Annotated in this window: 174 protein-coding genes, 5 pseudogenes and 3 riboswitches (1 of these 182 only partly in view); of the genes and pseudogenes, 144 read left to right on the top strand and 35 right to left on the bottom strand. The window is 48.2% G+C overall.

Annotated features, from left to right (window positions below; genetic code table 11):
* Positions 1–58 precede the first annotated feature (58 nt).
* The gene (locus tag M3650_RS15625; protein ID WP_251576078.1) at positions 59–805 is read right to left on the bottom strand and encodes a response regulator transcription factor; all 747 of its coding nucleotides are present in this window, start codon (positions 803–805) and stop codon (positions 59–61) included.
* Between the two features lie 149 nt (positions 806–954).
* On the opposite strand from M3650_RS15625, the gene M3650_RS15620 reads away from it, so the two are divergent.
* A complete protein-coding gene (locus tag M3650_RS15620; RefSeq protein ID WP_251576077.1) occupies positions 955–3,057 on the top strand; it encodes a sensor histidine kinase in 2,103 nt (700 codons plus the stop codon).
* On the opposite strand, the gene M3650_RS15615 is transcribed toward M3650_RS15620, so the two are convergent.
* The 4 genes from M3650_RS15615 to M3650_RS15600 all read right to left on the bottom strand — a co-directional run bounded on the left by M3650_RS15615 (position 3,054) and on the right by M3650_RS15600 (position 4,822).
* On the bottom strand, positions 3,054–3,380 hold the full coding sequence (locus M3650_RS15615) for a helix-turn-helix domain-containing protein (protein WP_251576075.1): 327 nt from the start codon (positions 3,378–3,380) through the stop codon (positions 3,054–3,056). The genes M3650_RS15620 and M3650_RS15615 overlap by 4 nt on opposite strands.
* Before the next feature lie 208 nt (positions 3,381–3,588).
* A complete protein-coding gene (locus M3650_RS15610; protein WP_019420461.1) occupies positions 3,589–3,822 on the bottom strand; it encodes a hypothetical protein in 234 nt (77 codons plus the stop codon).
* Between the two features lie 272 nt (positions 3,823–4,094).
* Positions 4,095–4,385, bottom strand: coding sequence for a YxcD family protein (locus M3650_RS15605; RefSeq protein WP_251576073.1), 291 nt, complete (start codon positions 4,383–4,385; stop codon positions 4,095–4,097).
* On the bottom strand, positions 4,385–4,822 hold the full coding sequence (locus tag M3650_RS15600; protein ID WP_251576071.1) for a hypothetical protein: 438 nt from the start codon (positions 4,820–4,822) through the stop codon (positions 4,385–4,387). The genes M3650_RS15605 and M3650_RS15600 overlap by 1 nt, the downstream gene beginning before the upstream one ends.
* Positions 4,823–5,079: 257 nt before the next feature.
* Here M3650_RS15600 and M3650_RS15595 point away from each other — a divergent pair, with 257 nt between their 5' ends.
* Complete coding sequence (locus tag M3650_RS15595; RefSeq protein ID WP_251576069.1) at positions 5,080–5,643, top strand: DUF309 domain-containing protein; 564 nt, start codon at positions 5,080–5,082, stop codon at positions 5,641–5,643.
* Between the two features lie 50 nt (positions 5,644–5,693).
* Here M3650_RS15595 and M3650_RS15590 read toward each other — a convergent pair whose 3' ends face one another.
* Entirely contained in the window at positions 5,694–6,236 is a 543-nt protein-coding gene (locus M3650_RS15590) for a PadR family transcriptional regulator (protein WP_251576067.1), read from the bottom strand.
* A 311-nt stretch (positions 6,237–6,547) separates the two neighbouring features.
* Here M3650_RS15590 and M3650_RS15585 point away from each other — a divergent pair, with 311 nt between their 5' ends.
* Positions 6,548–7,546, top strand: a complete 999-nt coding sequence (locus M3650_RS15585; RefSeq protein WP_251576065.1) for a CobW family GTP-binding protein — start codon at positions 6,548–6,550, stop codon at positions 7,544–7,546.
* A gap of 74 nt (positions 7,547–7,620) precedes the next feature.
* On the opposite strand, the gene M3650_RS15580 is transcribed toward M3650_RS15585, so the two are convergent.
* Both M3650_RS15580 and M3650_RS15575 read right to left on the bottom strand, forming a co-directional pair.
* Positions 7,621–8,241 carry a beta-class carbonic anhydrase gene (locus M3650_RS15580; protein WP_251576064.1) on the bottom strand — a complete coding sequence of 207 codons (621 nt, stop codon included), beginning with the start codon at positions 8,239–8,241 and terminating at the stop codon, positions 7,621–7,623.
* A 20-nt stretch (positions 8,242–8,261) separates the two neighbouring features.
* The gene (locus M3650_RS15575; RefSeq protein WP_251576061.1) at positions 8,262–8,618 is read right to left on the bottom strand and encodes an iron-sulfur cluster biosynthesis family protein; all 357 of its coding nucleotides are present in this window, start codon (positions 8,616–8,618) and stop codon (positions 8,262–8,264) included.
* Positions 8,619–8,725: 107 nt separating this feature from the next.
* Between M3650_RS15575 and M3650_RS15570 the strand changes: the two genes are divergently transcribed.
* The 22 genes from M3650_RS15570 to M3650_RS32635 all read left to right on the top strand — a co-directional run bounded on the left by M3650_RS15570 (position 8,726) and on the right by M3650_RS32635 (position 35,521).
* Positions 8,726–10,240 carry a carboxypeptidase M32 gene (locus M3650_RS15570; RefSeq protein ID WP_251576059.1) on the top strand — a complete coding sequence of 505 codons (1,515 nt, stop codon included), beginning with the start codon at positions 8,726–8,728 and terminating at the stop codon, positions 10,238–10,240.
* A gap of 410 nt (positions 10,241–10,650) precedes the next feature.
* Entirely contained in the window at positions 10,651–10,911 is a 261-nt protein-coding gene (locus tag M3650_RS15565) for a metal-sensitive transcriptional regulator (protein ID WP_019420451.1), read from the top strand.
* A gap of 178 nt (positions 10,912–11,089) precedes the next feature.
* Entirely contained in the window at positions 11,090–12,097 is a 1,008-nt protein-coding gene (locus tag M3650_RS15560; RefSeq protein ID WP_251576057.1) for an ABC transporter substrate-binding protein, read from the top strand.
* A gap of 44 nt (positions 12,098–12,141) precedes the next feature.
* Positions 12,142–12,942, top strand: a complete 801-nt coding sequence (locus M3650_RS15555) for an ABC transporter ATP-binding protein (protein ID WP_019420449.1) — start codon at positions 12,142–12,144, stop codon at positions 12,940–12,942.
* Positions 12,920–13,768 carry an ABC transporter permease gene (locus M3650_RS15550; protein ID WP_019420448.1) on the top strand — a complete coding sequence of 283 codons (849 nt, stop codon included), beginning with the start codon at positions 12,920–12,922 and terminating at the stop codon, positions 13,766–13,768. Before M3650_RS15555 ends, M3650_RS15550 begins: the two co-directional genes overlap by 23 nt.
* Positions 13,769–13,938: 170 nt before the next feature.
* Positions 13,939–14,925, top strand: coding sequence for an aromatic acid exporter family protein (locus tag M3650_RS15545; protein ID WP_019420447.1), 987 nt, complete (start codon positions 13,939–13,941; stop codon positions 14,923–14,925).
* Positions 14,926–15,049: 124 nt separating this feature from the next.
* The gene (locus tag M3650_RS15540) at positions 15,050–15,610 is read left to right on the top strand and encodes an outer spore coat protein CotE (RefSeq protein WP_019420446.1); all 561 of its coding nucleotides are present in this window, start codon (positions 15,050–15,052) and stop codon (positions 15,608–15,610) included.
* Between the two features lie 240 nt (positions 15,611–15,850).
* Positions 15,851–17,464, top strand: a complete 1,614-nt coding sequence (locus tag M3650_RS15535) for a putative amidoligase domain-containing protein (protein ID WP_251576055.1) — start codon at positions 15,851–15,853, stop codon at positions 17,462–17,464.
* Positions 17,465–17,569: 105 nt separating this feature from the next.
* Positions 17,570–20,359 carry a DNA mismatch repair protein MutS gene (gene mutS, locus M3650_RS15530; protein ID WP_251576053.1) on the top strand — a complete coding sequence of 930 codons (2,790 nt, stop codon included), beginning with the start codon at positions 17,570–17,572 and terminating at the stop codon, positions 20,357–20,359.
* 59 nt (positions 20,360–20,418) lie between these two features.
* Positions 20,419–22,593, top strand: coding sequence for a DNA mismatch repair endonuclease MutL (mutL, locus tag M3650_RS15525; RefSeq protein WP_251576051.1), 2,175 nt, complete (start codon positions 20,419–20,421; stop codon positions 22,591–22,593).
* A 53-nt stretch (positions 22,594–22,646) separates the two neighbouring features.
* Entirely contained in the window at positions 22,647–23,438 is a 792-nt protein-coding gene (locus tag M3650_RS15520; protein ID WP_251576049.1) for a class I SAM-dependent methyltransferase, read from the top strand.
* Entirely contained in the window at positions 23,416–24,372 is a 957-nt protein-coding gene (gene miaA, locus M3650_RS15515; protein ID WP_251576047.1) for a tRNA (adenosine(37)-N6)-dimethylallyltransferase MiaA, read from the top strand. Before M3650_RS15520 ends, miaA begins: the two co-directional genes overlap by 23 nt.
* Before the next feature lie 50 nt (positions 24,373–24,422).
* Entirely contained in the window at positions 24,423–24,662 is a 240-nt protein-coding gene (gene hfq, locus M3650_RS15510) for an RNA chaperone Hfq (RefSeq protein ID WP_019420440.1), read from the top strand.
* Positions 24,663–24,857: 195 nt separating this feature from the next.
* Positions 24,858–27,482: a transglycosylase domain-containing protein gene (locus tag M3650_RS15505; protein WP_251576045.1), complete on the top strand. Its 2,625-nt coding sequence runs from the start codon at positions 24,858–24,860 to the stop codon at positions 27,480–27,482.
* A gap of 94 nt (positions 27,483–27,576) precedes the next feature.
* A complete protein-coding gene (locus M3650_RS15500) occupies positions 27,577–28,206 on the top strand; it encodes a YdcF family protein (protein ID WP_251576043.1) in 630 nt (209 codons plus the stop codon).
* Between the two features lie 98 nt (positions 28,207–28,304).
* A complete protein-coding gene (locus tag M3650_RS15495) occupies positions 28,305–29,282 on the top strand; it encodes an AAA family ATPase (protein WP_251576041.1) in 978 nt (325 codons plus the stop codon).
* Positions 29,283–29,409: 127 nt separating this feature from the next.
* Entirely contained in the window at positions 29,410–30,435 is a 1,026-nt protein-coding gene (locus M3650_RS15490; protein ID WP_251576039.1) for a methyltransferase, read from the top strand.
* Positions 30,436–30,623: 188 nt separating this feature from the next.
* A complete protein-coding gene (gene hflX / locus M3650_RS15485; RefSeq protein ID WP_251576037.1) occupies positions 30,624–31,910 on the top strand; it encodes a GTPase HflX in 1,287 nt (428 codons plus the stop codon).
* 42 nt (positions 31,911–31,952) lie between these two features.
* Positions 31,953–33,212 (top strand): methionine gamma-lyase family protein, encoded by a 1,260-nt coding sequence (locus tag M3650_RS15480; protein WP_019420434.1) that lies wholly within the window; start codon positions 31,953–31,955, stop codon positions 33,210–33,212.
* A gap of 97 nt (positions 33,213–33,309) precedes the next feature.
* A complete protein-coding gene (locus tag M3650_RS15475) occupies positions 33,310–33,720 on the top strand; it encodes a MerR family transcriptional regulator (protein WP_019420433.1) in 411 nt (136 codons plus the stop codon).
* Between the two features lie 40 nt (positions 33,721–33,760).
* Positions 33,761–35,089: a type I glutamate--ammonia ligase gene (gene glnA / locus M3650_RS15470; protein ID WP_251576035.1), complete on the top strand. Its 1,329-nt coding sequence runs from the start codon at positions 33,761–33,763 to the stop codon at positions 35,087–35,089.
* A gap of 162 nt (positions 35,090–35,251) precedes the next feature.
* A complete protein-coding gene (locus M3650_RS32635) occupies positions 35,252–35,521 on the top strand; it encodes a stalk domain-containing protein (RefSeq protein ID WP_369011127.1) in 270 nt (89 codons plus the stop codon).
* Positions 35,522–35,727: 206 nt separating this feature from the next.
* Here M3650_RS32635 and M3650_RS15465 read toward each other — a convergent pair whose 3' ends face one another.
* The gene (locus tag M3650_RS15465; protein WP_251576033.1) at positions 35,728–36,177 is read right to left on the bottom strand and encodes a hypothetical protein; all 450 of its coding nucleotides are present in this window, start codon (positions 36,175–36,177) and stop codon (positions 35,728–35,730) included.
* A 673-nt stretch (positions 36,178–36,850) separates the two neighbouring features.
* Here M3650_RS15465 and M3650_RS15460 point away from each other — a divergent pair.
* The 5 genes and pseudogenes from M3650_RS15460 to M3650_RS33140 form a co-directional block, all read left to right on the top strand.
* Positions 36,851–37,171, top strand: a complete 321-nt coding sequence (locus M3650_RS15460; protein WP_251576031.1) for a hypothetical protein — start codon at positions 36,851–36,853, stop codon at positions 37,169–37,171.
* A 174-nt stretch (positions 37,172–37,345) separates the two neighbouring features.
* A pseudogene (locus tag M3650_RS15455) lies at positions 37,346–37,984 on the top strand (IS4 family transposase); the annotation flags it as partial.
* Positions 37,985–38,236: 252 nt separating this feature from the next.
* Positions 38,237–38,716, top strand: a complete 480-nt coding sequence (locus M3650_RS15450; protein ID WP_251576027.1) for a hypothetical protein — start codon at positions 38,237–38,239, stop codon at positions 38,714–38,716.
* A 54-nt stretch (positions 38,717–38,770) separates the two neighbouring features.
* Positions 38,771–39,229, top strand: a complete 459-nt coding sequence (locus M3650_RS15445) for a hypothetical protein (protein WP_251576025.1) — start codon at positions 38,771–38,773, stop codon at positions 39,227–39,229.
* A gap of 258 nt (positions 39,230–39,487) precedes the next feature.
* Positions 39,488–40,193: pseudogene (locus tag M3650_RS33140) on the top strand (IS30 family transposase); the annotation flags it as partial.
* Here M3650_RS33140 and M3650_RS15430 read toward each other — a convergent pair.
* Both M3650_RS15430 and M3650_RS15425 read right to left on the bottom strand, forming a co-directional pair.
* A complete protein-coding gene (locus M3650_RS15430) occupies positions 40,190–40,642 on the bottom strand; it encodes a helix-turn-helix domain-containing protein (RefSeq protein WP_483311746.1) in 453 nt (150 codons plus the stop codon). The pseudogene M3650_RS33140 and the gene M3650_RS15430 sit on opposite strands and share 4 nt — an antisense overlap.
* A gap of 658 nt (positions 40,643–41,300) precedes the next feature.
* Entirely contained in the window at positions 41,301–41,633 is a 333-nt protein-coding gene (locus M3650_RS15425; RefSeq protein WP_251576017.1) for a PAS sensor protein, read from the bottom strand.
* A gap of 892 nt (positions 41,634–42,525) precedes the next feature.
* Between M3650_RS15425 and M3650_RS15420 the strand changes: the two genes are divergently transcribed.
* The 3 genes from M3650_RS15420 (at position 42,526) to M3650_RS15410 (ending at position 44,334) form a co-directional block, all read left to right on the top strand.
* A complete protein-coding gene (locus M3650_RS15420) occupies positions 42,526–42,783 on the top strand; it encodes a hypothetical protein (RefSeq protein ID WP_251576015.1) in 258 nt (85 codons plus the stop codon).
* A gap of 498 nt (positions 42,784–43,281) precedes the next feature.
* Positions 43,282–43,908, top strand: coding sequence for a D-alanyl-D-alanine carboxypeptidase family protein (locus M3650_RS15415; protein WP_251576013.1), 627 nt, complete (start codon positions 43,282–43,284; stop codon positions 43,906–43,908).
* A 222-nt stretch (positions 43,909–44,130) separates the two neighbouring features.
* Positions 44,131–44,334, top strand: coding sequence for a hypothetical protein (locus M3650_RS15410; RefSeq protein ID WP_251576012.1), 204 nt, complete (start codon positions 44,131–44,133; stop codon positions 44,332–44,334).
* Between the two features lie 149 nt (positions 44,335–44,483).
* Here M3650_RS15410 and lexA read toward each other — a convergent pair whose 3' ends face one another.
* The gene (gene lexA, locus M3650_RS15405) at positions 44,484–45,113 is read right to left on the bottom strand and encodes a transcriptional repressor LexA (RefSeq protein ID WP_251576011.1); all 630 of its coding nucleotides are present in this window, start codon (positions 45,111–45,113) and stop codon (positions 44,484–44,486) included.
* 251 nt (positions 45,114–45,364) lie between these two features.
* Here lexA and M3650_RS15400 point away from each other — a divergent pair, with 251 nt between their 5' ends.
* The 5 genes from M3650_RS15400 (at position 45,365) to M3650_RS15380 (ending at position 48,421) form a co-directional block, all read left to right on the top strand.
* The gene (locus M3650_RS15400) at positions 45,365–45,739 is read left to right on the top strand and encodes a LysM peptidoglycan-binding domain-containing protein (RefSeq protein WP_251576009.1); all 375 of its coding nucleotides are present in this window, start codon (positions 45,365–45,367) and stop codon (positions 45,737–45,739) included.
* A 285-nt stretch (positions 45,740–46,024) separates the two neighbouring features.
* Positions 46,025–46,243, top strand: coding sequence for a DUF896 domain-containing protein (locus M3650_RS15395; protein ID WP_019423857.1), 219 nt, complete (start codon positions 46,025–46,027; stop codon positions 46,241–46,243).
* Positions 46,244–46,382: 139 nt separating this feature from the next.
* The gene (locus M3650_RS15390; RefSeq protein ID WP_251576007.1) at positions 46,383–46,916 is read left to right on the top strand and encodes a methyltransferase; all 534 of its coding nucleotides are present in this window, start codon (positions 46,383–46,385) and stop codon (positions 46,914–46,916) included.
* Positions 46,917–46,969: 53 nt separating this feature from the next.
* Entirely contained in the window at positions 46,970–47,776 is an 807-nt protein-coding gene (locus tag M3650_RS15385) for an HAD family hydrolase (RefSeq protein WP_251576005.1), read from the top strand.
* 204 nt (positions 47,777–47,980) lie between these two features.
* Positions 47,981–48,421 (top strand): FixH family protein, encoded by a 441-nt coding sequence (locus M3650_RS15380; RefSeq protein ID WP_251576003.1) that lies wholly within the window; start codon positions 47,981–47,983, stop codon positions 48,419–48,421.
* Between the two features lie 159 nt (positions 48,422–48,580).
* On the opposite strand, the gene M3650_RS15375 is transcribed toward M3650_RS15380, so the two are convergent.
* A complete protein-coding gene (locus tag M3650_RS15375) occupies positions 48,581–49,123 on the bottom strand; it encodes a cupin domain-containing protein (protein WP_251576001.1) in 543 nt (180 codons plus the stop codon).
* 163 nt (positions 49,124–49,286) lie between these two features.
* On the opposite strand from M3650_RS15375, the gene metH reads away from it, so the two are divergent.
* The 32 genes from metH to M3650_RS15225 all read left to right on the top strand — a co-directional run bounded on the left by metH (position 49,287) and on the right by M3650_RS15225 (position 83,283).
* Positions 49,287–52,724 carry a methionine synthase gene (gene metH / locus M3650_RS15370; RefSeq protein WP_251575999.1) on the top strand — a complete coding sequence of 1,146 codons (3,438 nt, stop codon included), beginning with the start codon at positions 49,287–49,289 and terminating at the stop codon, positions 52,722–52,724.
* A gap of 161 nt (positions 52,725–52,885) precedes the next feature.
* A complete protein-coding gene (gene rnz, locus M3650_RS15365) occupies positions 52,886–53,806 on the top strand; it encodes a ribonuclease Z (RefSeq protein WP_251575997.1) in 921 nt (306 codons plus the stop codon).
* 101 nt (positions 53,807–53,907) lie between these two features.
* Positions 53,908–54,291 (top strand): metal-dependent hydrolase, encoded by a 384-nt coding sequence (locus M3650_RS32625; protein WP_369011126.1) that lies wholly within the window; start codon positions 53,908–53,910, stop codon positions 54,289–54,291.
* Between the two features lie 85 nt (positions 54,292–54,376).
* A complete protein-coding gene (locus M3650_RS15360; protein ID WP_251575995.1) occupies positions 54,377–54,583 on the top strand; it encodes a hypothetical protein in 207 nt (68 codons plus the stop codon).
* 282 nt (positions 54,584–54,865) lie between these two features.
* Positions 54,866–55,951, top strand: a complete 1,086-nt coding sequence (locus M3650_RS15355) for a Gfo/Idh/MocA family protein (RefSeq protein ID WP_251575993.1) — start codon at positions 54,866–54,868, stop codon at positions 55,949–55,951.
* Between the two features lie 36 nt (positions 55,952–55,987).
* On the top strand, positions 55,988–56,824 hold the full coding sequence (locus M3650_RS15350; RefSeq protein WP_251575991.1) for an HAD-IIA family hydrolase: 837 nt from the start codon (positions 55,988–55,990) through the stop codon (positions 56,822–56,824).
* A gap of 43 nt (positions 56,825–56,867) precedes the next feature.
* A complete protein-coding gene (locus tag M3650_RS15345) occupies positions 56,868–57,734 on the top strand; it encodes an Fpg/Nei family DNA glycosylase (RefSeq protein WP_251575989.1) in 867 nt (288 codons plus the stop codon).
* Positions 57,724–58,644, top strand: a complete 921-nt coding sequence (locus tag M3650_RS15340) for a deoxyribonuclease IV (RefSeq protein ID WP_251575987.1) — start codon at positions 57,724–57,726, stop codon at positions 58,642–58,644. Before M3650_RS15345 ends, M3650_RS15340 begins: the two co-directional genes overlap by 11 nt.
* 3 nt (positions 58,645–58,647) lie before the next feature.
* Positions 58,648–58,989, top strand: a complete 342-nt coding sequence (locus M3650_RS15335) for a cyclic-phosphate processing receiver domain-containing protein (RefSeq protein WP_251575985.1) — start codon at positions 58,648–58,650, stop codon at positions 58,987–58,989.
* Entirely contained in the window at positions 58,986–59,339 is a 354-nt protein-coding gene (locus tag M3650_RS15330) for a thioredoxin family protein (protein ID WP_251575983.1), read from the top strand. The genes M3650_RS15335 and M3650_RS15330 overlap by 4 nt, the downstream gene beginning before the upstream one ends.
* Positions 59,332–60,108, top strand: a complete 777-nt coding sequence (locus M3650_RS15325) for an ABC transporter ATP-binding protein (protein WP_251575981.1) — start codon at positions 59,332–59,334, stop codon at positions 60,106–60,108. The genes M3650_RS15330 and M3650_RS15325 overlap by 8 nt, the downstream gene beginning before the upstream one ends.
* A gap of 48 nt (positions 60,109–60,156) precedes the next feature.
* Entirely contained in the window at positions 60,157–61,227 is a 1,071-nt protein-coding gene (locus M3650_RS15320; RefSeq protein ID WP_251575979.1) for an SAM-dependent methyltransferase, read from the top strand.
* Between the two features lie 208 nt (positions 61,228–61,435).
* Entirely contained in the window at positions 61,436–62,962 is a 1,527-nt protein-coding gene (locus M3650_RS15315; protein ID WP_251575977.1) for a serine/threonine-protein kinase, read from the top strand.
* Entirely contained in the window at positions 62,959–64,143 is a 1,185-nt protein-coding gene (locus M3650_RS15310) for an SAF domain-containing protein (RefSeq protein WP_251575975.1), read from the top strand. The genes M3650_RS15315 and M3650_RS15310 overlap by 4 nt, the downstream gene beginning before the upstream one ends.
* A gap of 50 nt (positions 64,144–64,193) precedes the next feature.
* Positions 64,194–64,928 (top strand): ParA family protein, encoded by a 735-nt coding sequence (locus M3650_RS15305; protein ID WP_251575973.1) that lies wholly within the window; start codon positions 64,194–64,196, stop codon positions 64,926–64,928.
* Between the two features lie 49 nt (positions 64,929–64,977).
* Positions 64,978–65,742 (top strand): ABC transporter permease, encoded by a 765-nt coding sequence (locus M3650_RS15300; protein ID WP_251575971.1) that lies wholly within the window; start codon positions 64,978–64,980, stop codon positions 65,740–65,742.
* A complete protein-coding gene (locus tag M3650_RS15295) occupies positions 65,739–67,661 on the top strand; it encodes an ATPase, T2SS/T4P/T4SS family (RefSeq protein ID WP_251575969.1) in 1,923 nt (640 codons plus the stop codon). Before M3650_RS15300 ends, M3650_RS15295 begins: the two co-directional genes overlap by 4 nt.
* On the top strand, positions 67,618–69,678 hold the full coding sequence (locus M3650_RS15290) for a GTPase SAR1 (protein WP_251575967.1): 2,061 nt from the start codon (positions 67,618–67,620) through the stop codon (positions 69,676–69,678). The genes M3650_RS15295 and M3650_RS15290 overlap by 44 nt, the downstream gene beginning before the upstream one ends.
* Before the next feature lie 22 nt (positions 69,679–69,700).
* Positions 69,701–70,171 (top strand): ABC transporter permease, encoded by a 471-nt coding sequence (locus M3650_RS15285; protein WP_251575965.1) that lies wholly within the window; start codon positions 69,701–69,703, stop codon positions 70,169–70,171.
* A 60-nt stretch (positions 70,172–70,231) separates the two neighbouring features.
* Positions 70,232–70,609 carry a hypothetical protein gene (locus M3650_RS15280; protein WP_251575963.1) on the top strand — a complete coding sequence of 126 codons (378 nt, stop codon included), beginning with the start codon at positions 70,232–70,234 and terminating at the stop codon, positions 70,607–70,609.
* Between the two features lie 11 nt (positions 70,610–70,620).
* A complete protein-coding gene (locus tag M3650_RS15275; protein WP_251575961.1) occupies positions 70,621–71,172 on the top strand; it encodes a hypothetical protein in 552 nt (183 codons plus the stop codon).
* Positions 71,159–72,130, top strand: coding sequence for a hypothetical protein (locus M3650_RS15270; protein ID WP_251575959.1), 972 nt, complete (start codon positions 71,159–71,161; stop codon positions 72,128–72,130). Before M3650_RS15275 ends, M3650_RS15270 begins: the two co-directional genes overlap by 14 nt.
* A 231-nt stretch (positions 72,131–72,361) precedes the next feature.
* A complete protein-coding gene (locus M3650_RS15265) occupies positions 72,362–73,507 on the top strand; it encodes a copper amine oxidase N-terminal domain-containing protein (protein WP_251575957.1) in 1,146 nt (381 codons plus the stop codon).
* Between the two features lie 245 nt (positions 73,508–73,752).
* Positions 73,753–75,831, top strand: coding sequence for a DUF5704 domain-containing protein (locus M3650_RS15260; protein WP_251575956.1), 2,079 nt, complete (start codon positions 73,753–73,755; stop codon positions 75,829–75,831).
* 640 nt (positions 75,832–76,471) lie between these two features.
* Complete coding sequence (locus tag M3650_RS15255; protein ID WP_251575954.1) at positions 76,472–77,479, top strand: hypothetical protein; 1,008 nt, start codon at positions 76,472–76,474, stop codon at positions 77,477–77,479.
* A 78-nt stretch (positions 77,480–77,557) separates the two neighbouring features.
* A riboswitch (TPP riboswitch) is annotated at positions 77,558–77,663 on the top strand.
* 334 nt (positions 77,664–77,997) lie between these two features.
* The gene (locus M3650_RS15250) at positions 77,998–78,633 is read left to right on the top strand and encodes a thiamine phosphate synthase (RefSeq protein WP_251575953.1); all 636 of its coding nucleotides are present in this window, start codon (positions 77,998–78,000) and stop codon (positions 78,631–78,633) included.
* A gap of 29 nt (positions 78,634–78,662) precedes the next feature.
* Positions 78,663–79,862, top strand: a complete 1,200-nt coding sequence (thiO, locus tag M3650_RS15245) for a glycine oxidase ThiO (protein WP_369011125.1) — start codon at positions 78,663–78,665, stop codon at positions 79,860–79,862.
* Between the two features lie 15 nt (positions 79,863–79,877).
* Complete coding sequence (gene thiS / locus M3650_RS15240) at positions 79,878–80,081, top strand: sulfur carrier protein ThiS (RefSeq protein WP_251575950.1); 204 nt, start codon at positions 79,878–79,880, stop codon at positions 80,079–80,081.
* On the top strand, positions 80,081–80,869 hold the full coding sequence (locus M3650_RS15235; protein WP_285848470.1) for a thiazole synthase: 789 nt from the start codon (positions 80,081–80,083) through the stop codon (positions 80,867–80,869). The genes thiS and M3650_RS15235 overlap by 1 nt, the downstream gene beginning before the upstream one ends.
* A 202-nt stretch (positions 80,870–81,071) precedes the next feature.
* Positions 81,072–81,203, top strand: coding sequence for a hypothetical protein (locus M3650_RS31990; RefSeq protein WP_285848469.1), 132 nt, complete (start codon positions 81,072–81,074; stop codon positions 81,201–81,203).
* Positions 81,204–81,227: 24 nt separating this feature from the next.
* Complete coding sequence (gene chrA / locus M3650_RS15230; protein ID WP_251575947.1) at positions 81,228–82,442, top strand: chromate efflux transporter; 1,215 nt, start codon at positions 81,228–81,230, stop codon at positions 82,440–82,442.
* A 67-nt stretch (positions 82,443–82,509) separates the two neighbouring features.
* The gene (locus M3650_RS15225) at positions 82,510–83,283 is read left to right on the top strand and encodes a winged helix-turn-helix domain-containing protein (protein WP_251575945.1); all 774 of its coding nucleotides are present in this window, start codon (positions 82,510–82,512) and stop codon (positions 83,281–83,283) included.
* On the opposite strand, the gene M3650_RS15220 is transcribed toward M3650_RS15225, so the two are convergent.
* Entirely contained in the window at positions 83,280–83,930 is a 651-nt protein-coding gene (locus M3650_RS15220; RefSeq protein WP_251575944.1) for a C40 family peptidase, read from the bottom strand. The genes M3650_RS15225 and M3650_RS15220 overlap by 4 nt on opposite strands.
* Positions 83,931–84,112: 182 nt before the next feature.
* A complete protein-coding gene (locus M3650_RS15215; protein WP_251575942.1) occupies positions 84,113–84,775 on the bottom strand; it encodes a thiamine diphosphokinase in 663 nt (220 codons plus the stop codon).
* Between the two features lie 235 nt (positions 84,776–85,010).
* Between M3650_RS15215 and M3650_RS15210 the strand changes: the two genes are divergently transcribed.
* Positions 85,011–85,496: a low molecular weight protein-tyrosine-phosphatase gene (locus M3650_RS15210; RefSeq protein WP_251575941.1), complete on the top strand. Its 486-nt coding sequence runs from the start codon at positions 85,011–85,013 to the stop codon at positions 85,494–85,496.
* Positions 85,497–85,617: 121 nt separating this feature from the next.
* On the opposite strand, the gene M3650_RS15205 is transcribed toward M3650_RS15210, so the two are convergent.
* Positions 85,618–86,346, bottom strand: a complete 729-nt coding sequence (locus M3650_RS15205; protein ID WP_251575940.1) for an alpha/beta hydrolase — start codon at positions 86,344–86,346, stop codon at positions 85,618–85,620.
* A 329-nt stretch (positions 86,347–86,675) separates the two neighbouring features.
* On the opposite strand from M3650_RS15205, the gene pdhA reads away from it, so the two are divergent.
* The 7 genes from pdhA (at position 86,676) to M3650_RS15170 (ending at position 94,844) form a co-directional block, all read left to right on the top strand.
* Positions 86,676–87,743 carry a pyruvate dehydrogenase (acetyl-transferring) E1 component subunit alpha gene (gene pdhA, locus M3650_RS15200; protein WP_019423894.1) on the top strand — a complete coding sequence of 356 codons (1,068 nt, stop codon included), beginning with the start codon at positions 86,676–86,678 and terminating at the stop codon, positions 87,741–87,743.
* Positions 87,744–87,874: 131 nt separating this feature from the next.
* On the top strand, positions 87,875–88,852 hold the full coding sequence (locus M3650_RS15195; protein ID WP_019423895.1) for an alpha-ketoacid dehydrogenase subunit beta: 978 nt from the start codon (positions 87,875–87,877) through the stop codon (positions 88,850–88,852).
* A 34-nt stretch (positions 88,853–88,886) separates the two neighbouring features.
* Positions 88,887–90,158, top strand: coding sequence for a dihydrolipoamide acetyltransferase family protein (locus M3650_RS15190; RefSeq protein ID WP_251575939.1), 1,272 nt, complete (start codon positions 88,887–88,889; stop codon positions 90,156–90,158).
* A 5-nt stretch (positions 90,159–90,163) separates the two neighbouring features.
* A complete protein-coding gene (gene lpdA / locus M3650_RS15185) occupies positions 90,164–91,582 on the top strand; it encodes a dihydrolipoyl dehydrogenase (RefSeq protein ID WP_019423897.1) in 1,419 nt (472 codons plus the stop codon).
* A 274-nt stretch (positions 91,583–91,856) separates the two neighbouring features.
* Positions 91,857–92,651 (top strand): thymidylate synthase, encoded by a 795-nt coding sequence (thyA, locus tag M3650_RS15180; protein WP_019423898.1) that lies wholly within the window; start codon positions 91,857–91,859, stop codon positions 92,649–92,651.
* Between the two features lie 47 nt (positions 92,652–92,698).
* Positions 92,699–93,184 carry a dihydrofolate reductase gene (locus M3650_RS15175; protein WP_251575937.1) on the top strand — a complete coding sequence of 162 codons (486 nt, stop codon included), beginning with the start codon at positions 92,699–92,701 and terminating at the stop codon, positions 93,182–93,184.
* A 172-nt stretch (positions 93,185–93,356) separates the two neighbouring features.
* Complete coding sequence (locus tag M3650_RS15170; protein WP_251575935.1) at positions 93,357–94,844, top strand: glutamate synthase subunit beta; 1,488 nt, start codon at positions 93,357–93,359, stop codon at positions 94,842–94,844.
* Between the two features lie 148 nt (positions 94,845–94,992).
* On the opposite strand, the gene M3650_RS15165 is transcribed toward M3650_RS15170, so the two are convergent.
* Both M3650_RS15165 and M3650_RS15160 read right to left on the bottom strand, forming a co-directional pair.
* The gene (locus tag M3650_RS15165) at positions 94,993–96,033 is read right to left on the bottom strand and encodes a glycosyltransferase family 4 protein (protein ID WP_311295087.1); all 1,041 of its coding nucleotides are present in this window, start codon (positions 96,031–96,033) and stop codon (positions 94,993–94,995) included.
* A gap of 505 nt (positions 96,034–96,538) precedes the next feature.
* Positions 96,539–96,964: a hypothetical protein gene (locus tag M3650_RS15160; RefSeq protein ID WP_251575931.1), complete on the bottom strand. Its 426-nt coding sequence runs from the start codon at positions 96,962–96,964 to the stop codon at positions 96,539–96,541.
* 298 nt (positions 96,965–97,262) lie between these two features.
* On the opposite strand from M3650_RS15160, the gene M3650_RS15155 reads away from it, so the two are divergent.
* Positions 97,263–99,602, top strand: a complete 2,340-nt coding sequence (locus M3650_RS15155; RefSeq protein ID WP_251575930.1) for a type IA DNA topoisomerase — start codon at positions 97,263–97,265, stop codon at positions 99,600–99,602.
* A 31-nt stretch (positions 99,603–99,633) separates the two neighbouring features.
* On the opposite strand, the gene M3650_RS15150 is transcribed toward M3650_RS15155, so the two are convergent.
* Together M3650_RS15150 and M3650_RS15145 are read right to left on the bottom strand one after the other, a co-directional pair.
* Entirely contained in the window at positions 99,634–100,395 is a 762-nt protein-coding gene (locus M3650_RS15150) for an HAD family hydrolase (RefSeq protein WP_251575929.1), read from the bottom strand.
* An 81-nt stretch (positions 100,396–100,476) separates the two neighbouring features.
* Entirely contained in the window at positions 100,477–101,391 is a 915-nt protein-coding gene (locus M3650_RS15145) for an ArsR/SmtB family transcription factor (protein WP_251575928.1), read from the bottom strand.
* A 173-nt stretch (positions 101,392–101,564) separates the two neighbouring features.
* Between M3650_RS15145 and M3650_RS15140 the strand changes: the two genes are divergently transcribed.
* The 12 genes from M3650_RS15140 (at position 101,565) to M3650_RS15085 (ending at position 114,337) form a co-directional block, all read left to right on the top strand.
* Entirely contained in the window at positions 101,565–102,746 is a 1,182-nt protein-coding gene (locus tag M3650_RS15140) for an MFS transporter (RefSeq protein ID WP_019423906.1), read from the top strand.
* Between the two features lie 166 nt (positions 102,747–102,912).
* On the top strand, positions 102,913–103,641 hold the full coding sequence (locus M3650_RS15135) for a phosphonate ABC transporter ATP-binding protein (RefSeq protein ID WP_251575927.1): 729 nt from the start codon (positions 102,913–102,915) through the stop codon (positions 103,639–103,641).
* Positions 103,642–103,763: 122 nt separating this feature from the next.
* Positions 103,764–104,372 (top strand): DUF3298 and DUF4163 domain-containing protein, encoded by a 609-nt coding sequence (locus M3650_RS15130; RefSeq protein ID WP_251575924.1) that lies wholly within the window; start codon positions 103,764–103,766, stop codon positions 104,370–104,372.
* Between the two features lie 150 nt (positions 104,373–104,522).
* On the top strand, positions 104,523–105,830 hold the full coding sequence (locus M3650_RS15125) for a hypothetical protein (protein WP_251575923.1): 1,308 nt from the start codon (positions 104,523–104,525) through the stop codon (positions 105,828–105,830).
* 17 nt (positions 105,831–105,847) lie between these two features.
* Positions 105,848–106,546 (top strand): response regulator transcription factor, encoded by a 699-nt coding sequence (locus tag M3650_RS15120; protein WP_019423910.1) that lies wholly within the window; start codon positions 105,848–105,850, stop codon positions 106,544–106,546.
* The gene (locus tag M3650_RS15115; protein ID WP_019423911.1) at positions 106,543–107,976 is read left to right on the top strand and encodes a sensor histidine kinase; all 1,434 of its coding nucleotides are present in this window, start codon (positions 106,543–106,545) and stop codon (positions 107,974–107,976) included. The genes M3650_RS15120 and M3650_RS15115 overlap by 4 nt, the downstream gene beginning before the upstream one ends.
* Positions 107,977–108,145: 169 nt before the next feature.
* A complete protein-coding gene (locus tag M3650_RS15110; protein WP_019423912.1) occupies positions 108,146–108,670 on the top strand; it encodes a response regulator in 525 nt (174 codons plus the stop codon).
* Between the two features lie 39 nt (positions 108,671–108,709).
* Positions 108,710–110,551, top strand: coding sequence for a HAMP domain-containing sensor histidine kinase (locus M3650_RS15105; protein WP_251575922.1), 1,842 nt, complete (start codon positions 108,710–108,712; stop codon positions 110,549–110,551).
* A gap of 226 nt (positions 110,552–110,777) precedes the next feature.
* Positions 110,778–111,569, top strand: a complete 792-nt coding sequence (locus M3650_RS15100; RefSeq protein WP_251575920.1) for a transporter substrate-binding domain-containing protein — start codon at positions 110,778–110,780, stop codon at positions 111,567–111,569.
* Positions 111,570–111,656: 87 nt separating this feature from the next.
* A complete protein-coding gene (locus tag M3650_RS15095; protein WP_251575918.1) occupies positions 111,657–112,313 on the top strand; it encodes an amino acid ABC transporter permease in 657 nt (218 codons plus the stop codon).
* Entirely contained in the window at positions 112,306–113,028 is a 723-nt protein-coding gene (locus tag M3650_RS15090) for an amino acid ABC transporter ATP-binding protein (protein WP_251575916.1), read from the top strand. The genes M3650_RS15095 and M3650_RS15090 overlap by 8 nt, the downstream gene beginning before the upstream one ends.
* 352 nt (positions 113,029–113,380) lie before the next feature.
* A riboswitch (cyclic di-AMP (ydaO/yuaA leader) is annotated at positions 113,381–113,547 on the top strand.
* 1 nt (position 113,548) lies between these two features.
* A complete protein-coding gene (locus M3650_RS15085; RefSeq protein ID WP_251575914.1) occupies positions 113,549–114,337 on the top strand; it encodes a 3D domain-containing protein in 789 nt (262 codons plus the stop codon).
* Between the two features lie 105 nt (positions 114,338–114,442).
* Here the strand turns inward: M3650_RS15085 and M3650_RS15080 are convergent, their stop codons facing one another.
* Complete coding sequence (locus M3650_RS15080) at positions 114,443–116,023, bottom strand: bifunctional metallophosphatase/5'-nucleotidase (protein WP_251575912.1); 1,581 nt, start codon at positions 116,021–116,023, stop codon at positions 114,443–114,445.
* A 365-nt stretch (positions 116,024–116,388) separates the two neighbouring features.
* On the opposite strand from M3650_RS15080, the gene M3650_RS15075 reads away from it, so the two are divergent.
* Positions 116,389–118,029 carry a GldG family protein gene (locus M3650_RS15075; protein WP_251575910.1) on the top strand — a complete coding sequence of 547 codons (1,641 nt, stop codon included), beginning with the start codon at positions 116,389–116,391 and terminating at the stop codon, positions 118,027–118,029.
* 116 nt (positions 118,030–118,145) lie between these two features.
* Here M3650_RS15075 and M3650_RS15070 read toward each other — a convergent pair whose 3' ends face one another.
* Positions 118,146–119,174, bottom strand: a complete 1,029-nt coding sequence (locus M3650_RS15070; RefSeq protein ID WP_251575908.1) for a polysaccharide deacetylase family protein — start codon at positions 119,172–119,174, stop codon at positions 118,146–118,148.
* A 371-nt stretch (positions 119,175–119,545) separates the two neighbouring features.
* On the opposite strand from M3650_RS15070, the gene M3650_RS15065 reads away from it, so the two are divergent.
* From M3650_RS15065 to M3650_RS15035, 7 genes are all read left to right on the top strand, one after another.
* A complete protein-coding gene (locus M3650_RS15065) occupies positions 119,546–120,247 on the top strand; it encodes a dihydroorotate dehydrogenase electron transfer subunit (protein WP_251575906.1) in 702 nt (233 codons plus the stop codon).
* Positions 120,228–121,163: a dihydroorotate dehydrogenase gene (locus M3650_RS15060; RefSeq protein ID WP_026011305.1), complete on the top strand. Its 936-nt coding sequence runs from the start codon at positions 120,228–120,230 to the stop codon at positions 121,161–121,163. Before M3650_RS15065 ends, M3650_RS15060 begins: the two co-directional genes overlap by 20 nt.
* A gap of 39 nt (positions 121,164–121,202) precedes the next feature.
* A complete protein-coding gene (lpdD, locus tag M3650_RS15055) occupies positions 121,203–121,610 on the top strand; it encodes a prenylated flavin chaperone LpdD (RefSeq protein WP_251576094.1) in 408 nt (135 codons plus the stop codon).
* 511 nt (positions 121,611–122,121) lie between these two features.
* Positions 122,122–122,799, top strand: coding sequence for a PspA/IM30 family protein (locus tag M3650_RS15050; protein ID WP_019423924.1), 678 nt, complete (start codon positions 122,122–122,124; stop codon positions 122,797–122,799).
* A gap of 136 nt (positions 122,800–122,935) precedes the next feature.
* Positions 122,936–123,340 carry a DUF350 domain-containing protein gene (locus tag M3650_RS15045; RefSeq protein WP_026011306.1) on the top strand — a complete coding sequence of 135 codons (405 nt, stop codon included), beginning with the start codon at positions 122,936–122,938 and terminating at the stop codon, positions 123,338–123,340.
* Positions 123,341–123,372: 32 nt separating this feature from the next.
* Positions 123,373–123,879, top strand: coding sequence for a DUF4178 domain-containing protein (locus M3650_RS15040; protein ID WP_251575904.1), 507 nt, complete (start codon positions 123,373–123,375; stop codon positions 123,877–123,879).
* A 10-nt stretch (positions 123,880–123,889) separates the two neighbouring features.
* Complete coding sequence (locus M3650_RS15035; protein ID WP_251575902.1) at positions 123,890–124,642, top strand: DUF4247 domain-containing protein; 753 nt, start codon at positions 123,890–123,892, stop codon at positions 124,640–124,642.
* Between the two features lie 60 nt (positions 124,643–124,702).
* Here the strand turns inward: M3650_RS15035 and xerS are convergent, their stop codons facing one another.
* Positions 124,703–125,788: a tyrosine recombinase XerS gene (xerS, locus tag M3650_RS15030; RefSeq protein WP_251575900.1), complete on the bottom strand. Its 1,086-nt coding sequence runs from the start codon at positions 125,786–125,788 to the stop codon at positions 124,703–124,705.
* A 740-nt stretch (positions 125,789–126,528) separates the two neighbouring features.
* Here xerS and M3650_RS32620 point away from each other — a divergent pair.
* The 3 genes from M3650_RS32620 to M3650_RS15015 all read left to right on the top strand — a co-directional run bounded on the left by M3650_RS32620 (position 126,529) and on the right by M3650_RS15015 (position 130,482).
* Entirely contained in the window at positions 126,529–126,870 is a 342-nt protein-coding gene (locus M3650_RS32620; protein ID WP_369011124.1) for a helix-turn-helix domain-containing protein, read from the top strand.
* A gap of 1,007 nt (positions 126,871–127,877) precedes the next feature.
* Complete coding sequence (locus M3650_RS15020) at positions 127,878–128,660, top strand: hypothetical protein (RefSeq protein ID WP_251575898.1); 783 nt, start codon at positions 127,878–127,880, stop codon at positions 128,658–128,660.
* Between the two features lie 460 nt (positions 128,661–129,120).
* The gene (locus M3650_RS15015) at positions 129,121–130,482 is read left to right on the top strand and encodes an MATE family efflux transporter (protein WP_251575896.1); all 1,362 of its coding nucleotides are present in this window, start codon (positions 129,121–129,123) and stop codon (positions 130,480–130,482) included.
* Between the two features lie 137 nt (positions 130,483–130,619).
* Here M3650_RS15015 and M3650_RS15010 read toward each other — a convergent pair whose 3' ends face one another.
* Positions 130,620–130,940 carry a hypothetical protein gene (locus tag M3650_RS15010; RefSeq protein WP_251575894.1) on the bottom strand — a complete coding sequence of 107 codons (321 nt, stop codon included), beginning with the start codon at positions 130,938–130,940 and terminating at the stop codon, positions 130,620–130,622.
* An 80-nt stretch (positions 130,941–131,020) separates the two neighbouring features.
* The gene (locus M3650_RS15005; RefSeq protein WP_019423931.1) at positions 131,021–131,197 is read right to left on the bottom strand and encodes a YjfB family protein; all 177 of its coding nucleotides are present in this window, start codon (positions 131,195–131,197) and stop codon (positions 131,021–131,023) included.
* Positions 131,198–131,376: 179 nt separating this feature from the next.
* Here M3650_RS15005 and M3650_RS15000 point away from each other — a divergent pair, with 179 nt between their 5' ends.
* From M3650_RS15000 to M3650_RS14945, 12 genes are all read left to right on the top strand, one after another.
* Positions 131,377–132,222 carry an AraC family transcriptional regulator gene (locus tag M3650_RS15000; RefSeq protein ID WP_251575892.1) on the top strand — a complete coding sequence of 282 codons (846 nt, stop codon included), beginning with the start codon at positions 131,377–131,379 and terminating at the stop codon, positions 132,220–132,222.
* 105 nt (positions 132,223–132,327) lie between these two features.
* A complete protein-coding gene (locus tag M3650_RS14995; protein ID WP_251575890.1) occupies positions 132,328–133,707 on the top strand; it encodes an ADP-ribosylglycohydrolase family protein in 1,380 nt (459 codons plus the stop codon).
* Positions 133,708–133,726: 19 nt separating this feature from the next.
* Positions 133,727–135,070 (top strand): ABC transporter substrate-binding protein, encoded by a 1,344-nt coding sequence (locus M3650_RS14990; RefSeq protein WP_251575888.1) that lies wholly within the window; start codon positions 133,727–133,729, stop codon positions 135,068–135,070.
* A gap of 82 nt (positions 135,071–135,152) precedes the next feature.
* On the top strand, positions 135,153–136,064 hold the full coding sequence (locus M3650_RS14985) for a carbohydrate ABC transporter permease (protein ID WP_251575886.1): 912 nt from the start codon (positions 135,153–135,155) through the stop codon (positions 136,062–136,064).
* Entirely contained in the window at positions 136,064–136,891 is an 828-nt protein-coding gene (locus M3650_RS14980) for a carbohydrate ABC transporter permease (RefSeq protein WP_251575884.1), read from the top strand. The genes M3650_RS14985 and M3650_RS14980 overlap by 1 nt, the downstream gene beginning before the upstream one ends.
* Before the next feature lie 179 nt (positions 136,892–137,070).
* Complete coding sequence (fadH, locus tag M3650_RS14975) at positions 137,071–137,835, top strand: 2,4-dienoyl-CoA reductase (protein ID WP_251576092.1); 765 nt, start codon at positions 137,071–137,073, stop codon at positions 137,833–137,835.
* Positions 137,836–138,509: 674 nt separating this feature from the next.
* Positions 138,510–138,708: riboswitch (cobalamin riboswitch) on the top strand.
* Between the two features lie 172 nt (positions 138,709–138,880).
* Entirely contained in the window at positions 138,881–139,261 is a 381-nt protein-coding gene (gene nrdI / locus M3650_RS14970) for a class Ib ribonucleoside-diphosphate reductase assembly flavoprotein NrdI (protein ID WP_019423940.1), read from the top strand.
* Positions 139,233–141,326 carry a class 1b ribonucleoside-diphosphate reductase subunit alpha gene (nrdE, locus tag M3650_RS14965; protein WP_036705410.1) on the top strand — a complete coding sequence of 698 codons (2,094 nt, stop codon included), beginning with the start codon at positions 139,233–139,235 and terminating at the stop codon, positions 141,324–141,326. Before nrdI ends, nrdE begins: the two co-directional genes overlap by 29 nt.
* Before the next feature lie 85 nt (positions 141,327–141,411).
* Positions 141,412–142,413: a class 1b ribonucleoside-diphosphate reductase subunit beta gene (gene nrdF, locus M3650_RS14960; RefSeq protein WP_251575882.1), complete on the top strand. Its 1,002-nt coding sequence runs from the start codon at positions 141,412–141,414 to the stop codon at positions 142,411–142,413.
* Positions 142,414–142,618: 205 nt separating this feature from the next.
* Positions 142,619–144,313, top strand: a complete 1,695-nt coding sequence (locus M3650_RS14955; RefSeq protein WP_251575880.1) for a M3 family oligoendopeptidase — start codon at positions 142,619–142,621, stop codon at positions 144,311–144,313.
* Positions 144,314–144,759: 446 nt separating this feature from the next.
* On the top strand, positions 144,760–144,966 hold the full coding sequence (locus tag M3650_RS14950) for a hypothetical protein (protein WP_251575878.1): 207 nt from the start codon (positions 144,760–144,762) through the stop codon (positions 144,964–144,966).
* A 187-nt stretch (positions 144,967–145,153) separates the two neighbouring features.
* Positions 145,154–146,275: an SMI1/KNR4 family protein gene (locus tag M3650_RS14945; protein ID WP_251575877.1), complete on the top strand. Its 1,122-nt coding sequence runs from the start codon at positions 145,154–145,156 to the stop codon at positions 146,273–146,275.
* A gap of 255 nt (positions 146,276–146,530) precedes the next feature.
* Here M3650_RS14945 and M3650_RS14940 read toward each other — a convergent pair whose 3' ends face one another.
* Entirely contained in the window at positions 146,531–147,205 is a 675-nt protein-coding gene (locus M3650_RS14940) for a VOC family protein (RefSeq protein WP_251576098.1), read from the bottom strand.
* Positions 147,206–147,476: 271 nt separating this feature from the next.
* A pseudogene (locus M3650_RS14935) lies at positions 147,477–147,617 on the bottom strand (MerR family DNA-binding transcriptional regulator); the annotation flags it as partial.
* A gap of 212 nt (positions 147,618–147,829) precedes the next feature.
* On the opposite strand from M3650_RS14935, the gene M3650_RS14925 reads away from it, so the two are divergent.
* The 8 genes from M3650_RS14925 to M3650_RS14895 all read left to right on the top strand — a co-directional run bounded on the left by M3650_RS14925 (position 147,830) and on the right by M3650_RS14895 (position 157,431).
* Entirely contained in the window at positions 147,830–149,533 is a 1,704-nt protein-coding gene (locus M3650_RS14925) for a glycoside hydrolase family 19 protein (RefSeq protein WP_285848467.1), read from the top strand.
* A gap of 121 nt (positions 149,534–149,654) precedes the next feature.
* A complete protein-coding gene (locus M3650_RS14920) occupies positions 149,655–151,661 on the top strand; it encodes an alpha/beta hydrolase family protein (protein WP_251575875.1) in 2,007 nt (668 codons plus the stop codon).
* Between the two features lie 116 nt (positions 151,662–151,777).
* Positions 151,778–151,909 (top strand): hypothetical protein, encoded by a 132-nt coding sequence (locus M3650_RS31985; protein WP_285848466.1) that lies wholly within the window; start codon positions 151,778–151,780, stop codon positions 151,907–151,909.
* A 111-nt stretch (positions 151,910–152,020) separates the two neighbouring features.
* The gene (locus M3650_RS14915) at positions 152,021–152,281 is read left to right on the top strand and encodes a hypothetical protein (RefSeq protein WP_251575872.1); all 261 of its coding nucleotides are present in this window, start codon (positions 152,021–152,023) and stop codon (positions 152,279–152,281) included.
* Positions 152,282–152,526: 245 nt separating this feature from the next.
* A complete protein-coding gene (locus M3650_RS14910; protein WP_251575870.1) occupies positions 152,527–153,381 on the top strand; it encodes a helix-turn-helix domain-containing protein in 855 nt (284 codons plus the stop codon).
* Between the two features lie 111 nt (positions 153,382–153,492).
* Positions 153,493–154,830 carry a condensation domain-containing protein gene (locus M3650_RS14905; protein ID WP_251575868.1) on the top strand — a complete coding sequence of 446 codons (1,338 nt, stop codon included), beginning with the start codon at positions 153,493–153,495 and terminating at the stop codon, positions 154,828–154,830.
* Positions 154,830–155,849, top strand: a complete 1,020-nt coding sequence (locus M3650_RS14900) for a linear amide C-N hydrolase (RefSeq protein ID WP_251575867.1) — start codon at positions 154,830–154,832, stop codon at positions 155,847–155,849. Before M3650_RS14905 ends, M3650_RS14900 begins: the two co-directional genes overlap by 1 nt.
* Positions 155,850–156,006: 157 nt before the next feature.
* Positions 156,007–157,431, top strand: a complete 1,425-nt coding sequence (locus tag M3650_RS14895) for an NAD-dependent succinate-semialdehyde dehydrogenase (RefSeq protein ID WP_251575865.1) — start codon at positions 156,007–156,009, stop codon at positions 157,429–157,431.
* Between the two features lie 83 nt (positions 157,432–157,514).
* On the opposite strand, the gene M3650_RS14890 is transcribed toward M3650_RS14895, so the two are convergent.
* Both M3650_RS14890 and M3650_RS14885 read right to left on the bottom strand, forming a co-directional pair.
* Positions 157,515–158,486, bottom strand: coding sequence for an aldo/keto reductase (locus M3650_RS14890; protein WP_251575864.1), 972 nt, complete (start codon positions 158,484–158,486; stop codon positions 157,515–157,517).
* A gap of 73 nt (positions 158,487–158,559) precedes the next feature.
* Positions 158,560–159,201 carry a TetR/AcrR family transcriptional regulator gene (locus M3650_RS14885; protein WP_251575862.1) on the bottom strand — a complete coding sequence of 214 codons (642 nt, stop codon included), beginning with the start codon at positions 159,199–159,201 and terminating at the stop codon, positions 158,560–158,562.
* A 210-nt stretch (positions 159,202–159,411) separates the two neighbouring features.
* On the opposite strand from M3650_RS14885, the gene M3650_RS14880 reads away from it, so the two are divergent.
* The 3 genes from M3650_RS14880 to M3650_RS14870 all read left to right on the top strand — a co-directional run bounded on the left by M3650_RS14880 (position 159,412) and on the right by M3650_RS14870 (position 164,572).
* The gene (locus M3650_RS14880) at positions 159,412–162,072 is read left to right on the top strand and encodes a phosphoenolpyruvate synthase (protein WP_251575860.1); all 2,661 of its coding nucleotides are present in this window, start codon (positions 159,412–159,414) and stop codon (positions 162,070–162,072) included.
* A gap of 107 nt (positions 162,073–162,179) precedes the next feature.
* A complete protein-coding gene (locus M3650_RS14875; RefSeq protein WP_251575858.1) occupies positions 162,180–163,634 on the top strand; it encodes an aminotransferase-like domain-containing protein in 1,455 nt (484 codons plus the stop codon).
* A gap of 8 nt (positions 163,635–163,642) precedes the next feature.
* Entirely contained in the window at positions 163,643–164,572 is a 930-nt protein-coding gene (locus M3650_RS14870; protein ID WP_251576088.1) for a D-alanine--D-alanine ligase, read from the top strand.
* Between the two features lie 34 nt (positions 164,573–164,606).
* Here M3650_RS14870 and M3650_RS14865 read toward each other — a convergent pair whose 3' ends face one another.
* The gene (locus M3650_RS14865; protein ID WP_251575856.1) at positions 164,607–169,154 is read right to left on the bottom strand and encodes a S8 family serine peptidase; all 4,548 of its coding nucleotides are present in this window, start codon (positions 169,152–169,154) and stop codon (positions 164,607–164,609) included.
* Positions 169,155–169,994: 840 nt separating this feature from the next.
* On the opposite strand from M3650_RS14865, the gene M3650_RS14860 reads away from it, so the two are divergent.
* Both M3650_RS14860 and M3650_RS14855 read left to right on the top strand, forming a co-directional pair.
* On the top strand, positions 169,995–170,780 hold the full coding sequence (locus M3650_RS14860) for a GNAT family N-acetyltransferase (protein ID WP_251575854.1): 786 nt from the start codon (positions 169,995–169,997) through the stop codon (positions 170,778–170,780).
* 138 nt (positions 170,781–170,918) lie between these two features.
* Positions 170,919–171,077 (top strand): hypothetical protein, encoded by a 159-nt coding sequence (locus tag M3650_RS14855; protein WP_019423962.1) that lies wholly within the window; start codon positions 170,919–170,921, stop codon positions 171,075–171,077.
* Between the two features lie 143 nt (positions 171,078–171,220).
* Here the strand turns inward: M3650_RS14855 and M3650_RS14850 are convergent, their stop codons facing one another.
* Positions 171,221–172,030 carry a DUF2935 domain-containing protein gene (locus tag M3650_RS14850; RefSeq protein ID WP_251575851.1) on the bottom strand — a complete coding sequence of 270 codons (810 nt, stop codon included), beginning with the start codon at positions 172,028–172,030 and terminating at the stop codon, positions 171,221–171,223.
* A gap of 230 nt (positions 172,031–172,260) precedes the next feature.
* On the opposite strand from M3650_RS14850, the gene M3650_RS14845 reads away from it, so the two are divergent.
* Both M3650_RS14845 and M3650_RS14840 read left to right on the top strand, forming a co-directional pair.
* Complete coding sequence (locus tag M3650_RS14845; RefSeq protein ID WP_251575849.1) at positions 172,261–172,671, top strand: DivIVA domain-containing protein; 411 nt, start codon at positions 172,261–172,263, stop codon at positions 172,669–172,671.
* Between the two features lie 132 nt (positions 172,672–172,803).
* Entirely contained in the window at positions 172,804–173,013 is a 210-nt protein-coding gene (locus M3650_RS14840) for a hypothetical protein (RefSeq protein WP_019423965.1), read from the top strand.
* A gap of 55 nt (positions 173,014–173,068) precedes the next feature.
* Here the strand turns inward: M3650_RS14840 and pdxR are convergent, their stop codons facing one another.
* Positions 173,069–174,514 carry a MocR-like pyridoxine biosynthesis transcription factor PdxR gene (pdxR, locus tag M3650_RS14835; RefSeq protein ID WP_251575847.1) on the bottom strand — a complete coding sequence of 482 codons (1,446 nt, stop codon included), beginning with the start codon at positions 174,512–174,514 and terminating at the stop codon, positions 173,069–173,071.
* Positions 174,515–174,772: 258 nt separating this feature from the next.
* Here pdxR and M3650_RS14830 point away from each other — a divergent pair, with 258 nt between their 5' ends.
* The 7 genes and pseudogenes from M3650_RS14830 to M3650_RS14805 form a co-directional block, all read left to right on the top strand.
* A complete protein-coding gene (locus tag M3650_RS14830; RefSeq protein WP_233696799.1) occupies positions 174,773–175,708 on the top strand; it encodes a TetR/AcrR family transcriptional regulator in 936 nt (311 codons plus the stop codon).
* Positions 175,708–175,935: a serine hydrolase gene (locus M3650_RS14825; protein WP_251575845.1), complete on the top strand. Its 228-nt coding sequence runs from the start codon at positions 175,708–175,710 to the stop codon at positions 175,933–175,935. The genes M3650_RS14830 and M3650_RS14825 overlap by 1 nt, the downstream gene beginning before the upstream one ends.
* Positions 175,932–176,081 (top strand): hypothetical protein, encoded by a 150-nt coding sequence (locus M3650_RS14820; RefSeq protein ID WP_251575844.1) that lies wholly within the window; start codon positions 175,932–175,934, stop codon positions 176,079–176,081. The genes M3650_RS14825 and M3650_RS14820 overlap by 4 nt, the downstream gene beginning before the upstream one ends.
* Positions 176,082–176,636: 555 nt before the next feature.
* Complete coding sequence (locus M3650_RS14815; protein ID WP_251575842.1) at positions 176,637–176,801, top strand: hypothetical protein; 165 nt, start codon at positions 176,637–176,639, stop codon at positions 176,799–176,801.
* Between the two features lie 281 nt (positions 176,802–177,082).
* Complete coding sequence (locus M3650_RS14810; protein ID WP_251575840.1) at positions 177,083–179,848, top strand: S-layer homology domain-containing protein; 2,766 nt, start codon at positions 177,083–177,085, stop codon at positions 179,846–179,848.
* Between the two features lie 344 nt (positions 179,849–180,192).
* A complete protein-coding gene (locus M3650_RS31980) occupies positions 180,193–180,318 on the top strand; it encodes a hypothetical protein (RefSeq protein ID WP_285848482.1) in 126 nt (41 codons plus the stop codon).
* A gap of 94 nt (positions 180,319–180,412) precedes the next feature.
* A pseudogene (locus M3650_RS14805) lies at positions 180,413–180,568 on the top strand (transposase); the annotation flags it as partial.
* 269 nt (positions 180,569–180,837) lie between these two features.
* Here the strand turns inward: M3650_RS14805 and M3650_RS14800 are convergent.
* Entirely contained in the window at positions 180,838–180,981 is a 144-nt protein-coding gene (locus tag M3650_RS14800) for a hypothetical protein (protein ID WP_251575838.1), read from the bottom strand.
* Between the two features lie 205 nt (positions 180,982–181,186).
* On the opposite strand from M3650_RS14800, the gene M3650_RS14795 reads away from it, so the two are divergent.
* The 4 genes from M3650_RS14795 (at position 181,187) to M3650_RS14780 (ending at position 187,170) form a co-directional block, all read left to right on the top strand.
* The gene (locus tag M3650_RS14795) at positions 181,187–181,540 is read left to right on the top strand and encodes a DUF1360 domain-containing protein (protein WP_251575836.1); all 354 of its coding nucleotides are present in this window, start codon (positions 181,187–181,189) and stop codon (positions 181,538–181,540) included.
* Between the two features lie 281 nt (positions 181,541–181,821).
* Positions 181,822–184,917, top strand: a complete 3,096-nt coding sequence (locus tag M3650_RS14790; RefSeq protein WP_251575834.1) for a GNAT family N-acetyltransferase — start codon at positions 181,822–181,824, stop codon at positions 184,915–184,917.
* Positions 184,918–184,935: 18 nt separating this feature from the next.
* The gene (locus M3650_RS14785) at positions 184,936–185,805 is read left to right on the top strand and encodes an amidohydrolase family protein (protein WP_019423977.1); all 870 of its coding nucleotides are present in this window, start codon (positions 184,936–184,938) and stop codon (positions 185,803–185,805) included.
* Positions 185,806–185,988: 183 nt separating this feature from the next.
* Positions 185,989–187,170, top strand: a complete 1,182-nt coding sequence (locus tag M3650_RS14780) for a dicarboxylate/amino acid:cation symporter (protein WP_251575832.1) — start codon at positions 185,989–185,991, stop codon at positions 187,168–187,170.
* A gap of 130 nt (positions 187,171–187,300) precedes the next feature.
* Here M3650_RS14780 and M3650_RS14775 read toward each other — a convergent pair.
* Positions 187,301–188,034, bottom strand: a pseudogene (locus M3650_RS14775) (SAM-dependent methyltransferase).
* A 153-nt stretch (positions 188,035–188,187) separates the two neighbouring features.
* Between M3650_RS14775 and M3650_RS14770 the strand changes: the two are divergent.
* From M3650_RS14770 to M3650_RS14755, 4 genes are all read left to right on the top strand, one after another.
* Positions 188,188–188,916 carry an amino acid ABC transporter ATP-binding protein gene (locus M3650_RS14770; protein WP_019423980.1) on the top strand — a complete coding sequence of 243 codons (729 nt, stop codon included), beginning with the start codon at positions 188,188–188,190 and terminating at the stop codon, positions 188,914–188,916.
* Positions 188,917–188,932: 16 nt separating this feature from the next.
* Positions 188,933–189,775, top strand: coding sequence for a transporter substrate-binding domain-containing protein (locus M3650_RS14765; protein WP_285848465.1), 843 nt, complete (start codon positions 188,933–188,935; stop codon positions 189,773–189,775).
* A 66-nt stretch (positions 189,776–189,841) separates the two neighbouring features.
* Complete coding sequence (locus M3650_RS14760) at positions 189,842–190,495, top strand: amino acid ABC transporter permease (protein ID WP_019423982.1); 654 nt, start codon at positions 189,842–189,844, stop codon at positions 190,493–190,495.
* Positions 190,496–190,512: 17 nt separating this feature from the next.
* The gene (locus M3650_RS14755) at positions 190,513–191,160 is read left to right on the top strand and encodes an amino acid ABC transporter permease (protein ID WP_251575830.1); all 648 of its coding nucleotides are present in this window, start codon (positions 190,513–190,515) and stop codon (positions 191,158–191,160) included.
* Between the two features lie 585 nt (positions 191,161–191,745).
* Here M3650_RS14755 and M3650_RS14750 read toward each other — a convergent pair.
* On the bottom strand, positions 191,746–191,788 hold the final stretch of the coding sequence (locus tag M3650_RS14750; RefSeq protein WP_251575829.1) for a DinB family protein. It continues 458 nt past the right edge of the window; 43 of the gene's 501 nt are visible here — the last part of the coding sequence; its start codon lies beyond the right edge, outside the window — the gene reads right to left on this strand; the stop codon is at positions 191,746–191,748.

The raw sequence follows: 191,788 nt of genomic DNA, 5'->3' as shown, positions 1-191,788 counted from the left end.
TGAAAAGAAGACCGTCAACCTGTGCAGGATGGCGGTCTCTGGCGCATGGATGGATATACTAATAGTGCGTGTTCAAAAGAGGACTTTTTGAGCAACCTCTAATAGGAATCGGCCTGAAATTTGTAACTACACCTCTCACCGTAACGATATACCGGGGTTGTGTTGGATCTGGTTCGATTTTTTTGCGTAGATTGCTTATATGTACCATAAGGGTTCGTGTATCCCCAAAGCTTTCCGTGTTCCAAATGTGCTGATATAATTGCTCCAGCCTAAACACCTTGTTCGGAGATTGAGCTAAGTAGGCGAGTAAATCGAACTCTTTGGCGGAAAGCGCCACAGACTTTCCTTCTATAATTACATTGTGGCTGTGCAGATCGATCTCCAGCGCTCCAAAAGCGAGCTTATGCTGCGGCGGTGTCGGATAATTCCGGGACGAGAGCGAGGTTCTGCGCAAATGTGCTTTGACGCGTGCGACGAGCTGACTCGGACTGAAAGGTTTCGTTATGTAGTCATCCCCTCCGACTGTAAGCCCCATAATGATGTCAACGTCATCGCTCTTGCAGCTGACAAACAGAATCGGCACGTTCGAAGTCTTGCGTATCTCCTTGCACACTTCAATTCCGTCAAGCGACTTCAGCAAAATGTCAAGGATGATCAAGTCCGGAGTCACTTCCTTCACCATTTGCAGTGCGGTATAACCGTTATCTGCAATGAAAACGTGATAACCTTCGCGTCGCAAATACAACGATATGAGCTCTGTTATTTCTAATTCATCATCTACGATTAATATCTTAAAATCGTTCATTGCAGGCCGTCACCTCCGTCACTCCTTCCATTATAGCGAACGTTGTCAGAAGATGACAATCTATTCCTTTTTTTTCGGCAATATTTGCTCGATATATCGTCAAACAGTCCCCTGTGTTATAAAATGGTAGGGTTAGAGGGGGAAACGAAATGCGCCGAATCACTTTTCATATTATGATGGCGATGACATTAATAACGATTCTAGTCCTACAGGTGGTCGGCTCGCTAGTTGATGGCAATGCTGCTCCGCAGGTGAGAAATGGAGTGATGGATGTAAGGGGATGGGACTTTAGGAGCCAAGGCCTTGTTCCTCTGAACGGACAGTGGGAGTTCAACTGGCATGAATTGCTGTCTCCAGCCGCCGCTATCGCCCCCCGCAAGGTGACGTATTACGCTCCTGTTCCAGCATCGTGGAATCAGTTCCAGCTTCAGGAAGGGAAGCGCTCGGGAGCAGGTTATGCTACATACCGTCTCCACATTATGAAAGACGACATTGATTCTCTATATGGCGTATGGCTGCCCAGCATATACAGTTCCTATCAATTGTGGGTGAACGGCAGGCTCGTATTAAATGAAGGCACCGTATCCGAAGACGAGAATACGTATGAGCCTTCGACGAGACGGCGGATGGCTATGTTTCACATGCCGGGGGAGCAGGCGGAGATCGTCATTCAGGTTGCAAATTACTCGCACCAACGCGGGGGAATATGGCAATCCCCGTATTTTGGCCTCGCTGAACAAACTATCCGCAAAAGCAAAATGGAAACGGTTCGTGACAGCATCCTCTTCGGGTGCTTGCTAATGGTCGGCTTATATCATATCGGGCTGTTTATCGAACGGCGCAAAGACAGGTATACAATCCTGTTCGGCGTGTTATGCATTGCGATGGCATTCCGTATTGTGACTTCGGGGGATATGCTGCTGCTCTCTTGGCTGCCGATGCTGTCGTGGAGCATCAATACTCGGATAGAATACATTTTGATGTTGATTGCCGCTATGACGGGAGTCGGTTATATTCGCTACTTGTTCACCGAGGACACGGACGCCTGCTTGCGCACATATCGGTTCCTCATCGGCGCGGGCAGTCTCCTTATCGGAATGACTGTGTCGCTGCCTACGAGCGTTTTTACGTCCTTCTTAAGCGGCTATCAGTTTTATATCGTCGCTGTTGTGCTTTATATTTTTGCGATGAATTTCAGAGCCGTCCACCATCATAGATTAGGAGCATATATTGCGCTCATCGGGTTCGCCGTGCTGAGCGTGCTGGTCCTTAACGATATCCTCTATAGCCATGAGCTTGCTCCTATTCGGGACTTGGCGCCGATTGGGCTTGTCGTGTGCATCTTCTTGCAATCGCTCGTCATTTCGCTGCGGTATTCGCAAGTATTGACGGATCTGGAATCCGTCTCGACGGAATTAACCGAGCTGAACGCCAGCTTGGAACAGAGGATTCAAAAGCGCACAGCGGAATTAGTGCACATGAACGCACATTTAGAAAAGAATAATAAAGAGCTGGAACGTATGGAAATATCCCGACGGCATTTATTCACCAACATATCGCATGATTTACGTACTCCGATTACGTTGATTAGAGGGTATTTGGAAGTGCTGCAGGATGAAATCGTGTATGACAAGGCAGAGCAAAAGAAATATATCCGTTTGATGCTCAACAAGATTAACAGTCTGAATCATCTCATCGGTGACATGTTCGAACTATCCAAGCTGGAAGCGGGGCAAGTCCAATTCTCGAAGCAAGAGGTTCTTTTGGAGCATTTCATCACTCATTTGGAAGATAACTACAAGCTGGAGCTTTCCGGAAAGGGGTTGATCTTCGCTTGTTATAACGAGACGTATCGGGATGTTCCTCCAGCCAGTATCGTTCTGAGAGTTGATTTGGACAGAATGACGCAAGTATTCGATAATCTCATCTACAATGCGGTTAAGTTTACGCCGACAGGCGGGTCGATTACGATTCGCATACAATACACGGCAGAGAAAGAAACCATACATATCGAGGTGACAGATACGGGAATCGGTGTGAGGGAAGAGGACTTGCCTTTTATTTTTGATAGATTTTATAAGAAAGATAAATCACGAAATTCGTCAACTGGAGGAAGCGGAATCGGTCTGGCCATTGCCAAAGAAGTAATCGAGCTTCATTCTGGTCAGATTGGAGTAGAAAGCGGTCAAGGGGCAGGGACGACGTTCCATATCGTGCTTCCTGCGTATCGCATATCTAGCCCACAACGTTAAGGTTGGGCGGAATGATCGGCTTGTTGAATGGACTGGCGCAATATATAAAGCGTATGTTGTCTTGAAGAATGATCCAACGAATGCCAGAGCTGCAGTAATTGTTTTGTTTCACGAGCATAGTCGGTGCGGTCCTCATTGAGAATATAGTCGATCGGAACGTCAAATAACAGAGCGAGCTTATTCAAATTGCTATATACAGGCTGTCGATTGTTGATCTCATAATGACTATAGGCCGAACGAGTCACTCCGATATGACGAGCGACTTCTTCCTGCGACATATTGCGGGCAAGACGCAAGCCGCGTAAGCGCTCTCCAATGGTCATGGTAAAGCTCCTTTATCCATTCTAAAATCGTATAAAACGATTCTATAGCACTATTTGTACTTTATGATACAATTTGTATCGTGTCAAGTGTATTTTTCCAGATGGTTGCATGAGCCGGATGAAAAAGAACGGCGCATATCCTTTACGGGATATGCGCTGAATTCCAATGCCTATTCATCATTTGGTTAGGTGAGAAGTGAGAAGTAAATCAGTACAGGGATAGCGCGAGCGTGTCCATTTCCCGTCTCGTATGTAGGATGGCTTCCGATCCTACGATTTCAATGCTGATTAACGTTTCCAAGCAGGTTTTAATGGCCCGCTTGCCTGTGCGGACTTTGCGATTTAAGGCATCCATAAGCAAAGAAAATGTATTTTTGTGCGATATATTAGTGCAAAACACGGGTACTTGTCGTTCTTGAAATTCAATGTAAACTGTTTTCATATAGCAACAAACCTCCTACTATTAGTGCGTGAACACCGTAATTAATCTTATTCCATTATACCTATCATACTTAAGCAACATTAAATAAACCTTAAAAACAAAAGACAATGTTGTTACAAAATACAAAAAAATGTTCACCAAATCATGAATAAGCAGGAATGAATTTTTGTCACTTTTTCAAGTAAGAAAAACAAAAGGCGACAGTTGCTTGGACCATCACGGAACATCATTGTGTGGATCCAAGCACTATCGCCTCCATGTACTTATGTGATTTATTGGCTTGTATCGATATCTGCCCAGATTTCGTCGTCGACATCCAATGTGATCTGGTGACGAAACACCCGCTGGCCGTATTCTTTATATACATATTGCTCCACGGCTTCGAGCAGATTCGTTTCTACCAAATACTGTTGCCGACCATGAACCCATACTTCGGCAGTGAAGCCATGCTCCTCATCCCAACACAGTTCGACCTGAACGTCTGTCGGCTGCACTTGTCTGCGCATTGCCATGTGGAGACACACCGCGTTGATGAGTTCATCCATGCTGATGCGCATCTTCATTAATTCCACCGCCCGTGTTCCGGCTTCGGAGGATTGCGGCGTTCCTTAACCTTGCGCACGACTAGGAGGACGAGCGATACGAGAAGGAACAATGCCATCAGGTTCACCATTAATCCCAGCAGTTCGCCGAAGAAGCCAAGGTTGCCGAACATGCTGCCGAATAACAGTCCTGCGAGGCCGCCAATCATCAGGCCTTTCATCAAGCTTCCTCCGCTGAAGAAACCGCGTTTCTGTGTTGTGGCGGCTCCAGTCGATTTGGAGTTATTCGAGCTGTCGGAACGATTAACTTGATTCTTATTCTCTGTTTTTTTCGGAGCAGGATTGTAATTCTTAACTCCGGAACGGAAAGACCCTCCGCGCTTGGCATCTACCATAGACGGTGTAGTTACCGCAAAAATAAGAAAGAATGCCATAACAACCATTATCCACTTACGCATGAATTGCCTCCTCATAGAAGAATAGATATCATCCGATACCTAATACGAACGGAGTATGGTGAGGTTTCAAAAAAAGTTGATTTGATGAAAAACATTTACAATTTGCAACGCTCGTTATGCTGTTAATACGTGTTCAAAACACGTTAACTATTCGATATATGTTATTATTAAAAAGCAACCTGCATCTGTGTCGAATATATAGTATAAATGGTTGTTGAAAAATGAGTTATTAATATGCTGTCGGAGGATGAGAAGGTATGCATTATCCGAAACCTTATATCGAGTATTTACTGCACTTTCATGGGTCGCGGGATTGGTTCGAATGCCATGAGATTATGGAAGAAATGTGGAAGGCTGAGACGTCGATGGAACGTAAGCAGTGGTGGCTCACGCTAGTCCAGATTGCCGTAGGTCTATATCATGAGCGCAGAGGGAATACAGCAGGCGCGTGTAAAATGCTAAGAAGCGCAATGTCGCACGCCAATCAAGTTCCTTGGCACGACCTTGGGTTGGATGGAGAGCAATTGTTAAGCCAATTAGAGGCCAAGTTGACAGAATTGAATAGATCAGGGACAGCAGGTGAGAGAATATCGGTCCGTCCTGACTATGAGGAATGGAATCTGCCGATTGCTGATCCAGACTTGTGTGAGCAGTGCAAGGAGCAATGTGAACACCAAGGGTGGACATGGTGCTCGACGAACAGTCATGTAATGGACGATGTCGTTCATCGACATATGCTTCGTGATCGACAAGACGTGATAGCCGCACGGGCGGAAGCGCATCGTCTTAAGCAAAGGGAAAGAGGAGCTGAATCATGCTAATCATCCCGCTCTATTGCATGTGGATCGCCACAGAGCGGGACGGATATTTCTCAAGATAGCTCTTCCTCTTGTTCCAGCATATTGACAACCCAACGGCACCATTCGATTTGCGCTGCGGCCAATGAAATGGCGCGGTGAAGAAGCACGTAATCGCCAAAATGCTTTGAACGCACGTGGCGTTCTTCCTCAGGAATGCGTTGGAGCAATTTTTCATAATAAGCGGTTCTCGTCTCCAATTGCTTCAGACGGGTTAAAAATAAAGGGATCGAAATGTCGCGCTGCGTCATCCAAATGCACTTCGTCTTCAAGCTCAATTCATCGCGCGAACTCTGTTCTGCAGGCGGTTCGGCCAGCCACTCGATAACAGCTTCGGTACCTTTCTCGGTTAGGGAATATACTTTCTTATCCGGCTTGTCCCGCTGTTCGATGCGGACATATTGAACGAACCCTTCCCGTTCCAGCTTGGCTAACAGGGGATAAATTTGACTATGCTTTGCCTGCCAGAACGGTTGAATGCGCAGCATTAAATCATATCCAGAGCAAGATTCGCTCGCGAGCAGTCCGAGTAATCCGTAAGATAACGTATTGAGCATAATAACACCTCCACAGAATGACTTGCTGCTAGACGGCATACTTTCCTTATTGCATCTGTATTGAACAAGTCTCCAATGATAGTATATGTAATGATTTACATAATTGCAATACTCTATTTCACAACTTCTATTTTTGTATATATATTCTATCACAATTAGCAAGTTCCCTTCCTTTGAACCTTCTTTCTGTACCGCTTTTTGGCTGTGGCCAAGGCCTTTGTTGCGCCCTTAGTATGAAGGTTGTATCATGTGATGGGAACAGAGAAGACCACAATCAATTTTTGCACTAGATGAAATGAGGTAATGCAATCATGTCCGTTCACGAACAGAATAATAATACGACGATTCCCGTTGTCATCTTATCCGGCTTCCTCGGTACCGGTAAGACGACCTTATTGAAGCAATGGCTGCAGTGGAGCATGGAACAAGGGTTGAAGCCAGTGGTCGTCATGAATGAAGCGGGCGAAGTGAACTTGGATGGACAGCTGCTGCCAGCTGACGTTGCGATGAAGGAAATGCTGAATGGTTGTATCTGTTGCTCCATGCGGGGAGATTTCGGCTTGAAGCTGTACGAATTGGTTCAAGAGGAACAACCCGATATCATCTATGTGGAATGCACGGGGATTGCTGAACCGATGGAGCTCGTGGATTCGATAACGGAAATCTCGCTCTACACGAACGTCGTGCTGACGAGCATCGTTACGTTGGCTGATGCGAAGCATTTAGCCGATCTATTCATCCCGGACTCGGGAGCGGAGCGCGGGACGAGCAACCGCAAAATGATGCATTTGTTGAAAGAACAAGTTCGCGCCGCTCAACTGATTCTGCTCAACAAAGCAGATCTCGCAACAGTGGAGCAGCTTGAAGCGGTTAAACTGCGCTTGCGAGAATGGAATGCCGGCGCTCGAATAGAGGTTACAAGACATGCTAAGGTGGAACCGGAGCTGTGGAGAAGCTGCATGGATGCGAAAGTCTCCCATACCGCTGCTGGCAAGTCGAATTCCTCCGCAGGTGAGCACCACCATCATCATACTCACGATGCCGTAACCGTATGGACCTATACGATGCCGCGCGCTGTCGACAGTGAACGATTTGAACAGTGGCTGATGTCGCTGCCCGCGAATGTGTACCGGGCGAAAGGCATCGTTTCCTTCACGGACACGACAAAGCGATATATGTTTCAGTTTGCTTATCGCGCAACCGAATTTGTGCCGATTACGCCGCAAGGTGATGTGAAGGACGTTATCGTCGTCATCGGTGAACAGATGGACACGGCTGCGCTCGAGCAGTCGCTGCAGGCATGCATGTGAATGAACAACCAATAAAAGCTCCTGTCACAGAACGATGGTTCTGAAGCAGGAGCTTTTCCCGTTACAATAACGGCTTAACGAGTGGCGGAAGGAAAATGCTCTTCGTGCGAAGACTCGGAGTTCTGCTCTTCCAAATAGTGATAACCGTCCGCAATCCATTCCAACGCGCCGGTGTCTGGGTGGATGACCATGCCGTGAACCGGCACATCCGGTGGCAGGAGCGGGTGCTTGCGCAGGATGCGAACGCTGTTCAGCACGCCTTCGTGCACGTTATCGAAGCCGCGCAGCCAATGATGAAGCTTGATGCCGGAGTTCGTCAACGTATCGAGGACGACATCTTGGATTCCGCGCTCCTTCGCTTTATCGATAATGCCTTGGGAATTGAGCGCGGTCATTCCGCATTCATAATGGCCGACGATGACTACTTCGGTCGCTTCCAATTCATAAATCGCGACCAGCACGCTTCGCACGACGCTCCCGAACGGCTGCGATATGATAGCGCCAGCGTTTTTGATGATTTTGACATCGCCGTTGCGCAAATTCATCGCCCGTGGCAACAGCTCGACCAGACGCGTATCCATACAGGTGATGATGACCATCTTCTTGTCTGGAAACTTGTCGGTCAAATACTGCTCGTACTGTTTGCTATCCACAAATTGACGATTGTAATCCAAAATATCGAACATATTGGACATATGCGGTTCCTCCAAACCTGTTAGTTTGCACGAGCTCTGCGATGATCTTCGCATGCGACGTGCGTGGAATAAATTTGCTGCGTGCTGCTCAGCTTGAACATTCCTGTCGTGCCGCTCACGTCCAGAACGAGCGCCTCATCGAAAAACACCATCTGATGCTTATCCATCACGAGTGTCCAGCCGGTATTCGTGTCCACGGCCAGATCGAATGGGGCAGGCTCACCGATTAGCCACAAGGCCGGCACTCCATTGACGGCGCAGCCGCAACCGTCCGTATCATAAATAAGCTTGATGATTCCTTTCCCAGAGCAGGATTGGACAAGCCGGTTCGCTAGCGCGGAAGCGGCCGCTTCGGTAATTTGAATCATAACGGACATCTGTTCCAGCTCCTTTACGCGATACAACCGTTATTGAAAGTTGATTATATCGTTTACACCACGTATCATCAAGAGGAAAGGGAATACGTAAATAGAGGTGATGGCACATGAGTACACAAAATCAATCGGTTTTGCAGCAATTTCATAATATCACTGGAAAATTGAAAAGCTATGAAGAAGCGATCGGCCTGATGCAGTGGGACTTGCGCACCGGAGCGCCGCGCAAAGGCGCCGAGCAGCGCGCGCAGACGATTGGCGTCCTGTCAGGTGATATGTTCAAGCTGTCCGTATCGAACGAGATGGGAAGCTGCTTGGATGCGCTTGAGCAGCCGGAGCAGTTCGAAGCGTTAAGCGCCGCCGATCGCAAGATGGTGACGGATGCCCGCAAGGAATTTAACCGCAGCCGCATGATTCCGCCAGAGCTGTATCAGGAGTATGTCGTGCTTACGTCTCATGCGGAGACGGTGTGGGAAGAAGCGAAGGAGAAAGCCGACTTCGAGATGTTCAAGCCGTATTTACGGGATATTGTAGCGAAGACTCAGCAATTCATTGATTACTGGGGCGTTAAAGATACGCGCTATGACACTTTGCTCGATATGTATGAACCTGGGATGACCGTTGCTAAGCTGGATGAGACGTTCGGTCAACTGCGGGACTCGTTAGTTCCGCTTGTACAATCCGTTCAGGCTTCATCGCAGCCTGAATTCGAGTTCCTGTACCGCGAGTGCCCTATTGAAGGCCAAAAAGCGATCAGTCTTCAATTGTTGAAAGAAATGGGCTACGATTTCGATGCGGGCAGATTGGATGAAAGTGTGCATCCGTTCATGATTGGCTTGAATCCAGGTGATGCGCGGATTACGACCAACTATAAGACGGACGATGTGGCCAGCGCCATCTTCAGTTCGCTGCATGAAGGGGGCCACGCGCTCTACGAGCAAAATATTAGCAAAGAGTTCGCAGGGACGCCGCTCTCGAGCGGTACGTCGATGGGAATTCATGAATCACAGTCACGGTTCTGGGAAAATGTAGTCGGCCGCAGCCGCCCGTTCTGGCAGCACTATTATGGATCGTTGCAAAAATTATTCCCGACTCAGCTGCAGAATGTAACCGGGGACATGTTCTACCGCGCAATCAACCGGGTGGAGCCTTCCCTTATTCGAATTGAAGCGGATGAGGTCACCTACAACCTACATATTATTATCCGGTATGAGATCGAGAAGATGCTCTTCAATGACGAGCTGTCGGTTGATGACTTGCCACGGGTATGGCAAGAGAAATATGAGTCCTACCTTGGCGTCAGTCCGCAGAACGCCGGTGAAGGCGTGCTCCAGGACGTGCACTGGGCAGGCGGCGGCTTCGGTTACTTCCCTTCCTACTCGCTCGGCAACATGTATGCTGCACAGATTATGAATACAATGCGCAAGGCAATGCCTTCTTTCGACGACACGATTGCGCAAGGCCAATTGCTCCCGATTAAAGAGTGGTTGTCCGAGCAAATTTATCAGTACGGCAAATTGCTAACCCCGTCGGAAATCGTTATGAAGGTGACGGGCGAGGCGCTGAATCCGCAGTACTTGGTCGATTATTTGACAGAGAAGACGAAGGACGTCTACGGTATATAGTATGCCATATTATCACACAACGCAGCTCTTCGGGGCTGCGTTTTCATTTTTTGACGGCTTCTTCTAAGACAGAGATATTCGCCAGCAGATGGAAATATAGCGCATACCTTACGAAAATATTGATTCAAAGCGGGGGCTCTGAGCCAAGCGAACACGCGCTCGGTTCTTCCAAATGAGGCACTTGAAAAAAACGGCGGCAACCCGAATAATACTTATTATACAGAAGGACGCACCTTCTTGTACAAAACGGCAGTATGTTGAGATTTTGAAAAACGTTGTTGAACAAGGTGCCAAGCCTGGTGGCCTGATGAGTCGGAAAGCGCGTCCTATTGAACCGAAGTCGAAGCCAAGGTATGCTTTATGTATCATATTGAATAGAGGTTTGCGGCTCGATGGGAAGGAGGTATGAGATGGAATATCATGATTCAGTTAAAAATCGGCTCAAGCGTGTGGAAGGGCAAGTTCGCGGCGTGCTCAGCATGATGGAGCAGCAAAAGGATTGCAAGGACGTTGTAACCCAGCTTACGGCGATTCGTACTGCAGTGGACCGCGCAATTGGAGTAGTCATCGGCGCGAATTTGGCATCCTGCGTGCGAGAGCAGCTGGAGCAGGGCAACGATCCGGACGACGTGATTCAAGAAGCCGTTAATATATTGGTCAAAAGCAGATAAATTGTACCAGTGTACAGCAGAAGCGCATTCCCTTCGAAAAGAAGGGAATGCGTTTTTTGGTAAACGGGCCAATAACCAATTGTAAGTATGATGCATAGACTGCAATATCCGTTCGACATGGCAAACTGATGGTTTGTCAGACATGGGACTTGACTAAGAAGCAGAGGAGGGAATGATTATGATGCCTAAACGATTGGGTGTATTCGCATTAGCCGCAGTCCTCATATTTTCTATTGTGTTGAGCGCGTGTAGTAGCGGAGGAGACCGCATCAAGGTGAGAGTCGGAGAAGTGGCCCGTTCCATATTTTATGCGCCGGAATATGTGGCGCTCGGCAAAGGTTTCTTTGAAGAAGAAGGTTTAGATGTGGAGCTGCAGACGACCTTTGGCGGGGATAAAACGATGACTTCGCTGTTGTCCGGCGGCATAGATGTTGCGTTGGTCGGTTCGGAGACGTCGATATATGTATATCAACAAGGGACCGAGGATCCGGTCATTAACTTCGCACAGTTGACGCAGACGGATGGAACGTTCTTAATGAAGCGGACGAAGACGGATTCATTCGACTGGAATCAATTGAAAGGAAGCGTGTTCCTTGGTCAGCGCAAGGGCGGGATGCCGCAAATGGCCGGAGAATTTACGCTCAGAAAGAACGGAATCGATCCACATCAAGATTTGGAGTTAATCCAGAACATTGATTTTGCGAATGTGGCTTCCGCGTATGCGTCAGGTACCGGGGATTATGTTCAGTTGTTCGAACCGCAAGCTTCCATTTTCGAAAGGGAAGGCAAGGGCTATGTGGTCGCATCCTTTGGTGTGGAAAGCGGCCAATTGCCGTATACCGTATTTATGACAAAGCAAAGCTTTATTACGAAAAATAAAGAAACGGTTCAGAAATTTACAAATGCGATAGTTAAGGCACAGCGTTGGGTGAATTCGGAATCGCCTGAAGCGATAACGGATGTAATTATGCCTTACTTTAAAGATACAGATCGGGATATCGTCGTTAGTGCCGTGAAGCGGTATAAGGATGAAGGCTCTTTCGCCACCGATCCGATACTGGAGGAGAAGGAATGGAACAACCTGCTTGACGTGCTTGAAGCTGCCGGAGAATTGAAGCAGCGGATCAGCTTGAAGCAGATTGTGAACAACGAATTCGCTCAGGATGCCAAGCAGAAGGTTAAATAAAATGAGGCGCATGAAGGAACAGAGTTGGGAAAGGGGGCGGACATATGGTTCCAGCGGTACAATTGTCGCAAGTGACGCATGTGTATGTAACGGAACGTGAAGCGAAGCTCGCTATCGACGGACTGTCCGTCACCATCATGCCGGGGCAATTTGTAAGCCTTGTCGGTCCGAGCGGCTGTGGAAAGACGACGCTGCTCTCGATTATGGCAGGACTTATGCAGCCGACCTACGGCAGTGCGTTCGTGTACGGCCAGCTTGTAAACGGCCCTTCGCCTCGTGTCGGTTACATGCTGCAGCAGGACTATTTATTTCCATGGCGAACCATTCTGGAAAATGCCTGTACCGGACTGGAATTGACGAAGCGGTTGAATTCGGCCTCGAAGGAACGCGTAATCAGACTATTGGACGGTATGGGATTAGGAGGGACAGAGTCACTCTATCCTCATCAGTTATCCGGCGGCATGAGACAAAGAGTAGCCTTGGTGCGCACGCTGGCAACCGAACCAGAGCTGCTGCTGTTGGATGAACCGTTTTCGGCACTCGACTATCAGACGAAGCTTCAGCTGGAAGATCTCATTGTAGAAACATTAAAGGCGCATCGCAAGACGGCGGTGCTCGTGACGCATGATCTGTCAGAAGCGATTGCGGTCAGCGATCAGGTCATTGTCCTGAACCGAGATCCTGGCAGTATCCGGCGTGCATTCGATGTGCCGGAATTGATTCGGGAAACCCAGCCTTTTTACGCACGGGAACAGTCGGGATTCAATGATCTGTTTCATGATTTGTGGAAAGAATTAGAAGCGTCGGATCGGAGGGGGATCGATGGCAAAGCAAACGGAGGCTAACAGCGCCGCAGACGAATTTCCTGACTCCCGCAGTATGGTCGAACAGACGTATGCCCGCTATCGCAAGCGGCGCCGCAGATTCGCCACGACCGTCTCCCTGACGCAATTTATCATATTAATTGCATTTGTAGGACTCTGGGAATTAGCGGGCCGCTTCAAATGGATCGACGTGCTGTTGTTCAGTTATCCGAGCAAAATATGGACGCAGATTGTGCAGGATTTTGCCAATGGGTCGATTTGGCCTCATCTCGGCATGACGGTTGGCGAAACGGTGGTCGGTTTTTTTCTCGGCACGGTACTCGGCACGCTGCTTGCGGTATTGATTTGGTGGTCGGAATTTCTCGCGCGCGTGTTGGACCCCTATATGGTCGTATTCAACAGCATGCCTAAGGTGGCTCTGGGTCCGCTGTTCATCGTCGGCTTCGGTCCAGGCTTCACAGCCATCGTCGCCACGACCTTGTCCATTACGGTTATCATAACGACACTTGTCGTCTATAACAGCTTCCGCGAGGTGGATCCGAACTATGTTAAGGTCGTGCGTGTGTTCGGAGGAAGCAAGAGCGTCATCTTCCGCACAGTCATTCTTCCGGCTTCTTTCCCGGCGATTGTATCTACGTTAAAGGTCAATGTGGGGATGGCCTGGGTCGGGGTCATTGTCGGGGAGTTTCTCGTTTCCAAGGTGGGATTGGGCTACTTAATCATTTACGGATTTCAAGTATTTAACTTTACGCTCGTCATGTCGTCACTCGTTATCATTGCGGTTGTAGCCACATTGATGTACAAAGCGGTCGCTTTTTTGGAACGGAAACTGATTCGCCGATCATAACGTTCCTGGCTAACAAGCATGGAGAAATGTCAAAATAAGACGTTTCTCTTTTTTTGCAACTATGGAGGGAAGTCGATATAATAAAATATCGGAATGCGTTAAAGTGCGTGTTCAAAAGGGAACTTTTTGAATTACCTTATATAGACTGGAATGATGAAGGAGTACATATCATGGTATTTGGATTTGTCGGAGTTCGTGTCATTAAGACGGCGATCGCTTCTATCTTCGCTATCATCACCGCCGATCTTATCGGTGCGATGAATCCGCTTGGAGCGGGTCTGCTTGCCATATTAGGCGTGGACGTAACGCGCAAGCGCAGTGTGAAGACGGTATCCGCACGCTTTCTGGCCTCATTGGTCGGCCTTCTGCTGGCCGCTACATTGTTCGGAGTGCTAGGGTTTCAATTATGGGTGCTTGCCCTATATATTTTGCTTGCCTTTCCCATCATTGCCCGCCTTAACTTTAAGGAAGGCATTGTTACCAGTTCCGTCGTCGTATTTCATATATACGGCTCGGGTGCATTGACGCTGCACGGGATATTCAACGAAGTGCTGCTGCTCATGATCGGATTGGGCGCCGCCACCCTCGTCAATCTCGTCTATATGCCGAATGAAGAAGAGAAGCTTGTTCATATTCGTAAGGAGGTAGATGAACAATTTTCACGTATTTTTATTCAAATCAGCCGGAATTTGCGTGATTCTTCTTATATTTGGGACGGTCAAGAAATTATTGAAGCGGATGCGAAGGTGAATGAAGGGATTGCGATCGCTTCGAAAGCATTGGAGAATCGCCTGCTGCGCACGGAGGAAATTCGAACGGATGAGCAATGGCTTGTCTATTTTTATATGCGCAAAGCGCAGCTGGAGAATGTGCAGAGCATGCTCCAACTGCTATCACAGGTGTTCCAATCGCTGCCGCAATGCTATTTGGTCGCGGATTTGTTCGACCAATTGAGCGACGATGTGAAGGAACCGCATTATACGGGCAAGACCGAGCAGCTTCTAATTGAGCTGGAAGGCGTCTTTCGTGAAATGGATTTGCCTGCTACACGGCAGGAGTTTGAGGTTCGCGCTGCGGTCTTGCAAGTGAACCGGGAACTGCAGCAATATTTAAAAATAGCGAAAAAAGACAAGAAAAGGTTACGAGCTGCACTGTAAACCGCGTCGCCATAAGCATTTTTATTCTTTTAAAAAATGAAAGGCCTCTCAAAAATTTTTGTCACCCTAGACGAATGTCCTGCATACACTTTAATTGAATGATTGTATGGAGGAGGTCCATTGGATGGCAATTACAGATAAACACCACTGCCGGCAAATCATCACAAAAGCAATCTGCGGCAAAGGTCGTAAGTTCTCCGTCGTCACACATACGGTCACTCCGCCTCATCATCCGACTAGCATATTGGGGGCATGGATTATAAACCATCAATATGAATCGGTGCGGGCAGGAGATGGCATTGAGGTCATCGGTACTTACGACATCAACATCTGGTATTCGTACAATAGCAATTCCCAAACGGATGTTGCGAAAGAAACGGTGTCGTATGTCGATCTCGTTCCATTGTCGTATGTTGATCCGAAGCATCGTGCCGCTACGGAGGAAGTGTCGGCGGAAGCGCTTCAAGAGCCGAACTGTGTAGAGGCGAGTGTATCGTCAAGCGGAACCGGCGTCATGATTCGCGTAGAGCGTGAATTCGCCGTGGAAATGGTGGCAGAGACAAAAGTATGTGTACGCGTATGTCCGAACGGTTGCCTCGACTTTGAAGATAAAGACTATGATTTTGGCAGCCAGGATGACGGTTTCGACGATTTAGACCCGGACTTGTCGGATGAGGAGTTGTAGTCATCGCCGCAAGCCCTTCACGTTTGCGGCGCTTTTCTAATTTCATTCTCCTTTTTAACTCTCAACCAACATGCGCATGGTGGATGAGTCACGAGTTCTGTCGACAGTCTTCAGTCCTCATCTGTTGTACTTCATATTTTAGAATATGCAGCAATATCATTATCGAAGAGGGCGGGAGCCCTCCTTTTTTTTAATTAAAATGTGATGCTTGACTAACGGTAAGAAAGAGGGGGGAGCCAAGTGAAAGCTGGAGCGATTCCTCATTCTATCCAGTTGCTTACCGACGATGACAGGGTCTGTCAAATGTGGAACGGCACCGGAATCCCGACCGCATTGTGCACGCAAAACAATCGGCTGACGGAATTGGGGCCCGACCGAATGGATGAAGGTTGTCTCGTTGTGCTGTGGATGCGTCGTTCTCACAAGAAGGAGGTATTGCAGGAGTTAACCAAGCGTGCTGTGCGTACTGGGACACAGCACAGGATGATCATCCTGAACCGCTTCGCCCAATCTTGGAATCACCGCACGATGCGCCTGCGCCTGCGTTTATGGGGACTTCCGATCGCGGAAGAAGCGGTATGGTCAGAGCCATATCCTATTGAGAACAACCGGCGGTTTGTTCGGACGTTGTGCTTCTGGGTGAATCAATGCGAAGTCGCCGCTGCTGCTCATTGCATACGTACGCCGCAAGGCGGGTACAGCTACCTTCCGCTTGACGATTGGTCACAACCTCCGTATCGGCGGCTCGGCCGTATGGCGGTGCGTGCAGCTTATGCACTCGGATGGGATATCGCCGCGATTACGCTCCGGTATCATTCTCAGGAGATGCAGCATAATGCTGAATGGCCAGCAGGCGTTGTGGATGAACCGCAAGCGGGGGACGTTATCGAGCGGGTCGAGCCGGCGCCGCGGCGTCTCCCTGAGTGGGTTATGTCGCGGTACATCGCCGCATGGTCCATGACGCTGGCGGAGACTGCAAGCAGCCGGAATGAGTCGAAGACGTCGTTGAAGCTTGGTCTCGATATGGAACTGATTCTGTATCATCCGGGGCGCCGCAAAATAGTTCCGGCAATCCGGTATTTGCCGCGAGGCGGGGGGGCCGGATGTGATGCGGTGCGCATTCAAGGCAAATTACGTTATCCGCTCATGGAGCTGCGTCCAGAGCCTGCAACGACTCCGGCGCAGCTGTTGCAGCACCTGCGCGATTCCATGGTACGGGCTGCCCGCCTAATAAGAGCGAAGGACGAAGACGGTATCTCGCTGGTATGGCTCGCCGGGAGTCAACCGCTCGGGACCTTTGCGCTTGGCGGACATATCCATGTTAGCGGCATCGCACTGACGAGTGATCTCGTTCGCATGCTTGATACGTATGTCGCACTTCCGTTAGCATTAATAGAGGACCCGCATGGGGCGCTGCGCCGACGGCCTAAGTATGGCACGTTCGGAGACGTGCGCTTGCAGGAGCATGGCGGTGAAGGCGGATTCGAATACCGTACGCTGCCAAGCTTCCTGGGGAGTCCGCAGTTGACGCTGGAAGTGCTTACTTTATTCCATGCTGTTGTCGTGCATGGGGCCAAGCTTGCGCGAAGAGACAGCGTGCGCGCGGAGATTGTGCGGCGCTATTATCGGTGCAGCGAGGAAGAGGCGGGGACAGAGCTGCGCCCGTTGGCGCTTGCGCTGCTTCAAGAAGTGTTGGACGCGCTGGAGACTGAAATGGGGAGCAACATATCGGGTGTTTCCCGACCTGTCCACGTAGACATTCAAGCCATCCGTTCTCTGTATACGCGAATCAACACAGGTTGGCGCTGGAACGAGAATGATGACATTCGTGCCGCATGGCTGCACGGCAAATAGTATAGAGGGATGTTTAAATACGCACTAGAAGAAAAGATATGCGGCGTGAGTATATGCTCTTTTTTTGATATAATAAAACTCTATTCATGGTAGCGGAGGTTGCTTATGGCGAAACATACGCCGATGATTGAACAATATTTGTCGATTAAACAACAAGCTGAAGACGCATTTTTGTTCTTTCGTCTCGGGGATTTCTATGAGATGTTTTTTGATGACGCCATTCGGGCGGCTAAAGAATTAGAGATTACGTTAACCGGTAGAGAAGGCGGTGGGGAAGAACGCATTCCGATGTGTGGAGTGCCGTATCATTCAGCCGAAAACTATATTCAACGCTTGATTGAAAAAGGATACAAAGTCGCCATTTGCGAACAAGTGGAGGATCCTGCAGTTGCGAAAGGCGTCGTGCGACGCGAAATCGTGCGCATCGTCACGCCGGGCACTGTCATGGAAGGCAAATTGATTGATGAGAAATCGAACCATTACTTAGTATGCTTGACCGAGCATGAGGGCGCCAACGCACTGGCTGCCTGTGACTTGTCTACGGGGGAAATGGTCGTGACATCTGCTCCTGCATCCCATTCGTGGCTGCTTGATGAGTTGAATGTATATATGCCGACCGAAATTATCGGCTCAAGCGGACTGCTGGAGCAAGCGGAGCCGATTGCGAAGGCGTGGAATCAGTCGGTGCTCTTTACTTCATGGGCGCGGCTGGATGAGTCGTTGGCGCAGAAGCAATTCGGAGAAGCGGAAATGACTCGCTTGGAGCCGGAGCGCCAGCAGGCGGTAGCAACGCTCATGGCTTACTTATCTGAGACACAGAAGCGTTCTTTAAGCCAATTGACGCAGATTCGCACATATGAGCCTGACCAATACTTAGTGCTGGATTCTTTTACGCGGCGCAATTTAGAGCTGACGGAGACGGTACGCGAGCGGGCGAAGAAAGGTTCTTTGCTCTGGCTGCTGGATCGCACGGAGACATCCATGGGCGCGCGTCTCTTGCGTCGCTGGATTGACAAGCCTTTAATGAACCGCCGCGCTATTGATGAGCGTCTCGAAGCTGTGGAGACTCTTTATCATCAGATGATTTGGCGTGAAGATATCCGCGAGCAGTTGGCTTCCATATATGATTTGGAGCGCTTGGTCGGCCGCATCGCCTTCGGTACGGCGAACGGACGCGATTTGGTGGCATTAAAAGCATCGCTGCACAAAATTCCAGCCTTGAAGCAGCTCTGCGCGGAGACGTCCTCGACGACGCTCCAAGCGCGGGTGGCGGAGCTGGATTCGTGTGAGGATATTCTGGAATGGATTGAGCACACCATTGTGGACGAGCCTCCTATCTCGGTTCGAGACGGCGGCTTAATTAAGCCAGGCTGTGACGATTATCTTGACCAGCTGCGTGAGGCTAGTGTGAACGGTAAGCGCTGGATTGCGGAGTTGGAGCGGAGAGAACGGGAAGCGACGGGCATTAAGTCGCTGAAAATCGGATACAACAAGGTGTTCGGTTACTACATCGAAGTGACACGGTCCAATCTAGCTGCACTGCCAGAAGGCCGGTATGAACGGAAGCAGACGCTCGCCAATGCGGAACGGTTCGTCACAGCAGAGCTGAAGGAGAAAGAATCGCTCATACTGGAAGCGGAAGATAAAATGGTCGGACTCGAGTACGAGCTGTTCAGCGAACTGCGGCAGCGCGTCGCCGAGCACATTCGCCGGTTGCAGACGCTAGCGGAGACGGTGGCCGAGATCGATGTGTATCAATCGTTGGCCAATGTGAGCGCTGCGAGACGATTTGTCCGTCCGCAGCTTAACGACAGCTATGACATGCATATTGAGGCGGGGCGCCACCCTGTCGTGGAGGCGGTCATGCAAAGCGGCAATTTCATGGCCAATGACACGCTGCTGCAAGAGGCGGAAGCTGGGATGCTGCTCATAACAGGACCGAATATGGCAGGGAAGAGCACCTATATGCGCCAAGTTGCGCTTATTTCCATCATGGCGCAGATCGGCTGCTTCGTTCCAGCGGAACGGGCGGAGATGCCGATTATCGATCGCATCTTCACCCGCATCGGGGCAGCGGACGATCTAATTGGCGGCCAGAGCACGTTCATGGTCGAAATGATGGACATTCAAGTAATGACGGCGAAAGCCACACGGCGCAGCCTTGTCATCATCGATGAGCTGGGGCGGGGGACATCGACGAGCGAAGGGATGTCCATAGCGCAAGCTGTCATTGAATTCGTGCACGATGAGATTGGCTGCAAAGCGCTCGTGTCAACTCATTTCCATGAGCTGGCGCATTTGGAGGAACGATTGCCTCACTTAAGAAATGTGTGCATGGCTGTGAAGGAAAGCGGCAATCAAGTTGCTTTCTTGCGCAAGTTGATTCCGGGCGCGGCGAGCACAAGCTACGGCATTTATTGCGCCCGTCTTGCTGGAATTCCAGATTCGATTATTACACGCGCATATGACCTGTTGAAGCAGTATGAGCCCCGGACCGCAGCAGAGTCCTTGCTAGATGGGCCATCGAGCTTGCCAGCAGCTGGTGCAGCGGAGGGCTCAGCAGAGCGGGCTGCTGCATCGCCTGCGACTGCAGAAGCACACGTGAGCGTGAATGGTGTGGAGCAGCTGTCGCTATTCGGATGGGGCGAATCAGCAGCAGCGGCAGAGCGGGCTGCAGAAGCCGTGTCTTCGCATGACGCTGGCCAAGATGACGGCTTGACGCAAGCTCACCCTGCAGCCGGTACGTCGCAGCACGCTTCAAATGCTGTCGCGGCAGGTGAAGGGGCACAGCTCATCCGCGAGCTGCAGGAAGTGGACGTTTTGTCGATGACGCCGCTCGAAGCGATGAACCGGCTGCACGATTTGATGAGACAAGCTCGTGCATTGAAGCAATAGCAGCCAGGCGGCGTCTGAACACGTGAAGTCAAGCTTGTTGAATAAGGAGGTATCCGAGCATGGCGGTCATAAAAATATTGGACGAGCACATAGCTAACCAGATTGCGGCGGGAGAAGTGGTTGAACGACCGTCTTCCGTAGTTAAGGAGTTAGTGGAAAATGCCATCGACGCCGGCAGCACTCGCATCGACGTGACGGTTGAAGAGGGCGGGCTGCAGCTTATCCGAGTTAAAGACAACGGCTCTGGGATCGGGGACGATGATGTAGAAAATGCGTTCCAGCGGCATGCGACAAGCAAGATTGTAACAGGCAAAGATCTGTTCGCTATCCGCAGCCTCGGCTTTCGTGGCGAAGCCCTGGCGAGTATTGCCGCCGTGGCTAAGGTGGACGTCGTGACATCCACCGATGGCAGCGGCCTTGGGCGACGGCTTGTCATTGAAGGCGGAACCATCAAGACGTTCGAGCCGGCGCAATCGATGCAAGGTACGGAATTTACAGTACGCGAGTTATTTTACAACACGCCTGCGCGCTTGAAATATATGAAGACAATTCAGACCGAATTGGGGCATATTTCCGATTTGATTTACCGTTTGGCTTTATCATACCCGAACATTGCCTTCACGTTGAAGCATAATGATAATACGCTCTTGCAGACGATAGGCAATGGCGATTTGCTGCAAGTTATCGCTGCAGTATATGGCGTCCATACGGCTAAAAGCGTGATGAAGGTGAAGGCGGAGCATTTGGACTTCGAACTGGAGGGCTATATCGGCAAGCCGGAGATGACACGTTCGAACCGGAATGCGATGTCGTGGTTCGTGAACGGCAGGTATGTGCGCAGCTTTCCGTTGAATCAGGCTGTGCTGCGCGCTTATCATACGCTGCTGCCGATTAATCGCTTTCCTATGGTTGTGCTGCAGGCGCGGATGCATCCGACGCTCGTCGATGTGAACGTACATCCGGCCAAGCTGGAGGTGCGCTTCAGCAAAGAAGCAGAGCTGTGTGAATTCATCGGGAGCACGCTGCAAGAGCTGCTTCTGAAGCAGCAGTTGATTCCGCAGGCGGCTGCCCCGAAAGCGAAGGTGCGCACCTTCGTGGAGCAGACGGAGCTGCAATGGGCTTCCGCCGCGACTGTGGATGCCAACAATGAACAGCAGCTGAAGCCGATGGGAGCATTGGTTCCTTCGTCTGGCAACAAAGGCGCAAGTTTACCGCCTGAGTCTTTCGTCCCTGAGGCGCAAGCAGGGACTGCTGCAGCTCAGGAAGGGGCCGAAAATGCTGCAGACGTACCAACCGAGACGAAGACCGCGGCAGTAGCGTCTCGTATTGAGCTGAGGCCAACTGTTCTAACGAACAGCGTCATGTCTGTTCAACAGCATGCAGCGGCATCTCACAGTGCAGTTGTTCCGCAAGATGCAGTGAAGCAACAGGGTACGTTTTCTAAGCAGAGTGAACCGGCTCAGCATCCTGCAGAAACCGGTGCGCGCGCTTCTTACGTGAATGAAGCGAAGCCTCGGTACGGGGAGCAGGAGGAACGCGGCTTCAAGGATAGAGTTCCCCCTTCAGTCTCAGGCAATATGCCGAAGAAGAGCGGAGAAGCATGGAAAGAGTGGATGGACAGCGGCGAACGGTCGGAAGAAGCGACATTGCCACCTTTTCCTGCGCTATCGTTGATCGGACAGCTGCATGGCACTTATCTCATTGCTTCCAATGAGGAAGGGCTGTATCTAATCGATCAGCACGCGGCGCATGAGCGCATTAATTACGAATATTATTATGAGCAATTCGGCAGGCCGGCTCAAGCATCTCAGGAGCTTCTGCTGCCGATTACGTTGGAATTCACGCCGTCAGAAGCGGAGCGCATTCGCGAGCGTATGCATCTGTTGGAGCATATTGGAATGCGGATGGAACCATTCGGAGGACAGACGTTTCTGGTCAGATCCCATCCATATTGGTTCCCAAAGGGCCAGGAAACATCGATTATTCAAGAAATGACGGATTGGGTATTGGGCGAAAAGGCGCCGGATATTGCGAAATTGCGAGAAGCGTCGGCTATTATGTGCTCCTGCAAAGCATCGATTAAAGCGAACCAGCGTCTGTCCGATGCCGAAGCGGAGACGTTATTCGCCCGGCTCGCTACGTGCCGTCAACCGTATACGTGCCCGCACGGTAGGCCGATTGTCGTGCGTTTCACTACCTATGATTTAGAGAAAATGTTTAAACGGGTTATGTAAAAGGATGATATTTGTGTTTCCCTTTCCATAGCGTTTATAATGAGGAGGAGCTAATGATTGTCACAACAGGTGATTTCTCATCCCCGCACATCAAAGAGCGCGCTCGCCACACGGCAGATGCCTTCGGGTATGTCTTTGTTGAGCGGTGCAAGCAATCGCTATCAAGATTGACACGGAAATATGGCGATGATGAATTTCTTGTCTACACGAATGACAGCGTACGCTACACGCAACTGGGGGTTGCGGAATTGACCTATCATCCCAGCATGGCGTTTGTGCGCGCGAAGCGAATTCTGGCCGGTGAAGCCGATTCGATGATTAGGGCAAGCGGCGCGACATGTGGAGATGAGGTGCTTGATTGCACGGCGGGATTTGCGGCGGATGCCCTCGTCTTCTCCATAGCGGTCGGAGCCGCCGGGCGTGTTGTCGCATTGGAGAGCGAGCCATCTTTGTTCACGCTGGTACACGAAGGATTGCAGCTGTATGAAAGCGATGTGGTGGAGGTCAATGAGGCGATGCGCCGTATTGAATTGCAGCGCGCAGACCACTCCCAAAAGTTGAAATCGATGCCTGACCGTTCAATGGATATCGTATATTTCGATCCGATGTTCAGGGAGCCGGTTACACATTCGTCCGCGTTTAATCCGATGCGGACGATGGCGAATCATGAAGCGCTATCTCGTCAAGCGATTGCGGAAGCGATGCGTGTGGCGAGAAAAAGAGTAGTCATGAAAGAGCTGCGCAACAGCCCAGAGTTTGCCCGGCTCGGCTTTAACCGTGTCGTCCAGACGGGATCGAAATTAGCTTATGGAGTGATTGACATTGCCGACAACATCATCGTTTAGTAGACCAAGGCTGCTCGTCCTCGTCGGCCCGACGGCTGTCGGCAAGACCAAGCTGAGTTTGAGCATTGCCAAGCATTATGAATGCGAGATTATTTCCGGTGACAGCATGCAGGTGTACCGTAAGATGGATATCGGTACAGCCAAGCTATCCGTACAGGAACGTGAAGGCATCCCTCATCATATGATGGATATCCACGATCCGGACGAAGCTTTTTCTGTAGCAGAATTTCAAGATCGCGGCCGGACGCTTATCCGCGAAATTACCGCGAGGAATCATATTCCCTTCATCGTAGGTGGAACCGGTCTATATGTCGAATCTCTCTGTTATGGATTTGAATTCGGCGACAACAGTTCCGATGAGGAGTTCAGGCAGCAGATGGCGGATTATGCTGCTTCACATGGCACGGAAGCGCTGCATGAGCGGTTGAAGGAAGTGGATTCAATAACGGCGGAGCGTCTGCATCATCATGATCAGCGGCGTGTTATCCGCGCGCTTGAAGTATTCTATCTGAGCGGAGAGCCGTTATCATCTCAACTAGCCCGTCAGAAGAGAGAATCACCGTATGATTTATGCATGATCGGTTTGACAATGGACAGGCAGATGCTTTATAAACGAATTGAGGCCCGAATCGACATCATGCTGCAGGAAGGCTTGATTGACGAAGTTCGCCAATTGCTGGAACAAGGCTATTCGCGTAATCTTGTATCTATGCAGGGATTGGGATACAAGGAAATTGCCGCTTACTTGGAAGGCGAAATGTCATTGGATGCAGCTGTCGAACTGTTAAAGCGAGATACGAGACGGTTCGCTAAGCGTCAATTGTCATGGTTCCGCCGAATGACAGACCTTGAATGGGTTGATGTTACTGACTCGGAACAGACAGACAAACATTTCACACAAATTTGTAAGATCATAGCAGGAAAGTTTCGGTAAGAGGTTGAATATATTTCAACACAATCTCATGATTATTGGGGGTACGGACGATGAATAAATCTATTAATATTCAAGACACTTTTTTGAACCAATTGCGTAAAGAAAGCGTTCCTGTGACGGTGTACTTAACGAATGGATTCCAGATTCGCGGTGTAATCCGCGCATTCGATAATTTCACGATCGTCATTGACAGCGATGGACGTCAACAGATGGTATATAAGCACGCCATCTCGACGTTTACGCCGCAGCGTAACGTATCCCTGATGCAAGATCATCAGAACGAAGCGTAGATGCTTCATGCAGAGGGGCAGAAAGAAATGAAACTTTTTGTCCCTCTTTCACGTCTAAATAATTGAGCCCGCTGCCGAACAACCCTGAAGGGTTGTTCTTTTCATTACGGGTCATATAGGGTATAGGGAGTAAGGATTTATCATTCTATAGAGAAAGAGAGAGAAATTCGAGGAGAATAAGGGAGTCGAATGTAGATGGCAAAAGATAAGGATACACCACAGCTTTCCCGCACAAGAACGCCGGCGAAAGGAAAGCCGAAGCAGCAGCAAGCGAAAAAACGCAAGAAGTGGTCTATGAGAAAAACGTTCTGGCTTATGTTCTTTACGGCCGCGTTCGCCATTTTCTGTGCGGTGGGCGGATACTTGTTCATTCTGTTGAACGGTGAACGTCTCATGCAAGAATATAAAGACGCGGACATGTTCCAGTTAGCCGAAGTTTCCACCGTCTATGATATAAATGGCAATGAATTTGCCAAGCTTGGAAAGGGAATCGAGCATAGGGAGATTGCGGAAGCGCGAGAAATTCCTGAAGAGCTGCGCAATGCCTTTATCGCCACGGAAGACCGACGGTTCAAGGATCACCAAGGCGTCGATTTATGGTCTATCGGCCGCGCGATGGTCAAGGACGTTGTAGCAAGGCGGCTCGTGGAAGGCGGCAGCACGATAACCCAGCAGCTGGCGAAAAATATGTTCCTGACGAGCGACAAGACTTTCTTCCGGAAGGCGACGGAAGTGTCCATCGCGTTGGCGCTGGAGAATCACTTCACGAAGGAAGAAATATTAACGATGTACTTGAATCGGATTTACTTTGGTAAAAGGGCATACGGTATCAAAGCGGCGGCAATGAAATATTTTGACAAAGAAGACTTGAATCAGCTTGAAGTGTGGGAGATTGCCACGCTGGCGGGGATACCAAAAGCGCCGTCCCACTATAATCCGATCGACAATCCGGAACGATCGAAGGAGCGTAGACAGGTCGTATTGAAGCTCATGTATGACCAAGGCTATATTACCGAGCAGGAAATGAAGGAAGCATCGGAAGTGGATTATGAGCCGAAAGAGTCGAAGAACGGCACGCAAACGGACCAAAGTGGGACGGATGCCTACCAATCGTTCCTCGATTACGTGGTGAAGGAAGCGGTCGATAAGACCGGATTGAGCGAGGATGAGCTGAACCGCGGCGGATACCATATTTACACGACGATGGACGCGTCTGCGCAGCGCATCATGTTTAACGCTTTTAACAATGATGAAATGTTCGAAAAGAGCAAAGACGATATTAAAGTGCAAGGAGCTATGGTCATCACGGACCATAAGAACGGAGCGGTTATGGCGATGATGGGGGGCCGCGACTACATTACCAAAGGGTTGAACCGCGCAACGGTTCAACGCCAGCCAGGCTCGTCGTTCAAACCGATCGTCTCCTACGCGCCAGCAATGGAGACCGGAGAATGGTTCCCGTGGTCCAAGCTGAACAATGAGAAGCAATGCTTCGGCAGCTACTGTCCAAGCAACTTGGGCGGCTATAGTTCCACGATGGAAATGAAGGAGGCCGTCAAACGCTCCGTAAATATTCCGACAGTATGGCTGTTGAATGAGATTGGATTGAAGACGGGCTTTGATTTTGCTAAAAATATGGGCTTCCCATTAACGAAAGACGATTATAACTTGTCTATCGCTCTGGGCGGGATGACGCACGGCGTATCTCCGCTGAACATGTCCGAAGCTTACAACGCATTTGCGAATGGCGGCAATTATTATCCGGCCTACTCCATTTCCAAAATTACAGACCGGAAGGCACATGATTTCTATGTATATCATGTGCCGAAGCCGAAGCGTGTAATGAGTGAAAAGACGTCCTACTACATGACTGACATGTTGCAGGAGGTCGTGAAGAATGGTACGGGCAAGCAAGCGCGTATCGATGGACGCCAGGTGGCGGGCAAGACAGGGACTACGCAGCATTCGGTGCCAGGCTATAACGGCAATGGCGACCGTGATGCATGGTTCGTCGGTTATACGCCAGAATGGACGGCCGCCGTCTGGATGGGGTATGACAAGACTGACCGCGACCATGTGCTGCACGAGAGCAGCCGGGTCCCTTCGCGCATGTTCAGTGAAGTGATGGGCAAAGCTCTGAAGAACAGACAGTCCGGTTCTTTCGGCAAGCCAGATAAGGTCGAAGAGAAGCCGGAACCGGTCAAAGCCGTAAGCGGGTTGAACGCTTCGTATTCTGAAAATACGAAGATGATATCGCTCAGCTGGAACGCGGTAGATGGCGACAATATCGTATATAACGTGTACCGTAAATCTTCCAAGGATAAAGAATACGCCCGCGTTCTGAGCGGCTTGAAGGTAACCAACGCAGAAGATATCGGCGTATTTGCAGGCGAATCATACACGTACTATGTAACGGCTGAGAGCAATAACGAAGAATCGAAGAAATCCAATGAAGTCACGGTTAAGATCGAGGAAGAACAGATAGAGCCTCCGCTCGAACCGATTGAACCACCGATTGTTGATCCGAACAATCCGCTTGATCCGGTAATACCGGACCAACCTGATCCGGGCAATACCGGAGAGCCGGATCCGGGTACCGATCCGGGCGATCAAGGAGGCAATCCGGACGACGGCGCCATCACGATTCCAGGAACAGTGGAACCGGATCCCGGTGACTCGATTGATCCGCCACCTGCGGAGGGCCAAGGTGCCGATAACAGGATCAGCATCCAATCGGATAGTCAAGACAAAAAGGATAACGGACGTCACAACGGGCGGAAGAACCGCGACGCCGATGAAGAACAAAGCGGGACTCCGTAAAGGAGCGCAGCTTAGATCAAAATATGAAGTTACAACATGTGTAACGCGCAATGCACTCATTGCGCGTTCTTTTTTTGAACTGGAGGGGAATCGGTTGCGTAACAGAGGTAAACATAAGGTTTCATTGTGGAGACGCTTGCTCTGGATTGCAGGAGCGGGCATTTTGATCGGCTTGATTTGGTTCGGGTATACGCAATGGAAAATCGGGGGAGCGGGATATGCCAACTTCGCAAATTCATCGAAGCCTACCGAAGTAGGGATTGTACTGGGAGCATCTTTATGGAGAGACAAGCCCAGTCCGGCGCTGCAGGAACGGTTGGATCTATCATTGGAGTTATATGAGCAGGGGAAGTTCGAATATTTCATCGTGACCGGCGGCAAAGATCGTCCTAATGCCCAGTTGAGCGAAGCAGAGGGGATGGCGAACTATTTGATTGAGCATGGTGTGGAGCCGAGCCGGATTGAGATGGAGAAGCACGCAACGAGCACGCTGGAAAATTTAAAATTCAGCCTGGACATTATGAAGGAAAAGGGCTGGAAGAGCGCGACGATTATGACACACGACTTTCATGGGGCGAGAGCCTATGAGATTGCCGATGCCCTCGAGTATGAGCATCCGGAGCTCAAGACGACGGGGAGCAAGGTGCTGTTCCTTCCGTGGCACCGTACGCGCGAGTCGCTCGCCTATACGAAATGGAAATGGGACGAACTGTGGCTGCGCTAAACTGCTAATAACCTGTTCGACACTAGAATATATTGAACATCAGGAAGATTTCTTTTACATACGGATCAAATTGAGGGATATGATGGGGGGTGTAACTGGTGACTGACGATAACCGTCTAATAACGACTCAAGCCAGAAAAATAAATGTAGTTTTTAAAAATTTTCCTCCCGAACAGATTCGAACTGTCGAAGAAATTCCGGTTAAAGAAACAAACCAACACATGGAAGCTTTTTCGGCAATCTTCAAAGAGCTCGATGAAATGATTGGACTAGAAGAAGTTAAGGAATTGGTGTTTCAAATATATGCGATGCTGCAAATAAAACAGTTGCGTAAAAATGAAGGATTGCAATCAGAATCCCAAGTGTATCATATGTTATTTAAGGGGAATCCGGGCACGGGCAAGACGACGGTGGCACGAATATTGGCTAAAATGTTTCAACAGCTCGGCATGCTCAGCAAAGGCCACCTGATGGAGGTGGAACGAGCGGATCTCGTAGGCGAGTATATCGGGCACACGGCGCAGAAGACACGAGAGGTAGTGAAAAAAGCGCTTGGGGGAATTCTGTTTGTGGATGAAGCCTATAGTTTAGCACGTGGCGGAGAAAAAGATTTTGGAAAAGAATGTATTGATTGCTTGGTAAAAGCAATGGAAGATCATAAAAATGATTTCATCCTTATTCTTGCCGGCTATCCCAAAGAAATCAATAATCTATTAAAAACCAATTCCGGGCTGCCTTCCCGATTTCCGATTCATGTCGAGTTCCCCGATTACACCACTGATCAATTAGTTAAAATCGCTTATAAAATGGCTTTTGAGAGAGAATACATTATTCTTACTGAAGCCACAAATAAAATTAAAGAGCATCTTTCTCAAGAAAAACATTTAAACTCCAATTTCAGTAATGCTAGATTTGTCCGAAACCTTATCGAAAAAGCAATAAGAAATCAAGCAGTGAGATTAATAAGAAAGTCGAGAAAACTAACGAAAGAGGATCTGACGAATCTGACCTATGAAGATTTCCTTATGAGCGAAAAAAGTGAACCTATCGGAGTGGAAAAAATATCTAGTCTTTAGAGGGGAAAGGGTTGGGCATAAGAGGCGAATTGGTGAAAATATAATTAATTAGGAAAAAGGAGGAATATACCTGTTTATATGGAATTAAATATATGTATCGAAACCATATATTAGGAGGTATATCCATATGTCCATCGCTGTCCCCAAATATTTGAATGAATCTGAACGATTGTTGCGTATGCTTGCAGGAAGTATCATATCACAAGCGGTATATGCCGTAACCCAATTGCGCATTCCCGATTTGCTGGCAGAAGGACCGCGTACCTGTCAAGAACTTGCCAGTCTGACACAGACAGAAGCTTCTATGCTGTACCGTACGATGCGTTTCCTCTGCGATGAGGATATTTTCAGGGAGACAGATGAACAAACATTTGAATTGGGTCCGCTGGGACCGTTCCTTCGTACTGATACACCCGATTCTCTATATGCGCACGCCCTGATGTATGGGCAGCCATGGCATTCGCAGCCAGCCGGTCATTTTCTGGAGTCTCTGACCAAAGGGGTTTCCGCATTTGAAGCTTTGTATGGCATGAACGTGTTCAGCTATTTAGCTAAACATCCGGAGGCCGAGCTTATTTTTCAAAACTCTATGAGCGCTTACTCGCGGAGCATAATTCCAGCCGTCCTCGCTGCTTATGATTTCTCGCAATTCGACACAGTTGTTGATATTGGCGGAGGGCATGGGATATTGATGGAGCAGCTTCTGACATCTTGTACGCATACGAAGGGGATTGTGTTCGATCAGCCCGCAGTCATTGACAGTGCCAAGCAATACATAATGAGCTTGGGGCTGGAAGCGCGTTGCGATTGCATGGGAGGCAACTTCTTCGAATCTGTGCCGCAGGGTGGAGAAGCCTACGTGATGAAACACATTATCCATGATTGGAGCGACGAAGAGTCCATCTCGATCCTAAGCAACTGCCGCAGTGCCATGAAGGAAGACGGCAAGCTGCTGCTCTTGGAAGTCGTGCTTGCTTCTGGCAACGAGGCTCATTTTGGCAAGCTGCTCGATATGGAGATGCTCGCGATGTCAACAGGGAAAGAGCGGACGCAAGCGGAATATGAGCGTTTGCTCCAGCAGTCTGGATTCAGGCTCAATAGAATCGTGCCGACCTCCACTCACGTATCTATCATTGAAGGCGTGCCCAATTAAGGAGAAGTGAGCATCAATCATGATAAAGTTCAGCCTGCCGAGCCCCCTCGACAGGCTGTTTAAGCATGGACTTGTATTTCTGCTTCTATACATATCCCTCATGATTTAAATTTAGAGCCGAAATAAGGTATACTGGGTATCGGACCTTGACGTGCTTCTAACATGAAATTGAAGGAGATTTCGATTGCATGCGAAAAATGAACTATGAGACCAATCAAAATATACAGGACCGTGCGGTGCTGGTCACGTTAATAACTGATGAAGTGAAGCGGAGCGGAATTGATCCGCAATATTCGTTGGAAGAATTGATGCAGCTGGCCGAAACGGCAGGTGTCGAGGTGCTGACGACGATGACGCAGCAGCGGGATACGAAAGATTCGAAATGGTTTATCGGAAAAGGGAAGGTCCAAGAACTGAAAGCGGTCATCGAAGAGCTGGGGGCAACAACGGCCATCTTCGATCAGGAGCTGTCTGGGGCCCAGGTCCGCAATCTGGAGGAATCGCTTGATGTAAAGATCGTCGATCGGACCCAGCTCATCCTCGATATTTTCGCACAACGCGCAAAGACGAGAGAAGGGATTATTCAGGTGGAGCTGGCGCAATTGTCCTACCTGCTGCCGCGCCTGTCCGGGCACGGCAAAAATCTATCCCGGCTCGGCGGGGGGATCGGAACTCGAGGTCCAGGGGAGACGAAGCTGGAGACTGACCGCAGACACATTCGCAACCGCATAACTGACTTGAAGCGTCAGTTGGACGAAGTGGTTCGACACCGCAACCTGCATCGTGAACGCCGTAAAAAAAGCGGAGTCATTCAGGTGGCACTGGTCGGTTATACGAATGCTGGCAAGTCGACCTTGCTGCGTCAGCTTGCGCTGGCTGATGTGTTGGTGGAGAATCAATTGTTCGCGACGTTGGATCCGACTTCACGGCAATGGGAGCTTCCGAATGGCCAGGAAGTCGTGCTGACGGATACGGTCGGCTTCATTCAGAACCTTCCGCATGACCTCGTTGCGGCTTTTCGGGCGACATTGGAGGAAGTGAACGAAGCGGATCTGATCTTGCATGTCGTGGATGCCTCGTCACCGATGCGCGAGGATCAAATGAATGTTGTCGAGGATATTTTGCAGCAGCTTGGAGCGGGCGCCAAGAACGAGATTGTCCTTTATAACAAGAAAGATCTGTGCACGGAAGAGCAGCGTCAGCTTCTTCCACAGAACGGCAATCACTTCACGATTAGCGCTTATGACGAGGCTGATCTGGAGCGGATTCGGCAAGCTGTACAGAAGCAGCTTGTCGGACAGACGGTAACGTATCGGATTCCAGCAGACCGCGGTGACATGATTGCTCTGGCCTATCGAATGGGAGAGGTGCTGGAGCAGGGTGTGGACGATGATGATGTAGTCATGCAGGTTCGTCTGGACAAATCGCAAGCGGAAATGCATGGATACAAGCTGGACAACTATAAGGAAATATAAGGATGGCACATCAGTGCTTTCACACATATAAGGGGAATGAACATGATGCAATTTACATCTGAGTTAATGCAGCTTGACGAGAAAGTGGAAGAAAAAATCGTGGCGCAAGTACGCAGCATTGAACACATTGCGGAGCGCAATCAATGGAAAGTGATTCAAGCGTTTCAGGAACATCGCGTCAGCGATTATCACTTTGCGGGATCTACAGGTTACGGGTACAATGATCGCGGTCGTGAAGTGTTGGATGAAGTATACGCTGCGGTGTTTGGCGCGGAGGCGGCTCTCGTGCGGCCGCACTTCGTATCTGGAACACATACGATTGGTACTGCTCTCTTCGCGGTGCTGCGCCCAGGCGATGAATTGCTCTATATTACAGGCACGCCCTACGACACGTTACATAAAGTAATCGGGCAGACCGGCGATGGCAAAGGATCGCTCCGCGATTGGGGCGTTCTATACAATGAAGTTGAACTGACGGATGCGGATGAAATCGATTGGGATGCCGTGCGCTCCTCTATTTCGGAGCAAACGAAAGTGGTAGGCATTCAACGTTCGCGCGGTTACGGATGGCGGGCCTCCTTCGCTGTGGAGCAAATTGCTGAAATGGTGCGTCAAGTTAAGGAGATCAAGCCGGATGTAATCGTCTTTGTCGATAACTGCTATGGCGAATTTACGGAGCTGCACGAGCCGACAGAAGTCGGTGTGGATATTATGGCAGGCTCTTTAATTAAAAATCCGGGAGGCGGCATTGCGGAAACAGGCGGCTATATTGCAGGCAAACGCCAATATGTAGAGGCCGCTGCCTCCCGCCTCACTGCTCCTGGCATCGGGGGCGAAGTCGGAGCGATGTTGGGGATGACGCGTTCGATGTATCAAGGACTGTTCCTGGCGCCGAGCATCGTTGGACAAGCCGTGCGCGGCAGTGTCTTCGCCGCGGCCCTGTTCGAAGAGCTTGGCTTCGAAACGTCTCCGCATTGGAGCAGCCCGCGAACGGATCTGATTCAAGCGATTCGATTCCACTCCGCCGAGCATTTAATCGCGTTCGTGCAAGGGGTTCAGAAGGCTTCGGCAGTAGATGCCCATGTCGTTCCTGAGCCATGGGATATGCCTGGATATGAGCATCCGGTCATTATGGCGGCTGGTACGTTCATCCAAGGGGGCAGCCTGGAGTTGTCTGCTGACGCACCTATACGCAAACCTTACACAGCATATATGCAAGGTGGGTTAACCTATGCGCATGCGAAGTTAGGTGCGATAACGGCGTTACAAACGATGATAGATAGAGGTCTGCTGCAGCTATAAAATATTTTTGTGAGTTTTCCTGACATCTGTTGACATGTTTATGTGCGGAGGATAGAATGAAGAAAAGAACGGCATAAAAGAGGAAGGTTGATGAACGGTGGGAGATGAAATTCGCAGAAATATGGCTTTGTTTCCAATCGGCATCGTGATGAAGTTAACGGATTTGACAGCACGCCAAATTCGCTATTATGAACAGCATGAACTAATTATGCCTGCTCGTACATCTGGAAATCAGCGTCTTTTCTCATTTAATGATGTGGAACGTCTGCTTGAAATTAAAGCGCTCATTGAAAAGGGCGTGAACATTGCTGGAATCAAGCAAGTATTGAATCCGGTCTCCAAAGAATCGGAGGAGGCGACAGTGCTGAGTGCCGATTCGGAAAGCAAGCGCAAAGAACTGTCGGATATCCAACTGCACCGCATGCTGAAGCAGCAATTAATGACTGGGAAAAGACCGGGTCAAGTATCGCTAATTCAAGGTGAACTGTCTCGTTTCTTTACGAAATAATCCAATCTATACTAGGCTAACAAGAAGGAGATGTTACCCTGTGGGCTACACCAAAGATGATATTACACGAATTGCGAAAGAACAGAACGTCCGATTTATCCGTCTTCAATTTACGGATCTGCTCGGAACAATTAAGAACGTCGAAATTCCGGTAAGCCAACTGCCTAAGGCGCTGGATAATAAAATGATGTTCGACGGCTCTTCCATTGAAGGCTATGTCCGTATTGAAGAATCGGATATGTATCTCGTGCCGGATTTGGATACTTGGGTCGTATTCCCATGGGTAACGGAAGATCGTGTCGCACGCCTCATCTGCGATGTGTACACTACGGATGGAACACCTTTTGCTGGCTGTCCGCGCGGTATTTTGAAACGTGCGTTGAAAGAAGCGGAGGAAATGGGCTTCACTGCCATGAACGTCGGACCAGAACCAGAGTTCTTCTTGTTTAAAACGGATGATAAAGGTAATCCGACGATGGAGTTGAACGACCAAGGCGGTTATTTCGATTTGGCGCCAACCGATCTGGGCGAGAACTGTCGCCGCGAGATCGTCTTGAAGCTGGAAGAGATGGGCTTCGAAATTGAAGCGTCCCACCACGAAGTGGCGCCGGGACAACATGAAATTGACTTTAAATATGCGGATGCGATTAGAGCAGCCGATCAAATCCAAACGTTTAAGCTAGTCGTTAAGACCATAGCGCGTCAGCATGGCTTGCATGCGACATTTATGGCGAAGCCGCTGTTCGGTGTTAACGGTTCGGGTATGCACTGCAATATTTCTCTATTCCAAGGCAAAACGAATGCGTTCTACGACGAGTCTGATAAGCTCGGCTTAAGTAAAGAAGCGCGCCAGTTCATGGCTGGAGTATTGAAGCATGCACGCGGCTTTGCTGCGATTACGAATCCAACGGTTAACTCTTATAAGCGTCTTGTGCCTGGCTATGAAGCACCATGCTATGTTGCGTGGTCTGCCAGCAACCGCAGTCCGATGGTGCGCATTCCGGCTTCCCGCGGGTTGAGCACGCGGGTTGAAGTCCGCAATCCTGACCCGTCAGCGAACCCGTATTTGGCATTAGCGGCAATTCTTAAAGCTGGTCTCGAAGGCATTAAGAAGAAAAGTGATCTGCCGGCTCCGACGGACCGCAACATTTATGTCATGACTGAGGATGAGCGAATCGCGGAAGGCATTCCAAGCTTGCCGGCCAGCTTGAAAGAGGCGTTGGAAGCGCTGCTGCGCGATGAGACGATCTGCGATGCGCTAGGCGAACATGCACTGCAGCATTTCTTGGAACTTAAAGAAATCGAGTGGGATATGTACCGCACACAAGTCCATCAATGGGAACGCGATCAGTATATGACCTTATATTAATCTTCCAAACCCTTGCGCCTCTAGGCGTGAGGGTTTTTTATTTTGTGGGGGCGGTGTTTTATTGGGTGCGATTTAAGGGGATGCCCCAATAATATTTTTTCACAGTATATCTTGCGTACTTCTCGAATTTGTCCATGCTGATTGCCTCAATTCTTTAGAGATGTGCGCATAGGTTGGGACGGGAAATCCACATTTGTGGAAGGCAAGAAGGTGCCTGACTGTAAACGGATAGATGGTAGTACATACGCTTCGGTGTGGGCTATCGCAGAAACAGTAGGTACAAAAGTGTACTGGAATGGAAAAGAGAACAAAGTTAGCATTCAACTAAAAAAATCGAACGGGGATGTTCATAAAATATCGTTTTTAAGACATGAAATAAATAGGAAAGTAACATATAAAAATAATGCCTCTTCGCTACTCGAAGTGGGTTAAAAGAACAGCGATTTTATATGGAGAGGCGGGCATGATAAGCTGGTTAGTATCGCGAAGTCCTTATATTTCGCGGCTTTCGCGAGTAATCATGCCCGCAGAGGCTCCATGTCAAATCGCTCTATTAGCCTAGCAAACGTACCTTTAACCACGCAATATAGCGAAGAGCCAAAATAATTAGCCCTCAAAAAAACGAGGGCTTGTAAATACTAATTGATAGCTCTAACGGCTATTTCATATTCATAACCGCCATCACCATTATCTGACCATACTTTAGCGATGTAATCACCTTCATTAGGTAATGTGACAACCTTCAAAAATTGATAACCATTATTTTTGTTTGTACTGCCATTGGCCCCACTAACAGGGTTTCCATTAGAATCAATAATTGAAATTGACATTCCCATTTGATCTATATCTTTTATGAAAAACCTTATTTGTGTTCCGTCAGCTTTATCCCATGTAAACGGGTTTTCGTCTTCACCTTTATACGGTCCATGAGTAGGTAATGTATATTTGCCGTCAACATAAAGCTTAAATACAACAAAGTCGTCATCGTGTTGGCTTGTTACAGTACTAGATTCATGAGCAAATGCGCTTGCGGGAATTACTGTTGCCATTGCCATAAACAGAGCTAAAGATAAAAAACCTTTTTTCATCAACACTCACTCTCCTAATTGTTTATAATGGGTTTGTAGGTAAAATGTGTAAATCTAACTTTAGACTATCATATAAAAAGAGAAAGTCAAGGCGTGGTTTTAAGTAATTAGAGTATGTTGTAGTATCTTGCAATGACAGTAATTGAAGACAACAATTCTCTGAAAGAATGATTTAAATGATTTTGTTGTTGAAATCTATTATTTTATTCACTGTTATGGCACAACGGTAAGGGAATGCGCTTAGTGGTATACGATCCTCAGGGAAAACTGCAAGCTCTTGGCTCGTATTTACCACGGTAACGTCACCGCTGCCTGTACTCACTACTCTTAGCATTCTCCGCTATAGTCGAGACTGCCCGTCGCACATAAAAAAATCCATCGCTGGTTGTGTGGAGGTGGAGGATGGCACGATGGGCATCGAACACAATATGCTTGCTGAGGATTGGCAGTTAGTGTAGTAAACGCCATTCATACTTCTTAGCCGCTCCTTCAGAAACGGTTATTGAATTTAGTAGTAATCTTACATTAACCTTACAGTAATCCTAAATGCATTGAGAAATGTAAGTTTATTGTTTAAGCACGCCTATTGATTAACCTAAAAATGGTAGAAAAAAGACCGTCTTTTCTGTAGAATCGTTTGTACCACCAACCGATTTAAGAAAGAGACGATCTCATGAAAAATTCTATCACGATCCAGTCCATCCTTCAATCCGTCCTGAGTCAGGACGAAGTAAATTTAGTTGTCAAACAGATGGGCTACGAAGATAAAGCACGCAAATTCAGCGTCTATCATTTGCTACAATACTGGAGCCAATCCGCTTTTGAACAATGGGATAGTTATCGCTCCGGTGTAGATCATGCCAGCCGAATCAAGCGGGTTGCCGACCGTTCATTATTCTTGTTTCTCGACCAAAGCCGCAGAGGTCCAGTTTGCTGTTTTCAAGGAATTATTTCATCTTCTTGTTCACAAATGCAATCGAAAGACGCGTTGTAAACTAACGTTTCCGAAAGAATTGCTTCTCATCGATTCGACCACGGTCACGGTCGGAAAAACCCGGTTGCCTTGGGCCCCTTATCATGGTGAACGCGCAGGTATCAAGCTGCATGTTACTCTGCGTGCGGGGAATCACCAGCCGCTGAATGTCGTGAAACGGTTGGTTCTAAGCATGATGGACCGATGAGCGGGCGATTGGCGGATTCAGCTTACATTCTAGTGATGGACCGTGCTTATGGAAAGCTCGAACGGTTGGATCGGTTCAAAGAAGAAGGACAGTCGTTTGTGGTTCGCTTGAGAGACAATGTTCATTTGGAGAAACCACGCGCCTTGCGCCGTCAGGCAGTTCCGAACTCCCGGGTTATCCGGGACATCACGAGTCAACTTGGAACGAAGCTATGCCAATCGACGAAACGCCATCGCGTGGTGATGTTTCGGGATTTTGAGGGTAGAGAAATTCGGGTGGCAACCGATTTGATGCAGGTAACAGCCGAACAAATTGCGCAGATGTATAAAGCTCGTTGGCAGGTGGAGGTCTTTTTTCGATGGATCAAGCAACATTTGAACGTGCCGACTCTATTTGGCACGACAGAAAATGCCGTCTATGGTCAATTGTACACTGCCCTCATGGTGTATGTATTGTTAAAATCGCTGTATGATGCAACAAGTTCAATCCTTTCACGACATGTGACACTGTCATTCGCACGTTTTACACGTTTGCTTGATCACGGACAACTCCCAGCCGAATGGCGGTTAAGGCTTTTACATATTCTTCAAACGGACGAGCAGAAAAGGCATAATTGTGTTACATAATTTGGTTAATAAACAGGTGTGTTACTGTATATTAATAGGTTGATAGAGAGCAGATTTCTTTCTGCTCTCTTTATTTTTCTATTAAGTACCTTAACCGGTGCTTTTTTATTTGAATGAAACATCCTAAAAAATAGCAATAATGTGGAATAATATAACTAAAGTACTATATACTTCTTCAGTAATATATTGGTATTATCTAGGTGAGAGTTGGAAGTCTTAAACTCTACTACATAGTAAAGGTGGAAAAGAACTATGAGAATCAAGAAGATGATTACTGTTCTTCTTGCATCCATGATGTTACTGACATTTACACAACCAGCTATGGCAGCAACAGGGGTAGCTGACACACCTGAAAACGCAATCACATTAACAACGGAAACTAATACTTTTAGTCTTTACACGAATGGCAAGGGGGATGATGATTGGTTTGCTTGGACAAATAATACGGGAGAAATGAAAAAATTATTTGTTGCAGTAGCAAATGGAACTACAGGTAAAGCAGACTTAATACTCGGCATGAGAATACAATATAAAAACGGGAAAAAAACGAGTTTAGTCTATGCAGAGAAATTGGGAGGGATTAATTCTGGTTTATTTTCAGACTTCTTAATTCCAAAAGGTGCAACAATTTATTTTGTTGTTAGAGCAAAAGAGTATTCCGTGGAACAATACGATTTCCTTTTTTCAGTGTCCAATGCAACAGATTACTATGAAGCTCAACAAGCTAGGTAGCCTCAACTAACACTAATAAGGAAAAGATGAAGACGAAAGGTGGAATACAATACAATGAAACACAAAAAGTTTATCTCTATGCTTCTTGTATTCGCAATGGCTTTCATATTTTCACAGAGTGCATTTGCTGCTAAAGGGATCGGTGACACAAAAGAGACTGCTATTAATATCTTCCCAAAACAAGAGATTAGGTTATTTATAGAAGGTGATGGGGATAAAGATTGGTTTACCTGGACCAACAATACAGGCGCAACAAAGTATTTATCGGGTGTTTTAGAGCCAGGTGTTGGTAAAAGCAGATATAAATTTGGAGTAATTATTGATTATAATAATGGTCGTGTTTCCGACATACTTTTTGCACAGGATCCAGTGGATATTGGACAGTCCGAATGGAGTATACATACCATAAATGATATACTTGTTCCTCCTGGCGCAACAGTTTATTATGTTGTGGAATCGAAAAATGGAGTAATGGAAGAGTACAAAGTAACTCATAGAATCTATGATGTGTAATTACCAGGCAAATCAAAGCACCCATTGCAGTGCTTTTCTTTTTGTTCAAATATCTAAAAAAGTAAAATATTAGAATAACAATACTTTTGAAATATATACCCAATTAAGGATATATTAGTAAAATATAAATTGAAAAGCGGCCGCTTTTATATAAGACGGATTGTAATATGAAGTGCGACACCTAGAAAAAAGAGTACCCATGGTGGTTTCGTGTAAAATGGAAGTTACCACACCACCATAGATACAGGAGAACCCAACATGAGCTTTTCCCATCTTAGCATAATTGAATCGTGGACAACTAGAGATATTAAATAGACTAGGTTGGTCTGCAAGAGCCATTGCTCGCCATTTAGGCCGTCACCATTCCACCATCGCTCGTAAGATCAAGCGTGGGTTCGTGAATCAGACTTACGAAGCGAAGTCCTCCCATCAAGCTAGTCAGGATCGTAGAAGAGAGAGCAAGCCTAGAGGGAAGTTCTCTTCGCAACTGGCGGAAGAACTGCAGACAGAGCTGAAACAAACCTGGTCTCCTGAGCAAATTGCAGAGAAACGACGAGAGGACAAAAGAGCCTTCGTATGCTTCAAAACGATCTACCGTTGGATCTACTCTGGATGGCTTGTAGCAGGAGATTTACAGGTGCTTCGGCACAAAGGAAAGCGCCATAAGCCGGTCGAAACACGATGATTTATGGTGGGTACATCCATCAGCCAGCGACCAAAAGGGATTCACAAACGAGAGAGCTTTGGCCACTGGGAGCTCGACACGGTCGTCTCCAGTCGAGGGAAAAGTAAGGCCTGCGTAGCAACTTTCATTGAGCGTAAAACGCGGATGTACGTGGCACTAAAAATACTGGATCGCACGGCGTACTCTATGGAGGTGGCGTGTGGTGTTGTGGCAAGCCAGTATCCAAAGGCTGCCTTTCAAAGTGCTACAGTAGATCGAGGCAAAGAATTCGCTTGCTACCATGCGTCTTTTTTTGACTCGGGAAATGTGGTTTCTGAGAACTGCCGTTGTTTCTCTTCGTCTGCCGCAGCTAAGGTATACGTCGGTTTGGTGTAGCTCAGTCCTTGGCGATGCATCATTTTCGAGACGCCGCGAAGCGAATAGCTTTGCCCAAATTCACGCTCAATAAAGGCAGCGATCAGTTCCAATGTGCAGGTGTGACGAGCGATAAAGCCTACTTCATGAGGAACGCAATAGGCAATGGTCTGTTTCAGTTGTTCCAGCTGTTCATCGCTCAAACGAACAGGTGCGCCTGGTGAATGGTTCATTTGCAGTCCGGGAAGTCCGCTTTGATCGTAAGCCTTGATATAGGTGGTGACCGTTTGAGTGCTTCGGTTCAATGTATGGGCAATTTCTTTTACCGAATGCCCTTGTAAATGCAAACTTATTGCCAAGCAACGCTCGTACATTCGGCGATCCCTTGCTTTTCTCATGGCTTGCTTTACTTCTTCAAGCTTCGTTGCGTTTTCCATGTTCTTTTCCTGCCTGTCTTCTTCTATTTCCTTCTTTATTCGACATGCAGGGTTGAAATCCCTTACCATAATCCTATAATTCTTTAGTTCAACTTATATAGATAACAACTATTATGTGAAATATCTTCAATTGCTTCAATTACGAGGTTATTTGTAGTATCGTCATTTTAGGTTAAGAGGATGGTACTTAGACATTGTCCCTTTTTTTGATATCTATTCAAAACATGGCCGGATTGAACGGCGAATCACCGGGGCGTACCTCTTCTCGCCGTTTCTGTTGAAATAGAGAGCAAAGAAGAGAACATCGCGCGGCCAATCGGTGTGACGGCGATTATTCGGGGATTTGTGTTTCGACTCCGATTTTCACGGTTCGGTAGAGCGAAGCAATTTTGCGGCGGCCGCTTGCGGACGCACCTGCTCGAATAAGACTCGTTGCTCGAATAAACTTAATACATAATCCGAAGTCGCTCATTCCAACAAACCCGGGCATGGTCCGCCGAGGGGCTCCATTTCTCCGGTGTAAACCATGTGACCTCCTCTGACTATGTTAACTTTAACTATAGCCGCCCTGTAAAAGGGCGGCATATATTCAAAATTAAACAGGATAAATAGAATAGACAGGATAAACAGGGCCTTCATAAGTAACGCCCCACCACTCTCCATCTCTGTACGAAGTGACGGTTGTAATCTTAAGTTGTCCAGCGTATTTTCCGTCATTGTACTGATAAACTTGTGGGATGGATGATTTTGTCGGGTAGAGCTTTTTATTGTATGCCCTTACTTCTCGTTCGGTACGGTTCATTGCATTGTCTTCTGATACTGATGAGTTTTGGCCCTTAGCAGGGACCGAGGTTGCACCGGCAGCAGGTACAAACGCACTTGCTAACAACATGCCTGACAATCCAACTGACAAGATTTTGAAACGCATGAGTATCACCCTCCATATTCAGATTGATTAACACAATATCATCCATATGTTCTAATTTGAATAATATGCTAAAACTGTTTGCTGACCACTTTATCATAACGGGGAGCTCCATTGGCGCTCCTTCGGGGATTGAGGCACCCTAACCGATGTTTTTCATTTGTCACTAATGTCGCAAGAATGGGAGCAACGCTTGCTCCTGGAGGAACATTGTACTTAAAAGTTTTTGGTCACTCTCCAGCAGACTATAGCGATCAAGAAGAATATAAACTATCAATTGAAATTTATTATGGCACGAAAGGGTGCTAGGCTCGACAAACTCAGCCGTCCAATTACAGGGGGCATTTCTCATCATTGGATAAGATAAGCAGGGTTATATATAAGGACAAGTATGATTTTGTGAATAAGTATATAGAAGGAATAATATTCAAATAAACTCAATATTCTGATCCGGATAAAGGAAATAATTTCGGAGGAGTGAGTGGAGTTGAAAAAGATTCTCGGTGAGTTTTACAATGCCCCTGCTACATTATCTCCTGGGACATATAGCATGTACTATATTAATAAATCGGATTTCCCGATTAATTTCGACGCATTTGTAATTAGTCCTTGAATTTTTGATGGAGTCGCTGATTATTCAGCGACTATTTTGTACCATGTGGGTAATTCTTTTTAGTGGTAAAAATAAGAGTATGACACTTGGAAAAATCAGAAAGGTAGAAGTCTGATGAAAATAAGAAAGGATTTATCTTTACTTATTGTTGCCGTCTGCTTGTTTGCATAGTCCACATCTGCATTTGCTAGTGAATTTACCCCAACTGCTATTGGTTTTGCAGATACTAAAGACCAAGCCCATCCGCTAACTCCAACACCTGCTGGGGTTGTAGCATTTGCTATGTCAATAACTAACAGTACGGATGTCGATTGGTATAAGTGGACAAACACTGCGGGACAAAATAAGTTGATTAATCTATTACTTTATAAAACCGGAGAAGGAAATTACGATTTGGGTATTATGATTCGTTACCAAGACGGGGAAGAAACCACCAAGCTATATGCAGCTGAAGACGGCAAAGTCCGTTATATTCCAAATTTATATATCCCTGCGGGTGCTTTTTTTGTTTTGCTAGAAAGGATGATAACAATGAGATAAACGCATGGAAATCTCCTCCGAGCTCTAAACAGTGACCAGGGATGAGGGGCAATGCGTTAATTTGGTGTCGGAATCTTGTACCGGATTTGCACCAGCCGCGAGTGGGAACATGCTGAAAGCAAGTAAAGAGACAAGCAATAGTTTTCTTATTTTCATAAAAAAACCTCCTTAAATAAGGTAATTACAATATAAAGTGTATTGAAAATCGCGCAAATAGATTCCTGTTTTCTGAAAAGGTCGAAAACAGTGCTTGAGGTGATTACAGGGCAGTTAGAATAAACTAGGGGCTTAGCTTATCGTATAGATTTCAGGTTGTGAAAATGTATAGTGTACGAAGCCATACACGCAAATAATCATTGCTAGAAGAGAAGACTCGTAGGGAGTCACGGCTCTTTTTCATTTTCAAATATATTATTTTTTGAAAACTATATCAAAAATAGAGAATATTTGGTATGTTTGGATCAGGCAAAAAATAACAATATTTTAGGAGGTATTAATATGAAGCTATTTAAAGTTGCTGTTATGCTGATTCTTACTTTATCACTTGTTGTTCCTGCAACAGCATTTGGAGCGTCATCTACTTACAGTGGTATAAGCGGGAAGAGATGGGTTCAAGAATTTCCTAATTCTGCAAGCGTCAGTGATTTGAGCAGTGAATTCAGACCTAAAGTTGAAAAGTTCATTAAAGCGATGAAGGATGCCAATATTACGGTTACAGTGACTTCTACGTTAAGACCAAAAGAACGAGCATATCTTATGCATTATTCATACAAAATTAGCAAAGGGCAAATCAGTCCTAAAGATGTTCCTTCAATGAGCGGCGTCAATATTCAATGGGTACATCCAAATGATGATAGCAAATATACTAAATCCAAAAACGCTGCTGCTGAAATGGTTGCCGCATACAGCATTGTGGCCGCCCCTGCACTTGATTCGGATCATATTCGCGGAAACGCAATTGATATGAACTCCCCGGTTACCAAGAAGACTACTATAAAAAAAGCGGATGGAACATCTATTAGTATTTCGAATTACGATGATCTTGTAAAAGTGGGTGCAACGTACGGGGTGTATCACCTCATGCCGATCTCTAAAGATCCTGTGCATTGGTCTAATAAATCCTAGCAGATTTTTATATCTTACTTTTTAAGTTAAGTACGACAAGCGGAAAAAATGTATTGTAACCCTTATTGTGACGGTTTGAAAAACACGATGGCCTAGACTGCAAAAGGTGACTTCTGGTATTCATCAGGAGTCATCTTTTTTTTATAAACGAACGATTATTGGCTTATGCTTTGAGAAATCGCAAATAATAAGAACAAACGTTCTGAATGGAGGTGAAGTGACATGCTTCTTGAACATTATATTGGTCGAGCAATTGAGATCATTTATGAAGACAGACATGGCGACATCACGAAGCGCCGTGTTATCATTCACAAAATCAGTGATGGCACTGTTCATGCGACTTGTTTGCGTTCGAGTGGATGGCGTCCGTTCAAGATGGAGCGTATATTGTCATGGCAGCCGATAAGAGAGGGAAGAACAGCGTAAAAATACGACGCTAAAACTGGAATATGTTTCAAGAAGATCAACACGCGTGCGAGAAAAGCAGCGTATAAATGGAAATAACAAATTTAGCTTTTGAAAATAAAAACACAGCCGATAATTCACCTATGAGGAGAACCAAAGGCTGTGTTTTGTTAATGGAAATCTCGGAACAAACCAATGACCTTACCCAAAATCGTCACATGCTTCAGACAAATAGGTTCGTATGTCGGGTTCTCGGGTTGAAGACGGACATGGTCTTTCTCGCGATAAAAAGTCTTGACCGTTGCTTCATCGTTTTCCGTCATCGCTACGACGATATCTCCGTTATTAGCAGTCTGCTGCTGGCGAACAATGACATAATCGCCGTTATGTATTCCGGCTTCGATCATACTATCACCAATGACAGATAACATAAACACGTTCTCGTCGTCCCCGACCATATGTGTAGGTAACGGGAAATAGTCTTCAATATTCTCAGTTGCCGTAATAGGTTCACCCGCCGTTACTTTACCCACTACCGGAATTCTTGCTACAGACTGGGTGAATTCATTCGTACGCTCGGATTGTTCATGGCTGAGCAGTTCAATTGCACGGGGCTTCGTCGGATCGCGACGAATGAAGCCTTTCTTCTCAAGGCGATCCAGATGACCGTGCACTGTAGAACTGGAGGCTAAGCCAACCGCTTCGCCAATCTCGCGAACCGATGGTGGATAACCTTTACCACGAACTTCATTGCGTATAAAATCAAGAATCGCTTGTTGACGACTGGATATTTTAGACAAGGGTATCAACTCCAATGAATACTCTTTTGTCAAAATTATACCATAGAACCTCCGTTCGTACAAACATAAGTTCTAAGGAAAATGCATAAACTCGCGCTTTTTAAGCGTTCTCTTTTATCGGGCGTGAATAGGAAGGAGAAAAAGACGAATGATATGAGAACTAATGTTCTAAAAATATATTGACTCAAACAAGTGTTCGTGTTAAATTATTTGCGAAAGTAATAGAACAAGCGTTTGGGGAGATGGGATAGATGATGTATACAACTTATCGTTCAATTTATAATGTATCGACTGCTGCCAGCAATGGTAGAGGAAAGCAACGTCGTTCAATATATATACGTCGACTTCGTCTTATCGTCTTTACGATCGCTCTCTTTTTCGTCACATGCGGCAGCATTGTACAAGCGTGGGGGAACGATGATGTGCAGGAGCAGGTAGGAATGGAGAGCGCAGTGGAACGGGTGCTTGTCCAGCCAGGAGATTCCTTATGGGTTATTGCTGCTGCTTACAAACCAGAGCATATGGATATTCGTCAATACATTTATGAAATCATCGTATTGAATGATATAGAAGGACATACGCTGTTGGCGGGAGATGTCATACTTGTGCCTTTGGAGTTAGAATAGGGAATTGTCTTTCTTCCATTGATGTAATCAAATCACATATTAAGTGGTCACTACATATCTGCTCGTAATACGGGGATGTTCATTTGCCATACTGTACAGAGTGATTATAATATGGTTCAATAACTCACCATTTATATTAAAGCTTAACGGGAGACTCAATATGGGTCTCTTTCTATGTATTTTTGTATTCTTTCTCCATGGCGATTGTAGTCGATACGCTTGCTTGACAAGCTTGACCTGCCATGTCAAAGTAGAAGATATGCTTAGAAACATGGAGGTACGACAATGAATATCGATCAATTGATCGCACGAATAAACGAGCTTGCCCGCAAGCAGAAAACTGAAGGATTAAACGAGACGGAGTTGGCGGAACGTGCGCGCCTGCGAGAGCAATATTTGTCTTTATTCCGGAAGCAAGTCCGTAACCAGTTGGATACGATTCGCTTTGTTGAAGATGAAGAACAAATGGGCGAAAAGGGCGGGTCCGGCGGGCTTGTTCATTAATGTAAGCGATAGACCAAGTCGGTGTAATTACCGGATTTTGTCCGGAATTGCATCGATTATTATATTGAAATTCAATTAGGCAAGAGCTTATTAGGTACATCAACGTCTTATTGTCGCAATAATAAGGGGGCTAACATTCATGTCTCGCAGTTGGGAACGCAAGGTGCGTCGTAACAGCACACAACTGAACAAGCAGCGTAAGAAGCAAGGGAAATCGATGATGTCGACTAGCACTGTCGCCTTTGAAGAATTTAAAGGCCGCAGCTATATCCTGCCAATGGTGCTCGTAGGATTCACTATCATCTACGCCTTTCTTGGCGGAGCAATGACGGATGTCCAGTCGCCGACGTTATATTGGGTAACGGTCTTCTGTTATCTGGGGTTGGGGATTATTCTCTTCCTAAGAAGACCTTTCCTCCGAATCGGCAAGGGTGAGCTGTCGACGATTAAATGGAACCGGATTCGGACGTTGCCGGCTCAAGAGATTACGAAGATTGTGGCACAACCTGGTTATGTCGTTATAGAACATAGCAGAAAGGGCTCCAGTTGGGTCTTTTCGCGCACGATGAATCGCTATGATACGGATACGATGGGCAAACGGCTGCAAAGCTTTGCACAGCAGCATCGCATCGAGTTCGTGGAAGAATCGAAATCAACCGGTACAGTTAAGTAACGATGAGATAAAGAGTTGATATGCATTACGTCAATGTAAGAGAGGGAGCCGACATGTCCATTCAAGCTGTACTGTTTGATTTAGATGATACGTTATTATGGGACGAGCGGAGCGTAGAGGAGGCGTTTGCGGCGACATGCCAGTACGCCCAGTCCAAGTCGGGAGCGATTCCAGATCAATTGGAAGCAGAAGTTCGTCAAGCGGCCCGAGAGCTGTACGCGTCTTATGAAACGTATTCCTTCACACAAAATATCGGTATCAATCCATTTGAAGCGTTGTGGGGACATTTTACGGGTGGTGAACATCAGGAATTTCGCATGCTGCAACAATTGGCGCCGATGTATCGCCAGTCGGCATGGACCCAAGGCTTAAAAGCAGTCGGTGTTGAAGACGAGGCGCTAGGTGCCGAATTGGCTAAGCAATTCATGAAAGAGCGTCGAGCCAGATCGTATGTCTATGAAGAGACATATGAGGTGCTTCGCAAATTGAAGACGCGCTATCCGCTGCTTTTGCTTACGAACGGGTCCCCCGATCTGCAGCAAGAAAAGCTGGATGGTGTACCAGACATTATTCCGTTCTTCGATCACCTTGTCATTTCTGGCAACTATCCAGAAGGGAAGCCGGCAGTTAGCTTGTTTCAACATGCGATGTCTCTGTTGGATATTGCGCCAAGCGCAGGGCTCATGGTCGGAGATAAGCTGACGACCGATATAAAAGGAGCATACAATGTCGGCATGCACCATGCCTGGCTCAACCGCAAAGGGGTGAAGCTCACCGGCGACATCCATCCTGAATATGAAATTTCTCATTTGTCGGAGTTGTTTGCCGTTATCGATGAGATCGATTCGAAGAAGCACTAATACTCATATTACGCACATGAAGTCTGCGAAGATCGCAGGCTTTTTTATTTAATTTAGCGTATTCTCTTGTAAAATGTGACAAATGTCACTGAATCGCCACACAAACTGACCTGAATTAGCTCTATCGAGTCATCACTATATAGGTAATGTTGTCTATAATGATACAAGACAAGTTGGAAATGGACTGAAGGAGTGAATGTATTAATGTGGAAAAAAGCAGTTCTTGCATTGAGTCTCGCTGCTTTGTTTATGGCAGGGTGCGGCAATGACGGGGGTCATGATCAGCATACTGATCAACCGGGTGATGCGATGCACGGTGATCATGGCGGCAGCAACGCCGACGGCACGATTCCTGATCTGATTAAAGTGGAGTTGAACGTTCCTGAAGAGGTTAAGGCCAAGGAACCGATTATCATTTCTGCACGTGTGACGCAGAGCGATAAGGCGGTGGATGATGCGGATAAGGTCGAGTTTGAATACTGGATGGAAGGCGAAGAGCATGAAAGAGCTGAAGGGACGTTAAAGGAAGATGGCACTTATCAAATGGAGCATACGTTCGAGAAGCCAGGTACCTATAATGTCATCTCACATGTGACGGCGCGTGATATGCACTCGATGCCGAAGAAGACATTCGAGGTAAAATAGCTGCTGCTGCAATGATTCACGCGGACAATTATATTTACATATATGTAACGCTGACTGTCTTATGAAGGCAGGCTGAATTGTTGTCTGTTATACAAAAAGCGGTCCACCTAATCAAGGAGGACCGCTTTTTTGCCTAGAATAACAAGCTGGATAAGTTCATTACGCTTTCTGAAATGCGTTATCCTCGAACGGATGGGCAATCCAGCCTTCGGTCTCAATAAATAAACGTACTGCGACGATTTGCCGGTTCTCCATGAGCGTAAAGTAATGCGGCTTGCTTTCAGGAACAGAAATGACATCGCCTGCCTCAAGTATTACGTCCATGTAGCCTATATCATCGCTACCTTTAATGATGAATATGCCGTTGCCGGCTGTGATGGCACGTACTTCGTCCTCAGTATGCGTATGAAGCTGTTCAAACTTCTTCAACAGCTCCTCAATGTTGGGCGTAGCATCAGATAGAGAAATCAAATCCCAGGTCTGATAACCTCTGCGCGCGGCCAAGTCGCGGATTTCTTCTTCATACGTATGCAAAATGACTTGCTTCTCTTCATCGGTCAACACAAATTTCTCGCGAAGTGCTTCGTCTAATTTGTTACGATCCCAATGCTCGTATAATACACCTTGAACGGTCAAAAAAGAGCGAACGTTCTCTTCACCAGTGATCAATTCATTCGTGTTTCGGATTCGAATCTGTGCCATGCCAATCCCTCGTTTCCCTGCCGATATTTATTATTTCGTATTATATTACAGAGGAAATGAATGGGCAAGAAACAATTTGCAATGGAGGACATACGATCCTTTCCTAATTGGTCCACATCTGTTAAACTAGGTTCTAACATTTAGATAGAGGGTGGGCAGAGGGATGAGGAAACCAACTTTACAAGAACGACTTCAAGAACGAATTCTCATTTTAGATGGTGCCATGGGGACGATGATCCAGCAGGCTGACTTAACTCCGGATGATTTCGGGGGCGAGCATTTGGATGGTTGCAATGAAATGCTCGTGTTGACTCGTCCTGATGTTATTTCACGAATACACGAACAATACCTCGAAGCAGGCGCTGATATTTTGGAGACCAACACGTTCGGAGCGACTAGTGTCGTATTAGCCGAATATGATCTTCAAGACCGAGCTCGTGAGTTGAACGTGGCAGCAGCGAAGCTCGCGGTGGAAGCTGCGGCCAGATACAGCACACCGGAATGGCCACGCTATGTAGCGGGCGCGATGGGACCTACGACCAAGACATTGTCGGTGACAGGCGGAATCACGTTCGATATGTTGATTGACAGCTATTATGAAGAGGCTGTGGCACTCATTGAAACGGGTGTGGATGCGTTACTATTAGAAACTTCTCAAGATACGCTCAATGTGAAAGCAGGTTCTATTGCGATTCAACGGGCCTTTGAAGCGACGGGCAAGACTTTGCCGCTAATGATTTCCGGCACGATTGAACCGATGGGGACGACGCTCGCAGGTCAGAACATTGAATCATTTTATATTTCATTGGAGCATCTGAAGCCAATTTCGATCGGTCTGAACTGTGCGACAGGTCCGGAGTTCATGCGCGACCATTTACGTACGTTAGCATCGATTGCCAAGTCTGCCGTGAGCTGTTACCCGAACGCGGGTCTGCCGGACGAGAATGGACTCTACCATGAGTCGCCGGATTCGCTGGCACGGAAGATTGCCTCGTTTGCCGAGCAGGGCTGGCTGAACATTGCGGGCGGATGCTGCGGTACGACACCAGAACATATTCGAGCGCTGTCCGAGGTCTTAAGCCAATATCAGCCTCGTACGAACTATGGCGAACATCCTCCGGCCGTATCCGGCATCGATACCGTCTATATTGAAAATGAAGGCCGTCCATATATGGTCGGTGAACGGACGAACGTTCTCGGTTCACGCAAGTTCAAACGATTGATCGCTGAAGGTAAGATTGAAGAGGCGGCGGAAATCGCTCGGGCCCAAGTGAAGAGCGGTGCGCACGTCATTGACGTCTGTGTGCAGGACCCTGACCGGGATGAAACTGTCGATATGGAAATCTTCTTACAAGAAGTTGTGAAGAAGGTGAAGGTACCGCTCGTCATTGATACGACCGACTCGAAAGTGCTTGAGCTCGCATTGAAGCATACGCAAGGCAAAGCGATTATTAACTCCGTTAACTTAGAGGATGGGTTAGATAAATTCGAGCAGGTAGTCCCGCTCGTACATCTATATGGCGCTGCTCTTGTCGTTGGAACGATCGATGAACGAGGCCAAGCGATTACGCGCGAGGACAAGTTAGAAGTAGCAAAGCGATCTTATCATATATTGGTAGATGACTTCGGGATACAGCCTGAAGATATTATTTTCGACCCGTTGGTATTCCCTGTAGGTACCGGTGACGAGCAATATATCGGTTCTGCGAAAGAAACGATTGAGGGAATTCGGATCATAAAACAAGCGCTGCCGCGCTGTCAAACGGTACTAGGCGTCAGCAATGTATCGTTCGGACTGCCGGAAGCTGGCCGTGAAGTGCTGAACTCCGTCTTCTTGTACGAATGTACGAGAGCGGGACTAGATTATGCTATCGTGAACACAGAAAAGGTTGAACGATACGCCTCGATACCGGACCATGAACGTAAGCTTGCAGAAGCACTCTTATATGAGACGAATGATGACACGTTAGCTGCCTTTGTAGCGGCATTCCGGAACCGCAAGGTGGAGAAGAAAGAGAAGACCAACAATTTGCCGCTTGAAGAGCGTCTCGCTTCATACGTGGTAGAAGGGACGAAGGAAGGACTTATTCCCGACTTAACCGAGGCGTTAACTAAATATAGTTCACTCCAAATCATTAACGGTCCGCTGATGAAGGGAATGGAAGAAGTCGGCCGGTTGTTCAACAATAATGAACTTATCGTTGCCGAGGTGCTGCAAAGTGCGGAAGTGATGAAAGCGTCGGTCTCCTTCCTTGAGCCGTACATGGAGAAGAACGAGTCCGCTGTCAAAGGAAAGATATTGCTGGCGACAGTCAAGGGCGATGTGCATGATATCGGGAAAAACCTTGTGGAAATTATTCTTGCGAACAATGGTTATCATATCGTTAATTTGGGCATCAAAGTACCGCCGGAACAATTGATTGAGGCATATCGCAAGGAGAAGCCGGACGCGATTGGACTGTCAGGTCTGCTCGTAAAATCAGCTCAACAGATGGTCATCACGGCCCAGGATTTGCGCAATGCCGGTATCGACGTCCCGATTATGGTCGGAGGAGCTGCGCTTACGCGCAAGTTTACCAAAAATCGCATCAGTCCGGAATATGACGGCCTTGTGCTGTATGCGAAGGATGCGATGGAAGGTCTTGACTTGGCGAACAAGCTAATGGACGTCAGTGAACGACAGCGGCTCGTCAGCGAATTGCGTGCGCACAAGGAACGGCTTGCGCGTGAAGAGGAGGAGCACACGAAGCTGCCGAAGCTGACGCGTGCGGTTCGATCCGCAATCAAGGAAGCGCCCGTATATCTCCCGCCGGATCTGGAAAGGCACGTGCTGCGGAATATTCCGATTCCGCAAGTCGTTCCATATGTGAACATGCAGATGCTGCTCGGGCATCACCTTGGTCTGAAAGGATCGGTGGAGCAGCGGCTGCGGGAACAGGATCCGAAGACCGTGGAGCTAAAGGAAACAGTCGATCAAATATTGGTTGAAGGGGCTCAGGATGGTGTACTGCAAGCGAATGCGATGTATCGCTTTTTCCCGGCACAATCCGAAGGGGACTCGATCCATGTTTACAATCCGGAAAATCATAATGAGGTTCTGCATACCTTTACATTCCCGAGACAGCAGGTGGAACCGTATTTGTGCTTAGCCGACTTCCTGCGAACCAAAGATAGCGGTATGATGGACTATGTCGGATTCCTCGTTGTCACCGCGGGCAAAAACGTGCGTGAGCGTGCGGAGGAATGGAAGGAGCAAGGTCAGTATTTGCGCCTGCACGCGCTGCAAGCTGTTGCCTTGGAACTTGCCGAAGGGCTTGCGGAACGCATTCACCACATGATGCGCGAAGTGTGGGGCATTCCAGACCCAGAAGAGATGACGATGAAGGAACGATTCGGAGCAAGATACCAAGGGGTACGTGTTTCCTTCGGTTATCCGGCCTGTCCGAATCTGGAGGATCAAGAGCCGCTTTTCCGCTTGATGCAGCCAGAGGACATCGGTGTGCAGTTGACGGAAGGCTGTATGATGGAACCGGAAGCATCGGTAACCGCAATGGTGTTCGCCCATCCTCAGGGGCAATATTTTAACGTGGATAAAGCATAATATATATAGATTCGTTGAAAGCTCCGCATCACCAACAGAAATGATGGTGCGGAGGCTTTTTTCATCAATGATATTTCGAGGTTAAAGAAATAATGACAAAGCTACAGTATTAATGTAGTTTAATATTAATGGAGATTATAGATTAGGAGGTGTAATGAGACATGGATATCTATTTCTTGGGAACAGGGGCCGGCATGCCGACGACGCGCCGGAATGTGAGCAGTATGGCGTTGCGCCTCTATGAAGAGCGAGGTTCGTTCTGGATGTTCGATTGTGGAGAAGGAACGCAGCATCAAGTTCTCCGCAGTCCTCTTAAGCTGGGCAAATGTGAATTCATTTTCATTACCCATTTGCATGGCGACCATCTATTCGGCCTGCCTGGATTGTTGTCAAGCCGGGCTTATCAGGGCGGAGTCACTCCTCTGACTGTATTCGGTCCGAAAGGGTTAAAGAAGTTCATACATACCACATTCGCCGTAAGCGCAACACAGTTGCCTTATGAATTGCGCATTCAAGAAATTGAACCGGGTGTAATTTGGTCGGATGATCAATTCACGGTAACCGCACTTCCGCTTGAGCACCGGGTCCTGTCCTTTGGTTATCGTGTGCAAGAGAAAGATCGACCAGGAAAGCTTAAGTTCGAACTGCTGCAGCAAAAAGGGATTCCACCGGGGCCGATGTACGGCAAGCTGAAGCGAGGAGAGGATATCGAGCTTCCGAACGGAGAGCTTGTCTTCGCGGCTTCGGTAGTAGGTGCGCCGATTCCTGGACGCTCTGTCGCGATATTGGGTGATACCCGTCCATGCGACAATGCCGTCCGGCTGGCACGCAATGTGGATTTGTTCGTTCATGAGGCTACATTTCTGGAGGATAAGAAGGATAATGCCCATGATTTCGGCCACAGTACAGCAAAGCAGGCGGCAGCCGCCGCCAAGAACGCTCATGCGAAGAAGCTTGCACTGACTCACTTCAGTTCGCGTTACAAAGAAGACGAAGTGATGGAGCAATTGCTTGCCGAAGCGAAGGAAGTGTTTCCAAATACGGTGTTAGCTGATGAACATACGGTCATTACAACAACTTAATATATATCCAACTTTCTGATAACGATTGTGAGGTACCCTCTGCTTATCCAAATAGGTCACCAATTCTGGAAGACCAGAGGAGACGTGTCATTGCGCTTCCGTTGTCATCCCTATTTCACGTATGGGAATCTTGGCCGATAGTCGCTCTGTGGACATTCATCGCGGTGATGTTCCACGTTGGTTTAGACTGGTTAAACGCGTATGGCATTCAAGCCGCTCTTCCCTTCACGTCCAAGTGGCTGCATAAAGATGTGCTCTGTCTGTTCGACCCCGTTCTGTTTGGTATTCATATGGCTGTGTTGAGCAGTTGGTTGTGGCTTGATAGGCAAGGAGCTTCATCGCTGTTTGCAGCTGCTTACACTTTAACCTTCCTTTATATATTATGGCGTTGGGGGACGTGTTCTAGGGTGCTGCAGCAGTTCCGAATGCAATTCCCAGATGCGTTGCATCATCAACTGATTCCCGATCTTAGCCTATGCCGATGAACCGCTTCGTTTTGATTTTCATGCCCGATACGAGAAACGATTCTCTCTGAATCCAATCATTGAGCGCACTCTGGCAACGGACGGAGTGAGAGCTTTTCACGGATTTGCCGAACGCGTCGTGGTGCATGCTCAGCAGTGGAAGGACGGATATAAGGTCGTGTGGAATGATGTTCGCTTCTGGCATCGGCGTGGTTTGCCGTTTGGTGTGGAAGTCGAACTTGATGAGCAGTTGAATGTCGTGAAGACGAAGCTGGGATGGAGTAAGAAAGGATGGGAGCCGCCTTTCGTGTAAGGAATACAGCGGAAACGGAGCAATCCGTTTCTTTTTGTTTCCCCAAAATAGTTTCCCGGGAAAGCGCAGGACTTGACAAAACATACGTTGTCCGACGTGGAATGGTGCGCAGAACCTTCATTTCGACGACAACTGTCGTCGCACGGCGTCGAAACAAGAAATCGACTTATGATAACAAGTGTTGCAAGCACGGAAACGGTTCTTTACAATGGATCAAAGTTAAGCATTTCCCAGAAATGCGTCTACATAAATGAGAAGGGAAAAAGAAAGGTGGAGCCTTTTATGAATACACTTGGATTTTCCGTTGTCGGATTCGGTACGATAGCGAAGACGCATATGGTTGCATTGCGGACGATGCCGATTATCAAATCGTTGCCTGTAATGCCAGTGCTGGCATCTCTCGTCACTCGAAGACCGGAACAAGTCGGAGCGCAAGCCGCGCAGATCGGATTTACACATGTGACTTCTTCCATGGAAGAAGCATTGCAGCAAGCGGGCACGGATGTGGTGAGCATCTGCACGCCGAACGCGCTGCATGCCGAACAGGTCCGGATGGCGATGAAGCATAACAAGGCGATCTATTGCGAGAAGCCGGTAACGGAGAGCGCACAGGCTACGGAAGCGTTATTGGAAGAAGTGCCGCCGCAATATCCGCAGCAGCTTGCGTTTGTATACCGCTATCATCCGGCAGTGCTGCGCATTCGCGCCTGGCTGCAAGAAGGCATTATCGGGGATGTGCTGCAGTGTAAGATGGCGTATATGCGTTCGGGATATTTAAATGAAAATAGACCATACAGCTGGCGGTTAAGCGATACATTGTCTGGAGGAGGGGCCATTACCGATATCGGCGTGCATGCACTCGATTTAGTTCGTCTTTGGTTCGGTGAGTTCGCTCATATTGATGGCCGCACAGAGACGTTCATTCCGAACCGTCTGAAAACTGCAGGTTCGGAAGAACGGGTGGACGTTCACGTCGATGATTGGGCGGTAATGAACTTCCGGATGGAAGAGGGCGTGCGCGGCCTTGTGGAAGTGTCACGAATCGCATATGGTGCCGATGCGTTCCGAATCGATATCGTCGGTACGAAAGGCAGCATCACCTGTGACTTGGAACGCGACAAAAAGCCGACACTCCATCTATTAAACGGCAGCATGCAAGCGACGCCGGAACCGGACAGCCTATACTTGCTGCCAGACGAGAAGGCGACGATGGGAATTTTTCAAGATTGTCATTTCGGTGCGCTGCATCACTTTATTTTGCGCCTATCTGGTGATGAACGGTGGTCGGATCTGGCACCGACGCTTGCGGATGGATATGCAGTTGAGCGTTGGGTTGATTATGTTATCCAGTCTTCTCTAGCTAAGTAAGTCAACCATGGGCAAGAAAGGAAAGTGAAGTCATTTATGAACAGTCGTAATCATCACCGTATTTGTGCATTTATCGATTTGGACGGGACAATGTATCACGGTTCCACGAAGGTGGAGGGCGCTGATCGATTGATTGCCACGCTGCAGGAACTGCAAGTTCCATATCTGTTCGTGACGAATAACTCTTCTCGCACGCCGGAAGATGTGGCTAAGCTGCTGCAAGGGTTTGGAATACCTGCAAATCCTCAAGATGTACTCACGTCTGCTCAAGCTGCTGCATCGTATATTCAGATGAAACATTCGGATAAACTTGTATTTATGGTGGGAGAGCAAGGCTTGCAGCAAGCATTAACCGAAGCGGGAATTCGATGGACCGATGATGTAAATGAAGTGTGGGAGCAAAGTATCGGTGTCGTCGTGCAAGGAATAGACCACCAGTTCTCATACGCTAAGCTCGAAGCCGCATCTTGCGCTATCCGCAAGGGTGCAGTTTCGATTTTAACCAATCCTGACGTAATGCTGCCATCCGACAGGGGATTCTCCCCCGGAGCCGGCACGATCGGTGCTGCCGTGCAGGCAGCTTCAGGCGTGGAACCGATTATTATCGGCAAGCCGAGCGAGTTAATTATGAAAGTGGCGTTGGAGCGAATGCAATGTGAGGCGGCCGATGCCATTGTCGTTGGTGATAATATGATGACGGATATGTTGGCAGGAGTGAATGCTGGCTGCCGCACAGCGCTTGTCTTTACTGGATTAACGACGCCATCCAATCTGGACGAATATAAAGAACGATCCGGTGTAATTCCGGATGTCATCTGTCACGACATGGAGGAAATGCGTCAATGGTTTATCGACGCAGTGAACAAACAATAATTCACGACATATATCATCATGTGAACAGGAAGGAAGATGCTCGATGCCGGAAATTCCGGAAATCGAAGGGTACCGCAAGCAGCTGGAACAGCATGTGGTTGGACAGCGCATTCGCGATCTGCACGTTCAGCGGGATTCTTGGTTAAATACAGCGCTTGACGCTATGAAGGACGGTGTGATCGGCCGTCAAATCCTGTACGTTGAACGTAGAGGAACGGATTTGATTTTTCATTTGGATGATGGTCGGCGTTTGCTGCTTCGCACAGCTCATGGAAGTCATTTGCACATGGAGCAACGTTTTGATGAATCACAGCCAGACGTGCGAACGACAGCAGATGGCATCCATAAGGAGCAGTTGTCGCTTACGACCGATAACACCATCGTGACGATTCATAGTGCGCGTATAGGGCAATTTCTGTGGCTTACTGCTAAAGAGCTGGACGAACAGCAAAAAGAGCAAGGCCCTGACCCGTTATCACGTCATTTGACGCCAGAGCGATTCAAGAAGCTCTTTGCGAAGCGCCGTTCCGCATTGAAAACGGCTTTAATGAACCCGAATATTATCGTCGGCATCGACAGCCGTTTTGCCGATGATATTGCTTTTGCGGCACGGTTGCGTCCATCCATCCGTATGGATCTACTTCAGGATGATGATTGGGATCGCTTGTACCACGCTATGGTAAATGTGCTGCAAGGAGCGATTGAACAGGGTGAAAATGGAACGGCGAACGTACACTGCCTAACTGACGATACTCAAAACGCTGGGGAAGAACTGGATAAATCGATTCACGGCAAGGCGGGGGAACCTTGTCCGTGCTGCGGCACATTGATACAGGAAATGCTGATTCAGCGTCGGCCTGCCTATTATTGTCCGCAGTGCCAACCGGAAATTCCTCCGAATGAGCAATAACAGAATCAGCAGCGATACCGTCGATCTGTGCTATGGTTGTCACCTGTCATTGCGGGGAGGATATGCACAGGCGTCTAAGCAGGCGATTCAATTACAGGAACAAGCAGGGCTGGGCTGTTATCAATATTTCAGTAAAAATCCACGCAGCTTATCCGTGAAAGCTGGATTTGAATCCGATGCATTGTCCGCCCGAGGATATGGAGAAAAGTACAATATCCGCTCTGTAGCACACACGCCGTATCCGACCAATCTGGCCGTTGATGCCGATGAGTCGCCCGAGCTGTTTCGGGCCACGGTACAATCGCTGTTAAATGATCTCATGATTGCGGAAGCTTGCGGATCTGTAGGGGCCGTGGTCCACTTCGGAGCTTACAAAGGCAGCCGTGTTGCTGCGGACAAGGCTGTGCTGCGGGGTTACGAAAATATTATCCGCACGCTGAATACCGTGTTGAACGTCTGGTCCGGTCAAGCGCTGCTCCTCATCGAGAACCAGGCGGGCAATCATGGAGGCATGGGAGCTACATTGGAAGAGCTTGTGCAAATTCGCAAGCTCAGCAGCTGCCCATCAGCTGTCGGCTTCTGCTTTGACACTTGCCATGCGTATGCAAGCGGCTTATGGAATCCGTCAGAGACGAAAGCGCTGCTCTCTCAAGGGAATGCTCTCGACTACTGGTCACATGTTCACGCTGTTCATTTGAATGATGCAAGAGATGGCTACGCTTCGCGTAAAGATCGGCATGCCAATGTGGGTCAAGGCTGCATTGGTATGGAAGCGTTCGATCAGCTGTTGTCTACAGATGAGATGCAAGGAAAAATGTTTATTTTAGAGACGCCCGGCGACGGGAACGGCCGACACAACTCGGAGTGGGAAGCGCTGCGTCATGGATTGGGACGGAGGGAGAAAAGGTAAACGATGATACATGTTTATTTGGACGATTGGCGGCGCTGTCCGGACGGATTTGTGCTAGCCCGTAATATGGAGGAATGTCTTCTTCTATTAGAGCATGAGGAAGTCGGCATTTTATCATTGGATCATGATTTGGGTATGGGCGAGCCGACCGGGACGGAGCTTGTCCGTGAGATAGTACGGCGTGGATTATATCCGAAGCAGGAAATCTATTTGCACACGTCGAGCGCGATCGGAAGACAGCGAATGTACCAAATGCTGTATGAGAATAAACCGGAACAAGTTGCGCTTGCCAATGGGCCGATGCCCCCTGATGTTCTTGCACGTGTGAAACGAGACAAGCAATGATTACGTTATCTGCGGCGGAGTGTCGACAACTGCTATGGGATGATAGGGGCAAGCATCCTAATGAGCTGTGGGATGCTTTATATGTGCACAGTCCATTTTGCGGAACGTGCCAACTTGCAGAGCGTATGCTGACTATCGTTGAACAGACCTGTCCGCAAGTGACGATTGCCTCCGTGCACATTCAATTTGTCCCAGATCTTGTTCACACATTTCAAATTGAAAGCGTGCCATGCTTATTGATTTGGGATCGGGAGAACGCGGATGTCAGTAAAGAGCTTAGAAAAATCTATGCTTTTCATTCGGTATCCTATCTTTATGAACAGTTGAGAGGTGGGGAAGCAGATGGTTAATCTCCGTAATATTTGGTTTCAACGCGAGGAACGTGTTATTCTGAATGATGTGAATTGGAACATTGAACAAGGCGAACATTGGGTGCTGCTCGGACGCAACGGTTCGGGCAAAACGACGCTGCTTGAATTGATTACCGCTTACCAGTTTCCTTCCAAAGGGATGGTTGAGGTGCTTGGACATACATATGGACACTGTGACGTGCGGGAAGTGCGCAAGAAGATCGGGTATATTAGCCAATCCCTTGTCGAGAAATTAACGCTGAGCGACCCGGTGTGGGAAGTTGTCGCTACAGGCGCATATGCATGGCTCCGGTTCTATCAGGAAATACCTGAGGAAGTGGAGGCGAAAGCTCATGCGCTGCTGGAGGAGCTTCACATCGGCCATCTAGCTGATCAACCGCTTGGTATATGCTCGCAAGGAGAGCGGAAGAAGATTTTGCTGGCACGGGCTCTAATGGGAGAACCTGAATTGCTCATTATGGATGAACCTTGCTCAGGGCTCGATCTGTATGAAAGGGAAAAGCTGCTGCAGGATTTGCGGGTGTTGACTGGACGCGATCTGAACGTCATTTACGTCACGCATCATTTAGAGGAAATCGTGCCGTTATTTACGCACGTCGCTCTGCTGCATGAGGGGCGAATGGTCGCTTCGGGACGCAAGCATGACGTGCTGACACCGGAATTGCTCGCGGCAACCTTCGATTTGCCGGTGCAAGTCGATTGGGTGGATGATCGTCCGTGGATTCGAGTTCATCATGAGCACGCATAGAGATGAAGTTATACAAGAATTCGAACTAACGTTGGAGGTTTAACCTACTTGGAGCCATTACATCAAATACATTTGGAACAACACTTTCAACCAGCCTCGCATTGGGTGATTACTTCAAATCACGGGTTCATTTCTTATGCGCAGGAAGAATTGAGAAGAAGCTTCGGGCAGCTAAAAAGCCGTATGCTCGTGTCAGGTGAGACGGCACTGATGGAACTGCCTGCGGATGCGCATGAGGTGCTGCGTCTGCTGGAGGAACAGCCCGCTATCTTTATCAGACATATTCAACCTGTGCATGCCGTTGTAGAAGAGTCTTCAATGAAAGCTGACCTGCCTGCTTCTGCAGGTTTATTAGTTAACAAGCTATTTGAACAATCAGAGGCAGCGATGGAAAATATACATGTTGCCGTACACGTACGCTCTAGCGTATCGAATGCACCGGAGGACAAAGCGCTGCGAGATGCATTAAGGGCTGCTGCTGAGGCGGGCGGCGCACTTAGTGCCGTTCAAAACCCAGCTCTCATCATCTCTCTATTCATACATGAGGGTATGGTGTATGCCGGCCTTGTGACGCCTGCGCAAGCAGGTTCTGACTGGCCGGGCGGCGCCATCCGGTTCCAGCGTGAAGAAGGTCAAGTATCGCGCGCAAAATTCAAGCTGTTGGAAGCAGAGCGCACATTCGGGCTTGAGTTCTCCGCGTATCGGAATGCGCTCGATGTCGGTGCGGCACCGGGAGGCTGGACGAGTCTGCTGCTAGAGCGTGGAGTGCATGTGACTGCTGTTGATCCAGCCAAGATGCATCCGAGCTTAATGAACCATCCTCGTCTGAGCTACTTCGGCAAGAATGCGGGCGAGGTCGCATTTGAGCCGTATGAATTCGATCTGCTCGTCTGTGATATGAGCTGGAGTCCCAAAGTGACGGCTAAGCTCGTCATCCAACTGCTTGACTCCGTTATCTCTGGAGGAACGGTAATCGTAACGGTGAAGCTGATGCACAAGAAGCCGCTGCAGACAATACGTGATGTGACGGAGATGTTCAGTGAACATATGCAGATCTTGCGCGCGAAGCAGCTGTTCCACAATCGTGACGAGATTACACTTTATATGCTGAAGTATTGATAGAGCTTGTATTAATGGTATATTATTTATGTCATTAAATATTGTGGAATCGGAAGCGAATTCTAAAAGTTTTAAAAAAACACTGGACAAGTGTGATCGTTTCCACTACAATAGCATCAAAACATATGCATACACAGGGAAGCACCCTGATTACGACCGTTGCGGTTCGTTTTCAGAGTGCTTTTTTTGTTGTCTGGAGGGGGATAGTTTGCAGTCATTACATGCGCATCTGCAGCCCGGGGAGCTTCTGTATGAGCGCTATCGCATCGGGCGAATTCTCGGTGCAGGCGGAATGAGCGTCGTCTATTTGGCCTACGATGAACGGTTGGCCGGGAAGCAATGGGCGGTGAAGGAATCGAAGCCAGTGTCGCAAGATGTGCGTCAGCTCATACATGAAGCGAAGCTGCTGACCGCGCTTCGGCATCCGCATCTCCCGCTCATTGTTGACTTCTTCTCGCCGGATGAGAGAGGAAGAGCTTATCTCGTCATGGAGTACATCGAAGGAGAGACTTTGGCGGAGCGGTTGAGAAGGAAGCCCATCTCTTTTCAGGAGACAGTAGCGCTCGTCATCCCGGTATGCGAAGCGTTATCGTACTTGCACGAACAAGAACCGCCGATTGTATTTCGAGATGTGAAACCATCCAACATTATGATTACGAAGCAAGGCCAAGTGAAGCTAATTGATTTCGGCATTGCAAGAAATGTGAGTGCTGCCAGTGAGCAGGATACGGCGAAGCTCGGAACGATAGGCTTCGCGGCTCCGGAGCAATATGAAGGCAAGCAAAGCGACGCCCGAACGGATCTGTATGGAGTCGGAGCGCTGCTGGGACACATGCTTACGACAGGCACATGGCGCGGTGATCGAAGCTTGAAGGAGCATATGTTCCAAGATGATGTCCCGCCATCGTTCTATTCCGTCATGATGAAGCTATTGGCGAAGCAGCCGCAGGATCGTTACCAAGAGGCAACTGAGCTGTTAGGCGAGTTGCAGCAATATATTCCAGTCCAGAAGGAGGAGTATCGGAATTCAGCATCGGTCAACCACGCGCTCCGCCGGGGTAAATCAAGCGTCGTTATCGCTTTCTTGGGAGCGGCGCCAGGACTTGGAACGACCCATGCCTCATTAATGTGCGCGTATCAGCTCGGGAAGCGAAGGCTGGGCAAGATCGCTTATGTGGACGCAAATCCGACGACTGGATTGACGATTAAAGCGTTAGCTGCGGATTATGAAGGCGAACATGAATTGACCCCCAACGCAGAGAAGACGAAGCTGTATGGATTCCATTGTTTTTACTGGAATGATGGCGAGGATCTGATGCCTGCATTAATGGGACAATTCGATTACATTGTGCTTGATTTAGGTTGTTACGGTTCGGGGGAACGAATCGACGAATTCATGCGTGCCCAAATCCCTGTTCTCATAGGAAGTCAAGCGCCATGGCGAAGAATGGAATCAGAGACGATTGTCCGCTTCTTCGAATCGAGGCAGTTCCGCCATTGGTACATGGCCAATCTCTATCAATGTGACGAGATGTCCGCTAGGCGCAGAATGCGGCAATATTGTCGCGGGGAAGTGTCTGTTCCTGTTCGTGCGAATCCATTCGCTTGGGATGAAGCGTCTAGTCGATGGTTGGATTGCATTCTAGATCTTGAGGGTGTAGAGCAGAACCTGCTTCGTCGGCTTAGTAGATGGATAGGGGGAAGCAAATCTAAGAAAGGAGTGCTGCGGAGTTGAAACGATGGACACGAAGAACGAAGCAAATGTTGATTTCCGGTATAAGCGGGGCGGTGGCAGCTAGTCTTCTCTTTGCTTCTTATCACTACTGGTCCATGACGAAGAACGATGCTCGGAATGAGATGGTAAGGTCGGATTACGAACAAAAAATAAGCCGATTGAAGGAGCTTACAGATGAGCAGCAGAAGGAACGTGATTCTGTCTGGGTGTTTAAGCAGCCGTTGTTAGCAGGCAAGCGAATTCGTTCGCAAGACATCGCGATGATTCAAGCGTCTGCAGACGTCGTTCCGCAAGAAAGGATGAATCATCCGGACGATATTGTCGGAAAAGTATTGAAAATTGATGTTAGCGCGCAGACGCCGATTTTGTTCTCGATGCTGTATGAGGAAGCGGTGCTTGCAGATGACATGCGGTGGATGGAGACGGCGGTTATTCAATTACCGCTTTTGTTAACAGAACACGATGTCGTGGACATTCGAATTCGCTTTCCGAATGGACAAGATTACGTCGTCATTACGCAAAAATCGATAATGAGGGTTCAACTGCCTACGATATGGATGCAGTTAGATGAGCAGGAGCGGTTGATGTTCTCTAGCGCTTGCGTGGACGCTTATCGGAACGGTGGTCAGATCTACGCCCTCCGCTATGTGGAACCGCATCTGCAGAAGAAAGCGGTGCCGAACTATCCCGCAAATGCTGATGTGCTGAAGCTGATTTCATCCAATCCGAATATCGTGAAGAAGGCGGACACCGCCTTGGCACGCGTCGTTCGGCAGCAAATGGAGAAAAGTTGGGAGAAACAGAAGGCTGCCAACGGTTTAAAGCTGAATCGAGGAGGAAGCGAAATCGAAAGCATGTCCCGCGCTCCCGATTCATCGCTAGCGGGGGAAGGAACGGTAGATGCCAATCCGGCCAGAGTCTCGGGTTACGCCCCATTCACTGGTAATGCTGCGGAATCGAAGCGAAGTTCTCCGTTCGATGGACTTGCCCCAGCCTCTAACGAGCAGTTGGAAAGAACCGTGACTGAAGCTCAGCAGGGGAGGAGTGAAGCAAGGCAGGAGAGTGATAGGGGGAACACTTCCAGCAAAACGGGCGCAGCACCTGATGTAGTGGCAGAGAGAGAAGCCGAGGAGGTTAACGTAACTCCGAATCCAAGTCTTTTGAACGAGAAAGATCCTTAATAATTGCACGGGTACAACAACTATATGAAGGTAATAACGGAGGGAGAAGATTGGCAAAGGGAATTTTTATTGGCGCATGCGACAAAAGTATTCATCTGATTGCTTTAGCAACTTTTTTGACCCGTTTAGGTCGCAAAGTGCTGTTAGTTGATGCAACGATAACGCAGCGATTGGCTTACTATACCGGATTACAGCAAACACGGCACATTTCCATTTTGAACTGGAACGGAATTGACGTTATGGGGGATACAGTGAATTGGGCTGATATGGAACAAGGGATGGAACGCCAGGGAGGAGACCTGGGCTTCTATGACGATGTCATTATCGATACGGATCGTTCCACGTTTGGCAATGCGAAGCAGTGGCAAGCAGCGGATATAAGGTTCATGACACATACGCTGGAGCGTTATGCCTTATATAGAAATATCGAATGGCTTCAAACAGTTCAGCTGCATGATAATGGGGAACCGCTAGAATTCATATCCCTTCAGCTTCGTTCCGTCGATCCTGATGCGGAAGCCGCATTTATTGCCGAGCTATATCATTCTGGCTTTTCACACCGATGGGTAAGAGAGCCCATTGCCATCGCAGAGGGGGAACAGGATTGGATCGCCCAAATGGAACACGAGCATGAAGGCCGATTTGAAGCGGCATCGTATATGCGCTCGACGAAGAGGGCGTGGCGCGCTTTAACAGAGTGTTTCACTGGGGAATTGCCGGACAAGGTATGGAAGAGATGCTTAAGGACTGAGAAGAAAGGGCGTAATCGCTATGCCGCTATGTAAACACTGGTTAGTCCGTTCCAGCGGAAGAGGCTTGTGCGGAGCCACAACGGTGACGGCATGTGTAGGGATGACCCTCGCATGGCAGCATCACGTGAACGTATTGCTCGTCCACATGAAGCAGAGGGGGCAGAGCGTAGAAGCGTTGTTCCCGCCCAGTGTAATATCGATGCCGGTTGCAGGCGCCTCATTACAGACTCCAAACGGATGGAGCTCTCTGCTTCGCTTATACGAGCACCGGCAGCTCGATGCCGATTTGTTCGTCAACTGCACCGTTCAGGTTATGCATCGTCTGGATATTATACCTGGCTTCGAAGGGGAAGGAAGTAAGCTCAGGATCGACCTGATGTCCAAAGTAATGGAGATGGCCGGTAAGCATTATGACATCGTGTTGTGGGATATCGATGAGCAGGATGTGGCTGTTACGGAAATAGACAATGTAAACGCAGGTTTAGGTTTCGCTGGAACGCTTATCGTCCTGCCACAGGTTCGGCGATTGCTGGAGGGTGTATTCCGGATGAAGAAAATGAATGCTTCAGCCTATGTGTTAGGCATGTACGATGCGGGTGTGCGCTTGAATTCAGCTAATGTGCAACGAAAATATAAGCTAAGTACACCGTTGTTCACATTGCCTTATTCCACTGGATACCGCAACGCAGCCGATGAGGGAAGGCTGCTCGCATGGTTCATGCATCAATCAATGCAGCATGGGCGTGGGAAGCGCTCTTCATTTATCGCAGAGCAACAGCGCCTGTCCCAATTCATTATGGATGAATCGGGATTCCACCGCCAGAAAGGACGTGAATTGTCGGGATGAGTAGTACGGGATGGAATACGCTGCTTATCGTACTTCTGCTCATCGGATGTGCAATGTGGTTAGGCTGGCGGTTTCTTCGCAAATCGAATGCTGCACCTTTCGCAAAGCAACTGCATGAATGGTCATGGGAGCGGCTCGATAATGTCATTAAACAAACATTTCTTATTTGGACGAATGACCTCGTCATGGACTTCTATGCCGACGAGGAGCAGTACAAGCGAGAAATGCAACGGCGTCTTGCTCTGAAGAAATCGCTTCGCAGCTGCTGCAGCGGGGATCCTGCGGACAAGGAATATATTAAGGAATGGATTGTCGATATTATAAGCAATCACATCAAGCTCTCCCAAGAGGATATTGAGCGGCTCATTCCTTTTGACGACCCAATCCGCTTGACGTCTCAAGATAAATTCGATTTACTGCTGTATTCCTTCAAACAGCGATATCAATATGATGCCTTGCATGAACTGATTCAGCGGTACAAATGGGACGATCTTAAAACAGTGACGACTGAATCGGACAAGGAATCAAGCTATGTCGTAACAGTAGAGGAGCTGAACGACGCGTTTAGGCAGGAACGAATGCAGTTTCAGATGGATGACCGATTACGTATCGTTGCGCAGCGGTTGTATCAGCGTTATAAAGGCTTCTCCGTTATTGATGAAATACGCGATATGCGCATAGACGGCGTGTCAGGGGGAGTTAACGGAGTGCCTGAGGATGCTATGAACCAGACCGGACGATTTGTTCATTCAAGCCGCATGGCGAAGGCAACTCAACATCGTTCTGAAGAAACAGCAGATTTTCCGATCCGCTCATGTGATAGCGTTTGGGTTTTTTACAAAGGGAAATCCATTCGGTTTGCGTTCCTCTCATTCGGCAATGAAGCCGAACTGAAGCGGGTGTGCCAAAATATTTACAAATATCAATCGCCTGGACCGTTGACGGAAGCGGACGGATTTCGTGTCAATCATATGAAGGATGGCTCAAGGGTTGTCGTTTTACGGCCGCCGTTCGCCGAATCATGGGCTTTTTTCGTACGCAAGTTCGACACGGAGTTCATCTCGTTAGAGCAATTGATTACGGACAGAAACGCGGACATACCAGTCACACTGCTCCAATATTTAATGAAGGGGGCACGTGTTACTTCGATTACCGGTGCACAAGGTTCCGGCAAGACGACGTTGTTGATGGCGTTAGTACGCGCTATTTATCCGTTCTATCCGCTTCGCGTGCAAGAACAGGCGTTTGAGCTTCATTTAAGACGTCTGTATCCGGAGCGCAACGTGCTTACTTTACGGGAAACCGAACGAATTACCGGGCAAGCCGGGCTCGATGTGCAGAAGAAGACGGATGGGGTCGTTCATATTTTAGGTGAAGTGGCTACGGATCCGGTGGCGGCTTGGATGATACAGATGGCGCAAGTAGCCAGCTTATTTACTATTTTCACGCATCATGCCAAGACATTTCCAGACTTAGTGTTTTCTTTGCGCAACTCACTCTTGAAGACGGGCATGTTTCATAATGAATCTATTGCAGAGCAGCAGGTGACTGGCGTTATCCATTTCGATGTTCATTTAAGCCGCGATGCGGACGGCAAACGTTACATTGAACGAATTACGGAATGTATCCCTGTACGCATCACTGATGATGGAAGCAGTGACGTGGATACAGCCGAACAAATGCAGCCTGTAACGTGGGAAGATTTTATCATGTCTTCAGAACGACTGCATCGCCAATTAGCTCGCACGCAACAATTCAAGTATCGAAATATTGTGGAGTACCAACATGGCCGTTATTTCTTTGTGCATCCGATCTCCAAGCACCAGCAAGAAGCGATGGAGAAGGAAATGACAGCAGAAGATAAGCGTCGTTTCCGTGAGTGGATTGCTCGGGAAGGTGGGCTTCCGATTGCAGGCTAGTAACTGGATGATATGGGTTGCGGCGACTTCCATCATGATGTGGGGCTTACTGTGGGGGATTGGACGGCGTATAGCACGATCACAGGCGTTGAGTCCATCTTTATCCGTACAACGTGGCTGGACAGATACAGTGAACTACTATAAGAAGAAGCTGCTGCGGCAAATCTCTTATGTTGCCTGTCGAACGCCATTTTTAAAGCGTAAAGCAGCATCGCTTCGTCTGCAATTAGCCCCATTCTACTCCTACGATGAATGGCGCTTGCGGGAGAAGACGGCTGCAGTAATGCTAGGAAGCGGAATGACTGCTGCGCTAGCCGCAGCGATTTTCCTTTCTTTTGACCAGGATGTGCTGTCGTGGTTCATGCTGATTCTTATGCTAAGCGTGGCGGAGGGGCTTTATCGCGATTACGTCATTCAACGAGCCGAATTCAAGCTGTTAAAGCTGGCCGCGGCCGCGTTTACGGATGTTAGGCATTCATACCATCGCCATCGCATGGTAGATGCTGCTTTGGAAGAAGCTCTGGAACGCGCAGCTCCGATGATAGAACCTCATCTGCAGCGCCTCATTATTATGGTTCACGATCCCGAGCCTGAAACAGCGCTCGCTTCTTATGAGGAAGCGGCTCCTAACCGGTTTTTTAAGCTATTTGCCGGACTGTCGCGCTTAGTTGCGGAATATGGGGATCCGCCGCAAAAAGAAGGCTCTTCCTACTTGCTAGGGATATCGATGATCGTGCGTGAAATGCAACTGGAGTTGGTGATGCGTTCCAGACTGGAGTATTTGCTTGGTGGTTTAAAGGCGATAGCGATAATTCCGATTTTGTTTACGGATCCGTTGGAGCAATGGGCCAAGTCTTATTTTCCTGCAATGGAATGGTTCTATAAGAGCAAGCTTGGTTGGCTGTTGCAGCTTGCGGTGTTCTTGACCGTAATAGTCTGTCATCGCTTACTGCAGCAGTTGCAATGGCGGCACAAGTTGTTCAACCCGAGAGAACAGCGGAGGTGGACTTTGCAACTGTGGGAAATCAAGGGGGTAAAGTGGTTGTTGCGACGCTGGCTATCCCGGTGTAATCCAATACAAGTACGCAAGGTTCAGCGGCTGCTGGATGAAGCTAACGAGGTAATGCCCTTAGAGCATTTTTACGGTCGGCGTTTGTTGAACGCTTGTGTCACGGTTATCACAGGATTAGTACTGTTATTCATGCTTCAATCTCTATCGACGCAATGGTCATGGCATCATCTGCTGGATCGAGTTGTGCCGTTCGGTCTGTCTGCCGAAGAAGCCAGTGCGTGGATGAATAACAATTCAACTGATTATCCAAATCTTTTACTGACAGATACATGGAGTTCATCCTCCCATTCCGGTCGATCTGATTGGGATGAGCGCAGACGGAATGAAGTAAGCAGTGCGTTTACTCAATATGCGGAACAAATACGCAATGCTCAGGTGAAATGGTGGGAATTCGCTCTAACTTTGCTAGCTGGAATGGCAGCTTATCATTATTCCATGCTGATGCTTCACATTCGTATTCGCATTCAGTATATAGACATGCGGACGGAGTTAAGCCAATTTCAATCACTGACACTGCTGTTGCGCGTATTTGAGCGGATGACTGCAGAGCATGTCGTGGAATGGATGAGCCGCAGTTCTATGTTCTTTCGCCAAGCGTTGAGAACTTGTGTAATGAACTGGGAGAGTGGTCCAGAAACGGCATTGCAGCAATTAAAATCTGACGTGCCCTATCCCGATTTTGTCCGGTTTGTAGAGAAGCTAGAATTGGCACATGACCATATTCCGCTTCAGCAAGCATTCGATGATGTGGAGCAGGAATGGATGTACGAACAAGAAATGATGAAGCAGCATTATGAGAAAAGCATTGAAATGAAAGCAAGCTGGGGACAGTGGTTCGGCTTTGCGCCGATGTATGCGCTCATATTTTTATATTTAGTTATCCCGCTTGTATGGATGAGCGCGGAGCAGATGCGCTCGTCCTTTGAACAAATTCGTCAATTATGAACGAGAAAGGGAGAATTGAATCATGAACAATGCTCAATCCGCTTTAAAAGTGGCGGCAGGAATATTTTTAACAATTGCTTTGATTACTATTGTGGTCCTGCTGTTCGTGTCTGCTCAGGAAGCGACGAAGACAGCTCAAAATGAGTTCTCATCCATTCAAACGGAGTTAAGCAAAGCTTCGTTCACGGTATACGACAATACGATGGTCAGCGGTTCGCAGGTGATTAATGCAATCCGCAAGTTTTACATGCAGGATCAGTTCGGCATCCGTGTTGTTACCGGGAAAAATAAAGCGAGCAAAGGGGATGGTGTGTACTATGGGTATGAAGTTCTTGGGAACGGAACTATTTCCAGATCCGAACGGAACGAAAACATCGAGATAGCTCAGATGGAGTCACAGGACAGTTATGTGAACCCGAGCGGGAAATTCAAAGCAAAGGTCATTATCGACTCGAGCAATGTAACGCGAGGGATTGTGTTTGAGCAGCAATAAGCAGTAATCAGATAATGGGTGTCTTTGACATGGAGTCGCCCTTTTTACTTGGAGGCAAACATGGACAATGCACGAATTTTAATCGGTTTTTCTGCCGCTATCCTTTTTTTCATTGCAGCCTTATCGTTCTCGCTTCAGCTTGCTCATGATGCCTCAGCTGCGATTGGACAAGCCGATGTTGAAAACCAGCATAAAGATCGAAATTTGGATCAAACGCTTCGAATTGCGGATGTAATGCAGCGAACGGGTGCTGAAGTCATCCATACGATACGATTGCTGCCTCAAACGCAGGTAGAGTTGCTCGTCGAAGGCATTGTCTACAGACCGGAAATGGATGTAGAAGCATTGTCTCTACGAAGTATTCCACAGCAAAAGACCTATCACGCACAGGTGATCCGAAATGAAACGGGAGAAATCGTGCGAGTAATATATCAATAGGGGGAGAGTGTGTGGTTAATGCACTGCTGAAGCTTCTAGCCACCCTGTTAGGCATACTGTTGCTGTTTATCTTTCCTCTATTGGAGTCTTTTCAGAGACAAGATGATATATCAACGATGTATGTCATGAAGAGCACCCATCAGTTTGTCGATGCGGTAAGGGACAAGGGCGTCGTTACGCCAGAGATGTGGAATCGGTTCGTGATGGAAATCGAACTAACGGGGAATATGTTCGACGTAGACATGATTCATTATGAAAAGAAATATGACCCTATTTACGAGGACCCTGTGCAGCAGAATACGTTCAAGTCCGACTTTTTGGTACATTACCGGCTCAACAACAAAGCGTTGATTATGAAGACTCTATTTCCCTATCTTGCTCAACCGATCGATGCGCCAAATCGACGGTATAAGCTAAAGATTGGAGACTACTTTAGTGTCACAGTAAAAAATACGAATCGGACGCAAGCGACCGTTCTGTTGGACTGGTTAAGTCAATCCTTTGCGCCGACGGAGAAGATTGTCGTTCCTGTAGGGGGGATGGTTCGAAATGAAGATTATTAAATTTCCCATCCTGTTCGTGTTGATTATGTTACCCTTCTTTTGGATTAATCGCTTGCATGCGCAAGAACAAATGTTCAAGTTACATACCGAATCCCAGTACAATCAAGTGCTAGACAATGCTGTGAATGATGCGGCGTTCACCTTGAACACTTCCGCGATCTGGAAGGAGACGGAGGAAGGGTACGAGTCACATAAGCGATTGGAGCTGCGCAAAGCAGATGCGATTCAAGCTTTCTTTAATACGCTTTATGTTAACTTTGAGCTGTTCGCTGATCCGATGGGACAAAATCAATTAAAGCAATACATTCCAGTTATTGCGGTCATCGGGTATGACGGATTTGATGTATATGCAGAAGAAGAGTTCGTGGACCTAATGGGGGAGGTGAGACTCCAACATGTATGGAAACCGACAGTTCCTTATGCGTATACCGATGAAGAAGGCAATGTATTCTCATTTACGTTGGACGATTTTGTTGCTATCTATCAGCCAGATGCAAATCGATGGATAGAAGGATTTCAACGTGAATTAAAAACGATTTCTACCATTTCATTGCTGCAGAATGATGCTCGATTTGATGCTGCTCGCCGGACAACGATTGTGAATGCGATCCAACATGAACTGGAATATGCCATAAATAAGCATAATGAATGGGCTGCCCGCAATGGGGTGTCCTACACGTTTACGCTGCCCACCATTTCCAACGAAGAATGGAATAATACGATTGATGATGTGGGTGTCCTCGCATTTGTGCAGGGACTTCCTATAGGGCATGGCACATATAACAATTACGCGCTTGGGGGCTCGCGTCTCTTAAAGCGAGATGTGTATTATGGCACGATGATAAATGACATTAAATATGCATTTCCGAGTCGTTGTGCTCCAGATTATATAGAAGAGACATTTTCTAACGAGAAGGAAGTAGCCCGTAATGGATATTTTTTGAAAGTATGCAATTAGATACATTGTTTCAAATTAAAAAAATAAGGTAAATTCTGGAGAGTGATATATCGATATTAAACTATTCAAGTGCCGGAAGGGGGAGATGCGTACAAAAATAAGAAAATCCAAAAACTTCAATATATAACGTCATCTCACAGCTTGATGATAGCTTGAAGATGAGCGTGTATGTATGAAGGGTAATTCGATCTGAGATGGACAAAAAATGAGAGAACTGAGAGGGAATCGAACATGAAAAAGATAGTTTCATTCGTGATTGCAGGGACAATGGCTATTGGCTCATTTCCGGGCCTAATTTCGACTGCATCAGCGCTCAAATACGATGCTACCCAACGTGCTCTTGAAATTGTACTAGATGGGAACAAGATTCCATTCCAAGAAGTTCGACCGATGATGGATGCTAACAACCGTACGTTGGTCCCGTTGCGTGTCGTGTCTGAAAATCTTGGCGCCAAAGTGAAATGGGATGGGAAAAGCAAGAAAGCGATGATTCAAAAAGGAGATGCCCGGATCGAAATGAAGGTGAATGATTCGACCGCGTACATCAACGGAGAAGCCACAACGTTTGACAGTCGAATGGTGATGATCGGATCCAGCACCTTCGTTCCTCTTCGATTCGTCAGCGAAGCGTTTGGAACCGAGGTCGAGTTCGATAAGGGGGCTTACTATGTTTATGTTAAAACGCCGGGATTTGAGAAAGCGGATGTGAAGCTGGACGAGTACGGCCGCGAAATCCGAACGACGAATTTACCGAAGAATCATAAGGATTTCCCGTATATTTTGAAGGATATTCCGAACGAGATGTATGAAGTTCCTCTGCATATTGAAAAGGGCGAAGAAGATAAATTTATGAATCCATTGAAATTATTAAGTGAGCCACATATAAATCGAGTAAATGTAGATGCTTGGAAGGAGAAAATAGAAGAGTATTATGGTTTAGTTTTGAATGTGGATTATAAAAACATTGATTACAATTGGGCAAAGCAGGTTCGGAATTATGAAAATATGCTTGGTGGGGACGGAGAAATGAAAGCATACGTGGACTGGGTAAAGAGAAATAAAATTAAAGTAGAAGGTTCGTTGGTAGCTGAACCAAGCCTTGTTTATGACGATGGTTTGCACTACAGAATGAGAACAAAATATAAGTTTCGTATTACCAATTTTGATAGGTACAAGGATCTTATTTATGATAGCAGCTTTCATTTAGAGAAGAATAATAATGGAAAGTTGCTGAGATATGAAAAAGATGTATGGTACGAAGGATATGCTGATATTCCTCTCGGATCAAATATTAATGGTGCTCATTATACACCTAATTTAATGTTAAGTACTCCAAGTCTGTTTTTAGATAATGCTGTTGTTAAAGCTAGTAAATAGTGAGATTCACTATAATGAAAAAATGGTGCGGTCTTATATTTCTTATCTTATTTCTTTTTAATTGTCTATCACCTATAACATTCGCGAAAGATACGATAGAGGTTAAAGACGGAGAGATTATTTTTTTTACAGAAAGCCAAAAAGCAGCAACGAATATCAAGTATCGCACTACCGGATTTATGATACATCGGGAGCCTCGATGTGAACCTGGCAAAGCACAATGTGACCCACGTTCTAAAGGCCCAGTGGGCATTATCGACCGGCTTGAACAAGTCGATGAAAAAGATCTTGGCAACGGAGTGCTAAGAACAAAATTTAAAGTTCCGGAGGAGGTTGCCTCTAAAGCATTAGGTGAAGCAGGTCTAGAAGAAATTCGTGAAGGTGACACGATATACATTTCCTCTATTTTTGACGTGTTACATTGGGGAATACCGACAGGGGTAAGATATTATGACTTACAGGGTATTAAAAAGGCGGAAAGGTGGGGGAACGATAGAGAATTTGGCCAATTTTATGATATTCAAGTAAAATACTCTTCTTTTTTTCCGTCATACTCCATAATTAAATTATCTAATGGCTCGGAAATCAATCGTAAAAAGATTGAAAATCAGAGTCTGCCAATTCATTTAAACTGGCCTGTCGGCTCGACTATCTCACATACATTTGAGAAAGAAATAGACCATAACGGGAAGAAGTACAAAATATATAAATCATACATACAAGGTGCTCGTAAGCCGAACGAACAAAGGTTCCAGCAGGACGGCGATCCGGATACGAATCCGCGACTGACACAAAGGAATTACACGGTTAGCCTCGGAGGGACGAATGTGGTTGCCGTTTATAAAGAGTTTGGAGGTCCTCCACAAGACCCAAATCCAGATCCCGATCCGAAGCCCGATCCTAATGGACGTTGTACAGCTCCTACACGAGGTACACCGATAGAGGCGAAAACGATGGTTCCAAATGTGTCGGCAAAGATTTTGGCGGACAGCCGAGGAAATGAACGCTTTGACGTATCTAGGGGCATTCCAACATCAGAGGCGCTTTACGCAAATGCAGTTGCTCTTAATTATTTGTTCCAGAACAAGTTTGTTCCAATGAGTGGGATTTGCACCTATGAAGTTCCTGTTACGAAGACGTTCACGAAAACATGGACCGAATCCACTAAAGGGCCTGATGGAAAAACAAATTTGGAAGAAATGGAAGAGGAAGAAACGGTAAGTGAAACTATCACGGTGAAGCGCCCATATTCATACTGGGTCATTGACAATTTGGAAGTGTATAAAATCCGTCAAGCCGAGCTGAAAAATGAAGCGCTGCCTAGTGGTGGCGTTACATTAGAACCAACGGGATATACTCCACCTGACTTCGAGGTAGCTCGAAATGGAGGGGTTGCAGGCGAACCGCAACCTCGCTCTATCACTCTACCGCCGCAAACGGTAGGGAAGAATTTGCCGACTTACTCTGGAGCGTTCAAGTCTGCAGCGGAGCAAGCAATTGGGAAGGTAAAGGTACGCAACGATTCGCTCATTTTCAAGGGGAACACGGTAATGAATGGAGATGTGACGGATGAGCGTGGCCCCACGCCAGGCTCGATACCGCTGCCGTTTCTAATCAATGAGAATGTGTTGTATAAGGATCGCCAACTGATTGAGAGTCATAAGGCTAACGCGAAGGATGTGTCGAGCACGGGCACGATCTATTACGACATCTTACCTAACAACGTTAATGGCGGATCCAATCAGCAGTTTCCGATTAACGGGATCAATTCGGTTACGATACATACACCAATCGTTATATATGCGATGGTATCCGATGATAGAGAACATAATCAAAAAACGAAACCAAATCTGAATCGCTCGTCTTTCATTTTGGATCGGCCGTTCACAGTATACATGCCGACAACTGGAAAACATCGAGACATACCGGGATATGGGGAGCGGGATTTCCAGAAGTATTTTCGCTCGAAAGAAGTCAAATTCCCATTTGACGCATACAGTGCGGATCGATCGCAGTTCTTTCCGAAAAGCACATGGATAAGTATTCCAGTTTCACAAGAACGAGTGGATTTTTCCCTGCCGGTATGGGTGGACGAGGGAGACTATACTATTGAATTCCGATCAACAGCAGAGAACGCGCCATCTGATGTAACGGCTCAACGAAATGCGAATCTAGAACTAGCGCATCATCGAGCTGCGGACATGATTCCGATCGAAGTGATCGGTCGTCTATATGATTTTAAAATTACCGATATCAGTGATTTCAATTGGGGTGCGACAAGTTCTGCTATAAGCGAAGCATTTAAGCGAAAGGCAGGGGTTTAGTAATCAAACCTAACTTTGTAACTGAGGATGGGAATGAGGGAACCATGTACACCAACACCATCCCGCGAATACTCCTGCGCGCGCTGTAATAGACAGGTTACAGGGTGCGAAGCACAGGTAGAGTCGGCAGAACGAAGGCTAGAGCCACTTGATTAGAGAAGGTATGCCAACGGATATGCCGGGCGGCTGAAAAACTGACTATGGTGAGGATGTTCGGACCGACCGAACTGACGAACTGCTGAATGTACGGGTCTAGATGAGGACTATATGGAAACATATAGGCTAACTATACGTTAGCGTGGGTGGCGAAAAGTACAAATCCCAGTTAGGAAATTCGCTATACCGAACAAGGGCGGTATCCAACCCACAGGCTCATAGGCAGCACCTAAGGTCAGCATGGATAGCTAAGTTACAAGGTACTTGGAAAGCAAGGAACGTCGCAACAAGGGCTGTCACCCTAGACGGTTGCTATAAGGCGTAAGCTGAAATGTATTTATCCTTGTGAGGGTAGGGGAACGACTGATGAAATATCTGTAATGGGTATGGAGGAACAGCCCCAAGTCTACTTGAATGAACCATCTTGTTCCAATGCAAGTAGATGGAACGCCGTATGAGTTGAAAGACTCACGTACGGTGCAGAGTGGGGGAAAAGCCGGAGATTGCATCAAACGCTTACCTATCACTACAGGCGGTATTTCGTAAGCAAAAAGGGAATAAGGAACATACGGGTGCGTACTACTGGGTAGGGGATCGCGGTACCGATGGGGATCCAAGAGGGAGTGGGGTTCCGCACGTGCTGCCGGTGCGCCAAGGAAGCCATTCAAATTCAGGCTATAAAAATATCGCAATAAAAACGGGATACCATTTCAAGTTTGACTTAAAGACAAAAGGGAATCTGTTCGGGCCGCAGGACAGTATTCGAATCCAACCGAGCTTCTACTTCGTGGACAAGGACGGCAAGAAACGGCAAAAAGTGAACGTCTACTATAATACGGAACAGCGGAAATTTGTGAAAATTGGGTCGCAACACGATGTCGTTAAGCGCAATGTTGTACTGGACGCCCGATTGCGCAACATGAATGCACAATCCATTGTCGACACAGCCGCAGCCTATTACAACCTGCACGGAAGTCAGATGACAAAGAGCCAACAGGTCTTCATTAGGGAATGGGTGCAGCGGGCCAAGAAGGAAACTAATATTGGCGGATACCATTTGATTGGTTTGCCGAAAGAGCTGCGCACTTTTCTGGGACCGCTCGCCATTCCGCAAGGAGTCAATCCGTCACGAGCCTTCGCGTCGATTCAGCAATGGTACGGTGAGTATAACTTGCCATCCAAATTATATATCGTGCCGGAAGGTTATGATCTGAGCCGTCAGTTTCATTTTGATGACAAAGCTCCGTTCTTCTTACGGAACGGTTATCTGATAGTCAACTTTAACATCGAGACCATCCGGAATGGAGAGTTGAATCTTCCGCACCTGCAATATATTGATGCTCCATTAACGAATCAATGGAAGCGTGAAGGTTTTAACTATGAATTTACAGATCCTTATGGAATCACATTCCGCCTTCTTGACGGAGACGTGTTATTCTATCATGCGGACCGAGCTTCTACAGATGATTTCGGAGTAACGGGAACACATTAAGGACATAAAGGAAGAAGTTCTTTCCAATTGTTATGTTTCATGTTACACTAACGTTGCATTGCACATCATGAATATTGCATCCATCACTAGGGGTGCCGTGATTCGGCTGAGATGAAGCGCAGGCTTCGGACCCTAAACACCTGATCTGGGTTATACCAGCGTAGGGAAGTGTGGATTGATTGGGTCATCCTTGCTCATGACTGGTTACATAAGGCTTGAGAATCGTGTAAGTCTTGGCTTGCTCAGCAGTAGATATATGCTAGAGGTGCTATTGCAGCACAATCCGCGATTTTTTGTTCGCGGCATTCTCTGGAGGATATATTGTTTTTGAATGCTTGGCATGGCACTTGAACACGCACGCCTTTCTCCTTTCACCGGTACATCTAGCTCGGTTCCTACTTTCAATCAAAGCCACTCTCTGCGGGAGAGTGGCTTTTTATTTTGTCCTCGTGACGGATGGATGCTGCAGCACGTTAGCGATGCTCAGTCAATATCCGATCAAGAAAGGATAATTTCCTATGATAATCCCGTGGTTGCATGCGGTTACACCCGAATGCGAGTCCCTTCTGGAATGTGTCCAGATCGCGGTAGACATACATCCTTATGTCGATGCCATCCATGTTAGGCAGAAGCAGTGGACCGCGCGCATGATGTGGGACGCAGTAGAGCAGTATCGGGAAGCGGGGATTCCTCAGCATAAACTCATTGTCAACGACCGCGTGGATGTGGCTGCCGCTGCGAATTTGCGTGGCGTACAGCTGGCATACCATAGCCTGCCCCCGCATGCGGTGCGCGCCGCGTTCGCTCAGCTTCTGATGGGTGTCTCCGTGCATGACGAACGAGAAGCAAGGCAAGCAGAACAGCAAGGCGCCGATTATATCATCTATGGTCATGTCTTCCCAACAGCATGCAAGCCAGGACGGGAGCCAAAAGGGGAGGAAGCACTGAGGCGCTGCAGACAAGCGATTACGATTCCCATCGTAGCCATCGGAGGAATTACTTATGACAACATCGGAAAGGTGATCTCGGCTGGTGCTTCTGGTGTGGCGGTCATGTCCGGCATCTGGCATGACGAGCACCCTGCACTATCTGCTCGACGGTATAGAGAATCATTAATGGCTGCCGTTCAAGGCACTTCAATGCTTCGGTCATAGAGAGATACACATTTGTCCACCATTACATTGTGCGGGAGGAGAAAAAAATGTCTTATACCACTCACCAGTCGCAGACAACGGATATGCTTATTGTCGGCGGCGGCGTCATTGGTTGTGCTATCGCATACGAACTGTCCAAGCGAGGTCTGCAAGTCACTCTGCTTGAGCGCGGCCGTCTTGGGCTTGGCACGACATGTACAGCAGCGGGCATGCTGGCACCTGTCGCAGAACGTTTCAAACATAGGGGCCTCGGATCATTTGCTCGTCTAAGCCTAGATTATTTCTCTATATGGGCAGAAGAGCTGTGGGAACAGTCGCACGTTGATATTGAGCTTCGCAAGAGAGGACTGTTCATTCCTGTCGGTTCTGCTGAAGACGTGCAAGACATTCAGAATGAGTTGCAGCAGACCAATACATATTCGAATGAAGGTGGTATCGATTCAGGTGGCATCCGATGGCATCCTTCGTCACAAATGATGAAGATGGAACCGAGGTTGAGCTCTGAACTGCAGGGAGCTTTCTTCCTTACAGATGAGGGGCACGTCTCACCAACGAAATTGACATTTGCACTTGCAAGAAGTGCGGAGCGTTACGGAGCCAGAATAGTGGAAAGCCAGACAGTTACCCATATTCTACACAAGAGCGGCCGAGTCATTGGGGTGGAAACGTTAGGCCAGAGTTGGCACGCGGGCGCCGTCATTATTTGTTCCGGCTTGGAAAGCGGTATGTTGACGAGAGATTTGGGCGTTGATCTTACTTTTTATCCGGTGCAAGGGGAGCTTGCCGTCGTACGCTCTCATGCCTTACAGATGGAGTCTGTTGTTTATGGAAACGGAACTTATATCGTACCTAAAAGCGAAGGGAACATCTATATCGGTGCTACATCTCACGCGATGCGATATGACCGGACCGTGAAGGTGGGAGCGATACAGCGGCTTATAAGTCAGGCCACTTGTCTTGTTCCTGCATTGGCAGAAGCGGAATGGATACAAGCATGGGCGGGTCTGCGTCCGGCTACAACAGACGGACTGCCTTTCATCGGACCAGTGAAAGGATACGATGGCTTGTGGCTTGCTGCAGGACATTACCGCAACGGAATATTGCTCAGCGCAGCGACTGGGATCGGGTTAGCGCAATGGATAACGGACGGAGTTCAGCAGATGCCTTGGCCGGTGATGACACATTTTTCTCCGCAACGCGCCCAGGTTCGGGCCTTGGAATTCAGTTAAGGAGGCGTTACGCATATGCAGATTACTGTGAATGGTGAAGGAATGGAATTGCCTGAGAAGACAATGACGGTACAGCATCTGCTCGCTCATCTTCAAATGGAAAACCGGATCGTCGTGGTGGAGTTGAATCAGAGCATCGTGCATAAGTCGGACCATGCCAAGACGGGCTTGGCGAACGGAGACCGCGTGGAAATCGTACATTTTGTAGGAGGGGGATAATGATGAATTCTGATGAAACGAAATCGTTATGTATCGGTCCCTATCGTTTTCAGTCCCGTTTGCTGCTCGGCACGGGGAAGTACCCTAATTTCGACATCCAGCGCAAGGCGGTTGAAGTGTCGGAGGCTAATATTTTAACATTTGCAGTGCGAAGAATGAACGTGTACGATCCGGCACAACCGAACTTTCTCGAACTGTTGGATTTGAATCGGTATACGCTGCTGCCGAATACAGCCGGGGCCGAGAACGCAGAAGAAGCGGTCCGCATTGCTCGCTTGGCCAAAGCATCTGGCTTATGCGATATGATTAAGGTTGAAGTAATCGGGGATTGGAAGACGCTGCTTCCCGATCCAATTGAAACCTACAAAGCTTGCGAACTATTGCTGCAAGAAGACTTTATTGTGCTTCCATATATTTCGGATGATGTCATTCTTGCTAAGAGGCTCGAAAAATTAGGCGTCCATGCAGTTATGCCAGGGGCCTCTCCGATAGGCTCGGGTCTTGGCTTGGTAAACTCGCTTCATTTATCTTTCATCATTGAACAATCTGAAATTCCGGTTATCGTGGATGCGGGAATCGGTACACCCGGGGATGCGGCGAAGGCAATGGACTTGGGTGCAGACGGAGTTCTGCTCAACACAGCTGTAGCAGGAGCAGGCGATCCGGTAAAGATGGCCGCGGCGATGAAACTGGCGATTGAAGCGGGTCGAATGGGGTATGAAGCGGGTCGAATTCCGATGAAACGCTGTGCTACAGCGAGCAGCCCGTTGGAAGGTATGATTCGATAAGCGCTGCGGGCGTAGTGATTACTTCACAGAAAATGTGCATGATGGCAAGCTTGAAGATTGTGTAAAGATATTGCTTTCATCCGGAATAACATGCTATGAATTTAGAGAGTAAGCATCTGACTCCAACTTGACGGCGGCGGAACGTCTTCGGCTTGCACATCATCTTGCGGCGATTTGTCGTCAAGCGTAGGTTCCATTTATCGTGAACGATGTTGCAGAGCTGGTGTTAGAGGTTGGGGCAGACGGTATCGCGGTTATCCATGCGGTTGTGGAAAGGGCTGACATAAGGCAAACGGCAGTGAAGTTCCGTCTAGAGCTGGATCGATGCAACTAATTTGTACATCATGGGAGGCTTGTTATGCCGAGTGCATCGAGACGCGTATGGGATACGTTTGTGGCAGCATTACATTTAGGATTGACGTCCTTCGGAGGTCCGATCGCGCATATTGGGTATTTTCGCAAAAAGTATGTAGAACAATTACGTTGGATCAATGACAATCAATTCGCCGAATTGAATGCGCTGTGTCAGATGCTGCCGGGTCCTTCCAGCAGTCAGCTTGGCATTGGCATCGGTATGATCCGGGCCGGCTGGTTAGGCGGCATTGCGGCTTGGCTCGGCTTTACTATGCCTTCCGCATGCTTGCTGATTGCATTCGCTCTCGGCCTAGGCTGGCTTCCTGACGATATGCCGGGCTGGCTTCAAGGCTTGAAGCTGGTCGCGGTGCCGATTATTTTTCAAGCGCTATGGGGGATGTCGAAGCAGCTGACACCAGATCCGGCACGAGTCACGATTGCCATTGCCGCAGCAGCGGGGGCGTTGTTTGTTCCGGGAATGTACGGACAACTGGCGATTATCTTGATATCTCTCATCGCTGGAGTGCTTCTGTTCAGGAAGCATGATGACAACGGACAGCAAGAGATCGCAGCAACTCCATCGCAAGCGACTGAGCCTGCCAATCATTTACACCGGACGGCTGCACTGTTTTTGCTTGCCGCATTCTTTGGGCTATTTCTCGTATTGCCATGGCTAAAAACAGCTTCATTCCAAGTCATTACTCAATTGACCGACATGATGTACCGCACAGGCTCCTTAGTATTCGGCGGCGGTCATGTTGTGCTGCCGCTGCTCAAAGAAGAATTGGCGCATGCGGGATGGCTTAATGAGTCCATCCTTCTGGCGGGCTATGGAGCGGCTCAAGCCGTTCCCGGGCCATTATTTACTTTCGCCGCTTTTATCGGCGCATCATTAGCGCCGGGCTGGCTAGGAATTGGATATGCGAGCATTGCAACTTTATTTATATTTCTCCCGTCGTATTTATTAATAGGCGCAACGCTGCCGTACTTGGATCGCCTGAGGCAGTGGCGCGGTGTTCGTGCAGCGCTTAAAGGCGTGAATGCCGCCGTCGTCGGATTGCTGCTGGCCGCGCTGTACAATCCGGTATGGATTACATCTGTGCACGGCCCCGTACACTTTACCATCATTTTGATTGGCACGTTATTATTGATAACTTGGAAGCTCCCGCCTTGGGTCGTCGTGCTCATGTGTGCGATTATAGGGGGATTGATGCTTTAAGTTGGGGGAGTTAGGGACAGAATGAGGATATAGAGAAATTATATAATTCCTTTACTGAGGTCAGCAAATGTCTAAATCCTACATTCTCATTCATGTTCACCCCGGCAACTCGTATACGAACCATATTCAGACTTGGTTTCGACAATGGATGGACGGGCCGATAGAACAATTGCTATGTGACGAATGGCAGTGGGCTGTCATTCAAGAGGCGCTGCGTGAAAGGCTGCAGGAGACACTTCGAACCCATTCTCATCTTAAATATGTCGTGATCGCGTTAAGCTTGGATAAGTATACAGATAATGATGAGAGACTTCTTGAGATTCCTCCGCAGCTTCAAGCGCTCTTCACGATGGAGGTTCACTATGTAAAAGGGGCCGTTATTCTGATAGTGCCCAATGCAGTGCCCGCCGGAATCTATGCTGCTTTACAGCATGGATATAATGATATTATTCGTTTTCCGTGCCCGGTTGAGGAGTGGGATGCACGCATAGGGCGGGCTTTCAGCACAGAGCTGAAACAAGAGACCAATCAAGTCATTGCAATCGGTGATCTATCCATTGATATAGAGCGCAAACGAGTAACCAGGGGAGAGCAACCCGTACCTTTAACTCCAAAGGAATACGAATTGCTCTTATATATGGCATTGCGGACGAACCGCATTTGTTCTCGTGAGGAATTGCTGCGCGAAGTGTGGCATATGGCCTTTGACGCGCAAACCAATATCGTTGAAGTGTATATTAACTATTTGCGCCGCAAGATTGATCGCGGATACGGCTGGAAATTCATTCGTACGGTGCGGGGGCATGGATATCGCATGGAAAGCCCCGAAGCAACAATCTAGCTTGCTTTAATAGGTGTGTCGGAACGCTGCATGGAAGACTTCGCACGTGCAATAATATCGTCGTTCAGAATTCTTCGTGCCGTAACGTACGTATTATCCCAATCCTTCAAATCAGAGTAAGTGACACCGGGTTTACCGAATGTATGCAAAATTTTCCCGTTTCCGGCATACATGGCGACGTGGGCAATTTTTCCTTTCCCGCGTCTTCCGGTTGCAAAAAAGAGCAAATCTCCTTTTTTTAGTTCGCTGCGCTGCACTTTTTTTCCTACGGTAGCCTGTTCATAAGAGGCGCGCGGCAAGTCAATGCCTTGTTTCATGTACAGAAAGTGCATAAAGGACGAGCAATCAAATACTTTTGTCGTTTCAGTAGAAGCGCCAAATTTATATTTTACGCCCAAATAATTATCACCGAGATTAATCATCTTCGCAGCAACTGTATTAGTAGTTGTCGTATTGTTTGAACCATTATCGTATCCGTCATTTGGATAAAGCTCAAATCCATCCCAGTAGGAGGATGCGTTCGTGTTCGTTGCGGCAGGTGCGGCTTCAATACGGGGAGCATTGTAAGCGCTCACCCCACTGAGCAGAGTGGCGATAGACATGATCGCAATAAGGCGAGTCCAACGTTTAGTAGTGGATTTTGTCATGAGTGTCAATCCCTCCGTATACGTTTTTGATTACATCCAGAGTATAGCAGAGGATATATAACCAAACCCACCCCCTAAAATTTAACTCCCTAAAATAAAATCAGGCTCAATCAATGTGTAAGCGATTACATTAAAGTTAGATGAGAAATGACAATTTGTAACCATTAAAAAAACCGCGAAAGCTAATCGCGGCTGCACATGACGAGCAAATACCCGTCTGTAACGGTAATTGTAACTTCTTCATTAACAAATTCATTGCTTATTCCAAGTGATTGGCCGATCTGCAAGGTTGCATTTGTAAGAGGGTATGCGAAGCCTTCCAATGTGATGCCGGTGACAACGCTGCTGAGCGGTAATAAAGAGATGTACGGAAAGGGCTGGCGCGTCAATGTAAGAGCTGAGTTAGTTATCATAATTAAATTGTGGTCATCTACAATTCGGCAGGCTACTCCGGCGTCAAGAGCTTTGCGCAGCAGGTGGATATTGGCCAATGTATGATCCAGGCGAGTTCCGGTAACGCCACACAGCGTAATTTGCTCGGGAAGCCACTCAAGCGCAATGTTAAAGGCGAGCTCCGTGTCCGTGTAATCCTTGTCAACGGCGTCAAAATCGATATATTGTCGACTTTGTTCTCGAATCCATATGCGCTCATTTTCCTGAACGGAGTCAAAATCGCCTACCGCCAGGTCAGGCTGAATGTGATGTTGAATGAGAAACAGCGCGCCCCGATCGGCGCCGATTACATAATCGGCCGTCTCAAGCAGAGTTAGCATGGAATCGCCTAATTGCCCCCCGGCATAAATGATGACATGCGAAGGCCGTGGCTCGGGTGTATGTATCAACATGTTTCGTAACCGTCCTTTTCTCAAAAGCATAAATAATGGTTCACTATAATCAATACATCGCTTCTACATTACAATATTAAGTATAGCGGATTTTTGCAACACCACCAATGACATGATGTCGATTTAAATAGAAATTTGCCAAAGGAAGCTGACGTGCCGTAAAGTATAGGTGCGTGTTCAAAAAGGGATTTTAGAATAACCTCTATAAGATATATTGATATAAGGAGGATGAAGGATGGTACAAGTGTTGTTCGTCTGTCTAGGAAACATATGCCGTTCACCTATGGCTGAAGCGGTATTACGACAAAAGATTAAAGTCAAGGGGTTGTCTGAACAGCTCGTAGTGGACTCTGCTGGAACCGGAGATTGGCACATCGGGAAACCGCCGCATGAAGGAACCCGCAGTATATTAGATAATCAAGGAATCTCCTATAGTGGAATGAAGGCAAGACAACTCCATCCGGATGATTTTCAACAATTTACCTATATTGTGTGCATGGATCGCAGTAACGAAAGCAATGTTATGAACTGGGAAGGGGCGTCGAGCAAGACATCGACTGTGATCAGATTCATGTCATTGCTACCGGAAGAGATCGCAGAAGATGTTCCGGATCCGTATCATACAGGAAATTTCGATGAGGTTTATCGCTTGGTATCTTCGGGTTGCTCCACGCTGCTTGAGCGGATTGTACAAGAACAACATTTGCTGACTACAATGTAGAGGAATGTAATGGTGCAGCAGTGACATACGTCCTTGTACGCCGCTGCTGCATTTGTTTCAATTGGTATGGAACAATGCTATATGTTTCCATAAGTAGTGCAAGGCAGATACATATAACTTATTAATCTAGGAAAAAGCGGAGCGCATCAGGCACATGCTTCTGCCAGAATCCCCATAAGTGCTGGCCTTCATGTTCTGCATACTGAATGTGGGCGCCGCGTGCTTCCAGCACTTGTTTCGCATTGCGGTTCAATTCAACGAAGTTGTAGGTGCCAGTGTCGGTCGTGAACTCCGTTTCTTGTAAACCAACAATCATGAACAGATGAAGCCAAGACAAATCTTTCTCAAGCGACATCAGTTCAAGTGAAGATGGATAGTAGGCGCCAGATAACGAAATGACTTGACGGAACCGCTCGGGATACATCAGCGCCAGATGCAACGAAACGGTCCCTCCTAGCGAATCTCCGGCTAAGATGACTTCAGTCCAATCCGTGCGGACCGGATAGAGCTGCTCGATGGCTGGCACAATTTCTTCAGCAAAAGCACGCGTATAGGATTCAAATCGCACCCCTTCCGGAGAATACTCGGATGTGCGCAGTTTTTTGTCGACTTCGACGCCGACGATAATGAACGGCTCCATGTCATCTTCGATAATGAGCTTGTTGGCATGGGTTGCAATGCGGCCGAAGTTAAAAAAGTCTTCGCCGTCTTGACAGTACACGACAGGATAGCTGAGCACCTCTTGATATCCGGGTGGTAAATAGACGCGAACACGGCGACTCCCGCCTAAATGGTTGCTTGGAATGTCGTGTTTGACAATGGTACGTTTTAAAATAGAAGAATCCGACATTAGTTACACCGCCTCATGCAAAATTTAGTCCATGTTGGACAATAATATCTTTGTTAGGTTCATTGTCGTGAATGTGAACACGGATGAAAGCAGAAATGTGGAAAGTGCTTTCTACCATATATAATGTGCATCAAAATGTTCACTGCATGTGCACAAGTTCACAATTTTGTAACAGCCTGTTATAGTGGGTTTTGAGTGCTGTTATAACAACAAATAAACAAAATGTTCACTTTTTCCGCGTTTTCTTTTGACCAAACGATTAAAACAGGTGTATAATGATTCTATAACAGCGAAACAAAATCTTCAAACTTTTATTGAGGTGAGAAAACATGAGCAAGTTCCCATTCGAAGTTCAGACGGAAGATATTCAACCGTTGTCCGTCTTGTCTCCAGAAGGAGAAATTGTTAACCCGGATATGATGCCGGAGTTGACGGACGAGCAACTTAAAGAAATTATGTACCGCATGGTATTTACACGCACCTGGGACGATCGTGCGATCAACTTGGGCCGCCAAGGCCGTCTCGGTTTCTACGCACCGGTATCCGGTCAAGAAGCTTCTATGGTCGGCAGCGTGTATCCACTGCAGAAAGAAGACTTTGTCGTTCCGGCATATCGCGATATGCCGCAGATTGTATGGCACGGACTTCCGCTTTATCAAGCATTCTTGTATTCCCGTGGTCATCAACACGGCGGTCAAATTCCAGAAGGCGTCAACGTATTGATGCCGCAAATCATCATCGGTGCGCAAATCCTGCACGCGATGGGTATTGCTATGGGCTTCAAATTGAAAAAACAAGCGCAAGTCGCAATCACTTATACGGGTGACGGCGGTTCTTCAGAAGGTGACTTCTATGAAGGCTTGAACTTCGCAGGCGCATTTAACCTGCCTGTCATCTTCTTCGTTCAGAACAACGGATATGCCATTACGACTCCGTTCACGAAGCAAACAGCAGCGAAATCGATCGCACATAAATCCGTTGCGGCTGGTATCCACGGCATGCAAGTCGACGGAATGGACGTGCTCGCGGTCATTAAAGCAGTTCAAATTGCGGCAGAACGCGGACGTAAAGGCGAAGGCGCAACATTGATCGAATCCTTAACTTACCGTTTCCGTCCACACTCCATGGCGGATGATACTACGAAATACCGTACAAAAGACGAAGAAGCGGAATGGGCGATTAAAGACCCGATCGTTCGCTTGGGTAAATACTTAGAGAAAAAAGGTCTGTGGACCGAAGAAGATACAGCGCGCGTGAAAGACGAAGCGAAAGCAAAAGTAAACGCTGAAATCAAACGTGCCGAACAAACGGAAAAAATGACAGTTGCAGGTCTTATCGATAGCATGTACGAAACGACACCGCAGCATTTGGAAGAGCAAAAAGCTGACTTCCAATAAGATCGATTAATATAGCCGGTCCTAAGATGATGTGACCCGGCAACTTATATATAGAACGAACCATCGTTAGCTAACGAGGTTGTTCTGATTCCATTCTGGCTCTGCGATAACGGTAAGGAGGAAACAAAGCAATGGCACAAATGAATATGAAAGAAGCGATTCGCGACGCAATGCGCGTAGAATTGAAACGAGACCCTAACGTAGTTGTATTTGGGGAAGACGTTGGCCATGTCGGCGGTGTATTCCGTGCAACAGAAGGCTTGCAAAAAGAATTCGGGGACGAGCGCGTATTCGATACGCCACTGGCAGAATCCGCAATCGGCGGTATGGCAGTTGGTCTGGGCGTTACAGGTTTCCGCCCTGTAGCTGAGATCCAATTCGTCGGTTTTATCTACGAAGCGCTTGACCAAATGTGCGTGCAAGCAGCACGCCTGCGTTACCGTTCCGGTGGACGCTACAATGCGCCAATCGTATTCCGTACACCATTTGGTGGCGGTGTTAAAGCAGCGGAATTGCATACAGATTCCCTGGAAGGTTTGATGATTCAAACTCCGGGTATTAAAGTAGTAATTCCTTCGAATCCTTATGATGCAAAAGGTTTGCTCATTTCTGCAATTCGGGACAACGATCCAGTATTCTTCATGGAGCACTTGAACCTATATCATGCATTCCGTGATGAAGTGCCTGAAGATGATTATACGGTAGAGCTTGGCAAAGCTAATGTCGTCCGTGAAGGGAAAGACGTTACAATCTTGGCATATGGCTTGATGGTTCATACAGCAATGAAAGCAGCTGCTGAACTTGAAAAAGAAGGCGTGCAAGCAGAAGTCATCGACCTTCGCACATTGATGCCGCTCGATATCGACACGATCGTAGAGTCTGTCAAAAAGACAAACCGCGTCATTGTCGTGCAAGAAGCTCAAAAAACTTCCGGTGTGGCTGCAGAAGTGATTGCGCAAATCAACGAGAAAGCAATTCTGCACCTCGAAGCTCCTGTACTGCGTATCGCTGGTCCGGACACTGTGTATCCATTTGCACAGATTGAAGATCAGTGGTTGCCGAATCCAGCACGCATCATTGCGGGCGTCAACAAAGTATTGAACTTCTAAGAAGGAACCGAACAGAGAGAAGGAGGTTGTTTTTGTGGCTAAATTTGAGTATCGCTTCCCCGAACTAGGGGAAGGGCTGCATGAAGGCGAAATTATTAAAATGCATATTAAACCGGGGGATAAGGTGACTGATGATGACATCATCATGGAAGTCCAGAACGACAAAGCTGTCGTTGAAGTTCCTTGTCCGGTAAATGGTACAGTATTAGAAGTGCTTGCAAAAGATGGACAAGTGTGCCATATGGGTGAAGTCGTAGCAGTCATCGACGCAGAAGGCGATATCCCTGAGCAAGCAATGCCAGAAGAAGAAGCGAAGGAAGAAGCGGCTCCAGCACAAGGCGGCGCAGTGGAAGCTCCTAAAGCAGAAGGTACGGCAGCAGCACCGAATCATGATGTATTGGCTACACCAAGCGTGCGCAAGCTTGCTCGCGACTTGGGCGTAAATATCGGTGAAGTTTCTGCAACTGGCAAGAACGGCAAGATTACACGCGAAGACGTTGAAGCATTTGCGAACGGCGGCGCTCCGGCGGCGAAGGAAGAAGCAGCAGCACCGAAAGCGGCTGAAGCGAAATCCGCTCCTGCGGCTGCAGCAGCAGGCCGTGACGCTGATGAAGAGCGTGTACCATTCAAAGGTATCCGTAAAGCTATTTCCAACGCCATGGTTAAATCGGCATATACAGCTCCACACGTAACGATTATGGACGAAGTTGAAGTGGCAGACCTCGTTGCATTCCGTACGCGTCTGAAACCGATGATGGAGAAAAAAGGCACTAAAGTAACCTACTTGCCGTTCATCGTGAAAGCACTCGTGGCAGCATGCCGTCAGTTCCCAGCGATGAATGCGATGATTGACGAAGCAGCTCAAGAGATCGTGTACAAAAAATACTACAACATCGGTATCGCAACAGACACAGACAATGGTCTTATCGTACCGGTTATTAAAGATGCCGATCGCCGCAGCATCTGGATGATAGCAAACGACATTAAGGATTTGGCGACTCGCGGTCGCGATGGCAAGCTCGGCCCGAACGAATTGAAAGGCAGCACCATCACGATTACGAACATCGGTTCCGCGGGCGGTATGTTCTTTACACCAATCATCAACTACCCTGAAGTTGCAATTTTGGGTACAGGACGTATCTCCGAGAAAGCAGTTGTGAAGAACGGCGAAATCGTAGTGGCGCCAGTAATGGCATTGTCCCTTAGCTTCGACCACCGTCTCATTGATGGCGCAACAGCACAAAACTTTATGAACTACATCAAGCAATTGCTCGCTAACCCTGAGCTGCTTGTGATGGAGGTGTAACCAGAATGGTAGTAGGAGACGCATCTTTGAATATTGACACTTTGGTTATTGGAGCGGGCCCTGGTGGTTACGTGGCAGCGATTCGCGCTGCCCAGCTCGGCCAAAGCGTGCTTATCGTGGATAAATCCGAACTCGGCGGTGTGTGCTTGAACCGTGGTTGTATTCCTTCCAAAGCGCTCATTAGCGCTGCACATCAATACGAAGTTACGCAGCATGCTTCCGAAATCGGGATTACAGCTGAGAACGTGAAGGTGGACTTCACAAAAGTTCAACAGTTCAAAGGCGGCGTTGTGAAAAAGTTGACCGGCGGCGTTGGCGCACTGTTGAAAGCTAACAAAGTGCAAGTATTCAACGGTGAATGCATGTTCATCAACGAGAACGAAGCCCGCGTGTTCAACGATCAAGAAGCACCGCGCTACATGTTCAAGAACTGCATCATTGCAACAGGTTCCCGTCCGATCGAACTGAAAGCTTTCCCATTCGGCAGCCGCATTCTGTCTTCAACAGAGGCGTTGGAACTGCAAGAAGTGCCTAAATCGATGATCGTTATCGGCGGCGGTTATATCGGTGCAGAGCTTGGTCAAATGTACTCCAAGTTCGGTACAAAAGTTACAGTTATCGAGGGTGCTGACATGGTATTGCCAGGCTTCGATAAAGATATGACACAGCTTGTGTCGAAGAGCATGAAAAAATCGAACGTTGAAATCTTCACGGGCGCGAAAGCAGAAAGTGCAACGCAAACGGATAAAGACGTTACGGTGAAATTCACAGTTAAAGGCGAAACGAAAGAAGTTACAGCGGAATACTTGCTCGTAACTGTCGGTCGTCGTCCAAATACGGACGGTGAACTTGGACTTGACATGATCGGTCTGAAAATGACGGATCGCGGTCTTGTCGAAGTTGACCATCAAGGACGCACTAGTATTCCGCACATCTTCGCAATTGGCGATATCGTTGCAGGTCCTGCGCTTGCACACAAAGCTTCTTACGAAGGTAAAGTGGCAGCTGAAGCGATTGCGGGCATGCCGAGCGTCATTGACTACAAATGCATTCCTGCTGTCTGCTTCACGGATCCAGAATGCGCAAGCGTCGGTCTGTCCGAATCCGAAGCGAAGGAAAAAGGCCACAAAGTCAAAGCTGGTAAATTCCCTTACGCTGGTAACGGACGCGCCTTGTCCCTTGGCGGCAGCGTTGACGGCTTCGTGAAAATCGTATCCGATGCGGATACAGGCGTCGTGCTTGGTTCGCAAATCGTAGGTCCTGAAGCATCTAACTTGATTGCGGAAATGGGCTTGGCAGTAGAAATGGCTGCAACGGTTGAAGACTTGGCGTTGACCATTCACGCTCACCCAACATTGGGTGAAATCGTGATGGAGGCTGCTGAGGTTGTTCTTGGCCATCCAATTCACACAGTAGGTAAGTAATTCCTCCTCTCTCTGAGGGTTCTGTTACATTCTGTTACGGTTCGATATATTGATATGATCTGCCCCTGCAGCATCGTGCTGCAGGGGATTTTTTTGTGAATGAAAGCGTGAATGAGCTTGGATTGCATCGCTTTGCTCCACTCTCCCCGTTATTCAGGAACATGAGGACAGAAGCTTTATTTCTCTCGTATGACCCCCCGACAAAATCGTGATTTTTTACCGCAGCAATGTTAAACTTAGATGAATCAGAAAGATAGAGAACGGAGTGGATGAAATGAAGGCATATTTGGATTTATTGCAAGACGTTCTGGAACACGGAGTAAAAAAAGAAGACCGCACAGGAACCGGAACGGTCTCGGTTTTTGGCCGTCAGCTCCGTTTTAATCTGAACGAAGGCTTCCCGCTGGTGACAACGAAGCGTCTGCATCTGAAATCAATTGTTCATGAACTGCTGTGGTTTATCAGCGGTGACACGAACATCAGCTATTTAAAAGAGAACGGCGTTCGCATCTGGGATGAATGGGCGGATGAGAATGGCGATTTGGGACCAGTGTACGGTTCGCAATGGCGGAAGTGGGAGACGGCGGATGGCCGCGTCATTGACCAGATTGCGAATGTGATCACACAGATCAAGACCAATCCAGATTCCCGGCGCCTGCTTGTCTCGGCCTGGAATGTCGGGGAAATCGACAATATGAAGCTGCCGCCTTGTCACTATGCGTTCCAATTCTATGTCGCTGATGGAAAATTAAGCTGCATGCTCAATATGCGTTCGGTCGATTGCTTCTTAGGACTTCCGTTCAATATTGCGAGCTATGCGCTGTTGACGTATATGGTGGCACAGCAATGCGACCTGGAGGTAGGGGAATTCATATGGTCCGGCGGAGATGTGCACATTTACTCCAATCATCTGGAGCAGGTGAACACGCAGCTGCAGCGCGAACCGTTCCCGCTGCCGAAGCTTATCATTAAGCGTAAGCCGGAATCGATTTTTGATTACAAATACGAAGACTTTGAATTTGCAGATTATGAGCATCATCCGACAATCAAAGCGCCGGTAGCGGTGTAAGCGGGACTGCAGGCTGAACGATAAAGCGAGAGGAAGAGCAAATTACGATGTCAATTACGATGATCTGGGCAATGGACGAACAACGGCTCATTGGGAAAGATAACGAAATGCCGTGGCATATTCCGAACGATATGGCTTATTTTCGCAAGATGACGCGGGGCAAGACCGTCGTGATGGGTAGAAAAACATTTGATTCGTTAAGCGGAGCGCTTCCGAATCGACGGAATATTGTCGTCACGCGCAATCAGGCATGGAAGCCCCAGGACGCGGAAACTGTCCACGATATTCATGATGTGCTGCCGCTCGCTGAGCAGGATGAACTCATGATTATTGGAGGTGCGCAAATATACAAGCAGTTCATGCCCTATGCGGATAAGCTGCTCATTACACGTATCGACGAGACATTTGACGGGGACGCTTACTTTCCTGAATATGATGAGACGGAGTGGAAGTGTGTGGGTGAGGAACAGGGAACTGTAGATGATAAAAATAAGTATCGCCACCGTTTTTTGACGTATGTCCGTAATCGTTGAAGAAGTGTGTTGTGTGCTGAAGTGCAAATGATTTGCTCATCACTCCATTGGATTATCCTAACGATTTAGGTACGATAATGTGAAAAAACATGTCGAAGAGTGCAATACGCAGCCTAATATATTGTTGGATGAACGTGCAACGCTTTACGGACAGACGGATGGAGGAGAAAGCATGTCAACGCCTACTGGATTTATGGAATATCGTCGTCAAATTCCGGCTGACCGCGATCCGATGGAACGGTTACAGGACTGGGAAGAATTCCACAAACATATGAATGAAGAGGATCTGCGCACGCAAGGCGCCCGTTGTATGGATTGCGGCACGCCGTATTGCCATACCGGCATTGAAATGTCAGGGGGCACTTCGGGATGTCCAGTCAACAACTTAATTCCGGAATGGAACAGTCTCGTGTTTCGCGGATTGTGGCAAGAAGCATTGGAACGTCTCCATAAGACGAATAATTTTCCGGAATTTACAGGACGGGTCTGTCCAGCACCATGCGAAGGCTCCTGCACGGTCGGACTTATCGGCCTGCCTGTTACGATCAAGACGATCGAAGAAGCGATTATCGAACGTGGCTTCGAAGAAGGCTGGGTAAAGCCTGAGCCTCCTGTAATGAGAACCGGTAAGCGTGTCGCCGTAGTCGGTTCCGGGCCAGCTGGCTTGGCATGTGCGGCACAGCTTAATAAAGCCGGTCACCTCGTCACCGTCTACGAACGTGCCGATCGGATCGGCGGGCTGCTCACATACGGTATCCCGACGATGAAGCTGGATAAAGGCGTCGTTGAACGTAGGGTACAGCTTCTGGAAGCGGAGGGCGTTACCTTCATTACGAATACGGAAATCGGTACCGATATTCCTGGCGCGAAGCTGACAACTGATTATGATGCGGTTGTATTGTGCGGAGGAGCTACGAAGCCGCGTGAATTCGCTATAGAAGGCAGTACGTTGCAAGGCATTCATTACGCGATGGATTATTTGAACGGAACGATTAAGAGCTACTTGGATTCCGGACTGGAAGATAACCAATATATTACGGCCGCGGGCAAGGATGTCATTGTCATCGGCGGCGGAGATACGGGAACAGACTGTGTGGCGACCGCGCTGCGCCATCGCTGCCGCAGTATTACGCAATTCGGTACCCATGCGAAAGCGCCACAAGAACGCGACCCCATCGCGAATCCGTGGCCGCAGTTCCCGAATGTGTATACGCTCGATTATGCGCACGAGGAAGCGAAGGCGCTATACGGTCAGGACCCGCGTGAGTTCTCTATCATGACGACGAAGTTCGTCGGGGATGAGGAAGGGCGTGTGAAAGAGCTTCACACGGTACAAATCGAACGTATAGTGGATGACACTGGCCGCAAAATATATAAGCCGATACCCGGAACGGAACGTGTATTCCCGGCTCAGCTTGTGCTCATCGCAATCGGCTTTGATGGGCCGGAGAAGACGCTTGTTGAACAGCTCAGTCTCGAGACGGACCGCCATTCGAATGTGAAGGCGGCTTATGGCAAGTATGCGACGAACGTGGAGCGTGTGTTCGCCGCCGGCGATATGCGCCGTGGACAGAGCTTGGTCGTCTGGGCCATTAATGAAGGCCGTGAAGCGGCTCGCGAGGTTGATCATTATCTAATGGGCTCTACCTTGCTGCCTTAGATGGAGCTTGTTGAGAAACCCAAAATGAAGTGAAAAGGAAACAAGAATGGTGGGAGTATCCGCTTCCGTCACTGTTGATTCCAGATCGTTATTGGAATGAGACGATGCGGGGATGATCCGAAGCTGCGCGCCCATGAAGCGCGGCTTCTTATTTTTTTGCCCCTAAATCCTGCAGCATGGCGATAAACTGACTGCAATATTGTTCAATTGAAAAATGGGCTTTGACATGCTTCTGGGCATTGTCAACAATAGTGTGACGCAAGGAATCATTGCGCATTAGCTGCAGTGCAAAGTAGACAGCTTCTTGGATATTGCCGAGCGTGTAATATATTCCGGTGACATGTGGAAGGACAGAGCTGCGGACGCCGCTCGAGTCCGTCGTTAACACCGGACAGCGGCAGCTCATCGCTTCTAGCACCGCAAAAGGTCCGCCCTCTGATTTGGAGGTGCAGCAATACATGCCTCCAGAGTCGCCAATCATCGAGAAATAATCTGGCATTTGTCGATTAGGCACATTCGATTGAAGCACCAAATGCTGATTCAGTTGGAGAGTATGGACCATCTGTTCGAACTGCACTCTTTCTTCGGGTGAAGCCAAGTTGGCATCTTCAAACATCCATAATTGAATCTTCGGATTATGTTGAAGCAAATGATGTCCTATAATTAGAAATTCACGCCAATTTTTATTGTCACGTTCCTCGAGTCTGCCGATCCATGCGATGATTGGGAACGGTTTTTTCGGTAATGACCGATATGTGAATGACTTCGTATCCAGGCAATTGTTGAACTCATATTTACGCATATGGGGAAAGAGAGTTGAAAATATGTCGGAAATATAAGGCGTCTTCGGGTTTAGGAGCGCATTGGCATGGGGAAGAAGATGCGGCGCTGCCTTGGTTAATTCTTTGTGGGCAGCTCCCATTTCACCGTATCCTTGCACTTCAAAAATAATAAGTCCTTCATATCCGAACTCTCGCAATTTTTGGACAAACTCATAGGCAGATACGACGATGATGGCCGCGTAGCTTCCTTGGGCGACAATATGCTGTATTTTTTGATCTTCATTCGTAAAAAAAGTAGGGGTGTCATTATAATTTTGCATACCCGCACCGTGCATGAAATAAAGGCAATGGCATTCGATGCCGCGTTTTTTCAACGCTTGACAGCGCAGTCGGTTCAACGTTTCCATGCCACCGCTAGGAACAAAAAAAACGAACAATATTTTCATTGCCTTCCTCATGCCCCCCTGATTTCATCGTCATCGGCGTATTATATGTGCATCAGTATAAATGAGCCTGTGTTCCTGCACATTTCATAAGCGATAGGTAAAAAATAGATTTCTATCCGTTACTGCCGACGAACGTCTGTCATACATATATCCTACATAACAGCTATACAGGGTCACACGCCGAACACAAAGTCTGCATATCGGCATCTGGCATTATCATTCAGGCATTAATCTGCATCTGTTTGTTGTTAGTTAGCTTTTGTACTGCCGAAGCGTCATTCTATTGCTAGCCTATGTAATAAAATGACGGCGAAGCAGGGGAAGTACGAAGACCGTACTGCTCCAACGATCAGCGTACCATAGACAAGAAACCAGGGATAAGAATACAAAGAGTATTTTTAAATAAACGAACAGCGGTTTGTGACACATCTGCGCCACAAACCGCTTTACATGATAGATGAGAAGGTTAGGCGATGACTTTTCCTGTAATGTTGACCGGACCAGTTACTGTAATCGATCCGTGTCTCGGATTTTCATTCAAAGCGAATAATTGATAAACGCGTTCTCCTACAGGTACATTTGTCAGTACCGCTTGAAAGGTGGAAAGATTATTGGAAGAGCAGTCTGCTCCCTCTGCGCTGTCGGTTGCGTCTTGTCTTATGCTGGCAACCAATACACCATTTTGTAAAATTCTGAGCTGAAGGGTAGGCTGTTCGTTTTTTCGGCTATCCGCCGTCCAGCCCACACTTGATATAAGCTCGATAAAGTTCGTCGGTGGGGCAACGAAGAGTCCAAACTCCAACAATAAGGTAGGTGTATCCGTAAGTCTAACATCGGAGGAATCAGCCAAGTTGCTTAAGAGGGATCTATTGTAATTAATTAATGTCGGCATTAGCTTATCGCCTTCTTTCTTTGAAATTTATTATACAATATGCATTTCAGACAATTTTCGCTCATACAAACATCTATTTTTGTTCCGATTTCATAAAATTAAGCGAAAGTACAAACGAAACCAAATCATTAGCCATCAAGGAGGGGAAGCGGCCTAATCGCATCGCCGCGGGATAATTAAGAACTATTTTATTGCATTCCTTTGTCTCCTATTTCATAATGAAAGGATAGGAATCGCCGCAAGAAGCTGCGTTGGTCATACGCGGCTTCTTCTGTTGTCAGAAAGAAGAGGTGAGGGGATGAAGACGCTAGTCGTGGCGGAAAAGCCCGATATGGGGCGCACCATCGCTTCCGTCATTGAACCGAGAGGACGCAAGCACCGTACGCACATCGAAGGGGACAATTATATTGTTACGTGGGCCATCGGCCATTTGCTTGGTCTTGCGGAGCCGCAAGTGTATGACCCGAAATATAAGCGGTGGTCATTTCACGATCTCCCGATATTGCCGTCTGCATTCAAAATCGTTGCGGAGCGGCGCACGAAAGATCAATTGAAGCAGATCGGGGATCTTGCGAAGCAGTGTCATACCATTATTAACGCTTGTGATGCCGGGCGGGAAGGTCAGTATATTTTTGCGCTCATCGAGCAGCATTTCAGATGGAAGCATCCGGTGAAGCGGCTCTGGATTTCCGACTTGACCGCGGAGACGATACGCCGCGGCTTCCAAGAGCTGAAAGGCGCTGAAGAGTATGAGCGGCTGACGGCGGCGGCCAGGGCGCGCAGTGAAGCGGATTGGATTATTGGGATGAATGCATCCCGCGCATTTACGACGAAGCATAAGGCTCTCTTGTCTGTCGGACGGGTACAGACGCCCGTCTTGGCGCTGATATATGACCGCGAACAAGAAATTGCGGCGTTCAAGCCGGAATCATATTACGATATTACGGCCCAATTTCAGCAAGGAGAGGTGACGTATAAAGGGGCGAGGCAAGGAGACCGCATTCAAGACGAGCAGACCGCATCTGAAATCGTCGAGCGGGTGGATGGGAAAGAGGGGCGTATTGCCGACTTTACGATTAAGGAAGGCAAGGAATATCCCTATAAGCTCTATGATCTGACGCTGCTGCAGAGAGATGCGAATGCGCGCTTCGGTTTTTCGGCCAAGAAGACGTTGGACATCGCGCAAGCGCTGTATGAGAAGCACAAGGTGATAACTTATCCGCGTACCAACTCCAATTATGTGACGGAGCAAAATATTGGTAGCATGCATCAAGCAGTGAATATGCTGAAGCAGATGCCTGATTATGCCGCTTGGGCGAACATGGCCGATCCGAAGCGCGTTCATCGCGGCAATCGAAGCGTATGCAACCCGAGCAAGGTAGAGGATCACCACGCGATCCTGCCGACGACGAAACGCCCGGGTTCGCTCGCGCCTGACGAAGCCAAAGTATACGATTTGATCGTCCGGCGGCTGCTGGCTCATTTCTTCCCCCTCGCGGAGTACACGCTGTACACCGTCCTGACGGAGGTGGAGCGGGAGACGTTTAAGACATCATTGAAGCAATGGCGCATTCGCGGCTGGAAGGTGCTGTATGATTCAGACAACGACGCCGCGGCGAAGCGTACCGGGAAACGTGCCAAGAAGAAGGAAGAAGCGGAAGATGGCGAGACATCCGGTGCAGCTGACGAGGTGATTGAGCTGGATGAGAATGCTGTGTTCCAAGTAAAGAAGGACCAGACGGCGTTGTGCATTCACGCGGAGTGGAAGGCGAAATCGACCCAGCCGCCGAAGTCGTACACGGAAGGAACACTGCTGAAGGCGATGGAGAGTGCCGGGAAGCAGCTCGATAATGAAGAGCTCCGGGAAGCGATGAAGGACGGGGGACTAGGCACGCCTGCGACGCGTGCGGCCACGATAGAGCGCTTGAAGCAGGTCGGATATATTACGATGACTGGCAAGCGATTGACGCTGACGGCGAAGGGGAAGACGGCCGTAGAGCTCATCCGTGGAGCCGGCGTTCACCTATTGACGTCACCCGAAATGACGGGACAGTGGGAGCGGAGACTGACGCAGATCGCCCGCGGGGAAGCGTCGGAGACCGTGTTTATGGATGCTGTTCGCAAATTTACGGTGCATGTCATTCAATGCGTCGGTAAGCAAGCGCCTGTCGCCGCACACATTTTGGCCGAAATTCAGCCCGACCGGACGAGCAAGGGTCGAGGCAAGGACGGAGGCCAACGTACAGGGAACGGACAAGCATCTGTATCGAAGCAAGATGCAGGCAGCCTGGGCAGTGCGAAAGCAGGACGTGCATCAAGCGACGGAGCGAACTCGGACTCAAGCTCTAGCGCATCCATGGCCTCATTCGGCACTTGTCCACGTGAAGGGTGTGGAGGGACGGTGATTTCCGGACGCAAAGGCTTCGGATGTTCCAATTACAAGCAAGGGTGCAAATTCGTCGTCTGGAAGAAAAACCTCGCCGTCGGCAAGACGATCTCGGAAACGATGATTCGGGAGCTGCTGGAAAAAGGGACAACCAAACGACTAAGCTTCAAACAAGGCAGTGAGTCCGTAAAAGGCAGGTTGGTCTGGGCTAATCGTTCCACCGGCGAGCTGCGGCTTGAAATCGAGGAATAACAACTTCAATATAAAAGCAGGACAATCCATGTTACGATGGATTGTCCTGCTTCTCTGACAGCCACTGCTGAATAACATGAGGGACGTCTATCAACCGTTCAACGGTGTAGAAGGCTCCCTGTGGCGCTGTATCGATGTCTACGACATTATATGACCATTCATTCGGCTGCTTTAAGTAGACGGCGTTCAAGCCAGACAGCAGTGCGGGGATGACATCCGTTCGCACCGAGTTGCCGATCATCCACGTACTTGCGGGATGAAAGTCGTGTTCATTTACAATGTCTGCAAGCGCATCTGACGTCTTATGCTGGCGGATAAAGATGCGGTCGCCGAAGTAAGTCGAGAGCTTCATCTGATCAATTTTGCGCTGCTGAATGATAGGTTCGCCGCCGGTATACAAGAACAGCTTATGTCCTTCATCACGCAAGTAATCGAGTGTCTCCACCATGCCGGGATAGGGTTCAATCTCCATCTCGTATACACTCATGCCTATTTTCCAAAGCAAATCGGTTTCGCTCGTGGACGGTTTGCGTCCGGTCAAATGACAAAAATGATGATATGTCTGAATGAAGGAACGCGGGAAATGTTCACTTTGGAAGCCGTTGTGCTGCACGCAGGCAATATCGAATTGAGCTTGCACCGATTTGAATTCCCGTGAGCCGATGTGCCAAGATTTAAACCAAGTCGACATCGTATCCATAAATTGTTGAATGACCACATCAAAATATTTGTTGCAATGAACGAGGGTATCGTCCAGATCGAACAATAACGTCTGTTTTGCTCGTGACGTCATTACAGCCACCTCCTTACGCCTGATGGACAAGACAGGCGCGAGAGGACCTAGCGGTTACGCTTATGCTGTCTGTCTTTCATGTCATGATTGAACATAGTCTTCCAAAAATGCGGACAAGTCCGCAAGCCCTTCTTGACGGAGAGATATTCGTTCTACTTTGCCATTCCAATAGGTGCGTATGTATCCGGCTGAGCGCAGAACGGCCAAATGGTGCTTGACGGTTCCCGTCGTAAGCGACAGATGCTCTTGAATGTCCGCGAACGTACGCGGTTCCTGGCCGACAAAACGCAATAGCCGCAGCCGATGGTCATCTGCCAAAGCGCGAGTCATGCGGCGCAAGCTGTATGGCGGGAGGAGATCGGATGGTTCTGGCTCATCTACCGCATACAGTATTAATATTTTGCCTTGAAACGTACAGGTTTGATTCATCGGGCGATAATGCCACATTGGTGCGAGAATAACCTCGGATACTTCGCCATTGTCAGGGATGACGACACCATTTGTCGCGACTTCAATGAGCTCGGACGGAGATATTTTGCTCATCAACCGTGCTTTTTCTTCTACATCATGCTTAAGAATCGGTTCCCATTCTGCAATGGAGCGGCTTATGTACTGCTCATACCAGAACTTGAGCGCCGGCACGTAAATCAACTGTGCGCGTTCTTGGTTGAAAGAATGTGATTTTAAACCGTAATGCTGTTTGAGCTGCGTCCAGTCTTCAACAGTCGCATGTTCCAACTGTGAGATGTAGTCGAGTATATCATCATGGCCCTTGCGTTCAAGCGCCATGGCATACAACAGGTCGAAATCGCTTAACGTATATTTGCGAATTTTCTCGGTGTGGGTGTTCCATTCGGAAGGAAGCTGCTGCTCGATTTGGCGAATCCATTCCGTTCCGTTCTCCACATTCCGAATCCATTTGCGATGTGCGAACAGCATGAAGCTTCCAATGAGTTCATATACCGAGGAACAGTCGATGCGAACATGATAGGTCATGTTTTACGGAGCCCCCTTGAATGTCGATACGCTATATATTCATTATGAATTGTTTTGCATAGGATTGTCTACTATAATGTTGAAATGTTGGGGAGATGCGGACATGGGCGGGTAGAAACGCTCTTTTTAAATAGAAGCTCTCAGCGGAATAATAGAATTGGGGAGGTAGAAATATGACTGCTTGGCGGAAAACAACAAGTTCCCCCACTTGGCAATTTGTCATTCTTATTATTGTTGTCACATTTACCGGATTGAGTCAAGGGCTGCTATTGCCCCTGCTCACCATCTTCCTTGAGCGGATGGGCGTGCCGTCCGACTTGAATGCTTTGAATGCAACGGCACTATATATCGGCGTATTTGCCATGATGTTCTTGGTGGAACGGATATTGATCAAGGTTGGCTTCAAACGTATGATTTTGGGCGGTTTAATAGTGGTTACAGCAGCACTGGCGCTCTTTCCGATCATGCAAAATATTTGGGTATGGTTCGTGCTGCGGCTTGTGGTCGGTATTGGCGACAGCGCGCTTCATTATGCTACACAGTTATGGGCAGTATCTGTTAGTCCGGCGCACCGGAGGGGACGGAACATCTCTTTGTACGGGATGGCTTATGGCGTTGGGTTCAGCTTCGGTCCATTAGGAATTAATTTGCTGAAAATTAGTGATGCGGCACCGTTTATCGTCATCGTGCTCATGTTCGTCATCGTCATGGGAATCGTCTTCTTCAAGCTGCCGGATCAACGCGCGGAAATGATGCAGGATGGTTCAAGACCGGAGAAGCGTTATGCTCGCTCGTATCAATGGGCTTGGTTTGCGCTATTGCCGGCCTTCCTATATGGGTATATGGAAGCGTCCATGAACAGCAACTTCCCTGTATATGCTTTGCGACTCGGATTGGAGCAAGAGTGGATTTCGTACCTGCTGCCGTTCTTCGGCATTGGCGGACTCATTCTCCAGCTGCCGCTCGGAATTTTGAGTGACCGTATCGATCGTAAAAAAGTACTGATGACCTGCGGGATTTTAGGCGGTCTTGGCTTCTTGTTCATTCCACTCTTCGGCACGAACATATGGGGCATATTAATTATGTTCATGCTTGTGGGAGGTCTAGTCGGCTCATTTTTCTCGCTTGGTCTCGCGTACGCAGCAGACATATTGCCCAAAGCTTATTTGCCTTCGGCGAACGTGATTGCATCTATTCACTTCAGTCTAGGGAGCATCATTGGTCCGAATCTGGCAGGACTCGGCATCCAGCACATCTCTATCGGAAGCATGTTCTATTTATTGGGAATATGGTATATCGGATTTTCGTTGCTGGGCTTTATCTTCAAGCGTGCGACAAAAACGCTTGCAAGTTAGGTGTTAACTTACTTACACTAGAATATAAGCATTAATTGAATGAATGAAGTGAAGCAGATACGTCGGGGATTAATATGACTTCTGTATTTGTGCATGTTCAAAAATATCACTTTTGGACAACCTCTATTGGGATTGCCGTTATCGGGATGGAGAGGAGCTAGTAACGATGATTAAAGTAGAACGACTTGTAAAGCGGTATCCTCCGGCGGAACCGGTTCTGAATAAACTGAGCTTTGAAATTCAACCCGGTGAGTTCATCGGGATCGTGGGCCCGAGCGGGAGCGGAAAGTCGACGCTGTTGAAGTGTCTAGCGCTGCGTGAAAGCTGGACAAGCGGAAAATTGGTCGTGGACGGGGCCGATATGATCGCCCAGCAATGGAACGGAAAGCGCAAGGTGTGGCGCGAGTTTGCTTATTTGGAGCAGAATCCGGTGCTGGCTGCTAATCGCAAGGCGCTCAAAAATGTGCTTATCGGCCGCTTCCACCAGACGCCGCTGTGGCGCATGGCTACAGGCATGATTCGTTCCGACGATTATATGGGGGCAATGGATACGCTGGAAATGCTCGGTCTGCTCGATAAAGCCCATAAGAAGACGGGGGATTTGAGTGGAGGAGAGAAGCAGCGGGTCGCTATCGCTCGTGCGCTCGTGCATGGTGCGAATGTGCTGCTTGCCGATGAACCGGTATTAGGTCTCGATCCGAAATCGGCCGATTCAGTGCTGGAGACGTTCCAGGGACTGTGCTTCAGGCAGCGCAAGACCGTCATTGCCGTATTCCACCAAGTGGAGCTGGCTGAAAAATATGCAACCCGCATATGGGGACTGAAGCAAGGCCAAATCGTAGTGGATGTGAAAGGCCGGCGCTTGCTTCAGTCGGAGAAAGCTCTTATCTTATAAAGAAATATGGGCATTTGTCACGCCATCTCTTTCTTGCGCATATGCTAGTGCAGACCACGGAGCTTCATCCGTTACGTTCTGTGTCAGCATACATTATGTTACTTGAGGGAGATGGCTGATTCATGCTGCATCCGTTACCAGCGCAACTCGAGCCGTATGTCATCCGCAAGCCGCGATTGGAAGTGTATGTGCCTCAGGTTAGCAGCAGTTCACATCCCGAAGCCGCAGCGAAAATGAATCGAGCCATTCGCGATCAGGCTGTGAAATTAATACAGATGACTGGCTATGAGGAATCACAAGATACTGAGGTAACCGGTACCTACGAAATCAAGCTAAATGAACGTGGGCTTATCAGTCTTGTATTAATTGTGTATGGCTATACGAAGGGTGCCGCGCATGGGATGACCTATCAACGCGGTCTGACGTTCCAGACGGACTCGGGTCAGCTTATTACGCTCGCACAATTGTTCGAACCTGGGGTTCCATATGTCGCGGAGCTATCCAAGCATGTTGCCGCACAAATCAAACAGCGTCAAATACCGACATTCGAACCGTTCAAGTCAATTGATAAAAATCAGGATTTTTATATGACGGATAAGGCGCTTGTCCTGTTTTTCGGCTTGTATGATCTAGCCCCTTATGTATACGGATTTCAGTATTTTCCAATTTCGATATACGATCTGAATGATATCAAAGCCGAGAATGGGGTAATCGATGCGTTGTGGTATTAAATAACGTTGGTTTGTCACGGGATTGTCACCTTTTGGTGGCGCTTTTTTTTTATAATAGATAGGTATTTGGTTCACTCGATAGGGATAGGGGTGTCGAATACTCACCCCGTTCAAGGATACAATGAAATCAAGTTAACTATGAAATGAGGGATGAGGTTGAGAACTAAGCGGCTCATACACAGCGCGTCACTTCTTCTCATTCTGCTGAGCGTGATGCTCAGCGGCTGCCAGTGGATTCAAGATCCTAAATCATTGATGAGCGTTCCAAGGCTCCCTACTGAGAAGGCTAACCTAAAAAGCATGATCGCTTCGCAGCTGCCCGAAGGAGCGATACTTATACGCCCGACCAGCTCGGACGACGCGAGCGCGATCCGGGTCACGGATCTGAATAACGACGGTCTTGCGGATACGGCGGTCGTTTTTTATGAGACCCCGGAAAAGGAAGTCCGCATACATGGGATGGTTTTTCACAGGGACGGGGATTCATGGAGAATGGTCGTTGATTTTGACGGGGAAGGCATCAAGCTCGACTCTGTTGAACTTATCGATATTACGAACGATTCCCGGTTGGATCTGGTGGTCGGATATGGAAGCAACGACACGGACTTGAACAAAGGTCTTGTCATATATACGTTCACGCAGGACGGAATCAACAAACTGTTTGAGCAGCCTTACTCGCAATTTGTTATTGATGATCTTGATCAGAACGGAAAAAACCAGCTGTTTATCGTGAATAATCGCCGCGGTCAGTCCCCGGTTCTTACCGCATTTGATTATCAGAATGGGAAGATGGTCAAGCTTAATGAGCTGGCTATGGATAAAGAAGTAAACATGTATATTAATATGGTGTCCGGCTTCATTAGTAAAGATCACAAAGGAATCGTGATGGATGCATCGGCAGGTGCCAACTATTGGTTGACGAATGTTGTCGTGTTGAATAAGGACAAGGTGCTGGAGCAAGTGCTGAGTGATGACATGACCTTGAAGCCGCATTTTACCACGAGTGCTGACATTAATGGCGACGGGATTATAGAAATCGCTATGCCGGAGACACCGTCAGGTTGGGATCGTCTGTACGAATCCTATGAAATTCCTTATTTTACGAACTACTTTCAGTGGGATGGAAGCAATGGCTTGAAGTTGGTTGACAAGCAGTACCGAGATTATCTGGATCGTTTCTATCTGACGTTCCCGAAATCATGGTATGGTCGCGTTACGGTAGATACGAAATCGAAAAAGGATGAGATTCTTATCTTCGTCGACCAGAATACGAATGAAAAACTAGCCGAGATCCGTTTTTTCACTCCTGTAATGTGGGATTTAAACAAAGAGAAATGGACGTACTTAAGTTCTTTTGGTGATAAAATAATCGGAATCATCAGTAATGAACCGCTTAAACTGAACAAAGGCCTACCTAAGATTCCGGAATTAAACAATAATGAAAGCAACAGTAAATAGATAAGGAGACGGAAACGATGACGAAAATACTAATCCTCGAAGACGAAGAATCCATCCGCAGCTTTATTGTCATCAATTTGAAGCGCAATGGCTTTGATGTCGTGGAAGCCGACAATGGCAACGATGCATTCCAAATGATAATGAATGATCCGACCATCGATATTGCGTTGCTTGATGTCATGGTGCCAGGCATCGACGGGTTTGAAGTGTGCCGCCGCGTCAGGGAGCATAATGAACGATTGGGCATTATTTTCTTGACGGCGAAGGTTCAGGAGCAGGATAAGGTCTATGCCCTTTCCGTTGGTGCGGACGATCATGTAAGCAAGCCGTTCAGTCCGACAGAGCTTGTCGCGCGGATTCAGTCTTTACTGCGCAGGGTGAATTCGTACCAGCAGTCGGCACAGAAGGTAGTATATCATTCGGGTCCGTTTACGTTAGATCTGATAGCCAAACGGTTCTCGAAATTGAACGAAGCTATTGATTTAACACCGACAGAGTTCTCCTTAGTGCAGTTCTTCATGGAAAAAGAGGACATGACGTTAAGCCGTGACGTATTGTTGGATCATGTGTGGGGAAAAGATTACATGGGTGATCCCAAAATCGTTGACGTTAACATCCGCCGTTTGCGGCAGAAAATAGAAGATGAGCCATCTGCGCCGAAGTATATGGAAACCGTATGGGGACACGGGTATAAATGGAAAGGAACTTCTTCATGATAAAACCCGGCATACGCCGTTCGGTCGTACTGCATTATTTCATCGTTGTATTTTTGACGATGCTTATTTTAGAAGCCATTTTTTTAATTTCCGTACGGACGTACTATTATGAGTCGGTATCGAATCATCTGACGTATCATTCGGCCGTAACTACCTCGTATTATCAACGTTATTTGAGTCTGGGTTCGAACGAAGACGATCAAGGGTGGCTTACCGAGCTATTGAAGCTATTTAAACTAGATAACGCCGAAGTTCAAATCTTGAATCGCAGCGGGAAGGTTCTGGTCACTTCGAACGAGTTCAAAGTGGACACACCAGTCACCACTTCCGATGTCATAAGCGCGCTAAACGGGAATATCAATCAATGGACCGGGAAGCAGCCGGGTACCGGCGAAGCCGTCATGGCAGTATCGGCTCCGCTTCTAGTGCGTGGCGACATTGTCTACGTGCTTCGGCTGGTGACCTCGTTAGAATTGGTAAATGACCGAATTAACGGCATAGTGCTCTTGTCCATCATTGTCTCAATTGCGGTCCTTATCGTCGTGCTCGTCATCAGCTTGGGATTGGCGAATTCTATCGTGAAGCCAGTCAACGAGATTACGGCCGCATCCGCACAGATGGCTCGAGGGCAGTTCGACATTCGAATTAAAGAAGGCTATAAGTATGAACTGGGTGAGCTCGCGAAGACGCTTAATTTTATGGCGCACGAAATTGTACGGAGCAACCAGCTTAAGAATGACTTTATATCTTCCATATCTCACGAACTGAGGACACCATTAACGGGAATTAAAGGCTGGAGCGAGACGCTGCTTTCCGGACAATACGATGAAGCAGAGACGAAGCTAGGTATGAACGTCATCTCGAAGGAGACGGATCGCCTGATCGGCCTTGTCGAAGACCTGCTCGATTTCTCCAAGCTGCAGCAGAACAAGCTGCAGTTCCACTGGCATCCGGTATCGTTGGCCAATGTCATTGAAGATACGATGCTGCAAGTGAAGAAGAAGGCGGAACAAAAACAGATTTCGCTCGAAGAGCGAGTCCGCGGGACCGAGATTCCGTTGAATGCCGATACCAATCGATTAAAACAAGTATTTCTGAATCTCATCGACAATGCCATCAAGTTCTCTCCAAAAGAATCGGTTATTACGGTGCACACGACGTGGGATGAAGAGAAGGCAGTCGTGCGAATTGTCGACCAAGGCATCGGGATTAGCCATGAGCATCTGGCGAAAGTGATGGATAAATTTTACCAAGTAAATCCGAGTCATGGCGGAACCGGGTTAGGCTTGGCTATTACGTTCGAATTGGTGAAAGCCCATGGCGGTGAAATGACAATCGAGAGTGAACTGGATGTCGGCACGACGGTCATCGTAACGCTCCCAGTGCGTATGATGCCGGAACTACAGATCGTAGATGAGGAAAAAAGTTAGAAAATATGACTTTTGTATGTTCACTTTCATGCAAAAGTCTTTTTTTTGTGAAATTTAAGGTAAATATTCGTATCTTCAATCGACAAAACATACTATAATGAGATCAATATTGCGACAAGATGTCGCAATTATTCGATTCTTGTCGTCCTCATTGGAAGGAGGATAGGTTATGGGATTGTTTTTGTTCGTCATCTGTGCTGCTTCTGTCCCTTTTTTAATCTATTTGTATTTCAAATATGTAAAGCGAAGAGGAGCCGTCTCGAATGAACCACAGCCTGTAGAATGGAAGGGCTCTGCTTCCGTGTCAGATGATGCTTCTGTAGAAGACGTACATAAGAGTCATTTCTCTTTACTTATCGTGGAAGATCAATATCCGATTCGAGTGTTGTTGAGAGAGGCGCTTCATGACTTTCCCTGTGAAGTGCTGGAAGCGGAAACAGGAGCTCAGGCTCTGGAGCTGTTGCGCCAGTGCCCAAGCCGTATCGTGTTAATGGATGTAAGCTTGCCCGACCAGAGTGGACTTGACGTGTTGCGAACGATACGGACGATGCGTCCGAGTACAGAAGTGATTATGATGTCCGCATATAGCGATACCGAGAAGGTGAATGAAGCGAAAGCAGCGGGCGCAATTGGATTTTTCTCTAAACCGTTTGATCTTGAAGAGCTGCGCTTATACATTTCATCCAGATTGTAACCGACATCGATCCAGGCGTATTCGAATTCGGAGGATGCTATGAATAGAACGATTCCTCGGCAAATGATTATTCATATTGTTGTATCCGTCGCTGCAGCGATTGCCATTATTTTCGTCTTCTCCTATGAAGCCGTACGCTCGACGATTCGGAACAACACGGAAGAGAACTACATGAATCAAGTAAAAATGGCCGCTCACGAAGTGGAAGCGGCCATTCGCCACCATCGGCAGATGGTGGAAACCTATGCCCGTGTTATCCAAGGAATTTATGCTTCTTCCCGCAATATCAAGTCTGACCTGAACGATGTGACCGAAATGTACGCCCGCCAGCCGAATGAACTCGTGTTCGGATACTGGTTCTCCATGCAATCCGACTATGAGAAGCAAGGACGGTTCGCTTCTTGGTATGGAAACAATAAAGAAGGACGCTTGTCTAATTTATATCAAACGAATTACATCGATGAATCATTACCCCAATTCCGAGACGATCCTCGATACGACTTTTATCATGGTGCGGTGAAGAAGAATGGCACTTATATCACTTCGCCGTACATGGACCCTTATGTGAACCTCCCAATTATTTCGATCAGCACGCCGGTTACCGATGAGAGAGGCCGAGTGATTGGTGTGGCCGGTGTCGATATTCGATATGGTGACTTGCAACAGATTGCCTCCAAACTAACGATACATCCGACCAGCAAAATTTTATTAATTACGAACGAAGGTGACATTTTATACGATACGGATGACAAAGAGACTAACTTTTCCAACAATAATATTGACTCTGCTACCGAGTTGGTACCTATCATCAATGAGATTAAAGGGCAAAAAGAAACGGTCGTAATAACGAAATATCATGAGCAGAAAATATACGTTTTTTCTGTGCGTCTATCAGAACCGGCGTGGAGTGCAATGATTCTGCTTCCTGTTGCTGTCGTCGATGAGGTCTTCGTGAACCTATCGATCATTTCAGTCGTCACCTTTTTGTTGCTTGTCCTCGCCATCTACTTACTCGTAGCTGTCTGGGTGCGTCAGTTAATTACGAAGCCGCTTCATCAGCTCGTATCTGCTTCTTCCCGAATTGCCGTCGGTAATTACAACGGCATGCTGCGCATCGAGACGAGCAATGAATTCAGGCAGCTGGGCGAGCACATGAATCGCATGACGGAAGCGCTGCGAAAGCAGGTGCAACTCGAACAAGAAATGAAGCGTATGAGCTCATTGAAGATCGTCGGGGAGATGGCAGCGGCCCTCAGCCACGAGATCCGCAATCCGTTAACGACGGTACGGGGCTTTCTGCAACTGCTGCGAAGCAAGCCTGAACACGCTAAGGAGCATGTCTATTTCGATACGATGATAGAAGAGATAGAGCGGGCGAATACGATTATTACCGAATATTTAACGCTTGCACAGCACAAGTTCGTACAATTCCGTTTCAAGTCATTAAACGATGTCATATCTCATATTTATCCGCTTGTCCAAGCGACAGCGACGGCAAATTGTCAATATATCCACTTGGATCTCCAGCAGACTCCAGCGCTAGAAATGGATGAGAAAGAGATTCGCCAGTTGCTCCATAATCTGATTCGCAACGGATTGGAGGCAATGGATGCTAATCAATCGCTGTACATACGAACTCGTTATGAAGAGGAGTCAGTATGGTTAGAGGTGGAGGATGAGGGCTCCGGCTTTGAAGAGAAAGTGCTCGAGTCGGCGGGGACTCCATTTGTAACGACGAAGGCGGAAGGGACAGGTCTAGGACTATCGATCTGCTATAGTATTGTGCATCGACATCAAGGCCAGTTAATGATTCAATCGGAACCGGGGAAGACTTTAATTAATGTGAAATTTCCAGTGAAGCAAGCGCCAGCTACAGAATAGACAGAGCTCAGCGATGATGCAAAATAAGCGAATGAATGAACGGGGAGAGAAGCTCAAGTTGCGACCTCCCCCTCGTGCAGACTATAGGAAGGTTTCGGCAAGATGAAAGCGCCTCTATGAAAAATTATTGAAAAGAGGATTGTATAAGTATACACCATCATGTATAATGAGTTCAGCCCTTCGAAATGATAGGGTAAAATAGATAGAAGAAGCGGGGATGTCATCTATGAAAGCACTGAAAATCGTTACCATATGCACACTATTAATGAGTCTTCTCATCGGTTGCGGAGCGAAGGGCGACCGTTATGATACAGTTATGGAGAACAAAAAGCTGGTGCTCGGAGTGAGCGCGGACTATCCGCCATTCGAGTTCCACGCAACGGTCGACGGGAAAGACGAGATTGTCGGATTTGATATTGAGCTCGCGAAGGAAATCGCGAAGGACTTAGGAGTGCCGCTTGAAATTAAGGACATGAAGTTCGACTCTGTCGTCGCATCTGTACCGACCGGAAAGATCGATATCGCCATCAGCGGCATGGACCCGACTCCTGACCGCCAGAAAGCGATGGATTTCTCCAAACCATACTATGTTGCTGAAGCTGGTGTCATCGTACGGGCGGAAGACAAGGATAAATACAAGTCACCCGAAGATATGAAAGGTTTGAAGGTAGGCGTTCAAAAAGGTTCTACGTTCGAGGATGTAATCGGACAAATTCCGGAAGCAAAAGCCGAGTTGCTGAATAAGGTGAACGACCTTGTGTTAGCGTTGGAAACGAAGCGTATTGACGCGGTTCTGGTAGAGAAGCCAGTAGCTAAATCTTATGAAGCCAATCGCAAGGAGCTGGCAGTAGCTGACGTCGTATTGAAGCCGGCGAGCGACGGTTATGCTGTCGGCATGCGCAAGGATAGCCCGAAATTGGTGGAAGCTGTGAACAAGACAATCGACCGTCTTAAGGCTGAAGGCAAGCTGGACCAGTTCATTACGGAGGCGACGGAGCTGGCGGAATCGGGAGAGTAAGGCAGGAGAAGGCGGCGGATAGCCGCTTTTTTCATGAGTTGGACACAATAGTGCTATATGAGCAAGGATGGGAAAGGGGTTAGACCGGTGCTCGATTGGTTTGGAATGTTATGGGACTTTAAATGGGATTATTTATCCGGGGCGAAAATAACGGTGCTGTTATCGTTGTTTTCCGTATTGGCAGGGTTCATCTTAGGCGTCGTCATCGTTTTGATGCGAATGTCTGGTTTCAAGCCATTGAAATGGCTGACGACCGCATATATCGAATTGGTGCGGGGCACGCCACTGCTCGTGCAGATTTTTATCATTTATTTCGGTTTAACTGAATTCGGCATCGAATTCAGTCCGTTTATGGCTGGAGTCGTCGCGGTATCGATTAATAGCTCGGCTTATTTGTCCGAAATCTTCCGCGCCGGCATTCAAGCAATCGATAGAGGGCAGGCCGAGGCTGCCCGCTCTTTGGGGATGTCAAAAGCTATGACGCTGCGCCATATCGTGCTGCCGCAAGCGTTTCGCAACGTCCTGCCAGCGATTGGCAACGAGTTCGTGACCATTATAAAGGAAACGTCCATTGTCAGCTTCATCGGCATTACGGACATCATGTTCCAAACCGAGGTCATACGGAGTAAAACGTATACGGCTCTGGGGCCGCTTATGGGTGCGGCCATGATGTATTTCATTCTTACCTTTACGCTTTCCAAAGCGGTTGCAACTCTGGAAAGGAAGTTGAGCAGTCATGATTGAGGTTCGCAATTTGCATAAATCGTTCGGTGTGTTGCATATTTTGAAAGGCATGAATATGTCGATCAAGCAAGGCGAAGTTGTCGTCGTCATTGGGCCGAGCGGCTCAGGAAAGAGCACCTTTCTGCGGTGTTTGAATCTGTTGGAGACGCCGACGCAGGGAGATATTTTGTTCGAGGGCACGAAGATTAATGAGAAGAAGCATAATATTAACAAGACGCGTGAGAAGATGGGAATGGTGTTCCAGTCGTTCAATCTGTTCCCTCATATGACGGTATTGAATAATATTACGCTTGCACCGATTAAGGTGAAGCAGATGAAGAAGAAGCAGGCTGAGATGGTTGCTATGGATCTGCTGACCAAAGTCGGTCTGGCTGACAAGGCCGCGGCTTATCCAGGACAGTTATCGGGCGGTCAGAAGCAGCGTATCGCCATAGCCCGCGCACTCGCCATGCAGCCGCATGTCATGCTTTTTGACGAGCCTACGTCAGCTCTTGATCCGGAGATGGTGGGTGAAGTGCTGGAAGTGATGAAATCGCTCGCCAGTGAAGGAATGACGATGGTCATCGTGACTCATGAAATGGGCTTTGCCCGTGAGGTGGGAGATCGGATTTTATTTATGGATGGCGGCGATGTCGTGGAGCAGGGTACGCCAGAGCAAGTGTTCCAGCACCCGCAGCATTCCAGAACACGTGACTTTTTAAGCAAAGTATTGTAAAACACGATGAGTAACTATAATCTCCAGTAGTTAGGGATTTTGGACAGAATGACCACTCCCCTAATTATGGGGATTTTTTTATGGGGTGAAGCCAGAATGTTCAAATTCCCAAGCATCCGGTTGACGTACGCCTGTAATGCGGTTCATCTTTAGGGGATATTTGGAATATGTAATTTGTTTACAAATTTTTAAACTATGTTATTATAAAAGTGCGAATATTACAAAGTTGTCACTAGTAATTACAAAAGTGTTAGGATTAAGCGTTAAATTAAGCTTAAAAAATCCATAGGGAGTCATTATTTCAAGACAATTCCAGTAACTCCCTGCGCACAGGTTACAAGTTTGTGATATGATGCAATTCGAGCCGAAACGAAGCACCCGTACGGGGGATGATTGACCGGTGTTCAATAAATGATCACCTTGGGGTGAATCGCCATTCCGAAAGATCGGACATGGTGTAGGGGAACTCCTTAACCCGAATCCGACAACTAACCCCGCAGGCTACTGACAGGAGGAACATATGCGTAAAAGAACAATTGTGAAGCTCGCAGCCGCTTTACTGGGTATAGCTACCATTTTACAGATCATCCCGGTATATGCCGAGCCCTACCAGGCTAAAGAGGGAGATACAATCTACTCTATTGCTAAAAAGCAAAATATTAGCGTAGAAGCTCTAGTAAATGAGAATCCATTGATTAATCCGAAGAATATATACGGCGGGTTGACAATGGAACTTCCGACGCCAGTCATTCAAGGAAAAGTATCGTCATCTTATTCCTTGCCTGCCAAGGCAATTGAGAGAGACAACAAAGATGACGCATCGAAAACTTCAACAGAAGCACAGAAGGCAGCTAAGACTGAAGCAGTGGCACAGAAGGAAGCGAAGAAAGCAACGGGCGACAAGAAAAGCTCCACGCCACAACAAGCAGTGAAAGCAGCAAATACTGCTCCTAAAAATGTGGTTAAAATGTCGGGACGTCCGACAACCTATTCGAAGAAGCTGAACATGCGCGCAACTGCGTATACAGCGCATCCGAGCGAAAATGGTGAGTGGGGAGCTGTAGATTTCTACGGGAATGCATTGAAGCTGGGCACGGTTGCCGTTGACCCTAAAGTGATACCGCTCGGAACTAAGCTGTTCATTACAGGCTATCAATTCAAGCATCTGCCGCAAGGAGGACTCGTAGCTGAGGCACGGGATATTGGCGGGGCGATTAAAGGTAATAAGGTGGACATCTTCGTTCCGGTAAGCAAAAGTGCCGGCAGCACTTTCGGCGTGCAAGATGTGCAGGTTTATATTATCAAATAAAAATTGCAATTATACTTAAGTAACTAAAATGTGAAGAGGTTGTCCCAAAAGTAGAGAAAACTACTAGAGGGGCAGTCTCTTTTACATAATTATGTGCTGATTTATTTAATCCCAAATGACCTTCCAATTATGATTTACCGTTGCGGTAATTGTGCCCTGCTTCATCATATAGTCTGCGATAAGCTCGGCTGTGTCAATCGGAATATCACGAACGACCGACTTGCCGGAGAACATTTGGAACCCGCCGGCTCCTGAAGCGCGATAATGGTTCATGGCGACATCATATTCCTTGTCCGGATCAAGGGGCTGTCCGTTCCGTGTCAGTTGCACGATGCGTGTGCCTACCGGTCGGGACACGTTCATGACATACTCTATGCCTTCCCACATGTCATAATTGTAGTGCTGCGCTTTGGGATAGAGAAAGGACGAGTGAACGGCCACTGATTGACCGTCATATGGCGCAAAGTAGCGGGCAGACCATTCCAGAGCGTCCCGGATATCGCGTCCCTTCAACCGCAACACCTTCAATGTGTTGGAATACGGACAAAATGCGGTTATTTCGCGCATGGATACCTGATTGCCGAATCCGGCAGCGCTGTCGTCAAATAAGGCGGTGCATGAAATATCCGTTCCCGATACGTCCATCTGCACACGGTTGATGAACTCGATTAAAGGGTGCTCGACAAGCCGGGCCTCATGGGGATCACGTATTCGCATATCCCCGTTAATTCGGCAAATGGGGCGGTCAAGCCAACGCTGGACATTCACTTCGTAAGGCGTAATCCATTCGCTAAGCTCACGGTCGGCTTCAGCGCCTGCCGCGGCAATCAACTGAGAGCGTTTCTCGCTGACGCGCCAGCGGCCATCTTGACGAGTAAGAAGCAATTCAATTTCGGCCGCGTACCGGCCTTGACTTCCCGGTTGAACAACAATAGTGTCCCCGATATTGCCGCTGGCAATGGTCCGGTGCTGATGTCCGGTAATGAGCACGTCGATGCCTTCCACTTCTGCGCATATCCGTGAGCCTTCATTTTCCCCCGTATCCTCCTCGAGCGCAGCTCCCGTGCGTAAATCTCTTTCCAGACCGCCGTGATAAGCGATGATAACGATGTCGGCTCCTTTACAGCTCCGTAATTCAGGCACCCACTGCTTGGCGGCTTCTACAGCCGGCAGGAAATGCAGGCCAGCGATATGCTCAGGCAGTTCCCAATGCGGGGTGAAACGGGTGGTCAGTCCGAGCACGGCTGCGCGCAGCCCGCCAGCAAATTCCGTTATGAAGTAAGGGTCGCCAAAGTACGGTTTTCCCGTATCCTCTCGCACAATGTTGGCCGCCAACCAGGGAAACGAAGATTCGCGCTGCGCTTTTTGCGCAAAATCAAGACCGAAATTAAATTCGTGGTTGCCCGGGATGAATGCGTCATATTTAAGACGGTTCAAGGCGGCAATCATCGGATTGGGGGACTGCGGATCGAACCGGGCATGATAAGTAGCCAAAGGTGTTCCTTGCAGAAGGTCGCCGTTATCGATGAGAAGAAAATGCTCCTTGTCTGCGCGGACCCGCCGAATCCGTGAAGCGAGCTTTAGCAGACCCAATTCTTCGGTGGCGTTGTCAGCGTACCGTATGGGCAGCATGTGGCCATGAACATCGCTTGTGGCCCATATCGTCAAGGTGAGTGATTTGCGCATTACGGATGACCTCCTATAAGATTTTCATGCTGGGGGGTGTCGCGATGAACTTTTATCACTGTTGGGCAAATCCCTGTTTTCCAATGCCTGCTCGATATAAAAGCTTATTCGATGCGAACGAAATGATTCCTTCGCTGCCGCCACAGATTAACAAAATCATTACACAAAAGTGGTGTGGATAAAATTTACATAATTTTATCATGAAACTGCTGCCTTTCATGATACGCTATAGAAGCGCAGCAAGAAGGAGTGCGGCTCTGTAAGTCTTCCGGGATGCTCATATGCTGCAAGAAATTTATAGTTGAAAGCTTCCAGCTGCGGAAAAAGTCCGCTGGAACTTCGTAACTGAAGAGGAGGGGAATTTCATGATTACGAGTAAACGAATTGGGCGCTTGCTGCTGATCGTTGGCTTGATGTTCAGCCTTATGATGCCAGTCAGCTCCGTCCTGGCCGAAGGGCCGTCGGATCCGGCGCCGGTGCTTCAACCCGTTGGCGCTCCTAACGGGAAGACCGTATTGTTCGATAACGCGCACGGACAGACGGCTGGTGCCGCGGACTGGGTCATTGATGGGGCTTTTTCCGATTTTGCCTCAGCTCTGGCTAAGGAAGGCTACCAGGTCAAGGAACTGCGCAAAAAAGAACCGATTGCGCTGAACGATCTGCAAAATGCTGATGTTTTTGTCATTCCGGAAGCGAATATTCCCTTCAAAACGTCCGAACAACAGGCAATGGCGCAGTATGTGCACAATGGAGGCAGCATTTTCTTCATCGCTGACCACTATAACGCAGATCGCAACAAAAACCGTTGGGATGCTTCGGAAGTGTTCAATGGGTACCGTCGCGGAGCATGGCAGGATCCGGCGGCAGGCATGAGTGCAGAGGAACGCCAATCTGCAGCAATGCAGAATGTATCAAGCTCGGATTGGCTGGCGGATAACTTCGGCATACGGATTCGCTATAATGCCCTTGGCGATATCAACTCCGACTACATTGTGCCCTCGCCCCAAGCCTTTGGCATCACTGAGAATGTGAAGACCGTGACTATGCATGCCGGCTCGACTTTAGCGATTACAGATCCTGCCAAGGCGAAGGGGGTTGTGTATATTGCAGCAACCAACAAAGCGTGGCCCAACGCAGTCGACCAAGGCGTGTATAACGGCGGTGGCTTGGCGGAAGGCCCATATGCGGCGGTTGCCAAGGCCGGTTTAGGGAAAGCAGCCGTTATCGGTGATTCTTCTCCGGTGGAGGACAGCACGCCGAAGTATTTGCGGGAGGAAAATGGCGCAGCAAAGAAAACATACGACGGCTTTTACGAACGGGACAATGATAAGCTGTTGGTCAATATAGTGAACTGGTTGTCTGTAAAAGAGAGTTATACTTCATTAAGCCAAGTGCCCGGACTTACTTTGGATCAACCAACCGCACTGTTGGCGCAGGAGTCGCCGCAGAGTTCCGTGGAACCGAAACCCGAGCCTTGGGCCAGCCCGGCTTCAGGATATAAATGGTGGGATTCATCCACGTTCAAGCAGGGCTCTTACGGGTATGATTCTTCGTCACCCGGCGAGCCTCCAACCGGAGATGGAGAAGGATTCGAGTCCGGCAGCAAAGGATCTTATGCGGCTGGCACCGTGACGCTCGACAGCGGATTATGGCTGTTTGATAATGCGCTCATCGGCGATCTGCCGAATGACAAGAAGAACGGAGCCAGATCGGCCCGCATTCGCGCAGCCGGGTTCATTGCCATGAATGATGATGTGGAAGGGGCCGAAAGTGTCACATTGCAACATGCCAACTTCGGCAATGACTCCGGCACGGTCTGGAAGCTGCAGAAGTCGACGGACGGCGGTTCTACATGGAGCGATGTTGGAGAATCGTACAGCAGCGGCGCCAGCTTGGCCGATAAGACGATCGAGGTGAACGAGACAGGGGCCGTCCGGTTCAAAATTGTCGTTGCCGGAGTTTCAGGCAAGCGAATCAATATCGATAACTTCCAAATCAACCGCTGACGGACATTTCAAGTTACAAGCAAGCTCTCATTATTGCCACGGTGACTGATAAGAGGCCGTTTGCCGCAACGCGCGGCAGGCGGCCTTCTTTTCTTGACAAAGCGTTTCCCTTCCGCTCAATCATCCCGCTTCTCTTTACGATCCTGCAACAGCTCGGATACCGTAACGAACTCGTAATTCTGAGCCTTCAGACGATTAATAATTGCAGGTAACGCTTTAACTGTGCCTTGCAAGTACCCGTTGTGCGCACTGCCGCCTGCATGCTGCAGCACAATCGAACCGGGTGACACCCCGTTCACTACGTTGCGGATAATTTGCGATGCGCTTAATCCGCGCCAATCATTCGAATCGACGTCCCAATTCACGACCAGATAACCATGGTCACCTGCCCAACGCAGCTGTTTCTCACTAATTTCACCATAAGGCGGTCGAAAATAACGCGGTTTATACCCGACGATTTGTTCAATAACACGTTCTGTATCCTTCAATTGATGTTCAAATGCAGGTAACGTCAGCTTGGTTAACAATGGGTGATTATACGAATGATTACCGATGATATGACCTTCACGCACAATTCGTTGAACAAGCTCGGGATGTGCTTTCGCACGGGAACCGACGAGAAAGAAAGTAGCTCGTATGTTATGCTCCTTCAAAATATCCAATACTAACGGTGTGGCTCGGTTATCGGGAACATCGTCGAATGTGAGTGCGACTTGACGGGAGCCTTGAGCCTTGCCGCGCAGCTTGAATATATGCGGATATTTCATTCTGAGCTGGGCAATGGACAGATTCTGTCGCTTATTTAAGCTGGATTGTGAACTTTGGGAAGTCGATCTGACTTCAGAAGACTTGTTCCATGTTCGGTCTTTGGAGTGAGTGTTTTTTGTATCTTTCTTGTTCGCTGCTTTATGTTCTAACTGTTTTTTGTTTGCGGTATTAATCGTGAAGCGTAGGATACGGCGTTCTTGCTTGCGCTCTTCCTTCTTCGGTAAGGATAATGTTAACGGACTTGCGGTAGAGCCGTCCGTATTATTCAGGCCGATCGAACGCGGCCATATCGAGTTAGGATCCTGATTCCAGGGGGAATGACTTCCAGACGGCCGAGCGGAGTCAACGGCAGATGACGGCGTTGGTTGTGAAGGCAATGTTGGGGGTGCAGCATCACGTGAACGCGGGAAGCAACCGGTCGTACATAACAAACAGAGCATGACTAAGCTAAATAACCATTTATGCATGGAATCTTTCCCCTTTCCCGTTAATGTTCCTTGTTCTTGTTATGTCCTTGACGAAAGGGAAATATGCTCATGAACTGCTTGTCATAAAAGGGAAATGTTCGCATATGGTTGGTCCAATAATAAAATGGAAAGTAATTCGCTTACCTAGAACTTGTTGCTAATATTCTGAAAATTTGCGCAACCCTTGTCACATTTGCTTTCATTTGTGATGATTCTCACAGATGCTTTGTTCCGGAAACAGGCATAGTAGTAATTGTTAAAGCTAAAAAAGGAGCATACCCGTGTACACGATTCTTTCCAACGAACGCATCTCTGAAGGCATTTACCTCATGACGGTGGAGGGACAATTTCAAGCCCGTATGGGGCAGTTCTATATGCTGCGGGCTTGGAACCAAGCACCCATACTTTCCCGTCCAATCAGCATTTGCAATATGGAGAAAGACTGTATTCAATTCCTGTATAAGATTGCAGGGGAAGGCACCCGACTGTTCGCATTGTTGCGTGCCGGTGATTCCATTCAATTGGAAGGTCCGTTCGGCAACGGCTTTCCCGACGTTCAAGGCCGTACGGCGTTAGTCGGCGGAGGAATTGGAATCGCGCCGTTGCTCTATACGGCGAAGCAGCTGGACAATCCGGATATTTATCTCGGATTTCGCGGCCAATCTTATATGACCGAAGCATATGAACCCTATGCAAATGAACTTATCGTGCGTGTAAATGGAAATTTGCTCTACGATTTGGACATGAAAAAGTATGACAATGTGCTCGTGTGCGGTCCGCTCGGTATGATGAAAGCGGCCGCCCTCATGGCGGAAGGACTGGATACGAAGGTGTACGTATCTTTCGAGAAGCGTATGGCTTGCGGCATCGGCGCTTGCTATGTATGTTCGGTCATGAACAAGAACGGCAACCGCAAAGTTTGCGCAGATGGGCCAGTATTTTTGGCGGAGGAGGTGGAATGGCATGCGGAACTTAGCTTGTAATGTGGCGGGCATACCGTTCAATAATCCGATTGTTATGGCATCTGGCACCTTTGGATTTGGACAGGAGTATGCCAAGCTGTATGACATTAATAAATTGGGCGGCATCTCATGCAAAGGTCTTACGCTGCATCCCCGCAAGGGCAATCCAGGCGCGCGCGTCTGGGAGACTGCTGGCGGTATGTTGAACAGTGTGGGACTTGAAAATCCGGGCATTGACGCATTTCTGGAAGACGAAATGAAGTTCTGGGAGACGATTGAGCCTGTTAAAATCGCTAACCTTGGCGGCAGCAATATTGAAGAATATGTACTTGGCGCGCTGAAAATAACGAAAGATGCGGAAGAACGCCGCAAACAAAATCAACGTGCCGTCGATATGATTGAATTGAATATCTCATGTCCGAACGTGAAGGAAGGCGGAATGGCCTTCGGTGTTAAGACAGCTGTGGCGCGAGAGGTCATTCGCGAGGTGCGGCAAGTGACGTCGCTTCCGCTTGCTGTGAAGCTGTCGCCGAACGCTGAGAATATCGTAGATATGGCTGTCATGTGTGAAGGTGAAGGCGCGGAATGCGTCTCACTAATCAATACGTTCTCTGGCATGAAGATCGATATATATCAGCGCCGCAGCGTATTCCATAATATGTACGCGGGCTTGTCCGGACCATCCATTAAACCTATCGCGCTTCGGATGGTGCACCAAGTGGCGCAGCAAGTGACGATTCCGGTCATGGGCATGGGCGGCATCGCTTCCGCCTCGGATGTCATCGAATTCATTATGGCTGGTGCCGAGGTAGTGCAAGTCGGAACTTATAACTTTATGAACTTGCGCGCTGGCGAGGAACTGCTTGCAGGCATCCGCAGCTTCATGGAGCTGGAAAATATTCAAAGCTTAGATGAAATCCGCGGCATTATTCAATAAGATCGAGGGATCGTTGTAAATAAAGAGGTGCTTCAATTGATGACGAATGACGCTGGTGCAGGGTGCGTGAATGCCGCTACGGAAGAGCAGGCCGACACGCTGGAGCAGTTGGTTTCCGCCTCTACTTATGGTGACGATTTGAGCATTCAGGTTTTACAGGTCGGTAGAGACTGGATGTTTGCGATTACCGGTGGTGACCCGCATATCGGCGCGGTATCGACTGCTTCGAAGGATGATGGAGAGTGGAAAGTAAAGACGACCCCCGTTCCCGGACACAAGGAACATGTGTTAACCGGACCGATGGCGCTGCAGGCGGCGCAATTCTTGAAGACGACAGTCACGGTCGTGGCAGGCATCCATTACGATAATTTGACGGCGGCGGACATTGATATGGTCGTCGACAAAGTGTGGAAACGGTTTTTGCTGGAATTGAATACACTGTTGTGAACTTGTGCATGTAAAGTGTAACCGAGAAGACAACGGTATTAAGTTCGAATAGGGAGCGCCTGATTGAGGCGCTCTTTCTCTTTGATTATATAAAAAATATGGAATAGATTGCGAAGGGAAATACGTCTTTTATACGTCTTTTAGTATATGCTCACCTTCCAGTCGTTCAAAAGCCGCACAGCCGAGGAGTTCTAAGAGTTCGATGAGTAGTTAATGCTCCATATAATAATCACGCTCTGATGAGTCATGAAGAGCTCACTGAGGTAAGGGGAGAGCGGTGCTAAGAGGTGGATCAAGCAACATGGACAGCAGCGAATGCGCGATTTTAAATAGGGGAGTAAGAGGCGGCTTGTGACGTAATTGTGAGTGAGCTTGTGGAACCCGAATTTGAAAGGTATAATTTTTTGAAACAACTAACGAAATAATTCGTATGTATGGGTATTGAGACATAATATCATAGATAATGGATTTTCGTTTCAAGGTCTATGATTCTAAAGGAGGAAACGATACAATGTCATTATTTAAACGTTTACGTGATGTAACAATGTCCAACATTTTCGCCTTGATTGAGAAGGCAGAGGATCCCATTAAGATGACTGATCAATATTTGCGTGACATGCAGGAGGATCTGGAAGAAGCAGAGCGTGCCGTGGCACAGCAAATCGCGATCGAGAAGCGGTTCAAGCAATCGTATGAAGAGCAAGCCGCACTTGTGCAGAAACGTGAAGAGCAAGCTCATATTGCTGTTCAAGCAGAGAATCTGGACTTGGCGCGCCGCGCACTGGAAGAGAAAAAATCTGCTGAGCAGAAGATGGATGAGTACAAGACGAGCTACGACCAGAATAAGGCATCTGCAGATCAACTGCGTGCCAAGCTGGAAGAAATGCGTAAACAATACTCTGATATGAAAAATAAGCGCGAAACGCTCGTTGCCCGGTTCAACGCTGCGAAGGCGCAGACCGAAATTAATAAAGCGATGGCGGGCTTCAGCTCAGACACCGCAATGTCCGGTCTGAAGCGTATGGAAGACAAAATGCTTCAAATGGAAGCGCAAGCGGAAGCCAGCAATGAAATGCGCGGTTCCGGCTCCAAATCGCTGGATGACGAATTTGCCAGCTTGAGTAAAGACAAAGGTGTGGAAGACGAGTTGGCGGCGATTATGAAAAAGTATGAAAAACCTGCCGAGTAATGATTCCGAGAAGACGCTTGTGTCAGGCAAGCGTCTTTCTTCCATCAATTAGACAGTAAGGGACATGCAATTATGCTGCATAGTCGTATGATGACCATGTTAGCATGAAGGAGGATTATGCTTGGAAAGACTTAATATCACGATGGATAATATTACGGGCATTGCCGTCTGGACGGGGACAGGAGCGCTGCTGCTGTTCTTGCTCATGTTCGTGGATTCTCTATTTACCGGCTATAAGGATGTTCACGAAATGAGACAGGGGAATGTGGCAGTGACGACGCGGTTCATTATGAAGCTCTTCTCACAAGGGTACATACTGTCCAGTTCGATCAAAGTCGCATATAGCTTGGGCGAAGCACTGCTTATGTCTGTCGTATCCTTTGTCATTCTGCTTATTCTGGAGCTGATTTTCCGAGTCTTGTTCCGCGGCCTGTTCAGTATGAATTTGGAAGAGGGAACGAAGCAAGGAAACATGTCTTATGCTCTGGTGGCAGGATCATTACATGTCGTAGGCGCGCTAATCATTGCAGCTTGCTTGTAATTGTAATTATGAGACAGAAGGAGACGAATGTCATGAGCTTGTGGAAACGGTTAAAGAACATCATGGCGAAGCCTGAACCGTCCAAACCGGAGAAGACATCGTCTGCGCTCGACCCGGGTGATATTTGCGAAGTATCACTCGTAAGCTACGAGGTAACCGGTAGAACGGATTGGCGTACCCGCAATGCAGCATGGCTGACGATGCGGGATGGCGCTCGAATTAAATATTTGTTAGTGGAACAGCGTGAACAGCCAATTTACAGCTTATACGAGGCCATCGACGGCCGCTTGGATGGCGTCGAAGAGGTCCCGACCGAAGTGGAATTGGATGGAAGATGGTTTTTTTTAGAAGACCAGTATAATGGAAGAGTTATGTGTACCGGTCAGACCCCATTCGGAGTGGCAGGGGAGCAATATGTATGGCAGTATCAATCCGACGATCGCAAGCTGTTGCGTATCGAATGGCAGGACGGTCGGTTTCAGTTGTATGAGGGTGACTCCGTAATTACAGCCGATGTGCGCATTCTGCGCCGGACATAAGGGGCCGCCTATGCGTAAGATTGGATTAGACGCCATTAAATGGACGATTATTGTTTGTCTTATCGTTCCCCTGCTAGCGGCATGCGGGCAGTTCGATTTATCAGAGTCGTACCCGCTTGAATCGGTTACGCGTGAAGGACAAAGCACTTCTTATATTTATCGGGCTGTCGATACGTCCGTTCCTGATGCTGCTCAGGCGATCGCTGATAAGCGCAAGCCGGATCAATTATCGGAACGTAGCGATGAGAGAATGTTTCTGGTCTACCGCGATGAATTAATTCAAATCCAGCAGGACCCGAAGAAGCCGGAAGACAGCCTGATCGAAGTAGATTCCAAGGAATACGTCAGACAAAACTATGACCGCAGCTTCTTGGAAACTTATATTACGTATAAGGTTCTGGATAGTCTATTCGATTCTGTGCGCGGATTTGGGAAATACCGCGGATATACGGATCGGGGCAATTATGCCCCTTCGAAGCCGTATCGCAAGCCGACCGTAGAGGATAAGAAGAAAGCCCCGCCGATTACGGTTGATCGCAAGGGCTCCATCTTCCGCAGAGGCTCCGATAAGGATACGACCGTCGGCAGCGGGGGCAGCATCTTTAAGCGGCAGCCTTCTGACGGAAGCTCCAAGGGATCGATTACGCGGAACAAAGATGGCGGCGTTCGTTCGCCGAAGTACAATCCGCCTAAGGTGAAAAAGTATAAGCCACCGAAAACGCGAGTCGGTTCAGGCAGCATCTTCCGCCGGGGCCGACGATAAAGCAGTAACCATTAATCACCGCCCATTCCTTCAAGAATGTGGCGGTGATTTCATTATATTCTAAGATTCATCCTGACGTCGTTCAATCGCTTCGGACATCGTCTTATCGGTAAGATGGGCATATATTTCGGTCGTCTCGGTAGAGGCGTGCCCTAGCTGCTCTTTCGTCTTGTAAATGTCATTTTGCAAATAGTAGTCTGTTGCGAAGGAATGACGCAATTTGTGCACCGTCAATGCGGGTTTCCCGTATCGCTTCGCGTATTTAATAATCATTTGTTGAATAGCGCGCTTCGTCATTCGTTTGCCTTCGGTTTCACCGTTCTTGATGGCAAGAAAAAAGGCTTTCTCCCGTTTGGGAGCAGCATAGCGCGTAGCACGCAGTTCCATGTAATCAACCAGGTCTTGCTTGGCGCTGTCTCGAAAATAGACGGGAGTTTTGAACGTCTCGTCGTTGTGGCCTTTACGGTACACATAGACAAGTTTATTGTTCAAGTCAACATCATCCATATTTAAATTCACAACTTCGCTTACACGCAGTCCCGAATTGAGGATTAGGCTGACGATGGCTGCATCCCGCACTGCGTTCAAAGAGTGCGCATAAGCGGCTTGTTTGTTATCCGCGACATCATGTGCGTAGCCTTCACGAACATATCCGATGAACACGTCGATTTCATCTTCCTCCAGCAGCTTTCCCTTCAGCTTGGATGCGGTGTCTTTCGGTTTATGTACACGCTTAATCTCAATCTTCGCCATCACATTGCGTTTTAACAGCGGATAGAACTCTTCATCCTCGGCAATCTGGCTCAAATAATGAAACAGCGATCGCAAAGACGATAATTTGCGCGACACCGTTACTCTAGCATTCGTCGTCTCCTTATACGTCGTTAAATAAATGCGAAATGAAGTAATATGCTCCATGCGCAGCGATTCCAAATCGAGTAGTGTCACGTCTTTCAACGCGGTCGCTTCGGTCAATCGCTCGACGATGAGCCATCCGAAAAAAATCTCGTAGTCCCGAACATACTCCAATAGAGAAGAGGGGGACAGATCAGGCAGCTTGTATTCGATAAATTGCTGAACATACCACGGCAAGGTTGGAAGTTTATCGTTCAAGACAGCCCGGTCTCGTATCTTTTGAATTGTCATCTTATTCAACCCTCCATCAGTATCACTATTGTATCGGAACCAGCGTTTCTACGCAAAGAATATGGTTGCATTCAGGGGATAGGACTGGCTTATCCTATAGGTTTTGTGGGACTTTGCATTAAATAGGGAGGATTTTACATAAAATACGCTTTACGTAAAGTGTGCCTTACGTTAAAATAAAAGATAATAGTTTCCGAAATAATTTTCCTTGATATGGAAACACATAACTGTTCTCAAGAGAATTTGGCTGATATTCTTCATGTGACCAGACAAACAATTATTTCTCTTAAAAAAGGAAAATATAATCCAATCTTTCCATTAGATACTAAACCGCACGGATTTTTAATACGACAGTGGAAGATATTTTTATCCTAAAAGCAAGGACCTAAAGTAAGATGAGAGGAGAATTGTTCGATGACATGGAGAACAATTCTTTTTATCACAGGGGTTAGTTAGTTTTTGAATGGCGATTTTTTATTTTTTTGATATAATGATTAATCAAACACCTCGGTCAGAATATATCCCCATGACTACTACTATCCTACTCTTCTGTATTGTATTTCCTTATGACTCACCATACGCTTTGAAATTCTCAATTTAAACTGACGATTGTATGTGTTTCAGTGGGCTATTTGTATCCTCAGATGGATTGAAAAGACGAACATATAATTAATTCGACAAAAGGGTGCACTTTTCAATTTGACATTCACGAGGGAGGATAATTAACAAGGGGTGAACTTATGGACTGCTATATAAAACACATTCAACTAGGTAATGAATTCTGTCTGGATATTGATCATGAAGTTCTAATAAAACAAGGAGTTATTTTCCCGCTTTCGAGGGTGGAATTTCGATTATTATATTTTTTAGTAATAAACCAAGGTCAAGTAGTTCCGTTTAAAAAATTGAAAAATTACGCGTGGAAAATGCCCTTCACAGTTACTAGACATGAATTATACGTCTACATAAGTCGAATTAGAAAAAAACTAGATTCTGGAAATCATAATCATTTAATATGTATTCGTAATGTGGGTTACGTACTTAAGATAAGTAAACATAACTGCTCCGGGCGGGTGGAATAAGAATCATGGTATGAGTTGTTCCATATAGCTCAATGTTACTAAAGATGACTGTTACTGACGAATTATCTTATCAAAGTAGTGGCTGAAGGTGAACGTCACTGTAGTACATATATCAACCGGAGAACTCCGAAGTTCAGCTTTCCAGTTGACATTTATATTTCCACTTAATTGGCCTCCCGTTAAAACGCACTTCTTTCATGACGACATACCAGTCGCGATCAAGTTTAATCTTGCACGGAATTCACCTGTCACCAATTCGATTAGAGAACTGATAGATGTCATCGATTGCATCGTCAGAAAAGATGTCATGCTCACTGCTGAGTACGCCAGAAGCTAGGCCATATATTCACTAGCCTACGTCCGGTTATCGTACAGTAACTTGCACTGTATGTCAATAATCTGGCAGATGGCAGTGTCGGCTTGAAGCCGAAACCTGTCCCACCGTTCGCTCTGTCCCACGAGGAGGAGTGCCATGGGTCTTTCCGCATCTATATTGAAGTCGAGCAGATGAGCTTCGTCGACGATGAGCATCGGCTGCGACCGATGAATCCCCGCATTAGTTCAAGTGCCCGATGAGTTGGCCCTTGGCGTTGCCACGATGAAACTCGCCTTATAGCACTTGGAACCACTTGTTACGTTGTTCTGGCGTTTGCGTCTTTTTCCTTTCACAAAATGAACACTCTGGTCATTCTATCGGTCAGGATTCGGGTATTATGATTTACAGAAACAGATGACATTGTAGTTTTTTGTCGATAGTATCAATAAACTTAGAGACTTTAGACTACAACCATTGTGATAAGATGATGTTGTAAGAAAATGTTTTTAGTTCCAGTGATTACTTTCGAGAGGAGGCGCATGTCTGGAATTATACTGTCCGTTTCTTCACCAAAAGCATTACATACAATTAGCTCAAAAGAAGTTTGCCAAATGGCGCAGGAAATATGTCCACTGCGTGGGAAGTAGCATACGAGACAAAGCTGGAATAAACTGAAAAGGAGGAATTTAGAATGGTTAAGTTATTACATGCCTCAAAGATTAAAACAATTTTGTGTATAACATTAATTATTTCTATACTGATGATGGTTAATGGAGGATTAGCGGAAGGCACTGTTAATAGTTATAATTATGTTCCTAATGTAAAAGTGCAAATGAAAGATATTCGTAGTTTAGGCGAGTATGCTGAAAATCATTACGAGGAATTTTTTATAGTCGAAGATGATAGAGTTACAGAAAAAATTATTAACGATATTTCCAATGATAGCGAGGCTGTATCTTTTTCTGGTATGGATAAAAAATTGACAAGAGAAAGTTATAAGGGATCATTTTTTTCAGGGGAAATTCAAAAACGATATAAAGTTTATACTGTTGGCTTCGAATCAATTGATTCCAATGGTAATGGTTGGTTTGTAATGATTATTTATGATACAGACAGGAAATTATTGATCGATGCATATAGATTAACTATTGCTAATAACGAACATGTTGAAGTTATCCACAGAAATAGTGGCACAAAGGTTAATTCCACAGTAAAAGAATTAATTGAATTGCAAAACAGCAAGAATCGAGGTCTACAAGAAACAACAATAAGTAAACTATATTCATCGGAAACTGAAATGGAAAATAAATTAAATAATGATAATGATTCATATTCTAGTAGTAGTAGTAAACAAGAATGCGAATGGAGTTCAATAGTAGCATGTACCCTTTCAGGTGTAGCGTTTGGTTTGGTGGGCGGTTTAGTATGCTCAGTTGCTACAAAATTAGTTTGTGATAATTGTGCATGTAACTAGTAGGTGAAAAATGAAAATTAAACATGTGAGTTTTCTCAAAACTCTTTTTATTTCAGCTGGTATTGCAGGCCTTGTGATATTTGGCTTCGAATTTTTTCTTATTCTCTTCAGAAAAAAAACGCTTGATTACTACTATATGATACTAGGTTTGGTATTTACTCTAATATTTATTATTGGACTAGTATTAAAGTATATAATCAAGAATAGCAACAAGACGATGCGGAAATAATAGTGCAGGCTGCCTATCAACATAAAAATATTTATTATATGGAAGAGCATGAACTGATTTTTCTAGCAAAAGTGCTAGAACAAATTTATTCCACCGCGGATTGATGGACGGGTGCCATCTCTTCGCGGTTTTGTTTTCTCCACAGTTACGAATATGTGTTGATTATTCAAATTGTGTCATATATAATAGTCTGATTATGTGTTTTTAAAGAGATAAGGAGTCTTATGTAATATGAAACAGACTTATACGTTGAAGCAGAAGTTGATTCAACTGCTATATATTTTGCTGCCTATTTTTGTGACGCAGGTGGCCATGCAGCTGATGACGTTTTTCGATACGGTCATGTCAGGCAATTATAGCACGACCGATCTTGCTGGGGTTGCGATTGCAACGAGCATTTGGGCGCCGGTCTATACCGGATTAAGCGGAATTTTTCTGGCAGTAACGCCGATTGTCGCACAGCATCTCGGAGCTGGTCGCAAAGATTCTATCGCGCCTAACGTCACGCAAGCTGGATATTTATCGATATTGGTCGGATTCGGTGTCATTATTATCGGTTATTTCACACTTGAACCACTCTTGGCGGCGATGAAGCTGGAGCCTGAGGTTCATCGCGTCGCCAAGCAGTATTTGGCAGCGTTGGCCATTGGAATCGTTCCTTCCTTCGTATACACCGTTCTGCGTGCAAGCATAGACGGGTTGGGACTCACGCGTGTGACGATGTTTATCACACTGCTCTCCTTCCCGATTAACGTGCTGTTGAATTACTTGTTTATATTTGGACGTCTCGGATTCCCGCAGTTGGGTGGAGTCGGAGCGGGTCTCGCTACAGCGATTACATATATCATCATTACGATCATCGCCATCGTGTTTCTGCGCCGCAGCGATATGATGCGGACGATGGGAATCCTTCGTCAGTGGGGAGGCGTGTCGCTCTCCCGTTGGAAAGAAGTGCTTCGCATCGGGATGCCCATTGGTCTGTCCATATTTTTTGAAGTGAGCATCTTCGCCGCGGTGACCTTATTCATGAGTAAATATGACACGGCAACGATTGCGGCGCATCAATCCGCTTTGAACTTCTCATCGCTTCTATATATGCTGCCGCTCAGCATTGCGATGTCGTTGACGATTATGGTCGGATTCGAAGTTGGGGCTAAGAGATTTGCGGATGCCAAAATCTATGCAAGAATCGGTATGTTCTCGGCGATGGGACTCTCCTCGTTGTGCGCCTTCTTCCTGTTTTTGTTCCACAGTGAAGTGGCTGGTCTGTACACGCTGGATCCGCATGTACGGGAGATTACGGAGTCGTTTCTTATTTTTGCGATATTCTTCCAACTGTCCGATGCGATTGCCGCTCCGGTCCAGGGAACGCTGCGAGGTTATAAAGATGTGACTGCCGTATCCATTATCGCGTTTGGCTCTTACTGGGTAATCGGCCTTCCGCTAGGATACGTACTAGCGAACTGGACATCGCTAGAAGCTTACGGATACTGGATTGGTCTCATTAGCGGTTTGGCTGTTGGCGCGATTGCATTGTTCTCCCGTCTGGCAATTATCGAGCGGCGGATGCGCAGCGAACAAGCCAAGGCTTAGCATATTTGAATAATGTCATTATAATGATTTTTACCATCCGAATCGGCCGTGCCGTGTTCAGCATATGACACGCATGCCGATCCTGGGTGGTTTTTTAGTGTGCGAAACGCCTGAGACATGCGGGTATCGTTGTTACTTTAATAACTGTATTTCAGCACCTCCTCTACGTCGTCCATTTGCAATATCAACTGCTCTATATCCGTTCCATGTCGGGCGGCAATCCCGGCCAGATTAATTCCTATATGTGCCGCCGTGCTTGTCAGCTGTGTCAGATCGCCAAGGAGCACGGAGACAGAAGGGAACTCTCCGAAATCTTCAACTTCCATTTTTTCAAACGGTCCAGAGACGGGGACGAACAGTGTCCGGGTCCAATCCAACTCTCGGGGCTCTGGTCTAATTATTAGCTGCAGCGGGCGGACGTTATCATTATAAAAGTCGTAGAAGGCTCTAATAAGCAAAATTGCCGTCTTCCTTTCGGGTAAGTTAATAAAAAAAGGGGAGGGATATCAATCCTCTCCCCGAGAGCCTCGAGTCAACATTAAAGCTTGATGTCGATATTGCCTCCCAAGTTTGGCTGCACACTTTGTTCCATCATTTTAATGATGTCTTGACCAATCTGGCTAGCTTGATCATTTGACATCTTGAGCACACGGATGCTGACTTCCTGAGACAGCCTGTTTTGATTCATGACAGTGGATATTGCTGCTATGTCCATGATGTACATACACCTCCTTGCAGTTTATATCGGCAAAAGATTGTTCAATCATAAATGAAGAATGAGGGTCCGAACATAGTCCGGCCTAGATTGAGATAAAGCTTCGAACGGTGAACGTTTAGAAGTTTATTTGTTGTACAATGATAAGGCTATTATCCATGAAAAAGAGGTTTCTGCCGATGGTGAGAAAACTGATAATTGAACTATTTGAATGGTCGCCTACCGCACATATCGATCCGTTTCATACGCACGATCATCTGGAAATCGGATATTGTCTGTCTGGTACCGGAACATTTTATTTTGGGAATAAGACGTATTCGGTCCACAAGAATGATGTTTTTGTCGTCAACAATTTAGAATGGCACGCCGCATCATCCAATCCTGACAACCCGAGCAATTATTTGTTCATTTACTTCGATGCGATGATCATCGAGCAGGTCGATCCAGAACTGCTGCTGCCCTTCGTGTATTGGCCCAAGCGTTTTGATAATCGTGTATCTGGCCGTCTGCCCGTCGCCCGCCAGATTGGCGAGCTATTCCAAGAGATGTGGGACGAGTATCGGAATAAGGAGCGCGGTTTTCAGGGAATCATTCATAGCAAAATACTGGAAATATGCGCACTGCTCCTGCGCCATTATGACAGTCAGACCTCTTTGCGGGAAGGAAATCAAGCGCTGATGTCATATTACCGACTCAAGCCGGTGCTCGATTATATGAAGGAGCATTTTCGAGAACCGATTACATTGGAGAGCGTCGCTTCCATGTTATCGTTAAGTCCGTCGCGGGCACGACATTTATTTGCCGAAAAGCTCGGAGGAGGCTTTAAGCAGTACTTGCTGCAGCTGCGTGTTAACGAGGCCAAAAGGCTGTTGGTGAGCACCGAAATGCCGATTATCGACGTCATGCACCATTGCGGCTTTCAAAGTCACGCCCCCTTCTATAGAGCGTTTAAATTGATCGTCGGGATGGCCCCGCAGCAATATCGGGAGCTTGGCGCAAAAATAGCCCTTTTTAAGAATCGATAAACGAAAAATAGGAAGAAACAAGAATTGAAAACCCTTACAATAGGGGGAGATAATTGTTAACAAATTGGGTTCTTAGTGAGTGGAGACAGAAATGGGGGACACAGCATGGCAGGTTGGGATTCGTTGTTCGTGTTAGTGCGTGACGAGATCAAGCAGCGCGCAGAAGAAGGCGCCGATGTTTCCGGATTTGAAGAAAGATTGCAAGCCGCTTCGGAGAATGAGATGGAGTTAATGTCCATCTATCAGGATCTGGGTAATCTGGAAATATCCCCAGAGTTCCCGTATTCGGAGCCGAACGGCTTGAGAGAAATCCGTGCCGAGCGGCCAAGCGGACCGCGCAAGCTGCAGATGAATGGGAGCGAAGAAGAGCTGCGTGATAAATTCTACGGTGCCTGGCTCGGGCGTTCTGTGGGCTGCGCGCTCGGAAAACCGCTCGAAAGCATGCATTTTCTGGAAGGACTGGGCGATAATCCGGGCTGGAAAAATGTGCAGCTATGGTTTGAAGGCGCGGATGCTTGGCCGATTCGCAGTTATACGCCGGGACATTCGCGGGCGAAAGAGGAGCTTGGACTGGAACTGGCACCGTATGGCGAACAAAGCCAGCTTGAAAACATCCGGTACATGGAAAGCGATGACGATGTCCGTTACACGGTACTCGGTCTTGTCATGCTGGAGGAAAAAGGAGCGGATTGGGACAGCTGGGATATCGGCAAGCTGTGGCACCAAAAATTGACGTACGGGCAGATGTGCACGGCGGAAACGCAAGCTTATCTCAATTTCGCCAGAGTAACCCATCATTTGGAGAAGCAAAGACCGGATGATTGGCACACGAAGCTCGATTGGGTGCGCAACTATTTGAACCCTTATCGCGAGTGGATCGGGGCGCAGATCCGGGTGGACGGATTCGCATACGGCGCAGCCGGCAATCCAGAGCTTGCCGCTGAGTTCGCTTGGCGGGACGCTTCATTCTCCCATGTGAAGAACGGCATCTACGGAGAGATGTTCGTCGGCGCAATGATCGCCGCTTCGTTCGTTGAATCGGATGCCGAGCGCATTATCGAAATCGGGCTCAGCGAAATTCCGGATAACTGCCGGTTGGCGCATGCCGTACGCAATGCGGTACAGATCGCAAAAACGGCGAAGAGCCAACTGGAGATGGTGGAGCGTATCTGGGAATCGTATAAAAATTATAATCCGGTTCACACGATTAATAATGCAGCTCTATGCGCCGCCTCACTCGTCTATGCTCAAGGCGACTTCGAACGCGCGATTACGACCGCGGTATTGGGTTGGGATACCGACTGCAATGGCGCAACTGTCGGCTCCATCATGGGGGCGATCCTCGGAGCGAGCCAATTGCCGGAGAGCTGGACTTCGAAGCTTAACGATACCTTATATGCAGAGATCAACGGATTCCATCCGATATCCATTTCAGAATGCGCCAGTCGCAGTTACGAGGTGTTTCAAAACATTAGAAATGCATAGAACTTAAGGGGAGATCATGATGAAAAGGGCTACGAAATTTTTTGCTGTGTTATTAGTCAGCTGCAGTATGATCGCCGCAACTGCTTGCGGCAGCGCCGATAAGGGGACGGGAAGCGCCAACCAAGGTCAAACCGGCGACAAGCAGGGTGTCAAGGAAATTACATGGTACCTTCATACGCAGTATGGGAAAGAATATTTTGAGAATGACGTGATTAAACCGTTCGAAGAACAACATCCCGACATTAAAATCAATGTAACGTACAACGCCGACCCGGAACAAATTACGAAATCGCAGCTTGCTGCAGGGGCGGGGCCCGATATTATTACGACGGACGGAACGACGACGCTGCGGCAGTTCGCTAAGGCGGGATATTTGGTGGAATTAGACGAATACAGCAAGAAATACGGATGGGATCAACGCTTTATTCCGTGGGCTTACCCGCCAGTTACGGTAGGAGACAAGCTGATTGGTTTGCCGGGGAAATATGAGACGGAACTCGTCTATTACAACAAAAAAATGTTCGCGGACAACGGATGGGACATTCCGAAAAGTTATGATGAACTGGTGGCCCTTAGCAAAAAAATGACCGAAAAAGGAATTATTCCGTTCGCATTCGGCGCATCCGACTATAGAGGGGCCAACGAGTGGTGGCTGTCAATGGCATATAATGCCACATTAGGACCGGAAAAATTGAAAAAGGTGCTTTCTGGCGAGCTTCCTTGGAATGGACCGGAATCGACAGAAGCCGTTCAAAAGCTGGTGGACTTGTGGAAAAGCGGATATATTAATGATAAAAAATCGCATGCAATTACCGGCGAAGATGCAACGACACTCTTCCTATCCGGGAAAGCGGCCATGAAAATGGAAGGCAGCTGGTTGTTGAACACCCTAAGCAGCAAAGCAGGCGACATGGATTGGGGAATCTTCCCGATGCCATCTTGGAAGGAAGGCGTTGAGACCAACCTGCCGTTAGCTCTCGGTATCGCATATGGCATTAATGCGAATTCCAAAAATCCAGATGCTGTCGCAGAGTTTTTGAATTATGTGACACAGGCTGACGTTGCGGCGAAAGGTATTGTCGCCATGGGCCTTCAGCCGATTAAAGATTTGGACTTAGGGGCTATACCGAATTTGGACAAACACTACAAAGAGGTGTCCGACCTGCTTGCCGATTATGGCAACCGCAATGCCACCGGTTATTTATCATGGACGTTCTGGCCAGCACAGACGAGAGTGTTTTCCTACGATAATCTGGAAGCGGTGTTCTTGGATGGCATGGACATAAAATCGTATATGGACAAAATGGAAGCGACGTACCAAGAGGATAAGCAAAGCGGTAAAGTATTTGAATTCGCAAAATGAACACCTGTTGGGAACGCCTGCTCCTAACACTCTGAAAGAGGAGTGTAACTCCTCTTTACTTTCTTTTTAGGGGTGCGTGCATATGGCTGATATGGTTTCATTGTCTTCGAAGCCGAGACCCGGTAACAGGCGGAAACGAAAGGCGCTATTGCCTTGGTTGTACGTTCTGCCCGCTCTGCTGTTGACCGGGTTTGTGATTGCAATTCCGACCGTAGGGACGCTCTATATTTCCTTGACTAATTGGGATGGAATTCGTCCGCCGGAGTTTATAGGACTACAAAATTTCGCGACTCTCATTCAGGACGTTCAGTTCTATAAAGCGTTGAAGAACAATTTGATCTGGCTGTTGTTGTTTTGTACGATACCGGTCTCGTTCAGCTTGATAGTCGCCGTTCTGCTCTCGCGTGTAAGGCGTGGGCAAATGTTCTACAGGGTCACGTTCTTTTTGCCGTATATTTGCTCCACCGTTGTTACGGCCAAAATATGGAGTTGGATTTACAATCCCTTCTTCGGGATTAACAAAGTGCTCGAAGGTTGGGGATTTACGAATCTCCCGTTGTGGCTCGGCGATCCGGACAAGGCGCTATTTTCTGTTGCCTTTGTTGACGGTTGGCGTTATTGGGGGTTTCTGCTCATTTTATTTTTGACGGGCTTTCATCAGACTGACCGCAGCCTGGAGGAAGCGGCCATGATTGACGGCGCGGGCAAGATCAGAATCTTCTGGAGCGTCATTATTCCGCAGCTGCGCCCGACCTTGCTGCTCATTATGATGATGACGATGATTTGGTCGTTTGCCGCATTTGATTACGTCTATGTGATGACCGGTGGAGGGCCGGGCAATGCGACGGAATTGATTGCAACATATATGTATAAGGAAGCGCTGCAAAATCAGGCGCCGGGATACGCCAGCTCCATCGCCCTGGCCTTAGCCTTGTTTAGCGGTATTGTTATCGCGGTATTCGGATATTTAAGAAAGAGAGGATGGGAGATCTAATGGGAGCGCGTTTGTTTACTTCGTTATCGCGTCATTTCTTTCTGATTCTTGTCCTTCTGTTTGCGATCGGGCCGATCGCGTTGCTGTTTATTAATGCGGTCAAGCCGCCGGAGGAGTTTCAGGTAAGCCCGTTCTCCCTTCCTGCGCATTTTACCTTGGAGAACATTACGGCGGCATGGAATATGGGGGAATACGGTAGGGCCTATTTAAACAGTATCTTGGTAGGATGCTCGACCGTTGCCATTATTTGCATTGCCGGGGGATTATGCGCATATGCGCTTGCGAAAATGGATTTCAAAGGAAAAGGGGGCATCTTGGCGTTTCTATTCCTATGCGTGTCCGTCCCGTTGGGCATGTTTTTGGTGCCGCTGTTCTATATGTGGCAGAAGCTGCATTTGATGAATACGCTGACGGGCTTGATCATTATTTACAGCGCCATTTTCCTGCCGCTCAATATCTTCATCCTGCGTACGTTTTTTCTCGGAATACCGAAGGAATTAAGCGAAAGCGCAAGAATCGATGGGTGCAACGAATGGATGATTTTGATGAAAATCATCGTTCCGATTGCCAAGCCTGCCTTCCTGACCGTTGCGCTGCTCGCAGGCCTATATACTTGGAACGAGTTCTTCTTCGCCAACGCCTTTGTGCAGACGGAAGCGCTCAAGCCCGTCTCCACGAAATACTTGACGTTCGTCGGCAATTTCAGCTCGGATTGGAGTAAGATATCGGCCGCGGGCCTTATCTCCATTTTGCCGTTTACGGTCATTTATATGTTTTTGCAGAGAAGATTTATCGAAGGCGTAGCAGAAGGCAGTTTAAAGGGATAATGGATCGGGAGTAAGAAAAAGGAAGAAATTCGCGAATCTTTATGTTACACTGTAAATACAATAGAATAATAGACTCGGAACAGAAGGCCATCGGAATCGCAATTTCGGTGGCCTTTCGAGCATCATGGCGCTGTATGACAATCCGAGCGAGCAAAAATAGTGAAAGCGGGGCGGATGAAATGAAGGGGAAGTCGGTTATCATTACGGGCGGTTCCAGCGGTATGGGCAAGGCAATGGCTGCGCGTATGGCACAGAAGGGCGCGTGGGTCGTCATTACAGGACGATCGGCAGAGAAGCTGGAGGCGGCAAAAAGCGAAATAGAAACATTCGCAGGCCAGGTGCTTACTGTCCAAATGGATGTGCGCCAGCCTGAAGATGTGCAGCGCATGGTGGAGGAAGCCGTGGCTGTCTTTGGGCGAATCGATGCGCTGGTGAACAATGCGGCAGGCAATTTTCTATGTCCAGCAGAGGATTTGTCAATAAACGGCTGGAATGCGGTCGTCAACATTGTGTTGAACGGTACGTTCTATTGCAGCCAAGCGGTCGGAAAGTATTGGATTGCCGAGGGCATTCCGGGCAGCATCATTAACATGGTGGCCACGTATGCGTGGGATGCCGGACCGGGAGTTATTCACTCGGCGAGCGCCAAAGCGGGGGTGCTTGCCATGACGCGCACGCTTGCGGTGGAATGGGGACGCCGCTATGGCATCCGAGTCAACGCCATCGCACCTGGCTTAATCGAGCGTACCGGCGGCGCAGATAAGCTCATTTCTTCCGAAGAAGCCGGACAACGCATGCTTGACAGCGTTCCGCTCGGACGATTGGGCACACCGGAAGAGATTGCGGGGCTTGCTGCTTTTTTGCTCTCGACGGATGCAGCGTATATGAACGGCGCGTGCTTGACGTTGGATGGAGGGCAATCGCTGCACCAAACGTTTATATAACTGGCTGATACCGGTTATTACAAACGTGCTTACGGATACAAATGGCCATCTTCAGGGGCGCTATATTCCCGGCATTTAATCCCGCACCAGGTCAATATGATTTCAATGCCAGACCTGATCAGGTGTGGGTCATGCAGCAGGCCAAGGCCAGAGGAGTTCATAAGCTGAATACAACCAGGATTAATCAATATATTCAAAGATACGAACACCTATCAGCTGACGAAGAGATATTATGCATTCGGAAATTTCAGCAGACAGCCTCAACATGGAGCAGGGGACCTGCTATTCCTTCGAACAGTGGAAAGTTTCGGGCTGTAATAGCGCCCAAGAGCGTAGTAACCTATGTCGGACAAAATGGTTGATATAGCAACCTGGAAAATCGAATATACTTTCATGCTGCTGAAGCAGGGCGATTATGCGACGACGTCCTGCTTTTTTTCGTACGAAAGAGAAAGAAATTGAATGGCCCAAATGTTTTTGAAATAAAGCGAGGAAACCTTTGGAATAATAATATATTTTAGTGTAGTTACAAGCTGGCAAAGGATTGAATTTCGTCAGCTTGTTTTTTATGTCAAATATCTTGCTTCTTCGCAGAAAAATGTGTATGCTACGATAAGAGCCTATATTTAGTGTCTGTTCAAGAGGGTACATACTAAATATGGATTATTTAACTGAATATCATAGAGTAAATAAGGTGTCGAGTTCGACTTAATAGGGAATCCGGTGCAATTCCGGAGCTGTCCCCGCAACTGTAAGTGTGGACGAGATGGGCATTGCCACTGTATTATGGATCTCTGAGAGTCACTGATATGGGAAGGGCCCACAGTAGGATGACACACAAGTCAGGAGACCTGCCTATTTACTTGGTTTCGCATCTTCGGGGGATGAGAAGTGGAAACGACACGCTGCAGAGTGCTTGGTGAAGCAACAAGCGCTGTATTTTTTTTTTGTCGTTTTAAGCTCATCTACCAGATTAGGTGGGCTTTTTCTATGGAAAAAATCACAGAATCATGTTTGCAATGCTTCTAGCAATGGAGGGTCACTGATGCGTATCGTGTTTGACTCAAAGACCGGAAACGTGAAGCGCTTCGTCAATAAGCTTGATCTGGAATGCATTCAAGTCGCAGATGGGCTGACTGTCGAAGAACCATTCGTCTTAATTACATATTCGACTGGATTCGGACAAGCGCCTCAATCGACTTTGAAATTTTTGGAGAATAATGGCGACATGCTGCAAGGGGTGGTCTCCAGTGGTAATATGAATTGGGGCGAACTTTATGGAAGGGCAGCGGACCGTATTTCCGAAATGTACTCAGTTCCCGTATTAATGAAATTCGAACTGAGCGGTACCAATAAAGATGTGGAGCGTTTTAAACAGGAGGTAAACGAAATTGTCGATGCAACTATCAAATTGGATTCAGCTTAACAATGAAATTATGGTGTTAAAAGATGGAAAGTATCAGTTTGAAAAAGACCGTGAGGCGGCTAGAAGTTATTTTGTCGATTATGTGAATCAAAACACGGTCTTCTTTCACGATTTGAGAGAAAAAATCGATTATCTCATTGAGCATGACTACTACGAACAGGAGCTGTTCGATAAATATAGTTTTGCTGAAGTCAAGAAGTTGTACGAGATGGTGTATCAGAAGAAGTTCAGATTTCCTTCGTTTATGAGCGCTTTTAAGTTCTACAACAACTACGCTATGAAGACGAATGACGGAACGAAGTTTTTGGAGCGGTACGAAGATCGCATTGCGGTCGTCTCCCTCTTCTTGGGCAATGGTGACATGAAGAAGGCGATGGAATACGCGGAGCTCTTCATTTCGCAGGAATACCAGCCAGCAACGCCGACCTTCCTGAATGCAGGGAAGAAGCGGCGCGGTGAATTGGTAAGCTGCTTCTTGCTGGAGATCGACGATTCGATGAACTCGATCGGATTCGCCATTAATTCTGCCTTGCAATTAAGTAAAATTGGCGGCGGCGTAAGCTTGAGCTTGAGCAAAATCCGCGCAGCTGACGAACAGATCAAAGGTTTGGACGGCAAAGCGAGCGGTGTGCTGCCGGTAATGAAATTGTTTGAAGATTGCTTCTCCTATGCGAATCAATTGGGTCAGCGCGATGGCAGCGGGGTCGTTTACTTAAACATTTTCCATGCCGACATTCATGAGTTTTTGGATACGAAAAAGATTAACAGCGATGAGAAAATTCGTATCAAAACGCTGTCGCTTGGCGTCGTAGCCCCTAATAAATTTTTCGAATTGGTAGAGAAAGATAAAGATATGTATCTCTTCTACCCACATACGGTATATAAAGAGTACGGCATGCATATGGACGATATGGATATCACAGCCATGTATGATGAGCTCGTCAACAACCCGAATGTCCGCAAAAAACGAGTTGTTGCCCGAGACCTTATCATTAAAATTGCACAAATCCAGATGGAATCCGGTTACCCATACCTGATGTTTGTCGATAACGCCAATGAATATCATGCGCTGAAAGAAATTGGGCGTGTTAAATTTTCCAACCTGTGCAGTGAGATCGCGCAGTTAAGTGAAGTATCCTCGATCAATGATTACGGTGAAGAGGATGTAATCAATCGCGATATTTCTTGTAACCTGGGCTCACTTAACATCGTTAACGTGATGCAGAACAAACGGATGAAAGAGACGGTTCATCGTTCGATGGATGCGCTAACCGAAGTGAGCGACCGCAGCGACATTTCGATTGTCCCTTCTGTAGCGAAGGCGAACCGCGAACTTCATTCCGTTGGGCTCGGGGCAATGAACCTGCACGGCTTTCTCGCATTGAACAAAATTGCATATGAATCCAAGGAAGCTATCGATTTTGTGCGCACCTTCTTCATGATGCTCAACTTCTACTCGCTGGAGCGCTCGATGCTGATTGCGAAGGAGCGGGGCGAGACGTTCAAAGATTTCGAAAAGAGTGAATATGCGAACGGAGCTTATTTCGAGCGCTACATGAATACCGATTATTCGCCGCGGACGGAAAAGGTGGCTGCCTTGTTCGAAGGCATGGACATCCCGACTCATGAAGATTGGGTGCGGCTGAAGGAGCAAGTGGCTCAATACGGCGTCTACCATGCCTACCGCTTGGCGATTGCGCCGACCGGCTCGATATCTTACCTTCAATCGTCAACCGCTTCGATCGCGCCAATTACGCAAAAGATCGAGGAACGTGAGTACGGGGATTCCAAAACGATATATCCGATGCCGTTCTTGAATGAGGACAACTTCTTCTACTACAAAGAAGCTTATGATATGGATATGTTCAACCTGATCGATCTGGTTGCTGAAGTGCAAGTTCATATCGATCAAGCGATTTCGACTATCTTATACGTCAAAGATGATTTGACGACGAGAGATTTGGCGATGTATTACATTTATGCCCAGAAGAAAGGGCTAAAGACACTCTATTATACACGTACGAGAAAAAGAACGATCGACGAATGCGTAAGCTGCGTCGTATAAGCACGGAAAAGATGCATAGATGTGCATCATATCTGATGATCAACGTTGATTGTGCCAGTGGTGTCGTTAGAAGGAGGATATATTGATGAATAAGTTTGAAGCGGTGAATTGGAATGCTCCGGAAGCAGACTATACCGAGCTCCTGTGGACCCAGAACACCTCCCAGTTCTGGTTAGATACCGAGATTCCGATTTCGAAAGACTTGAAATCTTGGACTAAGCTAAGTCATAACGAAAAGTTGACTTTTATGAGAGTATTAGGCGGATTGACGCTGCTGGATACGGAACAAGGCAACGTCGGCATGCCTATGATTGCGCAGCATGTGGCAGACAAACAGAAGAAGGCAATCCTTATTTTCCAAGCGGCCATGGAAGAGATCCACGCCAAAAGCTACAGCACGATCTTTACGACGGTAGCTAGCTCGGAGATGATTAACGATACGTTCGAATGGGTGAAAGAAGATAAACATTTACAATATAAAACATCCAGAATCGACTCGTATTACAAAAATATACAAGACGGTGGAAATCTGAGCCTCTATCAAGCAATGGTAGCTTCTGTATTTCTGGAAAGCTTCTTGTTCTATTCGGGATTCTTCTATCCGTTATATTTGGCAGGCCAAGGAAAAATGGTCGCGAGCGGAGAGATTATTAAACTCATTGTTCGAGATGAGAGCGTACATGGCGTCTTCGTCGGATTGCTTGCGCAGGAAGCATTCCAGCAATTGAACGGTGCAGAGCAAGAAGCAGCTTCTCGCTTTGTGCAGGACTTATTGAATGACCTCTACAAGAATGAACTCGAGTATACGGAGAAGCTCTACGATCCGATCGGATTGACTCATGAGGTCAAGAAGTACATCCGTTACAATGCGAACAAAGCTTTGATGAACCTTGGACTCGAGCCTGTATTCGAAGAGGAAGAGGTCAATCCCGTCGTTCTGAACGGAATCAGAACCCAGACGACGACGCACGATTTCTTCTCCACGAAAGGGCAAGGATATCAGAAGGGCAAGGTCGAGCCTTTGCATGATGAAGATTTTGAGCTCTTGAATCGCCGTGTGTTAGAGTCGAATAAGCTTGGAATCTAGTAATATAGCAAGTACAAAAATCCTCCCTCATGTGGAGGATTTTTTTGTTGCGGCGCACCTATACAAGCGGGGATGGATCCAGTACAATGTCCATGTAAGTAAATCCCATTTGATAGAGGCTTCACTTATGGAATTGTATGACGATTGTTTTGTATAATAGGTAGTAGATTTGTGTAGATTAACCAATAGGGAGGATACATGCTATATGAAATTCAGTGAGTATCAATATGAAAGACCCGATATTAAAATTATTGAACAGCGTTTTAAAGAGTTATTGAGTGCCTTCAATGCGGCGGACAGCTTAGAAGAGCAGGATCGCGCCATGGCCGCTATCAATAAGCTGCGCAGCGAAATCGATACCCAAGGCCAAATTGTCGGCATTCGCCATTCCGTAGACACGACGGATGCGTTCTATAAGGCGGAGCAGGATTATGTGGACGAGGTCGGTCCGATCATCCAAGAATACATAACAGACTATTACCGCGCATTGGTCAACTCGAAGTTCAGAACGGAGTTGGAAGGCAAGTGGGGCAGTCAATTGTTTGCTTTGGCGGAGCTGTCCTTGAAGACGTTCCATCCTGACGTTATCGAAGATTTACAGCTGGAGAACAAACTTGCGACGGAATATTCCCAGCTTATCGCTTCCGCGAAAATTCAATTCGAAGGTGAAGAGCGGACATTATCGCAGTTGACGCCATTCGAGCTGTCTACCGATCGGGAGTTGAGACAGCGGGCTGCCGAAGCTAGATATCAGTTCATGACAGAGCATGAAGCGTCATTCGATCGCATTTACGACGATCTAGTAAAGGTCCGCACGAAGATCGCGAAGAAGCTTGGCTATAACAATTTCGTGGAGCTTGCTTATGACCGGATGAACCGTACCGACTATAACGCTGCAATGGTCGCCAACTTCCGCGATCAGGTGTTGGAGCAGATCGTTCCCGTCGCCACGAAGCTGAAGGATCGCCAGCGCAACCGGATCGGTGTCGACGAACTGCGTTATTTCGATGAAGGCTTCAGCTTCAAGACAGGAAATGCGACACCAAAAGGAGACCCGGATTGGATTCTCCAAAATGGCGCGAAAATGTATGCTGAGTTATCTCCGGAAATGAACGAGTTCTTTACCTTCATGGTGGATAACGAGCTGATGGATTTGGTCAGCAAGAAAGGCAAGCAGAGCGGGGGCTACTGCACGTATTTGAGCGAACACGGAGCGCCGTTCATTTTCTCGAACTTCAACGGCACCTCCGGCGACATTGACGTATTGACTCATGAAGCGGGTCATGCGTTCCAAGTGTACGAGAGCAGACACTTTGAAGTGCCGGAGTATAACTGGCCTACTTATGAAGCGGCGGAGATTCACTCCATGAGCATGGAATTTTTCACTTGGCCGTGGATGGATTTGTTCTTCAAGGAAGACACGGATAAATACCGGTTTGCTCATTTGGCATCTGCTCTGACCTTTATTCCTTACGGTGTCAGCGTGGATGAATTCCAGCACTTCGTATATGAGAACCCGGAAGCGACTCCGGCGGAACGCAAGACCGCTTGGCGCAATATCGAGAAGAAGTATTTGCCGCACCGGAATTACGAAGGCAACGACTATTTAGAGCGTGGCAGCTTCTGGCAGAAGCAGGGCCACATTTTCCAATCGCCATTCTATTATATCGATTACACGTTAGCCCAACTGTGCGCATTCCAGTTCTGGAAGCGGATGAACGAGGATTGGAAGCCAGCGTGGACCGACTACCTGAAATTGTGCCAGGCTGGAGGCAGCCAATCCTTTACCGGCTTAGTGAAGCTGGCTGGCTTGACTTCTCCGTTCGAGAACGGCTGCGTGGCGTCCGTCATCGGCGACATCGAGGCGTGGTTGAACGGGGTAGACGACACGGTATTGTAAGATTGAAAATAGCAATCCCAGCAAGGTCGCCTGCGTGAGAACGTATGCGACCTTTTTTCTGCATAACTGCTGCATAAGCCGCCCCCCTCGACACACCGCACCTAATTTTTCTGAACAATCACGTTCGAGATCATTCTATGCATTCCAGTGTCTAGCTTCACTCTCCCCATGGCGCCTTGCTCAGAAGATCAGAGGGCTGCTGTACACAATACAGCATCTAGCCCCAATCTCCCTCTAACTCAGGTACAAACCAATATCGGAAAATGACTTTATTTCGCAGCCTATATTTATGGTGCTTCACGTTCACCATTTTTCTTATATAGGTATAAGAAAACGCATGATATTAAAATCTGCGCGTCGTCGGAACGCTATAAGAAGATGGAATGGGTAATTATGGGATGCGTATGATATAATATATCCAATTTGCATAAAGGCGGTGTTCAGCCATGCTGGTAGTGAAAAACTTCGTACTGGTCGTGCTTAATTTAATCGGAGAGTTGTGGGTCAGTCCATTTCGGAAAAATGCTTTCTATGATCAATATACCCGGAATATGAGCAAGATTGGATATATCGTATTTGTCACATTGTCTTCTGCTGTGGTCATTGCAGCCGTACTATGGCTATACAACAGGATATATGGAATTCAATCTTAACGCGACACAAGATTTAGCCGAATTTTTAACACTAGCGCATCCCCGAGTGGATGTGCTTTCTTTTCGATTCGATAGAAGGAACTTTTCTCATGAATGGAGAATTGGTATGATTGCGAGGCCGAAGCCCTGCCTCACCAAAATTACTAGATGCAAAGGTATGATAATGATGAATCTGAATAGCGACGTTATGGATGCAATCGTGACATGCTTGAAATCGTGTTTGACAGCGGAAGATTTTTTGTGGGACAAGCTCCTGTTTCATAGTGAAATTACGACAAACAGCCTGAGCACTGCCGTGCGCATCCAACGAAAAGATGGGAGTCTCTTGGGCAATTGGCAGTTGCCTGAAGAGCAGGAAGAGCTGTTATATGAACATTTGGAGGCGCTGCAGGAAGATATCCGCAATCAAACTTGGGATGAATTCGTCATCCTGCTGACTTCGGCCAACGAAGTGCAAGTTGATTACTATTACAAAGAGAAGACGTTCCTGTACAGTTCCGAGAAAACCGATTATTTCGAGTATAAATATCTCGGAATACCGCTGGATCCGACAATACAGGCGTTGATTGACAATCCTAATGCGAAAGACGTCACACGCACAAAAGTGTACCACAGAGAGAACTCAGAAGCCTATCTAAGGCTGTATGCTGAGTTGTCAGAGCTGTCATTCGTGCAATTATGGAGTCTGTACATGCAGCCGATAAAAGATCACCGCGCAGTGCTATACAACAATCTTCGAGCAGGGTGCCGCTCCTCACGGCTGGAACAATTGGAAGCCATCATAGGTTTCGAGCTTCCGCAAGACTTCAAAGCGTTGTATGCCATGAATGACGGGGAAAACGACAAGGAAGATTCAGGCATATTTTATGGTTTGAATTTCATGCCGTTGCAAGAGGTGGAGCGGGAATGGAGAATCTGGACCGACCTGTTGGACAGTATGGATGAAGGGGAGATTCTGCAGTGCAGCCGTAATTGTATTTCTTATCCCGAGCAGGCGATCAAGGACATCTATGCAGACAAGCGGTGGATCCCGTTCATTAACGATTTCGGCGGCAACTTTATCGGCATGGACCTTGATCCGGATACACATGGAACGGAGGGTCAAATAATTAACTTCGGCAGAGATGAAGACGAGAAGATCGTTATCGCTGACAGCTTGAAGGATTTTATCATTTTGCTCATTTATCTGCAGCGAACCGAGAAAATCAATAAAGAGTCGTATGCGCTTGGTGTCGAATATGGACATTTTACAGATTGGCTGAAGAGCAAGTACCTTGTCCCGATTGATAAAAATCGTCATTACATCTAGCAGGCAGTTTCGAGCGGATTGCTGACCGGGAGCAAGCTATCTATCGAGCCATTCAGCTTGCGAATCCGCAGGATATCGTTTTGATTACCGGTAAAGGCTGTGAAACGTATCAAATTGGGCGCGAGGGCACGATCCATTTCGATGATCGCGAAATAGTGGGGAAGGCGTTGGCTTTCGCTCTGAGACAAGAGCGTCATACGGGGGCATCAAGATGAGCCGCCCGTATGACAGCCCCGGTAAAGCCAGACTGTATGATTATAATGATGATTGCGTAATCGTCATCCCGGCTTCAGGAACGAATTCAATCCGATATTCCCGTTCCTTGTCTGCAATGGTTACAGCCGAGAACCCGGGTTGCCCCTGCTCTTGCTGGATCAGTCGAATCCCGCCTCTGTCAAGCTGCCACTCATATGCGGCTTCACCGATCGGAACAGGCGCCGATAAATGATACACCTGCCGGTACTGCTGCGCCGAAGCAGACAGATTAGCGGCGCTTACTTCGATTCCGCTCAACCGGAACGGACTGTCCCATGCCCTAGATTGTTCATATTCGATCAGCCAAGGCATATCATATCCGAGAAACGCCGTACCGAACTGGATGTGCAATCCATCCGATAAAGGCGCCTGCTGCATAAATGGCCCGATATACGGGACGCCCCGTTCCTTCGCGTCATCGATAAAGCTGGCCAGTCCGCCGCTCACTTCCAGCGCTACACCGAATATTCCTTCCTGCCTCTCCGCAAATTCGGCAAAGCCTGTGCCAAGTTCGGTATTTCGCAGCTTGTCCGAATCCTCCTCCGCAATGACCTCCAGGAATCCTTTTCCTAAGTATGCGACTTGCCCTCTCGCACCAGGAATAGCTTCGACAGGAGCGGAGAACCGGACTCCGGTCTCTTTCGTCAATTTGTGTACGGACTGCGAACGTAACATGATCCAGCATCAACATTTGTTTGCTCCCTCTCTTTCCAATCGGTTCGTACTGCCGCATCTCTTCCCAATGTGCGATGATATGGTTGATATCCCTTTCCGCCGTCTCCAGCAGCTGTTTCTGGCGGCGTATTTCAAGCAGCTTGCTTTCATAGAAGGCTATGGCATCCTCTGCACATGACGGATTCCCGTTTCCGGGAAAACCGGCACAATTATGAAATAGATGGGCTAATTCTTCCGTATGGACACCCAATTGCAAATAAAATTGAATTTTTCTCACTCGTTCGACGTCTTCCACTTCATATTCCCTATAGCCACTCTCCGTACGCGTGGGAGAGAGCAGCTCTTTTTCTTCGTAATAACGCAAGGAGCGAATACTGACTCCAGTTAGACGTGATAGGTCGCTGATGCGCATCTGTTATAACCCCTTTCACGGGCCCGGTAATGTCATGTTAAAGTATAACATCATGTGAGAGTCAAGCACGAGTTGGACGATTCCTCATGGTCAGACAGAAATAGAGTTAAAGCGTTTACATAATTAGTAGTTTATGCCTATAGTCAAAATAGGGCTTGTTCCCTTACATTAGTGGAGTAGTCATCTATTCCCATTTTAAGGAGGCATGAATGATGTTGAGTCGCAGTTATCCGTATTCTGGAAAGTTTTTGCGGCGTATGAGCGCGCTCTTGTTAGGAACCTCGCTGCTTGTTGCGCCGCTCGGAGCGGCGGTCGGAGCTGAAGAGGCACCTCTGGCGCAAAGAAGCGAGGTAAGCGCGGACCAATTAGGCGCCGCCGCTTCGGCAGCTGAGACATGGTCTGCAGAGAAGGCCTACACGGCCGGTACGATTGTGACTTACAATGGCAAGCAATACCGCGCGAAATGGTGGACACAGAACGACGTTCCGGATAAGCCGGGAGCTGATCCGTGGGAAACGCCGTGGGAGCTTATCGGCGATGATCCAGGCAATCCCGGCGGAGGAGAAACGGATACAGAAGCGCCAACGGCTCCATCTGGCCTCCAAGCATTGTCCAAAAGTTCAAACGCTATAACATTGAGTTGGGAAGCCGCGACAGATAATATTGGCATCGCAAAGTATGACGTATATCGGAACGGAACCTTCCTCGTTTCGGTCACGGCTCTGTCTTATACGGACAGCGGATTGCAAGCGGATACATCATACACATACACCGTAAAGGCATACGATGCAGCCGGCAACGGCACGGCTAGCGCGGAGCTGATAGTACGAACCGATGTTGCCGGAACCGATCTGGGGGTCGGCCAGAGTCGAATTCTGACGGACGCGCAAATTGCATCGTTATGGCAAGGCATCGATCCGCAGTATGCTCCGGACAAAGCGGCACAAGCCGTGCAAGCCGCGTTGTCGAAAGCGCAATTCGAAGAGCTGTTCCCATTGCGTATCGGATCGCCGGAGTGGCATCAGGTTGCGAACGGTAAAGACTACTACCGTGCGGATCAAACCGATTATTACTCCTATGACAATTTAATAGCAGCTGTGCGCGATGTAGCAAATATCAAGTATAAAATTGAAACGCGGGAAGGTTCGGCGTGGCTGCAGCGGATTAGCCGTCTGGACAAAGCGCAGAAGAAGGAAACGCTCCTGCTGGAAACGGCAGGCTTCAACGACGACTGGGCGGCCGCGAAGCCGATTCAGACCCGGATTGTCGACTTTGGCTCGTTCCTGAAGGAAGGAGCAGACAAGGACAAAAAGCGCGAGCTTGCGGCTTTCTTGGCCAATATTGCTCATGAAACGGGCGGAGGCTGGGCGACCGCTCCGGGAGGAGAGCTGCGATGGGCCCTCTATTGGAATGAAGAAGTCAGCTATATCGGGGGCAATGGCGGCATTGGGTATGTAGACGGGGCGAACAAGGACTTTCCTCCGGTGTCCGGCAAATCATATCACGGACGCGGGCCGATTCAATTAAGCTGGAATTATAATTATGGATTATTCAGTTCGATTATTTACGGGGATAAGCAAGTGCTGCTCAACGATCCGGAACGTATCACGGCAGATGGGAAGCTCGGCTTCATGACGGCGATCTTATTCTGGATGACGCCGCAGGCGCCGAAGCCATCCTGTCACGATGTGATGGTAGGCAACTGGGTGCCTTCGGCTGAGGAGATCGCCAAAGGCTTGAACCCGCCGGGCTTCGGGGTGACGATTATGGTCATCAACGGAGGACAGGAAGGCAACCTCGGCGAGAGCGACGTTCGCATCGCTCGCAGAGCGGGCCACTATCGTGACATAACGGCGAAGGAGGGCGTGGACATAACGGGCGAGAAGCTCGACACGCTTGGCATGCGGCCGTTCTAGCAGGTGAAATGCCTCTTCGACCGGAATCATTTCCGGTTGGAGAGGCTTTTTTAAGTGAGATGATACTCATATCATGGTAAAGTAAGAACATATTCAAACTTTGAACAGGAGGTCATCCACTATGATTAAAAGACGAATTACAGCAGAGGATTTGTATCGATTTACTTGGATCAGCGATCCAGCTGTCCGTCCTGCCGGCGGCACCATTGCATATGTTTCTAAGACTGTAAAAGAAGACAAAAGCGGGTACCGCTCACGCATCTTGCTGACGGATTGGAATGGTAGCGCAACACGGGAGTTTACGCGCGGCGAACAGGATGCGGCGCCTGCTTGGTCACCGGACGGCTCCAAGCTGGCTTTCCTCCGCAAGGACGGACAAAAGAACCAAGTATGGTTCATTGATGCGGAGGGTGGAGAAGCGTACGCCGTCACGAAGGCTGAAGAGGGAGTCAGCGCCTTTGCTTGGTCGCCAGACGGACAATCCCTTCTGTATACGTCAAAAGCGGATCCGGACAAGCAGGCGAAAGGCGATGATGCAACAGCCGAACAGGATGACTTGCCGAAGCCAGGAAAACAAGCGATCGTCGTGGATCGGACGAAGTCCAAAGCCGACGGTTCAGGCTTGTGGGATAGTAAGAGAGTGCATCTGTTCGTGCACGATATTGAAAGCACGCAAGACACAGCGATAACGTCCGGTGATTTTGACGTTATCGATTTTACCTGGTCGCCGAATGGCGATGAGATCGTTTTTGCAGCCAAAATTCCGACAGATGCCTCAGTTGATGCAGACTTGGTATTAACGAACGATCTGTTCATCGCAGGACGCAGCGGGGGAGAGTTCCGCAGGCTGACGAAGACCGCGATGTCCGTCAGCAAGCCGGTGTTCTCACCGGACGGCAGCAGCATCGCCTTTTTCGGCGACGAACGCTCGCATGGAAATGCAACGACGACACAAATTTATACCGCTGCGTATCCTGACGGCGAAATCAAGTGCTTAACTGGCAGGTTGGACCTGCACATGGGGAATGCAGCCGTCACAGATATGAAGATGGGGGCGTCCTCTGGACCGGTCTTCAGCCGGGACGGGCAATCCATCTATGCGCTCGTGACGACGGAAGGCAATGTCCATGTCGGTCGCTTCGGCGTGGACGGCAGCCATGAGATGCTGACGTCGGGTCCGCGGGAAATCATCCAGATCGCGTATGCCGGAAGCGGCAACGAACTCGTTCTGGTTGCAGCGGATACGCAGCGGCCGGGAGAACTGTACCGCTTGCATGCAGAGAGCAAGCAGGAAGTGCAATTAACGCGGAGCAATGCGGCACTCCTGGAGGAACTGGAGCTGAGCAAGCCCGAATCGTTCTGGTTCGAAGCGTCAGATGGCGGGAAGGTGCAAGGCTGGATTTTGCCTCCCGTCGGCTTGGAGACAGGGAAGAAGGCGGCCACCATCCTCGAAATACATGGCGGTCCGCACGCCATGTATGTGAACTCCTTCATGCACGAGTTCCAACTGCTTGCCGCTCAAGGCTATGCAGTCATCTACTGCAATCCGCGCGGCGGACATGGCTATGGCCAAGAGTTCGTCAATACGTGCCGTGGTGATTACGGCGGACGCGATTATTTGGACGTAATAGAATTGGTTGATTATGCCGTATCCCATTACAGCTATGTGGACGAGCAGCGCCTTGGCGTGACGGGCGGCAGCTACGGCGGATTCATGACCAACTGGATCGTGGGTCATACGAACCGGTTCAAGGCAGCCGTAACGCAGCGTTCCATCTGCAACTGGCTCTCATTCTACGGCGTAAGTGACATCGGGTATTTCTTCACTGAAGATCAGATCGGCGGCCAGCCGTGGGAAGAGCCGGAGAAGCTGTGGAAGCATTCCCCGCTTGCTTATGTGAAGCAAGTGGAGACGCCGCTGCTAATCTTGCACGGGGAAGAGGACTTGCGCTGCCCAATCGAGCAAGCGGAGCAGCTGTACGTCGCCTTAAAGCGTCTTGGCAAAAAGACGCAGCTCGTGCGGTTCCCGGGCGCGAATCATGATTTGTCACGCAGCGGTCATCCAGAACTGCGGGTGGAACGGTTAAACCGAATTGCCGGATGGATGAATGGAGTGTTCCAAGCGTAGCGGCCTCATTCTAATTAAAAGTTAACAACGAAACAAATGGAGGTGGAGGATATCTGCATCCGCTAGAGCGAGCTGGCGCTCGCTATTGAATCCGGTCATCAGCTCACACTTGGACTTTGGATTCAATAGCGCCTGAAGCGGATATCCCTGCCACTACAAGTGGAATACGGAGGGATTCGCAATCGTTCTATGAGCGGTGCGGATTCCGCAGCATGGGGCAAGGATACCGGAGAAGCGTCAAGCTGTAGCTGAATGCACATCACGAGATACGGAGAAATGAGGTGAGCGCCATTGCGCAATGCAACAAAACGTTCCCGCCTGCGTAACGGCATATTCAATCAGAACAGCCAGTGTTGCAAATGTTAGGCAAAGAGGAAATCGAGCATCGACTAGAACAGCTCTTGACCGTTAGCGACGACGAAGAGCAGCTTGCGAAGCAAGCAGCTGGTTTGGAGGCGGAAATCGACCATAAATTGAACCAGCTAGCAGACAATGTTTCCCATCCGGAGGTAACGGATCTGATTTATTGGTCGGACGAGAACTACTCCGCAGAACAGATCGTGGACATGGCATTAGCCTACAGGCCGATTATTGCACCCCCGGCCCCTGATCGGGTCTGAAACAAGAAGAGGGCAAGGCATCGTGATTACTATGATTGAAGCGGAACTGGCATCGGCGCTCAAGCGATTCTCGCTGTCGAGAGGCTGCATCCGGAAGCGACGCCTCGGACGGTCGATACCGGTTATTTAAATACACGCAACCATCGCTTCTATGTGAAATTGGGTTACGTCAAAACCGGAACGAGCGAGGTCGGGACAGACGGATACCACAATTTCTTATATGAAAAAAGAAAGTGAGGATCCGCTTGAACTACATCGACATCGTCAATGATGCTATCGAATACATAGAAACCAATCTGTTTCAAGGAGTTCAGCTGGAAGAGCTATCAGACCGCTATTATATGTCGCATACGCATTTTTACCGGATATTTCGCGCAGTTGCGAGCCGGACGCTGAAGGAATATATCGATATGCGGAGATTGTCTGTAGCGGCTGAGAAAATCAAGCGTTCCAGCTGTAAGATGGTCGATATCGCGTTCGAGTGCGGCTTTCAATCGCACGAGTCATTTTCGCGCGCATTCAAGCGGGCGTTCGGTTTGTCTCCGACGGAATACCGTCATGGAATGAGGGAGATCCGCTTGCTGCCGCGACAAGAGATAGTAGAACGCGATTTCAAAAATGTAAACCGTGATCTCATCGTCAGCTATGATCAGGTAGAACTAGACGATCGTACAGTCGTCGGGCGCAATATCTCCTTCGATCCCGAGCATCCGCATGAAATTGCCAGAGCAACGTCATTCATACAGGCATTCGTTGAGCGGGAAGTTACCCCGTTCGGAGTGCCCCGTTTATATAGCATCACAACGTGCAGCAAGACAAGTCCGACTCAAATTGATTATACATGCGCAATTGATCCGGCTGCTCGCTCTCTACTAAGCGGTTATGGATTGGTCAGCATGAATATCCCCGCTTCGAAGTACGCCGTTTTTCGCTATCGCGGCAGCATGGGTCATATTTTCCACACTGTCCATCATGATTTGTATAAGTGTATCGCCATTTCCGGGCTCTGCTTCCATTCGGTAGGCATTGATTTCTTCGAGCGATATGAGCAGGATTACGCGAGTACAGGCGCATTTTCCATTTATGTTCCCATAACATAGCTTTACACTTCATCTGAATGACGCCTGCCCAAATTACTGTAAAAAGCGTCAAGCCTCGTTCACATCAGTGTCTTATAGTTGAAACGTAAGATACTGATCTGAGGTGAGAGCATGAAATCAACTAATACTTCCGAACCCATTCCGGCGTGGCTGCCTGCCAATGCCCAGGATTGGTTCAACTACAGCGCACGTTATACGGCATCCAATCATCTCTTGCATGCCGTTTTGGAGTTGGCAGGTCATCTTGATCATGAACGGTTGACGCAGGCTGTCAAGTTGTCTGCAGATGCCGAGCCCATCTTGGGTTGCCGATTCATCGAAGATCCGCATCATCCTTACTGGCAGCGAATAGAGAACATAGAGGAATCCAAGTGGTGTGTATTGCTGGAAACCGATCGGGTGGAGGAGTCCGTTCAGCAATTTGTCGGCGTGCCATTCGATGCGGACAGTGACCCGCAGGTAAGTGCAGGAGTCATCCGTTCTAAGGAAAAGGACACCCTCTGCATCAAATTAAATCATGCCGCATGTGACGGCGCTGGCGTAAAGCAGTATTTGCGGCTGCTGGCAGCGATATATACGAAGCTAGGCATGGATTCTGGATACGTTCCAAGTCGGAATGTGCGTGGAAAGCGGGATCAGAGCGCTTTGTTCATGGAATTGGGCATCGTTGATTGGAGTACGCTTCTGAATACAGGAGTTGCTGAGCTGCAGCCTGGATGGGCGTTTCCCTTTAGGCGGCTTGATCTACCTGCGGGCGAGAGCACCCATCTCATTTCGCAAATAAAGGGGGAGCAAGTCGAGGCACTACGCATAGCGGCGAAGAGGAAAGGATGCACCTTGAATGATTTGATTCTGACCGCTTATTTCCGGGCGCTATGGATTCTCGTTCGTTCAGATCAAGGGGAAGCGACAGCCATTCAGGTTACTGTTGATTTGCGGCGTCATTTGACCTCGTTGCACGATCAAGCAATATGCAATCTATCGGGAGCAGTGAACGTGCTTATACAGGACAAGATGGGAGAGCCGTTCGAGCAGACCCTGGTCCGTATAGTGGTGATAATGCAGGAGCATAAGAAAAGCATGCTTGGAATTCAGAGCGCAGCTGCGTTTGAACTGCTCGCAAGCATGGGATATGAAGAAGCTCTGCATTGGCTGCACGAAGCGAGATCCCGTGCTGTATCGTGGGGGAAAGCATTCCCCATGTTATCCAACTTCGGAATCATCGGGGACCCCGGGTTCATGTTCGGGGATTCGGCAGTGAGGGCGGCATATATGATCAGCCCGGCTCTGTTCGCACCCGGCTTCATGTTGGGAGCGAGCACGTATAGCAGCATGTTGACACTGTGTGTTAACTTTTATGCATCGAACACCTCTGCGGATGATATACAGCTTCTGTTATCGCGTATGACGGATGAATTGAACGGCTACGCTGCGGGAGGGACACGGTAATGTGCACAACGATTTTTTTGAATGAGCACGGTCAGCGCATTGTGGGCAAAAATCTAGACATCTTCCTTGATTCAGGCTGCCTGTTTACAAATCACCGCAATATGGTCAAGGCGGCCTTGATCCGTCCGCCTGAGCAGCCCGCCGCTTGGGTGTCCGTCTATGGCAGCATTACGCACTGTCAATCGGGCAAGGAATTACCATATGGCGGCATTAATGAAGCGGGACTTGTCGTCGAGCAGATGACGCTCCCGGACACCCGTTATCCAGACGTGGATGTACGACCGGCAGTCAACGAGCTGCAGTGGATTCAATATATGCTCGATACATGCGCTACGGTCGCGGATGTCGTGGAGACGGCGCAGCATATCCGCATTTCTCAAACGATGTCCGCCGTTCACTATATGGCATGTGATCGGAGCGGGGATGCCGCCGTGATTGAATACATCGGAGGTAAAATGAAGCTATACACGGGAGCATCACTTCCGATGCCGCTTCTGACCAACAGCAGCTATGAGACAGCGTTATCGCACAACGGATGTGCAGCGAACGATGCTCCGGATATACACGGTGACAACCATGATTATGAGCGTAATTCGCTGCAGCGATTTCAACGCGGGGCAGTGGTTCTCGGACGACCTTTAGTGCCGGAAGAAAGCATTGGACAAGGCTTTGCTGCGCTCGAGGCAGTGAAACGGGAAGACACGGTGTGGTCCTGTGTGTATGATTTGGATTCGCTGCAGGTGCATTTTCGCACGAACCGCTATCCAGACATACGATCATTCCAGCTGCAAGACTTCGACTTCGAAGCCGGCGCGCAGCCACTGGCCTTGGACGTATGCGCACATGCCACAGGGGGGATAGCTGAATTCGTGCCATACCGCAGGGAGCTGAATCGCGAGCTTATTGAACCCCTGTTCCGTCATCCGATGATCATGAGTATGTTCCCGTACACGCTAACGGACGATGACATCGAATTAATGTCCTCTTACCCGGAAATGATGGAACCTGCTCAGCCTTGACGTGTTGAACCGCAATTTTATTCTCTCCAAAGATGAATTTTCCAGTTGCAACCATAAAGGGGAAGGGTATAACTCTATTGAAACTTTTTATGGTAGTCTATAGTAAAGGACCAATCAACTTTGACGATGCAATGACAGATATTTGGGGGAATAACTTATGTTGAAATATGGCATGTATATAAACGGTCAATGGGCAGATGCGGATAAGACAATAGAGGTCATCAATCCAGCGACGAGGGAAGTTGTCGGAACGGTCCCGTTCGGAGGCGGCGAGCAGGCGAAGCTGGCGGCTGACGCGGCCTATGAAGCTTTTCGGACCTGGTCCAAGACGACAGCAGAAGAACGGAGCAAGTTATTGAAAAAGTGGCACCAGCTCATTGAAGCGCATACGGACGAATTGGCGCGCATCATGACGATGGAGCAAGGAAAGCCGCTGCAGGAAGCGATTGGAGAGATTCGGTACGCCAATCAATATATCGAGTGGTATGCGGAGGAAGCGAAACGCATATATGGCGAGACGATTCCCGCCTCATCTCCGCATAAGCGGATGGTCGTACTGAAGCAGCCAGTCGGCGTTGTCGCGGCGATTACGCCGTGGAACTTCCCTGCGGCGATGATTACCCGTAAAGCAGCGCCTGCCCTTGCGGCCGGATGCACCGTTGTCATCAAGCCATCGGAGGAGACGCCGTTCACGGCACTCAAGCTCGCCGAATTGGCTGATGAAGCCGGCATTCCGCGCGGCGTCTTGAATGTGGTGACGGGGGACCCGGCAGCCATTGCGGCCGAGTGGCAGCGAGATGTGCGCGTTCGCAAGCTGTCGTTCACCGGCTCTACGCATGTAGGCAAGCAATTGATGCGGGGCGCGGCGGATACGGTGAAGAAGATTTCACTTGAGCTGGGCGGTCATGCTCCGTTTATCGTTACGGAGCACGCGGATCTCGATATGGCGGTGGAGGGAGCAATTGCATCCAAATTCCGTAATGCGGGCCAAACGTGCGTATGCACGAACCGGATTTATGTTGCCGCTCCTGTTGCCGATGAATTTACCCGCAAGCTTGCCGATAGAGCGGCTCGCTTACTAGTCGGGGACGGCATGCTGGGAACGACGGATATCGGCCCGCTCATCAATGGCCGCGCGGTGGACAAAGTAATCGCTCATATCGAGGATGCGGTTGCCAAAGGTGGACGTATTGTCACAGGCGGTCAGCCGAATGCCAACGATCGCGGTTTCTTCATCGAGCCAACGGTCATAGCGGATGCAACGGATGAAATGCTGTGCATGCAGGAGGAGACATTCGGTCCGCTTGCTCCGGTAGCGGTGTTCCAATCGGTGGAGGAAGCAGTACAGCGTGCGAACGAATCGCCGTACGGTCTCGCGGCATATGTATACACCGAGAACATTCGGGAGGCGGTAACGATTGCGGAAAGCTTGGAATACGGCATCATCGGCGTGAATGATGGAGCTCCGTCGGCCGCCCAGGCTCCGTTCGGAGGCTTGAAGGAGAGTGGTCTGGGCAGGGAAGGCAGCCACTTCGGGATCGATGAATATTTAGAAATTAAATATATTTCTTTAGGGATATGACATCTGGTTCATGACTATAGTCTGTATAAAAAGGGAGCGATTGCCTTTTCAAGCGATCGCTCCCTCTTTCGCATTACAGAGGGTTATGGAAGCGCCCGTCCTCTTGAACTGACATAGAGGCGGAACCATTCTTCGCGGGACAGCGTCACATTGACTGCGTCCCCGCAAGCCCGAATACGGGCTGGGTTAACTGTTCCGATGACAGGCTGAATACCGGCAGGGTGCTTCATCAACCAGGCAAGGATGATGGCTTCCGGTGTCGTGCTTTTCTCTTCGGCCATGTGCTGCACCAGCTTCGCTGTCGCTTGAATGGATTCAGGCTGATCGTCAATGGAACGGCCAGAGAATATTCCTTGCGCAAGCGGTCCCCATGCTTGGAGCTGAATGTTCTTCAAGCGGCAGAACTCCATGGTTCCTTCCGGGAAAATATCGGCAGTGGCCGCAGCCTGATTCACGTGCACGCCAGTATCAAGCCAGCCAATCTTGGCAAGGCTCATCTCTAGTTGATTGATAATGAACGGTTCGTCGCAGGATGCCTGCAGAAGGCGAATCTGGCCGGAGCTCATGTTAGACACCCCGAAAGCGCGGACCTTGCCGGATGCTTTCAATTGGTGAATGGCGCTTGCGACTTCGTCTGGATCCATCAGCGGGTCTGGCCGGTGGAGAAGCAGGAAGTCGATGTAATCTACGCCCAAGCGTGACAGGATGCCCTCTGCGCTAGTAATAATATGTTGTTCGGAGAAGTCATATCGTCCAGGCACGTCCCCTTCGGCGAAGCGAATGCCGCACTTGGATTGGATGAAGATGCGTTCTCGCAATTCAGGCTGTTCCTTGAGTACTTGCCCAAATACCTGCTCCGCTTTGCCCCACGTATAAATGTTGGCATGGTCAAACATATTAATGCCGCTATCAAGAGCAGCCTCCACGGCTTCGCGGGCTTGCTTTACATGATCGGCGGCAAACGGTTCGCTATTCCAGCCCCCGCCCAGCCCCATGCAGCCGAGTACGAGGCGGGTGACCGGATAGCCGCTGCGTTGTAATGGTATTGTAGTCACATGCAGTCACTCCATCGTCTATAGTCTATGAGACAAGTTGCAAGGATAGTTTACTACAGTTAGCGGCCCGTTGCTATCTTGAATCGGTACTATGCCGATTGGCGCGAGTCAAGCGCTCTTCCTCCGGGCGCGTAAATTGATATGCGTATTCATAAATCGATTCCAATTGTTTCGCCATATATTCGGGAGAATGGGGGGTATCTTGCTCCAGCCAGTTTACCAATACTCCCAGATGGGCGAACAGAACGTAGTGGGTCACAATCTCTTTGTTAATGCCGTTCATGGCGCGAGGCGTCAGCTTCAACTCTTCAAAGGCTTGGCTGAATTGCTTGAATAACATGTCCATGAAGCGGTTCTGAAAATACGTTCTGGCGTTGTCCCCGAACATGGTTTTGTAAAAATCGCTATGATACTGAAAATGGGAAAACAACCTGATAACTTGCTGTTCCGGGTAGGTACGGGCAATGTTCCCCCGTTCATTTTCGGTTGGCCCAACCGTTTTGGCGAGCTCTTCCAGCATGTCATCTACGCTTCGTTCGAATAAATCGTATTTGTCTTGATAGTGCAAATAGAATGTCCCCCGGTTAATGTCCGCTCGTTCGGCAATGTCCTGCACCGTAATTGCCCCGAACTCTTTTTCGTTCATCAATTCGATAAGCGCGCGTTTTATTTTCCTTTTCGTTCTTTTGACCCGCCGATCCGCCGTATTGGACATTGAGCATCACCTTCTCATTTACGAATAATTTACATTTAATCAACAATTCGGCTCGCTTTGTACGGTAATGAACAGAAGACAGCAAACTGCGTATTGAACAAATAACAGCTCTTGGTAAAATTATAAACATCCAATTGGATGATTATCAACAATACATTCATTAACTAGTATTTGTGGATATTTTAACCTATTGCTAAGGAGTTGAAGCCGTTGTTGCCTTATGTCATGTATTTGGAGAAAGTGAATCGGTCCCATTTGCAAATCGTAGGGGGAAAAGGTTCCAATCTGGGTGAACTGCTGCAAGCAGGATTTTCCGTTCCGCCTGGATTCTGCTTAGCTACTTCCGCCTATGACGCGGTAGTGGGGCAATCGGCTCGGATGGAATCCTTCTATGAAGAGCTCGACCGCTTGAGCGTTCAGGATATGGAGGAGATACGGCGCGTAAGCCGACGGATGCAGCAGCACATCATCGGTCTGGCTATTCCGAGTGACTTGATCGAAGACATTTTAGGCGCATGGAGAGAATTGGGCGACCATAACGTGTATGCCGTTCGTTCCAGTGCGACGGCAGAGGATTTGCCGACAGCCTCCTTTGCCGGGCAGCAGGATACTTTCTTGAATGTAAAAGGGGAACGGCAGCTCCTCGATGCCATTCGACAATGCTGGTCATCTCTATTCTCCGAACGAGCCCTTGCATACCGGATGAAGAACGGATTTGATCATCGTTCTGTCCGGCTTGCCGTCATCATCCAGCACTTAATCGTGCCTGACGTGTCAGGGGTGATGTTCACGGCCGATCCGATTACAGGGAACCGCAGCATGATCTCCATTGATGCGAGCTTCGGGCTGGGTGAAGCGCTCGTATCGGGTCTGGTCAATCCCGACTTGTATCAAGTCAGACAAGGCGTCATCGTCAAGAGACAGGTATCGTGCAAGAATGTGGCTGTGTTACCGCTAGCCGAGGGAGGCACGGTTATCGAACGGCTTCCCGAACAGAAGCAGAATAAGCAGGCGCTGTCCGACGAAGAGATTGTGGAGCTGGCCCGACTGGGAGAGCAGATTCAAGCTCATTACGGATCGGAGCAAGATATTGAATGGTGCCTGTCCGGCGGACAATTCTTCATCGTTCAGGCCAGGCCGATTACTTCAATCTTTCCGATACCTAACACGCCGAACGACGGGTTGCATGTTTATTTCTCATTCGGCCACCTGCAGATGATGACGGACGTGATGTCACCTGCTGGTATTTCGATCTGGAAGATACCGACTGAACGTGCTTCAGTCGGGGACGAACGCGTGGAATCGTTGGTAGAAGCGGGAGGGAGACTGTTCGTCGATATTACGAATTCACTGCAATACAACTTGGCCCGCAAGGTGATGCTGCGGATAATCGATAAGATGGATGCCTTGATAGGCAGTGCGGCGAGACAAATCCTAGACCGCTTCCCAATTAAGGAAGGGTCTGTCCCAGATGCGGATCCAATGGCGGAGATCATTCCCCCGCTTGCGACGCAAGTGCTGAAGGACATGTTGGAGGGGGATGGCCAGGCGGCTTACGCGGAGGTTGAGGAAAATGCGGAGCGCCGCGTGGAGATGTGCCGGCAGCGTATGAACGAATGCGGCGGAGCCGAAAAAATTACGTTTATTCAGCAAAATTGCCAGTCTTTATTTGAGAGTTTGATGCGCGATGACTTTCACTATATGATGGCGTCCGTGGTCGCGCAGCATCTGCTCGAACTGCTTGCGAAATGGTGGACATTCGATGATGGCGAACTCATCACGCTGAACAAATCACTGCCATTCAATGTCACGGGCGAGATGGGGATGGAACTGGGGGACTTGGCGGATAGGGCCCGTGCCTACCCGGAGCTGGCGGCGTATTTGAGGAACGCGGCTGAGGATGGATTTATGGAGGGGCTGGATACGGTTTCCGGAGGCTCGGAATTCAAATCGGCTTTCGAGAAGTGGCTCGAACGATACGGCGCTCGTTGCCCGGGCGAGATCGACATCGTCAGAACGCGTTGGTCGGAACGGCCTTATATGCTTATCTCATCGATCGTGGGTCATCTGGACAGCGTCAAGCACGGAGAACACCGTGAGCGATTCCGGCAAGGGGAACTGGAAGCCGATGCGGCAGCCAGACGCATTCTTTCACAAGTCCGCAGCATGGAAGATGGAGCGTTCAAGGAGCGGATCGTGTCCAGGCTGATTACCGTCTACCGCAGCTTCATGGGCTTGCGGGAGCATCACAAATTCGTGCTGGTTCGTCATTTTGAGCTCTATAGACGAGCGGTGATAGAGTTAGGCGATGATTTGGCGGCACGGGGCGTTCTGTTCGAACGGAACGATATTTTTTTCTTAACCTTGCCTGAAATGAAAGATGTCATAACCGGCACATTCGAACAAGACGTTCAGTTGCTGATCGCTGCCCGCAAGGATAGCTTTAAGCACTATCAGCGGTTGCAGCCGCCGCGAGTTATAACGAGCGAAGGGGAGATTATCGAGGGTAGACTGGACGGCGGCAATGCTCCGGAAGGCTCCTTAATTGGAATTCCGGTCTCTCCCGGCATCGTCGAGGGCAGAGCTAGAGTCGTGATCGATCCGAGCACGGCTGCGCTTAAGGAAGGCGAGATTCTGGTAGCGCCGTTTACTGATCCAGGCTGGACACCGCTGTTCCAGCAAGCGAAGGGGATCGTCACAGAGATCGGTGGCATGATGACGCATGGCGCGGTCATCGCCCGCGAGTACGGCATGCCTGCCGTCGTCGGGATCGAGCATGCGACGACGCTCATCCGAGACGGCGCGTTGATTCGATTGGACGGCACCAAAGGACATGTGCTTGTGCTGAAAGAAGCGCATAGTATGGCCTAATCACCTCATTAATATACGCAGGAACCGCGATTTGCCTGAAAAAGGCATGGCGCGGTTCTTTTTTTATCAGCTGAAATGTGCCAATATAGTCGTGAGGGGATGAGTGAATGTTCAACGATTTCAAGCTCATGGATGGGCGCCCTGCTTACGTTCAGGTTAAGGACTATATAAAGGAATTGATATATAAAGGAATTTTGCGCTCCGATCAGAAGCTCCCTTCGACCCGCGAGTTCGCCGCGCTGTGGAAGCTGAGCCGCAATACGGTGATTACGGCGTATCGGGAGCTGGAGGACGAAGGACTCGTCCATTCCGTCGCCGGCAAAGGCAGCTATGTATCGCAAGAGGTCGTGCCTGCTGCAGACAGCGCGCGGTTGGAATGGAAGGAAATGATCGGAGACTGCGCCCGTACGGCCGAGGAGCTGGATCTCATGAAGCACGGTGTCCGTTGGGAGAAGGGGATGATTTCCTTCACGAGCATTGCTCCAGATGAGAAGCTGTTCGACCTGCACAATGTGAAGCGAGCATTTCTGGATCGGATGTCGCTTGAGGGCGAGATTTTATTGAACTATGGTTATGCGAAAGGCTATAAGCCGTTAATCGATTATTTGTTGCGATATATGGAGACGAAGGGCGTGGATTTGGCCGGAAAAGATCTTCTTGTGACGAACGGGTTTACAGAAGGATTCGACCTAGTCTTGTCCGCCATGCGTAAGACCCATCGGCGAGTTCTCTGTGAGAATCCCACCCATAATACCGCCATCAAGCTGTTCAAGATGCACGAAATGGATATCGAGGGTATTAGCATGGAAGATGACGGCATCCGGTTAGGGGAACTGGAACAAGCTTTGGCGAAGCATGCATTCGACCTGGCTTATCTTATTCCGTCTTACCACAACCCGACAGGCATTGTCATGTCCCCTGAGAAGCGGATGGAAGCGCTGCGTCTATTCGGGGAATATCGCATCCCGATCATTGAAGACGGCTTCAATGAGGAGCTGCGTTATTCTGGTTCGCACGTCGCGCCGCTCATTGCTTGCGGCGGCAGCGGCAACAACGTCGTCTATATCGGCAGCTATTCGAAGGTGCTGTTCCCGGGTATACGCGTAGGCTGGGTGCTGGCGGATCGGGAACTCATCGATTATTTGGAAAGCATGAAGCGGGCGCGGAGCATTCATACATCTACACTGGATCAAGCGGTGCTGTATCAGTACCTGCACAACGGGAATTTCGAGAAGTACATCAAGCGAGCCAGAAATGCATACAAGCGCAAGTACGAACTGGCCGTTCAATGGTGCAAGGAGCACATTCCATATACAAGGTTGAGCGGCGACGGAGGATTGCATCTATTTATTGAATTGAATGATTCCTTGTCGGCGCGCGATGTGCTCGATGCGTGTGTGCGTCGGGGCGTGGTTTTCACGCCAGGGGATATTTTTCATACTGATGGTTTTGGTTCCAATACGTTCAGACTCGGCTTCTCGCGTGTATCTGAGGAAGAGTTAGAGAAAGGCATTGCAACGATAGGCGAGACGGTATGGCAGCTTATGCGGGAGGGTTTTTGATGAAAGCAATGAAAGTCGGCGTTATCATGGGAGGAATCTCATCTGAACGGCAAGTGTCGCTTATGACAGGGAAGGAAATCATGGCTCATCTGGGTGAGAAATACGAAGCTGTACCGATAGAACTGAACTCGAAAGAAGAGCTGGTCGAAAAAGTCAAGGCGGTCGATATCGCCGTGCTGGCGCTGCACGGCAAATACGGCGAGGATGGAACGGTCCAAGGGACGCTGGAGACGCTCGGCATTCCTTATACTGGCGGGGGTGTCTTAGCCAGCAGCTTGTGCATGGATAAGGAGTTATCGAAGAAAATCATCCGCTTCGAGGGTATCGCGACGCCGGACTGGATGCTGATTACGTCGCTTGATGAGCTGGACACCGCGGAAGTCGGCAACCGGCTCGGCTACCCGGTCGTCGTGAAGCCGAATACGGGTGGATCCAGCATCGGCGTTCAGATTGTCGAACGTGCGGACAGTCTGCGTCAAGCGGTGGCGGATGCGCTGCAGTGGGATCGGGAAGTGCTGCTGGAGCAATATATTGGCGGCGACGAAATTACGTGTGCCGTACTGAACGGAACGATACTGCCGATCGTGACTATCCGGGCCAATGCGCATTTCTTCGATTATTCGTCCAAGTATGATGACGGAGGGGCGGCAGAGGAAGTCGTCGAACTGCCTAAGTCTTACGATAACCAGGTTCGTGAAGCAGCCCTCCGAATTTATAAAGCGATGAAATGCAGCGTATATGCCCGTATCGATATGATGATCAAAGACGGGATTCCCTACGTATTGGAAGTGAACACGCTGCCGGGATTGACGAAGAACAGCTTGCTGCCGAAGAGCGCCCAAGCGGCAGGCATTTCTTACAGCCAACTGCTGGATGAAATCATTGCGCACTCGTTGCGGGAAAGAGCACAAGAAGAAGCAGGTCTCCTCGGGCGATAACGCCTGGAGATCTGCTTCTTGTGTTAAGCCGATCTTATTTTAGATTCATGACGCGATATAGAACGAGTGCCGCTTGCGCCCGCGTGGACGTGCCCGCTGGCTCGAACTTGTTGCCGGTGGTTCCTTTAATAAAGCCTTTGCTTACGGCGAAGACAACAGCCGCTTTGGCGTCCTTCGAGATGACCGCTTCATCTTTGAAGCCGAGTGACGCGTCGAACTTTGACGGATCCGCCCCCAGCGTTTGCGCGAGCATAACGACCATTTGCTGGCGGGTCAGCGGATCGCGGGCGCCTGGTTCTTTAATCCGGTCTTCCCATGTCTTGCCGGTGTCCGTCAAACGATCGAGCAAGGTAGCGAATTCCGCCTGCGTTACCATATCGTTCGGCTTGAACGTACCCGTGCCGTCTTTGCCGCGCAACAGCTCGTGCGCCGCGATGACTTCGATCTCGTCCTTGGCCCAATGGGCAACGATATCAAGGAACGATCTCGCGTGCTCTGCAATCGTATACGTGCCGAATTGCGTTACTTTGAAGGTAACGGCCTTCTCATCTTTTGCTTTCGTCCCGGCCTGCTCATATTGCCAAGCGTCTTGCGCATCTTGGGCGTATGCGGCGGCCTTGCGAATATCCTGCAATGCTGCAGTGTCGAGCTTCAAAGTAATCTCCAATGCGGTATCTTTCATGTCCTTAGGCCCATGAATGGTCAGCTTTGGAGCTGTAAAGGTTGTCTTGCCCTGATCCTTGCTGAATCCTTTTTCCTTATGGTCAGCCAAGGATAGCACTAGTTCGAATCCATTGTTTCCGATAAGTCCGGCAATCGCCTTGTTCGGAATGGAGACGTCAAAATCAGCGGCGGACAGCAGCAAGTCCTTGCCGGAGTCGGACAGCGCCTGCGCAGCCGACTTCTCGAGCGTGAGGCTTACTTCACCGAATTTCTTCATTTGCACGTCGCTGAGATCGAGTCGCGCTTGCTTGGCGTCCTTGTCCTGAAGCTGCGCTTTCAATGCTGCGGCATCGATCTTGAGAACCGCGTACACCGTATCGCCCTTCTTCGTTTCGGTCAACGTTCCGGCCTTCAGTTTGCTGCCCGCTGCTGGAACTGCGGCCGCGAAGGCAGAGCTTCCCGAAGAAGATGTTGAAGGCGCGGTACCCGGCTTCGGATTCGGAACGGTCGGTTTGATTACCTTAATGGTCGCAGAGAGGAGCTCTTCAATCGGAATGGTCTCTTCGTTAACATTGAGCAGCTTCGCATCCGTCAGATTAAAGGTATACGTTCCTTCCTGGTTGCTAGAGAAGGTGATGCTTGCAATAGCACCGGCTCCTTCATAGGCGCCGCCAGTCAGACTGACGGTGTAATCTAATTTCTTCATGCCATTATCCAAGTCGCTTGTTTCTTGCTTGATGATTAGCGGCACATCAGGATGGTGCTTTTGCTGATAAGTAGCCAACACAACGCTTGGCTCTATTTTTTCCAGAGTCAGATTGCGGTCATAGGTCAGGCTGAACGAAGCCGAGTAGACAGCTTCCGGAACGGAGAAGTTGACCTTGACATCAAACGGTTCTCCTGTCAGCACTTCTGATTTGGCGCTTCCGACGTACACCTTGTCCTTGTTGTCAAACACGACGTGGTGTGCAGGGGCAAGCACCCCGTTAGAGGCTGCGTCATAAACAAAAATAGCCCAGTTGTTCATGCCCGGATTCAAAGGCACGGAAATCATAAACGTCCCGTCATTATTAACGGTGCCGTTGTTCTGCTTCCCACTGCTTAGATGAATTGCCGCTACAAAAATATTGTTGCCTACAGGCTCATTAGGGAGTAAATCAATTAGCAAATCCTTCGTCACTTTTCCCGATATAATGCCCTGCCCTGGATTTACCTCATCGATTCGAACAGGATCCTCATCCATTACGGACTCAGGCGCTTGCCGATCGATGATGAACCATGATTTCTGTTTTTCCAGCTTGTTCTCTCCAATGACAGGAACAAGGTCATATTTTCCATCTGGCAGCGTGACGGATTGCCCGTCTTTTTTTACGGTTCCATTCCAATTCTGAATGCCATATATATCTGGATCGTGTATGTTACCGTAATCCTTGCTGACATAAACGTCTCCCATGTAATGGCCATATACACTGTCGGTGACAGAAATCGTGAAATCTTCGATTGACCTCGTCACGGCAAAGGTCATTTTAGTCCTCTGTTTGGGGGATTCTCCATTCGGAGAGAAGAACACTGGATCAGTCGTAATGTTTGTAATCGTATCGATTTCATATTTATCCCCGACATACAGGCTGACTGGAAGCCGAAGCACATGTCCTTGCGCCTCCGTTAAGATGATGGAGCCTTCATAGCTTCCATCGGGAACGTTTGCCGGCACCATCGCGTTAACGTCAAACGTGTTTTCTCCGTTCGGAGGCACTGTGACAGTGTCGGTGTCAGCACTTAATTTAAGTCCTTTATCGGTACCATTCCATTGGATCGAGATGCTGTAACTTTGATCTTCGTTAGCGATATCCTTAACTTTAATGCTCTTTGAATATTGATTGCCTGCTCCGACCAAACCGAAAGATACGCTTCCCGTTTCGTATTCGGACTCTTGCTTATTTTTTGTGGCTGTCGTTGTTGCCTTGGCCATTGCAATCGATTTTGCAGAGATGACGTTGTTCAAGTCGACCCGGCCTGCGCCCTGCTCCATTATCAAATAGGGAGCTTTATCGCGATCATACATTGGCACGGCATTATTCATCATCAGCGACTTGAGTTCGTTCGTTCTAATTCGGTGGTGATATTTCTCGAGCAGCAAAGCGGCGGCGCCTGCGATATGAGGAGCGGCCATGCTGGTGCCTTGCGAATCTTTGTAAGCATTTTCATAGTTGCCGTCCCAAGCGGGAACGGAAGAGCGGATGGCGACCCCCGGAGCGGAGATGTCTGGCTTTATTGTATAATCGGGGTAAACAGGGCCGCGGGAGCTAAAGTCAGCCAACAGATCCTGCTCTTCAATCGTAGAGAAAGTGACAGTAGTTACTCCGCGTTCAATATTGCCCTTGAGCATTAAGCCGGCAGCTTTAGAGAGTGAGTAGGTAGGGATATACTCGCCGAGGTCTCCGAGTGTCGCCTTGAGTTCCCCATCTACATTGTTGAAAATAATGAGTGCGGCTGCGCCGGCCTGCGCCGCGTTGACCGCTTTGTCTCCGAAAGACAGGCCAACCTCTTCGTCTCCGACAAGAATGGTACCGCCGCGCGAAACAAGCACTAGCTTGCCGGCAACGTCTTTGCCCTTATAGTCCTCGGCATCTCCGTAATTGGCATATACCATCTCGAACGATTTGCCTTGTTCGGTTATTTCTTTGGCGTTCTCGGCCAAATGTGCATAGACCCTTTGCAACCCGGGAGCATCGAACACAGGGGTAATCGTTGGAGGCGTGGAAGCGCCGACGGATATCGGAAGATGCGCTCCTCCGGGACTGCCGACGGTGCCGGACTTCGGACCTGCGTTCCCATTCGCCAAGACGACGGTTACGCCGGCGGCCACCGCATTGTTGACCGCAACCGAATCGGCCGTGTAAGCATTGTTGAAGTCTACGCCGAGCGACAGATTGATGACATCCAGATTTTCCTTTACTGCTGTATCTATCGCTGCCGTAATGTTATCAGTCGAGCCTCTGCCGTACGGCCCGAGCACGCGGTACACGTACAAGTCAGCGCCGGGAGCTACACCCTTGACCCAGCCGGTTGGACTGTTCGGGTCATCCGGATTGCCGCGTCCGGCGATCGTACCGGATACGTGCGTGCCATGCGTCGTGTGATATGGGGTTCCGTCCTTCAAAGGCAGCTTCGTCGAATCCGGCAAGGTTTCCATCGGAGTGGAGTCGTTGTCGACGAAATCCCAGCCTTCTATATACGCACCTTTCAAGCTCGGATGATTCATATCGATGCCTGTATCCAGCACGCCGATTTTAATGCCTCGGCCTGTAACGCCGATATCCCAGAGCTTGTTCGCGCCAATATGCGGAGCGCTGTCATCCATGAGCGGTCCGAACGGCAGTTCATCATTGATTGGAGGCGCACTGTATACCAAGTTCGGATAGATGGCTTTGACACCGGGGATTTCTGCCAACCGCTCTACTTCATTTGCGGGAATGCGCACCGAATATCCATTGAATGCCGTCGTGTATTCGTGGTTGAATTCAACATTCAGGCTGCTCTCGGCTTTCATTTTGAATGCGGCATGTTCCGAGCGGATTTTTTTCTCGTGATTGCCAGAGAACGGCACAATGCTGTTTTTTGTATTTGCCTCATGCAAGGCAATGGGATCCGTTTCCAATTCAACGATTACCGTCACGGGTTCATCGCTGTCGGATTGCGCGACAAAAATGTCGGCCTTGGAATGAAGCAAGGAAGGTGTGGAGAGAGAATTGATCCGGAGCTGTGGCGAAAGCGTGGACTTTACCTTCGGCGTCACTTGCTCCAGAGGCGGAGTCTCCTGTGCGTAGGTCATTGACGGGGCCGGGAACAGCATCCCGGCAACCATGGCGATGCTAATGAGTCCGGCTAATTTTTTACGTATCGTGTGGGTTCTCAAGCTGTAGCCTCCCTTCGGATATTTAGGCTGTGCTCTATCAACGGTCTATAATATGTAAACCCTGCACCCTCCTTTGCAAAATACTAGATTCCATATGTTACCATGGATTCATAGTCATCATTTTAATACACTGTCTGACCTTATCCATGAGGATTTTGTCCTAATGTTGAATGAGTAGATTTATGGTGAAAAGTGATGAATTACATAAAAATTTGTCTAATATTATCGTTAGCCTTGAACTTTTCTCGTGACTTACGATTTATTGCAATCAAATTCTTTTATGAAATTAGATATTGCGCTATAACGAGATTCTGTATAAAACATATAATTTTAACTTGAATCTTCCGAATCAAGATTGCAGCGCTCATCCGCCAATCTTCTTTTCATGAAGAGATAGTGCAGACTGGAAAATGTACAGTCAAATGGCTCATTTCAACTGGATAATCACATTCCGCTGGAAAACTTCCAATCAAATCTCGCTTTTATCTCACACTCCAGCTGTTTATATGGATTCTGCTGTACCATTTCCAATGAAATGGCCCGTTTGAGGTCTCTGACCACCCAATCATTGGATGAAATCCAATGGATGACGAGCGGACCCCCTCAAAATGAATATCCACCCGGAGATGTGATAGGTCGAGATCGCGCAACTCCAAAAGGAGACAAGACAAGTCTTGTCACGATGAAATCATTCAAGGCGAATCACTAGGAGGCTTGGCCGACTCCTCCTTTGTCTCACCACCTTCTCATTTGATTGACATTGACGCAGCGGAAGACTATATATTTTAATTGATTACATATGTAGTGAACCAACAACAGACATCGAAGGGGACCGGAAGCATGATACGCAAATTAACGCCAGCAGAGATGAAGGCACTATTAGATTCAATAAACAGGGAACAGCATTTTCTATACTATTCATACCTAACATCCCGCAAGCAGAATGCGGTGCACTACGGGCAGTTTACCGGCTGGGGCGAGTTGCTCGGAGTATTGGCTTATTTAAGAGGACTACCGTTTCATGCCTTTTCTGTATATCCCGTACAAGCGTCATTTCACATCCGTCCGTTGTTATCGTTCATGAAGCAACAGCTGCAGTTGCCTGACGATGCCGTCGGGAGCTTCATTATTAATGAGGAGGAAATGGCGCTCCTCGCTTCACAGCTCGAATTCCTCAAGCCGCCCAAAGAACTGCTTCTAATGAAGCATGTCCATCAGGAGGCGTTGCCGCAGGAGGACGAGCGCGTCGTGCATTTGGGACCGTCCCATTTTGACCAGATTGAGTCGAAAATGGCCGAACTGCAGACGATGGCCTTTACGAGAGAAGAACTGAGGCATCCGTTCTATGGCGTGTTGGAACACCGGGGTCTGATCGCAGTAGGAGGCTATCATATTTACAATGATGATTATGTTGAGCTAGGGAATATTGGAACGGACGTCTCATGGAGAAGGCAAGGCTTCGGCAAAAGGGTATGTGCGGAGCTGACACGTAAGGGGAGAGAGGTTGCGCCGCATGTTTATTTGAATGTAATGGAGGATAATGAAGGCGCGGTTCGTCTATATGAATCGCTCGGTTACGAACCCGTTTGCCAACAGTACATTGCTGAATTCACTGTTGGCAGCTGAGCTCTTTCTCGGGCCACTACGCGTAATAACCATTTCAGTTACCGGGCGTCATACGAGATACATAATAACAATCCTTGTTATACATACTATAACTTGACACTCAATTAGACATCTTTACATGAATGGAGCGATCTGAAAATGGACAATTCTCACGATAAAGCTACAAAAGCGGAAGTGCAGTCGACCAAACTCAATAAAATGCCGGTTGTTAACAATGAAGACACCGAATTTGCCTCTGACATGGCAGATACTCAACATCAGGAAGCCAATCGCTCAACAGAGGCGGAAGAAAAATAGTACATCTTATGGAAGATAAGAAAGCTTGGCTAATGCCAGGCTTTTTCTAATTCCTTTGGGTGGATAGGCATTCATAGATCCATTCCTTTTAGATGAAATTATAGTTGAAGCAATAATGTAACAAAGCCTTCATTTTGTACAATTCAGCTTCCCACTCGGGGTGTTGTCGGATCACATAGTGGGTCCGGAACGGCCCCGGACTGGGCTAGTTTAATTAAGTAATAGCACTCTTCCCGTGCCATATGATCAGGGATGAGTGGACTGATGATATCGAGTGTTTCCGAGTTCAACCCCATCTCCTCCAGCTCCAACAGAAATTTCGTGAATAATTTGATTTCCAGGTTCACATCCGAATGGAACCGCCGCAGCGCCGGAAATAATTTTAACTGCGTGCGCATGTATCCGACCATTTCCACCGCCTTCAAATAAAAGTCATTAAAGTGCCTTTCGAACTCTGTGCTCTTCTCGATCAGCCGTTTCTCGACGGCATCCAAATTCGACGCAATGGCAGCTGCATGCCCCGCTGCATCTGAGAGCCATACCAAATCGTAATGAAGCGAATCGAATTGGGGAACAGCATGGCCGGACAGGAGAGCGTTTAAAATAAGCACATATTCATCGAGCTCATTCACCATGTGATTGAAAAAAGTCGGTGGCAGATGAACCGCGACTTGATTCAGCAGCAGCTTTCGCTGCAAGTCCAGCTTGAAGGAACGCAGTTGCAAAGTAAGGGGATAAGCTTGCTTCGCAATATTGTCGAGACTTGCTTCTGCGGCCTGTTTTTTTGACTGTTCCAGCAGTGTATCGAAGCTTCGAATGAAATATTGGGCCGTCTGGATATCCTTCGTTTCTCGGGGTGATAGCGCATTGAAGATGAACCGCGCATGGTCACCCAAGATTTGAAGCCAGAACCGATGCTCGAACAAGGCAGATGAAATGCGATTGTCACTCATGATTCGCTTCCCCCCTCGTCATATCCATGGTCTTGAAAAAACATGAAATAATAACGTTGCATAACACAACGTATTCGGTAATATAAGAATATATGCGGGGGACAACTGTCCTTGCTGGATTGAATTTGCGACGTAAGACCACTTGAAAACTGTATACAAGACTGATAGTGTGATAAATTAGAGTGTGTAGTGATTTAGCGTATGTGCATGTTGGAATGGAGGAACGGATAATGGAAGAGAATATAGAACGCCAATTTGAGGAACAGAAGAAGTTGTTTAAACAACTGGACGTTGAGTTGGATGCGTTGACGATTCATCAGAAGGATTTTGCAACTAAATTCCGTGGATATGATCCTGATGAAGTGGATACGTTTTTGGACACAGTAATTAAGGATTACGGGCAATTTTTTGTCATTATAAATGATTTATTGAACCAATATGAAAAAGTGCAGCATCAAGCACGTGCCAATTATGAAGCGCTCCAGCATAAAAAGGTGGAGGAGGTTGAATTCAACCCTCCCGCAGAGAAGCTGCCGGAAATTGACAAGAAATTTATCGAAGACGTTGTGAAACAGCTAGAGCATAACATAGATGAGCTGAAATATCGGATTCAGGTCGGATTCGATAGCGAGCGAGATTAACCTAACCGCATATATTATACGGTCCAATTGGATGGGCAGGCTAAGAGGAAAATGGCAGGTCACGGATTCATTACATTCCGTTATACTTAAAACAATGATTTGCTCATCATAATGAAATGTTAGGTGAATCGTATGAATGCATCCGTATTGATCCTCGTTGCTTGCGCGGTCATTCTCGTTGCTGTCATCGCCACAATCGTTGTCGGCAATTCGAAAGAGAACCGGGAAGGCAACCCTACGTACGACCAGAAGACGAAAAATATATTCGTCCGGCTGTCCGTCTACTACACAATAGCCGGCCTCATATGTCTAGCGCTGTTCTTGGCGCTCGTCTTCAATTAATATCGCAATGAGAACCGCCGTTACGAAATAGTAACGGCGGTTCTTTGTCGTAATTTTATGGATGCTCTGTCAAAGATCGTAGGGCCGAAGCAAATCTAGCAATGCCACGTTCGATATCCTCGGCATAGGGCCTAGCAAAATTCATGCGGACATAGCCTGACGCGGAACCAAAGACACAACCGGGAACGAACGCGACTCCTCGCTTCATTGCTTCATCTCGCAGTTTGGCCTCGTTGACAGGGCTGTTCAGCTTCATCCAGAGATGAAATCCGCCCTGTGGCAGATGAAAGTCGACTGCTCCGGGCAGTTCCCGGCGAAGCGCACGCACCATTAAATCCCGCTTCAGCTGCAGCACGTCCCGAACTTTGTCTACATGCTTCCAGAAATAATCCGAATCGATGAAGTGAGCTGCGATCTTCTGCGGTACAATGCTATGTCCATAATCCATCTGCTGTCTCGCATCAGATAGCCGATCTACGATGGACTGCGGTGCAACCAGCCAGCCGATGCGCAGTCCGGAAGCGGCCACCTTGGACATCGTGCCGATATAGATGACAATTCCGCTCCCATCCATTGATTTCAGCGATGCCGGAGGAAGGGTTCCGAAGCCGTTCAGTCCAAAAGCATCGTCCTCCACAATCGGAATGCCGAACCGCTCCGCGAGTGATAGCAAAGTGACGCGTCTTGAATGTTCGAGCACCGTTCCGGTCGGATTGTGATGATTGGGATTTACAAAAATCATCTTCAATCGATGCTTGCGGTCCAAATCTACAATCGCCTCAGGAATGACACCGTGCTCATCTACGGGCAGACCGAACACCTTCAGACCGGCAGAACGGAATATAGGCAGCGAATAGCAATAAGAAGGATCTTCAATGGCAATCGAGTCACCGGGACTTAAGAGACATTGCGTGATTAAGTATAACGATTGTTGGGAACCGGAAGTGATAAGAACGGAAGACGGGGTTGCCTGAATGCCCCGAGACCGACTCAAGTGTGAGGCGACAATCTCACGCAGCGGTCCGTAGCCGTATGGATCGCAGTAACCCAAATAATCATCGAACGAATGGTCGCGCAGGATCGCCCGAATCTCTTCCTGCGGCAGCATATCTGCACCCATTTCTCCACTGGCAACGTCGATAATCGCGTCAGAGCGCCGCAGTTCATCGCGTATTCGACGAATGAACGGCGGACTCGGCGGCAGCATTCCTCCATCGATATACTCCCTCCAGTTCGGTGTGCGCTTGGCATCGATGTTCCACGAGTTCGAGCGGACACGCGTTCCGCTGCCTCGGACTCGCTCGATGAGACCGGCTGCCCGCAACTCATCATATGCTTGCACAACTGTACTGCGGTTCACATCCAATTGCTCGGCCAGCTTCCTTTCCGAAGGCAACATGCTGTCTGGAGGCAGCTCACCGTATGTGATTCGTTGTTCAATCCACTCCATGATTTGGCGATAGAGCGGTACATCACTATGACGGTTCAAATTCCACATCATAACACGCCCCGCTTCAGGTTAGATTTGACAGTTGCTATGTACGCATCACATTATAGCAAGTAGACTTGGCAGAATATTGCTGCAAATCCGTCATTTCTGTGACAACGATCACACTGAAAACAACCAAAAGCAACTGCATTTTGGTCTTTCGACGAAGAAGCTTGCAAATTCATGAGAGATCGATTAAGGTAATGACAGTGTCTAGTACTTATTAGTCAACGAAAGAACTTCATAGTTCTAAGGATGGTGTATGACAACGTGGAAGAAATATTATCCGAGAAGAAGAAACATATATTATTGTCGGCCATGAAGCTGTTTGCAACGAAAGGGTACGTCCAGACTACGATGCAGGAGGTAGCCCAATTTTGCAAAATGTCAAAAGGGAGCGTATATCAGCATTACACCTCAAAGGAAGAATTGCTGTTCAGCATTTTCAAGTATTACTTTAAGCTAATCAATGACCAATTACAACTTGTTATGCGTGAGCAGAGCCTGTCTCCGCGCGAACGATTGGTGAAACAGATCGAAGTGATTTTCACCTTGTCGCAACAATATCCGGAGTTCCTAACGATGCAGATGAGGGAGAACGCCAGTTTTTCCAATAAAGACATTGAGCAATTCATCGAAAAGGCAAACGCGGCACATCTTCAGATGTTCACGGATAATATCAATAGTATTTATGGCGAATCATTTGCTCCTTACTCGCTCGAAATGGCACTGCTTCTGAGCAGTATGATTTCGACATACAACAGCATCATGCTGTTGGAGAAAGTATCGTTATCGATCGAAATGCTGAGTGACTACATTGTACGGATGGTGGACTACGCCGCTGAAGGACTAATTCAGGAACGGCCTGAGCCGCTGCTCAGTCAGGAGGTGTGGCCGCGCATGGAGCTTATAGCTTCCAGCGAGCACAGCAAATCGATTCATCCACTCGTCCTCGTCAAGCAAGTACGGGAGCAACTTACACGCTTGACACTCCCTGCCAAGTCGATGCAGGATGCATTGGACTCCGTCGCTATCTTAGAAAAGGAACTGATGGAAGTGCAGCCGCGCAGAGTCATCCTGCTCGGCATGATTGCCAACTTACGGGGAATCGAAGAGATCGGAGAGGAGCTGAACGGCATGGCGAAGGCGTTGGCGCAATCTCTGGAGCATATGAGCATCACTCCGATTTCAGGAGGAGAAGCATAATGAGACAAGCACTGGATTCTCACATACAACAGGCGGTTGCACATAAGAAATTTGGCGGTTCCGCCCTCGTGGCGAAGGAGGGGGAGATCATGCTTCGGTGCGGCTATGGGATGGCAAATATAGAGCTAGAGGTGCCCAATACGCCGGAGATGAAGTTCCGCATCGGTTCCATTACGAAGCCATTTACCGCAACAGCGATTATGCAATACGCAGCGGGCACAAGATGATTTTCCATCATGGAGGAATCAATGGATTTACTTCATCTCTAATAAGAATCCCGGATGTCAAGGTTACTGTTATCGTACTGGGCAACATCGTCTCGATGGCAACCTCCAAGCTTGCCAATGAATGTGCAGCTATGGTGACGAGTTGACCGGAAAAGAAAAAAATCAGACGCTATGTCTGATCAGCCTGTTGAGTTATGGAATTCCGCGCTCAGATTAAACCTGCGGAAACCGGAATGACCTTCATGAAGGTTGATCAGGCTGGTGTTTACAGGCTTTTTGTCAACATCATGTCTCCGGAAGGCGATTTGGCTCAAAGCGCTTCTTAGATTTGATTTAAAGATTAGCATATTTGCCGGCACTTTTTCATTCGTAACGCAGACCATTTGAAAGATCGTCTAGACCGTCCCAGTCCAAAACGATTATTTTTTTCTTTTCTTTTTTGAGTATACCTTCTGCTTGAAAATATAAACCGTCCAGCGCATCTCCTTCTCTCAAAATGATTTCTTTACGTTCATAGATCCGATGTTTAATGGGATAGTATCTGATCGGGAAAATATTTCATCTATTTTAAGTCGTGATAAAAAACGTTGACCGATAGCTTGATCTTGTGAGGTCTTCATCGTCTTCACCTTTTTCGGACATATGTCCTTTTAATCATACAGGAAGCTGTTATGATTAGTAAAAGGAAGGTGGACAATGACATGAAATTTGTATTTGATTTAGATGGGACGATTTGTTTTGAAGGGAAGCCCTTGGTTTGTGTCGAGGACCATCCCGAGCTATTCCGGTTGGCGACAGATCGGGTGGTTAGTGATGATCAGCGGGTCACCCATAAAATATTGGATTTGCTGAATGAATTAAGGTGATGACTCGGTCTAAAATAGCATTTTTTCACTCTCGGCGTGTGGGAACGCCGGGGGTTATTCTTTTGGAGGATTAATCATTGACCATGGAAAGTAATTATATGATGAATAATTTGGTGAAAGTGAAATCGAAACGCCTTTTAACCGATGAAACTATTATGAGAAATAATAGAAAAAAGAGAGGGAACCAGATTGGAAAACGAGGACAGGCAATCGGCTTACCGTCGGGAATCCGGAAGGCAGAACATTGAGATTGAAAAGAGAATTTATAGTGGAGGGCGACAATGAAACGATTGATGGCAGCGCTGTTAAGCCTTATGTTAATCCTCACGTCTCATTCAGGTTTAGTGCAAGCCAAGGGGAATGACATAAGTGCCGTTAGCGAACAGGAATATACACGTATCGGCGAGGATTACGACATTCTTGATGGGAATATACTTCTGTCAAAAAAAGACGGAACCATATGGTATTGGGATATCTTCGGTTATCCTCTTCATGCTTCCGATCCATTCTATAAAGCCAGGCTGAAGCAAATTCCGGGCTTGCAGGATGTGAAACAGTTCTCGTTCGAGGGCAGGGACGGGGAAAGTCGATTTATGACGAACTATGCTGCGCTAAAAAAAGACGGAACCGTATGGTATTGGGATTCTAGGAACAACACCTATCTTATAGATAGTTCTAGGACTACTCCGAAGCCTATCAAAGATTTGAATCACGTAACTTCACTCGTCGCCGATTATTCCAGCAACTACCAAAAATTTAAGACCTTGTATGTATTAAAATCAGACGGTTCGGTTTGGTGTTGGGTAGGTCGATTAGGAAAAGCTTCGTCGACGGCTCAATACAAGCTGCTTGATGATGTCGTATCCATAAAATCTGCGGACAGACACGTATACGCGGTTAAAAAAGACGGTTCGGTATGGCAATGGGAGGCATACATGTACTGGCCGCAAAACCAATTTAATAACGAAGGTCCAAAGCAGATCAAAGGGCTTGTAGATATCGTCAACATAGAGATGGGCGGTTTGACAAACTATGCCTATAAGAAAGATGGCACGGTCTGGTCTTGGCCAATGTATGAACCCGAAAGTATACCTGTCCAATTACATAAAGCAACAGGCGTGCGAGGTATTGTTCAATTTAGCTCACAGCCGACAGATTCGAATATCGATACTACTTATGCTTTGCGAAAGGACGATAAGCTCTGGTCAATAGACAACGGTAAAGTGTTCCCCGGGCTTACGGATATCGCTTCCGTATACCATAAGGACAAGGGTAGACATATGGGGAAATATATATTTAAAAATTATGTATTGAAAAAGGATCAGACCTTGTGGGCGTGGGAAGATAGTGTTTCTGCCTTGCCGAAGCTTGTTGTGTTCACGAAAGAATCGGCATCTGGCAATCGCTCTGGGACAGGAAACAAATCAACTGACGATTATTCAGGGACAGCAGACAAACCAACTGGCGATCATTCTGGGACAGTAAACAAATCGACGGGTGATCGTCCTGAGACAAAAACTCAACCTGTGATACGGACTTCACCGGAAGTCAGCCTTTATCCGTTTATCACGATGCTGCAGCCTGGCGGACAACAGTCCATTGCCGCAAACAATGTGCTTCCCGGAACCAAAATAACGTATACCATTGACGATCCGAGCATAGGAACCATAGCGAATGTGAATGGCATACCGGTCATAACAGCGAATAAATCCGGACAAACCATTGTACGGGCCACGACAACCAGAGCCGGTTTTCCGGATGAGACGACTTACTTATTGTTGTATGTCGTGGACGGCAGCATGGTGTCCGATACGTATTTCAATGCCGTCCGGTCTATTCCTGACACTGACAAGCAGAATTCGGTTATCGTGGAAGGTCTGACGCAAGCAGGAGAGCTTGTGATCACAGCCGCAAGCAGCGAGAAGCCGACTCCTGTTAACGGTCAGCTTGTCATAACGCCCGAGTTAATTGACCGACTAGCAGGCAATGCGTCAAAGGCGAAGTCAGCGGTAAAGCAGGCGCTGTCAGAAAATAAGATTGTTCCTGCGAGAGAGCTGATCGTGAATGCGGAAATATTGTCTTTGCCTGCACAGAATGAATATAGATACAAGCTGGATAAGAATGGCTTAGTCGGCCGGAAGGATATTGACTATATTACCGTTTATGCAGGGGATGCGAAACTCGTATTCAATGTTGCGACCGCAGAGCGCCTGTTCCATTCGCAATCGGTTATCGTCATTCATCTGGTGAAAGAGAATAACGCCGGATATCGCATACAATTTTTAGATGAACAAGGGCAGGAGCTTTCAGGTGTATCAAGCAACATCCAGCTCATTTTGCCTGCGAATGATGCAGACGCAGTACATAGCAGTATGTTCTATGTTAATGGGAAAATAAAACAGCCGATCGGCGGGAAGTACAATCCGTCCAAAAACGGCATGGAAGCGGAAATCAACCGATCCGGAACGTATCTCGTGGACGATAATTCGAAATCATTCCCTGATATTGACGACCGAGATCCAGAATTAAAGCAAGCGGTACAATTTCTAGGCTCCAAAGGAATCGTTACCGGAAAAGACAAAGGCAATTTTGAGCCCGATTCCCTGCTCACCCGTGCAGAGTTCACGGCCATGCTGGTCAGAGCGTTTAACGTTATGGATGAAACGGCGAAGGAAAGCTTTTCGGACGTGCATCCGCCGCAATGGCATCATCCATTTATCGCTTCTTCCGAAAAAAATCATATCGTCGAAGGTTATCCTGACGGCACATTTAAGCCGGATCGTACGATATCCCGGGAAGAAATGACCGCCATCGGCGCAAGATTCCTGCATGAGAGGAAGCATTATTATTACCCTTCGAATCCGGAGGATTACCTAAACCAATTCGTAGACAAAGAAACGATATCCAAGTGGGCCAAGCCAACGATGTCCTTGGCGGTGAAGCAGCGCTTGATCGATGTTCCCGCTGATAAGCGGATTAAAGCCCGCGAGGCTGTTACGCGCGGGGAAGCTGCCCGAATGCTGTACCGGCTTTATTTACAGCTTTGACCATCCAGGCCCGAAAAACAGCTTGCAGCGATCGCTTCCCGGTAACCGCTGAGGAGCGATCGCCAAGTTCTGCCGTAAGCGAATGATACCGTCTCAACAAGGTTGAGAACAGGCTGTCGAGAAAGTCTCTCGACAGTCTTTTTTTAATCAAATAATTTAATATATCACCGCGGTAATGCAATATAATATCGGTAATAATAGACCGAAAGGAGCGGTGTTAGCATGTTGTATTCTCTTCAACCTAACCCTCAGTTAGATTACGAGTTGGTTTGCCTTGAACATATGGTGCCTGAAGATCATCTACTTCGCCATATCGCTAAGCATAGCGGAAACATAATGTTCAGGTGGTCGAACGTTCCCCGCAGGAGTACATCGACGAGTTGGAACAAGCAATTGAAGAAGATCGGCGAACTCTTGGAAAAAAGCCGCTAAAAGTCCGGGAGGAGGTGGCGGAGACAAAAGAAAATTAAGGTCAGCACGACGGATCCGGAGAGCGGCTAAAATACCAAGTGGAGAAATCGACTCAGCCGCTCTGGCAAGTATTTGTACCGACTGCGATACTAAACGATCGAGCGAAGCTTTGCGGATGCCTAAGAGCTCCACGGGCTTCGCTACTGCCGTTTTCGGGGCAAAGCAAACGTCCCCGAACAAGCATTGATGACTGCCACTGCACAGAACATTAAAAAGATCGCCCTCCACCTGGCCAGGAAGGCCAAGTAGGGGGCGATTTACATTCTAAAGGGACACACTGTTCTTTCAACCTATAACTGATTGTTGGAGAAGTTAAAAACCGCTTTTCTCAACAATCTGATCAGACGATATGACTGATTTTTTTATGGGCATCATCGATTCGAGTCGATGAGACCGATATTGATGCAGCAAAGAGGCAACGGTATTTATCCTATTTACCAACCTATGAATATATGATTGCTCACCAATTGTGGAAGAACAGCATACGTTGTACTATCATCTCTTACTCAGCTCATCCGTTACTTGCTGCGCCATGTGTTTGCAGGATAGGCAATACCTTCCACCTTGCGGGCAGTCAACATGATTTGCTGGGGAGGCTGCGGTGTTTGTCCATTTTTCACTACTTCCACAGTTCTCGTGCCATTCGCATTCAGCTTATTCATCGAGTTGCAAAAGCACATCAGCGGTCACCTCCATTCCCGTACCTAGTTCTATCATATGCAGTGCATTGCTAGAATGATTGGACATGCCAGCCTGATTGTTGTTCGTATGCTTCCGATGCAGGTTTCTTACGAAAACTTGTACTTCTCGGTGCTGAAAAGTGACCTTTTGAACTCGCACGAACTGCGCATATGAGGGGGTGTGAAAATGTTTGAATTGACATGGATTCAGCTGTTCATTCTGGCACTCGCTTCGTTCCGGTTAACACACTTGATCGTCTACGACGATATAACATGGGCGCTTCGGTCTCCTTTTCTCGCCGTATCGTATGTGACTCATGAGAATGGCACCGTTATCCGGGAAATTGAAATCAAAGGCACCGGCATTCGCCGGTGGATGGGGATGCTGCTTAGCTGTCATTGGTGCACGGGGATATGGTGCGCCATGCTCGTCACAGCACTTTACTGTTATGTGCCGGCTTCGTTCCCGCTGTTGCTTATGTTAGCTGTGGCTGGGATTGCTGCATTGATAGAGCAATATTTACTCCAAAGATTAGGGTGATCAGCAAGTGGAAAAAGCGAATGCCTGTCATGGACAGCCGGTCGAAGATAGACCGGCTGTTTGGCACGTTCTCAGCTTAGGAGACAAATGCCTTTATGAACGTTTCCATTGTCAGATCCTCTGCATCGAGCGGATTGCCCCATTTTTATGTAACTTTTGTTGCTTAACGGCGTTATATTTATAGTAGATGGCATATTATGGTCATCATACTTCAAATCAATCCTTTTCCAGAAGACAGAAGAGGAATTCGGCATTATCGAATTGGAAGGAGGTTGTTCACAATGGAACCGATTGCGATCGTCCGCTACCAACCCCAATATGCAGCGGCCGTAGCCGACATGTGGAATGTGAGCAAGGATAGTTGGGGTGGAGGAAATTCGATTCGTACGGCGGAGCAAGTACGGATGGAGGAGGAGAACTCTGATTCGCTGACAGTATATCTGGCCATGGAACAGGAGATAGTGGTTGGATACTGCAGCTTGCTCGAATACCGGGAAGATACGGGAGCGCTATACGTAGGACTGCTCAACGTCCGCCCGGATTATCACGGCAAGAAAGCAGGCAAAATGCTCGTCCGCGAAGCGTTGGATGAGACCGTGCGGCTCGGCTGGCCTCGGCTTGACCTATACACCTGGGAAGGCAACACGAAAGCCGTGCCGTTATACAAGAAATGCGGATTTTTCTGGGAAGATCGGGAGGATACGACTCATCTGATGAACTTCATCCCGGCTGTGCTGCAGACGGAAGCGCTTGCGAACTACTGGGCAGAGATCGATTGGTATGCGGACTCGACGCGGGCAATCGCCGTGGAGCCGGACGGAAGGAAAGAGAACGGATTCGACTATTACGCTTACACCTGGGAAAAGGGCGATTCTTCTCTGCGGGTGGAATTCGAGCGGCGCGGCAGAGGCATGCGTCTGATTGAAACGGACGATTATGTCGTAAGCGCAACGGTGGAGCAAGCAGAGCCTGTATTTGGCAAGTCTTATAAGATCGGATATCACATCGTGAACAAGTCTGGTAAACCGCTCAAGTTGGAACTTCAAGGCGAAAATGATCGCAATATTACATTCGAATGGAAGCGGCAGCTAAATGTGCAAGAAGAAGCAACTCTCGATGCGAGCTTCTTCGTAGGTCCTGTAAATGAAGAGCAAAGTGAATGGCGGACATGTCCGCGGGTATGTACGCGAATATGGATTAACGGTGCAGAGGCGTTGTTCCAGCTCGGCGTCGTGCCGAAGTTCCCGGCCAATCTGAGCTTGAAGATGACTGACCGGGATACATACCCGAATCGGGGCGGAAGCTTCTGCTTGGACATCGAGAACAACTTCGCCGAGCCGGCGGAGTTCTGCCTCGAGCTCCCAGAGAGTCCATATCTGGACTTCGGGCGGCGGACTTTCAGCGTCAAGCTGCAGGCAAAAGAAAGAACTTCGATAGCCGTTCCTTATCGCGTGCTTGCGCCAGGTTATTACTCCGCTGCGCTGCAAGTCGAGGCACGTCAAGAATGTGGAAGTGTCGTTACGTTCTCGAAATTGATAGGTGCGGGATTCCGTGAATTGGGAGCAGCGTTTGCAGGGGAGAATGAGCAGCAGTGGCAGCTGTTCCACGGCAAATTTACGTTGACATTCGGAAAAGAACGCAATGAACTATCACTTTCTTGTCCCGGCATGAAAGAGTTCTCGCTCACACTGCCGTATCCGAAGCTGGGCAAGCCGTACTCCAGTGAATTGTCGAAGGCGAAGCCGGAACGGGTCGAATGGTTCGAGGAGCGAGGGGCCATCGGTCTGTCGGTGCGTTACCGCTCGACTTCGTTCCCTCAGACCGCGCTGATCTCGCATACGGTTCTGTACGGAGACGGAACGGTCAAGCATTGGTATGAAGCAGAGAATGTGTCTGGGGTGCAGCTGACGGCCGATCTGTGGTTGTCTCAGCCAATCCCATATGATTTGTATGGCGCCATACTGCCGTATGAAGGACGATTCATTGAAATCAATGATTCAGCCGGCAGCGAATATGACCATTGGGAAAGCGGGAAAGTGACCGAACCGTGGATATTTTCTCCGAACGGTCCGCTGCCGCGCGGCATATGCTGGCCGAAGTCCTGCCAGCTATACAGGGACGGCTGGCGATTCAGTCTGGAATTCAATATCGGGCTGCTGGACGCTCATGAGAAGCGGACGATGGAGCCGATATATTTGACTTTAGGCGGAGTTACCGATTGGAAATCGTTCCGTGCCTTTGCATTGGAGGACGCGCTGCGTGACGATCTGCATCTGACGAGTCACACGGAGCTAGTCGTCAATGGGCACAATCCCTTTGTTCGCGCAGACATGAACGTGGATTTACAGCAGCGCAAATTCGACTTCTATGATGGGACGATTACGGCCAAGCTGCGCCATGAGGCGGACTCTGCGGTGGTCCAATCGTTCAAGTTCGAACAGGAAGCGGGAACAGCAAGCTTTGCGCTTCCGGCACCACAGCGGCCGCTCGATGTCGTCGAGATCCACGCTCGTCTTAGCACGCATGACGTGAAAGGAAGCGCTGTCGTCTTTACGCAGACAGATGCCGATATCTCGCTCTATAACGAGACGGAGAAGGGATATCAGACATACGTGGCTGACAACGGTCTGATTCGGATAAAGGTAGCGCCCGATTTCTATCCTGCACTCTATTCGATGCAATACGAAGGAAGAGAGTGGTTGTCGAGCGGATTTCCGGAGCGCGGACCTAAATCGTGGTGGAATCCATACATCGGCGGTATTGCAAGTGAGATTGGCGGTTTGAGCGCATTATCCGTTTTGAAGGAAGCATGCACGGTTGAATTTACGGAACGACGGGATCAACATGGGAACGTATGGCAGGGCTTGAAGGTTAGTGTTGACATCCGGAAGCATGACAAGCTCAAAGGGCTGAAGTTCAGCCAGTATTATTTGCTGCTTCCGGGCGTTCCGGTTGTGTGTCATACGGTTGAAATCGATCAGCGAACCGGCACCTGCTTCGAATCGAAGGGGTGGTCGACTGAGATATTCATTCAACCCGACGAACGAATGGATGAGGGCTGGATTCGCACCAACCCTTCTCAAGGCGCTTCGCAACTGTACCGTTTAGGGAAGGGACACATGTCCATTCGGGAGGCGAACGATTGCGCCTTTGGTACGGAGCAACGCAAAGAGATGCTCCAGATTGTGAATTCGACGTCAAGTGCCCATACGAATATTTATTTCAACAACGATATTTGCGAAACATCGGTATACCGGAATTTGAACATGGAAAATACAAGCGTGCAGAATATTGCGCCGATATGGTTCCTGTTTACTGATGACTTGATTGAATCGGCAGCATTGGCTGCGTTGAAACAGATCCGATTTCCGGAATAGAGAGGATGGCTGCTGCTCATGAAAATCATTGATGCCCATATGCATCTGTCTCACATTGCAGAATTCAAGGCAACCGCAGCGGAAAAATCGTTCGTTGATTACAGTGCGGAAGGCATCTTGCACGAATATGCGGATAACAACGTAGTGCTTGGTATCGGAATGGGACTGACAGAGACGAAGCAAGGCGCTTTCCCTGATGATGAGGCTGTCACTCCGATGGGCTTGGATCTTGCAGAACACCTTCCTTCCCAAATTGTGTATTGCTTAGGCATCAACCCGCACAAGCTGGATGGGCAGGCACTGGCAGAGTTGGAACAGGAATTACAGAAACCAGAAGCGGTCGGTCTGAAAATCTACCTTGGTTATTATCCGTTCTACGCCTACGATCGCGTCTACGATCCGATCTATGAGCTGGCGGCGTCCTACAAGGTGCCGGTCGTATTTCATACCGGAGATACCTATTCGGAACGCGGCCTGCTCAAATATTCGCATCCGCTGACAATTGACGAAGTCGCGGTTACGCACCGGAGTGTCAATTTCATGATGGCGCATTTCGGTGATCCGTGGGTGCTGGACGGAGCTGAGGTGGTATATAAGAACCGGAACGTATTCGCCGATCTATCCGGCCTCATGGTTGGGGATGGCGCACAATGTGCGCGTCTGAAAGATTCGCCACTTTTCTTCGCCCATTTGCGGCATGCCATTACGTATTGCGATCATTACGACAAGCTGCTGTTTGGAACCGATTGGCCGCTCGCTCCTGTGGAGCCGTACATTCAATTTGTGAAAGAACTCATTCCTGAGGCGTATCACGAAGATGTGTTCTATAATACGGCGTTGCGTGTATTTCCGAAGATTAAGCCGTTCGTGGAGAAGGACAGCTTGTAGCGGCTATATCTCCATAGTGCAAGGAGTCTAACCCAGCAAAGCAAATGACTCCTGAATTTGGCAGTAGGGTTCCGCTCGGAATTGTGCTATCATATGAAATTGTCTTCACAAAGAACACTTGTGTTTCCTCAGTGAGGACAAAAGGTCTGTTTTGTTCGCTTTGACTGGAGGGGGATTTATTGTATGAAACGATTGGGGCTATTTCCACGGATCATCATCGCCATGGTGTTCGGGATCGGGGTTGGTCTCGTGGCGCCGGACTGGGTGGTGCGGATATTTGCTACCTTTAATAGTATATTTAATCAATTTCTTAGCTTCATGATTCCATTAATCATTCTAGGCTTCATCATTCCGGGAATCGGGGAACTAGGACGCGGGGCAGGGAAGTTGTTAGGGCTGACCGCCGCAATCGTATATGTGTCGACGGTGCTATCCGGTCTGCTTGCGTATGCGGCGGCCGCATTTGCCTATCCGACTTTGTTGTCCGGCGCTTCGGCCGTGCAGACAGGCAATCCGGAAGAGATGCTGCTTCAAGGCTTTTTCAACATCGACATGCCGCCCGTATTCGGCGTTATGACGGCACTGCTGCTGTCTTTTGTCATCGGGATCGGTATTACCGCAACGGAGTCGAAGTCACTTCTGGGACTGACGCAGGAGTTCAAGGACATCATCGGCAAAGTGATATCGAGCGTCATCATACCGTTTCTGCCGATTCATATCGCCGGGATTTTCATGAACATGACACAAGCGGGGCAAGTGGCGCTCATCTTGCAAGTGTTCTTGAAAGTATTCGTAATGATACTGCTGCTGCATGTGGTCATTTTGCTGTGTCAATACGGCATTGCCGGCACCTTGAACAAGCGCAATCCGATTACGATGCTGAAGACGATGATTCCCGCTTACTTCACAGCTCTCGGCACGCAATCATCCGCCGCGACGATTCCGGTAACCTTGAAGCAGACGAAGAAGTTGGGTACGGACGAGGAAGTCGCTAACTTCGTCGTGCCGTTATGCGCCACCATTCATATTACAGGTTCGACGATTACAATAACATCAGTGACGTCCGCAATTCTATTTATTCACGGTCAACCGCTGACAATTGCAATGATGCTGCCATTCATTCTTATGCTGGGCATTACGATGATTGCCGCTCCGAGCGTTCCCGGAGGCGGGGTCATGGCCGCCTTGGGCTTGTTCCAATCGATGCTCGGCTTCGATGAAGCGATGATAAGCCTTGCGATCGCATTGTACATCGCTCAGGACAGCTTTGGCACGGCGACGAACGTGACCGGTGACGGGGCGATTGCACAGATAATTCATTTTTTCAAGAAGAAGCAGATGCGGGCAAACCGCACGGCAGGTTGAAAGGATATCGAAAAGGAAAAGGCATGCTTTGTCATGAAGACAATAGCATGCCTTTTAAATTAAGGAGCATTCCGTCTGGTCAAGCCAAGGAACGATGGGGTGCATCGTATCCGCACGCTTTGCCGCTGTGTTATGGCTGCAGGCGGATGGACAACAGCTCATTGGCACCTCGTTGGAACTCGTAAGAGCTTTTTTCGATGTGCGCGGAATGAATGCAAGCTTGCACGTCATGCAATAAACGATCAAGATGCTCATATTTCCGGCCAGACAGATCCGTCAATGGGAAAATCCGAATTTCGTCATTCGTGACACGAATCAATTCCACAAGGGATGTCAGATGGAATTCATAGTCCAACCGATCTGAATACATGAAGAGGAGATGCGCACTCAGTGTCATATCGAATTGTTTGTCTGCATAAGGGAGAGTCGCGGCTTGATATCGTCTGGGTTGCTCACGCATATCCTGGACACAATCGTGCAGCGCCCGCGCTCGCTCTTCTTGCAGCGCTTTCAAGGAACTAAAATAGCTCCATACATACTGATCGGCCACCAGTCCCATATTCTCCATCGTATGGTTGAGATCGTCTATGCCTTTTCGCTCCAAGTCGTCTGCTTTGAATTCATAGGCGAATCGCATGCTGATGCTTGAATTCCACGGCGATTGGCATGCGCGGTGAACGAGCATGCGCCTCCTGTACAATCAAGAATTCGTTTGCCTGCCATTTGTTCTAATGATAAGTTGAACATGCCTGTATATTCCTCATATGTACGCCCGATAAATACAATCCGGCTCAAGTCCAGCTTCTGATTGTCTGTCCCTGCTCCCAATTTTTTCAACCCGATTTCTTTCTGATGTGATTCCATACAAACATAATCATTATTGGTAAATGATAGGTTGCACCCGGGACTTTGTCAATCGGATGTATTCGCATTTTTTATTAATAAACCTAAGACTGGTCCATATGTATAATAGAGGCTTCTTATCCACCCATTACCGGAAGAAGGGAGGTGACTCACATGATAGTGTGTGCCGGGGTGAACAAGTATTTCGGATCCTTTCAGGTACTGAAGGACATCGATCTTCACATCGGGCAAGGGGAAGTTGTCGTCGTCATTGGTCCGTCCGGTTCCGGCAAAAGCACATTGCTGCGCTGCATCAACCGCTTAGAGGAGATCTCTTCGGGCACATTGACGGTGAACGGACAGAACGTCCATGACAAGAAGCTGCAAATCAATGCACTGCGCAGACAGATCGGCATGGTCTTTCAGCATTTTCATTTGTACCCCCACAAAAAAGTAATCGACAATATTATGCTTGCCCCGATGAAAGTACTCGGCCTGCCGGAGCAGGAAGCGAAAGAAAGAGCCATGTACTATTTGCGGAAGGTCGGCATTCCTGAGAAAGCTGACTCGTATCCATCGCAGTTGTCAGGGGGACAGCAGCAGCGTGTGGCCATCGCCCGCGGCCTTGCGATGAATCCGGCTATTATGCTATTCGACGAGCCTACGTCTGCGCTAGACCCGGAAATGATAGGTGAAGTGCTCGATGTAATGAAATCGCTTGCTCGCGAAGGAATGACAATGGTCGTCGTTACGCATGAGATGGGCTTTGCGCGTGAGGTTGCCGACCGCATCGTCTTTATGGATGAAGGACAGATTGTGGAGGAAGCGGCGCCTGCGGAGTTTTTCAACAAGCCGAAGGAGGAACGGGCTCGAATCTTTTTAAGCCGGTTATTAAATCACTGAGATCTGGAGGATGAGAATGAGAAAGATGTACCGAAACAAATGGTTTCTTAGCGGAATGATTCTGATGTTGGCGGCTTTCGCGGTAGCAGGATGCGGAGGGAAGGAAGCCGGAACCGAGAACCAATCCGGTACGGGGAAAGCCGCTTCGACCGTCGAAACAGCCAAAGAGCGCGGCAAGCTGGTCATCGGCGTCAAGTTCGATACGAATCTGTTCGGCTTGAAGGACCCAGCGAGCGGCGAAGTGAAAGGATTCGACATCGATATCGCCAAGGCAATAGCCACGAAGCTGCTCGGGGACGAGAGCAAGCTGGAGCTGAAGGAAGTGACTTCGAAGACTCGCATTCCGATGCTGCAGAACGGCGACATCGACGCGATAATCGCCACAATGACCGTCACGGAGGAGCGGAAGCAGCAGGTTGATTTTACGGAGGTCTATTTCAATGCCGGACAATCGTTGCTGGTGAAGAAGGGAAGTCCGATTCGATCGATTGACGACGTGAAGAAAGGCGTTAAGGTGGTGGCCGTCAAAGGGTCGACCTCGACGAAGAACGTCCGCGAGAAGGCGCCTGACGCGGAAGTGCTTGAGTTCGAGAACTATCAGGATGCGTTCACCGCTTTGAAATCGGGCAAAGGAGAAGTATTGACGACGGACAATTCAATCTTGTTCGGCATGATGAAGCAGGACCCGAATTTCGAGATGGTCGGGGGCAATTTTACCGACGAACCGTACGGGATTGCGGTCCGTAAGGGAGATACGGAATTTGCCTCCTTCATTAATAATTTGTTGAAGGAAATGAAAGAAAACGGTGAATACGACAAGCTGTACGAACAATGGATGGGCGAGAAGCCTTCTAAATAGCTGTCGTCTGGCGCCAGTACCGGATACATTACGAACGTCTAACTGCACCGGGGAGGTGGGAAAGGCATGCTGGATGTTTCCGTACTAATCGGAAATTGGGACCGCTACATGACGGGATTCGGCAACACACTGGCGATTAGCGTTCTCGCCCTTATCGGCAGCTTTGTCATCGGGACACTGTTCGCGGTATTGCGCATAGCTCCCAATCGGCTGCTGAACATCATCGGTGCGGCTTACGTGGAGTTCGTGCGCAACATCCCGCTCATCTTAATCGTCTTCCTGTTCTACAATGGCTTGCCTGCTCTTCACCTCAATCTGAACGGCTTTGTGGCGGGAACACTCGGACTCACCGTGTATACTTCGGCATTCATCGCAGAAGCGATACGGGCCGGTATTCTGTCTGTTCCTCAAGGGCAGACGGAAGCTGCACGTTCAGCGGGATTGACGTACGTCCAGACGATGCGGCACATTATCCTTCCACAAGCGATGCGAATTGTCATTCCGCCGCTCGGCAATCAGTTCCTGAATCTCATCAAAAATTCATCTGTCCTCGGTGTCATTGCAGGACTCGATCTGATGTACTACGGCGACCTCATCAATTTAGATACGTTCAAGACATTCAGCGTTTATATATTTGTCGGCATGTTCTATCTCATCCTAACGATACCAATGAGCTTCGCAGTGAATGCCTTGGAACGACGAATGGCCCGAAGCGGATAGAAGAGGGGGGGGAATCGTTGGACTTCATCGGAGCTTATTCATCCGATAATGTGCTCTATATGCTGGAAGGGTTTCTCGTCACGATTGGAGTGGCCGGCATCGCGATTATTTTGAGCTTTCTCGTTGCCTGTCTGCTCGCCGTCGTCCGCTATGCCCGTATTCCTGTCTTATCACAGTGCACGGCCGTCCTTGTCGAGATAATTCGCAACTTGCCGCTGCTTCTCATTATCTTCTTCGTCTTCTTCGCCCTGCCGCAGGTCGGGCTGAAGATGAGCGTATTCGCGGCGGCAATTGTGGCGCTCACCATCTTCGAGGCTGCCATGGTGTCAGAAATTATTCGTGCTGGTCTTATGTCCATAGACAAAGGCCAAATCGAAGCTGCCCGTTCCAGCGGGCTGTCCTTCATCCAAACGTTAAGATTCGTCACCATGCCGCAAGCGTTAAGGCGCATGATCCCTCCGATGGTAAGCCAATTCATCGCGCTGCTCAAGGATACGTCGCTCACCGTCATCATTGCGCTCCCGGAGCTGATGCACAACGTGCAGATCGTCAACGGACAAAGCGTCAACTACATCATTCCGACTTACCTCTTCGCGGCTCTGCTCTATTTTATCGTCAACTATGCATTATCCATGTTCGCGCGCAGGCTCGAGCTGCGTGGTTAGATTGAACGTGGCTGGCGGCTCTCTTGAGTCTTGAGTGTGATGGCCCTAGGGGTTGCTCAGACTCGACTCAAGGAGCCTTGTTACTACTATGGAACACTATTATAAGGTTATGAAGCTGAGCTGTTGTACCTCATCATACGGTGCCTTGATCCATTCTCCCTAATACTCAGATAGAGCCGCAATTGCCGTAGCGCGAACGGGACCATGTCAGGTAAAATGATGTCTCTCTGAGAGAAGGGGAGAGTGCCGCTAAGGGCATGTAAATGAACTATGCTCACATGCTTCCCGTTGAGTCATGTCATCCATGTAATCGGCAAAGAATACACTTGGACAAGCAATGCAAGCGGAGAATCAACACATGTGTCATGCTCAGGATGGCTTCACTTTCAAGGAACAGAAAAGTTGGATCATTCCCAATACTCATAGAGTGAGGACATCGTTGCAGATTATCGAGCGGGTGCTGCAATGGTTCAACCGTTTTTTATACGTACCGGATACGATAACAACAGAACAAAGACAAAAGACAGGCTGCCACATGGCAGCCTGTCTCATTTTTCGAACGGGTACTTGGGAGGAACTACGAAATTACTTCAGAGGCTCCCTACCCATTGCAGCCCATTCTTCTCGG

This window comes from Paenibacillus sp. MER TA 81-3 (assembly GCF_023713585.1).
Taxonomy (GTDB): Bacteria; Bacillota; Bacilli; order Paenibacillales; family Paenibacillaceae; genus Paenibacillus_B; species Paenibacillus_B profundus.
This window is presented reverse-complemented; position numbering and strand designations above follow the sequence as displayed.

What these genes read in the sequence shown, in the direction of transcription:
- M3650_RS15625 (WP_251576078.1), bottom strand. Translation starts at nt 805, where the DNA reads ATGAACGATTTTAAGATATTAATCGTAGATGATGAATTAGAAATAACA.
- M3650_RS15620 (WP_251576077.1), top strand. Translation starts at nt 955, where the DNA reads ATGCGCCGAATCACTTTTCATATTATGATGGCGATGACATTAATAACG.
- M3650_RS15615 (WP_251576075.1), bottom strand. Translation starts at nt 3,380, where the DNA reads ATGACCATTGGAGAGCGCTTACGCGGCTTGCGTCTTGCCCGCAATATG.
- M3650_RS15610 (WP_019420461.1), bottom strand. Translation starts at nt 3,822, where the DNA reads ATGAAAACAGTTTACATTGAATTTCAAGAACGACAAGTACCCGTGTTT.
- M3650_RS15605 (WP_251576073.1), bottom strand. Translation starts at nt 4,385, where the DNA reads ATGAAGATGCGCATCAGCATGGATGAACTCATCAACGCGGTGTGTCTC.
- M3650_RS15600 (WP_251576071.1), bottom strand. Translation starts at nt 4,822, where the DNA reads ATGCGTAAGTGGATAATGGTTGTTATGGCATTCTTTCTTATTTTTGCG.
- M3650_RS15595 (WP_251576069.1), top strand. Translation starts at nt 5,080, where the DNA reads ATGCATTATCCGAAACCTTATATCGAGTATTTACTGCACTTTCATGGG.
- M3650_RS15590 (WP_251576067.1), bottom strand. Translation starts at nt 6,236, where the DNA reads ATGCTCAATACGTTATCTTACGGATTACTCGGACTGCTCGCGAGCGAA.
- M3650_RS15585 (WP_251576065.1), top strand. Translation starts at nt 6,548, where the DNA reads ATGTCCGTTCACGAACAGAATAATAATACGACGATTCCCGTTGTCATC.
- M3650_RS15580 (WP_251576064.1), bottom strand. Translation starts at nt 8,241, where the DNA reads ATGTCCAATATGTTCGATATTTTGGATTACAATCGTCAATTTGTGGAT.
- M3650_RS15575 (WP_251576061.1), bottom strand. Translation starts at nt 8,618, where the DNA reads ATGTCCGTTATGATTCAAATTACCGAAGCGGCCGCTTCCGCGCTAGCG.
- M3650_RS15570 (WP_251576059.1), top strand. Translation starts at nt 8,726, where the DNA reads ATGAGTACACAAAATCAATCGGTTTTGCAGCAATTTCATAATATCACT.
- M3650_RS15565 (WP_019420451.1), top strand. Translation starts at nt 10,651, where the DNA reads ATGGAATATCATGATTCAGTTAAAAATCGGCTCAAGCGTGTGGAAGGG.
- M3650_RS15560 (WP_251576057.1), top strand. Translation starts at nt 11,090, where the DNA reads ATGATGCCTAAACGATTGGGTGTATTCGCATTAGCCGCAGTCCTCATA.
- M3650_RS15555 (WP_019420449.1), top strand. Translation starts at nt 12,142, where the DNA reads ATGGTTCCAGCGGTACAATTGTCGCAAGTGACGCATGTGTATGTAACG.
- M3650_RS15550 (WP_019420448.1), top strand. Translation starts at nt 12,920, where the DNA reads ATGGCAAAGCAAACGGAGGCTAACAGCGCCGCAGACGAATTTCCTGAC.
- M3650_RS15545 (WP_019420447.1), top strand. Translation starts at nt 13,939, where the DNA reads ATGGTATTTGGATTTGTCGGAGTTCGTGTCATTAAGACGGCGATCGCT.
- M3650_RS15540 (WP_019420446.1), top strand. Translation starts at nt 15,050, where the DNA reads ATGGCAATTACAGATAAACACCACTGCCGGCAAATCATCACAAAAGCA.
- mutS (WP_251576053.1), top strand. Translation starts at nt 17,570, where the DNA reads ATGGCGAAACATACGCCGATGATTGAACAATATTTGTCGATTAAACAA.
- mutL (WP_251576051.1), top strand. Translation starts at nt 20,419, where the DNA reads ATGGCGGTCATAAAAATATTGGACGAGCACATAGCTAACCAGATTGCG.
- M3650_RS15520 (WP_251576049.1), top strand. Translation starts at nt 22,647, where the DNA reads ATGATTGTCACAACAGGTGATTTCTCATCCCCGCACATCAAAGAGCGC.
- hfq (WP_019420440.1), top strand. Translation starts at nt 24,423, where the DNA reads ATGAATAAATCTATTAATATTCAAGACACTTTTTTGAACCAATTGCGT.
- M3650_RS15505 (WP_251576045.1), top strand. Translation starts at nt 24,858, where the DNA reads ATGGCAAAAGATAAGGATACACCACAGCTTTCCCGCACAAGAACGCCG.
- M3650_RS15490 (WP_251576039.1), top strand. Translation starts at nt 29,410, where the DNA reads ATGTCCATCGCTGTCCCCAAATATTTGAATGAATCTGAACGATTGTTG.
- hflX (WP_251576037.1), top strand. Translation starts at nt 30,624, where the DNA reads ATGCGAAAAATGAACTATGAGACCAATCAAAATATACAGGACCGTGCG.
- M3650_RS15480 (WP_019420434.1), top strand. Translation starts at nt 31,953, where the DNA reads ATGATGCAATTTACATCTGAGTTAATGCAGCTTGACGAGAAAGTGGAA.
- M3650_RS15465 (WP_251576033.1), bottom strand. Translation starts at nt 36,177, where the DNA reads ATGAAAAAAGGTTTTTTATCTTTAGCTCTGTTTATGGCAATGGCAACA.
- M3650_RS15460 (WP_251576031.1), top strand. Translation starts at nt 36,851, where the DNA reads ATGAAAAATTCTATCACGATCCAGTCCATCCTTCAATCCGTCCTGAGT.
- M3650_RS15450 (WP_251576027.1), top strand. Translation starts at nt 38,237, where the DNA reads ATGAGAATCAAGAAGATGATTACTGTTCTTCTTGCATCCATGATGTTA.
- M3650_RS15445 (WP_251576025.1), top strand. Translation starts at nt 38,771, where the DNA reads ATGAAACACAAAAAGTTTATCTCTATGCTTCTTGTATTCGCAATGGCT.
- M3650_RS15430 (WP_483311746.1), bottom strand. Translation starts at nt 40,642, where the DNA reads ATGTACGAGCGTTGCTTGGCAATAAGTTTGCATTTACAAGGGCATTCG.
- M3650_RS15425 (WP_251576017.1), bottom strand. Translation starts at nt 41,633, where the DNA reads ATGCGTTTCAAAATCTTGTCAGTTGGATTGTCAGGCATGTTGTTAGCA.
- M3650_RS15420 (WP_251576015.1), top strand. Translation starts at nt 42,526, where the DNA reads ATGTCAATAACTAACAGTACGGATGTCGATTGGTATAAGTGGACAAAC.
- M3650_RS15415 (WP_251576013.1), top strand. Translation starts at nt 43,282, where the DNA reads ATGAAGCTATTTAAAGTTGCTGTTATGCTGATTCTTACTTTATCACTT.
- M3650_RS15410 (WP_251576012.1), top strand. Translation starts at nt 44,131, where the DNA reads ATGCTTCTTGAACATTATATTGGTCGAGCAATTGAGATCATTTATGAA.
- M3650_RS15400 (WP_251576009.1), top strand. Translation starts at nt 45,365, where the DNA reads ATGATGTATACAACTTATCGTTCAATTTATAATGTATCGACTGCTGCC.
- M3650_RS15395 (WP_019423857.1), top strand. Translation starts at nt 46,025, where the DNA reads ATGAATATCGATCAATTGATCGCACGAATAAACGAGCTTGCCCGCAAG.
- M3650_RS15390 (WP_251576007.1), top strand. Translation starts at nt 46,383, where the DNA reads ATGTCTCGCAGTTGGGAACGCAAGGTGCGTCGTAACAGCACACAACTG.
- M3650_RS15385 (WP_251576005.1), top strand. Translation starts at nt 46,970, where the DNA reads ATGTCCATTCAAGCTGTACTGTTTGATTTAGATGATACGTTATTATGG.
- M3650_RS15380 (WP_251576003.1), top strand. Translation starts at nt 47,981, where the DNA reads ATGTGGAAAAAAGCAGTTCTTGCATTGAGTCTCGCTGCTTTGTTTATG.
- M3650_RS15375 (WP_251576001.1), bottom strand. Translation starts at nt 49,123, where the DNA reads ATGGCACAGATTCGAATCCGAAACACGAATGAATTGATCACTGGTGAA.
- metH (WP_251575999.1), top strand. Translation starts at nt 49,287, where the DNA reads ATGAGGAAACCAACTTTACAAGAACGACTTCAAGAACGAATTCTCATT.
- rnz (WP_251575997.1), top strand. Translation starts at nt 52,886, where the DNA reads ATGGATATCTATTTCTTGGGAACAGGGGCCGGCATGCCGACGACGCGC.
- M3650_RS15355 (WP_251575993.1), top strand. Translation starts at nt 54,866, where the DNA reads ATGAATACACTTGGATTTTCCGTTGTCGGATTCGGTACGATAGCGAAG.
- M3650_RS15350 (WP_251575991.1), top strand. Translation starts at nt 55,988, where the DNA reads ATGAACAGTCGTAATCATCACCGTATTTGTGCATTTATCGATTTGGAC.
- M3650_RS15345 (WP_251575989.1), top strand. Translation starts at nt 56,868, where the DNA reads ATGCCGGAAATTCCGGAAATCGAAGGGTACCGCAAGCAGCTGGAACAG.
- M3650_RS15340 (WP_251575987.1), top strand. Translation starts at nt 57,724, where the DNA reads ATGAGCAATAACAGAATCAGCAGCGATACCGTCGATCTGTGCTATGGT.
- M3650_RS15335 (WP_251575985.1), top strand. Translation starts at nt 58,648, where the DNA reads ATGATACATGTTTATTTGGACGATTGGCGGCGCTGTCCGGACGGATTT.
- M3650_RS15330 (WP_251575983.1), top strand. Translation starts at nt 58,986, where the DNA reads ATGATTACGTTATCTGCGGCGGAGTGTCGACAACTGCTATGGGATGAT.
- M3650_RS15325 (WP_251575981.1), top strand. Translation starts at nt 59,332, where the DNA reads ATGGTTAATCTCCGTAATATTTGGTTTCAACGCGAGGAACGTGTTATT.
- M3650_RS15295 (WP_251575969.1), top strand. Translation starts at nt 65,739, where the DNA reads ATGAGTAGTACGGGATGGAATACGCTGCTTATCGTACTTCTGCTCATC.
- M3650_RS15285 (WP_251575965.1), top strand. Translation starts at nt 69,701, where the DNA reads ATGAACAATGCTCAATCCGCTTTAAAAGTGGCGGCAGGAATATTTTTA.
- M3650_RS15280 (WP_251575963.1), top strand. Translation starts at nt 70,232, where the DNA reads ATGGACAATGCACGAATTTTAATCGGTTTTTCTGCCGCTATCCTTTTT.
- M3650_RS15270 (WP_251575959.1), top strand. Translation starts at nt 71,159, where the DNA reads ATGAAGATTATTAAATTTCCCATCCTGTTCGTGTTGATTATGTTACCC.
- M3650_RS15265 (WP_251575957.1), top strand. Translation starts at nt 72,362, where the DNA reads ATGAAAAAGATAGTTTCATTCGTGATTGCAGGGACAATGGCTATTGGC.
- M3650_RS15250 (WP_251575953.1), top strand. Translation starts at nt 77,998, where the DNA reads ATGATAATCCCGTGGTTGCATGCGGTTACACCCGAATGCGAGTCCCTT.
- thiS (WP_251575950.1), top strand. Translation starts at nt 79,878, where the DNA reads ATGCAGATTACTGTGAATGGTGAAGGAATGGAATTGCCTGAGAAGACA.
- M3650_RS15235 (WP_285848470.1), top strand. Translation starts at nt 80,081, where the DNA reads ATGATGAATTCTGATGAAACGAAATCGTTATGTATCGGTCCCTATCGT.
- chrA (WP_251575947.1), top strand. Translation starts at nt 81,228, where the DNA reads ATGCCGAGTGCATCGAGACGCGTATGGGATACGTTTGTGGCAGCATTA.
- M3650_RS15225 (WP_251575945.1), top strand. Translation starts at nt 82,510, where the DNA reads ATGTCTAAATCCTACATTCTCATTCATGTTCACCCCGGCAACTCGTAT.
- M3650_RS15220 (WP_251575944.1), bottom strand. Translation starts at nt 83,930, where the DNA reads ATGACAAAATCCACTACTAAACGTTGGACTCGCCTTATTGCGATCATG.
- M3650_RS15215 (WP_251575942.1), bottom strand. Translation starts at nt 84,775, where the DNA reads ATGTTGATACATACACCCGAGCCACGGCCTTCGCATGTCATCATTTAT.
- M3650_RS15210 (WP_251575941.1), top strand. Translation starts at nt 85,011, where the DNA reads ATGGTACAAGTGTTGTTCGTCTGTCTAGGAAACATATGCCGTTCACCT.
- M3650_RS15205 (WP_251575940.1), bottom strand. Translation starts at nt 86,346, where the DNA reads ATGTCGGATTCTTCTATTTTAAAACGTACCATTGTCAAACACGACATT.
- pdhA (WP_019423894.1), top strand. Translation starts at nt 86,676, where the DNA reads ATGAGCAAGTTCCCATTCGAAGTTCAGACGGAAGATATTCAACCGTTG.
- M3650_RS15195 (WP_019423895.1), top strand. Translation starts at nt 87,875, where the DNA reads ATGGCACAAATGAATATGAAAGAAGCGATTCGCGACGCAATGCGCGTA.
- lpdA (WP_019423897.1), top strand. Translation starts at nt 90,164, where the DNA reads ATGGTAGTAGGAGACGCATCTTTGAATATTGACACTTTGGTTATTGGA.
- thyA (WP_019423898.1), top strand. Translation starts at nt 91,857, where the DNA reads ATGAAGGCATATTTGGATTTATTGCAAGACGTTCTGGAACACGGAGTA.
- M3650_RS15175 (WP_251575937.1), top strand. Translation starts at nt 92,699, where the DNA reads ATGTCAATTACGATGATCTGGGCAATGGACGAACAACGGCTCATTGGG.
- M3650_RS15170 (WP_251575935.1), top strand. Translation starts at nt 93,357, where the DNA reads ATGTCAACGCCTACTGGATTTATGGAATATCGTCGTCAAATTCCGGCT.
- M3650_RS15165 (WP_311295087.1), bottom strand. Translation starts at nt 96,033, where the DNA reads ATGGAAACGTTGAACCGACTGCGCTGTCAAGCGTTGAAAAAACGCGGC.
- M3650_RS15160 (WP_251575931.1), bottom strand. Translation starts at nt 96,964, where the DNA reads ATGCCGACATTAATTAATTACAATAGATCCCTCTTAAGCAACTTGGCT.
- M3650_RS15155 (WP_251575930.1), top strand. Translation starts at nt 97,263, where the DNA reads ATGAAGACGCTAGTCGTGGCGGAAAAGCCCGATATGGGGCGCACCATC.
- M3650_RS15150 (WP_251575929.1), bottom strand. Translation starts at nt 100,395, where the DNA reads ATGACGTCACGAGCAAAACAGACGTTATTGTTCGATCTGGACGATACC.
- M3650_RS15145 (WP_251575928.1), bottom strand. Translation starts at nt 101,391, where the DNA reads ATGACCTATCATGTTCGCATCGACTGTTCCTCGGTATATGAACTCATT.
- M3650_RS15140 (WP_019423906.1), top strand. Translation starts at nt 101,565, where the DNA reads ATGACTGCTTGGCGGAAAACAACAAGTTCCCCCACTTGGCAATTTGTC.
- M3650_RS15135 (WP_251575927.1), top strand. Translation starts at nt 102,913, where the DNA reads ATGATTAAAGTAGAACGACTTGTAAAGCGGTATCCTCCGGCGGAACCG.
- M3650_RS15130 (WP_251575924.1), top strand. Translation starts at nt 103,764, where the DNA reads ATGCTGCATCCGTTACCAGCGCAACTCGAGCCGTATGTCATCCGCAAG.
- M3650_RS15125 (WP_251575923.1), top strand. Translation starts at nt 104,523, where the DNA reads ATGAGGTTGAGAACTAAGCGGCTCATACACAGCGCGTCACTTCTTCTC.
- M3650_RS15120 (WP_019423910.1), top strand. Translation starts at nt 105,848, where the DNA reads ATGACGAAAATACTAATCCTCGAAGACGAAGAATCCATCCGCAGCTTT.
- M3650_RS15115 (WP_019423911.1), top strand. Translation starts at nt 106,543, where the DNA reads ATGATAAAACCCGGCATACGCCGTTCGGTCGTACTGCATTATTTCATC.
- M3650_RS15110 (WP_019423912.1), top strand. Translation starts at nt 108,146, where the DNA reads ATGGGATTGTTTTTGTTCGTCATCTGTGCTGCTTCTGTCCCTTTTTTA.
- M3650_RS15105 (WP_251575922.1), top strand. Translation starts at nt 108,710, where the DNA reads ATGAATAGAACGATTCCTCGGCAAATGATTATTCATATTGTTGTATCC.
- M3650_RS15100 (WP_251575920.1), top strand. Translation starts at nt 110,778, where the DNA reads ATGAAAGCACTGAAAATCGTTACCATATGCACACTATTAATGAGTCTT.
- M3650_RS15090 (WP_251575916.1), top strand. Translation starts at nt 112,306, where the DNA reads ATGATTGAGGTTCGCAATTTGCATAAATCGTTCGGTGTGTTGCATATT.
- M3650_RS15085 (WP_251575914.1), top strand. Translation starts at nt 113,549, where the DNA reads ATGCGTAAAAGAACAATTGTGAAGCTCGCAGCCGCTTTACTGGGTATA.
- M3650_RS15080 (WP_251575912.1), bottom strand. Translation starts at nt 116,023, where the DNA reads ATGCGCAAATCACTCACCTTGACGATATGGGCCACAAGCGATGTTCAT.
- M3650_RS15075 (WP_251575910.1), top strand. Translation starts at nt 116,389, where the DNA reads ATGATTACGAGTAAACGAATTGGGCGCTTGCTGCTGATCGTTGGCTTG.
- M3650_RS15060 (WP_026011305.1), top strand. Translation starts at nt 120,228, where the DNA reads ATGCGGAACTTAGCTTGTAATGTGGCGGGCATACCGTTCAATAATCCG.
- lpdD (WP_251576094.1), top strand. Translation starts at nt 121,203, where the DNA reads ATGACGAATGACGCTGGTGCAGGGTGCGTGAATGCCGCTACGGAAGAG.
- M3650_RS15050 (WP_019423924.1), top strand. Translation starts at nt 122,122, where the DNA reads ATGTCATTATTTAAACGTTTACGTGATGTAACAATGTCCAACATTTTC.
- M3650_RS15040 (WP_251575904.1), top strand. Translation starts at nt 123,373, where the DNA reads ATGAGCTTGTGGAAACGGTTAAAGAACATCATGGCGAAGCCTGAACCG.
- M3650_RS15035 (WP_251575902.1), top strand. Translation starts at nt 123,890, where the DNA reads ATGCGTAAGATTGGATTAGACGCCATTAAATGGACGATTATTGTTTGT.
- xerS (WP_251575900.1), bottom strand. Translation starts at nt 125,788, where the DNA reads ATGACAATTCAAAAGATACGAGACCGGGCTGTCTTGAACGATAAACTT.
- M3650_RS32620 (WP_369011124.1), top strand. Translation starts at nt 126,529, where the DNA reads ATGGACTGCTATATAAAACACATTCAACTAGGTAATGAATTCTGTCTG.
- M3650_RS15020 (WP_251575898.1), top strand. Translation starts at nt 127,878, where the DNA reads ATGGTTAAGTTATTACATGCCTCAAAGATTAAAACAATTTTGTGTATA.
- M3650_RS15015 (WP_251575896.1), top strand. Translation starts at nt 129,121, where the DNA reads ATGAAACAGACTTATACGTTGAAGCAGAAGTTGATTCAACTGCTATAT.
- M3650_RS15005 (WP_019423931.1), bottom strand. Translation starts at nt 131,197, where the DNA reads ATGGACATAGCAGCAATATCCACTGTCATGAATCAAAACAGGCTGTCT.
- M3650_RS15000 (WP_251575892.1), top strand. Translation starts at nt 131,377, where the DNA reads ATGGTGAGAAAACTGATAATTGAACTATTTGAATGGTCGCCTACCGCA.
- M3650_RS14995 (WP_251575890.1), top strand. Translation starts at nt 132,328, where the DNA reads ATGGCAGGTTGGGATTCGTTGTTCGTGTTAGTGCGTGACGAGATCAAG.
- M3650_RS14990 (WP_251575888.1), top strand. Translation starts at nt 133,727, where the DNA reads ATGAAAAGGGCTACGAAATTTTTTGCTGTGTTATTAGTCAGCTGCAGT.
- M3650_RS14985 (WP_251575886.1), top strand. Translation starts at nt 135,153, where the DNA reads ATGGCTGATATGGTTTCATTGTCTTCGAAGCCGAGACCCGGTAACAGG.
- M3650_RS14980 (WP_251575884.1), top strand. Translation starts at nt 136,064, where the DNA reads ATGGGAGCGCGTTTGTTTACTTCGTTATCGCGTCATTTCTTTCTGATT.
- fadH (WP_251576092.1), top strand. Translation starts at nt 137,071, where the DNA reads ATGAAGGGGAAGTCGGTTATCATTACGGGCGGTTCCAGCGGTATGGGC.
- nrdI (WP_019423940.1), top strand. Translation starts at nt 138,881, where the DNA reads ATGCGTATCGTGTTTGACTCAAAGACCGGAAACGTGAAGCGCTTCGTC.
- nrdE (WP_036705410.1), top strand. Translation starts at nt 139,233, where the DNA reads ATGCAACTATCAAATTGGATTCAGCTTAACAATGAAATTATGGTGTTA.
- nrdF (WP_251575882.1), top strand. Translation starts at nt 141,412, where the DNA reads ATGAATAAGTTTGAAGCGGTGAATTGGAATGCTCCGGAAGCAGACTAT.
- M3650_RS14955 (WP_251575880.1), top strand. Translation starts at nt 142,619, where the DNA reads ATGAAATTCAGTGAGTATCAATATGAAAGACCCGATATTAAAATTATT.
- M3650_RS14950 (WP_251575878.1), top strand. Translation starts at nt 144,760, where the DNA reads ATGCTGGTAGTGAAAAACTTCGTACTGGTCGTGCTTAATTTAATCGGA.
- M3650_RS14945 (WP_251575877.1), top strand. Translation starts at nt 145,154, where the DNA reads ATGGATGCAATCGTGACATGCTTGAAATCGTGTTTGACAGCGGAAGAT.
- M3650_RS14940 (WP_251576098.1), bottom strand. Translation starts at nt 147,205, where the DNA reads ATGTTACGTTCGCAGTCCGTACACAAATTGACGAAAGAGACCGGAGTC.
- M3650_RS14925 (WP_285848467.1), top strand. Translation starts at nt 147,830, where the DNA reads ATGTTGAGTCGCAGTTATCCGTATTCTGGAAAGTTTTTGCGGCGTATG.
- M3650_RS14920 (WP_251575875.1), top strand. Translation starts at nt 149,655, where the DNA reads ATGATTAAAAGACGAATTACAGCAGAGGATTTGTATCGATTTACTTGG.
- M3650_RS14915 (WP_251575872.1), top strand. Translation starts at nt 152,021, where the DNA reads ATGTTAGGCAAAGAGGAAATCGAGCATCGACTAGAACAGCTCTTGACC.
- M3650_RS14905 (WP_251575868.1), top strand. Translation starts at nt 153,493, where the DNA reads ATGAAATCAACTAATACTTCCGAACCCATTCCGGCGTGGCTGCCTGCC.
- M3650_RS14900 (WP_251575867.1), top strand. Translation starts at nt 154,830, where the DNA reads ATGTGCACAACGATTTTTTTGAATGAGCACGGTCAGCGCATTGTGGGC.
- M3650_RS14895 (WP_251575865.1), top strand. Translation starts at nt 156,007, where the DNA reads ATGTTGAAATATGGCATGTATATAAACGGTCAATGGGCAGATGCGGAT.
- M3650_RS14885 (WP_251575862.1), bottom strand. Translation starts at nt 159,201, where the DNA reads ATGTCCAATACGGCGGATCGGCGGGTCAAAAGAACGAAAAGGAAAATA.
- M3650_RS14875 (WP_251575858.1), top strand. Translation starts at nt 162,180, where the DNA reads ATGTTCAACGATTTCAAGCTCATGGATGGGCGCCCTGCTTACGTTCAG.
- M3650_RS14870 (WP_251576088.1), top strand. Translation starts at nt 163,643, where the DNA reads ATGAAAGTCGGCGTTATCATGGGAGGAATCTCATCTGAACGGCAAGTG.
- M3650_RS14860 (WP_251575854.1), top strand. Translation starts at nt 169,995, where the DNA reads ATGATACGCAAATTAACGCCAGCAGAGATGAAGGCACTATTAGATTCA.
- M3650_RS14855 (WP_019423962.1), top strand. Translation starts at nt 170,919, where the DNA reads ATGGACAATTCTCACGATAAAGCTACAAAAGCGGAAGTGCAGTCGACC.
- M3650_RS14850 (WP_251575851.1), bottom strand. Translation starts at nt 172,030, where the DNA reads ATGAGTGACAATCGCATTTCATCTGCCTTGTTCGAGCATCGGTTCTGG.
- M3650_RS14845 (WP_251575849.1), top strand. Translation starts at nt 172,261, where the DNA reads ATGGAAGAGAATATAGAACGCCAATTTGAGGAACAGAAGAAGTTGTTT.
- M3650_RS14840 (WP_019423965.1), top strand. Translation starts at nt 172,804, where the DNA reads ATGAATGCATCCGTATTGATCCTCGTTGCTTGCGCGGTCATTCTCGTT.
- pdxR (WP_251575847.1), bottom strand. Translation starts at nt 174,514, where the DNA reads ATGATGTGGAATTTGAACCGTCATAGTGATGTACCGCTCTATCGCCAA.
- M3650_RS14825 (WP_251575845.1), top strand. Translation starts at nt 175,708, where the DNA reads ATGAGACAAGCACTGGATTCTCACATACAACAGGCGGTTGCACATAAG.
- M3650_RS14820 (WP_251575844.1), top strand. Translation starts at nt 175,932, where the DNA reads ATGATTTTCCATCATGGAGGAATCAATGGATTTACTTCATCTCTAATA.
- M3650_RS14815 (WP_251575842.1), top strand. Translation starts at nt 176,637, where the DNA reads ATGAAATTTGTATTTGATTTAGATGGGACGATTTGTTTTGAAGGGAAG.
- M3650_RS14810 (WP_251575840.1), top strand. Translation starts at nt 177,083, where the DNA reads ATGAAACGATTGATGGCAGCGCTGTTAAGCCTTATGTTAATCCTCACG.
- M3650_RS14800 (WP_251575838.1), bottom strand. Translation starts at nt 180,981, where the DNA reads ATGAATAAGCTGAATGCGAATGGCACGAGAACTGTGGAAGTAGTGAAA.
- M3650_RS14795 (WP_251575836.1), top strand. Translation starts at nt 181,187, where the DNA reads ATGTTTGAATTGACATGGATTCAGCTGTTCATTCTGGCACTCGCTTCG.
- M3650_RS14790 (WP_251575834.1), top strand. Translation starts at nt 181,822, where the DNA reads ATGGAACCGATTGCGATCGTCCGCTACCAACCCCAATATGCAGCGGCC.
- M3650_RS14785 (WP_019423977.1), top strand. Translation starts at nt 184,936, where the DNA reads ATGAAAATCATTGATGCCCATATGCATCTGTCTCACATTGCAGAATTC.
- M3650_RS14780 (WP_251575832.1), top strand. Translation starts at nt 185,989, where the DNA reads ATGAAACGATTGGGGCTATTTCCACGGATCATCATCGCCATGGTGTTC.
- M3650_RS14770 (WP_019423980.1), top strand. Translation starts at nt 188,188, where the DNA reads ATGATAGTGTGTGCCGGGGTGAACAAGTATTTCGGATCCTTTCAGGTA.
- M3650_RS14765 (WP_285848465.1), top strand. Translation starts at nt 188,933, where the DNA reads ATGAGAAAGATGTACCGAAACAAATGGTTTCTTAGCGGAATGATTCTG.
- M3650_RS14760 (WP_019423982.1), top strand. Translation starts at nt 189,842, where the DNA reads ATGCTGGATGTTTCCGTACTAATCGGAAATTGGGACCGCTACATGACG.